The following is a 165,862-nucleotide window of genomic DNA, read 5'->3' on the forward strand; positions in this document are numbered from 1 at the left end:
GCTTTTTCATTCAATATAAAATGTGAAAATACCTATAAGATTGTTGCTGATAATAATGAATACAATTCTAACACCATTACTTTTGAAACTGATAAAAAACGTGATATCTCTATTTCTAAAACATTAGAACTTACAAAACTTGATTGCAACCAAATTGTTAACGGTTCAATTCTAGATAAAGAAACTAAACTGCCTTTAGCAAATACACAAGTTACTTTGTTTGAAAATAATAATGAAGTCAACAAAATAACTACAGATTATAAAGGAGCTTTTTCATTCAATATAAAATGTGAAAATACCTATAAGATTGTTGCTGATAATAATGAATACAATTCTAACACCATTACTTTTGAAACTGATAAAAAACGTGATATCTCTATTTCTAAAACATTAGAACTTACAAAACTTGATTGCAACCAAATTGTTAACGGTTCAATTCTAGATAAAGAAACTAAACTGCCTTTAGCAAATACACAAGTTACTTTGTTTGAAAATAATAATGAAGTCAACAAAATAACTACAGATTATAAAGGAGCTTTTTCTTTAAATTTAAATTGTAATTCTAATTATAAAATTGTTGCAAACAATGAAGAGTATAATTCTGACTCTGTTACACTTAACACTAGTAAAATTAGAGATGTTATTAATAATATCACTATTAATCTATCTAAAAAAATATGCAGTCAAACAATTACAGGAATTATTAGAGATAAAACAACAAAAAACCCTTTACCAAACACAACAATCTCATTATATAAAGACAATGAAATAGTTGATACTTATACTGTTGGTAATGATGGAATTTATCTTTTTAAATTAGAATGCTCTTCTAATTATAAACTTACAGTATTTAAAAACAATTATTTAGAATCATTTAAACTCAAAACTTCTACTCTTCATAATAGAACATTGACTTTGCATATTGATATTGAACCTTCAGTTTGTGTTCAATATATCAATGGTATTGTAAGAGAAAATATTACTGATAATTTTATTCCAAATGCCAAAGTAATTTTATATAATAATTCAAAAGAAATTGAACAAACAATAACAGATTCAAACGGATCTTTTTACTTTGAAATTGAATGCAATAAAACGTATACTGTTTATACTGAAAAGATAAATTATACTAAAACTCAACAAAATGTAATTTCTAGTGGTAAAAGTGGTTATCCACATAATATTGATTTGGCAATAGAGCCAATTATAAAATTGAAAGAAAAAAATGGTATAAAATATATCGAAACAAATCCTATACTTTTTGAACTCGATGAATATAAAATTATAGATGGTGCAAAAACCGAATTAAATAAAGTTATTTTTAATATGCATCAAAATCCAGCTATTAAAATTGAAGTTAACTACCATACCGATAGCCGCGGTCCAGATGATTATAACTTAGAATTAACAATAAACAGAGCTAATGCAACTAAAGATTATTTAGTTTCGAAAGGTATTGATCCTGATAGAATTATAGCAAATGGTTATGGTGAAACTCGATTATTGAATAACTGTAAAAACAATGTTAAATGTTCTGATGCTGAACACGAAATTAATAGACGTACCGAATTTATTGTAATTAAAAATTAAAAAAAAACGCTTAATTTTAAAATTAAGCGTTTAAATACCTTTCCTTTGGCTTACTATGCTTTACAGCTACACTTACTAGATGAACACTGTTTTGAGTTAGAAATAACCTCAGCTTTACACTCACATTTACCCGGTTCACATTTACCACACTCTTTAGTTTTTGAAGCTACTTCAGCTAAACATTGACATTTTCCATCTTCACATTTACACTCTCCGCTTTCTAAACATTTACAGTTTTCAGCATGTTTCACCTCCTCAGTATCAGTTGCTTTCATTTTTAAGTCCATTTTACACACCGGACATGAACCCGCTTCAACATACGTTTTACCTTCTTCACAATCCATTGGACATTGGTAAACATCTTTTACAGCTACTTCTTCTTTTACTTCAGTTTCAGCTTTAACTTCTTCTTTTTTAGTTTCTTTACAAGCTGTAAATGACACCGTAAATAAAAAAATTGCTGCTATTACAAAAATTGATTTTTTCATTTCTTAAATTGTTTTGTTTTTAGTTTTAATTATTTTACACTTATAAAAATGTAATTTATTGTCGACTAAAATAATAAAATTTGATTGAGTATTGTATTATCTTGATTTTTTTTTATGTTTCACTTCTTTTAGTTTCAATTTCTGATAGTAAAATGCAGGTAATAAAATGAATAAAAATAAGGGTTGTATTAAAAATCGTCTCACATAAAACAGCAACATTTTACTTTCTTCACCATTATATTTCAATAAAATATATAAGATTATACTAAGAGTTATAAAAGAGAAAACATAAAATTTTATAGAAAAAACTACAGCTTTTCTTTCTTCAATTAAAAGAGAGATAATAGCTAATGAAATTATAGTATTAATTAAAAATCTAAGAAGTATATTTAAAAAGTATCTCGTGTAATTTATTTCCGGAATACTGGTTTGCAAATAATCAAATTTAAAATAATCTATTAAAGGATCGTAAAAGTAAGGTTGTAAAAAAGCCCTTACTGCAATTAGTAAAAAAAAGAGTATACTTAAAATCAATATTTTTGAAGTTTTACTCATTTATTAATTTTTGCAAATCTTTTGATCCAAATAAACCACAATAAAAAAGTAATTCCATAAATTAAAACAGGAAATACTATTTCATGTAATACATTTTGGTATTGGGGATATTCATACAAAGCAATTGCGATTACAGCAATTCTAAGAATATTGAAAAAGTAAATAATTAAACTTCCAAAAAGAATGTATAAAAAGGTAGTTTTAAAACTACTTGCAAAAGCGATAATAAAAGCTATAAATAGAATAATTATACTAATAGAATTACACCCTTCAACCACACGAGCAATAAAATAGCTGTTTAGTATCAACTTTACAGAAAGTTCTTCCTCGTGCTGTTCAATTTCAGAATCATATCCCAATAAATTAAGTAAATAGTTAGATTGCTCAGCAACAGTTGTTGTTATAGGAGCACATTCAAACATTCCGGTTGTTCGTTGGGTTTTGTTTAAATAAAATGAATACAATAAAAATAACAGCGCATAAGTGCCAAAAAATTTAATTAAAAATATTACAACCGTTTTATTGTTACGCACCCAAAAAGAATTTTAATTTTGCATAAAACTACAAATTAATATGAATATTATTCAACTAAAAGAGTCAATTACAAAAATTACAGAAAGTTCTATTTCTACTTCTGAAAAATTACAAAGTATTTGCAATTACTTAAAAGAAGAAATCAGTTATTACGATTGGGTAGGTTTTTATTTTAAAAACGGCAATAAAAACGAGTTAAAATTAGCAGAATTTGCCGGCGAACCAACCGAACACACCATAATTCCTTTTGGTAAAGGTATTTGCGGGCAGGTAGCTGTTAGTAATCAAAACTTTGTTGTGCCTGATGTATCCGCTCAGGACAATTATATTTCGTGCGGATGGAAAGTTAAAAGCGAAATTGTTATTCCAATTTTTGTAAATGGTGAAAACATCGGTCAAATTGATATAGATTCTCATACGGTAAATCCTTTCACAAAAAAGGATGAAGAACTACTTGAGTTCGTGTGTAAAAAGGTATCAACATTTTACATTTAAAAATAACACAAATATTTATATTTCAACATGTTAACTACGTTAATAAATTAATTAAAATAATTATTTTTATTATTGCTAATACTTTTTGTAATTGTTAGCTTTGCCTTAAACAACAACACAACAAATGATTACTACAAAAAAAGCAAAAACCGCACTCATTTCTGTATTTAGTAAAAATGGCTTAACTCCAATTGTTCAAAAATTAAACGAACTTGGCATTACAATATATTCTACAGGAGGTACAGAAACATTTATTAAAGAACTTGGAATTGAAGTAATTCCTGTTGAAGATTTAACATCGTACCCTTCAATTTTAGGAGGAAGAGTTAAAACACTTCACCCCAAAGTTTTTGGAGGAATTTTAGGAAGACGTGAAAATGAAAACGACTTAGCTCAATTAGATCAATATGAAATTCCGGAAATTGATATTGTAATTGTTGACTTATACCCTTTTGAAAAAACGGTTGCTAGTGGTGCTTCAGAACAAGATATTATTGAAAAAATTGATATAGGTGGAATTTCGTTAATTAGAGCTGCCGCCAAAAACTTTAAAGATGTTATTTGCGTTTCATCTATGAACCATTATGCCGAATTCTTACAATTAATTACAGAAAATGAAGGCGAAACTACTATACAACAACGTAAAAACTTTGCAGCTAAAGCATTTGCAGTTTCAAGTCATTACGATACTGCAATCTTTAAATATTTAAATCAAAATGAATTGGCTTTTAGAGAAAGTTTTGATGCTGTTACAACACTACGTTATGGAGAGAATCCACATCAAAATGGATATTTCTTTGGAAATTTAGACGAGCTTTTTGAAAAACTTCATGGTAAAGAACTTTCTTATAATAATTTATTAGATGTAGATGCCGCAGTAAATTTAATGGAAGAATTTAAAAATGACACCCCTACTTTCGCTATTTTAAAACATAACAATGCTTGTGGTCTTGCTCAAAGAGAAACTTTAAAACAAGCTTATATAGATGCTTTGGCCGGTGATCCAACTTCAGCATTCGGTGGCGTTTTAATTTCAAACAAAACAATTGATGCTGAAACCGCTTCAGAAATTCATAAGTTATTTTGTGAAGTTGTAATTGCTCCAAAATACAGTAATGAAGCCTTAGAAATTTTAAAAGGCAAAAAAAACAGAATCCTTTTAATTCAAAAAAATATTGAATTACCTAAGAAACAATATAGAACTGCTTTAAATGGTGTTCTTTTTCAAGATAAAGACAACAAAACTGATGATGCCAGCGTTATAAAATTTGCAACAATAAAAGAACCAACAAGTAGAGAGCTAGAAGATTTATTTTTTGCATCAAAAATATGTAAACACACTAAATCCAACACCATTGTTTTGGTAAAAAACAAACAGCTGTATGCAAGCGGAACAGGTCAAACAAGTCGTGTTGATGCTCTAGAACAATCAATTTCAAAAGCAAAACATTTTAATTTTGATTTAAATGGTGCTGTAATGGCCAGCGATGCTTTTTTCCCATTTCCTGATTGTGTTGAAATTGCCGGTAAAGAAGGTATTAATGCTGTAATTCAACCTGGTGGCTCAATAAAAGATCAATTATCTATTGATTATTGTAATGAAAATAAAATGTCGATGATATTTACAGGAACTCGTCATTTTAAACACTAATTTTAGTAACTTTGTGAAATTTCAAAATTTCTAATTAAAAAAGAGTAAATATATATGGGGTTTTTCGACTTTATGACTGAAGAGATTGCTATTGACTTAGGTACAGCAAACACATTAATTATACATGAAGGTAAAGTAGTTGTTGATGCGCCGTCAATAGTAGCAAGAGATAGAAGTACCGGAAAAATTATTGCAACTGGAAAAAAAGCCAGTTTAATGCAAGGAAAAACTCATGAAAATATAAAAACAATTAGACCATTGAAAGATGGTGTAATTGCCGACTTTGAAGCTTCAGAACAAATGATTAAAGAATTTGTTAAAGAAATTCCTAGTTTCAAAAAAAGATTTTTTACTCCTTCGTTAAGAATGGTAATTTGCATTCCTTCAGGTATTACTGAAGTTGAAAAACGAGCAGTTATCGATTCTGCAGAACATATGAATGCTAAAGATATCTATTTAATACATGAACCAATGGCTGCAGCTATAGGTATTGGTATTGATATTATGCAACCAAAAGGAAACATGATTATTGATATAGGTGGAGGTACTACTGAAATTGCTGTAATTGCTTTAGGTGGTATTGTTTGCGACAAATCAGTAAAAGTAGCCGGAGATGTATTTACCAGCGATATAGCATACTATATGAGAACACAACACAATTTATATGTTGGTGAACGTACTTCCGAAAAAATAAAAATTCAAATTGGTGCTGCAACAGAAGATTTGGAAACTCCTCCTGAAGATATGCTTGTACAAGGACGTGATTTATTAAGCGGAAAACCAAAGCAAGTTCAGGTTTCATTTAGAGAAATTTCAAAAGCATTAGATAAATCTATATTAAGAATTGAAGATGCTGTAATGGAAACGCTTTCTCAAACTCCTCCTGAATTAGCTGCAGACATATATAATACTGGAATTTATTTAGCCGGAGGTGGATCAATGCTAAGAGGTTTAGATAAACGTTTATCCAGAAAAACAGACTTACCTGTTTATGTTGCAGAAGATCCTTTAAGAGCGGTAGTTAGGGGTACCGGTATTGCATTAAAAGATCTGGAAAAATACAAAAATGTGCTAATGAAGTAATTTATTACTACACACTTAGAGTTAAATATTTATGCAGCAACTATTTTATTTTATAAGAAAATTTAGATACTTTCTGCTGTTTATAGTTTTAGAAATTTTAGCTCTTTTTTTTACCATTCAACATCATTCATTTCATAAAAGTAAGTTTGTAAATTCTGCAAATTTCCTGTCAGGAGGCATATACAAAAAGGTTAATTCAATCAATGAGTTTTTTAATTTAAAAACTGAAAATCAAATTTTATCAGAAGAAAATACACGATTAAAAAACTTACTTGAAAAAAAGAAAATCAATTTATCTTCTGAAAACATTACAGTTATTGATACCTCACAATATTTTCAAAAATACGAGTATATCTCAGCTAAAATTATCAATAATAATTTTACTAAAAGAAATAATTTTTTAACCATAAACAAAGGCTCTAAACATGGTTTAGTACCTGACTTGGGAGTTATAAACAGCAAAGGGGTTATTGGAATAACTAAAAATACATCTCCAAATTATGCAACTGTACTTTCTATTTTAAATAGCAGTTCAAAACTTAATGTACGTTTAAAAAACAGCAATCATTATGGAACTTTAATTTGGAACGGAAAAGATTATAATATTACTCAAATTGCTGATATACCAAGGCAAGCTATAATTAAAATTGGAGATACAATTATAACGGGAGGTAGATCGGCAGTTTTTCCGGAAGGAATAAATATTGGTGTTATTAAAGATTTTAAATTTGAAAATAGTCAATATCAAGAAATCAATGTATTGTTATTTAATGATATGAGTTCAATTGGTCATGTACAAATTATTAAAAATCTTCAAAAAACTGAACAAATTAATTTAGAGCAAAGCTCTGCTAATGAATAATTTACTATTAAATAATACTTTACGTTTTATAGGCTTAGTACTTTTACAAGTATTGGTTTTAAATCATATAAATTTATTTGGACACATAAATCCAATGATTTATATAGTTTGGGTATTTTTATTTCCGGTTAGAAAAAACAAAAGTCTTTTTTTAATACTTAGTTTTTTATTGGGTTTAACCGTTGATTTATTTTCAAATTCCGGTGGTATAAATGCTTCGGCTACTCTATTTATAGCCTATTTCAGGCTACCTATTTTAAAAGCAGTTTTAAAAAAATCAGATTTTGACAACATACTGTTTAATTTAAGGGCGATACCATTTCCTAAAGCATTTTTATTTATCTTAATTTTAACAATAATTCATCATTTTATTGTATTTAGTTTAGAATATTTTAGTTTTAACGCTTATTCAGAAATAATTTATAACACAATTTTAACAAGTGTTTTTACTATAATTATAAGTATTTTAGGTATTATATTGTTTACTAAAAAGAAATAAATGAAACGACCCGGATTATTATCTTTTTTAATAATTTTTATTGGGATAGCCTACATTATAAGATTGTTCTATTTACAAGTAATAGATAACTCTTACAATATACCTACATTAAATAATTCTGCCGTAAAAATAACTTATGATTATCCTGAAAGAGGTTATATTTACGATAGAAATGGAATATTATTAGTGGCTAATCAACTATCGTATGATATTATGATTATCCCCAGAGAAGTTAAACCTTTAGATACAGTTGAATTTTGTTCTTTATTAAAAATTACTAAAGAAGATTTTATAAAAAAATATACTAAAGCAGTACATTACTCAACCAGAATTCCTTCAACCTTTGTTCAACAATTATCTAAAAATGATTTTGCTTTTTTACAAGAAAAAATGCATAAATTCAGAGGATTTTACATTCAGAAAAGATCTTTAAGACAGTATCCTATAAAATCTGCTCCAAATGTTTTAGGTTATATAAGTGAAGTAAATGAGCGAATGATCGAAAAAAATCCTTATTATCAATTAGGAGAGTTAATTGGAACTGCCGGAGTAGAAAAAACCTATGAAGACGATTTACGAGGCACAAAAGGTGTTAAATATATTCAACGCAATAGATTTAACAAAGAAATTGGTCCATACAAAAATGGCATTTATGATACATTAGCCATTCCCGGAAATGATATATCACTAACCATCGACACAAAATTACAGCAATACGGAGAAGCATTAATGGCAAATAAAAGAGGTGGAATTGTAGCAATAGAACCATCGTCTGGTGAAATTTTAGCTTTAGTTTCTACACCAACTTACGACCCTAACCTTATGGTGGGTAGAGAACGTTCTAAAAATTTTACAAAACTTTATTTAGACAGTATAAGCAAACCTTTATTTGACAGAGGTTTACAAGCGCAATACCCGCCAGGATCTCCTTTTAAAATTTTCACAGCATTAGCAGCTCTTCAAGAAAAGGCAATTGACACACATACTAGTGTAAAGTGTTTTGGGGGTTATAAATATGGAAGTGGAAAAAATGCATTTATGAAATGTCACTGTGGAACTTATGGTAGTCCCGTTGAACTAAACAAAGCCATATACCGTTCATGCAATAGTTATTTTGCAAATGCTTACAAAAGAATTATTGAAAAACACGCAACTCCTTATGAAGGAATGAATGCGTGGAATAAACATGCAGAAAGTTTTGGCTTGGGGAATTATTTAAATAACGATTTATCGGTTGGAAAAAAAGGACTGATTCCGGACGGAGATTATTACAATAGATATTACCCAAATGGTCGCTGGAGAGCATCAACCACAATTTCAAATTCAATTGGTCAAGGTGAAGTATTAACTACCCCAATTCAACTGGCCAATTTAACTGCAACAGTGGCAAACAGAGGTTTCTATTTCACACCACACATTGTAAAAAAAATAAAAGGTAAAGAAATAGATAAAAAATATACGGTTCCAAATTATACTACCATTGATAAAAAATATTTTGAACCTGTTATTGAAGGCTTATTTGATGTGTTTGAAAATCCAAAAGGAACTGCGAGTTGGTCTAGAGTTAAAGGCATAGAAATATGTGGTAAAACAGGAACTGCTGAAAATCCTCACGGACAAGACCATTCAATATTTATAGCCTTTGCACCTAAAGATAATCCTAAAATTGCAATAGCTGTTTTTGTTGAAAATGGTTATTGGGGTTCTAGATGGGCCGGACCTATTGCTACTTTAATGATTGAAAAATACTTAAATGGAGAAACGTCAAGACCTTGGGAGGAAGAACGTATGCTTAATGGAAGTCTTCAAGATGAATATGATAAACAATTAAAAGAAATTACGGAAATTGAGGAGTAAAAAAAATAACATATTTTATGGAATTGATTGGGTTTTAGTCCTATTTTACTTTGTACTCGTTTTTATAGGATGGATAAATATTTATTCCGCAACTATTACTGAAGATCAATTAGGGTTAATCAATTTATCTAGTGAATATGGAAAACAAATTATTTGGATTGGACTTAGTATACCGTTAATAATTTTTATATTTATGTTTGAAGCTAAGTTTTATGAAAAATACGCTTCAATACTATATCTTATTTCACTTACATCACTTGCTGGTCTTTTTATTTTAGGTAAAAATATTAATGGGGCTACATCTTGGTATAATTTTGGAATATTTAGTTTACAACCTTCTGAATTTGCTAAGGCTGCAACTGCTTTAGCTATGGCAAAACTAGTGAGTGATAAGCAATTTAATTTAAAAAAATTTAACACTCAAGTACAGGCTTTACTTATTTTATTTTTTCCGGCAATATTAATTACTTTACAACCGGATCCGGGTTCGGCGTTGGTATATACGGCCTTTATTTTTGTTTTATACCGAGAAGGTCTGCCTGCATATCATATCACAATTTCTTTTATAGCTATTTTATTATTCATAATCACTCTTACTTTTGGGTATATAAACACATTGATTGGATCCTTCTTAGCATTTTTATTAATTCTTCTATTTTTCAATTTTTACAGAAAAAAAGCTTTTAAAAAAGGATGGCTAAAAATTATAGGTGTTTATTTAGTTTCAGCATTATTTATTTTTAGTGTAGACTTTGTATTTAATCATGTGTTTGAACAACGTCACAGAGATAGGTTCAATATTTTACTTGGAAAAACAAGCGATATTAAAAGTATTGGCTACAATACAGACCAATCTGTAACTACAATAGCTTCGGGAGGATTATTTGGAAAAGGATTTTTAGAAGGTGAACGTACACAAGGTGATTTTGTGCCAGAACAACAGACAGATTATATTTTTACTACAATAGGAGAAGAATGGGGTTTTATAGGTAGCTCTTTAGTAATTATATTATTTGTACTCTTTTTATTAAGAATTATTCAAATTGCTGAAAGACAAAAATCTAAATTTAGTAGAGTTTACGGATATAGTATAGCTGCAATTTTCTTTACCCATGTAACCATTAATATTGGAATGGTAATAGGCATGTTACCGACTATTGGAATTCCTTTACCCTTTTTTAGTTATGGAGGTTCTGCTCTTTGGGGATTTACAGTTTTACTTTTTATCTTTATAAGATTAGATGCAAACAGAACCTACGAATGGTAATAAAATCTGTTTAAAAAACAAAAGCATCCTTATATAAGGATGCTTTTATATATATTTTTTAAAAAAATTATAACGCTGCTACGTGCTTAGCTAATTTAGATTTTAAATTACCTGCTTTATTCTGATGAATAATATTCTTTTTAGCAAGTTTATCAAGCATAGCTACAACTTTTGGAAATAATTCCTCAGCTTCTTTTTTATCAGTTGTTGCACGTAAATCTCTAAGAGCATTACGTGTTGTTTTATGCTGATATTTATTGCGTAACTGCTTAGCGCTATTACTTCTAATTCTTTTTAATGCTGACTTATGATTTGCCATTATAACTTTTATTAATATTTTTTTGTAGTCCGTAGGGGAATCGAACCCCTGTTACCAGGATGAAAACCTGGCGTCCTAACCCCTAGACGAACGGACCATTTTCTTTTCGACGTTTCTATTTCGTCATTGCGGATGCAAAAATACAACTATTTTTTATTCTGCAAAATTTTTTTAAAAAAATTTAATATGCTTTTGCAAATAATACTCTTTGCTGTGATTTATTCCCTGTTAAAATACATTTTCCTTCTTCAACTTCATTGTTTAAAGGTATACATCGTATAGTCGCTTTCGTAAGCTCTTTTATCCTTTCTTCCGTTTCTGCTGTACCATCCCAATGTGCTGATACAAAACCTGTTTTTGTATTTAAAACTTCTTTAAACTCTTCAAAAGTATTTACCTCTGTTATATGAGACTCTCTAAAATCAAAAGCTTTATCAAATAAACTTTTTTGAATATCTGTTAAAGTTTTCTCAACGTAATCAATTACATCAATTTGTGATATACTTTCTTTTGTTAATGTATCTCTACGGGCAATCTCCAAAGTTCCATTTTCTAAATCTCTCGGACCCATTGCAATTCTTAATGGTACGCCTTTTAATTCGTATTCAGCAAACTTCCAGCCTGGTTTATATGTAGTTCTGTTATCATATTTTACTGAAATTCCTTTATTTCGTAATTCTTTTACAATTTCATTTACCTTATCGGTTATTGCGTCTAATTGTTCATCTGTTCTATGAATAGGAACAATTACAACTTGAATTGGTGCTAAGTTTGGAGGAAGTACTAAACCTAAATCATCGGAATGTGTCATTACTAAAGCTCCCATTAGCCTAGTTGAAACTCCCCAAGAAGTAGCCCAAACATGTTCAAGTTTCCCTTCTTTTGAAGTAAATTTAACATCAAATGCCTTTGCAAAATTTTGACCTAAAAAATGTGAGGTACCTGCTTGTAAGGCTTTTCCATCTTGCATTAAGCCTTCAATGCAATAGGTTTCTACTGCTCCGGCAAAACGTTCACTCTCGGTTTTCAAGCCTTTTATAACCGGCATCGCCATAAATTTTTCAGCAAATTCAGCATATATATCTAAAATTAATTCAGCTTCCTCAACAGCTTCTTTTTCTGTAGCATGAGCTGTATGTCCTTCTTGCCATAAAAATTCTGCAGTACGTAAAAACAAACGCGTTCTCATCTCCCACCTAACCACATTTGCCCATTGATTTATCAATAATGGCAAATCTCTATACGACTCTATCCACTTACGATAGGTATCCCATATAATAGTTTCAGATGTTGGTCGAACAATTAGTTCTTCTTCTAACTTAGCTTCCGGATCTACTATAACTCCACTTCCATCTTCAGCGTTTTTAAGTCTGTAATGTGTTACAACAGCACATTCTTTTGCAAAACCCTCTACATGAGCTGCTTCTTTACTTAAATATGATTTTGGTATAAATAAGGGGAAATAAGCATTTTGATGACCTGTTTCTTTAAACATTCTATCTAATTCTGCTTGCATTTTCTCCCAAATCGCAAAGCCGTACGGTTTAATTACCATACATCCTCTAACCCCTGAGTTTTCAGCTAAATCAGCCTTTACTACAAGTTCATTATACCATTTGGAATAGTCAGTTTCTCTCTTTGTTAAATTCTTACTCATAATCAAAAGTTTGGCATAAATATTGTATCTTTATTATATGAAAAAATACTAATTTGGGCAAAATTAGTTCTTTTTAGATAGTTCAACAATAAAAAAACACTTGATTATGGAAGTTTCAAAAATATTTAATGTAAAACGCTTAAAAATAGCACTATTACTAGTACTATTTATTAGCTTGTATTCTTGTGGCACCTACCAAAGTGTGTACAATGATGATGGCATATATGCTTCTGATAATCAAAAAGAAGTAGTAGTTATCCAAAAAAAATCAGATTTTGATCAAAATTATTTTTCTAAACAACTTGAAGAACTTGAAAGTTTAAATGATGAAGATACCTTCACTAATATTGACGATTATTTTTATGAAGATGATTTAGAAAATTCTGACGATAGCGCACCTTGGGAATACACTGATGATGTAACTATTAATATTAATACCGGAGGTTATTACGGTTATTATGGTTTTGATTATTATTGGTACAATCCTTTTTACCATCCTTATTATAATTATTATCCTTACTATTATAGTTACTATTATAATCCATGGAGATATAGATATTATTATCCTTACTATGGATATGGATATTACGGTTATTATGGCTATAACTATCCTTACTCTAGATATTACAATAATTATTATTACCCTTATAATTCTTATAGAAGATACGATAGTTACGGTAAAAGAACAGCTTATAATACAAATACTAGAAGGTATAGTACAAATTCATCAACAGTAAGAAGAAGCAGTTCAACCCAATACAACAATAGAAATAACAATTCTACAATTAGAAGATCTACAAATAGTACTATTAACAGAACTAACCCTAGAATAAATTCTAATAGAACAAATAATAGTACTATACAAAGAAGTCCAAGCAGAACTGCTCCAAGAAGTATTAATAGCGGTACAAGAAGTTCTGGAACAAGAAGCTCTGGAACAAGATCTTCAACAAGAAGAAATTCTGCTGTAAACTACAACCCTTCTTCAAATACCAGAAGAGTTAGTACAAATCAAAATACCAATTCAACTTATAGTAGAATTAGCAGAACTGTTAATACAAGTAATAGAAATTACTCTGTAAACACAAATAGAAATTCTAACAACTCATCATCTTCAATTAATAGAAGTTCAAACAACAATGTCAGTAGAAGTTATTCAACAAATTCATCTTCTTCAAGATCTTCTTCAAGAAGTGTAAGTAGAAGAAATTAATAAAATTTACAGTATTATTAATAATTAAATATTATGAAAAAACTAATTTTTGGAGTAATGTTATGCATTACTTATATCTCGAGCGCACAAACTTTAAGTTATAATGATATTGGTGTATTATTTTCTAGAGAAAACGTTAATGGTACTGCACGTTTTAATGGTATGAGTGGTGCTTTTGGAGCTCTTGGCGGAGATTTATCTGCAATTGATATAAATCCTGCCGGTGCTGCTGTTTTTTTAAAAAGTGAATTTTCAGCATCGTTAAATATCAGAAATACTGAGACTTCAGCAGCTTTTTACGGGAACAGAGAATTAAGTGAAGATGATTTCACAGATTTATCTCAGGCAGGTGGTGTAGCTGTTTTTAAAACCTACAACAGAAACTCTGAATGGAATAAAATTGCTTTAGGCTTTAATTACAATATGGCAAACGATTTTGAAAACCAATGGTTTACCGGTGGTAATAGTGGCTATGCTCCTATTACTGACCTTTACGATTATGACCCTGTAGTGTATGTAAATACAGAAGGGCAGTATTTTGAAAATTATACCGACGGAAGAAACAATAAGTATACTTTTACTTTTGCTGCTCAATATAGCGACAACCTATATTTAGGTGCTTCAATTAGCACTTTTGATGTTGAGTATTATCAAGGTTCTTTAATTGAAGAATATAATAATGATGGAGAAGGTAATACTTTAGATATTTCGTCAATCCAAGAGCTGGGAACTTATGGTGATGGATTCTCTTTTTCTCTTGGTTTAATTTCGAAACCTAATGATAATTTAAGACTAGGATTATCTTACCAATCACCTGTTTGGTACGATCTTTCTGAAGAATATGTTGATTACGATGTTGAACTTTACTACAGTGATACTGATGAAACTGTCACAGATTTTTCCGGGCTTAACAGGTTTGATTACGACTTAAGAACTCCTAGTAAAATAACAGGAAGTGTCGCTTATGTTTTTAACACGCAAGGACTTATAAGTCTAGATTATATTTATAAAGATTATAGCAATATAAAATTGAGTAACAGCAATTTTTCTGTAGAAAATAAACTGTTCGAATCAGAACTTGAAAGCAGAGGCGAAATAAGATTAGGAACTGAGTGGCGCTTTGATAACTTCTCTTTTAGAGGTGGTTATAACTACGAAAAAAGTCCATACAAAAACGCTAAAGATTCAGATAATCTTGAAGGGTTTTCTGTTGGTGCCGGTTATACATTCAGAGGTGGAAGATTTGATTTATCATACCAAAAATATTCTAATACAGCACCATATAATATTTACGGACAATATAGCGACCAAGTTGATTCGGCTGAATTAGATTATGATATATCAAAATTTACTGCAACGTTGGTAATAAACATCTAATTTTATATTTAAAAAATCATTAAAACGTCTCAAATTGAGGCGTTTTTTATTTTTAATCAAAATACATAAATATGTTTTGTACTTTTGCACAAACACTAAAAAAATGGAAACAATTTCTTTAAAAATAGATAAAACCAATAACGAAACAATTGTTAAATTTTCTGCCAATAGTATTTTAACCAGTGGCAGTTACCAATTTAACAACATTGATGAAGCTAAAAGTTCACCTTTAGCACAACAATTATTTCATTTACCTTTTGTAAAGCGCGTTTTCATATCTGCTAATTTTATAGCAATTGAACGTTTTTCTATTGTTGAATGGAGCGATGTACAGGAAGAGGTAAAAGAACAAATTGAAAACTACTTAAATAATGGAGGTATTTTAATTTCTGATGAAAATAAACAACCTAAAATACCAGTTGAAATTTATGCTGAAGTTACACCAAACCCTTCGGTATTAAAATTTGTGTCAAACAAAAAACTTGTAGATACTGATTTTGAATTTAAAAATATTGATGAAGCTAAAATTTCACCTTTAGCTACCGAACTGTTTAATTTCCCATTTGTAAAAGAAATCTTTATTTCAGAAAACTACGTATCTGTTACAAAATTTGATATTGTTGAGTGGGAAGATGTTATGGTTGAAGTTAGAAGTTTTATAAAACAGTTTATTGCTGATGGTAAAACTATTGCTACATCCATTCAGCAAACAGCAAAAAAAACGGTTGAAACAACTACCGAAAAAGAGTTGGATGATGTTTCAAAACAAATTGTTGATATTTTGGACGAGTATATAAGACCAGCCGTTGCTGCTGACGGTGGAAATATTTTATTCCAATCATACGACATTGACTCAAAAACCGTTAATGTAATTTTACAAGGCGCATGCAGTGGTTGCCCATCATCTACAATTACATTAAAAAATGGTATCGAAAATATGCTAAAACAGCTAATTCCCGGAAAAATTGAAGAGGTTGTAGCTGTAAATTACTAACTATTTATGACAGAAAAAGTAAAACCTTATAAAAACTCTGATCTAGGTAAAAAAGAACAGGTAACCAAAATGTTTGACACCATTTCAAAAGAATACGATGGTTTAAATCGTGTTATCTCTTTTGGAATTGATATAAAATGGAGAAATAAGGTTGTTGAAATTATTGGAAAAACCAAACCCTATTCAATTTTAGATATTGCAACCGGTACAGGAGACTTAGCCATAAACTTAGCCAAAACAAAAGCTTCAAAAATTGTTGGCTTGGACATTTCTGAAGGAATGCTAAACGTTGGAAGAAAAAAAATTGAAAAACTTGAACTAAGCAATACTATACAAATGGTTTTAGGTGATTCTGAAAAAATTCCTTTTAGCGATAATTCATTTGACGCAATCACTGTTGCTTTTGGTGTACGAAATTTTGAGAATTTAGAAAAAGGACTTTCTGAAATTTACCGAGTTTTAAAACCCGGAGGAACTTTTGCTGTTTTAGAAACCTCAGTACCTACAAAAACTCCTTACAAACAAGGCTACAAATTTTATTCAACAAAAATACTGCCTACTATTGGTAAATTATTTTCAAAAGATAAATTAGCTTATAAATATTTGTCCGATTCTGCTGCTGCATTTCCTTATGGTATAGCTTTCAACAATATTTTAAACAAAATTGGGTTTATAGATATTACTAATAAACCTCAAACTTTTGGAGTCGCCACTATATATGTTGCAAAAAAGTAATATGAAAAAAGTATTTTTAGTTGTTTTATTAACGCTTCTTTGTATAACTACAAACTATTCTCAAAGAAGAGACCGAGTTGAGTACAGACAAAACTGGGACGAACAAAAAGTTTTTTGGGGCTATTATTTTGGTCTTAATAAAAAAGATTTTAAAATAAATTATAAAACAAACAACAATACTTTTATAGATGTTACAGCTTCAACAGGATTTAATGTTGGCTTAATTGGAGACCTGAGATTACACAAAAACATTAGCTTAAGATTAGAACCCGGGTTATCGAGCAACACTAAAGAACTTGCTTTTACCCATATTGAAGGAGGAAAAAAAGATAGTATTAGAGATGTTAATGCTACTTATTTAAGAATTCCATTACTTATAAAATTTAACACTAATAGATTACACAACGTAAGACCGTATGTTATTGGTGGGGTATCTTACGATTATAATTTTTCAAGTAATGAAGACAATCCGGACGACAATTATGAAGGTGAATTTAGAATGAAAAAAAATAATTTCACTTACGAAATAGGTGTTGGTATAGATTTGTACTTACCCTATTTTATATTTTCTCCATCAATTAGAGGTGTTTTTGCCATCAATGATGAACTGGTTAGAGACAACAATCCTAATAGTCCATGGACCGGAAATGTAGATTATTTTGGAACAAGAGGTATTTTTATAAAATTGGCTTTTCACTAAGTCAATCGTTTAAACTCACTTAATAAAATTGCAGTAGCGGTTGCTACATTTAAACTTTCTGTCTTTTGCAACTTTCCAAACCTTGGAATTGAAACAGAATTATCCAGTAAACTTAATATTGGCTTACCAATTCCATTTGCTTCGTTACCCATAACTAAAATGGCATCTTTTGGCAATTTACTTTTATACACATTTTCTCCATCCATTAATGCTGCATATTTAGGTAAATCACTATTTTTTAAATACGTTTCTAAATCAGTATAGCTTATTGAAACTCTAGTTAAAGATCCCATTGACGCTTGTACAACCTTGCTGTTAAAACAATCAACTGTATTTGTTGAACAAATTAATTGCTCAACACCAAACCAATCACACAACCTTATTATTGTTCCCAAATTTCCCGGATCATTAATTTCATCTAAAACTAAAATTAATCCTTCTTTTTCTAATATTTTTTTTGAAGGAATTTTAAAAAGTGCCAAAACATTATTGGGAGTTTTTAAAGTGCTTATTTTTTTTAATTCAGCTTCAGATATTTCGGTTATATTTTTTATACTTTTATACATTGAATTATTAACACAAAACAAGTGTTCTAATTCAAAATTTGAGTTTAAAAATTCGTCTACAACTTTAGTTCCTTCGGCAACAAATAAATTAAATTTCACTCTGTACTTTTTTTGCTGTAAACTCGTTATTAATTTTAATTGATTTTTACTTAAACTCATTAAATTATTTATAAAAAATTGTAATTTGGTAATACCTTGAAATGTTTTACTTTTGAAACAAATTTAAACTCTTATTTATTGAAAAACAATTTTATAATATTAATACTTATATTAAGTATAACTTTTAGTTTTTCATCGTGTAATACTGTTAAGTATGTTCCTGAAAATGAAAATTTACTTACAAAAAACACCATTTTTATAAATAATAAAAAAAATGTGGATGATGAAATTAACGATTATATAGTTCAGCGTCCAAATCAATTAGTGCTTGGTATTCCATTACCTCTACATTTCCATAATATTGGAAATAAAGATTTTGAAACCGATTTTGAAAAATGGAAAGAAAACAATCCGGGTTGGTATAAATTCACAACAAATGTTTTTTCAGAAAAACAAACCCGTGGTCTTCGAAATTTTAAATACAACATGAATCAATGGTGGTTGAATAATGGTGAAGAACCTATTATTTTAGATTCTAAAAAAACGACACAAACCGTTAAAAATTTAACCGATCATTTTTTTAATGAAGGCTATTTTAATATCAAAGTAACTTCAGAAGAAAAGGTTTTAAAAAATAAGAGAGCTCATATAAACTACAATGTAAATACCGGCAAACCTTATCTTTTAGATACAATTAGCACGAATATAGAATCTAAAGTCTTAGATTCTATCTACAATATAACAAAAGAAGAGTCCTTTATTAAAAAAGGAGAACAATTCAGATATTCGCTTTTTGCAAATGAACAAAACAGAATAACAACTTTATTTAGGAATTCAGGAATTTTTAGATTTAACAAAAATGCTGTTAGTGTTGAAGTAGACACTTCAAATTCTAACTATAAGTCTAATATCTATCTAATTATAAATGACAGTATTGGCAATGTACCTTTTAAAATTCAAAAAATACAAAATGTTAAAATTTATACCGATTTTTCTTTCAATACTAAAGACAATCCTATTAAAGACACCTTAAATTATAAAGGATACACATTTTTAGCATACGACAAACTAAAGTATAACCCCAAATTTTTATTGAATTCAATTTTTATTGAACCGAATACTATTTATAAAGACGAAACAAGAGAATTAACGCGTAAACACATAAGAGGATTAGACAATTTCAGGTCGGTAGAAATTAAATACACAGAATTAGGTAATGACAATCTTGAAGCCTCTGTTTATTTAACACCTTTAAAAAAATATTCCATCGGATTTAATACAGAATTAACTCATTCTAACATCAGGCAACTTGGTATTTCCGGTAAACTTTCTTTTTTAAACCGAAACATTTTTAAAGGAGCAGAAATTTTAAAATTCTCGGTACAAGGTTCATTTTTAGACTCAAAAGATGCCGCTAAAAACGATAAATTATTAAACGCATGGGAAATTGGTGGTGATATATCAATAGAGCTACCTCGCTTTTTATTGCCTTTCAATGCAAAAAAAATCATCCCAAAAAGTATGCTTCCTAAAACAATTTTCACGGTTGGTACAAGTCTGCAAGAAAATATAGGATTAGACAAACAAAAATTTACTGGAATTATAGATTACACTTGGGAATCATCAAAAACAAAAAAGCATAGCTTCCAATTATTAAACGCACAATACATTAAAAACCTGAATATTGATTCGTATTTTAATATTTACAAATCAGAGTTTAATGAAATACAAAATATTGCTACAACATATTTTGATGAAACATTAACAACAACTAGCGTTATTGATTTTATAAATACAAATATTGATTCAGATTTTAAAGCTAGTAATCCTCAAGAGTATAAAACTGCACAAAATATTAAAAAAAGATATAATATCATTACAGAAGATGTTTTGGTTCCGGCATTGGCATACACTTTTACTTACAATAACAGCGAAAATTATAAAGACACAGACTTCTCTTCCTTTAGAGTGCGTTTAGTATCATCAGGTAATTTAACCACAGCATTAACTAGTGATAAAGATAAAAACGGATCAAAAACATTATTTAATACACCCATTGCTCAATATGCCAGAACAGATTTAGAATATAAAAAATTCTGGAGTTTATCACCGGAAAATGTATTAGCTCTAAGAAGTTTTATAGGCGTTGCCATACCCTACGGAAATTCTAACACAATACCTTTTAGCAGAAGTTATTTTATAGGTGGTCCAAACGATTTACGCGCATGGCAAATTTACGATTTAGGTCCGGGTTCTTCAAAAAGCGGTTTAGAATATAATGTTGGCAATTTAAAATTTATAAGTAGTTTAGAGTATCGATTTAAAATATTGAACAGTATAAAAGGAGCATTATTTGTTGATGCCGGGAATATTTGGGATATTACAAATTCATCAGTAACAGCATCCGAAGAAAAATTTAATGGAATTGATTCATTAAAAGACATTGCAATAGGCTCAGGATTTGGGATTAGATACGATTTGAATTTTATTTTATTACGATTAGATTTAGGTTTTAAAACATACGAACCTTATCTCCCTAGCGGAAAAAAATGGTTTACAAATTATAATTTCAATAGAACAGTCTACAATTTTGGTATTAGTTATCCATTCTAAACTCTATATAGTATAACTATTTCGATTTCGTTTTTTTTCTATTCAATATCTTTAAATAAACCATATAATTCATTAATTTTGCTACAATTAGTTATTAATAAAATTACATAAAATATTATGAGTCATATAATTAAATCAGGAGTTGCAACAGGAGATATGGTGCAGGAAATTTTTAAACTTGCTAAAGCTAAAAAATTCGCATTACCAGCAGTAAATGTTGTGGGCTCTAACACAATTAACGCTGTTTTAGAAACTGCAAAAGATTTAAATTCACCTGTTATTATCCAATTCTCTAATGGAGGTGCTCAATTTAATGCAGGAAAAGGATTATCAAATGAAGGAGAAAAAGCTGCTATTGCAGGTGCAATTGCAGGAGCTAAACATGTACATTTACTGGCAAAAGCATATGAAATTCCTGTAATTTTACATACTGACCACTGTGCTAAAAAATTATTACCTTGGATTGACGGATTATTAGATGCCGGAGAGCAATTTTACAAAGAAAACGGAGTACCATTATTCAGTTCACATATGATTGACCTTTCTGAAGAACCTCTTAATGAGAATATTGAAATTTGTAAAGGTTACCTTGAACGTATGAGTAAGATGGGTATGACATTAGAAATTGAACTTGGTATTACAGGAGGTGAAGAAGATGGTGTAGATAATAGCGATGTTGATTCATCAAAATTATACACACAACCGGAAGAAGTTGCCTATGCTTATGAAGAACTTAAAAAAGTAAGCGACCGTTTTACAATTGCTGCTTCATTTGGTAACGTTCATGGTGTTTACAAACCCGGTAATGTTAAATTAACTCCAAAAATTTTAGACAACTCTCAAAAATATATAGAAAAAAACTATAATACTGAAGCAAATCCTGTTGACTTTGTATTCCATGGAGGTTCAGGATCAACTTTAGAAGAAATTAGAGAAGCTATTGGTTATGGTGTTGTAAAAATGAATATTGATACCGATTTACAATTTGCTTTTGCTGAAGGAATTAGAGATTATATGATTTCTAAAATTGACTATTTAAAAACACAAATTGGAAATCCGGATGGTGATGACCAACCAAATAAAAAACATTACGACCCAAGAAAATGGCTACGTGAAGGTGAAATTACATTTAAAAAACGCTTAACAAAAGCTTTTGAAGATTTAAACAACATTAACACGTTATAAACACAACAATTTAAAGTTAATTTAATAAAGAGAATGTATTTTTTACGTTCTCTTTGTTTTTTTTAGTAATTTGCACACCCATTTTTCAACTAAAACAATATTTATATGTCATCTTGGTTTAAAAGAAAAGATAAAGGAATTCAAACTCCTACCGAAAAGAAAAAAGATGTTCCAAAAGGTTTGTGGTATAAAACACCTAGTGGTAAAATTGTAGATACAGAAGAATTAAAAGAAAACTACTATGTTAGCCCGGAAGATGGTTATCATGTTAGAATAGGAAGTGCTGAATATTTTGAAATTCTTTTTGACGATAATACGTACACTGAATTTGATAAAAATATGGTATCTAAAGATCCATTAAAATTTACAGATACTAAAAAATATACTGAAAGATTAAAAGAAGCATACGAAAAAACCAAACTTAAAGATGCTGTGAGAACAGCCGTTGGCAAATCTTTTGGTAAAGATTTAGTAATAGCAGCTATGGATTTCAGTTTTATTGGAGGCTCTATGGGAAGTGTTGTAGGTGAAAAAATAGCTAGAGCAATTGATTATTCAATGCAAAATAATATTCCATTTTTAATGATCTCTAAATCTGGAGGTGCCAGAATGATGGAAGCTTCTTTATCATTAATGCAATTGGTTAAAACTTCAGCAAAATTAGCTCAACTTTCTGATGCTAAAATACCTTACATTTCTCTTTGTACCGACCCAACAACAGGAGGTACAACCGCTTCTTATGCAATGCTTGGCGATGTGAATTTTGCAGAACCTAATGCATTAATAGCTTTTGCCGGACCAAGAGTTGTAAGAGACACCACCGGAAAAGATTTACCAGAAGGTTTTCAACGTTCAGAATTTGTATTGGAACATGGCTTTTTAGATAAAATAATAGAAAGAAAAAATCTTAAAAAACAAATTAACTTATATATTGATTTAATTCAAAACTTACCAATAAGAAAAATAAAAAAGTGAGCCTAAATATGCTCACTTTTTTATTCTATGCAAAAAGAATTTTAACGTAAAGTAACTTCTGATTCTTCCCCTGATTCATTTGTAAAAATTGCAATATCATCACAAGTTCCATCACCAAAATCTAAAGTGCCTTTAACATTATTTTTTTGTAACTCTAAACTTCCACTTACAATATATTTACAAATCATTTCACGTCTTAATGGTTCAATAATTGTAGCTTTATATGTAGTTTCATCATTAAGTGTAACACTCCAGCTTCCTGTAATTAAATGAACATTATCTTCCCATGTTCTAGTATCAAACCCTTCAACCCATTCTCTTATTTTAGTTCCTGTTCCTGAAGCATATTCTCCATCAGACCAAGTTACAGCAACATCATAAGTTAAAGTTGATTGTGGGTTTCCATTTTCATTCTCTTTAACTCTCACAATAGTACTTTGCCCATCAATACCATTCTCATTAAAATAAAAATTTTGATAAGTATATGTTACTGTAATTTCTTGAGCTTCTGTATTCAATTCGTAACTCATTATAATTTTACCGCTTAAAACATTATCACTAGGTAAGCTGCAACTCTCACCAAAATCTAAAGTTATAGTTTTAGTTGTACCCGAAACTTCAAATGAAGCTGTCATACAATTAAAAAAATCAGGTTTATTAGTTTCCGAACGTGATGATAGACCTTCTTCAAACTCAAAAAAATCATCTATTACATTATTAACATCATTGGAAATATCATCTACTTCAATTACAGCTGAAGCTTCTTCTGCAGATATAGATTCTTTATTTACTGCTTTGTTATCATCATCATTACAACTTACTAAAATTAGGCTACTAAAAATAAAGCCTAGTACTAATTTTAAACTTAAATTCTTCATAACTTATAATATTAACATTTATATATATACTAACTATACAACATTTATTTTTATTGTATATAAGACATTATTAAACGGTTAAGGTTTAAATAAGTAGCAAACAATATCTTTATTTATTTAATTGTAATTCAAAATAATAATAGTATATTTGCCGACCGTTAGCTATTAGGGTTAACAATACATAAAAATTATTAATAAAATTAATGTTAGCATGTACTTAACAAAAGAAAAAAAAGCTGAAATCTTTGAAAAACACGGAAGTTCAGCAACAAACACAGGTTCTGCTGAAGGACAAATAGCGCTTTTCACATACAGAATCAACCATTTAACAGAGCATTTAAAAAACAATCGTAAAGATTATAATACAGAACGCTCATTAGTTAAATTAGTAGGTAAAAGAAGAAATTTACTTGATTATCTAATTAAAAAGGATATTGTAAGATATCGTGCAATAATTCAAGAATTAGGATTAAGAAAATAATTTCATATTAAAGAGGCGTTTTTGCCTCTTTTTTATTTAAATTTAGTCTACAATAAAAGAAAGCTTAAATTAAACTTTTCATTGGTTAACACAACAACACAACAACAAACCAAAATGTTTAATTAATTACAAAATTATTTATGATACCTAAGGTACATACACAAACTATTGAATTAGGAGATGGAAGAACTATCTCTATTGAAACAGGAAAATTAGCAAAACAAGCAGATGGATCTGTTGTTGTTAGAATGGGAGACGCTATGCTACTAGCAACAGTAGTATCAGCGAGAACAGCTAGTCCGGGAGTAGATTTTTTACCGTTAACCGTAGACTACAGAGAAAAATTTTCTGCAGCAGGTAGATATCCCGGAGGTTTTTTTAAACGTGAAGCAAGACCAAGTACAGAGGAAATTTTAACCATGCGTTTAGTTGATCGTGTTTTACGCCCAATGTTTCCAAAAGACTATCATGCTGAAACACAAGTAATGATACAGCTAATGTCTCATGATGAAGATGTAATGCCAGATGCTTTAGCCGGTTTAGCCGCTTCTGCATGTATTGCAATTACTGATATTCCTTTTGAATGCCCAATTTCAGAAGTTAGAGTTGCTCGAATTGATGGAGAATTTGTTATTAACCCAAGTAGAGTACAAATAGAAAACGCTGATATTGATCTAATGGTTGGTGCTTCTGAAGACTCTGTTACTATGGTTGAAGGAGAAATGAAAGAAGTTTCTGAAGAGGAAATGACTGAAGCAATCAAATTTGCTCATGATGCCATAAAAATACAATGTAAAGCACAATTAGAATTAGCTGAAAAAGTTGGTAAAAAAGAAACCAGAGAATACGAACTTGAAGCTAATGATGAAGATTTAGAAGAAAAAATTCAAGGTTTAGCATATCAAAAATGTTATGATATTGCAAAAGCAGGATCATCAAAACAAGAACGTGGTGAAAAATTTGCTGCAATATTAGAAGAAATTAAAACTCAATTTACAGAAGAAGAATTAACCGAAAAAGGTGCTTTAATTTCAAAATACTTCAATAAAGCTCAAAAAACTGCGGTACGCAATTTAACTTTAGATGAAGGTTTACGTTTAGACGGACGTAAAACAACTGAAATCAGACCAATTTGGTGCGAAATTGATTACCTGCCTTCAACTCACGGTTCATCAATTTTTACAAGAGGTGAAACACAAGCTTTGGCTACTGTAACACTTGGCACTTCGCGTGAGGCTAACCAAGTTGATATGCCAACTTATCAAGGAGAAGAAAAATTTTATTTACATTATAACTTCCCTCCTTTTTCAACCGGTGAAGCTCGTCCATTAAGAGGAACTTCTCGTCGTGAAATTGGACATGGTAATTTAGCTCAACGTGCTTTAAGTGGTATGGTTCCTGAAGATTGCCCTTATACTGTAAGAGTTGTTTCCGAAGTATTAGAATCTAATGGATCATCTTCAATGGCAACAGTTTGTGCAGGTACTATGGCATTAATGGATGCAGGTATACAACTTAAAAAACCGGTTACCGGAATTGCAATGGGATTAATTTCCGATGGAGAAAAATATGCTGTTCTTTCAGATATTTTAGGAGATGAAGATCATTTAGGCGATATGGACTTTAAAGTTACAGGTACTGCTGATGGTATTACAGCCTGTCAAATGGATATTAAAATTAAAGGTTTATCCTATGAAATTTTAGTTAAAGCTTTAAAACAAGCGCGTGAAGGACGTTTACATATTTTAGGTAAAATTACCGATACCATTGCTAAACCGGCTGAAACAGTAAAAGCTCATGCTCCTAAAATGGTTACAGTAACAATACCGGGAGATTACATTGGAGCTTTAATTGGACCTGGAGGAAAAGTAATTCAAGAATTACAAAAAGAAACTAAAACTACCATTGTTATTGAAGAAGTTGATGAAAAAGGTGTTGTTGAAATTTTAGGTACTAATCAGTCAGGAATTGATACGGTTTTAGCTAAAATTAAATCTATCACTTTTAAACCTGAAGTAGGAAGTGTTTATGAAGTAACAGTTGTTAAATTATTAGATTTTGGTGCTGTTGTTGAATATAATGAAGCTCCAGGTAATGAAGTTTTATTACATATTTCTGAGCTTGCATGGGAAAGAACAAATAACGTTACTGATGTAGTTAAAATTGGTGATGTTATAGATGTTAAATACTTTGGTATTGATCCTAAAACAAGAAAACCAAAAGTTTCTAGAAAAGCTTTACTGCCTAGACCTCCTAGACAGGAAAAAAGAGATAGAAACGAAGAAAAATAATTATTAAATAAAAAGCTTCTCAAAATTTGAGAAGCTTTTTTTACCAGTAAATTAAAATTTACTCGCTTACATAGAATTATTAGAAATTTAACTAACCCAACAAATTTCTAATAATTATCTTTAGAGATAACCAATCATAAACAAATGTTTATAATTGGTTTTTCTCTTTTTAATAGAAAATGACTAACCCATGCATTTTTCTATTATATTTTAAAAATTACTCTTGTATTAAAGCTAAAATCCTCAAACAATAATTCTTTCTTTTTCTTAATACAACCTTCCCCCTTAAACAAGAGTATTTTTAATATTGATTAATCTATAATTTCAATTTTTTTATCTACAAAATCTTTAATTGGTAATACAACAATACCTTCACCGGTTTTTATTGTAATACATATATTATCAATTTGTTGAATAACACCTTCTACTCCATCGGTTTTAATATGTTGTCCTATTTCAAAATTTCTACGTGAATAAAATCCAAATAATAAACGCAGTACAACATCTCTTGAACCCAAACCAAAAGCAATTGTGAAAGAAACTAATATTGAACCTAAAATTAAGGTTAAGTTATTTGTAATAATCTCAGTATCAACACCTGCCTGATTTAAAGCAGTAATTGAAATAAATACCACTATTAAATAAAACACAATATTACCAACCAAATTACCACCAGTAAGATCCATTGATTTAAAAGTATCTCTAATTGCATTTTTTATTAATGAGGCAACATAAACTCCTAAAACAAATATTAGTAAAGCACTAATTAATATTGGTAGATATGCTATAAAACTTCCTATGCCCTCCGACACTATTGTTAAACCTAACAATTCTGATGCTATGACTATAAAAATTAAGATCAGTAAGTATTTTACAAACTTTAATATAATTTTTGAAGGAACAACATTATAATCTGTCTTTCCAAAAAGTTCTGCTTCATTTAATTTGGTTGTAATCGAATCTATTTTAGTAATACGTAATAATTTTTTAAGTATAAAATTTACCGTTTTAATAATTATCCATGCAAGTATTATAAAACCAATTGCTAAAAATATTTTTGGAATAACATTTAAAAAATCACTCCATAAGTTTTGAATGAATGTCAGATTTACATCTTCTAACTGAATAATAGCTTTCATTTTTTTTAATTTTGGGTTAGTTGTATTTTACTCTTCTTCTTGATCTTCTTCCTTATTTTCTTTATTTTTTATCGGATTTTTTTCTGTAATTATAAATTCACCAAGAGTGTTTGGGTATTTTACTGCAAATAGATCGGCAATATCAATAGAAAGCTTAATTAACGAAATATCGTTAATTACTTTTTCTCTAAGTACTTTTGGTACTTCTTCGTTATGTAATATTTTCTTAAACGGATTTTCCATTATTTAAGATTATTATATACACTAATTACTTTCTCTCTTGCTCTTTTAAGACGCATTTTTACAGCACTTTCATTAATTTCCAAAACTTCTTGAATTTCTTTTATTGAAAAATCATCTTGATATTTTAACAATAAAATCATTTTATCGCTTGGATCAATTAAATTTAATGCTTTCTTTAATTTTTCAGTTTTCATTTCAAATAGAATTTCTTCACTGGAATCTATTTCATCTGAATCTGATATTTCTCCTTCAAAATTCTTTTCATTTTTTTTATAATTATTCCGTGTAACATAATTCACACAAAAATTATAAGTAAATGAATATAACCAAGTTGAAAACTTAGCTGTTCCTTTAAATGTTCTGAGTTTCACAAAAAGTTTTATAAAAATATCGTGTGTTAAATCTTGTGCTTCTTCTGCTGAAGTTGCAAAACCTAAACATTTATTATAAACCACAGCAACATGCCTATCATACAAAACAGCAAACAAATGAGTGTCATTTGTTTTTACTATTTTTTGTACTAATTCGTTATCACTTAATAACGATATGTCACTAGCTGATTTCAAAAATTTTATATTGGGTTATATGCTTAAGACACATTCTTTTAAAAAACGTCACAAAAAAATATTTTTTAATAATTTTTGTAACATTTCCAAAAATACAACGTATATATTGTATACCACATATTTAAACTAAAATATTTATAGCTACTAAATGAGACAATTAAAAATTACGAAACAGGTTACTAACAGAGAAACCGCATCATTAGACAAGTATTTACAAGAGATAGGAAAAGTAGACTTAATAACAGCAGAACAAGAAGTAGAATTAGCACAACGTATTAAAGCAGGAGATCAGGTGGCTTTAGAAAGATTAACAAAAGCTAACCTTCGTTTTGTTGTGTCTGTTGCTAAACAATATCAAAATCAAGGATTAACATTACCTGATTTAATTAATGAAGGAAATTTAGGTTTAATAAAAGCTGCTAAACGTTTTGATGAAACCAGAGGTTTTAAATTTATTTCTTATGCCGTTTGGTGGATTCGTCAATCAATTTTACAAGCATTGGCTGAACAATCTCGTATTGTACGTTTACCATTAAACAAAATTGGCTCTATTAATAAAATCAACAAAATGTATGCATTTTTAGAGCAAGAAAATGAAAGACCTCCTTCTGCTGAAGAAATTGCAAAAAAATTAGATATGACTGTAAATGACGTAAAAGAATCCATGAAAAATTCTGGTCGTCACGTATCTATGGATGCTCCTTTAATTGAAGGTGAAGATTCTAATTTATACGATGTATTAAATACAGGAGAATCTCCAAATCCAGATAAATCATTGCTTCATGAGTCTTTAAAAGTTGAAATTGAACGCGCTTTAGAAACTTTAACACCTAGAGAAGCTGATGTTGTACAATTATATTTTGGTTTAGGTGATGCACACCCAATGACCCTTGAAGAAATTGGAGAAACATTCGATTTAACTCGTGAACGTGTTCGTCAAATTAAAGAAAAAGCGATAAGACGTTTAAAACATACCTCAAGAAGTAAAATTTTAAAAACTTATTTAGGATAATACATCAATTACAAATTTTGAATTATGAATTATTTTTTTCAATTCGTAATTTTAAATCCGTAATTCATAATTATTAAAAAAAGGCTGTTTGGAACCAATTTTCAAACAGCCTTTTTTTAGTATATTTGTAAAAACAACTATAAAAAATGAGTAAAATTATTGCTCCCTCAATGCTAGCAGCCGATTTTGGTAATTTACAAAGTGATATTGAAATGGTAAACAATAGTGAAGCCGATTGGTTCCATATTGATGTTATGGATGGTGTATTTGTGCCTAATATTTCATTTGGAATGCCTGTTATTAAAGCAATTACAAAGCTCGCTAAAAAAACAATGGATGTCCATTTAATGATTGTTGAACCTGACAGATATATAAAAGATTTTAAAAACGTTGGTGCTGATATTTTAACTGTTCACTACGAGGCATGCACTCATTTACACAAAACAATACAGGAAATAAAATCTCAAGGTATGAAAGCCGGAGTTTCTTTAAATCCTCACACTCCCATTTCTGTTTTAGAAGATATTATCAGAGACTTAGATTTGGTATTAATAATGAGTGTAAATCCTGGATTTGGAGGGCAAAGTTTTATTGAAAATACCTATAAAAAAATTACTCAATTAAAAACTTTAATAGAACAATCAAATTCTAATGCAATTATAGAAGTAGATGGCGGTGTTACTGATAAGAATATAGAAAAACTTTCAAAAGTTGGAGTTGATGCTTTTGTTGCAGGCAGTTTTGTTTTTAAAAGTAAAAATCCAACCGAAACTATTAGTACGTTGAAAAAATTAGTTTCAAACTAATTTACTCAACACTTTCTAACTTATATTGTTCTAATAAATATAAAAGTATATCGGTAGTTGTAACAATACCAACCAAAATATCATTTTCTATAACAGGCAAAGCATGAAACTCATTTTTTGATAAAATTTCTACAACCGATTTTATAGTAATACTGGAATTTACTTTAATAGGATTTTTTACCATTAATTGCTCAATGCTAAGCATATTATATATGGTATTATCTATCTTTATTTCATCTGAATCGTATGAATCTAAAAAGCTAATACGTTGCAAATCTGAAAGACTTAACATTCCAATAATGTGCTCATCTTCTACCACCGGAATATGGCGTATATGATTTTTTTTAAACAATCTTTCTGCTTTATACAAGTCATCAGATAACTTCAAAGTAATAACATTTTTAGTCATAATTTTTGATACTGGCTCAAGACGTTTCATGACATTAAATTTATTATTTTACATAAAGTTCGAAAATTGAACTAAAATTATGCATGATTAAAATCATAATTATAAAAAATAAAGCACTTTAATAGGCTACATTTTTAACTAATCGTATATATTTGAAGGTATAAATTATCAGGAATTTGATTACTTAATTTAATGTCAAACCATCAAATGAATCAAAAAAAAATATTACTATTTATTTTAACTCTATTTTTATTTTTTTCCTGTAAACAAACAGAAACAAACCACCTTACTATTGCTACTGCTGCCAATATGCAATTTGCAATAGATAAAATTACCGAGGCTTTTACTAACGAAACCGGTATTAAATGCGAAACAATAATAAGTTCATCGGGTAAATTAACAGCTCAAATTAAAGAAGGTGCCCCATACCATATTTTTGTATCGGCAGACATGAAATATCCAAATGAATTATACGCTTCAGGTTTCGCAACACAAAAACCTAAAATTTATGCTTACGGAAAGCTGGTTATGTGGTCTATGGTAGACAGTATTATTCCTTCAATTCAACTACTTCAACATAAAAAAATAGACCATATTGCCATTGCAAATCCTAAAACTGCTCCTTACGGATTAGCAGCAATAGAAGTACTAAAAAAATTCAGTATTTTTGATTCTATTCAACATAAATTAGTTTATGGAGAAAGTATTGCGCAAACTAACCAATTTATTACTACTAAAGCAGCTGAAATTGGTTTTACAGCAAAATCTGTAGTATCATCACCTTCAATAAAAGAAATGGGAAATTGGATAGAAATTGATGAAAGTAATTATACTCCAATAGCACAAGGTATTGTAATACTTAAAAATAAAACAACTAATTTTAATCAGGCTCAAAAATTTTATAACTTTCTTTTTTCAATAAAAGGGAAAGAAATTTTAAAAACATTTGGGTATTCAGTAAAAGAATAAATGAACATTTTAAAAGGAGAAATAGAAAATATTAAAGTAAGTGGTAGTTTATCTCTTGTTCATATAAATGTGCTGAAAACGAGAATTTCTGCAATTGTTATAGATACTCCTAAAACAGAACCTTTCTTAAAAATTGGGAATAACATAGATGTTGTTTTTAAAGAGACAGAAGTTATTATTGGTAAAGGAATTCATCATAATATTAGTATGCAAAATAAATTTATTGGGAATATTTTATCAATAGAATCAAGAGACTTATTAAGTAAACTTGTTGTAAATACATCTGTTGGTAAAATAACATCAATAATTACAACAAATGCAGTAAAACAATTAGAGTTAGAAATTGGTACAGAGGTTACTGCAATGGTTAAAACCAACGAAATTATGTTAAGTGAATGATTGATTGGAGCCCTCTTATACTAACCTTTAAATTAGCAGTAATAACAACTTTTTTGTTATTACTAATTTCTATTCCTTTAGCTTATTGGCTGGCTTATACAAAGTTAAAAATTAAACCAATTATAGAAACATTGGTTAGTATGCCATTGGTTTTACCACCTACTGTAATAGGTTTTTATTTACTTATTGCATTTAGTCCTTCGAATTCTTTTGGCGAATGGCTGCATGAATTTTTAGGATTACAATTGGTTTTTTCATTTGAAGGATTGATTATTGCCTCCATAATTTACAGTTTGCCTTTTATGGTACATCCAATTCAATCCGGTTTATCAAATTTACCTGCTTCTTTTTTAGATGCTTCCTCTGTTCTAGGAAAATCGAACTTAAACACTCTTTTTAAAGTGCTGTTACCCAATATAAAACCATCTTTACTTACAGGTATTGTACTCGCATTTGCCCATACTATTGGCGAATTTGGAGTAGTATTAATGATTGGAGGAAATATTCCGGGTAAAACAAAAGTTGCATCAATTGCTATTTATGATGAAGTTGAAGCTTTAAACTATGCTACAGCTAATACGTATTCTCTCATATTATTTGCTTTGTCATTTTGTATATTATTAACTGTGTATTTAATTAATGGAGGTTATTTAAAACAAATTTATAAATGATTGAAATTGCTATCCATAAAAAATTAAAAGCAGCAACAGGAGAAATGCTACTTGATATCAATACAACTATTGAACAAGGAAGTTTAGTTACCTTATATGGAAAATCGGGTGTTGGTAAAACAACTATTCTTAGAATTTTATCAGGATTATTAAAGCCGGAAAAAGGCAAAATAATTGTAAATGGTACAACTTGGTTAGATACCGAAAAGGGAATTAACCTAAAACCTCAAAAACGTAAAGTAGGTTTTGTTTTTCAGGACTATGCGTTATTTCCGAATATGACCGTGAAAGAAAATCTTCAATATGCCTTAAATAAAGGTGAAAATTCTAAAATTGTTGATAATCTTATTCAAATTATTGAATTGGACGAACTTCAAAACCGCAAACCCGAAACGCTTTCCGGAGGTCAAAAACAACGTGTTGCTTTGGCTAGAGCTTTAGTTCAAAAACCTTCTATTTTAATGCTAGACGAACCTCTTTCAGCATTAGATTCCGAAATACGTTTTAAACTCCAACAATATATAATAAAGGTTCATAAAGAATTTAAACTTACCACTATTTTAATAAGCCATGATGTTTCTGAAATAATAAGAATGTCCGATACCTTATTTGAAATTGAACATGGAAAAATTATACGACGTGGAAAGCCTAATGAAGTTTTTAAATATAAAGAGTTAAATGCAAAATTTCAGTTTACCGGAGACTTAATTGAAATTGAAAAACAAGATTTTTTATACATTTTAACCATTCGAATTGGAAAAGATTTGGTTAAAGTTGTTGCCGATGAAAGTGAAGGGAAAATGTTAACTGTTGGAGATAAAATTTTGGTTGCTTCAAAGGCATTCAATCCTGTTATTCATAAAATAAGTTAAACTTTTTTACTATATATTTTTAATATATCAATATTTAACATTTTTTGAACAAGTATAAATATCTCAGGAAGTTTTTGTTTAAAAATTGCCGGTGTTTCGAAAAAATGTTCAATAAGAACAGCTAAAAACTCGTATTTATTTTCAAAAGCATACGATCGTAAATAATTAGTATCAATTAATTTTTGCTTATTTTCAGGTTCTTTTAAGTACCTCAAAATCTTATTAAAATTGTTTTTAAAGTTAATTGCCGAAAAACTTTCTTCTTTTAAAAAACTAAAATGTAGTGCATGTGAAAATTCGTGAATTGCTAGGTTTAAATTATCATCTCCATTTTTTATTCCATCTAAAAAATCTATCCACGAAAATACAACTAAATGTAATTTTGGATTTGTTTCTCCAATATGATACTGTTCTAAGATAGTTGAGTAATAACTTTTTGGGTAAATAATTATAGTGTTTATTTTAGAAAATAAATACCTATGCATACCAAAAGTTAGCGTAATTGCCATGGCTGCAATAAGTGTTTTCATTTCTAAGGTAACTTTTATACCGTTTCCATAAAAATTATGCTCATTAATAAAATTAGCTACTCGATGTTCAAAAATACGTTTGTTTTTTAAACTCAAACACTTATAAAAATGACTTTTTTCGGTTATATATTTCCTTTGTTCGGGAGTTATATTTTTATAAAACAGTACAAATTGATGCAAGTTTGAATTAACAAACATAACGCCTTTTACACTATTTATTAAATATTTTATTAAACTAAACAAAAGCAACTAAATTAGAACTTAACAATTTTTGAGTACAGTAACTGTGAGAAAGCTTAACTTCGTTCTTCCTTACAAAGCTCCGCTTTGAAAATCAATAAAAGAAAACTTCGCTCTCAAAAAAATTAAAGCAAACTTTGTTTTATCATCCAACCTAACACGGATTAACTTCGTTGTTCCTTACAAAGCTCCGCTTTGAAAATCAACAAAAGAAAACTTCGCTCTCAAAAAAATTAAAGCAAGCTTTATTTTATCATCCAACCTAACACGGATTAACTTCGTTGTTCCTTACAAAGCTCCGCTTTGAAAATCAACAAAAGAAAACTTCGCTCTCAAAAAAATTAAAGCAAGCTTTATTTTTTTGCTTGCTCAGTTTCCAACTTTTTGTTGATTTATTCGTGACCGCGGAAGGATTCGAACCCTCAACCCTCAGAGCCGAAATCTGATATTCTATCCAGTTGAACTACGCGGCCAAAAAAATTATTGTAAAAGTTTTTTAACCATTGTAGAAATAGCTTTACCGTCAGCTTTACCCGCTAATTGTTTAGAAGCCATTCCCATAACTTTTCCCATATCTTTCATAGAAGTAGCTCCTACACTACTTATAATTTCAGCAACAATTTTCTCTAACTCATCTTCGCTCATCTGTTCAGGTAAAAATTGTGCAATTATTTCAACTTGAGCTAATTCAGGTTCAGCTAAATCATCTCTGCCTTGTTCTTTGTAAACAGCTGCACTTTCTTTACGTTGCTTTACCAATTTTTGAAGAAGTTTTATTTCTTCATCTTCTGTTAATTCTTCTGAAGCACCACTTTTAGTTTGTGCTAATAATATTTCAGATTTTATTGCTCTTAATGATTCTAAAGCTACTTTATCTTTTAATTTCATAGCTTCTTTCATTTTTACCATTAACTTTTGCTGTAAACTCATAGTATTAAATTTTGTATTGCGAAGATAAAAAAAAAGAACTCGAAAATCTTCTTAATTGGGCGAAGATTTTCGAGTTAAAACTTAGAAAATTAATCTAAGGGAACCGTCTTTGGGCTACGTTTTAATCTACATTATCATGTAAAAATGAGTTATTTGATCTAAATTGAATGTCATCGTTGTCATCAATTTCAAGCGTTGTTCTTGATTGACTGATTTCTGATGAATGAGAAGTTTCATTTAACTCAACTCCCATCCTTTTATATGCCGGCTCTTTTTCAATTTCGTCAATATTTTTGTTTACTTTATTAATAAACTTATAATTGAAATTTTTCATTTTCTCACGTCTTTCAGATGCTCTTTTTTGCAATTCAGCAATTGTTAAATCTAATGGCGAAACTTCTTTATAATCTACCACTTCTTGTTCATTAACATCTATTACAGGTTTTGAATGAAGTGTAATGTTTAATTCGTTATTAACTTCTTCTTCAATTGATGTTGTTTTTTTTGCTTTTGTTAAATTCTCTTCTAGTTTTGTATAATCTTCTAACGAGAAATAAACATCTTCTTTTACTTTTTTAATAGGCTCAATAACTTGATGATCTACAACTTCAATATTTTTTATAGTAGGGGTTGACTCTTTAACTTCATGTTCTTTTTTAGCTTCAGAGATTGGTAAATCAAATGTGAAAGAAATTTGATTTTCTTCTTCAACAACTTTTATTGGTTCTTCTTCTTTTTGATATGTTATTGGTGTAATTATAAACTCTTCTGCTTCTTCGTTTGCAATTTCATCATAAGTTACATCAATATTTTTGATAAATTCTGTTGTTGGAATAATATCAAATTCATCGTCAACTTCTTCTCCTAAATCAAATACAATTTTATCATCAACAGGTGGTGTTGGCACCTTAATAGGTTCATTCACTTCATTTACAGAAGGTTCAATTATGTTTTTTTCAGAGAAATCAAATGTAGCTTCTTGATCATCACCTAAAGTGTGAATTATTTTTTTTGCTTCAGTATTTGAAATTTCGTGCTGTTGATCTTTATTAAAACCAGTAGCAATAACTGTAACTGAAATAGCTTCTCCTAATGATTCGTCTTCTCCAATACCCATTATAATATTTACATTGGATTTTGCTTGAGATTGAACGTAATCATTAATTTCTCCAATTTCATCAATTGTTATTTCTTCAGATCCTGAAACAATTAATAATAACACATTTTTAGCTCCTGTTATTTTATTATCATTTAATAAAGGAGAATCTAAAGCTTTAGATATTGCTTCTTCCGATCTGTTTACACCAGATGCTGTTGCAGAACCCATAATGGCTGTACCACTATTTGAAAGCACCGTTTTAGCATCTTTTAAATCTATATTTTGTGTATAATGGTGTGTAATAACTTCGGCTATTCCACGAGCAGCTGTAGAAAGCACTTCATCAGCTTTTGAGAATCCTGCTTTAAACCCAAGATTTCCATAAACTTCTCTTAATTTATTATTATTAATTACCACCAAAGAATCTACATACTGACGTAGTTTATCAATTCCTTTTTGAGCTTGGTCATTACGCATTTTACCTTCAAAACTAAAAGGATTGGTAACAATACCTATTGTTAACAAATCTAACTCGCGTGCTACTTTTGCTATAATAGGCGCAGCTCCAGTTCCTGTTCCACCACCCATACCAACAGTGATAAATACCATTTTTGAATTAGTAGAAAGCATATCTTTTATTTCTTGAATGCTTTCCATGGCAGCTTGCTCACCTACTTCAGGATTTGCGCCCGCTCCTAAACCTTCGGTTAATGAAACTCCCAGTTGAATTTTTGAAGGTACCGGACTATTTTGTAAAGCCTGAGCATCGGTATTACAAACTACAAAATCAACACCATTAATACCCTGTGAGTACATGTGATTAACGGCATTACTACCTCCTCCTCCAACTCCTATAACTTTTATAACGTTAGACTGATTTTTTGGTAAATCGAATGAAATGTTGTTAAAATCTAAACTGCTCATAATATAAATTTATTGGTATTTTCTAATTCTTGTAATTTATTCTGCATTATCTAAAAAGTCTCTCAATTTTTCTCCCCATCTTTCTATAAATGACTTTTTAATTTTTTTAGGTTCAATAATTTTTTCTTCTTCTTTTTCTGAACCACTAACTTCTTTATCTTTTTTAAGTTTTTGCTCTTCTGCAATTTTATTCTTTTGTTTTTGAACTTTATTAAGTCCGTTCATTAACAGTCCAACTGCTGTTGCGTATTGTGGACTTGATAAACTTTCATCAGAATCACCTGCTAAATTTTCGTTTGGATAACCTATTCTGGTATCCATCCCAGTAATATATTCTACTAACTGTTTTAAATGTTTTAATTGAGCTCCACCACCTGTTAAAACAATACCTGCAATTAATTTTTTCTTAGGCTCTTCGTGTCCGTAATTTTTTATTTCAGAAAAAACCTGTTCAATAATTTCAACCACTCTTGCATGGATTATTTTTGAAAGATTTTTTAAAGTAATTTCTTTCGGATCTCTTCCTCGCAATCCCGGAATTGAGACAATTTCATTGTCTTTATTTTCTCCTGGCCAAGCAGACCCGAATTTGGTTTTTAATAATTCTGCTTGCTTTTCAATTATAGAACATCCTTCTTTAATGTCTTCAGTAATAACATTTCCACCAAAAGGAATTACCGCTGTATGACGAATGATTCCATTTTTGAAAATAGCTAAATCTGTTGTTCCTCCTCCTATATCAATCAAAGCAACACCTGCTTCTTTTTCTTCATTACTTAATACCGCTTCTGCTGATGCTAAAGGTTCTAATGTGATTCCTGCTAAATCTAATCCGGCGCTTTTTATACAGCGTCCTATGTTTCTAATAGATGATACTTGCCCAACAACAACATGAAAATTTGCTTCCAATCTTCCTCCATACATTCCAACTGGTTCAGTAATTTCTGCTTGTCCATCAACTTTAAATTCTTGTGGCAGCACATGTATAATTTCTTCACCAGGCAACATTACCAATTTATATACTTGTTTTTCAAGTTTATCCAAATCATCATCACTAATAACTTCTTCAGAATTTGGCCGTGTTATATAATCGCTATGCTGTAAACTTCTGATATGTTGACCAGCAATACCTACAACAGCTTTGTTAATTTTAATGCCTGAAACAGCAATTGCTTCATCTACAGCCATTTGAATAGACTGTATTGTTTGGGTAATATTATTAACTACACCTCTATGTACACCTAAACTTTTGGCTTTACCAATACCTAGTAACTCAATCTTTCCGTATTCATTTCTACGACCAATCATAGCAACAATTTTAGTTGTTCCTATATCTAATCCTACTGAAATATCATCGTGTTCCATATTCTACTTTTTTGTACACACAACCTGATTGTTGTATTTTAAATTTATTGTTGTGTAATTATCAATTGTATTATCAGCCAACGTTTTATTAAAAAACGATTTTAAATTCTCGAATTTTTGTTTCAAATCCTCAATTTTACCAATCAAAATTATTTGTCCACCTATGCGAGTCATCAAAACAAATTCATTATTCTGCATTTTTTGAACGCCAATTATTTGTTTTTTTAAAAATTCATCGCTCAAAATTGTTGAAGCAAGCTGATATATTTTTTTACTATCTTCTTCTTTTATATTACCACTAACCAACAAAGTTCTAGCCGAATGATTTGATGACAAAGGCATTACTTTTGCCTGTCTATCAATGTAATAGCTACTACTATTTGTTGTAATTCTTGCAATAGGCGTTCGTTGCTTTATTTTGGTTTTTAACAAACCGTCAACTGTTAAATAAACAGATGCATCTTCAACCATTGGATGTGCCAGTACTTTCGCCTCAAATTTTTGTAAATCTATAACAGATTTTGCTTGATTTTTAACCGTTTTTCCATTTTGTATTAACAATTTATTAACCATATCATAATTCATAAAAAGGTTATCTCCTTTTTCAAATTCAATAGATATATCGTGTACTTTTTGAGTGCTGTTCTTCTTATGAGAAAACCCATATAAAAACACTACCAAAGCAGCTAAAAACAAACCTTTTATGTAATTCCAGTTAATTTTCAACACTCAATTTATTTTTAATTACATCAACCAATTCTCCTATATCTCCTGCGCCAATCATAACAATAATTTCGGCAGTAGATTTTATACTTTTTTCAACCAATTCTTGTTTGGTTAAAATGCGTTTATTTTTTAAACTTATTTTACTCAATAACCAACTTGAAGTAACTCCTTCAATTGGTAATTCTCTGGCCGGATAAATATCTAGTAATATAAGCTCATCAAATCGAGATAAACTACTTGCAAAATCATCAGCAAAATCTCTTGTTCTACTGTATAAATGCGGTTGAAAAATACCCATAACCTTTTTAGTTGGATACATTTCTCTAACTGAATCTATTACTGCATTTATTTCTGTTGGGTGATGTGCATAATCATCAATTAACACTAAATTTTCGGTTTTAATTTTATAAGAAAATCGTCGGTTAATTCCTTTAAATGTTAGTAAAGCTTTAGCAATGGCTTTGAGTGATATTCCAAAACTATTCGCCATTGCCAAAGCTGCCACCGTATTTAGCACATTATGTTTTCCCGGTAAATTAATTTGTATGTTTTTAATAAACTCAGTTGGAGTTTGTACATCAAAAAAATAAACACCGTTTTCAATTCTTATATTTTTAGCATCAAAATCTGCATTTTCGTTCAACCCAAAGGTTTTAGCTTCAATTGGCAAACCCTTTTTTACTATTAAAGTTTCTGATACTTTATTGGCAAATTCTATAAACGATTTGTGTAATTCAACAGGTTCACCATAAATATCTAAATGATCGGCATCCATTGAAGTTATGCAAGCAATATTTGGTGAAAGTTTTAAGAAAGATCTATCAAATTCATCGGCTTCAACAACTGTTATTTCATTCCCTCCTAATATTAAATTTGAATTGTAATTTTCTGAAATTCCACCTAAAAAAGCTGTTACATCAACACCGCTTTCTTTTAAAATATGACCTAAAATTGTTGAAGTTGTTGTTTTACCATGTGTACCGGCTACAGCTAAACATGTAGAGTTTTTGGTAATTTCACCTAAAATATCAGATCGTTTTAAAACTGTAAAATCATTTTCTAAAAAATAGTTGAATTCAGAATGATTTTTAGGAATTGCCGGCGTATAAACTACTATGGTATTTTGTTTATTTTTAAAAGTTTCATCAACTAAATCAACAGAATCTTTAAAATGAATTTTAATTCCCAATTCTTGAAGAGATTTAGTTATAGTAGTTGAAACTTTATCGTAACCAGCCACGTTTTTTCCATTGCTTTTAAAATATTTTGCAATAGAACTCATACCGATTCCACCGATACCAATAAAATAGACGTTATGTATATTCTCTAAATTCAAATTAACCTTTTAATATATTTTCTATTTCTCTTACTATATTTTTAGTTGCATTAGGTAATGCCAGTTTTTTTATATTTTCACTTAATTTTTGTTGTAAATTTTCATTGTTAATTAACTCTTTAAACATGATGTGAAACATGTTTAACTCGGTTTCTTTTAATAACAAAGCAGCGTTATTGTTTACAACTGCCAATGCATTTTTTGTTTGATGATCTTCAGCTACATTTGGAGATGGAATAAAAATTACCGGTTTACCAACTATACACAATTCTGAAATTGATCCTGCACCTGCTCTGCTAATTATAAAATCGGCCGCAGCATAAGTCAAGTCCATTTTATTTAAAAATGCGTGTGTTTGAACACCTTCTAACTCGTCGTATTTTTTAAATTCATTGTAATACAACTTTCCTGTTTGCCAAATTACCTGTACATTATTAGAAACAATAAATTCTATATTTTTTTCAATTAAATTATTAATGGCTCTTGCACCTAAACTTCCTCCAATAACCACCAATGTTTTTTTATGTTTATCAAGCTTAAAAAAATCTAATGCTTCTTTTCTTTTTCCATCAATATTCAATAAATCCTGACGTACAGGATTTCCTGTTTTAATAATTTTTTCAGAAGGAAAAAAGCGTTCCAAACCATCGTACGCCACACAAATTTTATCGGCTTTTTTTGCCAATAATTTATTAGTAATACCAGGAAACGAATTTTGTTCCTGAATTAAAGTTTTTATTCCTTTTAAATTCGCCGCATATAAAGTTGGACCACTTGCAAACCCCCCAGTTCCAATCACTACACTAGGCTTAAATTTCTTTATAATTTTAAAAGCATTCCACAAACTACTCACTAGTTTAAAAGGAAATGCCAAATTATTCAATGTTACTTTTCGTTGAATTCCCGATATCCATAATCCTTCTATTTTGTAACCTTCTTGAGGTATTTTTTCCATTTCCATTTTATCCTTGGCCCCTACAAATAAAAAGTTAGCTTCAGGATATTTTGCCTTCAATTCATTTGCTATTGAAACAGCCGGATAAATATGCCCTCCTGTTCCACCGCCACTTAATATTATGTTAACCAATTGCTTCATGTAAAATATCTAAAGGGTTTTCTTCATTTTCAACAGCAATAACTTTTTCTTTATTTGCTGTTACACTTAAAATTATTCCAATAGCAAAACATGTCATCCAAATAGATGTTCCACCACTACTAACTAAAGGCAATGTTTGACCGGTTACAGGAAATAAATTAACGGCTACCGCCATATTTATTATTGCTTGAAAAATAATAGGTAAACCAACTCCAATTATTAACAATGCAGCAAAAACACTGGTTGCTTTTTTGGTAGCAATAATCATTCTAAAAAGCAAAAACAAGTAGGCTAAAATCACAATAAGTGCACCCAACAAACCATACTCTTCAACTATAATTGCAAAAATAAAATCAGATGATGATTGTGGTAAAAAATTCTTTTGAACACTTTTACCCGGACCTCTACCTTTTAATCCTCCGCTGGCTATAGCAATTTTGGCTTTTTCTACCTGATAACCTTCTTCTCCATTTTTATCAGAAAAATTTTCTACCCTGCTTATCCAAGTATCAACTCTATTTGGCATAACATTAGGAAATGCTTTGGCTGTAAGCACAAATAGAGTTAATACCAGTACACCTATCCCCACAACAGATGCTATATATTTAAAAGGATAACCTCCTATGTAGGCTACCAATAATATCATTAAAAAAATAATGGCTGTAGTTGAAAAGTTTGCCGGTAAAATTAACATCAAAGTAATAGCAACCGGAACCCATAATTGCAATACGCTTTCTTTAAATGTAATTTTGTTTTCTTTGTTTCGTGCTAAATAACGAGCAACATATACCATTAAAACAACATTTGCCAATGTTGATGTTTGAAAACCAACACCAATAAACGGAATTTGAATCCAACGACTTGCATTTGCACCACCTATAGTTGTACCTTTTGTAAGTGTATAAATAAGTAAAACTATAACTAAAGGCAGCATTAATACTGAACCTCCACTAAAATATCTATACGGAATTTTATGTACTCCGTAAATAATTAAAAACCCAAAAAATAATAAAACAACATGCTTTAATAAATGATATGTAGGTGTACCATTATTGGATACATAAACCAAATTGGTACTTGCGCTATACACAGGCATAAAAGACAATACAGCCAAAAAAACTACTATTGCCCATATAGCGCGATCTCCTTCTAATTTATTAAGAATGTTTTTCACTTAACTAAATATTATAATTCTCTAACTGCTTGTTTAAATTGATTCCCTCTATCTTCATAATTTTCAAACAGATCAAAACTTGCACATGCCGGAGATAACAACACTGTATCCCCTTTTTCTGCAATTTTATAGGCTACTTTAACCGCTTCTTCTGCACCTGCAGTTTCCACAATTAAATCAACCACATTCGAAAATGTTTGTACTATTTTTTGATTGTCTATTCCTAAACAAATAATTGCTTTTACTTTTTCTCTAACCAATGGCATTAAATCCATATAATCATTACCCTTATCAACACCACCAACAATCCAAACAGTTGGAGTCTGCATACTTTCTAAAGCATAAAATGTTGCATTTACATTTGTTGCTTTAGAATCGTTAATATATTGTACTCCATTAATTTTTAAAACAGATTCAAGCCTATGTTCGGCACCTTCAAAATCTTCAAGACTTTCTCTTATCGTGTCTTTTCTAACTTTTAACAATGTAGCTGCCATAGTAGCTGCCATTGCATTTTTTGTGTTGTGTTTTCCTTTTAATGTTAAAGTTGACTTACTCATTATTATTTTTTCGGTTTTATATTTTATTATTATTTTGTTGTCTTTTAAATAAGCTCCTTGTTCCAACTTTCTTTCTATTGAAAAAGGCAATAAAGTTGCTTTTACTTTATTGTTGTTTAGCCAATTTAAAATCTCCTTATCATCAGCATCATAAATCAAAAAATCATTTTCTGTCTGATTTTTTGTTATTCTGAACTTTGATTCAACATAATTTTCAAGTTTATAGCTATATCTGTCCAAATGATCAGGTGTTATATTGGTTATAATAGCAATATGAGGCGCAAAATCTACAATTCCATCTAATTGGAAACTACTTAGCTCCAACACATGAATATCAAAATTGTTTTCTGCAACTTGTTGAGCAAAACTGCTCCCAATATTACCTCCCATTCCAACATTTAACCCTGCTTTTTTCAAAATGTGATTTACCAACATTGTTGTAGTTGTTTTACCGTTTGAACCGGTAACTCCAACTATAACTCCATTAGTAAATTTTGAAGCAAACTCTATTTCTGAAATAACAGGAATACCACTCTCTTTTAGTTGTTGTACAATTGGAACACTATCGGGTATTCCGGGACTTTTCATTACAACATCAGCATCAAAAATTTCAGATTCGGTATGCTTTTCTTCCTCAAAAATTATATTGTTATTTAAAAGAACTTCTTTATATCTATTTTTAATTATCCCCTTATCAGAAACAAAAACATTGTATCCTTTTTGCTTTGCCAGAATAGCTGTACCCACTCCGCTTTCTCCCGCTCCAAGAATTGCTAAAAGCCTCCTATCTCTCCCTAAAGGGAATTCATCACTTTTACTATTTACTGCATTTTTATTCATTATATATTCATTATCCTGCTTCCTTTGGAAAGGAATAAAAGGATGGGCATTATCGCAACTTTAATGTTACAATTGTTAAAACTGCCAACATTATACCTACAATCCAAAATCGTGTTACTATTTTACTTTCATGATAACCTGATTTTTGATAATGATGATGTAGTGGTGACATCTTAAATATCCTTCTTCCTTCGCCGTATTTCTTTTTGGTATATTTGAAAAAACTAACCTGAAGAATTACCGATAGGTTTTCTACTACAAAAACTCCTGCTAAAATTGGAATAAGTAATTCCTTACGTACTGCAATTGCTAAAACAGCTATAATACCTCCAATAGTTAAACTTCCTGTATCTCCCATAAACACTTGTGCCGGATATGTATTATACCATAAAAACCCAACCAGACCACCCACAAAAGCAGCTATAAAAACAGTCATTTCTCCAGAATTAGGTATGTACATAACATCTAAATAATTGGCAAAAATAATGTTACCGGAAATCCACGTAAAAACTCCTAAGGTAAGTACCATAATTGCCGAAGAGCCCGCAGCCAATCCGTCTATTCCATCAGTTAAATTAGCACCGTTTGATACTGCTGTTATTATAAATATTACAATTGGTATAAAAATTATCCAAGCATATTTTCTATATCCTTCACCTAAAAAATCTAATGCTGCTGCATATTCTAATTCGTTATTTTTTAAGAAAGGGATTGTTGTTTTAGTAGATTTTTTTGCATCGGAAAACAATACCGTTTTACCATTTTCAGAAACTATATGCACTCCTTGTGGTAATTTCTCTTTCATAGTTACATTAGGATGAAAATAAAGCATAGCTCCAACAAAAATTCCTAAAGTAATTTGGCCTAATATTTTAAATCTTCCTTTTAAACCTTCTTTATCTTTTTTAAATATTTTTATATAATCATCTATAAAACCAATAGTACCCATCCAAATAGTGGTAACAATCAGAATTACTATGTACACATTGTCAACTTGTGCAAATAACAATACCGGAATTAATGTTGCTAAAATTATAATAACACCTCCCATTGTTGGAGTTCCTGCTTTTTCTATTTGTCCAACCAGTCCTAAATCTCTTACAGACTCACCTACTTGCAATCGTTGTAAATAATTGATAATTCTTTTCCCATAAATTGTTGAAATCAATAACGAGAACAAAAAAGCCATTGCTGAACGGAACGTTATAAATTGAAATAAACCTGCTCCGGCCAAATTGTAATGCTTGTCTAAATAATCGAATAAATAATATAACATTGTACTAACTTTCTATGGCTTTTAATAATTGCTTTACTTTTTCATAATCATCAAAATGCGAACGAATTCCTTTAATCTCTTGATATGTCTCATGACCTTTACCTGCCACAAGTATAATATCTCCTTTATTCGCAAATTGTATAGCTGTTTTAATAGCTTGTTCTCTATCTAAAACAGAAATTGTTTTTTTAAAATTTTGAGGCTCTACTCCGGCTTCCATTTCATTTATAATTATTTGCGGATCTTCACTTCTTGGATTATCGGAAGTAAATATTACCTGAGTACTTAGTTGAGAAGCTATATGCGCCATTACAGGTCTTTTAGCTTTATCTCTATCACCTCCACAACCAACAACTGTAATTACTTTTTCGTTGCCTGTTCTAATATCATTAATCGTTTCCAACACGTTTTTTAATGCATCAGGAGTATGCGCGTAATCAATAATTGAGGTTATACCTGTTCCTGAAACAAAGTATTGAAATCTTCCACTTACACTTTCCAATTCACTTATATATGTTAATGATTCCGTTGAATCTAAACCTAACAAACAAGAAACTCCATAAACAGCTAACAAATTATAGGCATTAAAACTTCCAATTAACTTTGTCCAAACCTCATTATTATTAATATTCAACAACAATCCTGAAAACTGATTCTCTAAAATTTTAGCTTTATAATTAGCCATTGTTTTTAGAGCATATCCATATTTTTTTGCTTGGGTATTTTGAAGCATTACTGAGCCGTTTTTATCATCTATATTTACCAAAGCAAATGCTGTTTTAGGCAAAGCATCAAAAAATGACTTTTTTACATCTCTATACTCTATAAATGTTTTGTGATAATCTAAATGATCATGAGTTAAATTTGTATACACTCCGCCAGCAAATTGTAATCCTTCAGTTCTTTTTTGATGAATTCCATGTGAACTAACCTCCATAAAACAATAATCAACACCCAACTCAACCATTTCATATAAATACTTATTTATTAAAACCGAATTTGGTGTTGTATGTGTTGCTTTATATTCTTTTTCATCAACTAAAATTTTTACAGTTGACAACAATCCGGTTTTATAACCTGCTTTTACAAATAACTTATATAAAAGTGTAGCTATAGTGGTTTTACCGTTAGTACCAGTAATTCCAACTAATTTTAATTTAGATGAAGGATTGTTGTAAAAATTGGAAGCCATAATTGCTAAAGCACTATTTGTATCTTCAACTTGAATATAAGTAATGCTTTTAACTAAATTCTCAGGTAATGTTTCACAAACAATTACCGTAGCTCCTTTTTCTATAGCTGTATCAATAAATTTATGTCCGTCAAAAACCAATCCTTTTTGTGCAACAAATAAACTATTCTGTTTAATGCTTCTTGAATCAAATTCAATAGCATTTACACTTTTTTGAGTGGTACCATGAACGGCATTTACCGATACTTTATACAATATGTCTTTAACTAATTTCAATTAAGTTAATTTTAAAACTATTGTTGTTCCTTTAATTAATTTATCACCTTCATTTAATGATTGTTCTACAACTTTCCCATTTCCTTCCAAACTTACTTTTAGTCCCAAATTTTCCAGCAAAGAAATGGCGTCCATACCCGCCATTCCTTTCACATTTGGGATCGAATTATACTCCTTATTAGAAATAGTGTAAAAATTGTTATAATCATTTTGAACACTTGCAAAATCTGGTATTTTATAATCAATTTCATTTATTATATGGTTAGACGAATAGATTTTTTGAGCTATATCTTTAAAAACCGGACCTGACACATCGGCTCCATAATATCCTTTTTGAACTTTAGGTTTATGAATTACAACTATGCACGAATATTTTGGGTTTTCAGAGGGAAAATATCCGGTAAATGAGGAAATATATCTTTTGTTCTCATTCCAATCATTCATCCAATATTCTACTCGTGCAGTTCCGGTTTTACCAGACATTGAAAAACTTTCACTATATAATTTTTTCCCTGTTCCGCGTACCACCACATTTTTCAATATCTCTTTTACTTTATCAATGGTTTGTTTTGAACAAATTGAAGGATTAATGATTTCTTTTTCAAAATATGTAACACTTTGATCTTTCGAACGTATTTCTTTAACCAATCTTGGTTTTACCATTTCACCATTATTGGCTATTGCATTATAAAATGTTAGCGTTTGTAAAGGTGTTAACTGTAAGTTATAACCGTAAGCAATTGAAGGCAATGCGTTTTTACTCCATTTTTTTTCTCCCGGCGCAGGAATTTCCGGCTTTCCTTCACCTTTAATAGGTAAACCAAGCACATTATTTAAGTTCATTCTCTTTAATGAAGTAATGAATTTTTCGGGATTTTCACCAAAATTTTCATCTATTAATCTTGCAAAACCAATATTTGAAGAAACTTCTAAAGCTCTTGCCGCTGAAATTTCACCATAACCTCCTCTTTTAGAATCGTTGATATACCTACCATACATTTTATACCTTCCATCTCCGGTATCAACAACAGTGCTTGTATCTATGGCTCCGGTTTCTAAAGCAACTACCATAGACATTACTTTAAATGCAGATCCCGGTTCATGCGATTCTCCAACAGCATAATTCAATCTTTCATAATACTTTCCTGAAGAACTTCTTCCTAAATTAGAAATAGCTTTAATTTCACCTGTTTGAGTTTCCATAACCACAACACATCCATGATCGGCTTCGTAATACTCTAATTGCTTTAATAAAGAATGATGTGCAATGTCTTGTATATTAACATCAATAGTTGTAACAATATCTTTTCCATCAATTGGTTCTTTCTCATTATTATCATTTATAGGCTTCCATTGTCCTTTTGCAATTTTTTGCTTCATCCTCCAGCCATATTTTCCTCTTAAATAATCTCTGTAAGCACCTTCAATTCCCGGAGCTCCTCTATAATCATCATAACCAATGGTTCTTTCAGCAACTTTTCCCAGCGGATGTGCTCGAACTGTTGTTTGCTCTGCAATAAAACCACCTTTATACATTCCTAAATTAAATATTGGAAAGCTTTTTATTTTTATATAATCTGTATAACCTAATTTGCGAGTGATAAACAGATACCTATTTTTATTATTTCGTGCCTTTCTGATTTTTGTCTCCCAATATGAAGCCGATTTTCCTAACATTTTTGAAAGTTCTACCGAAAGTTCTCTTATGTTTTTTTCAAAAACTTCAGAATTAACTGTATAGGTATCCATTCTTATCTCATACTGAGACATTGAAGTTGCCAATAAACTTCCATCGGCTGAAAATACATTACCTCTGTTTGCAAAAATTGTATCATTTCGAAGGGTAAGTTGCTGTGATAAATTTCTATATTTTTCACCATCGGCAAATTGTATATTAGTAAGCCTTACTATTATAGCAACCAAAAAAAGTGTTATAAAAATAAACACGATATATAATTTATTTAATATGTTTTTTTGGGTAACCGACAATTTTAGTTTGATTTTTTTGAAACTACTTTTATTACTTGAGGTGGATTTTCACTTGGATACAAATCAAGATCAGCCACTTTATTACGTATTGTTGATTCCAACCTCATTTTCATTGAAATTGATCTTGTATCAACAAATTCAGCTCTTAATTCTTTAATTTCTTTATTTAACTCAGATATTTCCATTACTTTTTTATCGATGTTGTGAGAACTGGCAATCATCAATAACATTAAAAACACTATAAAGAGGATAAACCTCCAATTTTTAAAGGAATCTTCATTTACTAAAAAATCACCTTTTAAAATATCATATATGTTATCTTTTATTTTTGACATTTATGCTAGTGTTGCAATTCTAAGTTTTGCGCTTCTTGCTCTGTTATTTAATTTTATTTCTTGAGCTGTTGGTACTATCATTTTCCCAACTCTTTTTAGCGGAACTTTAATATTTCCGAAAAAATCTTTCTCCGGCTCACCTTCAAACAATCCATCTCTTATAAAGCGTTTTACCAGCCTATCTTCTAAGGAATGATATGATATTACGCTTAATCTTCCATCTTTATTTAACATATCAGGAACTTGCTCTAAAAATTCTTTCAACACTTCAATTTCCTGATTTACCTCTATTCTAATAGCTTGAAAAATTTGAGCCAAAACTTTATGTTCAACTGATTTTGGCACAAACTCACTCAATACTTCTTTTAGCTCAAAACTTGTTTTAATTTTATTTTCTGTACGTGATTTACTTATTTTTTTAGCGATGGCTTTTGCATTTCGCAATTCTCCATATTGAAACAGAATATTACTTAGCTTATCTTCTTCATACGTATTTACAACATCAAATGCCGATAATTCTCCCGATTGATTCATTCTCATATCCAAATCAGCATCAAAACGTGTTGAAAAACCTCTTTCTGCTTCATCAAATTGATGTGACGAAACTCCTAAGTCTGCCAAAATTCCATCAACTTTTTTTACACCATAAAAACGCAAATGCCTTTTTATATGTCTGAAATTTTGAGGTATCAACACAAACCTTTCGTCATCAATATCATTTTTTTGAGCATCTTCATCTTGATCAAAAGCAAAAAGCCTTCCCTTATCATTAAGTCTGCTTAAAATCTCTTTCGAATGTCCTCCGCCACCAAACGTAACATCTACATATATTCCATCAGGTTTAATATTTAAACCATCTACACTTTCCTTAAGCAATACAGGATTATGATATTCCATCATTATTTTCATCAGTTATATTACCCATTACCTCTTCAGCTAAATCAGCAAAATCAATTACAGCATCATCAATAGCTTTTTCGTAGTTTTCTTTATCCCATATTTCAATAATATTGACAACTGAAGAAAGCACTACATTTTTCGAAATACCAGCAAACTGCTGTAAATCTTTAGGTATTAATAACCTTCCGGAACTATCTAATTCAATAATTTTTACACCCGCAGTAAATCGTCTTATAAAATCATTATTCTTTTTAACAAACCTATTCAGTTTGTTTACTTTTGCCATCATTAAATTCCATTCAGACATTGGGTATAATTCTAAACAAGGCTGAAACACCGAACGTTTTAACACAAAACCTTCTTGCAACATGGGTAAAAGCTGTTTTTTTAATGCTGAAGAAAGCACCAGTCTTCCTTTAGCATCAGCTTTTCCTTCGTATGTTCCAATTAAATTTACCATTTTACTCTTGTATGAAATCAAAAATATAAATTTTTTCCCACATTTTTCCACTTTTACCCACTTTGTTGATAACTTTTAGCTTATTACCCTTTTTTTCACTTACCATTTTAAAAGACAGGTTCTTAATTTTTTATTAAATCATAATTTTATAAAATGATACTTTAGAAAAAAAAGTTACCTTTGCATTTAGCTTAAACAATATATTTTAATGAGCAGTAATCTTATAAAAGAAGGAGAATTTAGTTACATTGAAGCAGGTGAAGGAAAACCAATAATTGTGTTACACGGATTAATGGGAGGACTAAGTAATTTTGAGAATGTATTTAACTATTTTTCTAACAAAGGATACAAAGTAATAATTCCTGAATTACCTATCTACACACTACCTTTACTAAAAACCAACGTTAAAAATTTATCAAAATTTTTAAAAGAGTTTATGGAGTTCAAAAATATTGATAAGGCTATTTTACTTGGTAATTCTTTAGGTGGACATATTGCATTATATTTCACAAAATTAAACTTGAAAAATGTTGCTGGTTTAGTTTTAACAGGAAGTTCAGGCTTATATGAAAAATCTTTAGGTGACACTTATCCTAAAAGAGGTGATTATGAATATGTTAAAGCAAAAGCTGAAGAAGTTTTTTACAATCCTGAAGTTGCAACAAAAAAAGTTGTAGATGAAGTTTTTGAGTCAGTTAACGACAGAAAAATGTTAATTAAAACTCTTGCTCTTGCAAAAAGTGCTATTAGACATAATATGGCTAATGATTTGCCTGAAATGAATACACCGGCTTGTATTATTTGGGGTGAAAATGACAATGTAACACCTCCTGAAGTTGCTATAGATTTTCAACGGTTATTACCGGATGCCAATTTATATTGGATTGAAAAATGTGGGCATGCTCCTATGATGGAGTATCCTGATAAATTCAATGAAATTTTAGACAACTGGCTAAAAGAAAGAAACTTATAACTAATGATTATTAAAAGTGCTGATTTTGTAATTAGCAATACAAATGTTTCTAAATGCCCAAAAGAGCAACTGCCTGAGTACGCTTTTATTGGACGTAGTAATGTTGGTAAATCTTCATTAATAAATATGTTGACTGATAAAAGTAAGTTAGCTAAAACTTCAGGAAAACCAGGTAAAACTCAGCTAATCAATCATTTTAAAATAAATAATAACTGGTTTTTAGTTGACTTACCGGGATATGGTTATGCTAAAGTTTCAAAATCTAAAAGGCAAACATTTCAAGAATTTATAAAAGATTACTTTTTGCAACGTCAACAATTAGTTTGTAGTTTTGTTTTGGTTGATTCTCGCTTAGAACCTCAAAAAATAGATTTAGAATTTATGGAATTTTTAGGTGAAAACGGTATACCTTTCTGCATTGTTTTTACAAAATCAGACAAACTCAAACTTTCTGAACTGAACAGAAATATTCAGTTTTACAGCAAAAAAATAACAAGTACTGTTTGGGAAACTATGCCTCAATATTTTGTAACATCTGCTAGTAATAAAACAGGTAAAGATGAATTATTGAATTTTATTGATGATTTGAACCAACAAGTTGCTGAGAATTTTTAAAATGGCTTCAACTAAAAACAACTTAGAAATTTTACTTGAAGACAATCACTTCATTATTATCAACAAAAAAAGTGGCGAAATTGTTCAAGGAGATAAAACAGGAGATACACCTTTAAGCGAAATTGTTAAAGAATATATTAAAGAGAAATACAATAAACCAGGTAATGTTTTTTTAGGTGTTGTACATAGGCTTGACAGACCTACAACCGGTATTGTTGTTTTTGCCAGAACCTCAAAAGCATTAGAACGTTTTAATAAAATGCTACGTGAAAAACAAGTTAACAAAACCTATTGGGCAGTTGTAAAAAACAAACCAACTAAAAATGAAGACACTTTAACAGGGTTTTTAAGAAAAAATCCAAAAAACAATAAATCTACCTCTTACAGTACCGAAACTGAAGGAAGCAAAAAAGCTGTCCTCCATTATAAGTTATTAAAATCTTTAGACAATTATCATTTATTAGAAGTGGATTTAGAAACCGGACGCCATCACCAAATTAGATGTCAGTTGGCTTCTATCGGATCGCCTATAAAAGGCGATTTAAAATATGGTTTTGACCGAAGTAATAAAGATGCCAGCATTCATTTACACGCTCGTAAAATTGAGTTTATTCATCCTGTAACTAAAGAAAATATAACCATTACTGCACCTACTCCAAATGATGTAATTTGGAATGCTTGCAAATAAAATCAAAAAATTATATTTCTTTTCATTTTTCAAACATAGGATGACAACATCTCTAAAGCTTCTTTATTACAGTTATTTAATCTTAATTTTCTTTTCAACTATTTCATCTAAACACAAATTACCTATACTTCCAATATGGGTGTGGTTTACTTTTTTGTCAGGATCAAATTTTCCTTCAGCAATATTTTTACCTACAATTTTATATGCATCTCTAAAAGGAACTCCTTGTTGTACTAATTTATTAACTTCCTCTACACTAAATAAATACAAATATTTCTCATCTTCTAAAATAGTTGTATTTACCTTAATTTGTTCTAATGAAAAAGTCATCATTTCCAAACAGGCTTTTAAAGTTGAAAATGATGGAATTAATCCTTCTTTTAACAATTGTAAATCTCTATGATACCCACTAGGTAAATTATTTGTAATCAACGTGAATTCATAAGGTAATGCTTGTAATTTGTTACATTTTCCTCTAATTAGTTCAAAAACATCTGGATTTTTTTTGTGAGGCATAATACTTGAACCTGTTGTTAGTTCGTCAGGAAAAGAAATGAAATTGAAATTCTGACTCATATACAAACATATATCCATACTCATTTTTGATAATGTACTTGCTACTGAACTCAATGCAAATGAAACTGCTTTTTCCAATTTACCACGTCCCATTTGTGCTGCAACCGAATTATATTTTAAAGTATCAAAACCTAAAACCTCAGTAGTATATTTTCTATCTATCGGAAAAGAACTTCCGTAACCCGCTGCTGAACCTAACGGATTTTGATCTGCTACTTTATACGCTGCTTTTAAAAAATAAATATCATCAATTAGAGTTTCCGCATAAGCTGAAAACCACAATCCGAATGACGAAGGCATTGCAACCTGAAAATGCGTATAACCAGGCATTAAAACATCCTGATACTTTTTAGCCAACTTAATTAACAAATCAAACAAACTATCAACACCTTCACTTATTTCATTTAAAGCATCTTTTACATACAAATGCACATCAACTAAAACCTGATCGTTTCTTGAACGTGCTGTATGTATTTTTTTACCCGTATCGCCTAACTTTTCGGTAAGCATAAATTCAACTTTAGAATGTACATCTTCAAAAGTATTTTCAATAATAAAATTCCCTTCTTCAATTTGATTTAAAATAGTGTTTAACTCTGTTTCAAGTACTTTTAATTCATCTGCTGTAAGCAACCCTATTTTATGCAACATTTTAGCTTGAGCAATATTACCAATTACATCGTATTTAGCCAAAATTAAATCCAGCTCTCTATCATTCCCAACAGTAAATAAATCTATTTTTTTATCGGTACTAAAGCCTTTATCCCAAAGTTTCATTTTATTATTGTTTAAGCGCTTAATTGTGCAATTGTTAAATTGTATTTTTATACAACTCAACTATTCAACAGTTAAACAGTTTTATACTATTTCTTCTAATATTTTAATGTACAAATCAACTCCTTCTTCAATTTCATTTACATAAATAAACTCATCAGCTGTATGTGATCGCAAACTATCACCAGGTCCTAATTTTAATGAAGGACAACTCAACACCGCCTGATCTGAAAGTGTAGGTGAACCATACGTTGTTTTACCTAATTTTATACCTGCTTTTACAATAGGATGATTATTAGGAATGGATGATGAATTTAACCGTAACGACCTTGCTTTTACTTCTGAATTCACATTAGACTTTACAATATCTAAGACCTCTTTATTGGTATATGCATCTGTTACCCGAACATCAACCACATACTCACAATTTGCAGGAATTACATTATGCTGATTTCCGGCTTGAATTTGAGTCACCGTCATTTTAACTTTCCCTAAAGTTTCAGAAATTTTAGGAAATTCAAAGTTTTGAAACCATTGAATATCATTAATAGCATTGTAAATGGCATTATCTCCGTTCCCATGAGCTGCGTGCCCCGAAGTTCCTTTTGCTTTACAATCTAACACCAACAATCCTTTTTCAGCAATAGCTAATTGTAATAGCGTTGGCTCACCAACGATAGCAAAATCAATTGGTGGAATAATTGATAACATACTATTTAAACCATTTGGGCCTGAGCTTTCTTCTTCAGCAGAAGCCACCATAACCAAATTGTAATTTATGTCTTTTTTATCGTAAAAATACGTGAATGCTGCCAATAATGAAACCAAACAACCACCTGCATCGTTACTGCCTAACCCATACAATTTTCCATCAATAATTTCCGGTAAAAACGGGTCTCTTGTATAACCTTTATTCGGTTTTACAGTATCATGATGAGAGTTTAGTAAAATAGTTTTTTTTGAAGCATCAAAATGTTTATTCTTAGCCCAAATATTGTGTTTATTGCTTTCAAACTTTATATTATGAGAAGAAAACCATTGCATAATCAATAGTGCAGTTTCATTTTCTTCACCTGAAAATGACGGTGTTGAAATTAATTTTTTAAGTAATTCTATAGCTTCTTTTGATAATTGATCTATCATTATTTTAAACTTAGTGTTGTATGTTTATTATTCGAGTTTTTAATAAATGTAGCATCTCCAATTTTAACTTTACTAACTCCTTTTTGTAAAGCATTAAAACAATTGTGCAATTTAGGAAGCATTCCGTCTGAAATAACACCTTCTTTAACTAATTGCTCGTAGGTTTCAAAATTGATAAATGGTATTACCGACTCTTTATCTTCAAAATTTTTCAAAACACCTTTTAATTCAAATAAAAAATCGAGTTCAACATTGTACAACTTACTCATTCCTATCGCAATTTCTGAAGCAACAGTATCGGCATTGGTATTTAGTAATTGACCTTCTTTATTATGTGTAATGGCGCAAAAAACAGGAGTTAAATTATTTTGTAACAACGCATTAACCGTTGAAGCATTAACAGCATCAATATCACCGGCAAAACCGTAATCAATATCTTTTACAATACGTTTATGCGCTAAAATTGTGTTACCATCAACGCCAGATAAACCAATGGCATTACAATTGTTTTTTTGTAATTGAGCAACCACATTTTTGTTAATTAATCCGGCATACACCATAGTAACAATTTCTAAATTAGCTTCATCAGTAATTCTTCGTCCGTTTACCATTTTAGGTTGTAAACCAATAGCATTTGCTAATTCTGTGGCTTTTTTACCACCTCCGTGAATTAAAATTTTAAGCCCCTCAATTGCTGCAAAATCTTTTAAAAAATCATTTAAATTCTGTTCATTTTCAATGATATTTCCTCCAATTTTAATTATTTTTAGTTTTAGCTTATTCATTTTCTATCTTAGATGATGATTGCACAAAGTCGAACTAACATTTAATCTTTTTTAAATTGAAATCACTTCGACTCCGCTTAGTGACCATATTTTAATTATTTTCTAATATTTTTTTTAATATAATTTGTGCTGAATATGTTCTATTATTCGCTTCTTCAATCACAATAGAATTATTTGAATCCAAAACAGCATCTTCGACAATTACATTTCTACGCACAGGCAAGCAGTGCATAAATTTGGCATTGTTTGTTTTTTTCATTTTTTCTTCAGTAATCATCCAAGAAGCATCTGTATTTACAACTTTACCGTACTCTTTATAAGAACTCCAGTTTTTTACATAAATAAAATCGGCATTTTCAAAAGCTTTATCTTGGTTATATTCAATTTTTGAATTTTTGGTGATTTCAGGATTCAATTCGTAATCTTTTGGGTGGGTTATTACAAAATCGGCATCTTGCAACTGCATCATTTCAATAAAAGAATTTGCAACAGCGTGTGGCAATGCCTTTGGGTGTGGCGCCCACGACAAAACAACTTTAGGTTTTTCCTTAGTTTTATATTCTTCAATAGTAATAGCATCTGCCAATGCTTGTAAAGGATGCCCAATAGCACTTTCCATATTTACCACAGGAATGGTTGCATATTTTTTAAAATTATGAAGTACTATTTCAGCTTCATCTTTTTCTTTATCTGTTAATGAAGCAAAGGCTCGTATTGCCACAATATCACAATATTGAGAAATTACCTGAGCAGCTTCTTTTACATGTTCCGATTTTTCTTGATTCATTACAGTACCATCTTCAAACTCTAAAGCCCAACCTTCGCTACCAAAATTCATAACAATAACATTCATTCCTAAATTTTGAGCCGCTTTTTGAGTACTTAAACGCGTACGTAAACTATTATTAAAAAATAATAAACAAATGGTTTTTCCTTCACCCAAAAACTTGAACTGCAATGGGCTTTTTTTCAACTTTATAGCTTCCTCTATGGTTTTTTGCAAGCTATCCAAATTATTGATAGATAAATAATGTTTCATTTTATACTATTATTATTTTTGTAAAATCAATTTTATTACTGAAGCTTTCAATAATAAAATTATCCTTTAAACCATTTAAAATCCATGTTTCAATTCCGGCTTTTTGAGCTATTTCAGCAGCATCAATTTTCGAAACCATTCCACCGGTACCATGTGTTGAAACTGAAATTTCAATTTCATTTTTTAATGATGAAATATCGGCTGTTTTTAAAATAGTTTTTCCATTTTTATTTTTGATAGATTCTTTAGTGTAAATGCCATTAGTATTTGTGGCAATAATAAATAAATCGGCCTTTAATAATGAAGCCGTTAATGCTGCTAATTTATCGTTATCACCAAATTTTATTTCATCGGTAGCAACTGTATCATTTTCGTTGATAATTGGTATGTAATTATTATCAACCAAAACATTGATAGTGTTTACTATATTTATTTTAGACTGTTCTTTTTCGAAATCGGAATACGACAATAAACACTGCGCAGTAAATAAGCCATGTTCTCTAAAAATTTCCTGATAAATTCTCATTAAATGTGGCTGACCGATAGAAGCTAGTGCCTGTTTCACTTTAATTTCTTTTCCATTGGTCTCCAAATCAACAAACTGTTTTGCCACAGCAATAGCGCCTGAACTTACTATAACAAACTCGTACTTATCTTTTAAACCTGCTACCTGACGAGCAATGTCTTCAATTTTTCCTCTGGAAATTTGATGCGTTTCTTTTGTTAACACATTAGAGCCTACTTTTAATAAAATTCTTTTTTTACCTGATTTGTCCATTTCCATAAACATACCATTTATTAGTTACTAAATGCTGTAAACCCATTGGACCTCTGTGGTGTAATTTATCGGTACTTATGGCAAGTTCACCACCTAAACCAAACTGACCTCCATCGGTAAAACGAGTCGAAGCATTTTGATATACCGCAGCCGAATCTACCGATTCCATAAAAATAGTAGCCGTATTGTTATTTTTTGTAATGATTACCGCTGAATGACCTCCGCTGTATGTATTGATTTTAGCGATAGCATCTTCAGTAGAAACCACACTTCCTAAAACAATTTTATAATCTAAAAACTCTTTAAACCAAACTGCTGAACTTTCAAAAGGTGAAATATTTTCAAAAGAAGCCATATACGCATCACCTAAAATTTCAACATTATATTCTAACAATTTATCAATCAACTTTTTAATAAAAATTTCTTTGTTTGGCAAATTTGAATGTATCAAAACTTTATCCAATGCATTACATGCCGATATTTTTGCTGTTTTACCATTAATAATGGTTTTAAGAGCAATCTCTAAATCGGCTTCAGCATCAACATAAACAAAATTATTACCTCTTCCGCTTACAATTACAGGGCATTTAGCATGTTGTTTTACAAAAGCAATCAATTTTTCACCTCCGCGCGGCACTATTAAATCGACTTTTTGAGTTGGATTTTCTAAAAATGCCTGAGTTTCAGTTCGGCTATAATTCAAATATTCAACCCAAATCTCAGAAATATTAAATGCAGCCAAAGCTTTGTGCCATAGTTCTACAATTTTAAGATTGGAATTTACAGCTTCTTTTCCTCCTTTCAATAAAATTTTATTCCCCGACTTAAACGCAATTCCGGCTGCTTCAACAGTAACATCGGGTCTGGATTCATAAATAATTAAAACCGTACCAAAAGGTGCTGTTTTATTGATGATATTTAAGCCGTTTTCGTGTGTAAAATTATACAGTTCTTTACCAACAGGATCAACATCTTCCAATAATTGTTGGAGTGATAAAATCATTCCGTTAATTTTAGTTTCATCAACTTTCAAACGGTCGTACATTGCCAAATCTTCACCATTATAACTCTCAACATCCATTTTATTGGCAGTTAAAATTTCGGCTTTATTTTTTACAATAAGCCTAACCATTTCACTTAAAACATTGTTCCGTTGCTCTGTTGTTAAAATTGTGTTCATTTTAAAACTTCTTTTAACACCGAAATAAATACGGCTATTTCTTCTTTCGAAATACATAAAGGAGGTAGTATTCTCAATAATTTCTTATTGTTTGAACCTCCTGTAAATATGTGTTTATCAAAAATTAGTTTTTTTCTTAATTCCCCTACTTCAAAATCAAATTCAACACCCAACATTAAACCTTTTCCTTTTACTTTTTTTATTTGAGGGATTGATTTAATTTCTTCTAAAAAGTACCGGTATACTTCGTTTACGTTTGCTAATAATTTTTCATCTTCTAAAACATCTAAAACAGCAATTGCTGCAGCACAAGCCAAATGATTTCCACCAAAAGTAGTTCCCAACATTCCGTATTTTGCCTTTATTTTATCAGAAATTAACACACCTCCAATAGGAAATCCATTTGCCATTCCTTTGGCAGTTGTTATTATGTCCGGCTGAATATTATGGTGCTGAAATGCAAAAAATTGACCACTTCTTCCATAACCCGATTGAATTTCATCTAAAATAAGAAGTACACCATTTTTAGTGCATATTTTTTGAACTTCTTTAAAAAACTCGGTAGTACCTTCATCTAAACCACCAACGCCTTGAATTCCTTCAATAATTACGGCTGCAACATCTTTTTTACCAATCTCATGAATAACCAAATCAACATCATTCAACGGTAAAAATGTTACCTTTTGCTGAAGATTAACAGGTGCATTTATATTCATATTATCCGTTACAGCAACTGCTGCCGAAGTACGTCCGTGAAACGCATTTTTAAATGATACTATTCTGCTTTTTCCTGTTTCAAATGAAGCTAATTTTAACGCATTTTCGTTTGCTTCAGCCCCAGAATTACACAAAAACAACTCATAATTTTCACAACCCGATAACTTGCCTAGTTTTTGAGCTAGTTCAACTTGTAAAGGATTTTGAATTGAATTAGAATAAAATCCAATTTTATGAATTTGTTCTGTTAACGATTTTACATATTTGGGATGTGTATGACCTATTGAAATAACACCATGTCCACCGTATAAATCTAAATATTTTGTATTGTTTTCATCCCAAACATACACACCTTCAGCTTTTATAGGAGTTACATTGTAAAGCGGATAAACATCAAATAATTTCATTATAAAACTTTTTAAATTTGATTAATTTTTTCGAATGAAGCTACTAAACCTTTAATTAAAGAGGAACTTAACCCTTGGTGTTCCATTTCATTTAAACCTTCAATAGTACAACCACTTGGCGTGGTAACTCTGTCTATTTCCTGCTCCGGATGGCTTTTTGATTTTACCAACAAACTGGCGGCTCCCAAACAGGTTTGCATAGAAAGTTCTTGAGCTTCTTTGGCATCAAAGCCCAACTGTATAGCTCCTTGTGTGGTTGCTCTAATCAGTCGCATCCAAAAAGCAATACCGCTGGCACAAATAACAGTTGCTGCCTGCATCAACTTTTCGTCAATACACATGGTTTTTCCTACCGAATTGAAAATATTTTGCGCAATTATAAATTTATCTTCACCTTTTTTGTTTGCGCACAAGCAAGTCATAGATTCAGAAACTGAAATAGCCGTATTAGGCATACTTCTAATAATAGGAACTTCACTACCTAAAACGCTTTCAATATCACTTATTTTTCTTCCTGTTATAACCGAAATTACCATATGTTTTGTTGCATTAATAACATCTTTAATTTCGCCTAAAACCAATGGAAGTTGTTTGGGTTGTACCGCTAAAATGATGATTTCAGAGTTTGAAACTGCTTCAACGTTATTTTTTGTAACGATAACATTTGAAACCGATTTCCATTGTTTTAATTCAGAAATATTTCGTTTAGTTAAATACAAAGAATTTATGGTTAACTCGCTATTTAAAATACCATTAGCGATTGATATTCCTAAATTTCCTGCTCCTATAATTGCTATTTTCATATAAATTAATTTAAAATGCCAAAGCTTTTAATTGTAAACCTTCCTTTTGATTGATTCCGAAAATGAGATTCATATTTTCAACTGCCTGGCCTGATGCTCCTTTCAACAAATTATCGATTACCGAAGTAATGAGTAATGTGTTTTTATGTTTTTCCAAGTGAATAAAACAATTATTGGTATTTACCACTTGTTTTAAATGAATTGGTTTTTTCGAAATTTTTGTGAAAGGTGAGTCTTTATAAAAATCATCAAACAATTCAAATGCTTCATCTAAAGTTTTATCGAATGTTAGATATATTGAAGCAAAAATACCTCTGCTGAAATTCCCTCTGTTTGGTACAAAAAACAACTCTTCCGAAAAATTAGATTGCAATTGTTGTAAACTTTCCGAAATTTCACCTAAATGCTGGTGTGTAAAGGCTTTGTATACCGAAAAATTATTGTCTCTCCAGCTAAAATGCGTAGTTTCACTTGAAGAAACTCCGGCTCCGGTTGAACCTGTTGTTGCGTTTATATGAATGGAGTTATTCAATAAATTTGCTTTCGCTAACGGCAATAAGGCTAATTGAATTGCTGTAGCAAAACAACCCGGATTTGCAATATTTTTGGCTTTAATTATCTTTTCTTTTTGAAGTTCAGGCAATCCGTACACAAATTCTTTCCCCATAAAAACAGCATCGCTATTCAACCTAAAATCGTTACTTAAATCAATAATTTTAGTGGTTTCAGAAAATGTATGTTCATTTAAAAAACTGGTAGAATTTCCGTGCCCCAAACACAAAAAAACCACGTCAACATCAGCATTTATTTTTCCGGAAAATATCAGTTCTGTTTGCCCTAATACATCTTGGTGTACATCATACAATTTATTCCCTGCATTGGAAGTGCTGTACACAAAATCGATATCAACTTTAGGATGATTGATAAGTAATCGTATCAATTCTCCTGCTGTGTAACCTGCACCTCCAATGATTCCGGCTTTTATCATAACTCTGAATTTACGCTGTGATATATTTTATTTGCTGTGCCCAATATTTTAATAAAACCTTTAGCATCATTTGCAGTCCAAGCTTTATTTTCTTCACCGTATTCACCAAATTTAGATTTCATTAAATCGTGGTCAGATTCAATTCCGTTAATACTAAAGTGATATGGTTTTAAAGTTACAATAACTTTTCCGGTTACTGTTTTTTGAGAATCAATTAAAAAAGCTTCAATATTACGCATTACCGGATCTAAATATTGTCCTTCGTGTAATAACATTCCGTACCAATTTCCCAGTTGATCTTTCCAATATTGCTGCCATTTGGTAAGTACGTGTTTTTCTAAAGTATGATGAGCTTTAATAGTTACCAATGCTGCGGCTGCCTCAAAACCTACTCTCCCTTTAATCCCAACAATAGTATCACCAATATGAATATCTCTTCCTATGGCATATTTTGAAGCGATTTCTTCTAACTTTAAAATGGTATTTACTGGTGAATCAAATTCATCATTTAAACCAACTAATTCTCCTTTATCAAAATGCAATACAACTTCTGAAGGCTCCGTTTTTTGTAACTGACTAGGATAAGCGCTCTCAGGCAATGCTTTATTTGATGTTAATGTTTCTACACCACCAACACTTGTACCCCAAATTCCTTTATTAATTGAATATTTTGCTTTTTCTGAAGTAAATTCAACTCCGTGTTTATTTAAGTATTCAATTTCTTCTTGACGTGTTAATTTTAAATCTCTAATTGGTGTAATTATTTCAATTTCAGGAGCCAAAGTTTGAAAAATCATATCAAACCTAACCTGATCATTTCCTGCTCCGGTACTACCATGCGCAATATATTTTGCTCCAATTCCTTTAGCATAATTTATTACTTCAATGGCTTGAAACACGCGTTCGGCACTCACTGAAAGTGGATACGTGTTGTTTTTTAGCACATTTCCAAAAACCATATATTTAATAGCTTTTTCGTAAAATTCATCTAAAATATTTTTATTTGTATGAGTTGCAACACCCATTTTATAGGCTTTTGCTTCAACCGCTTCAAGTTCTTTTACGGAAAAACCTCCTGTATTTACAAGTACGCTATGTACTTCTAAATTAAGTTCGTGTTGTAAATATTGTACACAAAATGATGTATCTAAACCTCCGCTATATGCTACTACTACTTTTTCCATTTTATTTATTATTTTTCTTTAAAAATAATGCTTGTTTAATTCCTTTTAATCTGCTTAATACTTTGGAATTATACTCGTGTTTTTTAATTTTTTTCCTATTTTTTGGATCGTATAACATTCCTGTACATAAGCACATTTTTTTATTTGTTCTTGTTAAAATATCGAAATTTTTACAAGTTTGACATCCATTCCAAAAAGCCTCATCAGTTGTTAATTCAGAAAATGTAACCGGTTGGTATCCCAACTCATAATTAATTTTCATCACTGCAAGTCCGGTAGTTATACCAAAAATTTTGGCTCCTGGATATTTTTCTTGAGAATATTCAAAAATTTTCTTTTTTATTTTTTTAGCTATACCTTGATTTCTAAAATTTGGATGAACAATTAAACCTGAGTTAACCACAAAAGCTTTATCACTCCATGTTTCTATATAGCAAAATCCGGCAAATTGATCCTCGTGAACTGCAATAACAGCATTTTTATCTAAAATCTTTTTAGTTATATATTCCGGAGTTCTTAAAGCAATACCAGTTCCTCTAACTTCAGCAGATTCTTTAATAGTATCACAAATTAATTGTGCATATTTTATATGCGATTCATCAGCTATAACAATTTTCATTAGCTTATAAATAATTAAAATTAAAAAAATAAAATTTGATGTTACCTAAAACGAAAACGAACGCATCGTTTTCAAAATATAATTACGCCCAAAAGGGGCGACGGTGTGGTATAAAGTGTACAGTCAATTCTTCTAACCCTAAAAAAGTTAAATTTGAAATTGTAAATATGTTAAAAGAATGTTGCAAAATTTGAAAATGATAATATTAAACTGTTTTTATTAAACGCATGGAGAATTAGCGCATACAGCGGCGCATACAATAAATGTAAGGGGGCATTTCAACAGTAATATTTGCATTGTTTATTTTCATGGGTACAATATTAAACAAAAAAATTAATACATTTTTAAAATAATTAAATTTTTATCATTTTTTTAATATTAAACTTCTTCAGTTATTAAATCAATTGAATAACAAGACTTTAATTGCTAAACCAAAAATTGAAATAATTCAGGTTTTTCATTTAAATATTCACCTAAAAAGCCCTTTTCTTTCATTCTGGCCAATAAAGGTTCAAAATCATCTTTAGAATCCAGTTCAATTCCAACTACTGCAGGCCCTTTATCTCTATTGTGTTTTTTGGTATATTCAAAATATACAATATCGTCATTTGGACCTAAGACCTCTACCACAAATTCTTTTAAAGCTCCTGCTCGTTGAGGGAATTTTATAATAAAATAATGTTTTAATCCTTCGTAAAACAATGCTCTCTCCTTCATTTCTTCCATTCGGGTAATATCATTATTACCACCGCTCACCACACAAACTACTGTTTTACCTTTTATTTGTTTCTTATATTTTTCAAGTGCTGAAATTGATAACGCTCCTGCAGGCTCTACAACCAAAGCATTTTCGTTATAAACTTTCAAAATTGTAGAACAAATTAATCCTTCGCAAATGGTATTGGTATCATCTAACAATTCTTTACAAATTTGAAAAGTTATTTCTCCCATACGTTTTACTGCAGCGCCATCAACAAATTTTTCAATTTCATCAAGTGTGATATTTTCTCCTTTTTCTAATGAAGTTGTTAATGATGGTGCGCCTTGAGGTTCAACTCCAACTATTTTTGTTGAAGGGCTTAAGGCTTTAAATACAATTGAAACACCAGAAGCTAAACCACCTCCACCAACAGGAACAAATAAATAGTCAATAGTTGTATCACAATCATTTAAAATTTCTAAACCAACGGTTCCTTGCCCTGCAATAACATCAATATCATCAAAAGGATGTACAAAAGTGCTGTTATGTTCTTTGCAAAATTCGCCGGCTGCTTTTTGACTATCGTCATAACTATCACCAATAAGTTTAATGTTTATAAAACTACCACCAAACATTTTAACCTGATCAATTTTTTGGTGTGATGTAGTTACGGGCATAAAAATTACCCCGTTAACTTTTAATTTTTGGCAAGCATAAGCTACACCTTGAGCATGATTACCGGCACTTGCGCATACAATACCATTTTTAAGTTCTTGAGGTGTTAATCCTTGAATTTTATTAAAAGCGCCTCTAATTTTATAAGAACGAACAACTTGCAGATCTTCCCTTTTAAAGTAAATAGATGCTTGGTAACGTTCAGAAAAGTTTTTCATAAATACCAAAGGAGTATGTTCAACTACTCCTTTGATATTCTGTTGTGCTGTATAAATTTTTTCTAATGAAATGCTATTTTTTAAAGAAACGCTCATTAAACAATTTTGGTCATTGCGGTCATAGATTCTCTTAACTCATATCCAATCAATTCAACAGGATGAAAGCGTATAATTTCATTAATTTCAATCAACTCTTTATTATCTACACCATTATCTTTTCCTTCACCATATTTTTTACCAATCACATCGGTATCAATTCCTTTCATAAAATCTGCTAATAATAGTTTACAAGCATGGTCAAATAAATAACAGCCATATTCAGCAGTATCAGAAATGGTTCTGTTCATTTCAAATAATTTTTTACGTGCAATTGTATTCGCAATTAACGGCGTTTCGTGTAACGATTCATAATACGCTGATTCTTCTTTAATACTAGCTTCAGTCATAGTTTCAAAAGCCAGTTCTACACCAGATTTTACAAAAGCTACCATTAAAACAGCATTGTCAAAATACTCTTGTTCTGTAATTTCAACAGTACCTGCTGTTGTTTTTTCAAAAGCAGTTTCGCCTGTTGCTGCCCTCCAAGTCAATAAATTTTTATCGTCATTTGCCCAATCTTCCATCATTGTTTTAGAAAACTCACCACTCATAATATCATCCATGTGTTTTTGGAAAAGCGGACGCATAATTTCTTTTAATTCTTCTGAAAGTTTAAAGGCTTTTATTTTTGCCGGATTTGATAAACGATCCATCATATTGGTAATTCCTCCATGTTTTAAAGCTTCTGTAATAACTTCCCATCCATATTGAATTAATTTTGAAGCATAACCCGGTTCAATGCCCTTTTCAATCATTTTATCAAACGATAAAATGGACCCTGTTTGTAACAAACCGCATAAAATGGTTTGCTCTCCCATTAAATCAGATTTTACTTCAGCAACAAATGATGAATTTAAAACACCTGCTTTGTGTCCTCCTGTAGCAACTGCATAAGCTTTAGCAATTTCAAAACCATCACCAGTTGGATCATTTTCAGGATGTACTGCAATTAATGTTGGAACTCCAAATCCACGTTTGTATTCTTCTCGCACTTCAGATCCCGGCGATTTTGGAGCTACCATAATTACTGTTAAATCTTTACGGATTTGCATTCCTTCTTCAACAATATTAAATCCGTGAGAATACGATAATGTTGCTCCTTTTTTCATTAATGGCATAACTGCCGAAACTACACTGGTATGTTGTTTGTCTGGTGTTAAATTAACAACCAGATCTGCCGTTGGTATCATTTTTTCGTATGTTCCAACCTTAAAATTATTTTCAACAGCATTTTTATATGACTGACGTTGCTCTTTTATGGACGATTCGCGTAAAGTATATGAAATATCCAAACCTGAATCGCGCATATTTAAACCTTGATTTAATCCTTGTGCTCCACAACCTACAATTACAATTTTTTTACCTTCTAATTTTTTTACACCATCTTCAAATTCTGAAAAATCCATAAACTCACAAGTTCCTAATTGCTCTAATTGTAAACGTAATGGAAGTGTGTTAAAATAATTTGTCATTTTTTATATTGTCTTTTTAATTAAATTCTTGTAATACTTCTGATATTCCCATTTTTGTTCTGGTAATTGCAATACGACCCGAACGCACAAATTGTAATAATCCATATGGTTTTAACTTTTCATACAAACGGTCAATATCTTCCTTTAAACCAGTAGCCTCAATTACGAAAAAAGTATCTGTAATGGTTACTATATGAGCCCTTCTCAGTTTTAATTTACTCTGAATTTTTTCATCGTACAAATGGTCTGTAGATAATTTGAACATTGCCGCTTCCTGATATATAACTTCATCTTCTTTATGATAAAAAGCTCCAATAACTTCAATTTGTTTTTCTAATTGACCTACAACTTTTCTAATTTGAGTTTCAGTAACAATAACTACAAAAGTAAACCTGTGCACATGTTCTATTTCAGTTTTACTTACCGTCATACTTTCAATATTGATATGCCGTTTTAAAAATATTGCGGATAAACGATTTAATATCCCAATATTATTCTCGGTATACACCGAAACCGTAAATTTTTGATTTTCTTCCATAATTAACTTAATCTTATATCTGAAACACTTGCACCTGTTGGTACCATTGGAAAAACATTGTCTTCTTTTTCAATCATTACTTCAAGAAAGTATGATTCTTTTGAGGCAATCATCTCTTTAATTGCATTGCCCAAATTTTCTCTTTTTGAAACCTTATTTGCTTTAATATCATAGCCTTCGGCTATTTTAACAAAATCCGGATTTGTCATAATTGTTGAGGCATATCTTCTGTCAAAAAACAATTCTTGCCATTGACGTACCATCCCTAAAAATTCATTATTTAAAACTACAATTTTTACTGCTGCTTTGGTTTGTAAAATAGTGCCTAATTCTTGTATAGTCATTTGAAAACCACCATCACCAACAATAGCTATTACTTCTCTTTCGGGCACTCCCATTTTTGCTCCAATAGCTGCAGGTAAAGCAAAGCCCATGGTTCCTAAACCTCCTGAAGTAACATTGCTTCTTGTTCTAATAAAATCGGCATAACGGCAAGCAAACATTTGATGTTGCCCAACATCTGAAACAATTACGGCATCACCTTTAGTTTCTCTATTAATAGCGGCTAATACCTCACCCATTGTTAATCCTTCTTTGGTTGGACTTAATTGATCGTTGATAACTTTTTCAAGTTCAACTTCATATAATTTATGAAATTCATTTAACCACTCTTTATGATTATTTTTTTTAACCAACGGTACTATTTCAAACAGTGTATCTTTTACATCTCCCAAAACGGCTACATCTGTTTTAACATTTTTATCAATTTCAGAAGGGTCTATATCAAAATGAATAACTTTAGCTTGTTTTGCATAAGTATCTAAATTTCCTGTAACACGATCATCAAATCGCATTCCAATTGCAATAAGCACATCACATTCGTTTGTTAAAACATTTGGTGCATAATTTCCATGCATACCCACCATACCAACATTTAAAGGATGTTTTGATTCTAAAGCAGAAAGACCTAAAGCTGTTGATGCTGAAGGAATCCCTGTTTTTTCAATAAAGTTTTTAAACTCTTGTTCTGCTTTACCAATTATAACACCTTGACCCCAAACAATAAATGGTTTTTTTGCGTTATTAATAATTTCTGAAGCTTCTTTTATTTTGTTGATATCGAATTTTGGAATTGCTTTGTAGCTTCTAACTTTTGTACATTTTTCATATAAAAAATCTAACTCTCCAAATTGAGCATCTTTAGTTATATCAATTAAAACAGGACCCGGACGACCTGATTTTGCAATATAAAATGCTTTTGCAATAATTTCAGGAATTTCACTTGCTTTGGTAATTTGATAATTCCATTTTGTAACCGGTGTAGAAATACCTATAATGTCCGTCTCTTGAAAAGCATCAGAACCTAAAAGATGTGAAGCTACCTGACCGGTAATACAAACTAATGGTGTAGAATCTATTTGGGCATCAGCAATTCCTGTGACTAAATTAGTTGCACCGGGACCCGATGTTGCAAAAACAATACCCGGTTTACCCGTAACTCTTGCAAAACCTTGCGCCGCATGAATAGCGCCTTGTTCATGACGAGTAAGTACGTGATGAAGTTCATCTTTATACTTATACAACTCATCATATACAGGCATAATGGCTCCTCCCGGATATCCATAAGCTAAATTTACCCCTTCTTCCAATAAGCATTTTATCACTGCTTCAGCACCTTTAATTTTAATTGAAGGCAAATATTTTTTTTCTTGAATTTCTTTTTTTAATGTCTCCATAGGCTTAAAATTTATCCGTTACACAACCTTCAGAAGCTGAAGAAACGGTTTTTGCATATTTATATAAAATTCCTTTTTTATGTTTTAATTCAGGTGCTTTCCATTGAGCTTTTCTGACAGCTAACACATCATCAGATAATTTGACATTTATTAACTTATTTACAGCATCAATTTCAATAATATCACCATCTTGTATCAAAGCAATATTACCACCTGATTGTGCTTCGGGAGTTATATGTCCCACAACAAAGCCATGGGTACCACCTGAAAAACGACCATCAGTAATTAATGCTACCGTTTTTCCTAAACCGGCTCCCATAATCATTGATGTTGGTTTTAACATTTCCGGCATTCCGGGTCCTCCTTTTGGACCCACATATCTAATTACAATTACATCGCCTTTTGAAACTTTTCCTGCTCCAATACCTTCATTTGCTTCTTGTTCACCATTAAAAACAACTGCTTTTCCTTTAAATAAATTTCCTTCTTTCCCACTAATTTTAGCAACAGCTCCTTCAGTAGCAAGATTTCCAAATAAAATTTGAAGATTTCCCGAAGCTTTCAATGCTTTTTCTTTTGGATGTATTACTTGTTGATCTTCTTCAAAAGTCAGCGGTTTTACATCTGCTAAATTTTCAGCCAGTGTTTTACCGGTAACAGTCATACAATCTCCATGTAAATAACCATTATCCAATAAATATTTCATCACAGCCGGAGTACCTCCAATACTGTGTACATCTTCCATTAAATATTCGCCACTCGGTTTTAAATCGGCAATTAGCGGTGTTCTATCGCTCACACGTTGAAAATCTTCTAAGGTAAAATCGATGCCGGCAGCATGTGCTATTGCTAAATAATGTAAAACCGCATTTGTTGATCCTCCAAGCGCATTTACCAAAGCAATTGCATTCTCTAAAGATTTTTTGGTAATAATATCTAACGGTTTTAAATCAAGTTCCAATAAGTTTTTTATTGCCGAAGCTACTCTTTCTGTTTCTGTTTCTTTAGAAGGATTCTCAGCCGGAATTGACGAATTGTAAGGTAATGCAAAGCCTAACGCTTCAATTGATGAAGCCATGGTATTTGCTGTGTACATACCTCCACATGCACCTGCTCCTGGAATGGCACTCTTAATAATTTCTTTATATTCTACGTCTGAAATTGCTCCGGCTATTTTTTGCCCCAACGCTTCAAAAGCTGAAACAATATTTAATTTCCTTCCTTTATATTTACCTGATGCTATGGTACCGCCATATACCATTAACGATGGTCTGTTTAACCTTAACATTGCCATAATTGCTCCCGGCATATTTTTATCACATCCAACAACGGTTACTAAACCATCGTAACTTTGAGCATTCATTACTACTTCAATAGAATCGGCAATTATATCTCTTGATGGTAAAGAATAATTCATACCTGATGTTCCCATTGATATACCATCGCTAACACCAATAGTATTAAATACCAAACCAACCTGATTTTTTTTATTTATTTCTTCCTTAATTTGGTAAGCTATATTATTAAGGTGCATATTACAAGGGTTACCATCGTACCCGGTACTTGCAATACCTACCTGTGGTTTATTCATATCATCTTCAGATAGTCCAACTCCATACAACATTGCTTGTGAAGCAGGTTGGGTTTCATCTTGTGTTACTCTTTTACTATATTTATTTAGTTGCATTTATTTTAACGCTTATTTGTTTTTGTTAAATTATTTTTAAAACTAATTTAAGTTTGTTTGTTATTTTTCAATAACAGACAAATTTATAAGAGTTGTTATTTTTAGTTTTCTTTAATTCTTTTTTTTTACAATACTCACTTATACATTATTACACATACAAATCTGTATATCTGTAAGTTACATTCATTTATTTTACAATGATTATTTAATAAAAAAAACCTTCCCAAAGCTATTAGGAAGGTTTTAAAATTTATAATTACTTCAATAGCATTCCTAACTTTTTTCTGAACGAATCACAGAAATAATAATTGAAATGATATTGTAAATTAAATGTCTCATACTCTTAAGAACAAATATGTAAATTAATTTTTAAAAAATGAAATGATTTTATTTAATTAATTCTTTAGCCTTTTGTTGAATTATTTTTTCAATCGGAACATTTTGAATTCTGCTTTCTAACCACGATAAAATATCTAAATACAAAAACGACCTTTTTTCGTAAGGGTGGTGTTCGTACTGACTTAATTCTTCGTGTAATTTTATAAACGCTTTGCGAAGGTCTTGCGGATAAATATTGCTCAAATTTTTTAAAAATGATATCATTTTTCGTTGTACTTCATGCAAATCATCCATTTTTATTAAAAACTTATAGGTTGAAACTATGAGCTTTTCAATATTATAATCTATTCCTGCTTCGTAATGTGCAACCAAATTTAAAACACGAGAAAAGCATAATAAATCTTCACGCATTTTTAAATCTTTATTACTTATAATTTTTTCCAAATAAAAAATACATTCTTCATTTTTGCCGGCACCAAAATACATACACCCAATTTTATAGTAAAAAACCATAATATGATGAGCATCTATTTTATTTTCATATTCTTTTAATTCGCTAATAAATTCAGAGACAAAATTAAGTCCTTCTGTAAAATTTCCTTCTAAAAAATAAAGGTTAAACTTGTTTTGATTGAGATATAAAAATGTCAATGTTTTTGTATTATCGTTTAAAGAAACTTTTTCTTCTTTTATATCAAAAATTAATTTTTCAAGTGCATTGTTAAATTTTGTTCTATGTTTTATTAAATACAATGATTCTAATAAATAATTAACTCCTTTTAAATAAAAAACAGGGTTCTGAATTTTCATATCAGGGTTTTCATCAAATAAATCAACCCATTTTTGAGAATATTTATAACTCGAAACAAAATCTTGTAAAATTAAACTATGCCATAAATATGCTTTGTATAAAAATAGTTTCTCTCTAAAACCAAGTTCTGCAATATTATATTTTGGTAATCTTTTATTAAAATAATCGGTTACAGCTATAGAATCTTCATCGTCTTTAACATAACCTTGCTTTAACAATAAACTGTAAAGTTGTAAAGAAAGATTTGAAAGTTTACTTATTCTAACATTTCTTAAACTTAGTTCTTTCGCTTCTTCAGAAAGTTCATCGGCTCTATTGCTCATACTTCTGGTAATGTACTGAGATTCAATAACTTTCTCAAACTCAACAATTTCATACGCTAAATTGTTTTCGAAATTTTTTAAAGCCAACTCTTTTGCTTTTTCTAAAATTTTCAAACTCTGATTGTACAATCCTTTATTGTACAAAATAGCCGCAAAATCAAATTGTTCTCTAATTTGTGCCCTTACATTGTGATGTACAGGATTAAACCTTAAACTCACCAAAATTTGTTTATATAAATGGGCTTTTGTGTTAGATATTTGTTGTTTTTTTATACTGGTTTTTTTTAAGATCAAATCATCATCATAAGTACTAACTTTATCAAGTAAATTAAATAACGACATGAAATTTGCATGAAGATTTCCACCCAATCTACCGGCATATAATTTAAATTGTCGCTTTTCAGATTTAGAAAGCGACTTAATCAACATAAAAAGCGCATCTTTTTGATCAATAGCCATTGTAACTAATTTATTTTTATCTTACTGTATTTCAAACTATTACAAAATCAAAATTTTATTTGAATATAGTAAACAGCTTAATTAATAAAGATACGAATATATACTATACTTCTATTTTTGAAGTTCAAATGTGATAAAAAAAAATCAAAAATGAGTAAAAATCGAGTCCAAATTTTTGATACAACCTTAAGAGATGGTGAGCAAGTGCCGGGTTGTAAATTGAATACCGAACAGAAATTAGTGATTGCTAAAAGATTGGATATTTTAGGTGTTGATGTTATTGAAGCAGGTTTCCCTATATCTAGCCCGGGTGATTTCATTTCTGTTGTAGAAATTTCTAAAATTGTTGAAAATGCAACCGTTTGTGGACTTACAAGAGCAAACAAAAAAGATATTGAAGTTGCGGCTGAAGCTTTAAAATTAGCAAAACGTCCAAGAATACATACCGGAATTGGAACTTCTGATTCTCATATACTTTACAAATTCAATTCAACACAAGATAAAATAATTGAACGTGCAATTCAAGCAGTAGCTTATGCTAAAACATTTGTTGAAGATGTTGAATTTTATGCTGAAGATGCCGGAAGAACTGATAATGAATTTTTAGCAAAAGTTTGTGAAGAGGCAATTAAAGCCGGAGCAACCGTTTTAAATATTCCTGATACTACAGGTTATTGTTTACCTGACGAGTACGGCGCAAAAATTAAATACTTGAAAGAAAACGTAAAAGGAGTTCATAACGTTACCCTATCTTGCCATTGCCATAACGATTTAGGCTTGGCAACTGCTAATGCTATTGCAGGAGTTCAAAATGGAGCACGACAAATTGAGTGTACTATAAATGGTATTGGAGAACGTGCCGGAAATACATCATTAGAAGAAGTTGTAATGATTTTAAAACAACATCCTTACCTTAATTTAGATACCGGAATTAATACAAAATTACTTTACAGTACCAGTCAATTGGTACAGCAAAGTATGGGCATGGTTGTACAACCAAATAAAGCCATTGTTGGTGAAAATGCATTTGCTCACAGCTCTGGCATACACCAAGACGGCGTTATAAAAAACAGAGAAACCTACGAAATTATCAATCCGGCTGATGTTGGCGTAACTCAATCTTCAATTGTGCTAACAGCAAGAAGCGGTAGAGCTGCTTTGGCATACCGAGCTAAAAATGTTGGTTACGACTTAACTAAAATTGAATTGGATGATATTTATCCTCAATTCTTACAATTTGCCGACCATCACAAAGAAGTTAATGATGAGGATATTCATCATTTAATGGAATTAAATCAGATTGCTAAATCAAGCGTTCACGTTTAAATCATTCAAAAAAAATTAAAAACAATAAGTTGTAAAAATTTACTGCTGTGAAAATATGCTCTATAATTTATGGTGAAATTCAATAAAATACTTTCAACAGCAGTACCTTTACCTATTGAAAATATTACGACTAATCAAATTATTCCGGCTCAATTTTTAAAAACTTCAACCCGAGAAGGTTTAGAAAAAAAACTTTTTAAAGATTGGAGATATCATAATGACGGTTCGGTAAATGATGATTTTATTTTAAATAAAGATGCTTATTTTGGTAAAATTCTAATCACTGGTAATAACTTTGGCTGTGGGAAAAATCATAAAAATGCCATTTGGGCTATTCACGATTACGGATTTAGAGTTGTTATTTCAAGTTCATTTAACAATAATTTTAAATATAACTCACTGAATAATAATATTTTACCCGCACAAATATCAAAAGGTTTTTTACAAACTTTATTAAAAATTACTACATCAGATCCAAAATCATTAATTTTAGTAGATTTTGAAGAACAAATTGTAACTTTAAAGGATACTAATCAATCTGAAAAGTTTGAGATAAATTAATAAATCAATTGAATAAAACTAAAGAGCAAAAAGCTAAAGAGTAAGAATATGAAATTAAAAATCGCCGTACTTCCAGGTGATGGAATTGGACCTGAAGTAACTCAACAAGCTATTAAAGTTTTAAATGCTATTGCAGAAAAATACAATCATACTTTTGAGTATAAAAAAGCTGCAGTTGGAGCTATTGCCATTGATGAAACCGGAGACCCACTACCTGATGAGACCCTGCAAATTTGTGCTGATTCTGACGCTATATTATTTGGAGCCATTGGAGATCCTAAGTATGACAATAATCCAAACGCAAAAATACGCCCGGAACAAGGTTTGCTCAAACTCAGAAAAAGTTTGGGGCTTTATGCAAATATTCGACCTTTAACTACTTACGATTCTTTAATTCACAAATCAAATTTAAAAGAAGAAGTTATTAAAGGAACCGATTTTGTAATTTACAGAGAGCTTACCAGCGGTATTTATTTTGGAGACAAACAATTGAGTAACGACGAAAAATCAGCTGTTGATGAATGCAAATACACTACAGAAGAAATAGATAGAATTGCTCATTTAGCTTTTAAAGCAGCGAAAGCCAGAAGAAAAAAATTAACTTTGGTAGACAAAGCAAATGTTTTAGAAACTTCGCGCCTTTGGAGACGAAGAGTACAAGAAATTTCAAAAAGTTATCCAAATGTGAAACTAGATTTTCTATTTGTTGACAATGCTGCTATGCAAATTATTCTAAACCCAACACAATTTGATGTGATTTTAACCGAAAATATGTTTGGCGATATTTTATCTGATGAAGCAAGTGTAATTTCGGGATCAATCGGTTTATTAGCTTCAGCATCTATAGGTAAACATACCGCTTTGTTTGAACCTATTCACGGATCGTATCCGCAAGCAAAAGGTAAAAACATTGCAAACCCTTTAGCCTCAGTACTTTCTGTAGCCATGCTGCTAGATCATTTCGAGCTATATGAAGAAGCTGAAGATATTAGATTAGCCGTTGAGAAATCAATAGAACTTAATATTTCAACACCCGATATTAACTCAACAAATCATTTTTCAACCACTAATGTTGGAAACTTTTTAAGAGATTTTATTTTAGATGATGAAAATACATTTTATAACAAAAATAATATTGATTTAGGACAATCTACCATCATTTAAAAATTAGTTAAATATTGAGATCCGCCTGAATTAATAGAAAATTTGGGCGGATTTTTTTTGTAGCTTTACAACTCCAAAATCAATGAAATTGAGACATGGCAACAAAAGATGAAATCATTCAAAAAATAATATCAAACAAAAACAGACCACATTTAAATTTTTCGTTGAAAAAGAAAACTGAGTTGTTTACAAACAATCTGTTCAACACTTTGTTTGATGCCGAAGCTTGTGTTAAAAATAATATAGAACAGCTTGAGGTTGATTTCAAAGAAATATATAAGCTTGCCTGTTTGATAGACAATAGCTCATGCAACGAAAATGTTTGGAATGAATTTTTAATGAAACTCCCAAATATTCTTGAAAAACTGAATTTAGATGCTCACGAACTAATGGATAACGATCCTGCAGCCAATAGTGTAGAAGAAGTTTACTTGGCATATCCGGGATTTTACGCAATTGCAATTTACAGGTTTAGTCACGAATTATTTTTACTTAAAACTCCTTTAATTCCAAGATTAATGAGTGAGTATGCACATAGTAAAACAGGAACTGATATACATCCCGGAGCAACCATTGGAAATTCATTTTTTATTGACCATGCCACAGGAACTGTAATTGGAGAAACTTGTATTATAAAAGATCATGTAAAAATATATCAAGGTGTAACTTTAGGCGCTTTACAAGTTGAAAAAAGCATGAAAAACACCAAAAGACATCCAACAGTAGAAAATAATGTTACCATTTATGCTAACGCAACTATTTTGGGCGGCGATACAGTAATTGGCGAAAATTGTACTATTGGAGGCAATGTATGGATTACAAAATCTATTCCTAAAAACTCAACCGTATATCACACTCACGAAATAAAACTAAAACCTAAATTTAAGTAATGAAAAGCAACTATTTATTCGACTTCATTGGTAACACTCCTTTAGTTAAAGCAAAAAATTTAGTTACTAAAAAAAATGTTTCTTTATTTTTTAAACTAGAAGGAAACAATCCCGGAGGAAGCGTTAAAGACCGAGCTGCTTACAACATGATTAAGTCTGCCATTGATAGAAATGAAGTTAAAAAAGGCGATTATTTAATTGAAGCAACCAGTGGTAATACCGGTATAGCTTTAGCTATGATTGCCCAACAATTTGGAATAAATATTGAACTTGTTATGCCCGAAAACTCCACTAAAGAAAGAGTTCAAACCATGGAAGCTTATGGAGCTAAAGTAACCTTAACGCCTGCAAATATTGGTATTGAAGGCTCTCGTGAATATGCTGAAAAACAAGTTTTAGAAAAAGGATACATCGGTTTAAATCAATTTTCAAATGATGATAACTGGAAAGCGCATTATAAAACCACAGGTCCTGAAATTTGGAGAGATACCGAAGGTGAAATTACCCATTTTGTTTCTGCAATGGGAACAACAGGTACTATTATGGGGACTTCAACTTTTTTAAAAGAAAAAAATAAAAACATTCAAATTATTGGTGCTCAACCAACTGACAATTCTAAAATTCCGGGTATACGAAAATGGCCTAAAGAATTTTTGCCAAAAATATTTAACCCAAACAAAGTTGATGCTGTGATTGAAGTAAGTGAAACTGATGCTAGAGAAATGACTAAAAAACTTGCTAAAGAAGAAGGGATTTTTGCAGGTATGAGCGCAGGTGGTGCTGTAGCTGTTGCGTTAAAACTTGCCGAAACACTTACAAGTGGTTGTATTGTTACAATTATACCCGACAGAGGCGACAGATATTTATCTTCAAACTTATTTGATTAATCAATTTTAACCTCAACTTATTTCGTATTTCAATTGGTAAGCAAAAGCTTTATTTGTACTTTTGTGTCTCTTATTACTTAATTACTTACCATGAAAAAAATTCAGATGGTTGACCTACAGAGTCAATATAGTAAAATCAAAAATCAAATAGATTCAAAAATATTAGAAGTACTGGAATCGGCAGCATATATTAATGGGCCTGAAGTTCACAGTTTTCAAAAAGAATTAGAAGAATATTTAAATGTTAAACATGTAATTCCATGTGCAAACGGAACTGATGCTTTGCAAATTTCAATGATGGGATTAGGATTAAAACCGGGCGACGAGGTAATTACAGCCGACTTTACTTTTGCTGCAACTGTTGAAGTTATAGCATTACTACACTTAACTCCTGTTTTGGTTGATGTTGAAAAAGATACTTTTAACATCAATATTGAAGCATTAAAAAAAGCAATAACTCCTAAAACAAAAGCAATTGTTCCTGTACATTTATTTGGACAATGTGCCAATATGGAAGCAGTTTTGGAAATTGCCAAAGAACATAATTTATATGTTATTGAAGATACAGCACAAGCAATTGGAGCAAATTATACCTTTAGTGACGGAACTGTTAAAAAAGCAGGAACCATAGGAAACGTTGGCACAACATCATTCTTTCCTTCAAAAAATTTAGGCTGTTATGGTGACGGCGGAGCAATTTTTACTAATGATGACGATTTAGCTCACATTATAAGAGGTATGGTTAACCACGGTATGTACAAACGCTATTATCATGATGTTGTGGGTGTAAATTCGCGTTTAGACAGTATTCAGGCAACTATTCTACGCATTAAATTACCTCATTTAAATGAATATTGCGATGCCAGAAGAAAAGCTGCAGAATATTATACGAAGGCTTTTGCAAATCATAAAAATATAGTAACACCAATTACAAGTTCTTTTTCAGATCATGTTTTTCATCAATATACTTTACAAATTATTGATGCAGACAGAAATGCTTTGCATCAGCACTTATTAGATAGCGGAATACCTAATGCCATTTATTATCCTGTTCCGTTACACAGTCAAAAAGCTTATGCAGACAGCAGATATAATGAAGCAGATTTTAAAGTAACAAATGAATTGATTGATACTGTTATCTCATTACCAATGCATACTGAGCTAGACAACGAACAACTTGCATTTATTACTAAAACTATTTTAACTTTTTTAAATAAATAATGAGCAAAATTTTAGTAACAGGAGGTTTAGGTTTTATAGGTTCACACACGGTTGTTGAACTTCAAAATGAAGGGTATGACGTTGTAATTATTGACGATTTATCTAATTCTACCATTGATGTTTTAGATAAAATAACTTCAATTACAGGAATAAAACCCGACTATTTTAATATCGATTTAAAAGTTAAATCTTCTGTTCAAGACTTCTTTAAAAATAATAAAATTGATGGCATAATACATTTTGCAGCTTCCAAAGCTGTTGGAGAAAGTGTACAAAAGCCATTAGAATATTACGAAAATAATATTGGTTCTTTGGTTTATTTATTACAGGAAATGAAAGCTACTAATGTAAATAACTTCATTTTTAGCTCATCATGTACAGTATATGGACAAGCCGATGAATTACCAATCACTGAAGATGCTCCTATAAAACCTGCAGAATCTCCTTACGGAAATACTAAGCAAATAGGTGAAGAAATTATTAAAGATTCAACAAAAGTATCTGATATAAAAGCAATTGCTTTACGCTATTTTAATCCGGTCGGAGCACATCCTAGCACTAAAATTGGAGAATTACCTATTGGAGTTCCTCAAAATCTAATACCTTTTGTTACACAAACCGCTGCCAGAATTAGAGAACAACTTTCTGTTTTTGGAAGCGATTATGAAACTCCGGATGGAACTGCCGTAAGAGATTATATTCACGTAGTTGATTTAGCCAAAGCTCATATTGTTGCTTTACAAAGATTACTTAAAAATAAAAACAAGTCTAATTTTGAAGTTTTTAATATAGGAACAGGTAAAGGAAATTCGGTTTTAGAAGTTATTAAAGCTTTTGAGAAAGTTACCGGTAAAAAACTGAATTACAAATTGGTTGACAGAAGACCCGGAGATATAACTGCTGCTTATGCCGATACTACTTTAGCGACTAAAGAACTTGGTTGGAAACCTGAACTAACTTTAGAAGATGCACTACTTTCTGCCTGGAAATGGCAAGAAACCTTATAAAAAAATCCTCTCAAAAATTGAGAGGATTTTTTTTATTCTTCTATTTTAATGCTGCACCACTACTTGTAGCAACACTTCTGTCTATTTTTCTAACAAGACCTTGTAAAACATTCCCAGGTCCAACTTCAATAAATTCAGTACCGCCATCGGCAATCATTTGTTGAACAGATTGTGTCCAACGAACAGGTGCCGTTAATTGTGCAATTAGATTTTCTTTAATTTCTGAAGGATTTGTAACTGCTTTTGCTACAACATTTTGATAAATAGGGCAAATAGGATTACTAAATGTTGTATTTTCAATTGCTTGAGCTAATTCTTCACGAGCAGGTTCCATTAACGGTGAATGAAAAGCTCCTCCAACAGGAAGTTTTAAAGCGCGTCTTGCTCCTTTTTCTGTTAAAACAGTACAAGCTTTGTCTATTGCAGAGATTTCACCAGAAATTACTAATTGCCCCGGACAATTATAATTCGCAGCAACTACTACTCCATCAATATTTTTGCAAACTTCTTCAACAATTACATCATCCAAACCTAACACCGCTGCCATAGTAGATTCTTGAGCTTCACACGCTTTTTGCATTGCCAAAGCTCTTTTAAAAACTAATTTCAAGCCATCTTCAAAAGACAAAACTCCATTTGCTACTAAAGCCGACAGCTCACCTAATGAGTGCCCTGCAACCATTTCAGGTTTAAAATCGTCTCCCAAAGTTTTTGCTAAAATTACAGAATGTAAAAAAATAGCAGGTTGTGTAACTTTAGTTTGTTTTAATTCATCTGCTGTTCCTTCAAACATGATATCAGTAATATGAAATCCTAAGATTTCATTTGCTTTTTCAAAAAGTTCTTGAGCTAAAGTTGAATTCTCGTATAAATCTAAACCCATTCCACTAAATTGAGCTCCTTGACCCGGGAAAATATATGCTTTCATTTTTTATCATAATTTTATTGAACTGCAAAAATAGGAATAATTTACTATATTCGTAACAACTAACTATTAATGAAGTACCAAAAAAAATCTGAAGCTTTTACAATATTTTTAATTTTAGCCTCAATGTTTATTGCAGCATTGGTGGCTTCTAACCTAATATTTCAAAAATTCTTCTATTGGAATCCTTTTGGGTTATTTCGGTTTGAACTCTCTGTAGGTATTTTACCCTATCCTATAACTTTTTTAATTACTGATATTATTTCTGAGATTTATGGTAAAAAAAAGGCCAATCAAGTAGTAATTGCAGGTATTTTTGCTTCACTTTTTTCAATGATAATTATTCTTATTGCCAATTATATGCCGGCTATTGAAAATTCACCTGTTAATAATAACTTATTTACAAAGGTTTTTGGCTTATCTCCTATCGCTGTTTTAGCTTCAATGATGGCTTATTTATTTGCACAATTTATTGATATAAGAATATTTCATTTTTGGAAACAAAAAACCAAAGGAAAGCATTTATGGTTAAGAAATAATTTTTCTACATTTTCATCTCAATTTATTGACACATTAACAGTTATAACATTAATGTGCACATTTAAAGTACTGCCTTGGAGCATGTTTACAGGTTTATTAATTAGTGGTGTTTTATTTAAAATAATTACTGCATTATTAGATACTCCTGTTTTATACTTTATAGTTTATTTATTTAGAAGTAGATTTAACTTAAAAGTTGGTGAAGAAATTAAATTAATTAATGGTTAATAGTACCTTATAGCCTTCGCTGTTACGCACATTAAAAACCGTTGTGTCTTCAAATAATAAATATTGTCCTTTCACTCCAATTAATTTTCCTGAATAATTTGGTGTTTTTTCTAAGTTAAGCGATTTTATTTTATTCGGATATTGATCTACAGGATATTCAATTTCAGTAATTTTACCATTATTTTCTAAAAAATAAGGCTTCACTTCATCAGGAATGTAGTGTTTTAATTTTTCTCGTTCTTCAATTAAATTCGCATCAGCAACATCATTTTTTAACATTTTTTGCCAACTGGTTTTATCAGAAACATAGTCTTTTAAAGCAACTTCTGTAATACCGGCCAAATAACGATTAGGAACTTCAACAATTTCAATAGCTTTATTAGCTCCTTGGTCAATCCAACGTGTAGGAATTTGTGTTTTACGCGTAACACCAACTTTTACATTACTAGATAATGCCAAATACACAACATGAGGTTGCAATTGTACCTCTTTTTCGTAGATCAAATCTCTGTCTTCAATATCTAAATGAGCTGTACTTAATTCGGGCTTCATAATCCAATCACCCACTTGAGCACTTTTGTAAAAACATTCATAACAAAAACCTTGTCTGAAAATTTTTTTCTCTTCACCACAGTTTAAACACTGATAACCGTAAAATTCAATTTGAATTGTTTTATGCAGTAATTGATTCAAGTTTAAAAAATCATTTTCAACATCTAAATAATACTGAACCTTATCATTAAGTTCAGTCTTCATTTTTTTTAAAACTGCCGTATATTGCATAAAAGTTTTTCTTAAATTTAACACGCTAAAGATACTTAATAAAAGATGCCATTTCAAATAGTAAACTCAATAATTTCATGGTTTTTAAAGAAACGTAAACACCAAATGGAATTATTTATAAAATATCCCATTGATGTACAACATGAATTATTATTTAAACTACTTAATAAAGCAAAGTATACTGAAATTGGTAAGTTATACGATTTTTCTACCATTAAATCATACAAAGGTTTCACTGAAAAAGTTCCTATTCAACAATATGAATCTATTGAGCCATTAATTGAGCGTTCAAGAAAGGGTGAACAAAATATATTTTGGCCAACACAAATAAGATGGTTTGCCAAATCAAGCGGAACTACCAATGCTAAAAGTAAATTTATTCCTGTAAGTGATGAAGCTTTAGAAAACTGCCATTTTAAAGCAGGAAAAGATATGCTGTGCCTATATTTTAACAATAATCCGGAATCACAATTATTTATAGGAAAAGGATTACGATTAGGCGGTAGCAGTGCTGTTTATGAAGATAACAATACTTATTTTGGAGATTTATCGGCTATTTTAATTGAAAATTTACCTTTTTGGGCCGATTTCAGCAGTTCTCCAAAACAAGAAGTTGCCTTAATGGGTGAATGGGAAACTAAAATGGAAGCTATTATAAATGAAACAATTTATGAAGATATTACAAGTTTGGTTGGTGTCCCTTCCTGGATGCTGGTTTTATTAAATAAAGTTTTAGAGCGTACAGGTAAAAATAATATTTTAGAAGTTTGGCCAAACCTTGAAGTTTATTTTCATGGTGGTGTGAATTTCAACCCATACAAAGAGCAGTTTAAAAAATTAATACCAAAAAGAGATTTTAAATATTACGAAACTTATAATGCTTCGGAAGGATTTTTTGCCATTCAAGATGAAAACGATTCTCAAGATTTATTACTGATGTTAGATTATGGTATTTTTTATGAATTTATACCTATGAATGAGTTTAATGGTGAAAATTCTAAAGCAATCCCTCTTTCAAAAGTAAAACTTAACCAAAATTACGCCATAGTAATAACCACAAATGGTGGTTTGTGGCGATATTTAATTGGTGATACTGTAAAGTTTACTTCACTTAAACCTTATAAAATTAGAATTACAGGAAGAACAAAACATTTTATCAATGTTTTTGGAGAAGAATTAATAGTTGAAAATGCTGAAGAAGCGTTAAAACAAACTTGTTTAAAAACCAATACCGAAATTTTAGAATATACGGTTGCTCCAATTTTTATGAAAAATAAAAAAAATGGAGGGCACGAATGGATGATTGAATTTAAAAAAGCACCGGAGAATATAAAATATTTTACCGAATTATTAGATAATGCACTAAAATCTATCAATTCCGATTACGAAGCTAAACGTTACAATAATATGACATTGGCAATGCCTAAAATTAACTTAGCTAAAAAAGGGTTGTTTTATAACTGGTTAAAAGAAAACGGTAAATTAGGAGGACAACATAAAGTGCCAAGATTATCAAATTCAAGAGAATATTTAGAAGAACTTTTAAAGCTACAACAAGGTTAAAAAACTATATTTTACGCTCTATAACGTAATTTACCATAGTTAACAAGGACTCTTTATAAGGAGAATTTGGATATGTTTCTAAAATTTTCAATGCTTCAAATTGATATTCTTTCATTTTTGAAACAGTATATTCTATGCCTCCTTTTTCTTTTACAAATGCAATAACTTCTTTAACTCTTTTTTTATTTCTATTATATCTTTTTACAGAGTTAATTAACCATTTACGCTCATTATCAGTACAATTATTTAAAGCATAAATTAAAGGCAATGTCATTTTTTGTTCTTTAATATCAATACCTGTTGGTTTTCCTATTTTATCTTCAGTATAATCAAACAAATCATCTTTAATTTGAAAAGCAGTACCAATAAGCTCACCAAAAGTGCGCATTTTTTCTATTTCTTCTTTAGAACCGCCAACTGAAGCTGCCCCTATTGCACAACAAGCTGCTATTAAGGTTGCCGTTTTTTGTCTAATAATTTCAAAGTAAACATCTTCAGTAATATCTAATTTACGAGCTTTTTCAATTTGCAATAATTCACCTTCGCTCATTTCACGCACAGCTATTGAAATATGCTTTAATAAATCAAAATCATCATTATCAATAGATAATAGTAAGCCTTTCGATAATAGAAAGTCACCAACTAAAACAGCAATTTTATTTTTCCACAATGCATTTACCGAGAAAAAACCACGCCTTCTATTGCTATCATCTACAACATCATCATGCACTAAGGTTGCTGTATGAATTAATTCAATTATTGAAGCTCCTCTGTATGTTCTTTCTTCAAATTTACCTTCAGAAACCATTTTAGCAACTAAAAAAACAAACATTGGTCGCATTTGTTTTCCTTTTCGTCTTACTATATAATTGGTAATTCTGTTAAGTAACGGAACCTTAGTTTCCATAGATTCTTTGAATTTGCTTTCAAAGAGTTCCATTTCTTGAAAAATGGGTTGCTTTATTTTTTCGATAGGTTTCATCTAGATATCAAAAATAAGAAAAATATATGTGTATATTTTAACTTTTATTAGCTAATTGCCCACAAGCAGCATCAATATCTTTTCCTCTGCTTCGGCGCACATTAACTACAATATCATTCATCTCTAAAATACTGATATAATCATCAATAGCTTGCGGATTTGCCTGCTGAAATTCACCATCATCAATCGGATTATATTCAATCAGATTTACTTTACAAGGTACGTATTTACAAAATTTAACCAGAGCATTTATGGCTTCTTTAGTATCATTAATTCCATCCCAAACTACATACTCATAAGTAATTCTTCTTTTAGTTTTAGCATACCAATACTCCAAAGCTTCTTTTAAATCATTTAAAGGAAAAGCCCTACTAAATGGCATTATTTTACTTCTAACCTCTTCAATTGCTGAATGTAATGATACTGCTAAATTAAATTTAACTTCATCGTCAGCTAATTTTTTTATCATTTTTGGTACTCCGGAAGTTGATACTGTTATTCTTTTTGGAGACATTCCCAAACCTTCAGGCGAAGTTATTTTATCAATTGCTTTTAACACATTGTTATAGTTCATAAGTGGCTCACCCATACCCATAAAAACAATGTTTGATAATTTATGATTGTAATATAATAAGCTCTCTTTGTTTATGGCAGCAACTTGATCGTAAATTTCATCGGGATTTAAATTACGCATTTTTTTTAATCGTGCTGTTGCACAAAACGTACAATCTAAACTACAACCAACTTGACTAGATACACATGCTGTTGTTCTTGAATCGGTTGGAATTAATACAGATTCAACAATTAATCCATCGTGCAAACGTACAGCATTTTTTACTGTTCCGTCTAAACTGCGCTGCATGGTGTCAACTTCAATATGATTAATTACAAAATTATCGGTTAACATTTGACGGGTTTCTTTTGAAATATTGGTCATATCTTCAAAAGAATGTGCACTTTTACTCCACAACCATTCATAAACCTGATTTCCTCTAAATGCTTTATCTCCATTTTCAACAAAAAATTCACGAAGTTGTTCTTTAGATAAAGCCCGTATATCTTTTTTATTTTTCATTTCATTTTCAAGTTTATAAAAAGATTCCCGCCTAAGCGGGAATCAAATTATTAAAAAACAGTTCTTTTTTAGATAATTAACATTGCGTCTCCGTAAGAATAAAATTTATATTTTTCTTTAACAGCTTCTTTATAAGCTTCCATTAAAAAATCGTATCCGGCAAAAGCTGCAACCATCATCATTAAAGTAGATTTTGGTGTATGAAAGTTTGTGATCATACAGTTAGCAATACTAAAATCGTATGGAGGAAAAATAAATTTGTTAGTCCAACCACTGTACGGATTTAAATGTCTGTCAGATGAAACAGAGCTTTCCATTGCTCTCATAACAGTAGTTCCTACTGCACAAACACGTTTTTTTCTATCTATTGCTTCATTAACAATATCAGCAGTTTTAGGGGTAATAATTGTTTGTTCAGAGTCCATTTTATGTTTTGACAAGTCTTCTACTTCAACAGGACTAAAGGTTCCTAAACCAACATGCAATGTAACTTCCGCAAAATCAACTCCTTTAATTTCTAAACGCTTCATTAAATGTTTAGAAAAATGCAATCCTGCTGTTGGAGCCGCTACTGCACCTTCGTGTTTTGCATAAATTGTTTGATAACGTTCTTCATCTTCAGGCTCAACTTCTCTTTTAATATATTTTGGAAGTGGAGTTTCGCCTAATTCTTCTAATTTTTTTCTAAATTCTTCATAAGAACCATCATATAAAAAACGTAAAGTTCTACCTCTTGAAGTGGTATTATCAATTACTTCTGCTACCAAGCTTTCATCTTCACCAAAAAATAATTTATTTCCAATTCTAATTTTACGAGCAGGATCAACCAAAACATCCCATAATCTGCTTTCAGCATTTAATTCTCGTAATAAAAATACCTCAATTCTTGCTCCTGTTTTTTCTTTTTCACCATACATACGTGCAGGAAAAACTTTGGTATTATTTAGCACCATTAAATCACCTTCATCAAAATAATCAATTAGATCTTTAAATAAACGATGCTCAATAGTTTGCTTTTTTCTGTTTAATACCATCAAACGCGCCTCATCTCTATGCTCTGCCGGATATTCTGCCAATAAATCTAATGGTAATTCGAATTTAAAATGTGATAATTTCATGTACTTTTTTTATTGAATGTGCGCAAATATACAACATCAACATAGGGGTTGTCAAGTGTTTACCCATAAAAGTTTTTTTTACTTATTTTTATGAAGTAATCTTTTTAAAATCTTCCCAAAATGTTGGATACGATTTTGAAACTACATTTGCATCTTCAATATGTATAGGAACTTTTAAGGCTAATGGAGCAAAAGCCATGGCCATTCTATGATCGTGATATGTAGAAATGCTTATATTTTCATTTATTTTGGTTGAAGATTTTAAATGCAAGGTTTCATTAGTAATTTCAACTTCTCCACCTAATTTTTCAATTTCGATTTTAAGCGCAACCAATCTATCCGTTTCTTTTATTTTAAGTGTATGTAACCCGGTTAAAAAACATTCAATTCCCAATCCAAAACAAGTTACAGCAATTGTTTGAGCAATATCCGGGGCATTTTGAAGGTCTAAATTTAAGAATTCTCTTTTTTGCTGATTTGTATTTTTTAATAAGATTGTGTTCTCTCCAAAAACAGTTTCTACTCCAAAGTTCTCATAAATTTTGGATAAAACTGAATCTCCTTGTAAACTGTTTTTTTTATATGAAGCCAACTCTACTTCTGAATTGGGAGACAAAGCAACTAAGCTGTAATAATAAGAAGCCGAACTCCAGTCTGACTCCACAATAATAGTTTTGTCTTCAATTTTAGGCTGATGCTGTACTCTAATTGTATCACTATTCCAAACATAGTTAATACCAAGTTCGCTTAACAATTTCAATGTCATTTTTATATAAGGAACTGAAGTAACTTCTCCTTTAAATTTCAATTGTAATCCGTTTTGAAGTGTTGGCGCAATTAGCAATAAAGCTGTAATATATTGACTGCTTACATTTCCTTCAATTTCTACAAAATCTTTCTCCAGCTTTTTCCCTTTAATTTTTAATGGAGGATAGCCTTCATTATTAAGATATTGAATATCAGCACCAAGTTCTTTTAATGCATCAACTAAAATTTTAATAGGTCTTTCCTTCATCCTGTGTGATCCTGTTAAAATAATTTCTGAATTTTCTTTGGCAGAAAAATACGCAGTTAAAAAACGCATTGCTGTACCGGCATGTCCAATATTTATTTCTTTTGAAGAACTTTTTAATGCTTTTTGCATTAGTTGTGAATCGTCCGAATTTGAAATGTTTTCAATAGATAGGTTTGGATAAAATTTTTGCAAAACCAGCAACCTGTTACTTTCACTTTTTGAACCTGTAATTCGAATATTTCCGCTAACAGTTTTATTTCTTTTCAACAATTCCATCTTATTTTTTTATAAACTTGTAATAACCTGCCATAAAAGCGCCATAAATAGCTGAAATTACCAACTGAATTTTAACAAATTGTTGCCAGGTATTTACACCAAAATATTCATCAGTCATTCCTGAAATTCCTCCATTTTTAACTGTTGAAATTACTATTTTAAGTATAGTTACAACAACTAAAAACATAAAACCAAAACGAATGGTTAATTTTAAAAAAGACTGATTTTTATACGCATCCATTTTATTTCAGTTTTTCGTTATTATGGTGTCTATTATGGTCTCGTTTTGTTTTTACATCCATTTTTTTATCAAAAGCAGCTTGTAAATCTATTCCGGTTTGGTTTGCCAAACACAAAACCACAAAAACCACATCGGCCAATTCTTCACCTAAATCTTTAGCTTTATCACTTTCTTTTTCGCTTTGCTCACCATAACGTCGCGCAATAATTCGGGCAACTTCACCAACTTCTTCAGTTAATTGAGCCATATTTGTAAGCTCGTTAAAATAACGAACGCCATGTTCTTTAATCCAATTATCAACTACAAGTTGCGACTTTTTAATATCCATTTTTTATTATTTTAAAGTTCAAAGATAAAGAACTTAATTTCTATAAACATAAAATCAATTAATGTAAGTATTTTAAAAATTCTTCTCTTTGGATTTCTTCAGCTCCTAAACTTTCTAAATGTGAGTTATAAACCTGACAATCTATTAATTGATACTTTTCTTTTTCTAATTTTTGGACTAAATAAATAAAGGCAATTTTAGAAGCATTACTAATTTTACTAAACATACTTTCACCACAAAACACATTTCCTAAATCAATTCCGTACAAACCTCCAACTAGTTCATTATTTAACCATACTTCAACCGATTTTGCAACACCTTGTTTATGCAAATTTATATACGCTTGTTGCATTTCATTTGTAATCCAGGTTCCTTTTTGCTTTTTTCTGTTAATATTTTTACAATTTGATATTACTTCTTCAAAATTTTTATTAAATGTTACTTCAAAATCATTTTTACGAATGATTTGTTTCATGCTTTTCGAAATTTTTAATTTATGAGGAAATAATACCATTCGAGGATTTGGACTGTACCAAATTATGGGTTCACCTTGATTAAACCAAGGAAAAATTCCACTTTTATAGGCTAAAATCAACCTCTCCGAAGATAAATCACCTCCAATAGCCAACAAGCCGTCTTCGTTAGCTAAATGAACCGGAGGAAATATTAATTCTTCTGAAAGTAAAAACATAAATACATGAATTTTTTACAAATATAAAGAAACAAAAAAAGAGAAAAACTTCCGTTTTTCTCTTTTTAAATAAGTTATATAAAGTTACCTAAAAAGGTAAATCATCAGGTTCAGATTCATCAAAATTTGAAGTAGTTTCAAAATTTTCTACAGGTGCCATTGGCGGAATTTCAGAAGAACTTTCAGCTTGTAAAGTTTCTATTCTCCATCCTTGAATTGAGTTAAAGTAAACTGCTTCACCTTGAGGGTTTACCCATTCTCTACCTCTAAGATTTATGGATACTTTTACATCTTGACCTATTTGATAGCTATTTAAAAGATCGCATTTATCTTGTACAAATTCTACCAATAACATTTGAGGATATTGCTCATTTGTTGTTATAACCATTTCTCTTTTTCTAAAACCACTTGCTCCATAAGTTTTAGTTTCATCAATTTTTTTAATTTTTCCGGTAATTTCCATTTCTCTCTTTATTATTTCATTAAAAGCACTTTCCAAGCACTTATTACATCTTTTTTTTCTAAAAATTCTTTCGCAAATGTATGTTTTTTTAACTTATTTAGTCCAATAAATTCCGTATGATCTTTTGTAAACTTATCAACATCATCATCAGAGGGAATTGAAATAATTTTGCCTAGCATTGCCAAATTTTTACCTGTCAGCACATCACTATTTTTAATTTCTTCAGGTATTGAGTCAATACCAATACCTTCAAGCGCATCTAATTTCGACAAATCAAAATCACTTACTTTAGTTTCAGTTTTTAAACTATTTCCTGCATGCGCAATAAGTTCTAACTTATTTTGATCTATATTCTTATTTTCATCTAAAAGTTCTTCTTTAATATGGAGTTTTAACACTTCGCATATTATTAAATTCTCTGCTACTACTCCTTCTTTAAACTCAATAATATCATTAATTTTACATTCTAACTGTATAGGAGATTCTGCAAGTCTTAATGGTTTAATTTTTTCAGAAGAAATTGTTCTTAAACCTACCTTTTCAAATTTATTTATGCCTTTTTCGTTTTTAGATTCATACAAAGACATTTGGTGGACAATATCATAATTTATTACATTTATAACAACCTCTTTGGTTAGTTTAATATTTTCTATTACTTGTTTATACATACTTCCTTTACTTCTTTTAACTAGTGTAAGTATTAACACAGGAGGATTGATACTAAAAACATTAAAAGAACTAAATGTAGATAAATATGGAATTCCTTTTTTATCAACAGTACTTGTAAAAGCAATTGGACGAGGTTCTATACCACTTAATAAATATCCATGCAATTTTGCCATTGATATTTCTGAAGGATCAAAACTTAACATTTACTTGTTTTTAACAAATGTAAAAATTTCAACAGTAAAATAATATAGATTTAATTTTAAAGTTTTATAAACATATATTTTATATTTGAGCAATGGCTTCGCAAAAACATACAAAAACAATTAGATGGATTGTAATAATAACTTCTTTTATTATAGTAGCTCTTATTTTGTGGAATACGTACGATTTCTTTCAGAAATTTAAAAGTGAAGAAAGAATTAAAATGGAAATTTTAGCAAAAGCTTATGAACGATTTAGCAGTGCCGATCTAAATGCTGATATTTCTTTGGAAGATAAAATTATTAGTAATAATCATAATATACCTATGATAATTACTGATGAAAAAGACAGTATAACACTATGGTCAAATTTAGACTCTATAAAAACAAAAAAAAGTGATTTTTTACTAAAAGAGCTTTCAATTATGAAAAGCCAAAACGAGCCGGTTTTAGTAAGATACAAAAACAGTAATACAAAGCAATTTATTTACTATAGAGATTCTGATTTACTAACAAAACTTAAATATTATCCTATAGCTTTAATTCTTATTCTTTTTTTATTTGCAAGTGTTATTTACCTTTTCTTTAAGTCGAATAAAATTGCTGAACAAAATAAACTTTGGACAGGTATGGCTAAAGAAACAGCACATCAAATTGGAACACCTTTATCTTCGCTTTTAGGATGGATTGAAATTTTACGATTAGACAATACCGATGAAAATACTGTGCAAGAAATTGAAAAAGATGTACAAAGATTAAATACCATTGCTGAGCGTTTTTCAAAAATAGGCTCAATACCGGTTCTTAAAAAACACAATATTGTTAATGCAACCAAAAACTCCTTTAATTATTTAGAATCGAGAAGCTCAAAACAAGTCGAATTTAATTTCAAAACATCTGAAAAAGAAATTTTTGCCAATATTAATTTACAACTTTTTAGCTGGGTAATTGAAAACTTAGTTAAAAATGCCATTGATGCTATGGAAGGCAAAGGTAAAATATCACTTATTATTAAAGAAGATGCTAAAAATGTAATAATTAATATTACCGATACCGGAAAAGGAATACCCAAAAATTTACAACAAAATATTTTTACACCCGGATTTACAACTAAAAAACGTGGTTGGGGACTAGGTTTATCTTTAGCTAAACGAATTATTGAAGATTACCACAATGGTAAAATTGTGGTTTTAAAATCTGAAATAGGCAAAGGAACTACCTTTACTATCAATCTAAAAAAAGAATAAATTTATAAATTTTCTGAAATAGCTTTTGCAATTGCTTTAAATTCTTCAGGTTCTAATTTAACTTTTTTTGTAAATTGAATATCTTCCATTTCTTTTAACGGAATCAAATGCACATGAACATGTGGAACTTCCAACCCAATAACAGCCATTCCTACTCTATTGCACGGTATAACTTTCTCAATTGCAATAGCAATTTTTCTTGAAAAACTCATTAAGCCGCTATAGGTTTCTTCATCTAAATCAAAAAGCTTATTTACTTCTTGTTTTGGTACAACCAATGTATGTCCTTTTGCATTTGGATTTATATCTAAAAACGCATAAAATTCATCGTTTTCTGCAACTTTATACGATGGTATTTCTCCCTTAATTATTTTAGTGAAAATTGAGCTCATAATTTCATTTTTAATCAAAAATAAGAAACCCTTTTCAATTAACAAACAGAAAAGGGTTTACTATAATATTTTAAAAAAAATTATCCTCTTGTAATTTCTAAAATTTCAAATTTCATAATTCCACTTGGAACCTGAATTTCGGCAATTTCACCTACTTTTTTCCCCAACAAACCTTTACCAATTGGTGAATTTACAGATAACTTCCCTGCTTTAATATCAGTTTCAGAATCTGCCACTAAAGTATAAACAAACTCCATGTTGTTAACAGTGTTTTTCATCTTAACTGTAGAGTGTATCAATACTTTTGAAGTATCTAATAAAGATTCATCAATAATTCGGGCATTAGATATTACTTCTTTTAATTTAGCTATTTTTAACTCTAATAACGATTGTTCTTCTTTGGCTGCATGATATTCGGCATTTTCACTTAAATCCCCTTTATCTCTTGCTTCAGCAATATCATTACTAACTCTTGGACGCTCTACATGCTCTAAGTAGTCCAATTCATCTTTTAATTTTTTTAATCCTTCTTCAGTATAATACGAAATTTTACTCATAACTTGTCATTTAAATAAATACAAAAAATCTCAATACTGATTACCAGAATGAGATTTAAACACAAATGTACAAAATATTTGTAAATTGCAATCGTTTTATAAACTCATATTGTACTTTAACTATGCGCAAAATAATTTTATTGTTAGTAGCAATTTCTTTTTTATCGTGTGAAAAAAATGACACAAACGACTCTTTACCAGATGTTAATGTAGATATAACTGTTAATTTAAATTTACCTCAATATATTGATTTGCAAACACCAAGTGGCTGGGCTTATACAAGCGGAGGCGTTAAAGGTATTGTAATTTACAATATGGGCACCGGAAATCCGCCATACAAAGCATTTGACAGAGCTTGTCCAAATAACGACTGTAATTCTCCAATGACATTTGATGGTAGTTTAAAACTAAAATGCCCTTGCGATAATAGTGAGTACAGCATTATTGATGGCTCACCTCAAACTAAAGGAAATAAACATTTTGCAAGAGAATACAGGGTTAATGTTTTAAACAGTTCCGCTTTAAATATTACCAACTTTTAAGCTCTTATTTAAAAACAGATTGTTATTTTTGTTCGAAAGTAAAAAAAGTGAAAAACTATTTCTCTTCAAATTTCAAATTAGGTGTTTTAGGTGGCGGTCAGCTAGGTAAAATGTTACTTTCCGAAACTCAAAAATTAGATATTTACACCTGTATTTTAGATGCTGCTATTGACGCTCCTTGTGCTCAAATTTGCAACGAATTTCATCATGGCAGTTTAATGGATTTTGATACTGTTTACAATTTTGGCAAAAAAGTAGATTTACTTACCATTGAAATTGAACATATAAATATTGATGCCCTTTTAAAATTAGAAGAAGAAGGTTTAGCAATTTATCCGCAGCCTAGTGTACTACAAATTATTCAGCATAAAGGAACGCAGAAAGATTTTTTTGCAACACATCATATTCCAACTTCAGCATACAAAAGATTTTCTTCTGTAGAAGAATTAAAAAAAGAAAAGCTAAACTATCCTTTCGTTTGGAAATCAGCTCAATTTGGTTATGATGGTACCGGAGTTAAAATTGTAAAAACTGAAAACGATTTAACTTTGTTACCAAATTCTGAATGTATTATTGAAGAACTGATTCCTTTTAAAAATGAATTGGCAGTTATTGTGGCTCGTAATAAAAACGGCGAAACTAAAACCTATCCGGTTGTAGAAATGGAATTTCATCCGGAAGCAAACCAAGTTGAATATGTAATTTGTCCTGCAAGAATTTCTGAAGAAATTGCTTTAAAAGCTAAAAATGTTGCTTTAAAAGTTGCTGAAGCTTTTAAACATATCGGTCTTTTAGCTGTTGAAATGTTTTTAACGGAAGATAATGAAATACTTGTAAATGAAGTTGCTCCTCGAACACATAACAGCGGTCATTACAGCATCGAAGCTTCGTATACCAATCAGTTTGAACAACACTTACGAAGTATTTTAAATTTACCTTTAGGAAAAACCGATAGTAAAGTTGCCGGAATTATGGTAAATTTGGTTGGCGAAGAAGGTTTTTTAGGTGATGTAGTTTATGAAAACATGGAAGAAATTTTAAAAATGGAAGGTGTTACTCCGCATATTTACGGAAAAAAACAAACACGCCCATTCAGAAAAATGGGACATGTCACCATTGTTAATACTGATATAAATGAAGCACATAAAATTGCTGAATTCGTAAAAAATACAATTAAAGTAATAAGTAAATAAATAGGTTATGAGCAAAGTAGGAATTATTATGGGAAGCAATTCTGATCTTCCAATTATGCAGCAAGCAGTAGATATTTTACAAGGTTTTGGAATTGAAACAGAAGTTGACATTGTTTCAGCCCACCGTACTCCCGAAAAATTATTCGACTACGCTAAAAATGCTCACACAAGAGGAATATCTGTAATAATTGCCGGTGCCGGAGGAGCTGCTCATTTGCCGGGAATGGTTGCTTCTATGAGTCCGCTTCCTGTTATTGGTGTTCCTGTAAAATCGAGAAATTCAATTGATGGTTGGGATTCTGTTTTATCAATTCTACAAATGCCGGGAGGAGTTCCTGTTGCAACCGTAGCTCTTGATGGTGCTCAAAATGCCGGAATTTTAGCTGCTCAAATTATTGGAAGTTCCAATAAAGAAGTACTTAATAAAATCCTTCAGTATAAAGAAGATCTTAAAGCTAAAGTTATCAAAGCTTCTGAAGAACTTAAAAAATAAACTGTTACTTTTTAATAAACATTTGGGTAAAATAATTTCTGCCTTCAGTATTTGTGTCAATTGAAATTCCAAAATGGGTAAAATTAGGATTTTCAATAATATTTCTATGGCTTTCGCTTTGTAACCAAGCATTAACCGCATTACTTGCACTAACATAACCATACGCAACATTCTCTGCTACAGATTTTGCTCCGGCTTCACTTACCAATGCTTGTTCACGCAAATAAAAATCATCATGGTTAACTTCACCGGTTTCAATCATATATTTAGTATGGCTTTCGGCAACAGCCGAAATAATAGTTAAAGGCTTTAAAGTTTGCATTCCCAAACTTTTCCTGTGTTCATTTACTAAATCTAAAATTTCTGTTTCTATACTAGTGCAAGTAACGCTAGTTGTATCAATAAGAACACCTATTTTATCTGAAGAAGTTTTAAAAACTTCTTCTTCTTTTGTGCAAGAAAACAAAATTAAACTTATTAAAAACAACGTACTAATTTGTACAATTATGCTTTTCAGCAATAAAAAAATTGGGGTTGTAAAATAACTTCTCATAAATCAAACTCTCAATCAAACTTTATGACACTCAAATAATTAAAAGGTCACAAGGGGTTTTAAAAAGCTGCAAAATTAATATATTTTTTTATAGGAACAACTTTAATAATATCTTTGTGCAAATATTAACTTTTATTGATCATTTTAAAATGAATAACCCTCTATTAGAAACATTTAGTACGCCTTATAAAACAGCTCCTTTTTCTAAAATAAAAAATGAGCATTTTAAACCAGCTTTTATAAAGGCTATTGAACATGCTAAAATTGAAATAGAAAATATTGTTTCAAATAAAAAAGTACCAACTTTTGAAAACACTATTGAAGCTTTAGAATTTTGCGGACAACAATTAGATAGAATTTCAAGTATTTTCTTCAATTTAAATTCTGCCGAAACCAATGATGAAATCCAAAAAATTGCTCAAGAAGTTTCGCCTTTATTATCAGAATTTGCCAACGATATAACATTAAATCAAGATTTATTTAAAAGAATAAATCTAATCCACGATATAATTGATGAATTGAATTTAACAACCGAACAAGAAACTTTATTAAAAAAACAATACAAGAATTTTGTTAGAAATGGTGCTAATTTAAATGAAGAAAACAAAAAAGAACTTCGGAAAATAGATGCCGAACTTGCTAAATTAAAACTAACTTTTGGCGAAAATGTATTGGCCGAAACCAATGCTTTTGAACTTCATTTAACTAAGGAAGAACAATTAAAAGGTTTACCGGAAAGTGCCGTTGAAGCTGCAAAACTAACTGCCAAAGAAAAAAATAAAGACGGTTGGGTTATAACGCTGGATTATCCAAGTTATATTCCGTTTATCACCTATGCTGAAGACAGAGAGCTTCGAAAAAAATTAGCCATTGCATTTGGTGCTAAAGCGTTTCAAAATAACAAAAATGACAATCAGCAAATTGTATTAAAAATTGCAAATCTTCGCCATAAAAGAGCAAACTTATTAGGTTATAAAACACATGCACACTTTGTTTTGGAAGAACGTATGGCCGAAACACCCACAAATGTTAGCAGTTTTTTAGAAGATTTACTTTTAAAAGCTCAACCTGCTGCCAAAGAAGAGTTTGAAAAACTTACAAACTTTGCCAAAAAAGATGGTATTGATCAACTTGAAAAATGGGATGGAGCTTATTATTCGGAAAAATTAAAAAAAGAATTGTTTGATTTAGAAGAAGAACAGCTAAAACCTTATTTTAAATTAGAAAATGTTATTGAAGGTGTTTTTAAAATTTCAAACCTGCTTTACGATCTAAATTTTGAAGAAATTGATACCATAGATACATATCACAAAGATGTTAAAACATACAAGGTTATTGATTCTTCAAATAATTTTATAGCTGTTTTATATGCCGATTTTTTTCCACGAAAAGGGAAACGAAATGGTGCTTGGATGACTTCATTTAAAAACCAATGGATAAAAAACAACGAAAATTCGAGACCACATATATCTATTGTATGTAATTTTACTAAACCAACCGAAACAAAACCTTCCTTATTAACTTTTAATGAAGTTACTACATTGTTTCACGAATTTGGACACGCACTACACGGAATGTTCGCAAATACTACATACCCAAGTTTGTCTGGCACAAATGTATTTTGGGATTTTGTAGAACTTCCAAGTCAAATTTTTGAAAATTGGTGTTACGAAAAAGAAGCTCTAAACTTGTTCGCTAAACATTATGAGACCAAAGAACCAATTCCTATGGATTTAATTAACAAAATAAAGAATTCATCTAACTTTTTAGAAGGAATGCAAACGCTGCGTCAATTAAGTTTTGGTATGCTGGATATGAAATGGCACGCACAAAATCCAAGTGAAATAAAAAATGTAAAAGAATTTGAAACAACTGCTTTTGAGAATACTCAATTATATCCCGATGTAAAAGAGAATTGTATGAGCACCTCTTTCTCCCATATTTTTCAAGGAGGATATTCTTCAGGTTACTATTCGTATAAATGGGCCGAAGTTTTAGATGCCGATGCTTTTGACTATTTTAAAGAAAATGGCATTTTCAATAAAGAAATAGCACAAAAGTTTAAAGAAAACATTCTCCAAAAAGGAGGAACTGAAAAACCAATGAAACTTTACACCAATTTTAGAGGAAAAAAACCCGATACTAATGCTTTATTAAAAAGAGCAGGTCTTTTAAAATAGAAAAAACTGTTATGTTAAAAGCGATATTTTAATAAAATATCGCTTTTTTTATGTTTGCTTTTTACAATAAAATGCTTATTTTTATAAACAAATGGTATCATTATACACAATGAAATATACTTCTTTTACATATAAAATGTCATTTTAATCTAATAAACGGTAAGTTTTTTATAATAAATGGTAATTTTTTTACTTTTTCCCTTGTTCGTTTCATTTTTTTTACTACTTTAGCACTGTTCAAAAGTTCAAACCCCAATTTTTGATTTAAAAATTTTAATTTGATTAAATAAGTGTCGACCCCATAACCAAATTAATCTTAGAGTAAGAAAAAGGATGTAATCATCAAGTTTATTTGATGTAAAATAAGCTTGATGATTTAAAAATCCGGTATAGTTGTTAAACCCCAAATTTCATTAATATAATTGTAAGAAATAGTTTTTTAGTAAGAATGGTAAAATCAGCAGTGGTAATGCCACATATAAAATAAAAGCTTAACCACTTCTGATTTTAATTTAACCCCAAAAACCCCACAAAAATGAAAACACTTGCATTAAAACTTTTACCCCTAGCCCTTATTAGTTTTTTATTATTTTCTTGTGCTAAGGAAGATGATGGTATTTATTTTGATGAAACTGCCGAAGTAATTGATACAGTAAACGTAACCTATTCGGATATTGAATTAGAGATATTAGATTTAGTAAATGCGCATAGAGCTGAATTAGGTATGAAAGCTTTAAACTCTTTAGATATAGTGTCTGGAGTTGCTGACGGGCATACAAACTACATGATAGAAGTTGGGCAAATTAACCATGATAATTTTGGTGAACGTGCACAAGTTTTAATGAAAAATGCAAAAGCAAAAACAGTTGCCGAAAATGTTGCTTACGGTTATAGTACTGCACAAGGTGCCTTAAACGGGTGGTTAAACAGTGATGCTCACCGAAAAGTAATTGAAAATCCTAATTTTACTCATTTTGGTATTTCAACAAAGTCTGATAATAACGGTAGAAATTACTTTACACAAATTTTTATAAATAAATAATTTAAACAACCCCAAAGATTTGAATAAAATTAATACTTTTTTTTACAACCTTAAACCCCACAACAAAATGGAATCTTCTTCTAAAAAACTTGAAAACACAAGTCATTTAAGTGTAATAAAGAACTTGTTAAATGAAAAAAAAAGTGAGGCTAAAATTTATATTAACACTTTAGTTCCTGGATTTACATATAAGAACAGTAAAGGTGAAACCATAACACCAAAAGGTGTAGCATATTAAATTAAGAAGCAGCCGTAATTTAGTACTTGAGAAAATTGTCGTCCCCACAACGGTAGTTATAATCAAGAAGTGTAAATACGACTGCTATTTTTTTTTAAGTTTATTTCATTTTTATGATAATAAACTCTGTTCTTCTGTTAAGTTGATGCTCAGCTTCGGTACATTTAACACCATTAGAACATTTGTTTACTAACTGAGACTCTCCAAATCCTTCATATTTAGTGATTCTTTCAGAATTTATGCCTTTAGAAATAATATAATCATAGGTAGATTTTGCTCTTCTATTAGATAAGTCCATATTGTACTGATCATCCGCTCTACTGTCAGTGTGTGACTCTAATCTAATTACCATTTCAGGATATTTATTCATAAGTGCTACGACTTTATCTAACTCAATTGCTGCGTCAGGTCTAATATTAAATTTATCAAAATCAAAGTAAATTGTTTCTAAATCGGCTAAAACAACCACATCTCTAACAGGCTCTAAACCAATATTCAGATCAACAACAATTTCTTTTTCTTTTTCTAAGCCAAATGAGTTAAATCCTTTCTCAACATCTTGATATTTATGCTTCGATCCTTTTAAAACAAATTTTTGATCTCTATCAATCAAATGTTCGTATTTACCATTTCTCCCAGTTATAAAATAAGCAATTTCCTCACCGTTTTCTCTTGCTAAAACAACTTTAGCTCCTTCAACAGGTTCGCTATTAACAGCATCAAAAATTTGACCTTTCAATGTTAACGGCGGAATTCTGGTAAATGCATAAATATCATCACCTCCAACTCCACCTTTTCTGTTTGATGAAATATAGCCTTTAAAACCATCGTCCGATAAATAATATCCAAAGTCATCTTTTTTACTATTTATTGGCTCTCCAAGATTTATAATATTTACAATTTCGTCATTTTCATTTTTTACAGAAGCAAAAATATCTAAAAGACCCAAACCAACATGCCCATCAGACGAAAAGTACAATGTTCCTTCTTCTTGGTGAATGAAAGGAAATGCTTCATTACCTTCAGTATTAACAATAGTTCCTAAATTTTTTGGAGTTCCCAGACTTCCGTCAGCATTTACATCGCTAACATAAATATCAGTTCCTCCCAAACCGCCCGGCATATCTGAAGCAAAATACAGTTTTTTACCATCTTTACTTAATGATGGATGATAAACTATATAATTTGGATTGTTAAGATTTGTAGGCTTAACATTTACCCATTTACCATCAACCAAATCAGCACTAAATATACCAACTTGCATAATTCCTTTTTCATCTGTTATTTTTTTACTACCATCAGAATTATTTTTTGAAAAGTACATTTTTGTTCCGCTGGTATTAAACGTTGCCGGACCATCATGTTGAATTGAATTAACTTCTCCTGCTAATTTTTCAGTTGAATCAACAGTACCACCTTCAATAGGAGATTGGAAAATATCTAATAAAGGTTGACCGTCCCAAGCATAAACTCTTTTAATTGAAACGCCTTCATTTCTTGACGATGCAAAAACTAAATTATCATTAAGTACAACAGCTCCAAAATCGTTATATTTGGTATTGATATTGAGTTTTTTAAGCGTATTTTTTTCTTTTGAATTAAAAATTGCACTTGCTAAATCGTCATTCTTAAAAAATTCTTTAACACGAGAATCTTCCTTATTTCCGGCATCTTTAAATTTTTTCATCCATTTCTTAGATTCCTTATAATCACCGTTAGCTCTTAAAGTTTGAGCATAATATAAATAGTATTCAGAAGGAACATTTTCTTGTTGAACAACTTTTTCGTAAATAGGTAATGCTTTCTCCGGCTGACGCAACATTATGTAAGCATCGCCTAGTTTTCTCATTGCGTAATATTGATTAAAACTTGTATCAATTAACTTTTCATAAGTATTAATAGCTTTTACAAATGAAAAGTTGTCAAATTGTTTTTCTGCTCTTTTTTGTTTTGCTGTTTGACCAAATACTGATGTGCTTATCAAAACAAAGGCAATACATAAAAGTTTATAATTTTTCATAATATTCATCTTTATTTGGTTAAAAGTATCTTGGAGATTTTTGTTTATTTTTCATAAACCTAAACTCATACATTAACAAAATTTCGTGTGAACCAGAAGTATATGTTCTAATATCTCCTGTTGGTATTTCGTATGTATATCCAATTCTGAATTGATCTGTGACTTGAAAATCTGCAAGTGCACCAAAATCTCTTTGTTCCCCGTTAATTCTGTATGAAGCACCTAACCAAAATTTCTCATTAAACAAAAAGTTTGCAGTTACATCTGTTGATAAAGGAACACCTTTTAAATATTTAACCATAAAAGATGGTTTAAACTTAATTGTACTATTTAAATCAAATACATAACCACCTAGAGCATAATAATGAACTCTTTCTAGCGATTTATACTCTTTATCCTTATTTAAATCATGATTAATTAATCTTGGTGATGATACACCAAAATACCATTTATTGGTATGTAGCAATATCCCTGCTCCAAAATTAGAATCCCATCTGTCAATTTTATCTTCAAAAAATGGATCTTGGGTAACATCTATTGATGTATATAATTCATCATCTAATTTATAATAAGTCATACCTGCTTTTAAACCAAAACTAATTTTAAGTTCCTCACTACCTTGTATTGTGTATGAAAAATCACCATACACTAATGTTAATTTCTCATAACCGGATTCATCATTAATTAAAGATAAACCTAATCCTATTTTTTCGTTTCTTAATGGAGAATGAATAGATAATGTTTGTGTTTGTGGGCCACCATCAAAACCAACCCATTGATTTCTATTTAAGCCAACTATGCTAAGTGCTTCTCTACTTCCTGCATAAGCAGGATTTATAGAGATTGTATTATACATATATTGTGTAAACTGAGGTAATTGTTGAGCTTCAGAATATTCTAATCCAAAAATAAACAATCCTATAATTATAATTAAACGCTTCATAGTTTTAGTTTTATTAATGAGTTCCTAAATAAATATATCCTGTAATCGGTTTAAATCCACTATCCACAATTTTAAGTACATAAAAATAAGTTCCTGTTGGTAGTTTAGAATTTGAACCTATGGTTTGTCCAGAACTATCATTATAACCTCTCCAATTATTTTGATAATTATCTGACTGATATACTACTTTTCCCCAACGATTCAATATTTTAACATCATAAGTAAAACCACAACCCTCTAATCCTTTAACTTCAAAAGCATCATTAAATCCATCATCGTTTGGAGTTACCACTTTAGATATTGCTAAATCATCTGTTGAACATGGTAAAACTTTACAATCAAAAATTATAGTTAAATAAGATGTTACACTGCATTCTCCTGTTGTAGTAAATGAGAAATGATACTCACCATTTTCTAAGTCAACAATATCAAAAATACCGTCGCTCAACCTGCTTTCAGCATCAGCACTTTCCCATACACCTTCATATTCTGAAGCTGTACTTAACAACTCACTCAAATCAATAGAACTTATTGTTTCAAAATCATCAGCAAATCTAGGATCTGTACATATATTTACCACTTCAGTTACTGAATCTATTTGATTTACATAAACTGTTTGAGTGTATTCAGTTTTGTTACCACAACTATCGGTAAATACCCAATGTCTTTCAATTGTATAACTTGAACTGTTTAACTCTTCAATTTTTGTTTCAGAATAATCTTCTTGAACATTACCATCACCACTACAAACATCACTTACAGTTATTACAGGCACTTCAGGAATTTCACCACAACTTACATCAATTTCAGTCGGAGGTAAATTGGTTAATACCGGCCCAGCTGTATCTTGAATTGTAAAAGAGGCTCTGCTTGTTGCTTTGTTTCCACAAATATCTTCAGCTATAAAATCTACAACTAAAACACCTGTTGCCCCACATTCTTCAGTAGATGTAACTATTTCATAAGATAAACTTAATTGATTTCCACATCCATCTTTCGCTTGTGCTCCACCAAAATTATTCAACCAAGCTGTTAATTCATCTCCATTACCCATTCCATCACATTCAACAGTTTTAGATGTTGCCTGAACTTCAAAAGAAAGTAATTCAGAAGTCTTTACCATAAAGATCGCCGTGTCAGATCCGCTTTCACAAAGGTCTGTAACATTATATGTTACAACTACTGAACCTCCTTCACATAACAACGGTGCAGTTAAATTACTCAAATCCGTTGCCTGCGGATTACACCCTCCCATTACACTAAATCCGGATAACCAATTTTTAAACGCGGTATCCAATGCTGACTGATCTGCATAATCACACGAATTTACTTCTTTATCTTCTACATCACTGATAGTCAATGCTTCCGGTGCTGTTACCGTAAAAGTTGCTGTATCTGTTCCGCTTTCACAAAGGTCTGTAACATTATATGTTACAACTACTGAACCTCCCTCACATAACAACGGTGCAGTTAAATTACTCAAATCTGTTGCCTGAGGATTGCACCCTCCCGTTACACTAAATCCGGATAACCAATTTTCAAACGCGGTATCCAATGCTGATTGATCTGCATAATCACACGCATTTACTTCTTTATCTTCTACATCACTAATAATCAATGCTTCCGGTGCTGTTACCGTAAAAGTTGCTGTATCTGTTCCGCTTTCACAAAGGTCTGTAACATTATATGTTACAACTACTGAACCTCCTTCACATAACAGCGGTGCAGTTAAATTGCTCAAATCCGTTGCCTGTGGATTACATCCTCCCGTTACACTAAATCCGGATAACCAATTTTCAAACGCGGTATCCAATGCTGATTGATCTGCATAATCACACGAATTTACTTCTTTATCTTCTACACCACTGATAATCAATGCTTCCGGTGCTGTTACCGTAAAAGTTGCTGTATCTGTTCCGCTTTCATAAAGGTCTGTAACATTATATGTTACAACTACTGAACCTCCTTCACATAACAACGGTGCAGTTAAATTACTCAAATCCGTTGCCTGTGGATTACATCCTCCCGATACACTAAATCCGGATAACCAATTTTCAAATGCGGTATCCAATGCTGACTGATCTGCATAATCACACGCATTTACTTCTTTATCTTCTACACCACTGATAATCAATGCTTCCGGTGCTGTTACCGTAAATGATTTTATACAAGATACTTGATTACAATCATCTTTAACTATATATTCTACCTCTACAGAACCACCACAATTATTAGGTGATGAAATATTCTCAAAATCATTTGAAACAGGATTTGTACCTCCTTGAAATGAAAATTGATTTAACCAGTTTGTAAATAGGACATCAACTTCATTTTGTGGAAGACAAGAATCAATAATGGTATTATCTAATTCCGGACAAGAAATAATCAATTCAGGCTTTTCTGTTATTTCAAACTCCTGCGTTACTTCACAACCATTAGTATCAATTACTGAAATTAAATATGAATCAGCTTTTAAATTATTAAATATATTCGAATCATTAAATTCTCCATTATTTATAGCATATTGATAATTCAAACTTCCTCCCTCTACCAATACTTCAATACTACCTTCTGCACTTCCATAACAACTATTATGCGTTAAAACAGCAGTAAATGTAATTTTATCAGGTGCCGTGATGGTATACTCTTTTATTGTTGTACATCCTCCTGCTGAGTCTGTTATCTCTACTCTGTATGTTCCTGCGCTTAATCCTGACTGATCCTTAGAAGCAGCTTCCAATCCACCGCCATCTATTGTGCTCCAATTATAACTTAAATTACCTACTGAGTTCTCTACCATTAAAACTATTGATCCATCTGATGAAGAAGCATCTCCTACACAGGATACATTCTCAACCTCTGCACTTACAGTTAAAGCCGCCGGTGCAGTGATGGTATATTCTTTTACTGTGGTACATCCTCCTGCTGAGTCTGTTATCTCTACTCTGTATGTTCCTGCACTTAATCCTGACTGATCCTTAGAAGCAGCTTCCAATCCACTACCGTCTATTGTGCTCCAATTATAACTTAAATTACCTACTGAGTTCTCTACCGTTAAAACTATTGATCCATCTGATGAAGAAGTCTCCCCAACACAAGATACATTCTCAACCTCTGCACTTACAGTTAAAGTTGCGGGTGCAGTGATCGTATATTCTTTTACTGTGGTACATCCTCCTGCTGAGTCTGTTATCTCTACTCTGTATGTTCCTGCACTTAATCCTGACTGATCCTTAGAAGCAGCTTCCAATCCACTACCGTCTATTGTGCTCCAATTATAACTTAAATTGCCTACTGAGTTATCTACCGTTAAAACTATTGATCCATCTGATGAAGAAACATCTCCTACACAGGATACATTCTCAACCTCTGCACTTACAGTTAAAGCTGCGGGTGCAGTGATCGTATATTCTTTTACTGTGATACATCCTCCTGCTGAGTCTGTTATCTCTACTCTGTATGTTCCTGCACCTAATCCTGACTGATCCTTAGAAGCAGCTTCCAATCCACTACCGTCTATTGTGCTCCAATTATAACTTAAATTACCGACTGAATTCTCTACCGTTAAAACTATTGAACCATCTGATGAAGAAGTCTCTCCAACACAGGATACATTCTCAACCTCTGCACTTACAACTAATCCATAAACTAATACAGAAATAGGTACTCTATTAGGACTAATACAAGTGCTTGATAACCCTTCTGCAACATAATATGTTATTATACCTGCATTATTTGTTGATGGAATTATAGTAGTTTGTGGCAAAGTAGAAGGGTTGTCATCTACATAATAATATAAAGTATAAGGTGTTGATGCTGTTAAAAAATTACTCGGTGTTGCTGTTAATGGGCTCGCTGTTTCATTCAAACAATATTCAACATTTTCAGTAATTGGAACAGAGGTAACAATTGATACTTCAATAGTAAATTGGTAATAACAATTAGTTGTTCCAGGAGGAACTGCATAATAAGTTGAAATTCCTGCTGTTGAAGGAAAAGGATTAGAAGAATTATATTCTATAGAAGAATCTGTTACAGGATATTCATTATAAAATCTTGAACCGGAAGGGAATTCTGCACTTACAGCAGATGTTTCAATAGGTCCTGATACATTACAAAAATAAAAATCTCTAACAGGTGTATAATTTGAACAATTATTATTAACATAATCTTCATAATCAATTATTATCTCTAAAGGTGTTGGTATTGGTTCACCTTCACAAACCCCAGATGTTTCGTACCCCTTAATTAATGGTTGATTAAAATTAGTTTGAGAAATAGCCCCAACTCCTGTAGTTGTTCCATTTAATGAAACTATTGGATTACAATCCTCATTAACTAAAAGTGAGCAATCTGTAGTTGCTTTTAATTTAAAAGATATTTCAGCTAATAAATCATCAGGATTATTAGGAATTGGTAATGTTCCTATATTCCAAACAATTGACCCAGTAGCTCCAAGGTTAAGATCAAAATACGGCGCTGCATTCATAACTAAAGGCGAATAGGTATTGTAAACTATACTCATATCTTGATAAGTTGAAGTATAAGGTATAGGGATAACTATTTTAGTATTCTCGGTTGCTTCTGTTCCTTTATTTTTAATTTCTAATTTAAAATCAATTATTTCACCTGGCAATACTGTTTCTGTTGTAGGATTTATAACACCATTAATCGCTGTAGTTGTCACTATTCCTTCTGTTTCAGGAACATATGCATCAACAGCAAATGTCACATTAAAAATTATATAAGTATCTTGCGTAGAACCATACCTAAATTGAGTTGTTGTTTGATTATTTGTTATAATTTCATTATTAATATTAGGAACATCAAACATACTAATATCCAACCCAGTATTATTAACTAACATAGGATTACGTGGATTACCTCCTGTTTCTACTGATGAATTAAAAAAATTGTTATTTGTATTACCTGAATGATGAAGTTTCAAATAACTATTATCTGATTGTTTTAATATTTCAAAATAATCTCCCGAAATACCCACATCTCCTTCACCAGCCATTAATCCTAATTTAAAATTGACATCTCCATTTTGTACAGATTTAAATCCCTCAACATCAATAGTATGTCTTGCTGTACCTCCAACAACATAAGCATATCCGTCAAACACAGTTATGTCTCTCCATTTCATTTTTGAATTTTCATAAATAACCACCATTCCCCAACCACCATAATAACCGGTACTAGCTCCATTACCTTGTGATAGTGCTATATCTGCCACCCAATATTCTCCAATTCCACCTGTTTTAACTTCTTCGGTAACTTCAATATAAGCTGCATACATATCATTATCACCCGGGAATTTGATACTATTATTATTTGTAACTAATGTTTTATAAGATGATTGGTTGGGAGTTTTAAATTTAACCGTACGCATTCGAGTATTAGAAAGATTACTTCCTCTTCCTGTCCAATATAACCCAGCATAAACAATATTTGAACACTCAGGTATAGCTCCATTTTCTGTAGAAAATGTTAAAGTTGCAGAAGATGAATTACTTGTATTATTGTCATTATCATTATCCACATACACCATAACGTTGTTACTGTTATTTTTATCATCCTCATAACTAATTAAAGTAAGGTTAGTATTACCTATCATGGTAAAATCTCCTTTAACATTATACACTGTTTTTGATGGAGTAAATTCGGAAGTTCTAGGAGTAAAATCAACTCTTACTTGACTATAGGTTTCAAGATTATTACTTATTATAAGTATAATAAATAAAACTAAATTAACTGGACTTATAAAGTGATACAACTTCGTAGGGAAAAGTTTTTTCATTTCAGTTTTCTTTGGTTAGTTTAATACTGCTTAGGATGGATTTAGCATAATATAAAAAATAGTAAATTCAGAATCTGAGTTTAAAACAAACGATTCAATTTTGTTAGTGGTACATTTAAAATAGCATTGTATATAAATGTATTTTAAATTATTAAAGCCTTTAATTTCAGACAAATCAAATACACGATGCAAATCACTTTCACTATTTAAACTGACTGTAATAAGTTCAACATCATGAAATAATGAATTATCTATATGCAATAAATTAAATGATTCTAAATCTTCAAAAACAAGTTTTACCGGACTTGTATTACCAAAAACTTTTTTTATTTCATTTTTTTCTATATAAGCAACCGGGTGTAAATCATACAAAAGACTATATAATCTTTCGAAATCCACTTTTTTATCATTGGCTAACGTACCTTTAATTTCAAGCTTGTCCTCATTTAATTTGTATATTTTACTTTTTTGAGCACTAATTTGAATTGTATTTAAAACGATAAAAAAAGTTATAAAAAACTTATAAAAAGAAGTAATTTTTTTTTCCATATCTCAATAAATTAAATATAAATTATAACCCTTAAAGCTTTATAACTTTAAGTACAACAATAGTTAGCATACTATAACTCTTACCAACTTTTATTATAAATAGATACTTTTAAAGTACTAATTTAACTTGTGTATAAACAATTATGTTTTTTGGTATTTATGGGGAACCAATTTCTCAATATTATAACCCAAATGTAAATAAAAACTAACATAAGTAGTTAATTTTCAGTAGTTTTGTTAAGGGAATTTAGCAAAACGCTTCTTATTAATAATAAATGGTGTAAAAAACTTAATAAATAGCACTTTTTTAAATGTAGCACTTTTTATACCCCTTTATACATACTTAATTTTCAATATATTAATTTGTTATTTTATTATAACAAGGTAAAGATTTACTAAAAAATAAGTCTTGTTGTTGTAAATAATAAATAAATAAAAAACCTATTTTTGTAATTCAACTTTTATGAAAAAATTATGAGTACATATGATGTAGCCGTTATTGGTTCAGGACCTGGAGGATATGTTGCAGCAATTCGCTGTGCACAATTAGGATTAAAAACTGCAATAATAGAGAAATACAATACCTTAGGAGGAACTTGCTTAAATGTAGGTTGTATCCCGTCAAAAGCATTACTAGATTCTTCACACCATTATTACGATGCTACAAAACATTTTTCAACTCACGGAATAGATGTGAAAGGTTTAGAAGTGAATTTCAAACAAATGATTGATCGTAAAAATGAAGTTGTTGCTCAAACATCAGGAGGAATCAATTATTTAATGGATAAAAATAATATTACCGTTTTTAATGGCGTAGGTTCTTTTAAAGATAGTACTCATATTACAATAATAAGGTCTGATAAATCTTCAGAAGAAATTGAAGCAAATAATACAATTATTGCTACCGGTTCTAAGCCCTCGTCTTTACCATTTATTGAATTAGATAAAAAAAGAGTGATTACTTCTACCGAAGTTTTAAGTTTAAACGAAATACCAAAACATTTAATTGTAATTGGTGGTGGAGTTATAGGTTTGGAATTAGGATCGGTATATAAAAGATTGGGATCGGATGTTTCTGTAATTGAATATATGCCTAATATAATTCCGGGAATGGACGGGATGCTTTCAAAAGAATTACAAAAATCCCTAAAAAAACAAGGAATAAAATTTTATACCGGTCATAAAGTAAATTCAGTAAAAAGCTCCGGTAATGAAGTTGTTGTTACTGCCAATGATAAAAAAGGAAATCCTGTAGAATTTAAAGGCGATTATACTTTAGTATCTGTAGGTAGAAAACCGTATACTGAAGGATTAGGATTGGAAAACATCGGTGTAAAAATAAGTGATAAAGGTCAAATTGAAACAAACGAACATTTACAAACCAACGTTTCTAATATCTATGCAATTGGCGATGTTGTAAAAGGTGCAATGTTAGCTCACAAAGCTGAAGAAGAAGGAACTATGGTTGCTGAAATTATTGCAGGTCAAAAACCGCATATTGATTATAATTTAATTCCGGGAGTTGTTTATACTTGGCCAGAAGTTGCCGCTGTTGGCAAAACCGAAGAGCAATTAAAAGAAGAAGGTGCTAACTACAAATCCGGAACTTTTGCGATACGTGCTTTAGGAAGAGCAAGAGCAAGTATGGATATTGATGGTCAAATAAAAGTATTGGCTGATGCTGAAACTGATGAAATTTTAGGTGTGCATATGATTAGTGCCAGAGCTGCCGATATGATTGCCGAAGCTGTTATTGCCATGGAATTTAGAGCTTCTTCAGAAGATATTGCACGTTCGTCTCACGCACATCCAACTTTTACTGAAGCATTTAAAGAAGCTTGTTTAGCTGTTAATAACAGAGCTATTCACAGTTAGATTATAAAATTCGTCATGCTTCTCATAAAATATAATAAGACCCTGAATCAAGTTCAGGGTAACGTATAACCAGCTAATAGAATTATATTCCAAAAGTCCTTTCAATTTGAAGGGACTTTTCTATTTTTGCGACAATGCAACGAACTGGTAAAAAAATTCAGATTGAAAATATTTCTGAATTTAAACAACAACTTTTACTATGGGCTCAGCAGTTTAACATCGCTGTTTGGCTAGATAGTAATAATTACCATCAAAAGCACTCAACTTTTGATGCAGTATTGGCTATTGATGCATTTTCACATATTGAAACCAATTATAAAAATGCTTTTGAGCAGTTAAAAAACTATCAAACAAAAGTTAACGATTATATTTTTGGTTATTTAGGATACGATTTAAAAAATGACGTAGAGAAATTAACTTCCGCTAATTTTGATGGATTGCATTTTTCTGATTTATTCTTTTTTCAGCCAAAAAAAATATTCTTAATTAAAGAAAATACTGTTGAAATAAAATATATTACTGAAGTTGAAAATGAGATTGAAACTGATTTAAAAACTATTTTCAAAATCAACAACCAACAAACAAAAACCAATAGTAAAAACATCAAAATAAAATTACGTATCCATAAAGATGAATACTACAACAAGTTACATTCAATTTTAAACCACATTCATAGAGGCGATATTTATGAAGCCAATTTTTGTCAGGAATTTTACAGCAAAAATTCAACTATAAATCCGCAGGAAGTTTATCAAAATTTAAACGAAATATCCAAACCTCCTTTTGCAACATTTTTAAAGTTAAATGATAAATTTTTATTATCGGCTTCACCGGAACGCTATTTAAAAAAAGAAGGTGATACTGTAATTTCACAACCCATAAAAGGAACTGAAAAAAGAGCATCATCAAAAAAAGAAGATGAAAAACTCATTAAAGAGTTAGAACAAAATCCTAAAGAACGTGCTGAAAATATTATGATTGTTGATTTGGTGAGAAACGATTTGTCACGTTCAGCCATAAAAGGTTCGGTAAAAGTAGATGAATTATGCAAAGTATATACCTTTGAACAAGTGCATCAACTTATTTCTACAGTTTCATGCAAAGTAAAAAAAAACATACATCCTGTTGATATTATAAAAGATACTTTTCCTATGGGAAGCATGACCGGAGCTCCAAAAATTTCGGCACTAAAAATTATTGAAGAATTAGAAGAAACCAAACGAGGTTTATACTCTGGTGCTGTTGGTTATTTTACACCCAATGGAAATTTTGATTTTAATGTAATTATTAGAAGTATTTTATACAATTCATCTAAAAAATACATTTCTTACTCGGTAGGCGGAGCCATAACAGCTCAATCTATTCCGGAAAAAGAATACGAAGAATGCTTACTCAAAGCTAAAGCTATGAAACAGGTTTTATTAAAAGCCAAATAATTATCTTTACAACAACTATGAGAATTCAATTTCAGGAACATATAAACAAAAATTTATCGTTTTTAAATGATAAAAAATTACTTGTAGCTATTTCGGGCGGAATAGACAGCATTGTTTTAACTCGTTTATTGTATAAATTAGGTTTTTCAATATCGCTTGCACACTGTAATTTTTTATTACGAGGTAAAGACAGCAATAAAGACGAGCAATTTGTTATTGAATTAGGAAAAAAATATAAAGTTCCAACCCACACCATTAAGTTTGAAACCGAAAAATATGCGACGGAAAACGGAATTTCTATTCAAATGGCTGCTCGTGAGTTAAGGTACAATTGGTTTCAGGAAATAATTGAAAATCAAAAATTAGATTACGTAATAACTGCGCATCAAAAAGATGATGTTTTAGAAACCTTTTTAATAAATATTACCCGAGGAACAGGTTTAGATGGTTTAACCGGAATTCCGGAAGTTAATGGAAATATTGTTAGACCTATGCTTCCTTTTTCTAGAGAAGACGTATTGGTTTACGCTACCAAACACAAATTATTTTGGCGTGAAGACAGCAGTAACTCTTCAATTAAATATCTTAGAAATAAAATTAGACATAAGGTAATTCCTGTTTTAAAAGAGTTAAATCCGAGTTTGCTAGATTCTTTTCAAAATACACTTGAAAACTTAAAAGGAAGTCAGCAAATAATTAACGACTCCATTAAAAATATTCAAGAAAAGATTATTTCCTCACAAAACAATAATTTACATCTAAACATTTTAGAACTTAAAAAACTATCGAACCCCAAAATTTATTTGTATGAACTATTAAAAACATACGGATTTACAGAGTGGAATGTTATAACCGATTTATTAAATGCACAAAGTGGTAAACAAATTTTAAGCAAAACACATAGGTTAATTAAAAATCGGGATTCTCTAATTTTAACTGAAATCGAAATGGTTGATGAAGAAAACACTTCAACCATTTATATTGAAGAAAATACATCTCAAATTTCGCATCCAATTTCACTTAAATTTGAAACTATTGTAATTCCTTTTGATACAAAAAATCATCAAAATAAAATTTTAAACGAACTTATTTTTGATGATATCAATACCATTTCAATAGATTACGACAAACTACAATTTCCTTTAACAATAAGAAAATGGGAAAAAGGAGATTATTTTTTTCCAATTGGATTACAAGGAAAAAAGAAGCTGAGCAAGTTTTTTAAAGACGAAAAATTATCAATAGTTGAAAAAGATGCTATTTGGCTTTTATGCTCTAAAAAAGAAATTGTTTGGGTTATTGGAAAAAGATTGGATGACAGATTTAAAGTTACAAAGACTACTTCAAAAATATTAAAAATAAAATTAATTTCTTAATTCTGAATATTTCATTAACTTTATATAAACTATTGTTAATGAATTCATTTAAAAAAATATTGGTATTTATTTTACTAATTCTTTGTTTTAATATTGGTTTTTCACAAGAAAAAAATGATTCGTTACCATACAGTATTTATACGTCTTCTAATTTATCTTCAAATTTTAACAAATACAATCTTAATAAAACGCTTAATTTAACATCCTTTAAATTTGTATCACTCGATGTTAGTAATATTGAGGACGGCCTATTTACAATAAGCTACAATAATTTAAACAAAACTCCCAGCAAATATATTTATGATACTTATATGGATATATACCAAAACCTTAATTTAAAAAAAAGTTTTTTTAAAGTATCCGATTTATACATAGTCCCTCGTAAAAAATAAAATTAGAATCTTTCATTCACAAAAAAAACGATTTCGTTAAATTAGCATAATAAAAATACTTAATTAATTTAGCTTTTGTATTTTTCAGCACTAATAATTAATAAAATCAATGACTACACAACCTAAACTTACACGATTTAACGAAAATGTTTTATCGAAATACCAAATATACAATAGCATTTTTATGACACTTCCGTTTGATGCTATTAGTAGAACAGGAGTATTATTGCCTTTATTTCATGAAGTATGTAAAAATGGTTTTTCTAATAAAAAAAATCCAACAGAAATTGTTGAAGATTTTTTTGAAACCTATCAACAAAATCCTTTAGAAAAAGATAAAATAAATTTACTCTTTCGTTTTATTCAATATATAGAACGTCAAGTTGTGTTGTTTGATGCAATAGAAGATGCCGCATTTCCAATTGTAAATAATATGGATGGTGTAGGTACTTTACGTAACAGTAAAGAAACTGCAACACAAGAAAATAAAAAAGAAGCTCTAAAGAAACATTTAGAAAACTTTAAAGTGCGTATTGTATTAACTGCACACCCAACTCAATTTTATCCTGGTACAGTTTTAGGAATTATAACCGATTTGGCTGAAGCAATAGAGAAAAACGATTTACTTTTAATAAACAAGCTTTTAGCTCAATTAGGAAAAACTCCATTTTTTAAGCACGAAAAACCTTCACCTTTTGATGAAGCTGTTAGCTTAATTTGGTATTTGGAAAACGTATTTTACTATTCGGTTTCAAGCGTATACAATTATATCCAAAGTAATATTTTTGAAGGCGAACCTATTAATAACGAAATTATTAATCTTGGTTTTTGGCCTGGTGGAGACAGAGATGGAAACCCTTTTGTAACAACTGAAATTACTTTAAATGTTGCCAAACGCTTAAAGTCAACTATTTTAAAAAATTATTACCGAGATATCAGAATCTTAAAAAAACGCTTAACATTTAACGGAGTTGAACAACCAATTACCGAATTAGAGAAATTACTATTTGACAATAGCGTTAATCCGGAATTAAATACTATGATTCCTTTAAATGAATTCATAGAAAAGTTACAAGGAATAAAAGATACTCTAATTTTAAAACACCAATCACTTTATTTAGAAGAAATTAACGACTTTATAAATAAAGTACATTTATTTGGCTATCATTTTGCTACATTAGATATTAGACAAGACAGTAGAGTTCATCATAACGTTTTTGCCGAAATTGTAAATACTCTTTTAGAAGAAGGAAACACAGAGTTTCCAAAAAATTACTTGGAACTTCCTGAAGATGATCAACTTAAAATTCTTTCAAATGTAAGTGACAATATTGATGTTTCTATTTTTAAAGATGAAATGGTTTCTAAAACTTTAGGATCAATTCAAGCAATAAAAACCATTCAGCAAAATAATGGCGAACGTGGAGCAAACAGGTATATTATAAGTAATAACCAAACGGCAATTAATGTTATGGAAACTTTTGCCATGTTTAATTTGTGCGGTTTTAACCATAATATTACTGCCGATATTATCCCTCTTTTTGAAACTGTAGATGATTTAACCAATGCCGAAAGTGTAATGGCTAAATTATATTCAAACGAAGCTTACATGAATCATCTTGCACAAAGAGGTTATAAACAAACTATAATGCTTGGTTTTTCTGACGGAACTAAAGATGGAGGCTATTTAATGGCGAATTGGTCTATTTTTAGAGCCAAAGAAAATTTGACTAAAATTTCAAGAGACTATGGTATTAAAGTTATCTTTTTTGATGGACGTGGCGGACCACCGGCTCGTGGTGGTGGAAAAACACATCAGTTTTATGCATCATTAGGACCAACAATTGAAGATGATGAAATACAACTAACAGTACAAGGTCAAACCATAAGTTCAAATTTCGGAACCTTAGATTCATCTCAATACAATATTGAACAGTTATTAAGTGCCGGTATTTCAAATGAATTGTTTAGCAATGCCAATCATATTATGACGAAAAACGACTCAGACATAATGAATGATTTAGCAGTGACAAGCTACAAAGCGTATGTTGATTTTAAAAATCACCCTAAATTTATGCCTTATTTAGAGCGAATGAGTACTTTAAAATATTACGCAAAAACAAATATTGGAAGCCGACCTTCAAAACGTTCAAAAGCTGACAGTTTAAACTTCTCCGATTTACGTGCCATTCCTTTTGTTGGTTCGTGGAGCCAGTTAAAACAAAATGTTCCCGGTTTTTTTGGTGTTGGTACCGCTTTAAAAAAATATGAAGATAAAGGCGAGTTTGATAAACTTAAACAATTTTACAAAAGCTCAGATTTCTTTAAAACATTAATTGGTAACAGTATGATGTCACTTTCAAAATCATTTTTTGAATTAACGCAATACATGGAAAAGGATGAAGAATTTGGAGATTTTTGGAAAATTATTTATGAAGAATACCTTACAACCAAACGCCTTATTTTAAAACTTACTGACTATACAGAATTAATGCAAAGCAATAAAGTAGGTAAAGCCTCTATCAACATAAGAGAAAATATTGTATTGCCTTTGCTTACAATACAGCAATATGCTCTAATTAAAATTCAAGAATTACAAAAACAAGAAAATCCGGATGCAGATTTACTGAGTATTTACGAAAAAATGGTCACAAGGTCGCTGTTTGGAAATATCAATGCCAGTAGAAATTCTGCATAATTATGAATTCACTTTTTTTGCCCGAAAATGAATATGCGCCTTATTATAAACAATATATAGGTACTTTAAAGAATGTTGATTTATTAGATGCTTTAGAAACTTCATTGAATGAAATTTTAAAAACAACAACAAATTTATCTGATGAAAAATTAACATACAGATATGCTGAAGATAAATGGACTATTAAACAACTCATTCAGCATTTAATTGATACTGAACGAATTTTAAGCTATAGAGCTCTAAGATTTTCAAGAAATGATGCTACAGAAATTCATGGTTTTGATGAAAACTGGTATGTAAACAACTCTAATGGTAATGATAGAGATTTTAAAGACTTACTAGAAGAATTAACCTTTGTTCGAAAATCAAGCATTTCATTATTTAAAAGTTTTACTGATGAAATGTTAGCCCTTTCTGGTACTGCAAATGGAAGTGATGTAACTGTTAGAGCATTGGGTTTTATAATTGCAGGACATCAAACCCATCACCTAAACATTATAAAAGAAAGATATCTTTAATATTTTTATGAAAGTACAATACTCTTTTATTTTAAATTAAAATACTCAATATTATAAGTTTAACTTTCCAAAATTTAAATATTATATTTGATATGTTGTTAAAAGAAATCATTTATAATGAAAATCCTAAAGAAAGTTTTTCTAATTATTGCTATATTATTAATTCTTCTATGTATAGGAGGTTGGATATATTACAATAGTTTAAAACCAATATATTCAGGAAATATAAAGTTAAAAAACTTAGAAAAAGAAACTACAATATATTTTGATGATTATGGAATACCACATATATACGCTCAAAATAAAACCGATGCATTAACAGCTCTTGGTTATGTTCACGCACAAGACAGATTGTGGCAAATGGAATTAATTAGGAGGATTGCTCCCGGAAAGTTGTCGGAAATCTTTGGCGAAAAAATGCTTCAAACCGATCAATTCTTTGTGAGCTTAGGTATTGAAGAAGCTTCTAAAAAAACCATTGAAAATCTGAATAAAAATAGTGATTCGTACAAACTGGCAAATGCCTATTTGGAAGGAGTAAACCAATTTATTAAAAACGGAACTACACCAATAGAATTTACATTAGTTGGTGTTAAAAAGGAGCCTTTTCAACTTAATGATATTTACAATATACTGGGATACATGTCTTTCAGCTTTGCACAAGCACATAAAACCGACCCTTTATTAAGTATTTTAAAAGAAAAATTAGGTGAAGATTACTTAAAGGAATTAAATATTGATATAGACCCTAATACTACATTGATAAAAAACTCAAAACATAATGTTGAAACTTTTGAAAATATGGTTTCAAGCATTGACCAAATAATGGACAAAATGCCTGTTTCACCTTTTATTGGGAGTAACAGTTGGGTTGTTTCTTCAAAAAAAACAAGTACCGGAAAAGTGTTTTTTGCCAACGATCCTCACATCTCATATTCTCAACCATCCGTATGGTATGAAGCACATATAAACACACCAAACTACGAAATTTATGGTTATTATTTGGCAGGTGTGCCATTTCCACTTTTAGGACATAACAGAAATTACGCTTACGGTTTAACTATGTTCGAAAATGATGATATCGACTTTTATAAAGAAACAAATCATCCAACAGACAGCTTGAAATATAAAACACCTAAAGGCTATGAAAATTATAAAACTACAATCAAAACTATAAAAGTTAAAGATCAAAAAGATGTTAAAATAACCGTTAAAAAAACACGACACGGACCAATTATGAATAATGCAATTGAAAACATAACACAAAGTGAACCCATTTCAATGTCGTGGATTTTTACAACGTTCAATGTAGATGTGTTAAAAGCGCTTTACACTATTTCAAATGCAACTAAAATGGAAGATGTTAAAAAAGGAGCATCTATGATTTATGCGCCCGGTTTAAATATAATGTATGGTGATGTTAAAGGAAATATTGCTTGGTGGGCAACAGGTAAATTGTACAAAAGCAAACCTCATGTAAACAGAAAATTCATATTAGATGGCAGTACTGGTGAAGATGATCCTATTGAATATTTAGATTTTAGCGAAAACCCAATGGCTGAAAATCCGAAATGGAACTACGTATATTCAGCAAATAACCAACCTGACTCTATTGCCAGTATTTTATATCCGGGTTATTATTTACCCGAAGACAGAGCAAAACGTATTGTGCAATTATTAGAACCTAAAAACGATTGGAATAAAAACGATTTTAAAAAAATGATTACAGATAATGTTTCTGTAAATTCTTCTGAAATTATAAAAATATTAACCTCATCAATTCAAACAGAATCATTAACTGAAAATCAGCAAAAATCCCTACAAATACTACAAAATTGGGACGGATCTAATACTACCAAAAATATTGCTTCTACCATATACAGTAAATGGATTTATTTATATTTAGAAAATACTTTTGAAGATGAATTAGGAAAAACACTCTTCAATCAACTTTTAAAAACACATATAATAAAACGAGTTATTTCTAATCAAATTAAAAAGGAAGAATCCATTTGGTGGGATAATGTTGAAACTGTTGACAAAACGGAAAGCAGATCTCAAATTTTGTTAAATTCTTTTATTGAAACCATAAATTCGTTAGAAAATCAACTTGGTGAAGATATATTAAACTGGAATTGGGGAAAAATTCATACCTTAGAGCACCCGCACCCGTTAGGCACAATTGCGTCTTTAAGAAGTATTTTTAATGTGGGACCATTTGAAGCTTCGGGAACAATTGGAGTAATCGATAATAAAAGTTATGAGTTTACTGATTCGGGAATATACAACGTATTTTCAGGTCCATCAACAAGAAGAATTATTGATTTCTCAGATATTGAAAATAGCATTAGTATTTTACCAACAGGGCAATCGGGAAATCCTTTTAGTAAATTCTATAAAGACCAAGCAGAAATGTATAACAAGGGTGAGTTCAGAAAAATGAAATTAAACAAACAAGAAATAATTAGTACTTCAACCAAATTAACTCTTTTACCAACAAATGAATAAAAGAATTACCATAAAACAAATTGCAAAAGCGCTGCATGTTTCAATCTCAACTGTTTCAAAAGCCTTAAATGACAGTTATGAGATTAGTGAAGAAACAAAGCAAAAAATTCAGCAATACGCTAAAGAACACAACTATAAACCTAATACTCTAGCATTAAGTTTACAGAATAAAAAAACCAAAACCATTGGTATTATAATACCAAACATCTTAAATCATTTCTTTGCTAAAATATTAAGAGGAATTGAAACGGTATGTGCAGAAAAAGGTTACAATATTATCACTTGCATTACCAATGAATCGTATCAAAAGGAAGTAAATACAATGAATATGCTATCTAATGGAACTATTGATGGTTTTATAGCTTGTCTTTCAGAAGAAACCTTAAAGCTCCAAAAAGTAGATCATTTCAATGATATTTTAAATGAAGGAACTCCTATTGTTCTGTACGACCGTGCTCATAAAGATATTAAATGCGATAAAGTTGTTACAGACAATATAAAAAGTGCATACAAAGCTACCCGATTTTTAATGAAATCAGAATGCAAAAATATAGCGTTTATTTCTACCATTGAAAGTTTAAATGTAGGTAAGTTTAGAGCACAAGGTTATATAAAGGCTCTAACTAAATACGGTGTAGTTCCTGATGAAAATTTAATAATTCGCCTTGAAAATAATAAAACTTTAAAAGAACGTATTAATAAAATGCTTGATTACAAATCTGTTGATGGTATTTTTACTGTTGATGAAATGTCCGATGCTATTGTAACTCAGGTTTTAAATGAACGAAAAATTAGAATTCCTGAAGATATTTCAATAATTGGATTTACAAATGGTATTTTGTCAAAACATGGCTCTCCTCCTTTAACTGCAGTAAATCAATTTGGCGAAGAAATTGGCGAAACAGCTGCAAAAAGATTGATAGAAAAACTAGAAAATAAAGTTGATTTTAACGATATTAAAACTGAAATTATTAGAACAGAATTAATTGAACGAGGTTCTACCAAAAAAATGTTTATTAAGTTTTAATACTTTTTTTGATAAAAATTTAAAAAAAGAACGCCTCCAAAATATTTTGGAGGCGTTCTTTTTTTAACATACTTTAATTAACGTTTAACAAGTATTTTTACATTTTTAACTTCTCCTTTAACAATGGTTTTTAAATAATAAAAACCGCTTCTTAAATGCCCTAAGTTAAGTCTCACTCTTGATTTACCTTTAAGTGCTTCTTTACTTACTTGTTCAACCAATTTACCATAAAAATTATATATATATAAATCTACAGTAGTATCTACATTACTATTAAAACTAATTTCTACATAATTAACAAATGGGTTTGGATGTACATTTAAATTAGTAATAAATGTATACTCTTCCTCACTGTCACAAGCTCCTAAAGTATCTCCATGTTCTAAATGCCACTTAACAGCAAATTCAGAAACACAAAGACTTCTTCCTTTATGACAAATTTCAACTTTTGGATGTCTTGGATTATTTCCACAAGTAACATCAATAACATCTACTGTTGTTTGAGTAGTAACTGTACAACCTTTGGCATCTGTAACAGTAACTGTATAATCTGTAGTTTCTGTAGGACAAACTTCAATAACATCTGTTATTTCTCCTGTACTCCACTCATACGTATATGGTGCAACTCCTCCTGTTACCCCTGTTACTGAAAGCGTTGTACAAGAAGCATCTTCATAACCATAATAAACAGTAGTATCTCCTTCAAATGTCATTTCTAAAGGCTCTGCTTCAAACACTGTAAACTCTTGTGATACAGAGTTATCTAAAGCATCGGTAATAGTTACGCTATACGTACCACCACTTAATCCTGAAATTGTATTTGTTGAAGTTTCAATACCATCACTCCAAGTATATGTATAAGGTGATATACCTCCTGAAACTATAACGGTAGCTTCACCATCCATAGTCCCATTACAAGTTACATCAGTTACATTTAACGCATCAATTGTTAAAAGTTTTAATTGTAACCTAGCTGAAACCGGGAAATGGTCAGAAGTTGTACGTGTATAATCACTACTGTAAAATTCATAATGAACTCTTGCAGATTCTTCAATATAATTAGGTGACAATTCATTAGAAACCATAATATGATCGATCATATTTTCATAAGAAACATACGATCTATAATCCTCTTCACTTAAAATACTAGTTAAAAAATCGTAATGTTCAACATCATCAACATAAGCTTTAAAACTAGAATCTGTTGTAGTAGTTATATTAGCAACAGTTTCATCAATATCATCATTATAATCTCCTAACATAATAATATTAGCCTCAGGATAATACACGTCTAAAGAATCTTTTAACACCTCTACATCGTATTTACGCATGTCATATTTTAATTGATTATCTCCAGTATTTGCTCTTGCATGAAGATCAATAATATTAACTTGTTGTGTATTACCATCAATTGTAACATTTGCAGTTAACATAAATGGTAATCTACCGCTTGCAAAAAAACGAGTGGCATCTCCATCAGGATAATCCTGTAAAGCTGAATCATCTCCACCATTATAATATGGATGAATAGACTCTAATAATACTTTTGTTTCAACATCAGAAAAAACAGCAGATTTATAAATAAATCCTACTTTTTGTTTAGTTCCCTCAGTATCGTTAGGATACGATGTAGCTTCAGATAATACATAGCTGTATCCATCCATTTCGTCAACCATTTCAGCAAATAAAGCATCGTCAGAAATTTCTTCAACGGCATAAATATCAGCATCTAAATTTTGAAGCACATTTTTAACACTTTCTTTTTGTATAGCATCTGAATCAGGATTTCCTGCGGCAGGAGAATTCGCTTCATCGCCAAACCACTCCATATTCCATGTAACAACATCAAAAGTTTTATCTTTAGAAATAGCCAAATCATCACCTGTTTGTTCATAAGGCTCTGCACAAGGTAAGTCTGTTTTCATTCTTGGTAATAGTTGAAATATTTCATAATATCTACCAACAACACCTATTATTTCTTCACAGTTTTCAGGTTGTGCCAACCCAACAATTTCTGAAGCATCATTATCTATTCGTAACTCTCCACTTCCACTTGCATCAGTTAACATATAATTAGAATTACCAAATAACATATCGCCCGGTTTTGGAAAACTTGGATTTTCAATACGAACCAACTCCGCCGGATGGCTTACCATTTCACTTAAAGTGATGGTTAAAGGTTCTATTACTAAAGTAGATTCAGTATCCACTTCAACTGAAGTTACAGGGCTTATTTGCAGTTGATCGTTATAAGAACTTCTAACTCCTGTTATGGTTACAACATCACCTATATTAAATAATCCTTCTCCATGAACAGAAGCATCAAAAACTGCAATTGCTCCTGTTTCATCTTGAATATAAGCTGAACCTGCAAACTGATCTGAAACCGTTAACACTCCTGTTACTTTTACTTCTGTACCATCAGCAGTATTTCGGGCTTCTAAGATTGAAATAAGTTCAACAGGAGGTTCCTCTACTCCGCCTAAACCGTAAGTTCCTATTGGAAATGGTACAACAGCTGTTTCGTTTAACGATTCATTATCTAAAGCATTTATTCCGCTAAAACTCCAATCATCAATTATAAATGTAGTGCCGTCAGGTCCTGTGTTATCTTTTCTATAGGCCCAACCATCCATATAATCCCAAGGTTGACCGGTACCATCGGTATTAATATCACCAAAAACATCAATCACTTCATCCTGATAAAATAATTCAATTGCATCATCCCCATTAATAGATGCGGCAGAAGAAGTAAATGTTGGTTCAAATCCAAAGAAAGAATTAAACCCTGTCGATTCAGAAGCTACATAAATAAAAGTTCCCGCTGTTGCAGAACCTGAAAAAGTGAATTCTTTTCCATCAGTTCCGCCACCGTTATTTGCTGAACCAAATCCATACACACTTAAGTCGGCTATATCTTGTTTGGCATAAAACTCAATAGCTTTTGGAACACCTCCTGATAAAGGTCCGTCTACAACACCCGTAATAATTAAATCAGGTCCATAAGAAGCTATAGGGAAAGGAGTTACCGCTTCCGAATTGGCAGTTTCATTATCCAACGCATTAGGTGCACTAAACAACCAATTATCTAACACAAACGTACTTCCGTCAGGTCCCGTATTATCTTTTCTATAGGCCCAACCATCCATATATTCCCAAGGTTGGCCACTTCCATCAGTATTAATATCACCAAAAACATCAACAACAGCACCATTGTAAAATAATTCAATTGCATCATCTCCATTAATTGATGCTGCACCTGAAGTAAAGGTTGGTTCAAATCCGAAAAATTCATTAAAACCAGTTGCTTCAGAAGCTACATAAATAAATGTTCCTGCATTTGCAGAACCTGAAAAAGTAAACTCTTGCCCATCAGTTCCTCCTCCATTATTAGCAGAGCCAAATCCGTAAACACTCAAATCGGCTACATCTTCTAAAACATAAAATTCTATAGCTTTTGGAACACCTCCTGTTAAAGGTCCATCTATTACACCTGAAATAACAATGCTTGATGCTACAGGCAATGTAGTATCCTCTAAGGTAATAACACTAACAGCATCACTCTCTGGAGAAAGATTTCCGGCAGCATCTACAGCCGTTACAGTAAATGTATATGTTGTATTCGCTGTTAAACCTGTTACTGTATAATTACTTTCGGTTGTTGTTGCTATTTGAGTTGTTCCTTCAAAAATTTGATATCCAGTAACACCAATATTATCAGTTGAAGCTGTCCAAGCCAAATCGGTTAAAGTTTGAGTTGTATTTGAAGCTGTTAAATTTGTTGGCGTTGAAGGAGCTTCATTATCAACTACAACTGTTCCAGAAAAAATTTGTCCATTATTTATACCGCCAAAAGTGTTGGCAGAAGCAGCCTGCCATGTAAAATCAGCATAAACCAATCCTGTTCCGGCTAATTGTAAGGAATAGCCTACAGGTGTACTACTAGTTTCCGAAATTCCAATATCAACACTTGTCATCCCAACAGCAGCTCCATCTGCAGCAGTAATAGTCCCCTCATAACTTAAAAACTGAATAATTGTTCCTGAATTATCAACTAAGGCTAACCCATCTGGAGATCCATTTTGGATACCGCTTATTGAAACATATACTGTTCCATACCCATTGGATTGATCAGAAATTACACCTGATAAAGCAGCAGTATCATAAACTGCCCCTCCATTACCATTGTATAAAACTAAATTCCAACCTGTAAGGTCAGTTCCTGCAGGACCAACAATTTCAATTGCTTCGCCACTATCTGTTCCATCATTATCATAATGGATTTCGTTTATAAAAACTGTTTGAGCAAGTAAAGTTCCTTTTACGCTCAAAAAAAGAAGAAAAACAAATAAAAATAAATGTTTTTTAAAGTAATTGTGCTTCATGTTATCGTATAATTTTAAGGTATGTCTAAAATTACAAATAAATAAAAGCTAATCGTCTGTAAATTATTAACATATTGTTAATTTTATTAAAAGTTTTAAACTTATATCCATTTATTAAAAAAATTTACTCTTAATTTTTTTTTCTATTTTTATCCAAAAAAAATATGCTAGTGAAAATTTATGGCAGTGCCGTTTTTGGTGTTGAAGCCACAACTATTACTGTAGAAGTAAATATTGATAAAGGCATTGGGTATCATTTAGTTGGATTACCTGACAATGCCATTAAAGAAAGCAGTTACCGAATTTCAGCCGCACTTAACAATAACAATTACAAACTTCCCGGTAAAAAAATTACCATTAATATGGCTCCTGCCGATTTACGAAAAGAAGGCTCAGCATACGACCTTACTTTAGCAATTGGAATTTTAGCTGCGTCGGGGCAAATTAAATCTGATAAGATTGGTGATTATTTAATAATGGGTGAACTTTCTTTAGATGGAAGTTTACAACCCATAAAAGGTGCTTTACCTATTGCAATTAAAGCTAGAGAAGAAGGATTTAAAGGTTTTATTCTTCCAAAGCAAAACGCAAAAGAAGCTGCTATTGTTAACAACTTAAAAGTTTATGGCGTTGAGAATATTACAGAAGTAATCTCATTTTTTGATGAAAAAAGTGATTTAAGTGAAACTGTAATTGATACTCGTGCTGAATTTTATAAAAATTTAAACAACCCTGAATTTGATTTTGCTGATGTAAAAGGGCAAGAATCTGTTAAACGTTCAATGGAAATTGCTGCTGCCGGTGGACATAATATAATACTAATTGGCCCTCCCGGAAGTGGTAAAACAATGTTAAGCAAACGGTTACCTTCTATTTTACCTCCAATGACCTTGCAAGAAGCTTTAGAAACTACTAAAATACATTCGGTTGTTGGAAAAGTAAAGGATTCCGGTTTAATAACTCAACGTCCTTTTCGTTCTCCTCATCATACTATTTCAGATGTTGCTTTAGTTGGCGGTGGACAATATCCGCAACCGGGAGAGATTTCTTTATCACACAATGGTGTTTTGTTTTTAGACGAATTACCTGAATTTAAACGAACTGTTTTAGAAGTTATGCGTCAGCCTTTAGAAGATAGAGAAGTTACTATTTCAAGAGCAAAATTTACAGTTACTTATCCAAGTAGTTTTATGCTGGTTGCAAGTATGAACCCTAGTCCAAGTGGTTATTTTAACGACCCCAACGCTCCTGTAACCTCTTCACCTGCCGAAATGCAACGCTATTTAAGTAAAATTTCGGGCCCGCTTTTAGACCGAATTGATATTCATATTGAAGTGAATCCCGTTCCTTTTGAAAAACTTTCCGAAGAACAAATAAACGAGCCAAGTAAAGCAATTAGAGAACGTGTTACAAAAGCAAGAGAAATTCAAATGTTACGCTTTTCGGAATATAAAAATACTCATTACAACGCTCAAATGGGTGTAAAACAAATTCGGAAATATTGCAAACTGAATGATAACAGTAAAACGCTTCTTAAAAACGCCATGGAACGTTTAAACTTATCGGCCAGAGCTTACGATAGAATTTTAAAAGTTTCAAGAACCATTGCAGATTTAGAAGGTGTAAATGAAATTTCATCTTCACATATATCAGAAGCAATTCAATATAGAAGTTTAGACAGAGAAGGTTGGTTAGGTTAATTACAAACCTTAAACTTTTGTTAAAGTTTTAATATTTCACCAACTATCCAATTTTCAAAATAGTAAATTTGAAAATACAGCCTTTTTAATTCTATTTTATGAAAAAATCACATCTACTCTTCACTTTTTTAATTGCTTTTACAATAACTACTTATTCCCAAAACAACCCTTTGATCAATTTTCCTTCTTTAAGTCCCGATGGAAAAACAATAGCTTTCAATTATCAAGGAGATATTTGGACTGTTTCAACATCAGGAGAAAATTTAAAAAGATTAACAATACATGAAGGTTACGATACTAATCCTGTTTGGAACTCTGATGGAAAGACTATTGCTTTTAACAGCGATCGTTTTGGCAATGATGATATTTTTACAATTCCGGCAGTCGGAGGAATACCAACTAGATTAACATACCACTCTGCCAACGACCAAGTAACTGATTTTACATCTGATAATGAAATTGTTTTTACAACTGTGCGAGATTTTGTTCAATTGGAAAGAGAACCGGAAATTCATTTAATTTCAGCAAACGGAGGCACACCTTTTAGACTTTTGAATAGTGTTGGTTTTGATGCTAAACTATCTCCAAACAAAAAATTTATTGCTTTTACACGTGGTTCTTGTAGAATTGAAAGAGAAGCTTATAAAGGTCCGGCAAATAGAGATTTGTGGCTTTACGATATTAAAAACGATAAATTTATTCAGTTAACAACCTTTGAAGGACAGGATTTATCACCTCAATGGGCCAATAACAACACTATTTATTTTCAATCTGCAAGAAGCGGAAAATACAATGTTCACAAATTAACTATAGATAATAGTGGAAATAAAACAGAAGAAATAACGCAAATTTCTGATTTAAAAGATATGGGGTTATACTCTTTTAGTTTAAGTAAAAATGGAACAGACGCTGTTATGGTTTCCGGTGACAAATTATGGTTATTGAATGTTGAAACAAAAAAAACAATTCCTTTAAAAATAGAAATAAGTAGCGATTACAGATTTGATCCTGTAGAAAGAAAAACTTACACTAACAATGCATCAGAAATTGAAGTATCTCCAAACGGAAAATTAAGCGCCTTAGTAATTAGAGGCGAAATTTTTATAACTGAAAATGATACAAAAAAAAGCAGAACTATAAATGTATCTAACTCTCCTTACAGAGATTTTGATATTATTTGGTTGAATGACGAAACATTGCTTTTTGTTTCAGATAGAAATGGCATTAATAATTTATATACCGTTACATCAAGCGACAAAACAAACAAAAATATATTCACAAGTTTAAAACATTCAATAACTCAAATTACCAAAGACACTGAAGGTATTACCAATCCAAAATTATCGCCCAACAAAAAATTAGTCGCCTACAACAAAGGTTATGGCAAATTAATTGTTTCATCAATTTCAGAAAATGGGAATCTAAACTATGATATTACTTTGCTCGATGGCTGGGATACACCTTCAGGTATTGCTTGGTCTCCAGACTCAAAATGGTTATCTTATAGTTTAAGTGATTTATATTTTAATGAAGAAGTTTATATACATAAGGCCGATAACAGTAAAAAACCGGTAAATATTTCAATGCATCCAAAATCGGATATTGGTGCTATTTGGAGTAAAGACGGTTCTAAAATAGCTTTCTCTTCCAATAGAAATAATGGAGATCATGATGTTTGGTTTGTTTGGTTAAGAAAAAAAGACTGGGAAAAAACAAAACAAGATTGGGAAGAAACCACAGAAGATGAAAAGCCTAAAAAAGATGAAAAGTCAGAAGAAAAAACAGAGAAAAAAGTTGAAGATATAATTATTGATTTTGATGATATTCACCAAAGGCAAGAACAAGTTACATCGTACAACGGAGGCGAATTTTTAAGAGCTATATCTAAAGATGGTAAAACATTTTATTACACCACAGGAAATAGTGGCAGAGGAAATCCCGATGTTGATTCAGACTTGTTTCAAATTAATTGGGATGGAAAAGAAAATAAAGCTTTAACAAAAGAAAATACCCGACCAACTAATGTTTCTTTAGATTTCAAAGAAGATTATATTTATTTTATTAGTAAAGGAAAAACTTCCCGAATTAAATTATCAGGAAATAAAAAAGAGAATATTCCTTTTAATGCTATAATGGATATTGATTATAATGAAGAATCTAATCAAATTTTTGAAGAAGCCTGGAAAGTTATAAATGACAGATTTTACGATCCTAAACATCACAATCAAAATTGGAACGAACTCAAAAAAATATATAAGCCTTTGGCTATGAAAGCCTCTACGAGAGAAGATTTTAAAATGATTTTCAATAAAATGTTAGGGCAAATAAATGCAAGCCATATGGGTATGTATAGAGGTGAAGATCGAAAATCGGTTCAAGAAGAAAGCACCGGCTTGTTAGGTGTTGAACTGATTCCTACTAAAAATGGAAAATTACAAATTTCAAAAGTTGTTCCAAATTCTGCTGCAGACAGAGAAGCCAGTAAGCTATCTATTGGAGATATTATAAATTCTGTAAATGGAAAAAACGTATCTTCATCAAAAAACATTTATGAGTTTTTAACGTACACCAATAATGAGAAAATTATTTTAGGAATTTCTTCAAACGGAAAAGAAAAAGAAGTAATAATTAGACCTAAATCAAATTCAAGATCAGATAATTATAATGCTTGGGTAAAAGAACATAAACGTTTAACTGACAAATATTCAAATGGCAAATTAGGTTACATCCATATACAAGGGATGAATTGGACAAGTTTTGAAACTTTTGAACGTGAATTAACTGCCGCCGGATTAGGAAAAGAAGGTATTGTGATTGATGTTAGGTATAACGGAGGAGGTTGGACAACAGATTATTTAATGGCTGTTTTAAATGTAAAACAACATGCATATACTATTCCAAGAGGCGCTGCTAAAGATTTAGAAAAAGAAAATAAAAAATTTACTAACTATTATCCGTATAGTGAACGTTTACCTTTAGCTGCATGGACAAAACCCACCATAGCTTTATGCAATCAAAACAGCTATTCTAATGCAGAAATTTTTTCGCATGCATATAAAGAATTGAAATTGGGGAAACTAGTTGGAACTCCTACTTTTGGAGCTGTTATTTCTACAGGTGGAAAAACATTGATAGATGGATCTTATGTTAGAGTTCCTTTTAGAGGTTGGTATGTAAAATCTTCAGAAAAAAATATGGACTTTACGCCTGCAATGCCTGATATTGTGATTGACAATTATCCTGATGAGAAAGCGAAAGGAACTGACTCTCAATTAAAAAAAGCAGTTGAAGAACTTCTAAAACAATTATAATTAAAAAAGGGGGAATTCCCCCTTTTAATTTTAGTATAACTCCCCTAGTCCAGTCTTATTCCTCATCATATCTTTGGTACAAGAAAAAGAAATATACGTTATTGTTAATTTAGGGGAAATTGCAAAAAAAGAATCACTTGGCGCCAAGTGATTTTTTTTATCATTTTTTTTGCCATTAAAAAACAATTTATTAACAATTAAATAAAACTCCTTGATTCTTAATTTTTTACAATTTTAACAATTGTTACTTAAAAATAAGCCCTGTTTTTGTATATTTGATAAAATTTCTTTATTAAAATAAACACTATGAAAAAAACAGTCTTGAGCTTATTTCTCACTCTAACATTTACATTCGCCTATTCTCAGCTTTTTATTTCGGAGAATAGCAATATTATAGACTTAAAAGCAAAAAAGGCTAAAATAACTATTGATAATTTTACTTATAAAGGTGATTTTCAAATTTTTACATCTAAAAAAGACAATAAAGATTTTTTAATTTTTTCTTATTTTTCCAGAACTATTGTTTTTTCAACAAATAAACCTTTAAATGAAATAATTAATAATAAGTCTATTGATGAATTTGATATTACTGATATTAAAGTCATTCACAGTAAAGAAATCAAATCAATAATTCGTGAAATTAAAAAAAGAGGAGTACATAATATCCAAAATTTTATTATTGTTTTTGATGGTTTGGATAATATCACTTTTAAAAATCAAAATTCTTTAATTAACCAACAATAAAAAAAAGCCTTTAGTTAAACTAAAGGCTTTTTTATGATTTATTTTTTTATAAATATTAATATCTGTAATAATCCGGTTTAAATGGTCCTTCAACCTTAACACCAATATATTTCGCTTGATCTTCACGTAGTGTTTCTAATTCAACACCAATTTTAGCCAAATGTAAACGAGCTACTTTTTCATCTAAATGTTTTGGTAACATATACACTTTGTTTTCATAAGCGTCTCTATTGTTCCATAATTCTAATTGTGCTAGTGTTTGGTTGGTGAATGAATTACTCATTACAAAACTTGGATGACCGGTAGCGCAACCTAAATTTACCAAACGGCCTTCAGCTAAAATAATAATTTCATTTTCGCCTATAGTATATTTGTCAACTTGTGGTTTTATTTCAACTTTAGAATCGCCATAGTTTTCATTCAACCAAGCCATATCAATTTCATTATCAAAATGACCAATATTACAAACAATCGTTTTGTCTTTCATTTTTTCGAAATGACTTCCTTGTACTATATCTTTATTTCCGGTTGTTGTAATAACTATATCGGCATTACCTACAACAGTATTTAATTTTTTAACTTCAAAACCATCCATTGCAGCTTGTAAAGCGCAAATTGGATCAATTTCAGTAACTGTAACAATTGAACCTGCACCTCTGAATGATGCTGCTGTACCTTTACCAACATCACCATAACCACAAACAACAACACGTTTACCTGCCAACATTAAATCTGTAGCTCTTCTAATAGCATCAACAGCACTTTCTCTACAACCGTATTTATTATCAAATTTAGATTTTGTAACAGAATCGTTTACATTAATTGCCGGCATTGGCAAAGTACCTTCTTTCATTCTATCATATAAACGATGAACTCCTGTGGTAGTTTCTTCAGATAAACCATTAATTCCTGCAGCTAATTCAGGATATTTATCCAATACCATATTTGTTAAATCACCTCCATCATCTAAAATTAAATTCAATGGTTTTTTATCTTCACCAAAGAAAAGTGTTTGCTCAATACACCAATCAAATTCTTCTGCAGTCATTCCTTTCCATGCGTATACTGAAATCCCTGCTGCAGCAATTGCAGCAGCGGCTTGATCTTGTGTAGAAAAAATATTACAAGAACTCCAAGTAACCTCAGCACCTAATTCAACCAACGTTTCAATTAAAACCGCTGTTTGAATGGTCATGTGCAAACAACCCGCAATTCTTGCACCTTTTAAAGGTTTTTTTCCTTTATATTCTTCTCTTAAACTCATTAAACCTGGCATTTCAGCTTCGGCTAATTGAATTTCTTTACGACCCCATTCAGCAAGATTGATATCTTTTACTTTATATTTCACGTAAGTTGATGTTTCTGTACTCATAATTTATTTAAATTTGTTGTTTTGCATAAAACAAATTGTTTTTTGCTTTTAAATTTTTGCAAAAGTACAAAATACCTTTGATATTATAAATGCCTTTATATAAAACCATTACACCAAATAAGCACACAACCGTTTATGTGTGGAAAATAGAAGAATCTTTTGATGATTTATCTAAGGGTATTTTATTAACAAAAAGAAGTAAAGAAAGAGTTTTATCAATGAAGTCTGAAATGCATCAGCGCGGTTTTTTAAGTGTGCGTCATTTATTAAAAGAAGCCGGTTATACCGACTTTGATTTGTATTATACCGATAATGGTAAACCGCATTTAAAAGACAAAAAACACATTTCAATAACCCATTCTTTTACTTTTTCCGCATTAATAATTAGCGATAAAGAGGTAGGTATTGATATTGAAAAGAACCGAGAAAAAATCAAAATCATTCAGCATAAGTTTGTAAATTTTGAACGTGGTTTTATAAACCCTAACGACAATTTAATTGAACAATTAACCGTTATTTGGGGAGCTAAAGAATCGCTTTACAAAATTTATCCGTATGGTGGATTAACTTTTAAAAATGATATTGATATTGAATCGTTTAAAATAAGTGATAAAAGAACAACCGGTTTTATTAAAGCAAAAGATTGGGACAAAAAATACGATATTCATTATAAAAAAATTGAAGATTACACGTTGGTTTATGCTTTAGATACCTCAAAAATATGAGTAAATCAATCTTAGAATACATACAAAAAGCTCCAAAAAAAGGTAAAAAATTACTCGCTATTTTATTAGATCCCGATAAAACATCTATAAATGAAATTCCTTCAAATGTAAAAAGAATTGAAAATTTAAATGCCAATTTTATTTTTGTTGGAGGGAGTTTTGTTGAAAATGGTATTACTGATGTTTTTGTAAAAATTTTAAAAGAACACACTCAACTGCCAATACTTCTTTTTCCCGGTGATTATACACAAGTTACCAATAATGCTGATGCTTTATTGTTTTTATCGCTACTTTCAGGAAGAAATCCTGAATATTTAATTGAACAGCAAATTAAATCGGTTCCATTTTTAAAAAATTCAACCTTAGAAATTATTCCAACAGGTTATATTTTAATTGATGGCGGCACAAAATCATCCGTATTAAAAGTGAGTAAAACAACACCAATACCACAAGAGAATATTGAATTGGCAGTTTCAACTGCAATTGCAGGAATGTATAAAGGAAAACAATTGATATATTTGGAAGCCGGTAGCGGAGCTATAAATCCTGTAAATTCAGAAATTATTTCAAAAGTAAAACAAAATATCACCATTCCATTAATTGTTGGAGGCGGAATTAAAACAAAAAGTCAACTTAAAAATGCTTTTGACAACGGAGCTGATATTGTAGTAATTGGAACTGCTTTTGAACAACATATTTTATAATAAAATGTATGAACGAAATCCTTAACTTTTTTTTAGAACCCTATCAATCAGCAACTGCACTTAATATTTCATTAGAGTTTATAGCGGCTGTTTTTGGTGTTGTAAGTGTTTTTTATGCTAAAAAAGAAAACATATTAGTATATCCAACAGGAATTATAAGTACCGGCATATATGTTTACCTATTGTCTCAATGGAATTTGTATGGAGACTTAATTATCAATATTTATTATACATTAATGAGTATTTATGGTTGGTATATGTGGAGTAAAATTATTGATGATAAACAACATCATATTCCTATTTCAAGAACCAATACAAAAGAAAAACTACAAACTTTTGGCATCTTTTTGTTTACTTCTGTTTTTGTTATAGCTGTTTATAGATATTATAATGTTATGCCAAATCATTTAAATTTTACGGAAAGTGTAAATTATGCCATAACAAATATGACCTCAGGAAATTTAACCGATTTCAGAAAAATAACACCTTTTTTAGATACTTTTACAACTGGTATCTTTTTTGCCGGTATGTGGCTAATGGCCAATAAAAAACTTGAAAACTGGACATTATGGATTGCCGGTAATATTGTTTCAATCCCTTTATATTTTGTAAAAGGATATGGTTTTACCGGAATTCAATACATTATATTTTTAATTTTAGCTGTACAAGGTTATTTTGAATGGAAAAAACACTTAAACAAACACCTATAAATATTATAAAAGTTGTATTATTCGGACCCGAAAGTACCGGTAAAACAACTATTTCACAAAAACTCGCTAAGCATTATAATACTGTTTGGGTACCTGAATATGCTCGTGACTTTTTGCAAGAAAAATGGAATAATCACAGAAAAACTTGTGAAAGTAACGATCAGTTGCCTATTGCGTATGGGCAAATGAAATTAGAAAATAAATTAGCAAAAAAAGCTGATAAAATTTTAATTTGTGATACGGATTTACTTGAAACAAGTGTGTATTTTGAGGAATATTATGATAAAACTGTAGATCCAAAACTTAAAAAAGCAGCATTATCAAATACGTATAATTTATATCTTTTAACTTATATAGACACGCCTTGGGAACAAGACGATATACGTGAAAATCCGCACATACGATTAGAAATGTTTAAAACTTTTGAAAACGCTTTAAAAAAACACAATAGACCTTATGTTATACTTAAAGGGAATATTAAAAACAGAATGGAACTTGCCATAAATGAAATTGATAAAATCTTAAAAAACAAGCAAAATTTACATCGTTTTTCAACTAATATCTCTGATATTGATACGCATTTTTTACATCAGCAAAACAATGAAAACGATTTCCAGTAACATAGTATGGATGCTGAAAAAATAATACAAGAATTGAAATTTAAAGCTGTTAGAAGCAGTGGTTCTGGAGGACAGCATGTAAATAAAGTTTCGACAAAAGTTGAACTTTATTTTGATGTGTTACATTCAAATAGTTTATCTGAAGATGAAAAAGAACTGCTTTTAAAAAAATTAAAACTAACAAAAGACATTTTTTTAATTCTTCAATGTGATGAAAGTAGAAGTCAGCTTAAAAACAAAGAAATTGTTGTTAAACGATTTTTACAACTAATTACCAACGGATTAAAAGTTCCTAAAAAACGAAAAGTAACAAAACCCGGTAAAAGTGCAATTCAAAAAAGGCTTGAAAAAAAGAAAAAAATAGCTTTTAAAAAAGCACTTCGAAAAAAACCAAATTCAGAGTATTAAGTTCGTTTCAACTCCACTTAGTAATCTGTTTTTTTAAATTATATGGCTTCTACCCAGAACAAGTCATTCAAACCTTGTAAAAAATATATTTTCATAACTGTTACATTATTCAACATATTTTGTAAATTTGTCTCATCTCAAAAGGGGTGCCGATAACGGCTGAGATCAAACCCATTGAACCTGAACAGGTAATGCTGTTAAGGGAACGCAAAAGCGAAACATATCGCTGGGGCAATTAAGTTAATTATTCAAAACATCGATTAATTACCTCTTTTTAAATCGTTTTATTTTTATATATAAATGAAACAATTTTTAAAATTGAACATTAAAAAAGTGAAGCTATTAGTAACTTTTTTAACCATTGTATTTTCATACAATGTAAACGCACAATCATTATTTACAGTTTCCGGCAAAGTTACTGATGGAAGTAAAGCATTTCCGGGAGTTAGTGTTTATGTGAAAGGTACCAAAACAGGTGTAGTATCAGATTTTGACGGAAATTATTCTCTATCATTAAAGGAAGGTAACTACACATTAGTTTTTAGTGCCGTATCCGAACCTAAAGAAGTAAACATTGTTTTAAACAAAAACATAACTTTAAATGTAGATCTATCAGACAGTTTTGTGAATTTAGACGAAGTTTTGGTTTCCGCAGTACGTGTTAAAACAACATCTCCGGTTACACATAGCAATGTTACTAAAGAAGAATTAGAAAAGCGTAATTTAGGGCAAGACATTCCTTCTCTTTTAAACTTTCTCCCTTCTGTTGTTACTACAACTGATGCCGGTGCCGGTGTTGGCTATTCAGGTATTAGAGTACGAGGTAGTGATGCAACTCGTGTAAATGTAACTATTAACGGAATTCCTTATAATGATGCTGAAAGTCAAGGTACTTTTTGGGTAAATATGCCCGATTTTACCTCATCAACAGAGAGTGTGCAATTACAACGTGGTATTGGAACTTCTACAAATGGTTCGGGAGCTTTTGGGGCAAGTTTAAACTTATTAACCGATGCTATTTCTGAAAATCCGTATGGAGAAATCAGCAATTCTTTTGGCTCCTACAATACAAAAAAACACACCGTAAAATTTAGTACAGGAAAATTAAATAAGGACACTGAGCGTAATCGAAGTATAGAACTTTCCGGACGTTTATCAAAAATTGAATCGGATGGCTATATTGACAGAGCCTGGTCTGACTTAAAATCCTATTTTTTACAAGCCGCTTATGTTGATGATAATACACTCATCAAAGCATTGACTTTTGGCGGACACGAAAAAACCTACCAAGCCTGGTATGGTGTAACTAAAGAAGAAATGAAGGAATTTGGTAGAACTTACAACCCTTATTTTTATGATAATGAAATTGACAACTACAAACAAGATCATTATCAACTGCATTGGAATCAAAAATTATCTGAAAATTGGTCAACAAATATTGGCTTAAACTACACCAAAGGTGAAGGCTATTTTGAGCAATATAAAGAAGGTGAAGATTTTGCCGATTATAATTTGGAACCAATTACAATTGGCAACGAAACTATTGACCAAACTGATTTAATTAGAAGACGTTGGTTAGATAACGATTTTTATGTTGTTAACTTAAATGCAACATATACCAATTCAAAAACAGAACTTATATTTGGAACTTCTTACAGCAGGTATACAGGAGATCATTTTGGCGAAATTATTTGGGCTGAATATGCCAGTAACTCACAAATAAGAGATCATTATTACGACAGTGATGCTAAAAAAAATGATGTAAACATATTTGCTAAATTAACACATAATTTAGATGATAAATGGACACTGTTTACCGATTTACAAGGTAGATTTGTAAATTATGAAACCGATGGTTTAACATCAGATAGAATTCCTCTTGAAATTGATAAAGATTATTCGTTCTTTAACCCAAAGGCCGGTATTACCTTTAAAGCTAACAACAATAATAGTTTTTATATGTCTTATGCAAGAGCCAACAGAGAGCCTAACCGAGACGATTTTAAAAACGGTATTGATGCCTCTGAAAAATTGAACGATTTTGAATTGGGATGGCGCTTTAAAAATGATAATATAAAGGTAAATACAAATATCTATTATATGTTGTATAAAGATCAATTAGTACTTACAGGAGCTTTAGACGACGTTGGTTCACCAATTAGAGCCACCAGTGGAAAAAGCTACCGTTTAGGATTAGAAATTGATGCGCTAATTAATGTATCTGATAAATTTATAATACAACCAAATATTGCCCTAAGTAGTAATAAAAATGAAGATTTTGTGAGTTCTTGGGATGGAGAATTAAAAGATTTAGGAAAAACAAATATCGCTTTTTCACCTGAAGTGGTTGTTGGAAACTCCCTTACTTATTTACCTATAAAAAATATGCAAGTTTCGTTACTTACTAAATATGTTGGTGAGCAATATATGAGCAACGTAGATACTGAAAATTCAAAATTAGACAGCTATTTTGTAAACAATCTAAATATTTCGTACGAAATAAAGCCGAAAAAAATATTAAAATCAATTGTATTGAGTGCTTTAGTTAACAATATTTTTGATACTAAATATATTTCAAACGGCTATTATTACACGTATGATGATACTTGGTCTGATCCAAATAAAATAACAACTTTAGACGGTGCCGGATATTATCCGCAAGCAACCACAAACTTTTTGGTTGGAGCAACTTTAAAGTTTTAAAAAAAACGAGGCTTAAGTTTAAGCCTCGTTTTTTTTAAACTTCAATACCTTTCATCATTTTATTCCAATATAAATAAGGCAATAAGTATTTTTTAAGAATCCATAATCTCCAATGTTCTTTAGAAGAATCTCCAACCATTAATGGAAATTGCTTTAATTTAGGGTCGGGTTGAAAAACTTTCTCATAATCAAATTCTGCCAAAACCATTTTACCGTAACCTGTTACTAAAGGACATGATGTATATCCTGTATATTCTTTTGTAGACAGTATATTATTTTTAATTAATTTTAAAATATTAGCAACCACTATTGGCGCTTGTTTTCTAATAGCAGCACCTGTTTTAGAAGTTGGAAGGTTTGAGACATCACCCAAACTAAATACATTTGAAAATTTAGCATGTTGCATTGTTTTACTATTTACATCAACCCATCCTGTTTCTGAAGCTAATGATGAATTTCTAATAAAATCAGGTGCACTTTGAGGTGGAGCCAAATGCATCATATCAAAATGAATACCATATAAATCTCCTTTAATACTAACCTTTACATCTTTATAATTGTACTGAATATCCTTATCTAAAGAAGCTTCATCACCATCAGCTAACGTAACACAACCTCCAGAAGATAAATCTTTCTCAATTGCATACCAAGCTATTTTTTTATCAGCATCAACTTTAACCAACTTATGAAAAAATCGAACATTAATATCTTTCTTACCAATTACATCCATTAGGGTGTCGGCAATAACTTTCACTCCAAAAATAGACCCTCCCGGCAAGGCAAAAACAATATCTGTATGTTCTCTTAGATGTGTCTTTCTAAAATGTTCATCGGCTAAATACATTATTTTTTGTGGCGCCCCTCCACATTTAATTGGGGTAGCAGGCTGTGTAAAAAGCGCGGTGCCTCCTTTAAATTTTTTCAATGTTTCCCATGTATGGGCAGGGTTTGTATAATTACTGCAAACAACACCCTTATCCATTGCTTCTTGCAAACCTTCAACCAATTCTGGTGCAATTTTTAAACCGGGCGAAACCACCAAATAATCATACGTAAATTCATTTCCTTCTTTAGTTATCACTGTATTATTTTCGGGTTCAAATTTATCAGCAAATTCTTTAATCCATTCAACTCCTTTTGGAATTACTGAAGCCATTGGTTTTACTGTATTTTCAAAATTATACGTATTAGCACCTACTAATGTCCATGCTGGTTGATAATAATGCTTTTCCGCTGGTTCAATTAGCCCTATATTTAAAGATGATTTTTTTCTTTTTAGCATTGAAGAAACCATAATTCCTGCAGTACCTCCTCCAATTACAAGAATTTGAAAATGTTTTAATATCATATTTTTGTTTAATTATATTTTAAACGCAAAAAAATATGAAAAAAAATATGATTTAATGTGATATATATCACATTAAATCATATTTAAGTCATTATAAATATCCTTCGTTAGAGAAAAATTAACTACTAAATTTCTTCAATTTTAAAACCTGCTTTTTTTACAGCATCAACTACAAGTTCTTTTTCTTCATCATCTAAACTAACTTCCAAAATTTTATCAGGATTTTCGGTATTAACTTTCCAAGTATCCACATTATCTAACTCATTTAAAAACGGTGTTACAGACTTTATACAATTTGAACAATTGATGTTTGTTTTATATTTTACTGTTATCATAACTCTATATTTTTAATTTATTGAACGTTTTTTTAATCGTAAACTATTTGAAACTACCGAAATAGAACTCATAGACATTGCCGCACCTGCAACCATTGGATTTAAAAGAAAACCAAAAGCGGGATACAATACACCAGCGGCAATTGGAATTGCAATAGTATTGTAAATAAAAGCCCAAAACAAATTTTGTTTAATGGTTTTCATTGTTAATTTAGAAAGCATAATCGCTTTTGAAATTTGACTTAAATCGGAATTCATTAATGTAATTCCGGCACTTTCCATTGCAATATCTGTTCCACTTCCCATTGCTATACCAACATCGGCCTGTGCCAATGCGTGAGAATCATTAATTCCATCTCCTGCCATTGCCACTACTTTTCCTTGTTGTTGCAATTCTTTTACAAAATTCCCTTTATCCGCAGGCATTAAATTTGCCTTAAAATGTTTGATTCCAACTTGATCAGAAATTACTTTGGCTGTTTGCTCATTATCTCCTGTAAGCATATAAACTTCAATACCCATTTGTTGAATATTTTGTAATGCCGAAATAGCACTTTCTTTTACTTTATCGGCAACAGCAATAATTCCTTCAACTTTAGCACCAACACTAAAATAAACAACGGTTTTTGCTTCTGCTTTTAAATTTGCAGCTTTTTGAGATAATTCATTTGAAATTTCAATATGATTTTCTTTCATTAAACTTTCATTTCCAACAAAATGTTCTATGTTATCAATGATAGATTTAGCTCCTTTTCCGGTAATACTTTCAAATGAATCCGTAGAAATAACTTCTGTTTTTAATTGTTTTAAATAATTTACAATTGACTCTGCAATAGGATGTTCAGATTGAGATTCTATAGCAGCTAATTTTTTCTCAAAAAGTGAAGCATCGACGTTTTCTTCCCAAATTACATCTGTAACTTCCGGTTTTCCTTCAGTAATAGTTCCTGTTTTATCTAATATCAACGTATCTACTTTATAAGCTGTTTCTAAAACTTGAGCATCTTTTATTAAAATTCCTTGTTCGGCACCTTTCCCAATTCCAACCATTAATGCTGTTGGTGTTGCTAAACCCAAAGCACACGGACACGCAATAATTAAAACCGTAATTAAAATAAGAATTGCATAGGTAAAAGAAGGGTTTGGCCCTAAAAAATACCAAATTCCAAAGGCTGTTAAGGAGATTAAAATAACAACAGGAACAAAAATACCCGCAACTTTATCTGCCAATTTCTGAATTTTAGGTTTACTTGATTGCGCTTGTTTTACCAACTGAATGATGTGTGAAAGCAGCGTATTATTTCCTATTTCAGTTGCTATAATTTTTAAAGACCCTTTTTGATTTATGGTTCCGGCAAAAACCTTACTTCCTTTTGTTTTCTCAACAGGTATGGGCTCTCCTGTAATCATACTTTCATCAATAAAAGAAACGCCTCTTTTAACTTTACCATCTACTGCAACTCTATCTCCCGGTTTTAAAACAATCATTTCCCCTTTTAAAATTTCATCATAAGAAATAATTACTTCTTCTCCATTTCTAATAGCCGTTACTTGTTTAGGTTTTAAACCCATGAGTTTTTTAATGGCTGAAGATGTTTTACTTTTCGCTTTTTCTTCAAAATAACGACCTAAAAGTATAAAAGTGATAATCATTACAGCAGATTCATAATACACGTGTGGTGTTAACCCTTTGCTTAAAAAATACTGTGGATTTACCGTATTAAATAGACTGAATAAAAAAGCAACACCTGTACTTAGTGCTACAAGTGTATCCATATTTGCTGAAAAATGTTTGAAACGCTTCCATGCAATTACAAAAAATTCAGAACCACTCCAAAATATCACAGGAATTGAAAGTATTAGCATTATCCAATTTTCAAAAGGTAATTTTCCTTTTAAAAACATGGCAATTACAAAAACAGGAATTGAAAATACAGCCGCAAAAATTAATTTAGATTTAAGTGTTGAGAGCCTTTTTACTTCTATTTCTTCAAATTCTTTTTCAGTTTCTTTGGCATCGCCGGTTAAAATATCATACCCAATTTCATTAACTTTTTCTCTAATTGTCTCTATTGAAATTAAACTACTGTCGTGGGCAATAGTTACCGATTGATCCGGATAATTTACAGAAACTTTGGCAATACCTTCCAATGGTTTTAGATACGATTCAACACTAATAGCACAGGCAGCGCAAGTCATACCTGTTACCTTATAACTTTCATTAACAGTGCTGATAGTATCATTTGAGATTATTGCTTTTTCCATAATTGAATATTTCTACTACAAAAATAAGTACGAAACTAACACTTTCTATTACATAATTCTTGTAATTATTTATAAGATTATGGAATTAAAACAACTGAACTCATTAATTATATATCTCAGCCAACAACTCAAAGGATTTTAATCTGTATTCTAATTGACCGGCCATATTGGTAGTCATTATTTCATCTGCTTCAAAAGCATCTACTAAATCATCTAATTGTTTTTTAACTTCATCTTTGGTTCCTGAAACTATCCTTCCACTATTATTTCTGATAATTTGCATGTCAATGCCTGTAAATTCATAATTCATAACCGTATTAATGTCATACATCATATTAAAGTTTCCTTTAGCCATTTGTAAAAACACAAAATTTACATATTTAAGCATTTGATTTGCAATTTCTTGTGTTTCTCCACAAAGCACCATAACTGCTAAAATTACTTTAGGCTTTTCAAATTGTTCTGATGGAATAAATTCTCTTTTATAGGTTTCTACAATTGAAGGGTTTACATTTCCATTAATAAATTTAGCAACTCCTAAGCCCATTCCAAATTTCGCAGCATTTGAACTACTGCCTCCACTAGAACTCAACATCCATTGCTCAGGAGCGTTTAAAGATTGTGGCATTGCAATAATTCTCCCTTGTTTTGTTCCAGCAGTATCATTAAAAAAATGTTGCAAATACTCTAGCTGTCGTAGGTAATCTTTTTCTAAAAATTGATTAGAAGGATTTAATATAGAAGCGGTTACACGATCTCCTCCCGGAGCTCTTCCAATTCCTAAATCTATTCTTCCGGGATACAATGTTTCCAACATTCTAAAATTCTCTGCAACTTTAAACTCGCTGTGATTTGGTAACATAACACCTCCTGAACCTATCCTAATGTGTGTTGTTTGTGTTGCTAAATTTGCAATAAGAATTTCCGGAGAAGTGCCTGCAATAATAAGTGAATTATGATGTTCTGACACCCAAAAACGATGATAACCTAACCTTTCTGCAAGTTTGATGGTTTTTACCGTTTCCTCAATTGCTTGTTGGGAAGTTTGATTGTGATGTATAATTGACTGATCTAAAATTCCTAGTTTCATTATGCGTTTCTATTAATTTTGTATTTATAGCAAGAATAAATATAGACAAAAGAATACTATTTTATACCTCGGAATTTGAATCTTTAAATTGAATCTAAGGATTTTAAATTAGGGTTTCGCAATTTTTTAAATTCGGTAGGAGACATTCCTGTTTCTTTTTTAAATTGAGAAGAAAGGTGTGCAACACTGCTGTACCCTATTTGAAAAGCTATTTCAGACAGAGTTAATTGTTTATAAAACAATAATTCTTTTACGTGCTCAATTTTTTGTTTGATGATGAATCGCTCAATAGTAATACTTTCAACAGATGAAAACAATTTGCTTAAAGAAGAATAATCGTGATGTAATTTATCCGATAAAAGTGTTGAAAAATTCACATTTAATTCTTCGCTTTTATAATGAATTTGCTCAATAATAATCGCCTTAATTTGACTGATTATTTTTGAATTTTTATCTTGAAGTAATTCAAAACCGCGTGAGGTCAGTTTTTCTCCCAGCTGCTTTTTTTTAGCATCACCAACTTCAGTAATTGTAGTTACTTTTCCTAATTCAATGGTACTTATTTCAATATTTAAATCTGAAAAAACTTCTCCTACACTCTCAATACAGCGTGGACAAACCATATTTTTTATATAAAATGTATTCGTCATATTTTCAAATTATACAACGAATTTACAAAAAAATAAGGTATCGTATTAAGAATGTCCTTTAACTACAATTCTCATTACTTTTAAATTCAATTTAAAAAAATTGAATATTTGGTATAAAAAACATGACCTCATAAAAAGCACCAATTTAGTTGGTTGAGTAGCAAAAGACATATTACTATAAGCTAATGTTTTGTTTGTATTATTTTCCATTTTTATTTTTTTTGTTAAAACAACTATTTACGCTTTTTTATTCAGGTATTAGCCACCAAAAAGGTTTAGCTTTTGCTTTGTATAAAAACATATAATGCATAAATAATTTCATCCAATGTCCGGCTGTACCTACAACACCTACAGTATCGTTTATGTTTCTTCCCCATTCCGGATATTTTTCCCAATCTTGAACTATTGGGTTTACTGTCATTACCGCTGCTTGTCCTTTAAACAATCCATATCCTGCAGAAACAATACAAGCGGCTCCCATTTTTGTCATAGAAGCTTGATGAGGATGTTCATCTTTACCGGTTTTTATTCTATGAATAATATTTTGAGCTACAATTTTACCAATCACTCCCGATGGCATTCCTGTTCTTGGAGGTGTTGGGAATATTTTTGTTCCATTGGGACTTTCCATTGGTTTTGAAATTCCATGTGGTGGTGCAAAAGCAATACCCGGTGCATAAATATTTTCATATACCGGACTTTGATAAATCAAAGGCCAATCTTCAGCCTTCCAATCTTCATATTTTTTAGGTGAATAATCCGCATCAACTTTTGTCATTCCATTAGCCGCAAAAACTTTTGAACTGATGTCATTATCTTCTTTATCAAAAGCTTTTAAACCTGCACCGGCAAAACCGGGAATTAACATTGCAAAATCAAATTCTTTCGTTAATTTTTCTCCTTCTAAATTTTCATAAAAAACTTTTCCTTCTTCAACTTTATAAACACCTGCTCTTTTTATCCAGCGCACACCATATTCTCTTAAAATAGATTCAGCAAAAATTTTAGTTGGTGTTATATAACCATTTCTTTTTACATAAGCTCCGCCCATACCAAAATCGCCAATTTCATATTCATTGGTAATCCACCATAAATCTGCTAAATGTATCAGTTTTCTTTTTTTAAGCTCAAAAGCAATATTTAAAATATATTCAAAAGCCGCACCTTGACAAGTAGCCATAGCATGACCGGTACCAATTAAAAAAGTTTGTCGTTCACCTTTCTCTAATTTATCAAAAGCTTCTTGAAGTTTACCCCAAGCGTGTTCAGCATGATCATACGTACAAACCGATTGTGTGAATTTTTTAGGTCCTAAACCCTCTGTTGCTTCAAAATTTAATTTTGGTCCTGTGGCATTTACCAAATAATCATATGTAACTATTTCTTCTTTGCCATTATCTTCTTCTGATACGTACTTAATTTTTACAAAACCTTTTTCATTTTGAGAATTACCTTCAGGATGTATAGAAACAGCCAATGCTTGTTTATAATCTACACCCATTTTTTTATAAACAGGAGCTAGTTTAAATTTAACCTGATCCGGTGTCATTAATCCAACACCAACCCAAATATTTGAAGGTACCCATTGATAATTACTGTTTGGCGAAACCATAACCACTTCATGACCTTTTTTAAGGTGTCTGCTTAAATAAGAAACTGCAGTATGTCCTGAAATTCCGGCACCTAAAACTACTACTTTTGCCATATTTTATTTTTTTCAAATTCAATACTCCAAATCCCTCTAAGATCACCTTCACTATACCCTATAGCTATATCGTTTGGATATAATGTTTTAATAATTGAGTCTGTTTTTACATTTAATTCTTCACCAAGCTTTCCATGACAAACCAAACATTTATCTTTAATAATAATTGGTGCATAAAAATGTATTTTATTATTGTCATCTTTTTCTACAACAGGAGCATGTTGCATTTCTTCTGAATTTTTATACCTGTGTATAAGTTCTAATTCACGCACAGTAGGTTTATTTGCAGCGTTTCTTAATTTATCAGTAGTTCTTTTGATAGAAACGTTATGAGTTTCTGATAATTGATTTGTAATAGGCATTGCCTGTACATTACAAAAAGGAATTGCTTGCTTAGGACCTCCTAATTTCATTTGTTTGGTTAACTCGCTACTTAAAGCATTAAAAGAAGCTTGTGCAATTTCTTTTCCTTTAGCCGTATATTCTTGCTTTTCTTTTTCCGAAAGTGATTTACTACAAGCAAAAAAACTAAAAATTACTACTAGTACTAAAATTTTCTTTATCATCATTATTTTATTATTTGATTTCTATTTTTAATCCAATTATTTACGCCGCCTTGTAAATCGTAAATTTGAGTAAACCCTAGATTTGAAATTTTTGTTGATGCAGATGATGTTCTATTACCTGATTTACAATAAATAAAAACAGGTTTACTTGTATCAAATTTGGAGAATTGTTCTGAGAAATTTTTATCAAAATAATTTATATTAATAGCTCCTTCTATATGTCCTTGAACAAATTCTCTTGGAGTTCTAATATCCACTATTAGTTGATTAGTTGATTTTTCTTTAAACTCTACAGGTGTCACAATTTTAACCACACCTTCTTCAATCAATTTAGATTGTTGTGCATTGTTACAACTTACGGCTAACACACTTATAAACAGCAAAAAAGAAAGCTTAATTTTAATTTTCATATGTTTTTGATTTTTCACAAAAGTAAAGTTACAATTAAAACTTTGCAGTAACCAAAGTTACTTTTATAAATTATGAAAGGGAGTTAAAAAAACTCCCTTTCATGTATAAAAATATCACTTTAAAAAATAGTAACAACCTTATAATAAAGTTGTTGGACAAACATAATCGGTTAATCTAACACCGCTATCTTTAATATCATTAAAACCACCTCTAACATCGGTCACATTTTTAACACCATTCGCTTGAAATATTGACGCTGCTATTAACGAACGATAACCACTAGCACAATGTAAAATATATTCTTTATCCGGTTTAATTTCTGCAAAATTAGTATGTATAAAATCTAATGGAAAATTTTCAACGCCTACAACATGCTCTGATAAATATTCTGATTCTTTTCTAACATCCAATGCGTGTTCAATTTTACCTTCTTTTAATTTATTTGCAAATTGTATTGCTGAAATAGATCCAATTTTACTTACAGGATGCCCTGCGGCTAACCATGCGTGTATACCTCCTCTTAAGTAACCTAACGTATTATCGTATCCAACACGAGAAAACCGTGTAACAACTTCATGCTCTCTTCCTCCTTCTGCAATAAAAATTATCTTTTGGTCAATATTAGTTACAAGTGCACCAACCCATGGTGCAAAATTTCCGTCTACACCTATATACCAAGCTCCCGGAACTGTTCCTTCTTCAGCATATAATTCTTTTGAACGAGTATCTATTACTAAAATATCTTCTTGTTCGCTCATCTCTTTAAAAGTATCAGCATCAATTGGAGTTGTTCCTCTATGTAAAATTTCATCAATACTTGTATTGATTCCTTTATTCATTTTAACATTATTAGGAAAATATTGTGGTGGTTGTTTTAAACCTGTAGTAACCTCTTTAATAAATTCTTCTTTAGTCATATCAGCTCTTAAAGCATAATTTGTTTTCTTTTGATTTCCTAAAGTATCAAAAGTATCAGAGCTCATATTTTTTCCACATGCTGATCCTGCTCCATGATTTGGATACACAATAGTATCATCAGGTAAGGTCATAATTTTATTTCGCAAAGAATCGAATAAATGACCTGCCAAATCATCTTGAGTTAGATCTGATTTTGCTGCCAAATCGGGTCTTCCAACATCACCTATAAACAAACAATCACCGGTAAAAACATATGGTGTATTACCTTCTTTATCTATAAATAAATATGATGAAGATTCCATAGTATGTCCCGGAGTGTGTAATAACTTAAGGGTTATATCTCCAATTTTAAAAGTTTCTCCATCTTTACCTTGATGTATATCGTAATGCGGATTTGCATTAGGTCCAAAAACTATAGTAGCTCCTGTTTTTTTTGCTAAATCAACCTGACCAGATACAAAATCGGCATGAAAGTGAGTTAAAAAAACATATTTTATTTTAGCTCCATCTGCTTTAGCCATTTCTATATATGGTTCAGTTTCTCTTAAAGGATCAATTATAGCTGCTTCACCATTAGAGTGTAAATAGTAAGCCATTTCTGCCAAGCAGCCTGTAAACAATTGTTCAACTTTCATAATTATCTGATTTTAATTTGATTAAACATAAATTAGTAGAATACCAAAATACAAGAATCATTTTTTTTATTTGTGACAAAAGTCACATAAAATTAATTATTTTGAAAATTTTAACTATTTGTTAGTTTGTTTGATATATTCAAAATATTTTCTTTCTATCTCTTTATTTGTTAGATTATATTCAAAGGAATCAACAGCTTCCTGAATGCTCATAAAACAATTTTCGTAACTAATTTTTTTCATGATACCACTTTTTTCCAACACATCTCTTACCGGACCTTTCATTCCTGTAAAAGCAATATCAATTCCCACTGACTTATATTTGCTTATTATTTCATTGAGCATATATATACCAGAACTATCAATACTATTTATACTTTCACCATCAATAATAATTAATTTAAGTCTACCGCCTTTATTTATAACGAATTCTTCTAATTTATCTTTAAAAAATGAAATATTGGCAAAATACAACTGCGCATCAAATCGAACAATTAAAATTTCATCTTTAACCTGTAATAAACCTTCAAATCTTTTTACATTTCTATAAAAATGCGTATCCGGCACTTTACCTAAAATAGCTATATGAGGTTTGGTACTCTGGTATATTAACATTGCAACGGATAATACAATACCTGTAAATATACCTTCTTTTATTCCAATAGTTGCAGTAATTAACAATGTAATATTTAAAATTACTAATTCGCTTTTAGAATACCTTAAAAGTTGTTTGGGTACTTTAAAATCTAACAAGCCAAAAACTGCAACAATAATTATTGCAGCCAGTACTGCTTTAGGTAAATAATAAAAAACAGGAGTTAAAAAAAGTAATGTAAGCCCTACAATTAATCCTGATATGATAGCTGCCATAGGCGTTTTAGCACCTATTTGATCGTTTACTGCTGTTCTAGATAATCCTCCTGTAGCCGGATATGTTTGAAAAAAGGAGCCAACAATATTTCCCATACCTATTGCTATTAATTCTTTGTTTGGTAATACTTTATAATCTGTATGTTTGGTTTCAATAGCTTTTGCCACAGATATTGCTTCTAAAAAAGCAATAAATGCCAACGTTAATGCAATTGGAAATAAATCTACAAGTGTTTTGATTTCAAATTCAGGAATTTTAAAACCTGGCAATCCTTTAGGAATATCTCCAACAATTTCAACGCCAATTTTATTTAAATCAAAAACCAAAACAGATACTATTCCTAGAACAACAACAACCAAAGCTGCAGGAATTTTTTTTGTTAAACGTTTAAAAAAAACTAAAATAAGTATAGATATTACCCCTATTATCAAAGTTTTCCATTCTATCTCATTTATATGCTCATACGCATCAAAAAGTAAATTTTGAATTTTATTATTTCTTTGAATATTAATTCCCGACAAATTTTTTAATTGATTTAAACCTATAATTAAAGCTGCTGCTGAAGTAAAACCACTTATAACAGGCCTTGATAAAAAATTAACTAAAAAACCTAATTTAAAAACACCAAATAATACCTGTAATACTCCCATTATAAATGCTAGAAGTATAGCAAATTCAATAAAATGATCGGTACCAATTTTAGCTAAAGTTGCAACACCCGAAGCTACAATAAGAGAATCCATTGCTACTGGCCCAACAGACAACTGGCGTGATGTTCCAAAAATAGCATAAACAATTTGAGGTATCATTGCTGTATATAATCCATAAATTGGAGGTAAACCTGCAATCATAGCATACGCAATACCTTGTGGTATTAGCATAACTCCAACTGTTAATCCTGCGCTTATATCACCTCTTAGCCAATCCTTTTTATAGTTTGGCAACCATTCTAATATTGGAAATATATGTTTTAAATTCATTCAATATTCTATTTTACATTAAAAGTATTATACTTCCTGTATTATTTTACACTCGTCAAACACTTTAATTTTACAAGGTTTATCAATTTTTTTATGAATCTGCCCGATAGCTGTTTTATTGTCTTTAAAAAAACAATCCTGCCCTATTTTTTCAACAAAACCACCTTTGGTTAATACATCTTGACTAACCATTTTTAATCCTGAAAAATAAATACCTCCACCACGTTGTTTCCATTTTAAAATTTCATGAGTAAGCCATTCTGCCGCTGCTAAATCGATAAAGTTAATTCCTTCTGCAGAAATTAAAAGGTAATGTATTTCATTTTCATCATATAGGCTTGATATGTAATTTGAAATTTTTTCAATAGATCCAAAATACAGAGAACCATCAATTCTTATTATCTTTAAATTAGAACATTCTAACGCTTCATTATCTCTAATTAAATTTATAAGTCTTTTTTGTGAATTTAAACCCAGTATTGCAATATTAGGTTTTGATGTTCTTTCTAAATAGAAAAATAATGAAATTAAAATTCCTGTAAATAAAGCCGTTTCCAGCTCTAAAAATAAAGTTCCTAATAGTGTAACGCTAAAAACAATCAGTTCTCTATTACTACTTTTAATTATTTGTTTTATATGTTGAAAATCTATTAAATTATAACCTACTAATAAAATAATACCTCCCATTGCAGGTTTAGGTAAAAATGATGCATATTTGGCAAAAAACAGTACAACTAACATTAATCCTATTGCCGATATGATTGCTGATAAAGGCGTTTTAGCTCCTGCCTGATAATTTACTCCTGAACGTGTAAAAGATCCGGAACTTGCATACGATGAAAAAAAGCTGGAAATAATATTAGATAACCCTTGACCTATGAATTCCTGATTATTGTCTAATTTTTGATGAGAATGCAAAGCGACTGCTCTTGCAATTGAAATGGCTTCTACCAAACCTAAAATTGCCAATATAATTGCGCCTGATGTTAACATTCTCATATCTTCAAAATTAAAATCAGGAACATTAAACGGTGGTAAATGTGATGGAACCTTTCCAACTGTTTCAATTCCGTTAGCTTCTCCTCCAAATAAAATTGCTAAAAAACTTCCTAAAATCATAGCAATTAGCATGTATAATCTTGCTAAAAATTTGATATATCGTTTAATTAATAATGCTATTAATAAAGTACTAAGTGCAACTCCTAAAATATAAAGATTAGTTTCACCAATATGCAATACTATATAGGTGATTATTTCATAAAATGAACTACCCAAAGGAACATTGATTCCAAAAACATATTTTAATTGTTTAAAAGCTATTAAAATACCGGCACCTGCAGAAAACCCGATAACAACAGAGTTAGAAACAAAATTAACCAATTTGCCCATTTTTGCTAATCCCATTATAAACTTAAAAACACCTGCCATAAATGACAATATTATTGCTAAGGATATGAATGATTCTAGATCAGATTCCGGATTTACAAATTTGCTTATAGTTGCAAAAACAACAATTGAACTTGTTGTTGTAGGGCCTGATATTAAGTGATAGGATGATCCAAAAAGAGCTGCAACAATTGGAGTTATCATTGCTGTATAAAATCCATAAATAGGAGGCAAACCGGCAATCATTGCAAAGGCTACTGCCTGAGGTATCACAATTATTGTACCTGTTAAACCAGCTACTAAATCATCTTTCCAATTATCTTTTATTAAAGGTAACCAAACTAAAAAAGGAAATATTTTTTTTAAACTCATAAACTAAGTTTGAAGTACTTTAATAACGCAAAAATACAGTGATATTTATTTAATTTTGTGATCTGAATCACACAATTATTTAAAATAATTCTCCTTGATTAGCACCTTTAACTCTGCCTAAATGCTTGTAAGCAAGTTCAGTTACCTCACGCCCTCTGGGTGTTCTCATTATAAAACCTTCTTGAATTAAAAAAGGTTCATAAACTTCTTCAATAGTTTCGGCATTTTCACCAACTGCAGTTGAAAGTGTACTAATACCTACAGGACCTCCTTTAAACTTATCAATAATAGTTGTTAGAATTTTATTGTCCATTTCATCTAAACCATGTGCATCAACATGTAAAGCATTTAAAGCATATTTAGCAATTTCAATAGAAATATTTCCATCACCTTTAATTTGGGCAAAATCTCTAACTCGTCTAAGTAAAGCATTTGCAATACGAGGTGTTCCTCTACTTCTCCCTGCAATTTCAATAGCAGCTTCCATAGATATTGGTACTTTTAAAATGTTTGCGCTTCTTTGCACTATGGTAGTTAACAATTCTGTATTATAGTACTGTAACCTACTGCTTATACCAAATCGTGCTCTCATAGGTGCTGTTAACAATCCTGAACGTGTAGTGGCTCCAATTAAGGTAAAAGGCTCTAAATCAATTTGAACTGTTCTTGCGTTAGGACCAGACTCTATCATAATATCAATTCGGTAATCTTCCATTGCAGAGTATAAATATTCTTCAACAATTGGGCTCAACCTATGAATTTCATCTATAAATAAAACGTCACGTTCACTTAAATTGGTTAACAAACCTGCTAAGTCTCCGGGTTTATCTAAAACCGGTCCGGAAGTTATTTTTATTCCAACATTTAGTTCGTTCGCAAGTATGTGTGCTAAAGTAGTTTTTCCAAGTCCTGGAGGACCATGAAACAAAGTATGATCTAAAGCTTCCTTTCTTAAATTAGCAGCTTCAACAAAAACTTTTAAGTTTTCTAAAACCTGTTCTTGTCCGGTAAAATCATCAAAACTTAAAGGACGTAATTTTTTTTCAACATCCAAATCATCTGGAGTAAAATTAGATTTATCAGGATTTAAGTTTTCGTTCATAAAAACAAAGATAGCAGAAATAAAAAAACCTTTCTAAAAAATCAGAAAGGTTTTCAAATATTTATAATTCTATATTATGAAGGCTCCTCACCATCAAATAAAGGTGTATTTTGAGAAACAAAATCGTGCTCTAACCCTGGTTTACTATAATCATAAGCCCAACGGTGAACATGAGGAATTTCGCCTGGCCAATTTCCGTGAACATGCTCAACAGGAGTTGTCCATTCTAAAGTATTAGATTTCCAAGGATTTTGTTCGGCTTTTTTCCCTTTATAAATACTAATAAAGAAATTAGCTAAGAAAATTAGTTGTGCTGCACCTCCCATAATAGCAAAAAGAGTAATCACAATATTTATATCCGCAACATCATCAAACAATGGAAAAGCAGTGTTTGCATAATATCTACGCGGTAAACCAGCTAACCCAATGAAGTGCATTGGGAAGAAAACTCCGTATGCTGCAATTGCTGTAATCCAAAAATGCCAATATCCTAATGTTTTATTCATCATTCTACCATACATTTTAGGAAACCAATGATATACACCGGCAAACATACCATAAATTGCAGATACACCCATTACTAAGTGAAAATGCGCAATTACAAAATACGTATCGTGTACATTAATATCTAAAGCACTATCACCTAATACCAATCCAGTTAATCCTCCCGAAATAAATGTAGAAACCAACCCAATTGAAAACAGCATTGCCGGATTCATTTGTAAATTTCCTTTCCAAAGTGTTGTTATATAATTAAAAGCTTTTACTGCTGAAGGTATTGCAATTAATAAGGTTGTAAATGTGAATACTGAACCTAAAAACGGGTTCATCCCTGACACGAACATATGATGTCCCCAAACAATAGTAGATAAAAATGCAATTGCTATAATTGAGCCAATCATAGCTCTATAGCCAAAAATAGGTTTTCTGGAGTTTGTTGAAATAATTTCAGAAGTAATACCTAATGCCGGCAATAACACAATATAAACTTCAGGGTGACCTAAGAACCAGAATAAATGTTCAAACAATACCGGTGAACCACCTTGATAATGTAAAACTTCTCCTTGAATAAATATATCAGATAAATAAAATGATGTTCCAAAACTTCTGTCGAAAATCAATAATAAAGCTGCAGATAATAAAACCGGAAATGAAACCACACCAATAATAGCTGTTACAAAGAACGCCCAAATTGTTAAAGGTAATCTAGTCATTTTCATTCCAACAGTTCTTAAATTAAGTACCGTAACTATGTAATTTAACGATCCTAATAATGAAGAAGCTATAAATATTGCCATTGAAATTAACCAAAGTGTCATACCCATACCTGAACCTGGTATTGCTTGCGGTAATGCACTTAATGGTGGGTAAATTGTCCAACCTGCTGCTGCTGGTCCGGCCTCAACAAAAAGTGAAATTACCATGATTACACTTGATAAAAAGAATAACCAATACGACACCATATTTAAAAATCCGGAGGCCATATCACGCGCACCAATTTGTAATGGAATTAATAAATTACTAAATGTACCGCTTAATCCGGCAGTTAGTACAAAAAATACCATTATAGTACCATGAATAGTTACTATAGCAAGGTAAATATCAGGTGACATTACACCTCCATCTTGATGATGACCTAAAAATGCTTCAATTATACTAAATGATTTATCTGGCCAAGCAATTTGTAAACGGAATAACATAGACATAAACACCCCTATAACTCCCATAAAAATACCAGTAACCAAGTACTGTTTAGAAATCATTTTATGATCAGTACTAAAAACGTATTTTGTTATAAATGTTTCTTTATGATGATGATCTGACATAATCTATTTTTTAATTAGTAGTGTAGTAGTTTGTTTATTAATTAATTACCTGAGCTATTGTTTTTTGATTGTTTAGCCAATTATTAAAATCAGCTTCTTCTTCTACAATAATTTTCATTTGCATATTGTAATGAGACGAACCACAAATTTTATTGCATAATAATAGATAATCAAACTCATAAGGGTCTTCTCCTTTTTCGGCTCTTATTTTGTTAATTCCTTCTACTTTAGCAATTGTTGCTTCATTAGCTCTCATTTCTTCAGTAGTCATTTTAGGAGTAAAGGAAAATTCTGTTACCATACCAGGCACACAGTTCATTTGAGCTCTAAAATGAGGCATAAATGCAGAATGCAGTACATCTTGCGAACGAAATTTAAAAATTACTTTACGCCCTTTTGGCAAGTGTAGTTCTCTTACAGGAATATCATCAATAGCGTTTTTATCAGTCATATCAACACCCATTGTATTGATTCCTTTAATATTGCGAACATTTGCTCTTCCCAATTCATTATCGGCTCCTGCATAACGTGCTTCCCATTGAAACTGTTTTGCATATACTTCTACAATTAAAGGATTTTCAGCATCTGAAGAATCCATTACGTCATTCCAAACTGTAAGACCGTATAATACTAAACCTGCTAGAACAACCGTAGGAATAATAGTCCATATCATTTCTAATTTATGACTATCAGCATAAAATAGTGCTTTACTTCCTTTTTTCCCTCTGTATTTAAATGCAAAAAAGAATAGTAAAAATTGGGTAACTGCTTGTACAAAAAGTATTAATAACATTGTTATTAAGTACAAAGTATCGTACTTTTCTCCTTCAACTGAAGCTGATTCGGGTAATAATATTGGAGAATATTTTACAAAACAAAATATCATAAACCCATAAAAGAGTACTCCAAAAACTGCAAATAAAATTCCTTGTGTATTATTGTCTTTATTTGTAGCTATTACGCTTTTTAAGTTTAAGATGCTAGCTACTTGCCATATAGCTACGGCAATAACAATTGCCAGTATAACATAAAGTAATGCTGTCATTTTTTTTAGTTAGTGTTAGTGTTGCCAAATATAAAAAAAATCCTGAATAATTAGAATTCAGGATTCCTTTCTATTTTATTTTTTTATTTAATAGTGAAAATGCTCACTTTCTTTTATAAATGGATTTCCTTTTGCTAATAACGGTGCTTTAGATAAAGCTGTAAATACAACATAAATAAAGATACCCAATATTAGTAAAATTGAACTTATCTCCGGTATTCCAAAAAACCATTGATCTCCTACTGTTGCAGGCATAATCATTACAAAAATATCTACATAATGTCCTATCAAAATAACAATACCTGTAGTTACAATAAACCATGGAACTCTTTTGTAATCACTATTCATTAAAACTAATAGTGGAAACACAAAGTTTAGTGCAAGCATACCTAAAAATGGTATTTTATACTCATTAAACCTCGAAACAAAATAGGTTACTTCTTCAGGCATATCAGCATACCAAATTAGCATAAATTGAGAAAACCATAAATATGTCCAAAAAATACTAAATCCGAACATAAATTTAGCTAAATCGTGCAAGTGACTGTCATTTACAAATTCCAAATACCCTTTTCCTTTCAAATAAATTGATACCAATGCTATTGTTGTAATTGCTGAAACTATCATACTTGCAAATACATACCATCCAAATAAAGTACTAAACCAATGTGGGTCTAATGACATAATCCAATCCCAAGACATCATAGATTCAGTTACTAAAAAGAATACCAAAAATGCTGCTGAACGTTTAAATAATTTTGTATAATTACTTATATCTGAAGCTTCGTCTTGTGCCAATGTTAATTTACGTGCATTTTGTCTATACAAAGTCCAACCAACTATATAAATAGCTGCTCTTATTAAAAAGAAGGGTACATTTAAATAACCACTTTTATTTTGAATTAATTCATCATGAGCTACAACTTCAGGGTCCATCCAAACAAACAAATGATTAAAATGCATAGAAGAAAGTACAAAGAAAACAAATAACAAAATTCCACCAACCGGTAAATAAGCTGTAATTGCTTCCATAACCCTAAACAATACTACTGACCATCCTGCTTGTGCTGCATGTTGGATGGCATAAAATGCTAATGTTGCCAATGATAACATGAAAAAGAAAAATAATGCAACATATAAAGCTGACCAAGGTTTGTTTTTTAATAAATGAAATATATGCTCAGCATGTGCATCATCAGAATGTGCTACATCATGTGACTCTACTACAGCATTCTCATCACTTTGATGTGTAGTAACAACTTCTCCATGATTATTATGACTTTCTTGTAGCATAACTTTAACATCTTCTACTGAACTTGGCGTAGATAAAAAACCGTAAGCAACACCTAACAGTCCTATAATAATTAAGGCGAATGAAAATGTTTTTAATTTACTTGAAAAGGTATACATATTTTTAAATTCTATCTTAGTAAAAGTGTTATTTTAATAATTCATTTCTAAGCTGTTGAACGTACATTGTTACCTGCCAGCGTTCTTCTGCTGTTAATTGAGATGCGTGTGAACCCATCATATTTCTTCCATACATAATTACATAATGAATACTACCTTCTGTAATTTCTCTATCTTTATAATTAGGTACTCCTAAAAATTTCTCACGTTGTACTAATACTCCATCTCCGGCTCCTTGTTTACCATGACAAGAAATACAATAGATGTCATACATTTTTTTTCCATTAGCTAAATTAGCTTCATTAACTTCTAATGGATTTTTAGATTCCAACTTAGCAGCTTCATATCCTTCATTTGTATTTGGATAATCAAAAGGTACTTGACCGCGAGCAATGGTTCCTTCAACAGGAGTTTGTGCTGTAATTCCATTTGCATAGTTTGGATTTTGAGTATAAGTTTCGTAACCAACAGACTTATACATATCTGGCATATATTGATAGTTTGGTTTTGTTTTATCACCCCAACAAGATGATAAACTAAAAATAAAAGCCAATGCTATAGTTATTTTTAAAATGTTTTTCATTTTAATTAATGCTTTTCAGTTACTTTAATTTCTACAGTTCCTGTTTTTTCCAAAAATGAAACCAATTCATTTTCATTTCCTTCAACAGCTACTTCCATAACAAACATATCATCGGTTGTTCTTGGATCAGGATTTTCAGCTTCTTTAAACGGCCATAATTTACTGCGCATATAAAAGGTTATTACCATTAAATGTGCAGCAAAAAACACAGTCAATTCAAACATTATTGGCACAAATGACGGCATATTTAAAAAGAAACTAAAACTAGGTTTACCTCCTATATCTTGTGGCCAATTTTCTATCATCATATAATTCATCATCCAAATTGCAAATGAGAAACCAACACATCCGTACAAAAATGCAGTAATTGCAATTCGTGTACCTTTTAATCCCATTGCTTTATCTAATCCATGAACAGGAAATGGCGTATAAACTTCTTCAATATGATGATTTGCTGTTCTCACTTGTTTAACAGCATCCATTAAAACATCATCATCATTATACATTGCTTGTATTACTTTATTACTCATGATTTCCGTCTCTTAATTTTTTATAATATTCACCTGATGACTTTAAAATCGATTTAACCTCTGCTTGAGCAATTACAGGGAAGGTTCTTGCATACAATAAAAATAATACAAAGAAAAATCCTATGGTTCCAACATAAATTCCTATGTCAACAAATGTTGGAGAGAACATTGTCCAAGATGATGGTAAATAATCTCTATGTAATGATGTTACAATAATTACAAATCTTTCAAACCACATTCCAACATTCACTACTATTGAAATAATGAAAGAAAAAGTAATACTTGATCTTAACTTTTTAAACCACATAAATTGAGGTGAAAACACATTACAACTCATCATTAACAAATAAGCCCACCAGTAAGGTCCGGTTGCTCTATTTAAAAATGCATATTGTTCGTACTCAACACCTGAATACCATGCTATAAATAATTCTGTTATATATGCGCAACCTACTATTGAACCTGTAATCATAATTATAATATTCATCAATTCAATATGCTGAGGTGTAATATAAGCTTCAAGGTTTGATACTTTTCTCATTATAATTAGCAATGTATTTACCATTGCAAATCCTGAAAATACAGCTCCTGCCACAAAATAAGGAGGGAATATTGTTGTATGCCAACCCGGAATTACTGATGTAGCAAAGTCAAACGATACAATTGTATGCACAGAAAGTACTAAAGGTGTAGCTAAACCTGCTAAAACTAAAGAAACTTCTTCAAAACGTTGCCAGTCTTTAGCTCTACCTGTCCAACCAAAACTTAATAAACTGTATATTTTCTTTTGAAAAGGTTTAATAGCTCTATCACGTAGCATTGCAAAATCAGGTAATAAACCAGTCCACCAGAAAACTAATGAAACTGATAAATATGTTGAAATTGCAAACACATCCCACAATAATGGTGAGTTAAAGTTTGTCCAAAGTGTACCAAATTGGTTTGGTATTGGCAGCACAAAGTGAGCATCCCAAACACGCCCCATATGTATTACCGGAAATAAACCTGCCTGAACAACAGAAAAAATAGTCATTGCTTCTGCAGAACGGTTAATACCCATTCTCCATTTTTGACGGAATAATAAAAGTACAGCAGAAATAAGTGTACCGGCATGACCAATACCAACCCACCATACAAAGTTGGTGATATCCCAAGCCCAACCAACGGTTTTATTTAATCCCCAAACTCCAATTCCTGTACCAATGGTGTATGCAATTGCACCAACTCCCCATAAAAAAGCAGCTAGTGAAATTAAAAAAACTGTCCACCATAATTTATTTGCTTTACCTTCAACCGGGGCTGCTACCTCCACAGTAATATCATGGTAGCTTTTATTTCCATCGATTAAAGGTTTTCTAATAGGTGCTTCGTAATGAGACGACATAATTCTTATTTAATTATTATCTATTAATATTATTTTTAAGCTTCTTGTGTATTTTTAACTTTTACGTGATAAACTACATTTGGTTTTGTACCCACATGTTCTAGTAAATGATATGCTCTTTTATCAGCAACCAAATTAGTAACAGTATCATTTTCATTATTTATATCACCAAATATCATAGCCCCAGAGCTACAAGCATTTGAACATGCTGTTTCAAACTCATTTGTATCAACAGGTCTTCCTTCTGTTTTAGCTTTAAGAATAGTTGCCTGAGTCATTTGTACACATAATGAACATTTTTCCATTACACCACGTGTACGCATAGTTACATCAGGGTTTAACACCATTTTTCCTAAATCATCATTCATATAGTAATCAAATTCACTATTTTCAGGATACTTAAACCAGTTAAATCTACGTACTTTATATGGGCAGTTATTTGCACAGTAACGCGTACCTACACAACGGTTATATGCCATATGATTTTGACCTTGGCGACTGTGTGATGTTGCCGCTACGGGGCAAACTGTTTCACAAGGTGCATGATTACAATGCTGGCACATTACCGGTTGAAATGCAACTGAAGGATTTTCAGAAGGGTCTTCTAAAGAAGACATCGTAGTTTTATATTCTATAACTCCTTTACTTGTATCTTTTAATTCAACATCCCCTCCAAAAGTTTCTTCATGTGAATAATAACGGTCAATACGCAACCAGTGCATATCTCGTGATTTTCTTATCTCAGATTTACCAACAACTGGAACATTATTTTCAGCATGGCAAGCAATAACACAAGCACCACAACCTGTACAAGCATTTAAATCTATAGACAAGTTAAAATGATGTCCAATAGATCTGTCAAAAGCATCCCATAAATCTACAGTTGTAGCCTCAACTTCTTGATGGTCTAACGATACTACTGCCACTTCATTCCAGGTCTTCTTAGGATCTAAAGAGTGGTCATTATAGGTTTCTAAAGTAGTTTCTTTAATAATATCGCCTCTACCCATTAAGGTATTGTGCAATTGTATACACGCAAATTCATGTTCACCTTCAACTACATTTAACGATACGTTAAATTGAAAATTATTAAAATCATTATAAAACTGGTATCCATTTTTACCGGTTTGCATTTCTTGTTTTAAACCTTGTTTACGTCCATAACCAAGAGCTAAACCTAAAGAACCTTTTGCCTGACCCGGTTGAATATAAACCGGTAACGTTTCAGAAATTCCATTTACAGTTAACTCAACTAAACTACCATTTAATGCCCCATTAGATACATTATAATTAATTGCACCAATAGTATCTGCATCATATTTTGATATAGTTAGGTAGTTATCCCAACTTGTTCTGGTTATTGGATCAGGTAATTCTTGTAACCATGGATTATTTGCCATTTGTCCATCACCAAGTCCTATTTTTGTATAAAGTGTCAATTCAAAATCACTTCCTTTAACTTTTGCTAATTCTGAAGCTGCAACATCAGTATCAACTTCTAAAGCGGTAACTTCTGTTTTAGCATCCGTTGTAAAAACACCATCGTGTAATGCTTGATTCCATGATTTTCCTTGAAGAATTTCTGTATTCCAAGTTTCTTTTAAGAAATCGTAATATGTAGTTGTACTTCCTGTCCAAGTCAATAAACAATCTTGAAACTGACGTGTATTAAACAATGGTTTAATGGTTGGTTGCATTAAACTGAAATGTCCTTTTTTAATTACAACATCTCCCCAAGATTCCAAATAATGTGGAGTTGCTAAAGCATACTCAACTACATTAGCAGTTTCATTATCTTGCATTGAGAATGCAACAGATAATTTTACTTTTTTCAATCCTTCAACAAATGAAGCTGAATTTGGTAAAGTATAAACCGGATTTGAATTATTGATAATTACAGCACCTATTTTACCATCGTTCATATCGGCAATTAACTGAGTAACTTCAGCATCATTACCATGTCTTATATTTTTAGTAGTACTTATATCAATAACCTCACTACCAATAGCTTTGTTAATAGCTAAAGCCAATAACTGCGCATTTTTATCTTGAATTCCTGTTAGAACAACCGCTTTACTTCCTGCTTTTTTAATTTGTGCTGCAGCTTTTTGAACAGCATCATTTAACGGAGTTGCTTCATTTGAAGAAATTCCCTTAACAACAGCTTCATATAATTTAACTAAAGCTAAATTTTGTTCAGATGGCTTAGCCATAATTCTCTTATCAGCATTTGCTCCCGATAAGGTCATATTTGATTCAAACTGAATATGGCGAGACATTTTTCCTTCTGTAGGAATACGTCCTTTTGCATAACCTGCTTCAAAACCGCCTCCTTGCCAATCACCTAAAAAATCTGCACCTATTGATACTATTACTTCAGCTTTTTCTAAATTATAATCCGGTAATGTTCTTGTTCCATACATTTCACCAAAAGCGTCTAACGCAGCTGACTCTGAAACAGCATCATAAACTACATGCTTAACATTCCCGTAAGTTTCGTTTAATTTTTCTACTAATTTTTGGGTTGAAGGACTTGCACATGTACCTGTTAAAATTACAATAGGTAAATTAGCTTCTTTTAGTTCATTTAACTTTGCAATTATTTGCCCATTTGCCTCAGTCCAAGAAATTTCAGAACCATTTGCTTTTGGACCTTTTAAACGAAGACTATCGTATAATGAAAGTACTGACGCTTGTACACGCGCATTTGTACTTCCTTTAGCTTCTTTATTAGGTTCTATTTTAATTGGACGTCCTTCTCTAACTTTTACTAAGATATTTGCAAAATCAAACCCATCAGCCATAGTTGTTGCATAATAATCTGCAACACCAGGAATAATATCGTCCGGTTTAATTACATAAGGAATTGATTTTACTACCGGACCTTCGCAAGCTGCCAATGAGGCTGCTGCTGTTGTAAATCCAACATACTTTAAAAAGTCTCTACGTGTTGTTGAAGAAGTTTCTAAACTTTCTTTATCACCTAAAAATTCATCAGTAGGAATTTCATCAACAAACTCATTATGTTTTAACGTATCAACAATAGAGCTGTTTTCGTTAAGCTCTTCAACACTTTTCCAGTATTTTTTGTTTGATGCCATTTTATAATTGGTTATTTACTTCGTAATTAATATTAATAGTGACATTTACCGCACTCTAAACCTCCCATTTGAGCTTCAGTCACTTTCTCTACACCATATTTTTTAGCTAACTGATCGTGAATATTTTTGTAATATCCATTCTCTGTCATATCAACTTCTGTTTGTCTATGACAATCAATACACCAACCCATTGTAAGCGGAGAAAACTGTTTCATTTCATGCATTTCCTCTACAGGACCATGACATTTTTGACAATCTAACCCTGCAACAGTAACATGTTGAGAGTGGTTGTAATAAGCAAAATCAGCTAAATTATGAATACGAACCCATTCAATTGGTTTTTGCTGATACCCTTCTACATAAGCCATTTTTTCTTTATCCCAACCAACAGCGTCGTATATTTTTTGAATTTCTTTATCTAAATCTTCTTTGGTATGATCTCCAAATAATTCTCCATTATATTCTGAAATAGATTTATGACAGTTCATACAAACATTTGCTGAAGGTATACCTGAAGTTTTACTGTGTTTTGCTGAAGAGTGACAGTATTGACAATCTATTTTATTATCTCCTGCATGAACTGCGTGTGAAAATGCAATTGGCTGTATTGGCTGATACCCTTCATTAACATCTATTTGCATTAACCATCCAAACAATAACCAAGCACCACCTAACAATACAAATATTACGGCTAAGAATCGTAAAAAAGGATTAAAAATTAAAGATTTTAACATGCTCTCTTCCTGCTCACCTTCTTCAATTTTTTTCTTAGTTGTAGCTGCAACAATAAATGAAAGTAAAACAAATGCTAAAATTGTTAAACCCAACATTGGTAACACGCCAAAACCAGGTTTATTAAATATTTCATCACTTTTAGCAGAAGCAACAGGTGCAACAGCTTCCTTTACTTCACCAACAGCAAGATATTTTAATACATTCTCAATATCCTGATCTGTTAATTGAGGGAAAGGAGTCATAGCTGCAGGATTACTTTCCTGAACTTCTTTAGCTAATTTATCTCCCGATGCTACTAAAGCATTATTATCTTTAATCCAAAGTTTTAACCAATCATGATCTCTTTTATCAGTAATTTTTAGTAGTTCCGGACCGATTAATTTCCCTTCTAATTTATGACAAGCAGCACAATTAGCTTTGAAAATTTTCTTACCTTCTTCTACACCTGGATCAATTTCTTGTGTAGCAGCAACTTCAGTTTTAACTACTTTCTCTCCTTTTGTATATTCTAGAATATCTATAATATCCTGATCTGACAAATGAGGATTAGGAGTCATTGGCAATTTATTGTTTTCTTCAAACACCTGAATTGCTAATTTATCTCCTGACTTAATCATACCCGGACTATCTTTAATCCAAGCAATTAACCAATCTTGCTCTCTTCGTTCAGTAACTCCTTGTAATGCAGGGCCAACTAGTTTTTTATCCAATTTATGACAAGCAGCACATGTAGACTTAAAGAGTTTTTCCCCTTTAGCCGCATCTCCTTCTTGAGCTAACAAATTGAATGAAAAAAATAACAGGAAAGCAAGACTATTAATGACTAATCTTGATAATGGTTTGTGTTGTTTCACACTTTTCATACTTAAAAAAAATATTTTTTTTCTTGTTTGGTACAATATTTTCATTTAAAAAAAAATGACTTATGTCATTTTTAAACGATTTCACAAAAGTAATATTAATATACAAAACACAAAGAGCAAAAATTATGTTCGATGTAATTTATACTCATTCTAAATAATAAATCTGTTTTACATTTAAACTAAAATTATAACTTTGAAAAAAATAAAAAATAATTATGAATGTATTATCAAAAAGAATTCTATTCTTTAGTTTTTTTACAATTTTTTTAGGCATAACTACCTCATTCTCACAAAGTGAAAATAAAAAAATTAATCAACTAATTGAACAAAAAAGAGAGTTTAATAAAACCAATAAAAACTCAATTGTTTATAAAATACAATTATATAATGGTAATGAATCTCAAGCTTATAAGATAAAATATAATTTTAATGTAAGCTTTCCTGAATATAATGTTAAAATAATATACAAAGCTCCTGAATGGAAAACACAAGTTGGTAATTTTAAAACAAGGTTGGAAGCGGATAGGGCGTTACTTAAAATAAAGGAAAAATTTAGCAGTGCAATTGTTTTAGAAGATAAAATATAAATAGAATATTTATAAAAAATAAAAAAGCGTGCAAAAGCACGCTTTTTGACACTGTTTCACAAAGTGTGTAAGTATAAAATATCGAGGGTTTAGCTAATTATAGCTGGACCCTTTTTTCAAATATGACAAGGAACTGATTTAGGATAATGCCCCAATTTTGGATTGGCATTGACCATTTTTTGGTAGCTTCTCTCAAAGCCAAATATACGGATTTCATTACAGATTGATCAGATGGGAATGAAAGTTTGTTTTTGGTGTACTTTCGGATTTTCCCATTCAGATTCTCAATAATGTTCGTTGTGTAGATTATTTTTCTGATTTCCAGGGGAAATTCAAAAAATACGGTCAGGTCTTCCCAATTGTCTTTCCAGCTTTTAATGGCGTAGGAATATTTATCTTCCCATGCGGCTGCAAAATCGTCCA

General features: G+C 30.7%; 145 protein-coding genes, 2 tRNA genes and 1 riboswitch. Of the genes, 61 read left to right on the top strand and 86 right to left on the bottom strand.

Going from position 1 to position 165,862, the window contains the following annotated elements; translation table 11 throughout:
• A partial coding sequence (locus HGB55_RS03960) for an OmpA family protein (protein WP_168814852.1) occupies positions 1 to 1,590 on the top strand: 1,590 nt, incomplete at its 5' end.
• Between the two features lie 53 nt (positions 1,591 to 1,643).
• On the opposite strand, the gene HGB55_RS03965 is transcribed toward HGB55_RS03960, so the two are convergent.
• The 3 genes from HGB55_RS03965 to xrtF form a co-directional block, all read right to left on the bottom strand.
• On the bottom strand, positions 1,644 to 2,078 hold the full coding sequence (locus HGB55_RS03965) for a heavy metal-binding domain-containing protein (RefSeq protein ID WP_168814848.1): 435 nt from the start codon (positions 2,076 to 2,078) through the stop codon (positions 1,644 to 1,646).
• Positions 2,079 to 2,174: 96 nt separating this feature from the next.
• Positions 2,175 to 2,633: an exosortase F system-associated protein gene (locus tag HGB55_RS03970; RefSeq protein WP_168814853.1), complete on the bottom strand. Its 459-nt coding sequence runs from the start codon at positions 2,631 to 2,633 to the stop codon at positions 2,175 to 2,177.
• Complete coding sequence (xrtF, locus tag HGB55_RS03975) at positions 2,630 to 3,166, bottom strand: exosortase family protein XrtF (protein WP_168814855.1); 537 nt, start codon at positions 3,164 to 3,166, stop codon at positions 2,630 to 2,632. Before xrtF ends, HGB55_RS03970 begins: the two co-directional genes overlap by 4 nt.
• Positions 3,167 to 3,206: 40 nt before the next feature.
• Between xrtF and HGB55_RS03980 the strand changes: the two genes are divergently transcribed.
• From HGB55_RS03980 to rodA, 7 genes are all read left to right on the top strand, one after another.
• Positions 3,207 to 3,662, top strand: coding sequence for a GAF domain-containing protein (locus tag HGB55_RS03980; RefSeq protein ID WP_168814857.1), 456 nt, complete (start codon positions 3,207 to 3,209; stop codon positions 3,660 to 3,662).
• Between the two features lie 124 nt (positions 3,663 to 3,786).
• The gene (purH, locus tag HGB55_RS03985) at positions 3,787 to 5,313 is read left to right on the top strand and encodes a bifunctional phosphoribosylaminoimidazolecarboxamide formyltransferase/IMP cyclohydrolase (protein WP_168814859.1); all 1,527 of its coding nucleotides are present in this window, start codon (positions 3,787 to 3,789) and stop codon (positions 5,311 to 5,313) included.
• Positions 5,314 to 5,367: 54 nt separating this feature from the next.
• Positions 5,368 to 6,396: a rod shape-determining protein gene (locus tag HGB55_RS03990; protein ID WP_168814861.1), complete on the top strand. Its 1,029-nt coding sequence runs from the start codon at positions 5,368 to 5,370 to the stop codon at positions 6,394 to 6,396.
• A gap of 31 nt (positions 6,397 to 6,427) precedes the next feature.
• Positions 6,428 to 7,258, top strand: coding sequence for a rod shape-determining protein MreC (gene mreC / locus HGB55_RS03995; RefSeq protein ID WP_168814863.1), 831 nt, complete (start codon positions 6,428 to 6,430; stop codon positions 7,256 to 7,258).
• Positions 7,251 to 7,757 carry a rod shape-determining protein MreD gene (mreD, locus tag HGB55_RS04000; RefSeq protein ID WP_168814865.1) on the top strand — a complete coding sequence of 169 codons (507 nt, stop codon included), beginning with the start codon at positions 7,251 to 7,253 and terminating at the stop codon, positions 7,755 to 7,757. Before mreC ends, mreD begins: the two co-directional genes overlap by 8 nt.
• A complete protein-coding gene (mrdA, locus tag HGB55_RS04005) occupies positions 7,758 to 9,614 on the top strand; it encodes a penicillin-binding protein 2 (RefSeq protein WP_168814867.1) in 1,857 nt (618 codons plus the stop codon).
• Entirely contained in the window at positions 9,604 to 10,881 is a 1,278-nt protein-coding gene (gene rodA, locus HGB55_RS04010) for a rod shape-determining protein RodA (RefSeq protein ID WP_168814869.1), read from the top strand. Before mrdA ends, rodA begins: the two co-directional genes overlap by 11 nt.
• Before the next feature lie 67 nt (positions 10,882 to 10,948).
• On the opposite strand, the gene rpsT is transcribed toward rodA, so the two are convergent.
• The 3 genes from rpsT to proS form a co-directional block, all read right to left on the bottom strand.
• Positions 10,949 to 11,200 (bottom strand): 30S ribosomal protein S20, encoded by a 252-nt coding sequence (rpsT, locus tag HGB55_RS04015; RefSeq protein WP_168814871.1) that lies wholly within the window; start codon positions 11,198 to 11,200, stop codon positions 10,949 to 10,951.
• Positions 11,201 to 11,225: 25 nt separating this feature from the next.
• Positions 11,226 to 11,297: transfer RNA gene (locus HGB55_RS04020), tRNA-Glu, on the bottom strand.
• Between the two features lie 84 nt (positions 11,298 to 11,381).
• Positions 11,382 to 12,857, bottom strand: coding sequence for a proline--tRNA ligase (proS, locus tag HGB55_RS04025; RefSeq protein WP_168814873.1), 1,476 nt, complete (start codon positions 12,855 to 12,857; stop codon positions 11,382 to 11,384).
• A 106-nt stretch (positions 12,858 to 12,963) separates the two neighbouring features.
• Between proS and HGB55_RS04030 the strand changes: the two genes are divergently transcribed.
• The 5 genes from HGB55_RS04030 to HGB55_RS04050 all read left to right on the top strand — a co-directional run bounded on the left by HGB55_RS04030 (position 12,964) and on the right by HGB55_RS04050 (position 17,876).
• Positions 12,964 to 14,070 (top strand): hypothetical protein, encoded by a 1,107-nt coding sequence (locus HGB55_RS04030; RefSeq protein WP_168814875.1) that lies wholly within the window; start codon positions 12,964 to 12,966, stop codon positions 14,068 to 14,070.
• Positions 14,071 to 14,103: 33 nt separating this feature from the next.
• Complete coding sequence (locus HGB55_RS04035) at positions 14,104 to 15,447, top strand: OmpP1/FadL family transporter (protein WP_168814877.1); 1,344 nt, start codon at positions 14,104 to 14,106, stop codon at positions 15,445 to 15,447.
• Positions 15,448 to 15,550: 103 nt separating this feature from the next.
• The gene (locus HGB55_RS04040; RefSeq protein ID WP_168814879.1) at positions 15,551 to 16,441 is read left to right on the top strand and encodes a NifU family protein; all 891 of its coding nucleotides are present in this window, start codon (positions 15,551 to 15,553) and stop codon (positions 16,439 to 16,441) included.
• Between the two features lie 6 nt (positions 16,442 to 16,447).
• Positions 16,448 to 17,176: a bifunctional demethylmenaquinone methyltransferase/2-methoxy-6-polyprenyl-1,4-benzoquinol methylase UbiE gene (ubiE, locus tag HGB55_RS04045; RefSeq protein WP_168814881.1), complete on the top strand. Its 729-nt coding sequence runs from the start codon at positions 16,448 to 16,450 to the stop codon at positions 17,174 to 17,176.
• Position 17,177: 1 nt separating this feature from the next.
• On the top strand, positions 17,178 to 17,876 hold the full coding sequence (locus tag HGB55_RS04050; protein WP_168814883.1) for a porin family protein: 699 nt from the start codon (positions 17,178 to 17,180) through the stop codon (positions 17,874 to 17,876).
• Here HGB55_RS04050 and HGB55_RS04055 read toward each other — a convergent pair.
• Complete coding sequence (locus HGB55_RS04055; protein WP_168814884.1) at positions 17,873 to 18,601, bottom strand: RNA methyltransferase; 729 nt, start codon at positions 18,599 to 18,601, stop codon at positions 17,873 to 17,875. The two genes, HGB55_RS04050 and HGB55_RS04055, sit on opposite strands and share 4 nt — an antisense overlap.
• Positions 18,602 to 18,679: 78 nt before the next feature.
• Here HGB55_RS04055 and HGB55_RS04060 point away from each other — a divergent pair, with 78 nt between their 5' ends.
• The 3 genes from HGB55_RS04060 to accD all read left to right on the top strand — a co-directional run bounded on the left by HGB55_RS04060 (position 18,680) and on the right by accD (position 23,314).
• A complete protein-coding gene (locus HGB55_RS04060; RefSeq protein WP_211047339.1) occupies positions 18,680 to 21,154 on the top strand; it encodes a BamA/TamA family outer membrane protein in 2,475 nt (824 codons plus the stop codon).
• A gap of 117 nt (positions 21,155 to 21,271) precedes the next feature.
• The gene (gene fbaA, locus HGB55_RS04065; RefSeq protein WP_168814885.1) at positions 21,272 to 22,339 is read left to right on the top strand and encodes a class II fructose-bisphosphate aldolase; all 1,068 of its coding nucleotides are present in this window, start codon (positions 21,272 to 21,274) and stop codon (positions 22,337 to 22,339) included.
• Between the two features lie 105 nt (positions 22,340 to 22,444).
• Positions 22,445 to 23,314 carry an acetyl-CoA carboxylase, carboxyltransferase subunit beta gene (gene accD / locus HGB55_RS04070; RefSeq protein ID WP_168814886.1) on the top strand — a complete coding sequence of 290 codons (870 nt, stop codon included), beginning with the start codon at positions 22,445 to 22,447 and terminating at the stop codon, positions 23,312 to 23,314.
• Between the two features lie 41 nt (positions 23,315 to 23,355).
• On the opposite strand, the gene HGB55_RS04075 is transcribed toward accD, so the two are convergent.
• Positions 23,356 to 24,192, bottom strand: coding sequence for a hypothetical protein (locus HGB55_RS04075; RefSeq protein ID WP_168814887.1), 837 nt, complete (start codon positions 24,190 to 24,192; stop codon positions 23,356 to 23,358).
• Positions 24,193 to 24,403: 211 nt separating this feature from the next.
• Between HGB55_RS04075 and rpsO the strand changes: the two genes are divergently transcribed.
• Entirely contained in the window at positions 24,404 to 24,673 is a 270-nt protein-coding gene (gene rpsO, locus HGB55_RS04080) for a 30S ribosomal protein S15 (RefSeq protein ID WP_168814895.1), read from the top strand.
• 140 nt (positions 24,674 to 24,813) lie between these two features.
• Entirely contained in the window at positions 24,814 to 26,964 is a 2,151-nt protein-coding gene (locus HGB55_RS04085; protein WP_168814897.1) for a polyribonucleotide nucleotidyltransferase, read from the top strand.
• 311 nt (positions 26,965 to 27,275) lie between these two features.
• On the opposite strand, the gene HGB55_RS04090 is transcribed toward HGB55_RS04085, so the two are convergent.
• From HGB55_RS04090 to HGB55_RS04100, 3 genes are read right to left on the bottom strand one after another with little or no spacing between them, the layout of a single operon-like run.
• Entirely contained in the window at positions 27,276 to 28,103 is an 828-nt protein-coding gene (locus HGB55_RS04090; protein ID WP_168814899.1) for a small-conductance mechanosensitive channel, read from the bottom strand.
• Between the two features lie 27 nt (positions 28,104 to 28,130).
• Entirely contained in the window at positions 28,131 to 28,346 is a 216-nt protein-coding gene (locus HGB55_RS04095) for a hypothetical protein (RefSeq protein ID WP_168814850.1), read from the bottom strand.
• Positions 28,346 to 28,921, bottom strand: coding sequence for an RNA polymerase sigma factor (locus HGB55_RS04100; RefSeq protein ID WP_371807802.1), 576 nt, complete (start codon positions 28,919 to 28,921; stop codon positions 28,346 to 28,348). Before HGB55_RS04100 ends, HGB55_RS04095 begins: the two co-directional genes overlap by 1 nt.
• Before the next feature lie 139 nt (positions 28,922 to 29,060).
• Between HGB55_RS04100 and HGB55_RS04105 the strand changes: the two genes are divergently transcribed.
• Together HGB55_RS04105 and rpe are read left to right on the top strand one after the other, a co-directional pair.
• Complete coding sequence (locus tag HGB55_RS04105) at positions 29,061 to 29,924, top strand: RNA polymerase sigma factor RpoD/SigA (protein WP_168814903.1); 864 nt, start codon at positions 29,061 to 29,063, stop codon at positions 29,922 to 29,924.
• A gap of 146 nt (positions 29,925 to 30,070) precedes the next feature.
• Positions 30,071 to 30,730, top strand: a complete 660-nt coding sequence (rpe, locus tag HGB55_RS04110; RefSeq protein ID WP_168814905.1) for a ribulose-phosphate 3-epimerase — start codon at positions 30,071 to 30,073, stop codon at positions 30,728 to 30,730.
• A 1-nt stretch (position 30,731) separates the two neighbouring features.
• On the opposite strand, the gene HGB55_RS04115 is transcribed toward rpe, so the two are convergent.
• Positions 30,732 to 31,169, bottom strand: a complete 438-nt coding sequence (locus tag HGB55_RS04115; RefSeq protein WP_168814907.1) for an HPP family protein — start codon at positions 31,167 to 31,169, stop codon at positions 30,732 to 30,734.
• 177 nt (positions 31,170 to 31,346) lie between these two features.
• Between HGB55_RS04115 and modA the strand changes: the two genes are divergently transcribed.
• The 4 genes from modA to HGB55_RS04135 are packed head-to-tail and all read left to right on the top strand — an operon-like array spanning position 31,347 to position 34,050.
• Complete coding sequence (modA, locus tag HGB55_RS04120) at positions 31,347 to 32,108, top strand: molybdate ABC transporter substrate-binding protein (protein ID WP_168814908.1); 762 nt, start codon at positions 31,347 to 31,349, stop codon at positions 32,106 to 32,108.
• Complete coding sequence (locus tag HGB55_RS04125) at positions 32,109 to 32,507, top strand: molybdopterin-binding protein (protein WP_168814910.1); 399 nt, start codon at positions 32,109 to 32,111, stop codon at positions 32,505 to 32,507.
• Positions 32,504 to 33,178 (top strand): molybdate ABC transporter permease subunit, encoded by a 675-nt coding sequence (modB, locus tag HGB55_RS04130; RefSeq protein ID WP_168814919.1) that lies wholly within the window; start codon positions 32,504 to 32,506, stop codon positions 33,176 to 33,178. Before HGB55_RS04125 ends, modB begins: the two co-directional genes overlap by 4 nt.
• Positions 33,175 to 34,050, top strand: a complete 876-nt coding sequence (locus HGB55_RS04135) for a sulfate/molybdate ABC transporter ATP-binding protein (protein ID WP_168814921.1) — start codon at positions 33,175 to 33,177, stop codon at positions 34,048 to 34,050. The genes modB and HGB55_RS04135 overlap by 4 nt, the downstream gene beginning before the upstream one ends.
• On the opposite strand, the gene HGB55_RS04140 is transcribed toward HGB55_RS04135, so the two are convergent.
• The 16 genes from HGB55_RS04140 to HGB55_RS04215 form a co-directional block, all read right to left on the bottom strand.
• Entirely contained in the window at positions 34,047 to 34,778 is a 732-nt protein-coding gene (locus tag HGB55_RS04140; protein WP_168814923.1) for a zinc-dependent peptidase, read from the bottom strand. The genes HGB55_RS04135 and HGB55_RS04140 overlap by 4 nt on opposite strands.
• Before the next feature lie 441 nt (positions 34,779 to 35,219).
• Positions 35,220 to 35,293: transfer RNA gene (locus HGB55_RS04145), tRNA-Arg, on the bottom strand.
• 7 nt (positions 35,294 to 35,300) lie between these two features.
• Positions 35,301 to 35,750, bottom strand: coding sequence for a GatB/YqeY domain-containing protein (locus HGB55_RS04150; protein WP_168814925.1), 450 nt, complete (start codon positions 35,748 to 35,750; stop codon positions 35,301 to 35,303).
• A gap of 121 nt (positions 35,751 to 35,871) precedes the next feature.
• Positions 35,872 to 37,773: a cell division protein FtsZ gene (ftsZ, locus tag HGB55_RS04155; RefSeq protein ID WP_168814927.1), complete on the bottom strand. Its 1,902-nt coding sequence runs from the start codon at positions 37,771 to 37,773 to the stop codon at positions 35,872 to 35,874.
• A gap of 36 nt (positions 37,774 to 37,809) precedes the next feature.
• A complete protein-coding gene (gene ftsA, locus HGB55_RS04160) occupies positions 37,810 to 39,138 on the bottom strand; it encodes a cell division protein FtsA (RefSeq protein ID WP_168814929.1) in 1,329 nt (442 codons plus the stop codon).
• A 3-nt stretch (positions 39,139 to 39,141) separates the two neighbouring features.
• A complete protein-coding gene (locus tag HGB55_RS04165) occupies positions 39,142 to 39,867 on the bottom strand; it encodes a cell division protein FtsQ/DivIB (protein WP_168814931.1) in 726 nt (241 codons plus the stop codon).
• Positions 39,854 to 41,200: a UDP-N-acetylmuramate--L-alanine ligase gene (gene murC / locus HGB55_RS04170; RefSeq protein ID WP_168814933.1), complete on the bottom strand. Its 1,347-nt coding sequence runs from the start codon at positions 41,198 to 41,200 to the stop codon at positions 39,854 to 39,856. Before murC ends, HGB55_RS04165 begins: the two co-directional genes overlap by 14 nt.
• Position 41,201: 1 nt before the next feature.
• Positions 41,202 to 42,296, bottom strand: coding sequence for an undecaprenyldiphospho-muramoylpentapeptide beta-N-acetylglucosaminyltransferase (gene murG, locus HGB55_RS04175; protein ID WP_168814935.1), 1,095 nt, complete (start codon positions 42,294 to 42,296; stop codon positions 41,202 to 41,204).
• Positions 42,280 to 43,470 carry an FtsW/RodA/SpoVE family cell cycle protein gene (locus tag HGB55_RS04180; protein WP_168814937.1) on the bottom strand — a complete coding sequence of 397 codons (1,191 nt, stop codon included), beginning with the start codon at positions 43,468 to 43,470 and terminating at the stop codon, positions 42,280 to 42,282. The genes murG and HGB55_RS04180 overlap by 17 nt, the downstream gene beginning before the upstream one ends.
• A gap of 11 nt (positions 43,471 to 43,481) precedes the next feature.
• Entirely contained in the window at positions 43,482 to 44,870 is a 1,389-nt protein-coding gene (murD, locus tag HGB55_RS04185; protein WP_168814939.1) for a UDP-N-acetylmuramoyl-L-alanine--D-glutamate ligase, read from the bottom strand.
• A 49-nt stretch (positions 44,871 to 44,919) separates the two neighbouring features.
• The gene (gene mraY / locus HGB55_RS04190; protein WP_168814941.1) at positions 44,920 to 46,146 is read right to left on the bottom strand and encodes a phospho-N-acetylmuramoyl-pentapeptide-transferase; all 1,227 of its coding nucleotides are present in this window, start codon (positions 46,144 to 46,146) and stop codon (positions 44,920 to 44,922) included.
• 4 nt (positions 46,147 to 46,150) lie between these two features.
• Positions 46,151 to 47,614, bottom strand: coding sequence for a UDP-N-acetylmuramoyl-L-alanyl-D-glutamate--2,6-diaminopimelate ligase (locus HGB55_RS04195; RefSeq protein WP_168814944.1), 1,464 nt, complete (start codon positions 47,612 to 47,614; stop codon positions 46,151 to 46,153).
• The gene (locus HGB55_RS04200) at positions 47,615 to 49,603 is read right to left on the bottom strand and encodes a penicillin-binding protein (protein WP_211047340.1); all 1,989 of its coding nucleotides are present in this window, start codon (positions 49,601 to 49,603) and stop codon (positions 47,615 to 47,617) included.
• A 2-nt stretch (positions 49,604 to 49,605) separates the two neighbouring features.
• Positions 49,606 to 49,938 carry an FtsL-like putative cell division protein gene (locus tag HGB55_RS04205; RefSeq protein ID WP_168814946.1) on the bottom strand — a complete coding sequence of 111 codons (333 nt, stop codon included), beginning with the start codon at positions 49,936 to 49,938 and terminating at the stop codon, positions 49,606 to 49,608.
• Entirely contained in the window at positions 49,939 to 50,835 is an 897-nt protein-coding gene (gene rsmH, locus HGB55_RS04210) for a 16S rRNA (cytosine(1402)-N(4))-methyltransferase RsmH (protein WP_168815134.1), read from the bottom strand.
• Positions 50,822 to 51,298, bottom strand: a complete 477-nt coding sequence (locus HGB55_RS04215) for a division/cell wall cluster transcriptional repressor MraZ (protein WP_168814948.1) — start codon at positions 51,296 to 51,298, stop codon at positions 50,822 to 50,824. The genes rsmH and HGB55_RS04215 overlap by 14 nt, the downstream gene beginning before the upstream one ends.
• Before the next feature lie 208 nt (positions 51,299 to 51,506).
• On the opposite strand from HGB55_RS04215, the gene HGB55_RS04220 reads away from it, so the two are divergent.
• From HGB55_RS04220 to HGB55_RS04230, 3 genes are read left to right on the top strand one after another with little or no spacing between them, the layout of a single operon-like run.
• Positions 51,507 to 52,271 carry an alpha/beta fold hydrolase gene (locus HGB55_RS04220; RefSeq protein ID WP_168814950.1) on the top strand — a complete coding sequence of 255 codons (765 nt, stop codon included), beginning with the start codon at positions 51,507 to 51,509 and terminating at the stop codon, positions 52,269 to 52,271.
• 3 nt (positions 52,272 to 52,274) lie between these two features.
• Positions 52,275 to 52,886, top strand: coding sequence for a ribosome biogenesis GTP-binding protein YihA/YsxC (gene yihA / locus HGB55_RS04225; RefSeq protein WP_211047341.1), 612 nt, complete (start codon positions 52,275 to 52,277; stop codon positions 52,884 to 52,886).
• 1 nt (position 52,887) lies between these two features.
• Positions 52,888 to 53,574 (top strand): RluA family pseudouridine synthase, encoded by a 687-nt coding sequence (locus tag HGB55_RS04230; protein WP_168814952.1) that lies wholly within the window; start codon positions 52,888 to 52,890, stop codon positions 53,572 to 53,574.
• A gap of 72 nt (positions 53,575 to 53,646) precedes the next feature.
• Here HGB55_RS04230 and argH read toward each other — a convergent pair whose 3' ends face one another.
• The 17 genes from argH to HGB55_RS04315 form a co-directional block, all read right to left on the bottom strand.
• Entirely contained in the window at positions 53,647 to 54,927 is a 1,281-nt protein-coding gene (gene argH, locus HGB55_RS04235) for an argininosuccinate lyase (RefSeq protein WP_168814954.1), read from the bottom strand.
• Positions 54,928 to 55,008: 81 nt separating this feature from the next.
• A complete protein-coding gene (locus tag HGB55_RS04240; RefSeq protein ID WP_168814956.1) occupies positions 55,009 to 56,067 on the bottom strand; it encodes a M20 family metallo-hydrolase in 1,059 nt (352 codons plus the stop codon).
• Positions 56,067 to 56,852, bottom strand: a complete 786-nt coding sequence (argB, locus tag HGB55_RS04245) for an acetylglutamate kinase (RefSeq protein WP_168814958.1) — start codon at positions 56,850 to 56,852, stop codon at positions 56,067 to 56,069. Before argB ends, HGB55_RS04240 begins: the two co-directional genes overlap by 1 nt.
• Positions 56,853 to 56,943: 91 nt before the next feature.
• Positions 56,944 to 57,891 (bottom strand): N-acetylornithine carbamoyltransferase, encoded by a 948-nt coding sequence (locus HGB55_RS04250; RefSeq protein ID WP_168814960.1) that lies wholly within the window; start codon positions 57,889 to 57,891, stop codon positions 56,944 to 56,946.
• A 1-nt stretch (position 57,892) separates the two neighbouring features.
• Positions 57,893 to 58,675, bottom strand: a complete 783-nt coding sequence (gene proB, locus HGB55_RS04255) for a glutamate 5-kinase (protein WP_371807799.1) — start codon at positions 58,673 to 58,675, stop codon at positions 57,893 to 57,895.
• Positions 58,653 to 59,849: a glutamate-5-semialdehyde dehydrogenase gene (locus tag HGB55_RS04260; RefSeq protein WP_168814962.1), complete on the bottom strand. Its 1,197-nt coding sequence runs from the start codon at positions 59,847 to 59,849 to the stop codon at positions 58,653 to 58,655. Before HGB55_RS04260 ends, proB begins: the two co-directional genes overlap by 23 nt.
• Positions 59,846 to 60,973 carry an aspartate aminotransferase family protein gene (locus HGB55_RS04265; protein ID WP_168814964.1) on the bottom strand — a complete coding sequence of 376 codons (1,128 nt, stop codon included), beginning with the start codon at positions 60,971 to 60,973 and terminating at the stop codon, positions 59,846 to 59,848. The genes HGB55_RS04260 and HGB55_RS04265 overlap by 4 nt, the downstream gene beginning before the upstream one ends.
• An 11-nt stretch (positions 60,974 to 60,984) precedes the next feature.
• Entirely contained in the window at positions 60,985 to 61,776 is a 792-nt protein-coding gene (proC, locus tag HGB55_RS04270; RefSeq protein WP_168814966.1) for a pyrroline-5-carboxylate reductase, read from the bottom strand.
• 10 nt (positions 61,777 to 61,786) lie between these two features.
• Positions 61,787 to 62,764 (bottom strand): N-acetyl-gamma-glutamyl-phosphate reductase, encoded by a 978-nt coding sequence (gene argC, locus HGB55_RS04275; RefSeq protein WP_168814968.1) that lies wholly within the window; start codon positions 62,762 to 62,764, stop codon positions 61,787 to 61,789.
• On the bottom strand, positions 62,761 to 63,948 hold the full coding sequence (locus tag HGB55_RS04280) for an argininosuccinate synthase (protein WP_168814970.1): 1,188 nt from the start codon (positions 63,946 to 63,948) through the stop codon (positions 62,761 to 62,763). The genes argC and HGB55_RS04280 overlap by 4 nt, the downstream gene beginning before the upstream one ends.
• Before the next feature lies 1 nt (position 63,949).
• Positions 63,950 to 64,567: a GNAT family N-acetyltransferase gene (locus HGB55_RS04285; protein WP_168814972.1), complete on the bottom strand. Its 618-nt coding sequence runs from the start codon at positions 64,565 to 64,567 to the stop codon at positions 63,950 to 63,952.
• Between the two features lie 426 nt (positions 64,568 to 64,993).
• Positions 64,994 to 66,256 carry a threonine ammonia-lyase IlvA gene (gene ilvA / locus HGB55_RS04290; RefSeq protein WP_168814974.1) on the bottom strand — a complete coding sequence of 421 codons (1,263 nt, stop codon included), beginning with the start codon at positions 66,254 to 66,256 and terminating at the stop codon, positions 64,994 to 64,996.
• Complete coding sequence (ilvC, locus tag HGB55_RS04295; RefSeq protein ID WP_168814976.1) at positions 66,256 to 67,731, bottom strand: ketol-acid reductoisomerase; 1,476 nt, start codon at positions 67,729 to 67,731, stop codon at positions 66,256 to 66,258. The genes ilvA and ilvC overlap by 1 nt, the downstream gene beginning before the upstream one ends.
• A 16-nt stretch (positions 67,732 to 67,747) precedes the next feature.
• Positions 67,748 to 68,269 carry an acetolactate synthase small subunit gene (ilvN, locus tag HGB55_RS04300; RefSeq protein WP_168814978.1) on the bottom strand — a complete coding sequence of 174 codons (522 nt, stop codon included), beginning with the start codon at positions 68,267 to 68,269 and terminating at the stop codon, positions 67,748 to 67,750.
• Positions 68,270 to 68,271: 2 nt separating this feature from the next.
• On the bottom strand, positions 68,272 to 70,005 hold the full coding sequence (gene ilvB, locus HGB55_RS04305) for a biosynthetic-type acetolactate synthase large subunit (protein ID WP_211047342.1): 1,734 nt from the start codon (positions 70,003 to 70,005) through the stop codon (positions 68,272 to 68,274).
• A gap of 4 nt (positions 70,006 to 70,009) precedes the next feature.
• On the bottom strand, positions 70,010 to 71,692 hold the full coding sequence (gene ilvD / locus HGB55_RS04310) for a dihydroxy-acid dehydratase (RefSeq protein WP_168814981.1): 1,683 nt from the start codon (positions 71,690 to 71,692) through the stop codon (positions 70,010 to 70,012).
• Positions 71,693 to 72,079: 387 nt separating this feature from the next.
• The gene (locus tag HGB55_RS04315) at positions 72,080 to 73,624 is read right to left on the bottom strand and encodes a hypothetical protein (RefSeq protein WP_168814983.1); all 1,545 of its coding nucleotides are present in this window, start codon (positions 73,622 to 73,624) and stop codon (positions 72,080 to 72,082) included.
• A 150-nt stretch (positions 73,625 to 73,774) separates the two neighbouring features.
• Here HGB55_RS04315 and HGB55_RS04320 point away from each other — a divergent pair, with 150 nt between their 5' ends.
• The 7 genes from HGB55_RS04320 (at position 73,775) to galE (ending at position 80,680) form a co-directional block, all read left to right on the top strand.
• On the top strand, positions 73,775 to 74,950 hold the full coding sequence (locus HGB55_RS04320) for a 2-isopropylmalate synthase (RefSeq protein ID WP_168814985.1): 1,176 nt from the start codon (positions 73,775 to 73,777) through the stop codon (positions 74,948 to 74,950).
• Between the two features lie 69 nt (positions 74,951 to 75,019).
• A complete protein-coding gene (gene leuD / locus HGB55_RS04325) occupies positions 75,020 to 75,511 on the top strand; it encodes a 3-isopropylmalate dehydratase small subunit (RefSeq protein WP_168814987.1) in 492 nt (163 codons plus the stop codon).
• A gap of 48 nt (positions 75,512 to 75,559) precedes the next feature.
• Positions 75,560 to 76,675, top strand: a complete 1,116-nt coding sequence (gene leuB, locus HGB55_RS04330; RefSeq protein ID WP_168814989.1) for a 3-isopropylmalate dehydrogenase — start codon at positions 75,560 to 75,562, stop codon at positions 76,673 to 76,675.
• A 95-nt stretch (positions 76,676 to 76,770) separates the two neighbouring features.
• A complete protein-coding gene (gene epsC / locus HGB55_RS04335; protein WP_168814991.1) occupies positions 76,771 to 77,565 on the top strand; it encodes a serine O-acetyltransferase EpsC in 795 nt (264 codons plus the stop codon).
• Positions 77,565 to 78,452, top strand: a complete 888-nt coding sequence (cysM, locus tag HGB55_RS04340) for a cysteine synthase CysM (RefSeq protein WP_168814993.1) — start codon at positions 77,565 to 77,567, stop codon at positions 78,450 to 78,452. The genes epsC and cysM overlap by 1 nt, the downstream gene beginning before the upstream one ends.
• A 90-nt stretch (positions 78,453 to 78,542) precedes the next feature.
• Positions 78,543 to 79,673, top strand: a complete 1,131-nt coding sequence (locus HGB55_RS04345; RefSeq protein ID WP_168814995.1) for a DegT/DnrJ/EryC1/StrS aminotransferase family protein — start codon at positions 78,543 to 78,545, stop codon at positions 79,671 to 79,673.
• A complete protein-coding gene (gene galE, locus HGB55_RS04350; protein ID WP_168814997.1) occupies positions 79,673 to 80,680 on the top strand; it encodes a UDP-glucose 4-epimerase GalE in 1,008 nt (335 codons plus the stop codon). The genes HGB55_RS04345 and galE overlap by 1 nt, the downstream gene beginning before the upstream one ends.
• Before the next feature lie 40 nt (positions 80,681 to 80,720).
• Here galE and fabD read toward each other — a convergent pair whose 3' ends face one another.
• Positions 80,721 to 81,608 carry an ACP S-malonyltransferase gene (gene fabD / locus HGB55_RS04355; protein WP_168814999.1) on the bottom strand — a complete coding sequence of 296 codons (888 nt, stop codon included), beginning with the start codon at positions 81,606 to 81,608 and terminating at the stop codon, positions 80,721 to 80,723.
• Between the two features lie 69 nt (positions 81,609 to 81,677).
• On the opposite strand from fabD, the gene HGB55_RS04360 reads away from it, so the two are divergent.
• A complete protein-coding gene (locus HGB55_RS04360) occupies positions 81,678 to 82,373 on the top strand; it encodes a queuosine precursor transporter (RefSeq protein ID WP_168815000.1) in 696 nt (231 codons plus the stop codon).
• Here the strand turns inward: HGB55_RS04360 and HGB55_RS04365 are convergent.
• Positions 82,359 to 83,156 (bottom strand): DUF2797 domain-containing protein, encoded by a 798-nt coding sequence (locus HGB55_RS04365; RefSeq protein WP_168815001.1) that lies wholly within the window; start codon positions 83,154 to 83,156, stop codon positions 82,359 to 82,361. The genes HGB55_RS04360 and HGB55_RS04365 overlap by 15 nt on opposite strands.
• A gap of 45 nt (positions 83,157 to 83,201) precedes the next feature.
• On the opposite strand from HGB55_RS04365, the gene HGB55_RS04370 reads away from it, so the two are divergent.
• Entirely contained in the window at positions 83,202 to 84,719 is a 1,518-nt protein-coding gene (locus tag HGB55_RS04370) for a GH3 auxin-responsive promoter family protein (RefSeq protein WP_168815003.1), read from the top strand.
• A 4-nt stretch (positions 84,720 to 84,723) separates the two neighbouring features.
• On the opposite strand, the gene HGB55_RS04375 is transcribed toward HGB55_RS04370, so the two are convergent.
• From HGB55_RS04375 to HGB55_RS04415, 9 genes are all read right to left on the bottom strand, one after another.
• The gene (locus tag HGB55_RS04375; protein ID WP_168815004.1) at positions 84,724 to 85,701 is read right to left on the bottom strand and encodes a polyprenyl synthetase family protein; all 978 of its coding nucleotides are present in this window, start codon (positions 85,699 to 85,701) and stop codon (positions 84,724 to 84,726) included.
• 37 nt (positions 85,702 to 85,738) lie between these two features.
• Positions 85,739 to 86,776 (bottom strand): 23S rRNA (adenine(2503)-C(2))-methyltransferase RlmN, encoded by a 1,038-nt coding sequence (gene rlmN, locus HGB55_RS04380; protein WP_168815006.1) that lies wholly within the window; start codon positions 86,774 to 86,776, stop codon positions 85,739 to 85,741.
• Positions 86,777 to 86,844: 68 nt separating this feature from the next.
• Positions 86,845 to 87,894 carry a tRNA preQ1(34) S-adenosylmethionine ribosyltransferase-isomerase QueA gene (queA, locus tag HGB55_RS04385; protein WP_168815007.1) on the bottom strand — a complete coding sequence of 350 codons (1,050 nt, stop codon included), beginning with the start codon at positions 87,892 to 87,894 and terminating at the stop codon, positions 86,845 to 86,847.
• An 88-nt stretch (positions 87,895 to 87,982) separates the two neighbouring features.
• Positions 87,983 to 89,185, bottom strand: a complete 1,203-nt coding sequence (locus HGB55_RS04390) for a 3-phosphoshikimate 1-carboxyvinyltransferase (RefSeq protein WP_168815008.1) — start codon at positions 89,183 to 89,185, stop codon at positions 87,983 to 87,985.
• Position 89,186: 1 nt separating this feature from the next.
• The gene (locus HGB55_RS04395; protein WP_168815009.1) at positions 89,187 to 89,426 is read right to left on the bottom strand and encodes a hypothetical protein; all 240 of its coding nucleotides are present in this window, start codon (positions 89,424 to 89,426) and stop codon (positions 89,187 to 89,189) included.
• 1 nt (position 89,427) lies between these two features.
• Positions 89,428 to 89,754, bottom strand: coding sequence for a nucleotide pyrophosphohydrolase (locus HGB55_RS04400; protein ID WP_168815010.1), 327 nt, complete (start codon positions 89,752 to 89,754; stop codon positions 89,428 to 89,430).
• Between the two features lie 58 nt (positions 89,755 to 89,812).
• The gene (gene aat / locus HGB55_RS04405) at positions 89,813 to 90,445 is read right to left on the bottom strand and encodes a leucyl/phenylalanyl-tRNA--protein transferase (protein WP_168815011.1); all 633 of its coding nucleotides are present in this window, start codon (positions 90,443 to 90,445) and stop codon (positions 89,813 to 89,815) included.
• Between the two features lie 88 nt (positions 90,446 to 90,533).
• A complete protein-coding gene (locus tag HGB55_RS04410; RefSeq protein ID WP_168815012.1) occupies positions 90,534 to 90,908 on the bottom strand; it encodes a DUF3127 domain-containing protein in 375 nt (124 codons plus the stop codon).
• Positions 90,909 to 90,919: 11 nt separating this feature from the next.
• Positions 90,920 to 91,780, bottom strand: a complete 861-nt coding sequence (locus HGB55_RS04415; protein ID WP_168815013.1) for a flavin reductase family protein — start codon at positions 91,778 to 91,780, stop codon at positions 90,920 to 90,922.
• A 92-nt stretch (positions 91,781 to 91,872) separates the two neighbouring features.
• On the opposite strand from HGB55_RS04415, the gene HGB55_RS04420 reads away from it, so the two are divergent.
• Positions 91,873 to 93,024, top strand: a complete 1,152-nt coding sequence (locus tag HGB55_RS04420) for a HAMP domain-containing sensor histidine kinase (protein ID WP_168815014.1) — start codon at positions 91,873 to 91,875, stop codon at positions 93,022 to 93,024.
• Positions 93,025 to 93,026: 2 nt separating this feature from the next.
• Here HGB55_RS04420 and HGB55_RS04425 read toward each other — a convergent pair whose 3' ends face one another.
• Both HGB55_RS04425 and greA read right to left on the bottom strand, forming a co-directional pair.
• The gene (locus HGB55_RS04425; protein WP_168815016.1) at positions 93,027 to 93,416 is read right to left on the bottom strand and encodes an HIT family protein; all 390 of its coding nucleotides are present in this window, start codon (positions 93,414 to 93,416) and stop codon (positions 93,027 to 93,029) included.
• A gap of 80 nt (positions 93,417 to 93,496) precedes the next feature.
• A complete protein-coding gene (greA, locus tag HGB55_RS04430; protein WP_168815018.1) occupies positions 93,497 to 93,973 on the bottom strand; it encodes a transcription elongation factor GreA in 477 nt (158 codons plus the stop codon).
• A 122-nt stretch (positions 93,974 to 94,095) separates the two neighbouring features.
• Between greA and HGB55_RS04435 the strand changes: the two genes are divergently transcribed.
• Genes HGB55_RS04435 through purE form a run of 3 tightly spaced genes read left to right on the top strand, consistent with a single transcriptional unit; the run spans position 94,096 to position 96,201 of the window.
• Positions 94,096 to 94,515, top strand: coding sequence for a hypothetical protein (locus tag HGB55_RS04435; protein ID WP_168815020.1), 420 nt, complete (start codon positions 94,096 to 94,098; stop codon positions 94,513 to 94,515).
• Between the two features lie 47 nt (positions 94,516 to 94,562).
• Positions 94,563 to 95,708 (top strand): 5-(carboxyamino)imidazole ribonucleotide synthase, encoded by a 1,146-nt coding sequence (locus tag HGB55_RS04440; protein ID WP_168815022.1) that lies wholly within the window; start codon positions 94,563 to 94,565, stop codon positions 95,706 to 95,708.
• A 7-nt stretch (positions 95,709 to 95,715) separates the two neighbouring features.
• The gene (gene purE / locus HGB55_RS04445) at positions 95,716 to 96,201 is read left to right on the top strand and encodes a 5-(carboxyamino)imidazole ribonucleotide mutase (RefSeq protein WP_168815024.1); all 486 of its coding nucleotides are present in this window, start codon (positions 95,716 to 95,718) and stop codon (positions 96,199 to 96,201) included.
• Between the two features lie 4 nt (positions 96,202 to 96,205).
• On the opposite strand, the gene HGB55_RS04450 is transcribed toward purE, so the two are convergent.
• Complete coding sequence (locus HGB55_RS04450) at positions 96,206 to 96,754, bottom strand: CAP domain-containing protein (protein WP_168815026.1); 549 nt, start codon at positions 96,752 to 96,754, stop codon at positions 96,206 to 96,208.
• Between the two features lie 149 nt (positions 96,755 to 96,903).
• Here HGB55_RS04450 and HGB55_RS04455 point away from each other — a divergent pair, with 149 nt between their 5' ends.
• The 3 genes from HGB55_RS04455 to HGB55_RS04465 all read left to right on the top strand — a co-directional run bounded on the left by HGB55_RS04455 (position 96,904) and on the right by HGB55_RS04465 (position 100,214).
• Positions 96,904 to 98,934, top strand: a complete 2,031-nt coding sequence (locus HGB55_RS04455; protein WP_168815028.1) for a M3 family metallopeptidase — start codon at positions 96,904 to 96,906, stop codon at positions 98,932 to 98,934.
• A 535-nt stretch (positions 98,935 to 99,469) separates the two neighbouring features.
• Positions 99,470 to 99,976 carry a CAP domain-containing protein gene (locus HGB55_RS04460; protein WP_168815030.1) on the top strand — a complete coding sequence of 169 codons (507 nt, stop codon included), beginning with the start codon at positions 99,470 to 99,472 and terminating at the stop codon, positions 99,974 to 99,976.
• Positions 99,977 to 100,043: 67 nt separating this feature from the next.
• Positions 100,044 to 100,214 (top strand): hypothetical protein, encoded by a 171-nt coding sequence (locus HGB55_RS04465; RefSeq protein ID WP_168815032.1) that lies wholly within the window; start codon positions 100,044 to 100,046, stop codon positions 100,212 to 100,214.
• A gap of 100 nt (positions 100,215 to 100,314) precedes the next feature.
• Here the strand turns inward: HGB55_RS04465 and HGB55_RS04470 are convergent, their stop codons facing one another.
• From HGB55_RS04470 to HGB55_RS04485, 4 genes are read right to left on the bottom strand one after another with little or no spacing between them, the layout of a single operon-like run.
• Positions 100,315 to 102,234, bottom strand: coding sequence for an OmpA family protein (locus tag HGB55_RS04470; RefSeq protein WP_247649179.1), 1,920 nt, complete (start codon positions 102,232 to 102,234; stop codon positions 100,315 to 100,317).
• Positions 102,235 to 102,253: 19 nt separating this feature from the next.
• Positions 102,254 to 103,177 carry a type IX secretion system membrane protein PorP/SprF gene (locus tag HGB55_RS04475; protein ID WP_168815034.1) on the bottom strand — a complete coding sequence of 308 codons (924 nt, stop codon included), beginning with the start codon at positions 103,175 to 103,177 and terminating at the stop codon, positions 102,254 to 102,256.
• 13 nt (positions 103,178 to 103,190) lie between these two features.
• Entirely contained in the window at positions 103,191 to 108,980 is a 5,790-nt protein-coding gene (locus HGB55_RS04480) for a gliding motility-associated C-terminal domain-containing protein (RefSeq protein ID WP_168815036.1), read from the bottom strand.
• A 30-nt stretch (positions 108,981 to 109,010) separates the two neighbouring features.
• The gene (locus tag HGB55_RS04485; RefSeq protein ID WP_168815039.1) at positions 109,011 to 109,529 is read right to left on the bottom strand and encodes a hypothetical protein; all 519 of its coding nucleotides are present in this window, start codon (positions 109,527 to 109,529) and stop codon (positions 109,011 to 109,013) included.
• Positions 109,530 to 110,003: 474 nt separating this feature from the next.
• Here HGB55_RS04485 and lpdA point away from each other — a divergent pair, with 474 nt between their 5' ends.
• The 8 genes from lpdA to HGB55_RS04525 all read left to right on the top strand — a co-directional run bounded on the left by lpdA (position 110,004) and on the right by HGB55_RS04525 (position 121,359).
• Positions 110,004 to 111,404: a dihydrolipoyl dehydrogenase gene (gene lpdA / locus HGB55_RS04490; RefSeq protein ID WP_168815041.1), complete on the top strand. Its 1,401-nt coding sequence runs from the start codon at positions 110,004 to 110,006 to the stop codon at positions 111,402 to 111,404.
• A 134-nt stretch (positions 111,405 to 111,538) separates the two neighbouring features.
• Positions 111,539 to 112,840 (top strand): aminodeoxychorismate synthase component I, encoded by a 1,302-nt coding sequence (pabB, locus tag HGB55_RS04495; protein ID WP_168815043.1) that lies wholly within the window; start codon positions 111,539 to 111,541, stop codon positions 112,838 to 112,840.
• A 17-nt stretch (positions 112,841 to 112,857) separates the two neighbouring features.
• Complete coding sequence (gene tilS / locus HGB55_RS04500; protein ID WP_168815052.1) at positions 112,858 to 114,216, top strand: tRNA lysidine(34) synthetase TilS; 1,359 nt, start codon at positions 112,858 to 112,860, stop codon at positions 114,214 to 114,216.
• A 38-nt stretch (positions 114,217 to 114,254) separates the two neighbouring features.
• A complete protein-coding gene (locus HGB55_RS04505; protein WP_168815054.1) occupies positions 114,255 to 114,608 on the top strand; it encodes a hypothetical protein in 354 nt (117 codons plus the stop codon).
• A gap of 109 nt (positions 114,609 to 114,717) precedes the next feature.
• Complete coding sequence (locus HGB55_RS04510; protein WP_168815056.1) at positions 114,718 to 117,306, top strand: phosphoenolpyruvate carboxylase; 2,589 nt, start codon at positions 114,718 to 114,720, stop codon at positions 117,304 to 117,306.
• A 2-nt stretch (positions 117,307 to 117,308) separates the two neighbouring features.
• Positions 117,309 to 117,824, top strand: coding sequence for a DinB family protein (locus HGB55_RS04515; protein ID WP_168815058.1), 516 nt, complete (start codon positions 117,309 to 117,311; stop codon positions 117,822 to 117,824).
• A gap of 117 nt (positions 117,825 to 117,941) precedes the next feature.
• Positions 117,942 to 120,332 carry a penicillin acylase family protein gene (locus tag HGB55_RS04520; protein WP_168815060.1) on the top strand — a complete coding sequence of 797 codons (2,391 nt, stop codon included), beginning with the start codon at positions 117,942 to 117,944 and terminating at the stop codon, positions 120,330 to 120,332.
• A complete protein-coding gene (locus HGB55_RS04525) occupies positions 120,325 to 121,359 on the top strand; it encodes a LacI family DNA-binding transcriptional regulator (protein ID WP_168815062.1) in 1,035 nt (344 codons plus the stop codon). Before HGB55_RS04520 ends, HGB55_RS04525 begins: the two co-directional genes overlap by 8 nt.
• Before the next feature lie 77 nt (positions 121,360 to 121,436).
• On the opposite strand, the gene HGB55_RS04530 is transcribed toward HGB55_RS04525, so the two are convergent.
• The gene (locus HGB55_RS04530) at positions 121,437 to 125,744 is read right to left on the bottom strand and encodes a fibronectin type III domain-containing protein (protein ID WP_168815064.1); all 4,308 of its coding nucleotides are present in this window, start codon (positions 125,742 to 125,744) and stop codon (positions 121,437 to 121,439) included.
• A gap of 164 nt (positions 125,745 to 125,908) precedes the next feature.
• Here HGB55_RS04530 and HGB55_RS04535 point away from each other — a divergent pair, with 164 nt between their 5' ends.
• The 3 genes from HGB55_RS04535 (at position 125,909) to HGB55_RS04545 (ending at position 131,499) form a co-directional block, all read left to right on the top strand.
• Entirely contained in the window at positions 125,909 to 127,444 is a 1,536-nt protein-coding gene (locus HGB55_RS04535; protein WP_168815067.1) for a YifB family Mg chelatase-like AAA ATPase, read from the top strand.
• 98 nt (positions 127,445 to 127,542) lie between these two features.
• Positions 127,543 to 130,755: a S41 family peptidase gene (locus HGB55_RS04540; protein ID WP_168815069.1), complete on the top strand. Its 3,213-nt coding sequence runs from the start codon at positions 127,543 to 127,545 to the stop codon at positions 130,753 to 130,755.
• A gap of 306 nt (positions 130,756 to 131,061) precedes the next feature.
• Positions 131,062 to 131,499 carry a hypothetical protein gene (locus HGB55_RS04545; protein WP_168815071.1) on the top strand — a complete coding sequence of 146 codons (438 nt, stop codon included), beginning with the start codon at positions 131,062 to 131,064 and terminating at the stop codon, positions 131,497 to 131,499.
• Between the two features lie 55 nt (positions 131,500 to 131,554).
• Here HGB55_RS04545 and ahcY read toward each other — a convergent pair whose 3' ends face one another.
• A complete protein-coding gene (gene ahcY, locus HGB55_RS04550) occupies positions 131,555 to 132,871 on the bottom strand; it encodes an adenosylhomocysteinase (RefSeq protein ID WP_168815073.1) in 1,317 nt (438 codons plus the stop codon).
• Positions 132,872 to 132,960: 89 nt separating this feature from the next.
• On the opposite strand from ahcY, the gene HGB55_RS04555 reads away from it, so the two are divergent.
• The 6 genes from HGB55_RS04555 to HGB55_RS04580 all read left to right on the top strand — a co-directional run bounded on the left by HGB55_RS04555 (position 132,961) and on the right by HGB55_RS04580 (position 138,741).
• Positions 132,961 to 133,596: a 4'-phosphopantetheinyl transferase superfamily protein gene (locus HGB55_RS04555; RefSeq protein ID WP_168815074.1), complete on the top strand. Its 636-nt coding sequence runs from the start codon at positions 132,961 to 132,963 to the stop codon at positions 133,594 to 133,596.
• Complete coding sequence (locus tag HGB55_RS04560) at positions 133,593 to 134,300, top strand: geranylgeranylglyceryl/heptaprenylglyceryl phosphate synthase (RefSeq protein ID WP_168815076.1); 708 nt, start codon at positions 133,593 to 133,595, stop codon at positions 134,298 to 134,300. The genes HGB55_RS04555 and HGB55_RS04560 overlap by 4 nt, the downstream gene beginning before the upstream one ends.
• Before the next feature lie 8 nt (positions 134,301 to 134,308).
• Positions 134,309 to 135,010, top strand: coding sequence for a nicotinamide riboside transporter PnuC (pnuC, locus tag HGB55_RS04565; RefSeq protein WP_168815078.1), 702 nt, complete (start codon positions 134,309 to 134,311; stop codon positions 135,008 to 135,010).
• A complete protein-coding gene (locus tag HGB55_RS04570; protein WP_168815080.1) occupies positions 134,980 to 135,630 on the top strand; it encodes an AAA family ATPase in 651 nt (216 codons plus the stop codon). The genes pnuC and HGB55_RS04570 overlap by 31 nt, the downstream gene beginning before the upstream one ends.
• 6 nt (positions 135,631 to 135,636) lie before the next feature.
• Complete coding sequence (arfB, locus tag HGB55_RS04575) at positions 135,637 to 136,038, top strand: alternative ribosome rescue aminoacyl-tRNA hydrolase ArfB (RefSeq protein WP_168815082.1); 402 nt, start codon at positions 135,637 to 135,639, stop codon at positions 136,036 to 136,038.
• Positions 136,039 to 136,170: 132 nt separating this feature from the next.
• Positions 136,171 to 136,260: riboswitch (TPP riboswitch) on the top strand.
• 111 nt (positions 136,261 to 136,371) lie between these two features.
• On the top strand, positions 136,372 to 138,741 hold the full coding sequence (locus tag HGB55_RS04580; protein WP_371807800.1) for a TonB-dependent receptor: 2,370 nt from the start codon (positions 136,372 to 136,374) through the stop codon (positions 138,739 to 138,741).
• Positions 138,742 to 138,775: 34 nt separating this feature from the next.
• Here the strand turns inward: HGB55_RS04580 and HGB55_RS04585 are convergent, their stop codons facing one another.
• The 20 genes from HGB55_RS04585 to HGB55_RS04680 all read right to left on the bottom strand — a co-directional run bounded on the left by HGB55_RS04585 (position 138,776) and on the right by HGB55_RS04680 (position 164,843).
• The gene (locus tag HGB55_RS04585; protein ID WP_371807803.1) at positions 138,776 to 140,086 is read right to left on the bottom strand and encodes an FAD/NAD(P)-binding oxidoreductase; all 1,311 of its coding nucleotides are present in this window, start codon (positions 140,084 to 140,086) and stop codon (positions 138,776 to 138,778) included.
• Positions 140,087 to 140,214: 128 nt separating this feature from the next.
• Positions 140,215 to 140,424 (bottom strand): heavy-metal-associated domain-containing protein, encoded by a 210-nt coding sequence (locus tag HGB55_RS04590; protein WP_168815087.1) that lies wholly within the window; start codon positions 140,422 to 140,424, stop codon positions 140,215 to 140,217.
• A gap of 12 nt (positions 140,425 to 140,436) precedes the next feature.
• Positions 140,437 to 142,689 carry a cation-translocating P-type ATPase gene (locus HGB55_RS04595; RefSeq protein ID WP_168815089.1) on the bottom strand — a complete coding sequence of 751 codons (2,253 nt, stop codon included), beginning with the start codon at positions 142,687 to 142,689 and terminating at the stop codon, positions 140,437 to 140,439.
• 103 nt (positions 142,690 to 142,792) lie between these two features.
• Positions 142,793 to 143,779 carry an LLM class flavin-dependent oxidoreductase gene (locus HGB55_RS04600; RefSeq protein WP_168815091.1) on the bottom strand — a complete coding sequence of 329 codons (987 nt, stop codon included), beginning with the start codon at positions 143,777 to 143,779 and terminating at the stop codon, positions 142,793 to 142,795.
• A gap of 83 nt (positions 143,780 to 143,862) precedes the next feature.
• On the bottom strand, positions 143,863 to 144,429 hold the full coding sequence (locus HGB55_RS04605; RefSeq protein ID WP_168815093.1) for an AraC family transcriptional regulator: 567 nt from the start codon (positions 144,427 to 144,429) through the stop codon (positions 143,863 to 143,865).
• Positions 144,430 to 144,676: 247 nt separating this feature from the next.
• Positions 144,677 to 146,134: an NAD(P)/FAD-dependent oxidoreductase gene (locus HGB55_RS04610; RefSeq protein WP_168815095.1), complete on the bottom strand. Its 1,458-nt coding sequence runs from the start codon at positions 146,132 to 146,134 to the stop codon at positions 144,677 to 144,679.
• Entirely contained in the window at positions 146,122 to 146,703 is a 582-nt protein-coding gene (locus HGB55_RS04615; protein ID WP_168815097.1) for a DUF3365 domain-containing protein, read from the bottom strand. The genes HGB55_RS04610 and HGB55_RS04615 overlap by 13 nt, the downstream gene beginning before the upstream one ends.
• A complete protein-coding gene (locus tag HGB55_RS04620; protein ID WP_168815098.1) occupies positions 146,703 to 147,110 on the bottom strand; it encodes a rhodanese-like domain-containing protein in 408 nt (135 codons plus the stop codon). The genes HGB55_RS04615 and HGB55_RS04620 overlap by 1 nt, the downstream gene beginning before the upstream one ends.
• 138 nt (positions 147,111 to 147,248) lie before the next feature.
• Complete coding sequence (locus tag HGB55_RS04625) at positions 147,249 to 148,664, bottom strand: rhodanese-like domain-containing protein (protein ID WP_168815100.1); 1,416 nt, start codon at positions 148,662 to 148,664, stop codon at positions 147,249 to 147,251.
• A 114-nt stretch (positions 148,665 to 148,778) separates the two neighbouring features.
• Complete coding sequence (locus tag HGB55_RS04630; protein ID WP_168815102.1) at positions 148,779 to 150,515, bottom strand: SulP family inorganic anion transporter; 1,737 nt, start codon at positions 150,513 to 150,515, stop codon at positions 148,779 to 148,781.
• Positions 150,516 to 150,542: 27 nt separating this feature from the next.
• Entirely contained in the window at positions 150,543 to 152,273 is a 1,731-nt protein-coding gene (locus HGB55_RS04635) for a SulP family inorganic anion transporter (protein ID WP_168815104.1), read from the bottom strand.
• A 79-nt stretch (positions 152,274 to 152,352) separates the two neighbouring features.
• A complete protein-coding gene (ruvB, locus tag HGB55_RS04640; RefSeq protein ID WP_168815106.1) occupies positions 152,353 to 153,375 on the bottom strand; it encodes a Holliday junction branch migration DNA helicase RuvB in 1,023 nt (340 codons plus the stop codon).
• A 74-nt stretch (positions 153,376 to 153,449) separates the two neighbouring features.
• On the bottom strand, positions 153,450 to 155,201 hold the full coding sequence (locus tag HGB55_RS04645; protein ID WP_168815108.1) for a cbb3-type cytochrome c oxidase subunit I: 1,752 nt from the start codon (positions 155,199 to 155,201) through the stop codon (positions 153,450 to 153,452).
• 37 nt (positions 155,202 to 155,238) lie between these two features.
• Positions 155,239 to 156,246, bottom strand: a complete 1,008-nt coding sequence (locus HGB55_RS04650; protein ID WP_168815110.1) for a cytochrome c oxidase subunit II — start codon at positions 156,244 to 156,246, stop codon at positions 155,239 to 155,241.
• Between the two features lie 87 nt (positions 156,247 to 156,333).
• The gene (locus tag HGB55_RS04655; protein ID WP_168815112.1) at positions 156,334 to 157,656 is read right to left on the bottom strand and encodes a quinol:cytochrome C oxidoreductase; all 1,323 of its coding nucleotides are present in this window, start codon (positions 157,654 to 157,656) and stop codon (positions 156,334 to 156,336) included.
• A 28-nt stretch (positions 157,657 to 157,684) separates the two neighbouring features.
• A complete protein-coding gene (locus HGB55_RS04660) occupies positions 157,685 to 158,239 on the bottom strand; it encodes a cytochrome c (protein WP_168815114.1) in 555 nt (184 codons plus the stop codon).
• Positions 158,240 to 158,244: 5 nt separating this feature from the next.
• Entirely contained in the window at positions 158,245 to 158,769 is a 525-nt protein-coding gene (locus HGB55_RS04665; protein WP_168815116.1) for a DUF3341 domain-containing protein, read from the bottom strand.
• Positions 158,762 to 160,153 carry an NrfD/PsrC family molybdoenzyme membrane anchor subunit gene (nrfD, locus tag HGB55_RS04670; protein WP_168815118.1) on the bottom strand — a complete coding sequence of 464 codons (1,392 nt, stop codon included), beginning with the start codon at positions 160,151 to 160,153 and terminating at the stop codon, positions 158,762 to 158,764. Before nrfD ends, HGB55_RS04665 begins: the two co-directional genes overlap by 8 nt.
• 35 nt (positions 160,154 to 160,188) lie before the next feature.
• Positions 160,189 to 163,254 carry a TAT-variant-translocated molybdopterin oxidoreductase gene (locus HGB55_RS04675; RefSeq protein ID WP_168815129.1) on the bottom strand — a complete coding sequence of 1,022 codons (3,066 nt, stop codon included), beginning with the start codon at positions 163,252 to 163,254 and terminating at the stop codon, positions 160,189 to 160,191.
• 32 nt (positions 163,255 to 163,286) lie between these two features.
• Positions 163,287 to 164,843, bottom strand: coding sequence for a c-type cytochrome (locus HGB55_RS04680; protein ID WP_371807801.1), 1,557 nt, complete (start codon positions 164,841 to 164,843; stop codon positions 163,287 to 163,289).
• A gap of 224 nt (positions 164,844 to 165,067) precedes the next feature.
• Here HGB55_RS04680 and HGB55_RS04685 point away from each other — a divergent pair, with 224 nt between their 5' ends.
• Complete coding sequence (locus HGB55_RS04685; protein ID WP_168815131.1) at positions 165,068 to 165,439, top strand: SPOR domain-containing protein; 372 nt, start codon at positions 165,068 to 165,070, stop codon at positions 165,437 to 165,439.
• A gap of 97 nt (positions 165,440 to 165,536) precedes the next feature.
• Here the strand turns inward: HGB55_RS04685 and HGB55_RS04690 are convergent.
• Positions 165,537 to 165,862: transposase (locus tag HGB55_RS04690; protein WP_168814595.1), on the bottom strand; the 326-nt coding region annotated here is incomplete at its 5' end.

Source organism: Lutibacter sp. B1, assembly GCF_012524075.1.
In the GTDB taxonomy this organism is placed as follows: domain Bacteria; phylum Bacteroidota; class Bacteroidia; order Flavobacteriales; family Flavobacteriaceae; genus Lutibacter.

Excerpts from the sequence above, each read along its gene's own strand:
- HGB55_RS04590 (WP_168815087.1), bottom strand. The coding sequence starts at position 140,424 with ATGATAACAGTAAAATATAAAACAAACATCAATTGTTCAAATTGTATA.
- mreC (WP_168814863.1), top strand. The coding sequence starts at position 6,428 with ATGCAGCAACTATTTTATTTTATAAGAAAATTTAGATACTTTCTGCTG.
- HGB55_RS04560 (WP_168815076.1), top strand. The coding sequence starts at position 133,593 with ATGAGTAAATCAATCTTAGAATACATACAAAAAGCTCCAAAAAAAGGT.
- HGB55_RS04535 (WP_168815067.1), top strand. The coding sequence starts at position 125,909 with ATGCTAGTGAAAATTTATGGCAGTGCCGTTTTTGGTGTTGAAGCCACA.
- HGB55_RS04280 (WP_168814970.1), bottom strand. The coding sequence starts at position 63,948 with ATGGAAAAAGTAGTAGTAGCATATAGCGGAGGTTTAGATACATCATTT.
- ilvN (WP_168814978.1), bottom strand. The coding sequence starts at position 68,269 with ATGGAAGAAAATCAAAAATTTACGGTTTCGGTGTATACCGAGAATAAT.
- HGB55_RS04095 (WP_168814850.1), bottom strand. The coding sequence starts at position 28,346 with ATGGAAAATCCGTTTAAGAAAATATTACATAACGAAGAAGTACCAAAA.
- HGB55_RS04375 (WP_168815004.1), bottom strand. The coding sequence starts at position 85,701 with ATGAAACCTATCGAAAAAATAAAGCAACCCATTTTTCAAGAAATGGAA.
- pnuC (WP_168815078.1), top strand. The coding sequence starts at position 134,309 with ATGAACGAAATCCTTAACTTTTTTTTAGAACCCTATCAATCAGCAACT.
- proB (WP_371807799.1), bottom strand. The coding sequence starts at position 58,675 with ATGGAAATGGACAAATCAGGTAAAAAAAGAATTTTATTAAAAGTAGGC.
- aat (WP_168815011.1), bottom strand. The coding sequence starts at position 90,445 with ATGTTTTTACTTTCAGAAGAATTAATATTTCCTCCGGTTCATTTAGCT.
- HGB55_RS03965 (WP_168814848.1), bottom strand. The coding sequence starts at position 2,078 with ATGAAAAAATCAATTTTTGTAATAGCAGCAATTTTTTTATTTACGGTG.
- HGB55_RS04050 (WP_168814883.1), top strand. The coding sequence starts at position 17,178 with ATGAAAAAAGTATTTTTAGTTGTTTTATTAACGCTTCTTTGTATAACT.
- HGB55_RS04125 (WP_168814910.1), top strand. The coding sequence starts at position 32,109 with ATGAACATTTTAAAAGGAGAAATAGAAAATATTAAAGTAAGTGGTAGT.
- HGB55_RS04605 (WP_168815093.1), bottom strand. The coding sequence starts at position 144,429 with ATGACGAATACATTTTATATAAAAAATATGGTTTGTCCACGCTGTATT.
- ahcY (WP_168815073.1), bottom strand. The coding sequence starts at position 132,871 with ATGAGTACAGAAACATCAACTTACGTGAAATATAAAGTAAAAGATATC.
- greA (WP_168815018.1), bottom strand. The coding sequence starts at position 93,973 with ATGAGTAAAATTTCGTATTATACTGAAGAAGGATTAAAAAAATTAAAA.
- HGB55_RS04455 (WP_168815028.1), top strand. The coding sequence starts at position 96,904 with ATGAATAACCCTCTATTAGAAACATTTAGTACGCCTTATAAAACAGCT.
- galE (WP_168814997.1), top strand. The coding sequence starts at position 79,673 with ATGAGCAAAATTTTAGTAACAGGAGGTTTAGGTTTTATAGGTTCACAC.
- ilvC (WP_168814976.1), bottom strand. The coding sequence starts at position 67,731 with ATGACAAATTATTTTAACACACTTCCATTACGTTTACAATTAGAGCAA.
- HGB55_RS04540 (WP_168815069.1), top strand. The coding sequence starts at position 127,543 with ATGAAAAAATCACATCTACTCTTCACTTTTTTAATTGCTTTTACAATA.
- HGB55_RS04595 (WP_168815089.1), bottom strand. The coding sequence starts at position 142,689 with ATGGAAAAAGCAATAATCTCAAATGATACTATCAGCACTGTTAATGAA.
- HGB55_RS04370 (WP_168815003.1), top strand. The coding sequence starts at position 83,202 with ATGCCATTTCAAATAGTAAACTCAATAATTTCATGGTTTTTAAAGAAA.
- cysM (WP_168814993.1), top strand. The coding sequence starts at position 77,565 with ATGAAAAGCAACTATTTATTCGACTTCATTGGTAACACTCCTTTAGTT.
- HGB55_RS04505 (WP_168815054.1), top strand. The coding sequence starts at position 114,255 with ATGAATTCATTTAAAAAAATATTGGTATTTATTTTACTAATTCTTTGT.
- modB (WP_168814919.1), top strand. The coding sequence starts at position 32,504 with ATGATTGATTGGAGCCCTCTTATACTAACCTTTAAATTAGCAGTAATA.
- HGB55_RS04055 (WP_168814884.1), bottom strand. The coding sequence starts at position 18,601 with ATGAGTTTAAGTAAAAATCAATTAAAATTAATAACGAGTTTACAGCAA.
- rpe (WP_168814905.1), top strand. The coding sequence starts at position 30,071 with ATGAGTAAAATTATTGCTCCCTCAATGCTAGCAGCCGATTTTGGTAAT.
- HGB55_RS04475 (WP_168815034.1), bottom strand. The coding sequence starts at position 103,177 with ATGAAGCGTTTAATTATAATTATAGGATTGTTTATTTTTGGATTAGAA.
- fabD (WP_168814999.1), bottom strand. The coding sequence starts at position 81,608 with ATGAAAGCATATATTTTCCCGGGTCAAGGAGCTCAATTTAGTGGAATG.
- ruvB (WP_168815106.1), bottom strand. The coding sequence starts at position 153,375 with ATGAACGAAAACTTAAATCCTGATAAATCTAATTTTACTCCAGATGAT.
- modA (WP_168814908.1), top strand. The coding sequence starts at position 31,347 with ATGAATCAAAAAAAAATATTACTATTTATTTTAACTCTATTTTTATTT.
- HGB55_RS04115 (WP_168814907.1), bottom strand. The coding sequence starts at position 31,169 with ATGAAACGTCTTGAGCCAGTATCAAAAATTATGACTAAAAATGTTATT.
- nrfD (WP_168815118.1), bottom strand. The coding sequence starts at position 160,153 with ATGTCGTCTCATTACGAAGCACCTATTAGAAAACCTTTAATCGATGGA.
- purH (WP_168814859.1), top strand. The coding sequence starts at position 3,787 with ATGATTACTACAAAAAAAGCAAAAACCGCACTCATTTCTGTATTTAGT.
- HGB55_RS04450 (WP_168815026.1), bottom strand. The coding sequence starts at position 96,754 with ATGAGAAGTTATTTTACAACCCCAATTTTTTTATTGCTGAAAAGCATA.
- HGB55_RS04630 (WP_168815102.1), bottom strand. The coding sequence starts at position 150,515 with ATGAATTTAAAACATATATTTCCAATATTAGAATGGTTGCCAAACTAT.
- pabB (WP_168815043.1), top strand. The coding sequence starts at position 111,539 with ATGCAACGAACTGGTAAAAAAATTCAGATTGAAAATATTTCTGAATTT.
- HGB55_RS04105 (WP_168814903.1), top strand. The coding sequence starts at position 29,061 with ATGAGACAATTAAAAATTACGAAACAGGTTACTAACAGAGAAACCGCA.
- lpdA (WP_168815041.1), top strand. The coding sequence starts at position 110,004 with ATGAGTACATATGATGTAGCCGTTATTGGTTCAGGACCTGGAGGATAT.
- HGB55_RS04265 (WP_168814964.1), bottom strand. The coding sequence starts at position 60,973 with ATGAAATTATTTGATGTTTATCCGCTTTACAATGTAACTCCTATAAAA.
- HGB55_RS04090 (WP_168814899.1), bottom strand. The coding sequence starts at position 28,103 with ATGAAAGCTATTATTCAGTTAGAAGATGTAAATCTGACATTCATTCAA.
- HGB55_RS04035 (WP_168814877.1), top strand. The coding sequence starts at position 14,104 with ATGAAAAAACTAATTTTTGGAGTAATGTTATGCATTACTTATATCTCG.
- HGB55_RS04615 (WP_168815097.1), bottom strand. The coding sequence starts at position 146,703 with ATGATGATAAAGAAAATTTTAGTACTAGTAGTAATTTTTAGTTTTTTT.
- HGB55_RS04610 (WP_168815095.1), bottom strand. The coding sequence starts at position 146,134 with ATGGCAAAAGTAGTAGTTTTAGGTGCCGGAATTTCAGGACATACTGCA.
- leuD (WP_168814987.1), top strand. The coding sequence starts at position 75,020 with ATGGTGAAATTCAATAAAATACTTTCAACAGCAGTACCTTTACCTATT.
- HGB55_RS04545 (WP_168815071.1), top strand. The coding sequence starts at position 131,062 with ATGAAAAAAACAGTCTTGAGCTTATTTCTCACTCTAACATTTACATTC.
- ilvA (WP_168814974.1), bottom strand. The coding sequence starts at position 66,256 with ATGAGCGTTTCTTTAAAAAATAGCATTTCATTAGAAAAAATTTATACA.
- HGB55_RS04620 (WP_168815098.1), bottom strand. The coding sequence starts at position 147,110 with ATGAAAATTAAAATTAAGCTTTCTTTTTTGCTGTTTATAAGTGTGTTA.
- HGB55_RS04555 (WP_168815074.1), top strand. The coding sequence starts at position 132,961 with ATGCCTTTATATAAAACCATTACACCAAATAAGCACACAACCGTTTAT.
- HGB55_RS04320 (WP_168814985.1), top strand. The coding sequence starts at position 73,775 with ATGAGTAAAAATCGAGTCCAAATTTTTGATACAACCTTAAGAGATGGT.
- queA (WP_168815007.1), bottom strand. The coding sequence starts at position 87,894 with ATGAAATTATCACATTTTAAATTCGAATTACCATTAGATTTATTGGCA.
- HGB55_RS04515 (WP_168815058.1), top strand. The coding sequence starts at position 117,309 with ATGAATTCACTTTTTTTGCCCGAAAATGAATATGCGCCTTATTATAAA.
- HGB55_RS04365 (WP_168815001.1), bottom strand. The coding sequence starts at position 83,156 with ATGCAATATACGGCAGTTTTAAAAAAAATGAAGACTGAACTTAATGAT.
- HGB55_RS04360 (WP_168815000.1), top strand. The coding sequence starts at position 81,678 with ATGAAGTACCAAAAAAAATCTGAAGCTTTTACAATATTTTTAATTTTA.
- HGB55_RS04480 (WP_168815036.1), bottom strand. The coding sequence starts at position 108,980 with ATGAAAAAACTTTTCCCTACGAAGTTGTATCACTTTATAAGTCCAGTT.
- HGB55_RS03970 (WP_168814853.1), bottom strand. The coding sequence starts at position 2,633 with ATGAGTAAAACTTCAAAAATATTGATTTTAAGTATACTCTTTTTTTTA.
- HGB55_RS04230 (WP_168814952.1), top strand. The coding sequence starts at position 52,888 with ATGGCTTCAACTAAAAACAACTTAGAAATTTTACTTGAAGACAATCAC.
- HGB55_RS04525 (WP_168815062.1), top strand. The coding sequence starts at position 120,325 with ATGAATAAAAGAATTACCATAAAACAAATTGCAAAAGCGCTGCATGTT.
- proS (WP_168814873.1), bottom strand. The coding sequence starts at position 12,857 with ATGAGTAAGAATTTAACAAAGAGAGAAACTGACTATTCCAAATGGTAT.
- HGB55_RS04685 (WP_168815131.1), top strand. The coding sequence starts at position 165,068 with ATGAATGTATTATCAAAAAGAATTCTATTCTTTAGTTTTTTTACAATT.
- HGB55_RS04285 (WP_168814972.1), bottom strand. The coding sequence starts at position 64,567 with ATGAAAATTGTTATAGCTGATGAATCGCATATAAAATATGCACAATTA.
- HGB55_RS04075 (WP_168814887.1), bottom strand. The coding sequence starts at position 24,192 with ATGAAGAATTTAAGTTTAAAATTAGTACTAGGCTTTATTTTTAGTAGC.
- HGB55_RS04205 (WP_168814946.1), bottom strand. The coding sequence starts at position 49,938 with ATGTCAAAAATAAAAGATAACATATATGATATTTTAAAAGGTGATTTT.
- HGB55_RS04675 (WP_168815129.1), bottom strand. The coding sequence starts at position 163,254 with ATGGCATCAAACAAAAAATACTGGAAAAGTGTTGAAGAGCTTAACGAA.
- HGB55_RS04530 (WP_168815064.1), bottom strand. The coding sequence starts at position 125,744 with ATGAAGCACAATTACTTTAAAAAACATTTATTTTTATTTGTTTTTCTT.
- HGB55_RS04645 (WP_168815108.1), bottom strand. The coding sequence starts at position 155,201 with ATGTCAGATCATCATCATAAAGAAACATTTATAACAAAATACGTTTTT.
- mraY (WP_168814941.1), bottom strand. The coding sequence starts at position 46,146 with ATGTTATATTATTTATTCGATTATTTAGACAAGCATTACAATTTGGCC.
- HGB55_RS04150 (WP_168814925.1), bottom strand. The coding sequence starts at position 35,750 with ATGAGTTTACAGCAAAAGTTAATGGTAAAAATGAAAGAAGCTATGAAA.
- HGB55_RS04465 (WP_168815032.1), top strand. The coding sequence starts at position 100,044 with ATGGAATCTTCTTCTAAAAAACTTGAAAACACAAGTCATTTAAGTGTA.
- HGB55_RS04135 (WP_168814921.1), top strand. The coding sequence starts at position 33,175 with ATGATTGAAATTGCTATCCATAAAAAATTAAAAGCAGCAACAGGAGAA.
- ftsZ (WP_168814927.1), bottom strand. The coding sequence starts at position 37,773 with ATGAGCAGTTTAGATTTTAACAACATTTCATTCGATTTACCAAAAAAT.
- HGB55_RS04435 (WP_168815020.1), top strand. The coding sequence starts at position 94,096 with ATGCGCAAAATAATTTTATTGTTAGTAGCAATTTCTTTTTTATCGTGT.
- rlmN (WP_168815006.1), bottom strand. The coding sequence starts at position 86,776 with ATGAAAAATAAAAAAGATATACGGGCTTTATCTAAAGAACAACTTCGT.
- HGB55_RS04345 (WP_168814995.1), top strand. The coding sequence starts at position 78,543 with ATGAAAAAAATTCAGATGGTTGACCTACAGAGTCAATATAGTAAAATC.
- tilS (WP_168815052.1), top strand. The coding sequence starts at position 112,858 with ATGAGAATTCAATTTCAGGAACATATAAACAAAAATTTATCGTTTTTA.
- epsC (WP_168814991.1), top strand. The coding sequence starts at position 76,771 with ATGGCAACAAAAGATGAAATCATTCAAAAAATAATATCAAACAAAAAC.
- HGB55_RS04140 (WP_168814923.1), bottom strand. The coding sequence starts at position 34,778 with ATGTTTGTTAATTCAAACTTGCATCAATTTGTACTGTTTTATAAAAAT.
- HGB55_RS04600 (WP_168815091.1), bottom strand. The coding sequence starts at position 143,779 with ATGAAACTAGGAATTTTAGATCAGTCAATTATACATCACAATCAAACT.
- HGB55_RS03980 (WP_168814857.1), top strand. The coding sequence starts at position 3,207 with ATGAATATTATTCAACTAAAAGAGTCAATTACAAAAATTACAGAAAGT.
- purE (WP_168815024.1), top strand. The coding sequence starts at position 95,716 with ATGAGCAAAGTAGGAATTATTATGGGAAGCAATTCTGATCTTCCAATT.
- mreD (WP_168814865.1), top strand. The coding sequence starts at position 7,251 with ATGAATAATTTACTATTAAATAATACTTTACGTTTTATAGGCTTAGTA.
- HGB55_RS04260 (WP_168814962.1), bottom strand. The coding sequence starts at position 59,849 with ATGAACACAATTTTAACAACAGAGCAACGGAACAATGTTTTAAGTGAA.
- HGB55_RS04655 (WP_168815112.1), bottom strand. The coding sequence starts at position 157,656 with ATGTATACCTTTTCAAGTAAATTAAAAACATTTTCATTCGCCTTAATT.
- fbaA (WP_168814885.1), top strand. The coding sequence starts at position 21,272 with ATGAGTCATATAATTAAATCAGGAGTTGCAACAGGAGATATGGTGCAG.
- rpsT (WP_168814871.1), bottom strand. The coding sequence starts at position 11,200 with ATGGCAAATCATAAGTCAGCATTAAAAAGAATTAGAAGTAATAGCGCT.
- ftsA (WP_168814929.1), bottom strand. The coding sequence starts at position 39,138 with ATGGAACACGATGATATTTCAGTAGGATTAGATATAGGAACAACTAAA.
- ilvB (WP_211047342.1), bottom strand. The coding sequence starts at position 70,005 with ATGGAGACATTAAAAAAAGAAATTCAAGAAAAAAAATATTTGCCTTCA.
- ilvD (WP_168814981.1), bottom strand. The coding sequence starts at position 71,692 with ATGCAACTAAATAAATATAGTAAAAGAGTAACACAAGATGAAACCCAA.
- HGB55_RS04650 (WP_168815110.1), bottom strand. The coding sequence starts at position 156,246 with ATGACAGCATTACTTTATGTTATACTGGCAATTGTTATTGCCGTAGCT.
- argB (WP_168814958.1), bottom strand. The coding sequence starts at position 56,852 with ATGAATAAGCTAAAACTAAAAATAATTAAAATTGGAGGAAATATCATT.
- HGB55_RS04400 (WP_168815010.1), bottom strand. The coding sequence starts at position 89,754 with ATGGATATTAAAAAGTCGCAACTTGTAGTTGATAATTGGATTAAAGAA.
- HGB55_RS04485 (WP_168815039.1), bottom strand. The coding sequence starts at position 109,529 with ATGGAAAAAAAAATTACTTCTTTTTATAAGTTTTTTATAACTTTTTTT.
- argH (WP_168814954.1), bottom strand. The coding sequence starts at position 54,927 with ATGAAACTTTGGGATAAAGGCTTTAGTACCGATAAAAAAATAGATTTA.
- leuB (WP_168814989.1), top strand. The coding sequence starts at position 75,560 with ATGAAATTAAAAATCGCCGTACTTCCAGGTGATGGAATTGGACCTGAA.
- HGB55_RS04520 (WP_168815060.1), top strand. The coding sequence starts at position 117,942 with ATGAAAATCCTAAAGAAAGTTTTTCTAATTATTGCTATATTATTAATT.
- rpsO (WP_168814895.1), top strand. The coding sequence starts at position 24,404 with ATGTACTTAACAAAAGAAAAAAAAGCTGAAATCTTTGAAAAACACGGA.
- HGB55_RS04420 (WP_168815014.1), top strand. The coding sequence starts at position 91,873 with ATGGCTTCGCAAAAACATACAAAAACAATTAGATGGATTGTAATAATA.
- yihA (WP_211047341.1), top strand. The coding sequence starts at position 52,275 with ATGATTATTAAAAGTGCTGATTTTGTAATTAGCAATACAAATGTTTCT.
- argC (WP_168814968.1), bottom strand. The coding sequence starts at position 62,764 with ATGATAAAAGCCGGAATCATTGGAGGTGCAGGTTACACAGCAGGAGAA.
- HGB55_RS04395 (WP_168815009.1), bottom strand. The coding sequence starts at position 89,426 with ATGGATGCGTATAAAAATCAGTCTTTTTTAAAATTAACCATTCGTTTT.
- HGB55_RS04460 (WP_168815030.1), top strand. The coding sequence starts at position 99,470 with ATGAAAACACTTGCATTAAAACTTTTACCCCTAGCCCTTATTAGTTTT.
- HGB55_RS04240 (WP_168814956.1), bottom strand. The coding sequence starts at position 56,067 with ATGATAGATCAATTATCAAAAGAAGCTATAGAATTACTTAAAAAATTA.
- HGB55_RS04030 (WP_168814875.1), top strand. The coding sequence starts at position 12,964 with ATGGAAGTTTCAAAAATATTTAATGTAAAACGCTTAAAAATAGCACTA.
- ubiE (WP_168814881.1), top strand. The coding sequence starts at position 16,448 with ATGACAGAAAAAGTAAAACCTTATAAAAACTCTGATCTAGGTAAAAAA.
- HGB55_RS04635 (WP_168815104.1), bottom strand. The coding sequence starts at position 152,273 with ATGAGTTTAAAAAAAATATTTCCTTTTTTAGTTTGGTTACCTTTAATA.
- proC (WP_168814966.1), bottom strand. The coding sequence starts at position 61,776 with ATGAAAATAGCAATTATAGGAGCAGGAAATTTAGGAATATCAATCGCT.
- arfB (WP_168815082.1), top strand. The coding sequence starts at position 135,637 with ATGGATGCTGAAAAAATAATACAAGAATTGAAATTTAAAGCTGTTAGA.
- rsmH (WP_168815134.1), bottom strand. The coding sequence starts at position 50,835 with ATGGAATATCATAATCCTGTATTGCTTAAGGAAAGTGTAGATGGTTTA.
- HGB55_RS04085 (WP_168814897.1), top strand. The coding sequence starts at position 24,814 with ATGATACCTAAGGTACATACACAAACTATTGAATTAGGAGATGGAAGA.
- HGB55_RS04315 (WP_168814983.1), bottom strand. The coding sequence starts at position 73,624 with ATGGCTATTGATCAAAAAGATGCGCTTTTTATGTTGATTAAGTCGCTT.
- HGB55_RS04660 (WP_168815114.1), bottom strand. The coding sequence starts at position 158,239 with ATGAAAAACATTTTAAAAATAACTATAGCATTGGCTTTTATTTTTAGT.
- HGB55_RS04410 (WP_168815012.1), bottom strand. The coding sequence starts at position 90,908 with ATGGAAATTACCGGAAAAATTAAAAAAATTGATGAAACTAAAACTTAT.
- HGB55_RS04625 (WP_168815100.1), bottom strand. The coding sequence starts at position 148,664 with ATGAAAGTTGAACAATTGTTTACAGGCTGCTTGGCAGAAATGGCTTAC.
- HGB55_RS04220 (WP_168814950.1), top strand. The coding sequence starts at position 51,507 with ATGAGCAGTAATCTTATAAAAGAAGGAGAATTTAGTTACATTGAAGCA.
- HGB55_RS03990 (WP_168814861.1), top strand. The coding sequence starts at position 5,368 with ATGGGGTTTTTCGACTTTATGACTGAAGAGATTGCTATTGACTTAGGT.
- mrdA (WP_168814867.1), top strand. The coding sequence starts at position 7,758 with ATGAAACGACCCGGATTATTATCTTTTTTAATAATTTTTATTGGGATA.
- HGB55_RS04470 (WP_247649179.1), bottom strand. The coding sequence starts at position 102,234 with ATGAAAAATTATAAACTTTTATGTATTGCCTTTGTTTTGATAAGCACA.
- HGB55_RS04510 (WP_168815056.1), top strand. The coding sequence starts at position 114,718 with ATGACTACACAACCTAAACTTACACGATTTAACGAAAATGTTTTATCG.
- HGB55_RS04390 (WP_168815008.1), bottom strand. The coding sequence starts at position 89,185 with ATGGAATTGTTGAAAAGAAATAAAACTGTTAGCGGAAATATTCGAATT.
- HGB55_RS04215 (WP_168814948.1), bottom strand. The coding sequence starts at position 51,298 with ATGGTAAATTTAATTGGAACATACGAAGGAAAAGCTGATGCTAAAGGA.
- HGB55_RS04415 (WP_168815013.1), bottom strand. The coding sequence starts at position 91,780 with ATGTTAAGTTTTGATCCTTCAGAAATATCAATGGCAAAATTGCATGGA.
- accD (WP_168814886.1), top strand. The coding sequence starts at position 22,445 with ATGTCATCTTGGTTTAAAAGAAAAGATAAAGGAATTCAAACTCCTACC.
- HGB55_RS04665 (WP_168815116.1), bottom strand. The coding sequence starts at position 158,769 with ATGAGTAATAAAGTAATACAAGCAATGTATAATGATGATGATGTTTTA.
- murD (WP_168814939.1), bottom strand. The coding sequence starts at position 44,870 with ATGAATAAAAATGCAGTAAATAGTAAAAGTGATGAATTCCCTTTAGGG.
- HGB55_RS04570 (WP_168815080.1), top strand. The coding sequence starts at position 134,980 with ATGGAAAAAACACTTAAACAAACACCTATAAATATTATAAAAGTTGTA.
- HGB55_RS04425 (WP_168815016.1), bottom strand. The coding sequence starts at position 93,416 with ATGAGCTCAATTTTCACTAAAATAATTAAGGGAGAAATACCATCGTAT.
- HGB55_RS04040 (WP_168814879.1), top strand. The coding sequence starts at position 15,551 with ATGGAAACAATTTCTTTAAAAATAGATAAAACCAATAACGAAACAATT.
- HGB55_RS04250 (WP_168814960.1), bottom strand. The coding sequence starts at position 57,891 with ATGAAACATTATTTATCTATCAATAATTTGGATAGCTTGCAAAAAACC.
- murG (WP_168814935.1), bottom strand. The coding sequence starts at position 42,296 with ATGAAGCAATTGGTTAACATAATATTAAGTGGCGGTGGAACAGGAGGG.